Below are 229,181 nucleotides of genomic sequence, written 5' to 3'. Positions count from 1 at the left end.
TTAGGAAAGATCGACGTCGTCCACGTGGTGGAGCCAATAGTGACTTCTACCGCGACGGCACCGAACCCCCGCGGCGGTGACGGGATCTCTTTAACGTCGGCTCCGACATCCGGTGGCACCTGCACAAAATAGACGCTCGGCTTCGACGACCACGGCGTGATCTCAGACGTGAACTCGAACTCGGGTTTCATACGTTGAGCGTAGTCCGGCACTGGCTGCGGCTGCGCTGGCCAAATACTGCGGTTAAAAAACTCGACCGGTAGCCTGGGCTACCGGTCGAGCATGTCAGAGGGCATCATCATGGGGTGCCCTTAGCCTTTGACCACCTGAGTGGTGATCGAGGTGGGGTTCGCGAACAGGTCGAGTACGGGGCAGTGGGCGTCGACGGCGTCGCGCAACTCGTCGTAGCGTTCCTGTGACTCTGGACCGGTGATGGTCGCGAAGAGGCGGATGGCGCCGAAGCCATTGCGCACGGTCTCGTCGATTCCGAAGAGGCCGCGAACGTCGAGGTCGCCCTCGGCTTTGACCGAGATGTCATCGACCTGAATGTCGAGCGCCTGGGCATAGAGACGGAAGACGACTACCTGACACGCGATCAGCGCGCCAAGAGCAATCTCGACGGGGCTCGCGGCAACATCATCACCGGCGAGTCCCTCGGGCTCGTCGATGTGGAAAACGTGCTTTCCGGCCTTGAGTACGGTGCCGACAGAGCCAACGCCCTTACCGGTGACGGCGTACGTGAGTTCGGCCGCGGCGGGCTTGGCGGCAATTCGCGAGTTCCAGGCAGCGCCGGCAGCGGTGAGTCGGGCTGCACGGTCGGCAGCGAGATCAATGGTCGTGGTTTCGTTCGTGAGAAGTGTCATGCGGCGAAGGTAATCGCATTCCACCGCGGTCGCGAGAGCACGCCGTAACACACCGAAACAGTGCTTAACAAAGAGATTTATTACGTGCGAACTCGCAGTGCGACCGGCACGGATGCGATTGCCACAACCGTCGCCAGACCGAGTGCTGCTACGAAACCGACCCCATCCGCGAGGCCGCCGACGGCAGCGAAAACAAGACCGCTGAAGGCGATCGCTATGGCGCCACCAGCGGCATCCGAAATCGAGAGCGCAGCACTATTGAAACCTTGGTCTCGAGCGCTGGAATGACTGAGCACGAGGGTCGAGAGCCGCGGAAAGGTGATGCCCATGCCGGCGCCAGCGACGAGCCAGCCGATCGCGGCGACCCACAACGAGAGCATGAAATACGCGGTGATCAGCTGAGTGGCGATTCCCACGCTGAGCAAGAGTGCACCCGCAACCACCACGCGCCCGTGAGAAACAGATTCCGGAAGGCGGCCCTGCAGCGCTGAGCCCACCGCCCACGAGACGGCGCCGACCGTGAGGATGAGACCCGCAGCCCAGGCGGGCAGACCGTAACGTTCGTTCAGCAAGTACGGCAGATAGACCTCGGTCGAGAAGAAGGCGGCGGCAAAGAAACCGCGCAACACGATCGTGGCGGGCAGCCCGCGGCGAAAGCTCAACGAACCGGTTGGCAGCAACGGCCGCAGCGCAATGATGACGACCACGAACGCTCCCCCGGCGAGAGGCCAGGCCAGCGCACCTTCTCGTTCACCACCGAGGCTGATGCCCATCACTGCCAGCGCGGCAATGATCGCCCAAACCACAGCGCGGCTGCCCGATGACTTCTCGGCAGGCACCACCGGCTGACTCACCAAGATGCGAATAGCAGGCAGGATCGCGAATGCCGCCGCCAGCACCAGAAACACGACGCCGAAGAAAACCCAGTGCCAGCTGATCTGTTCGGCAACGACGCCAGCAAGAGGCGGACCGATCAGCGAGGGCAATACCCACGCCGAGGCGAAGAGCCCAAAGATTTTCGGATGCAACGCCGCCGGATAGAGGCGCGCGACAACCACATACAGCGCGACAATGAGCCCTCCGGAACCAAGCCCCTGCAGAAAGCGGCCCGCGATGAAAATACCCATCGTGCCGGCAAAACCCGCCGCCAGAAGACCGAGCGTGAAGACTGCCATGGCCGCGATCAGCGGCTTGGCCGGCCCGGTGCGGTCTGACCACTGACCGGCAAGAACCATTCCGATCACGCTCGCCGCAAGAGTGCTCGAGAACGCGACCGAATAGAGCGCCTGACCGTCGAGATCACGACTAATCGTCGGCATGATCGTGGTGACTGCGAGCGTCTCAAAAGCGCCCAAAAAGATCAGAGCAAAGGCCCCGATCGTTGTCCACAGTAGGTGGGCCGAAAAAATGCTCGTCGGAATAGGAATGGGGCCGGTGGTTGCGCCCACGGGGATGTTGCTTGTCATGGTGTTGAGCTCTTCAGTAGTGCGAAGCTACTGCAGACGGAACGGATGGTTCCTCGTCGGTGCGGCGGGTGATCACGCGCTCACACTGGCGGCTGCGGTGCCATTCAAGTGTATGCCGCCCGCTCTCCAAAACAAACAAATTTGACTAAGTTTGGATGCTGGCGCGACTACGAAATCTCGACGACCGTGCCCTGCCCCAACTCGTCGGCATCGGCATCCGTGACCACAGCAAAAACGCCGGTCGGGATGCCGGGAAGGTTCGCCACACGATTGGCCACGCCGGTGAGCGTCGACTCGTCGGCACCAGTGATCACGATGACATAAGCGTCGTTGAACACGTCGCCCTCTTCGACAACAAAAATCTCGCCGCCCTCTTCGAGCTCGTTCGTGAACTCCACGAGCGATTCGATCCACGGGAACCGCGACTCGCCCTCGGCCGCATTGGCGTCGGGGGTAAGCGGTACGTGGATTTCGACAACGAGTTCAGCAGAATCAGACATGACCACAACGGTACTGCCTGCAGCCGACAAGTGCTGCTCGCCCTATTCGGCGGAAGCGCGCTCCAAGACAAGTTCACGCACGCGAGCGGCGTCAGCCTGACCCTTCATTGCCTTCATGACCGCACCAATAACCGCACCGGCAGCCTGAACCTTGCCATCGCGAATCTTCGCAAGAACGTCAGGCTGAGCAGCAAGTGCCTCATCGATCGCCGCAATGAGCGGGCCGTCATCCGACACCAGCTTGAGTCCACGACTCTCGACAACATCGGCGGGCGAACCCTCGCCAGCGACAACACCCTCGAGGACCTGGCGGGCCAGACTGTCGTTGAGAACACCGTCGTTCATGAGCGCAACGAGAGCCGCGACATCCGCGGGGCTAATCAACGAGCTGGCGTCAGCACCCTGGAGGTTGGCGAGGCGAGCGATCTCCCCCGTCCACCACTTGCGCGCTTGAGCTGGCGTCGTTCCGGCCTCAACCGTCGCTTCAATCTCGCTGAAGAGCCCAGCGTTGTTGACGTCACGGAATTCAAGGTCAGTGAAGCCCCACGCGGCCTTCAGGCGCTTGCGACGCTCGGCCGGAGGCTCGGGAAGCGCTGCACGCAGCTCTTCAATAAGCTCAAGCGAAGGTTCGACCGGAAGAAGGTCGGGCTCCGGGAAGTAGCGGTAGTCATCAGCGTCGCTCTTGGGGCGACCAGCACTGGTAACACCGGTGTCTTCGTGCCAGTGGCGGGTCTCCTGAGTGATCGTGCCACCCTTCTGAAGAATGGCCGCCTGACGTTGAATTTCGTAGCGAACCGCGCGCTCAACGCTGCGCATTGAGTTCACGTTCTTGGTCTCCGTGCGCGTGCCGAGCTTTCCAGAACCCCGCGGGCTCAACGAAATGTTCGCGTCACAGCGCAAGTTGCCGCGCTCCATGCGGGCTTCAGAAATACCGAGCGAACGAACGATGTCACGAATAGCCGAGACGTAAGCCTTGCCAACCTCGGGAGCATCCGCTTCGGCGCCCGTGATCATGTGCGTGACGATCTCGACGAGGGGAACGCCAGCACGGTTGTAATCGACGAGCGAATACTCGGCACCCTGGATACGACCGGTAGCGCCACCCACGTGCGTGAGCTTGCCCGCATCTTCTTCCATGTGCGCGCGCTCGATCGGAATCGTGATCGTGCGACCGCTCTCGAGCTCAATGTCGACAGAACCCTCGAATGCAATCGGCTCATCGAACTGGCTGATCTGGTAGTTCTTCGCTAGGTCGGGGTAGAAATAGTTCTTGCGGGCAAAGCGCGAACTCGGCGCAATCTGGCAGCCGAGCGCCAGACCGAGAGAGATCGAATACTTGATCGCCTCTTCGTTGACGACAGGCAAGCTGCCGGGCAAACCGAGATCTACCGGAGTGATCATGGTGTTCGGTTCGCCGTGCTCAGCACCGGATGCTGCCGGGTTCGGCGCATCCGAGAACATCTTGGTCTGGGTATTCAACTCGACGTGCACCTCGAAACCGAGCGTCGGCTCAAATAGTTCGAGTGCTTTGTCGTAGTCCATCAATTCAGCTTTAGCCACCAGATGATTGTACGTGGCGCAGCGGCACCGTATCGGTACCCGGTTCGAGCGGCGCGGATGCTGGGGCCAAAATTGGTTCATCATCGTCGCTCGGAATAGCTTCAGCCTCAATCGTGAAGTCGCTGAACTCTTCAGACTTCTCGGAGCGAACGAAGGCGATCCCGGCCAAAATCAGGGCTCCCCCGATGAATTGCATGATCGACAGGTTCTCGCCGATCAACAGCCAGGCGTAAATCGCCGCCGTGACGACCTCGAGCAATCCGACGAACGACGCGAGACGAGAACCGAGCATTTCGCTCGCCATGATGCTCGTCGAATACGCGATACCGGTCGCGACGATACCCACGATGAGCAGCGGAACCCACCACGGAGCCACGATGCCGAGCACCGTGACATCCACCATCGGCATATCGAACGGCACAATGCCCACGAGACCGACAAGACCGAGAATGAGCCCGCCGAGCAGCAGGCCAGCCGATGCCAGCGCGACGGCCGGAAGCCCTTCGCTCGTGCGCGCCGCAACCACGTAATACACAGCCGCACCGACAGCGGCACACGCTCCAAAGATAATTCCGAGCGGATCGAGGGCGCCGGACCCCTCGGGAGAGACGACCAGGATGAGTCCACCAAGGGCGACAACGGAGCCGATAAGAACAACGGCCTTGGGCGTGCGTCGTGACGTCACCCACGCGAACGCGACGAGCAACAGCGGCGCCATGTATTCCAAAAGGATCGCGATGCCGACCGGAATGCGTTCGATCGCCGCGAAGTACACCAACTGGGTTCCTGACACGCCAATGATCGCCATGAGAAGGATGCGACTGCGCGCGTACCAGAGTGCGAACCAGCGACCTTTGAGAGCGATAATCGCGAACGGCGCCAGCACCGCACCACCAATAAGCACTCGAAGTGTCACGGCAGCCGCTGGGCTCCAGCCGGCTTCGAGCACGGGCTTCACGAGTGCTCCGGAGAGCCCGAAACTAGCTGCGGCAACTAGCGCAATGAGCATGCCGAGGGTGGTGGATGAACGTTTCATGGGCGACTGCTTTGAACGAGATTGACGAGTATTTCTGCTGACGCTAGTCTCGAAACAAATAAGGAGTCAAATTGCAATTTGCCCCTGACACGGTGGAGAGTCTCGAGTTTGCCGTATTGCTCGGCAACAGTCACGAATTAGCGAGCAGATCCGGTGTTGATGAGCTCGTAACCACCGACCAAGTGCACTCCCTCGTGATGCAGTTCCGCTTCAGCGGTCGGATCGACCGCGACGACAACGAGGCCGCCGAAGTTCGGGCGGTTCGCGACCGCATCCGCGGCGTCTGGAAGCTCACGCGCGACGATGCCGCTACAGAAATCAATGCCATGCTCGCCGAAGCGAAAGCGCTCCCCTTCTTGGCACGACACGGCGACTTCGACTGGCATCTGCACGCCAATGACCCCGAAGCCCCACTTGCCGAGCGTATTCAAGCAGAAGTGGGCCTAGCCCTCGTCGACGTCGTGCGCTCCGACGCCATGTGGCGCTTGCGGCGCTGCCAAGCACCCGATTGCGAAGGCCTCATGGCCGACCTGTCACGCAACGGCTCACGCCGCTTCTGCAGCATCCGTTGCGGAAACCGGATGAATCAAATCGCCTACCGCGAACGGCAAGCAGAAGGCAACTAGCCGAGCGACGGAGCCTGACTCGGCAGGGTGTGGCCCCACTGCTGCTCCAGCAAGCGCTCGAGCGTCGCGCCAACCTCGTAGAGACGAGCATCGCCGCGAGCCGGAGCCATGATCTGGAAGCCAGTGGGAAGACCATCCTCGGGAGCGAGCCCCATCGGAAGACCCATACCGGGGATGCCCGCAAGGTTAGCCGGAATCGTCGTGACGTCGTTGAGGTACATCGCCATCGGGTCTTCGAGCTTCTCACCGAGCTTGAACGCGGTCGTCGGCGCCGAGGGCGAGACGAGAACGTCAGCCTTCTCGAACGCTGCAGCAAAGTCGCGCTGAATGAGCGTGCGCACCTTCTGCGCGCTGCCGTAGTAGGCGTCGTAATAGCCGGCACTGAGCGCATACGTGCCGAGGATGATGCGGCGCTTGACCTCATCACCGAAACCGGCTTCGCGGGTCGCTGCCATCACGTCTTCGACGGTTCCGCCGCCTTCGGGCGTGACGCGGAGGCCGAAGCGCACCGAGTCAAATTTGGCGAGGTTACTCGACGCCTCGGCGGGGAGGATGAGGTAGTACGCCTCGACGGCGTACTCAAAGTGCGGAGCATCCACTTCAACGATCTCGGCACCGAAATCGGTGAGCAGCTGCAGTGCTTCGTGGAAGCGTTGCGAGACACCGGCCTGGAAGCCGGGGCTGTCGAGCTGCTTGATGACACCAACGCGCAGGCCCTTGAGGCTTTCGGCTGCGGCACCGGCACGAGCGGCAGCAGCAAACGACGGCCACTGCTCGTTGAGCGACGTGGAGTCGCGCGGGTCCCAGCCACCAATGACATCGTGCAGCAACGCCGAGTCGAGAACGGTGCGCGAAACGGGGCCAACCTGGTCGAGCGACGACGCCAACGCGATCGCACCGTAGCGCGATACGCCACCGTAGGTGGGCTTGACACCAACAGAACCCGTGACGGATGCCGGCTGACGGATCGATCCACCGGTGTCAGAACCGAGGGCGAGCGGAGCTTCAAACGCGGACACTGCCGCGGCCGAGCCACCACCGGACCCACCGGGGATCCGGTCGAGATCCCACGGGTTATGAGTCGGACCATACGCCGAGTGCTCGGTTGACGACCCCATGGCGAACTCATCCATGTTGGTCTTGCCGAGCGGAATCAGGCCGGCCGCACGCAGCTTCGCCACGGGAGTGGCGTCGTAGGGCGGAACCCAGCCTTCAAGAATTTTGGACCCAGCGGTGGTGGGCATATCGATCGTGCAGAGCACATCTTTGACGGCAACGGGCACACCGGCGAGCTCGCCAAGCGACTCCCCTGCCGCACGACGCTCGTCGATGCGCTTGGCGTTGGCCAGAGCATCCGCTGATACGTGCAAGAACGCGTGAACCTTGTCATCGACGGCAGCAATACGGTCGAGGTGCGCTTGAGTTGCTTCAACGGACGAGACTTCGCCTGAGCTCAGCTTGGTAGCCAGCTCGGATGCCGACAGGCGGGTGAGGTCGTTCAGATCTGCCATTACTGCTCTTCTCCCAGAATCGCGCTAACCGCAAAACGTGAACCATCGTGCTCGGGGGCTCCTGCCAGCGCCTGCTCAGTAGTGAGCGTGACTCCGGGAACATCGGCGCGGAAAACATTGCTCAACGGAATCGGATGACTCGTTGCCGGAACATCATCGGTAGCGACTTCGCTGACCTTGGCCACAGAATTGACGATTGCGCCGAGCTCGCCAGTGAGCTTCTCGATTTCATCAGTGGTGAGGGCGATACGGGCGAGCGAGGCGAGGTGCGAAACGACCTCGCTGGTGATCGCACCAGGATTGGTGTCAGTCATGGAGCTCCGAAGATGGGAAACAGACAGGGAACCGTATAAGTGTATTCGGCTTAGCGAGCGGCGAGGAGCGACAGGGCGAGAGCATCGACACTCACGGCCGTATTACTCAGTACGACAACCGCCCGCGAGCGCTCTCGTTCGAACCCGACAAAGCTCGCGAAGCCGCCGGTCATTCCGTTGTGCCACGTGATCCCGTCGGGGTTCGTGAGCCAGGCGTAGCCGATTCGTCCCTGCCGCGGCACGGCGATGCGTGGGGTTGTCGCGGCGACGCCAGGCGCACTGCTGTCGAGTTGCGCCTCGACGTATCGCATCATGTCGGGCAGGGTAGAGCGGATGTTGCCCGCCGGCCCATACGCATTCATCGTCCACGCGTCGCTGGCTCTGCCCCGTGCGTCGAAACCCGTTGGCGCTTCGATGGGAAGTTCGGCGGCGGTCGCGAACGAAGCCGTGTGTGCGAGCCTCAACGGAGCGGCTATGCGCTCGGCAACGAGCTCGGAATAGATCCGGCCGGCAGCTACGGCAAGAGCCTGACCCAGCAGAGCGAACCCCAGATTCGAATACGAAAAAACTCCCGGCTTTCCTAGCGGAGTGGCAGCTGTCTGGCTGACGAGCTCAGCGACGGATGCCGTATACGGGTCACGGCCAGCCTTCACCGCCCGGTTGCCCCGACGGAACTCGGCGAAGCTCACCGGCAGCCGCGGTAGCCCGCTGTGCTGAGTAGCGATGTTTTCTAAGGTGAAAGCGGCTGCGGGGCATTCTCCCAGCTCCAGCAGTTCGCCCGCGGTCGTTTCGGTGGTTACTTCACCGTTCTCGAGCGCGAGTGCGAACAGCGACGCCGTGATGGTTTTAGTGACGGAGCCGATTTCGAAAGTGCGCTCGTCCTCCGCACCGAACTGAGCAGTGCGCCACTGCCCCGCATTCCACAACGCCACACTCATCACATTGTGACCTCGGGAGCGCACGCGGTGCTGAACGAGTTCGATCAGCTTACGGTCGCCAGCTATCGGCTCCGCCAGCCGGAGCTGGTGCTTGGGGCGTCGCGCCATCAACTCTGATTGTGTGTCGTTGAGCCGTAGGCCCGCTCGACAACCGGGATACCTTCAGGGATAACGAGGTCGCCGCGACCGATGCACATCAAAGCGAAGTTGCGCATTGCTTCGGTGCCAGGAGTGAAGTATTCGTTGTGACCAATAGAACCGGCGAGTTCTTGCTTCTGAATCACGTCGAAGCTGCCGCTCACTCCGAGCGACTGAGCGCCGAAGGATGCGGTGCCAGGATCTGCACCAAAGTAGGAGCTGTTGGGAATCGGATCCCACGCGGCCTCCCCCACAAACACGTTGCCGTTGCGCACATTCAAATCAGCGACCGACTCTGCGGGACTGCCGGGCGAACCCACCATCGCCAAAGCATCGATCTGGAAGTCGTACTCCGACAACGCCATCATTGCCGCCGTTGTTCCATAGGAATGGGCCACTACCGAAATATAGGGCTGATCGGCACCTCGCTGCGCCTGCAGACCGAGAATGGCATTTGCCAAGGTGTCACGGCCTTGCACGGCGTTATCGATCGCCCCCACGTTAGTGAGATTGGGGGTGTCGTAGCCGATCCACGCGACCGTCGCGACCGTCTCGTTGCTCGTGAAGACCGACTGAGAATCAAAGTATTCAAGCCACGCCTGTTGCTCGGTGTAGAGCGTGTTGGCGGCATCCGCCCAATACGACATCTGACCCTCGATGGTGAAGAACATGCCCGGCACCAAGAAACTCACGTAATCGGCATCGTTCAGATCGCCCAGCACGATGGCAGCGCGGCCCTGCCCGGTGACGTCCAAGGTGACCAGAGTGCGCTCAGGGCTCGCACTATCGAAAACGAGAGCCTCCGAAATGGAGGACAACATGCTGAGTTGCTGGCGTGCGCTCTGCTGCACCGCACGACCGGCATCCGAATCTACAACCGAAGAAAGTTCCGCGATCGTCTCATCAAGCACTGTGCGGTTGCTGACGTCGCGAATCGTGTAGGGCACGCCCTCAAGGTTGCCGAGCAGTTGCGGACTCGCCACTTCGAGCGCGGCGCGGCGATCGGTAGCCAAATCGCCCCACCACAATGCCACTTCTTGCGCGGGCGGTTGCGAAAGGAGAATTTGCTCGACGGCGCCCGGGCGAGCTGCGAGGTACTCCGAAATGCCGCCGGTGGGAATGCTCGCGAGCGCTGTCAGAGTGCGACCGCTGAAGGTGGAAGTGCCGACTGCAGAACCGCTCACCGCACCGGTGGTATCGACAACGGGGCCCACGAAGGGGGCTGGCGCATCGCTCGTGACGATCGAACTGAACTGCACTTCGGGCGCGCCAGAGGCCTCGGTGGCGGGTAAGCCGACGACCGAGGTAGCTAAAACGAGTGCAATTTCAATCAGCAACGACGGGTATTCCCCTCAGGAACATTGACCGTGCGCCATCCCCGCACACGAACACGTTCAGCTAATCCTAAGGCAGTAGCGCCCTGTTCGGGGGTAAACCGAAGGCAATACGGTGGTTTTGCATAGTTTTAAATAGCTTCAGGGCCACCGTCGAGCAGACGCGCAAATTGTGCGGCGTCGAGTACAGGGATGCCCAATTGCTCCGCTTTGGTGAGTTTGGAACCGGCACCGGGCCCTGCGGCAACGTAGTCGGTCTTTTTGCTCACGCTGGAGGCTGCTTTAGCACCCGCCGCGATGATCGCCTCTTGTGCCCCTTCGCGAGTGAATCCCTCAAGGCTTCCGGTGGCGACAATCGTCAAACCAGCGAGAATTCCGTCGCTGGCTTGAGCCGCACCGGGGCCAGCGTGACCGGGAGTTGACCACTGCACGCCCGCCTCTGTCCAGCGCTGAACAATCTCCTGGTGCCAATCCACCTCGAACCAGTCAGCGACAGAGTCGGCGATGATTCCGCCAACGCCATCCACGGCAGCGAGCTCTTCTCGCGTCGCCTCCCGAATAGCAGCGAGCGAACCAAAATAGTCCGCAAGAGCGCGCGCAGCGACAGGCCCAACGTGGCGGATGCTCAAACTCACGAGAAGTCGCCAGAGGGGTTTGGTTTTCGCTTCCTGAAGGTTGGCGATGAGCTTAATGGCGTTGCTCGAGGGCACCCAGTCGGGGGTTCCCGCAAACTCTGTCGCGTCGGCATCGAACTCGGGGTCAGCATCTTTGCCCGTGAACTTGCGGGCCCGGCGGAACGGAGTGACGAGTCGCTCGGTGCCATCATCGTTAACGAGCACCTCCCCCGTCTCGGAGTCGCGAACCGCAACGACAATCGGGAAAATATCTTTCACCGTGAGATCGAACAGCCCCGCCTCGTTGATCAACGGGGGCACCTCGGGTTCGCGAGGTTGAGTGAGAGCGCGGGCAATTACTTCGCCAAGCACCTCAATGTCGAGACCGCCGCGGCTGCCGGCATGTTCGATACGACCGCGCACTTGAGCGGGGCAACTGCGGGTATTCGGACACCGCAGATCGATGTCGCCCTCTTTCATCGCCCGCAGCGGTGTTCCACATTCTGGGCAATTCGTGGGCATCACAAACGCGTACTCGCTGCCGTCGCGCAACTCTTCGACCGGGCCCAGAATTTCGGGAATCACATCGCCCGCCTTGCGCAGCACCACGGTGTCGCCGATGAGTACGCCTTTGCGCTTGACGACATCCTGATTGTGCAGAGTCGCCTGCCGCACAACTGACCCGGCGACTAGCGCTGGTTCCATGACCGCATAAGGGGTTGCTCGACCTGTGCGCCCGACCCCGACCACGATGTCGAGCAGTTTTGTGTTGACCTGCTCAGGCGGATATTTGTAGGCGATAGCCCATCGCGGAGCCCGAGAAGTGGCACCGAGCTCGTCGTGAAGCGCGAGCTCATCGACCTTGATCACGATGCCGTCGATCTCGTGCTCGACGCTGTCACGGTGTTCACCGTAGTAGCGAATGAATTCTTCGACCTCGCCCGCTGTAGGCACCACCCGGAAGTACTTGCTCGTGGGCAGACCCCAGCTGGCCAGTACGCCGTAGATCTCACTCTGAGTGCGAATGGGCTCGTGCCCCTCGCGCTCCCCATTCCACGCGCCGATGCCGTGCACGAGCATGCGCAGCGATGACAATCGCCGACGCATGTGGGCAAGTTTCTCTTCAGATTTGCCCTCAGACTTTTGGCGAAGCGACCCTGCCGCAGCGTTGCGTGGGTTCGCAAAAACCTTCTCGCCGATGCGGGCCTGTTCAGCGTTCAGTTCGCGGAACAGCTCAAGTGGGATGAACACCTCTCCACGCACTTCAACGATGGGCGGATGCCCGCTGCCGGCCAGCCGCTGCGGAATACCTTCCACACGCACGATATTTTCGGTCACGTCTTCGCCGACGCGCCCATCGCCGCGAGTGGCAGCGCTGACGAGCACACCATCGAGGTAGCGCAAGTTGATTGCAAGCCCGTCGATCTTGAGTTCGCACAGGAAATCGACGTGGCGCGCTGAATCTCGCTGCACCTTCGCCGCCCATTCAGCGAATTCTTCTAGGGAGAACACATTGTCGAGGCTGAGCATTCGTTCCGCGTGCTCGACGGGGTCAAAGAGCGTTGCCGCTTTGCCGCCAACGCGCTGCGTGGGGCTGTCTTGGCCCTGGAGCTCTGGATGCAGCGCCTCCAGCTGCTCTAAGCGCTGAAGCAGGCGGTCGTACTCGGCATCGTCAACCAACACTTCGTCGCGCACGTAGTACGCATCGCGCAGTTCAAGAATGCGCGTGGTGAGGCTTTCGGCCTCATCGCGTGCCTCGGCAAGCGACGGGTCGACGGTCTCGGCGACCTGACCGTCGGACGAGTGGGAGGAACGTGAGTTCTCGGTGCTAATAGCCACTCGTCAAGTGTAAACAGCGGCACTGACTTCTGAGTGTGCAAATGCGCCAACGAAGCGCACGCGTCGAGCGAGGTGTTTAGACCCCGACGGGAACCGCAGACACCGTGCGTGCAATCGTGCACTGGCCGAGCACTCGTGTGCCTACGTAAAGAACCGCAGTCTGGCCGGGTGAGACACCAATGAGCGGCTCGTGGGGCCGCACGATGAGCTCGGGGCCCTTCGCATCGCCGACGTTGTCGACACCCTCTGTTGCCGGAGCAATGCGAGCGGTAGCGGGCATCGGATCGGAGTGTGCGCGCACTTGAACGTGGCACTCAAAGCTTGCACCGGGCTCGCTGATGAAGCCAGAGGCGAGCGGATCGAGCCCCGCCCACGAAAACTTGGTGCCAGCGACTTCGGAGAGGGCAAGAGCTTCGCGGGGGCCGACAACGACCTCGTTGGTCTTGGGACGAATCTCCAACACGAAACGGGGCTTGCCGTCATCCGTGGGATAACCAACGTTGAGGCCCTTGCGCTGGCCAATCGTGAACGCGACAGCACCCTCGTGCTTGCCGAGAACCTCGCCATTGCGGTCAAGAATTTCGCCCTGCTCTGCACCAACTTTGTCGGCCAACCAGCCGCGAGTGTTGCCATCAGGGATAAAGCAAATGTCGTGAGAATCAGGCTTGTTCGCTACCGAGAAACCACGCTCTGCGGCCTCAGCACGAATCTCTGCCTTCGACGGCGTAGACCCAAGCGGGAACATACTGTGCGCAAGTTGCTCCGTCGTGAGCACGCCAAGAACATAGGACTGGTCTTTCGCCCAGGCCGCAGCACGGTGAAGCTCACGATTGCCATTCTCATCTTCAACGATGTTGGCGTAGTGACCTGTCGCAACCGCATCGAACCCGAGAGCAACCGCCTTCTCAAGGAGAGCCGCAAACTTGATGCGCTCATTGCAACGCATGCAGGGGTTCGGGGTGCGCCCAGCCGAATACTCGGCAATGAAATCATCCACGACATCGAGCTTGAAACGCTCGGAGAAGTCCCAGACGTAATACGGGATGCCAATCATATTGGCCGCCCGTTGGGCATCCATAGAATCTTCAATCGTGCAGCAACCGCGAGCACCAGTGCGCAGGGTTCCAGGCTGACGGCTCAGCGCCAAATGCACCCCAACAACCTCATGCCCCGCCTCGACTGCACGCGCGGCAGCAACCGCGGAGTCCACTCCGCCACTCATCGCCGCTAAAACCTTCATCACCCAAGTGTACGAGACGAGTTGCTGGGCAAGTTCTTACTGCGGGATGTCAGTGAGCGTCTTCTCGACGCCAGCGAGCCGAAGTTCAATGGCATCCAGTCGCTGAATGAGCATCTGGTTGGCTTCGAGCGTCTGCTCGGCAAGCGCCCGATAATCGCCGCCCGCTTGCGCATCCGCAACGTGCTTTGCCGTTTCGGCCTTCTTGTTGACGGCGTTTGTAATGACGCCGGCGATGATGCCCACTACGGCAACCGTGGCGAGCCAAAACCAGAGGGTATAGAAGATTTCCATTATTTTCCTTCGTGAGAGTTGCTGTTGTGGGATGGGTGAGCGTCGCCATCGGCGATTTCAGGAGCCGCAGTAGCTGCCGCCGACTTCGCGACCGCTCTCGCCAGGAGAGCGGGGGTCACCGTGACGCGAAAAGGAACTACCTCGAAGAGCTTCAGAGCTTTGCCGTCGTCGCTCAGTTCGTGATGCCCGGCAACAAAGCCCGCTTCTTCAAGCTTGGCGAGGTGCATGTAGAGCAACGGGCGGGACATTCCGACGCGACGAGCGAGCTCGCTCACGTGCTTCTGGCCGGTCGATAGTTCGGCCAAAATGCGCATGCGCTGCGGGTTAGCCACTGCAGCCAACCACGCTCCGAGCTCTTCTGAATTCACGAGAATCCTTTCACCTGTAATAAAAAACTTACACATAGGTGACGGCAGCGTCAAGCCCCGCGTTAACCGGCAACGCGGGAGAAGAAAAACGTCCTAGTGTCCCAGGACTGTCACGCGATCCGAATAGCCAGCGGCTCGAGCCTGCTCGACCGCACCCGGCAGCGCCGCCACAAACTGAGCAACCTCGTCGGCAGTCGTGGACTCTCCGAGCGAGATTCGCAACGCTCCGCGCGCAGTGGGCTCGTCGAGACCCATCGCGAGCAGCACATGGCTTGCTTCGGGCACCCCAGCCTGACAAGCAGAACCGGTTGAAACGCTGAAGCCCGCGACATCCAACAAGAACAACAGAGAGTCACCCTCACAACCGGGGAAGGTGAAATGCGCGTTGCCCGGGAGACGATCTTCGGCGTCACCCCGCAGGACAGCTTCGGGAACCGCCGCCTGCACTCCCGCGATCAACTCATCGCGCAGAACAGTGAGCCGTGCAGCCTCCTCCGCGAGCGCAACCGTGGCTTCGCGTGCTGCCGCCGCAAAAGCGACAGCACCGGGGGCATCCATCGTTCCCGAGCGCGCCCGCTGTTGGCTTCCCCCATGAATAAGCGGAGTCACGGATGCCGAACGTGCGATCACGAGGGCGCCCACTCCGACCGGTCCCCCAATTTTGTGAGCCGAAACGCTGAGCGCGGCCACCCCCGCGGCATGGAAGTCGATGGGCACATAGCCGAGAGCGGATACCGCGTCGACATGCACCGGAACGCCCTGAGCCTGCGCGAGCGCCGCGACTTCGGAAACGGGCTGGAGGGTGCCGACCTCATTGTTGGCCCACAGCATCGAGACGAGCGCAACATCATCGGCGAGCGCCTCACGAACATAGTCCACGTCAATGCGACCGAGAGCGTCGACGGGAATCCAATCAAGCACTGCACCCTCGTGGGTGCGCATCCACTCGACCGCGTCAATAGTGGCGTGATGCTCAGCTTGCGCAACCACGATACGGCGGCGTTCTACTCCAGACGAATTGCGAGCCCAATACAGACCCTTGATGCCAAGATTGATCGCTTCGGTGCCGCCAGAAGTGAAAGTGATCTCGACCGAATCGGCGCCAACACTCGCTGCCACGGCTTCGCGCGCTTCCTCGAGCATTCGCTTGGCTGCTTGCCCCTGAGAGTGGATTGACGAGGGATTACCGACGACCGGCAACGCTTCTGCGAATGCCTGCACCACCGACGGGCGCATGGGCGTTGTTGCCGCATGGTCAAGATAGATCGTCACCGTAACTCCGCTACTCCCCCACAGAATCCAATCGGATGCCTGTGTGTCATTACTCTAGATCGCATGCACTGTTGCTTCGACCCCGTCTTCATTCGCACGAACGCCGGAGCGCGCTGATGGCGCTCGGAACTCCGGCGACAGTGGCGCTGGACGCGCTCGGTATCTCGTTCACCCCGCACCCCTACGCTCACGATGCGGGCACGAGTGAATACGGTCGTGAGGCGGCGACCATTCTTGGCGTTGATCCCGAACAGGTCTTCAAGACATTGATGACGATGGTGGATGACGAGATGGTCGTTGCCGTGGTGCCTGTCTCCGGAAAACTAGATCTCAAAGCGTTGGCCTCCGCTGTTGGAGGCAAAAAAGCCAGCATGGCTGATCCCGCAGTCGCACAACGGCGCACCGGCTACGTGCTGGGAGGAATCAGTCCGCTCGGGCAGAGAACAGCTCATCGCACCGTAATCGACGAAACTGTCGAGCTCTTCGACACCGTCTTTGTCAGCGGCGGCACGCGCGGCTTCGACATCGAGCTGATGCCCCGTGACCTCATTCGCGCTGCCGAGGCAATCACTGCCCCGATTGCGCGTGACTAGTAGAGCAGCAGTGTCAATCGACGACGAGCATCGGCAACACGAGGATCTTCAGCACCGGCGATTTCGAAATACTCAAGAAGTCGGGTGCGGATGGTGCTCTTGCCGTCAGCATCGGTCGACGGAAACAGTTCAAGCAAACGATCGAAGGCATCACCGAGGTGACCACCGGACACATCAAGATCGGCGACCGCTAACTGCGCGTCTACGCTGAGAGGTTCTTGGGCCGCTGCGCTGCGCACAGCATCGACTGTGTGACCTTCCAAGCGCGAAAGCAGCGACACCTGAGCGAGCCCGGCCACCGCCTGCTGGTCGCGCGGGTTCTGGGTGATGGCTGACTGGTACGCAGCAATAGCCGCGGGATAGTCGCCAGCCGAGATAGCGTCGAAAGCTTCTTGATGCAACGGCGGCAACGGCTCTTCCACGGGCTCTGTGTCGCCCTCGTCAGCGTCTTCCGGCGCCGGCAGGGTGCCCGTTACTTTGTTCTGTGCCGCCAATTGCAACACCTGCTCAAGCACCTCTTTGAGGTCGTTCTCGGGCATGATGCCGCTGAAGAGCTGCACGGGTCGCCCACCAATAACGGCGGCAACGGTCGGAACCTCTTGCACTTGGAACGCCTGCACCAGCTGCGGATTGCTCGTGGCATCCACCACAACCAGGGCAAAGCGGCCTTTGTACTGCGCGATCGTTGGCTCAAGGGCTGGCTCGATGCCCTGCCCATAAAACTCGACGATAACGGGAACCGTGTTCGACAGCTCAAGCACCTGCGTGAACGACGCATCATTCGCACTGGTGGCAAAACCACTGGGCTTCGGTGCTTCTCCCGGAGGGGTCGCACCGGCACCGTCACCGGCCGCAGGGGCAGGCGTGTTGTGCTGGCGAACGAGGGATGAGAGATCTACTGCGCCACGAAGGCTAGCGGCATTCAGGGGGGCGTTAGTCATTTCAACTCCGATGCTGCGACGAGTCCTTGGGTGTAGCCAAGCAAGACGATTTTCTCATCGCTGCCTGCTGCTGGGACATAAAAGAGTAGCTGATCGCCGTAGGTCGATTTGATGCCCTCTTCAGTAATAGAGATTCCCGAAAGGGCCTTGGTCTGACCACTAAAGGTGACGGCAGAGCCTTCTTCCTTAGGAGCAGCGACCTTGGTCTCATAGAGATGCACGGCAACAATCGCACCCGCATCAATAGTCGCCATTGCGATCGGATCGGCCGAGCCAAGGTCGTGACCGTAGGTCAACGTGGCAGTGCTGGAGAGCGCAGCCTTTTCCTTCTTCTTCACGGCAAGACCGACGCTCACGCGAAGGCTGTCGCCCTCAGCCTCAAAGTCAAGATAGGAATCGCTCTCGACATCCTGTTCAAGAATTTCTGCGTAGTTGAGAGCAACCTCGGTTGGCGAGGAACGCAGAAGACCGCTGTCGGCAGGAAGACGTGATGTTCCCACGCTTGCTGCGGCAACATCCGGGAATACCACAGAAGGCTCTAGGTTCATCGCGTAGCTGACCTTGTAGTTATCGCGCGGGGTTGCCTGCTCAAGGAACAGCGCAATCGGAGCGACGGTCGAATCAGTCTCGTCGAGGATGATCGTGAACACCGTGCGCGGCCATGATTCCGTCTGTTGGGGCAACGTCAGCTGGACCGGGCCATCGGGAATAGCCGCAGGGGCAGCGATTGAATCGTCTGCATCGCGCATCGTGTAGTTCGCAAGACGGTATTCGAGCGCAGCCTCCGCAAAGCGCGTTTTGATGAGATCGGTGTCGCGCTCCTCATCCGCTTCTTGAGAGACGGCGCTGATTTGCGCAACGATCTTCTCAATCTGACGCACGGCCACCGCGGGAGTTGCAGCAGCACCGGCCGCAGAGGTGGAGGTAGCAGTGGGGCTGGGCACACCGTCATCTGCGGCGGAATTGGGTGAAGTTGAGGTCGTGCATCCGCTCAGAACGAGCACGCTGACCAGCACGGTTGGGACGGCGAACCGAACGGTCGTACGCAAAGTGGTGCTTTCGCTCGCCTTGGAACCACGCTTAGCAGGCTTGTAGCGAGCCTTCTTGGGAACCTTGGGCATCTTTTGTGGCTTGCGGCGAGGGCCACCAGCGCGTCGCATGTGATGAACAGCCCACATCAAGAAAATGAGCCCGAGCAACAGCACAGCAGCTCCGCCAAGGATGAGCGGACCGGCCCACGGCGTGGTGTTGTCGAGCGGCCACGAAATCGATACCGCGTTGGGAGCGGCTTCGATGCCGTCAGCGGCGACGATGAATGACACATCGCTCGGAATCTTCACCGTGAGGGCGAGTTCGTCCTCAGCTTCATAGCTTTCGAGCCACAGGTCGGAGTTGTAGGGGTCCGGAACCTCTTGTTCTGTGCCACTAATACTCTCAGTGGCGAGGTCGCCCGTTTCAGGATCGAGAGTGACCATGTTGTAACTAGCGTCGCCGACCCACGCGAGCACATCTGTCGTGCGACCGTAGGCGGCCACGACACGGCGGTCGCCCTCGATTCGAATGGTTTGGTTGCCCGAGTACGCATTGAACGCTTCACCGCTGATCACGGTGAGGGGCGCGGCGCCGCTCGTTTCTGCGGAAACCGAGACTTCGTCTGGGGTCGCAAGAATGGTCTGCTGTGCAATGCCGTAGCCGATGAGTCCGGCTGCGAGCATGAAGCTAACTATGGCGAGAACAAATCTCACTATCTCTCCTTTCGTGTTGCCCAGGATTACTCGCCGTGCGAGGGCCCTAGCCACACTGGCTGAACCTCGGTCGGACTAGAGGTAAGGGCCCCATCCACGCGGGTAGGCAACAACAAAGACGTTCAAGAATAGCCGATCGTGTTCTACCGACCTAGTTACTCTTCTGGGAAGTCTCTGGGAGATGAGTGAACGCCCCAGATTGGGGATGAGACCAAAATGACAGGAGGCCTCTTCATCCCACTAAACTCAGAGGGTTCATTCCGCTGACATCGAGGAGAAATCTTGGCCGCGAACGATACCGATTTCGGCACAGAGATGCGCGGTTACAAAAAAGACGACGTCGACAAACTGATCGGCGAACTTCGTCGTGAACTTGTAGCCGCCAAAGCAGACCGCACTGCCTCCACTAAAGAGGTCAAGCGACTCCTCGCCGTAAACGAAGATCTTCAGGCTGAACTCGACGAATCGGGAAGCCCCACCTACAGCGGACTCGGCTCCAAACTCGAAAGCATGCTGCGTGTTGCTGAAGAGCACTCCACCCAGCTCATCAGCCAAGCTGATATCGACGCTGAGAAAATGCGCAAGGCCGTGCAGTCTGAAACCGCCGCGCTGCGCGCCGACACTGCGAGCGAATCAGAACGCATCCTTGCTGAAGCAAACAGTGAAGCCGCTGCGCTCGCCAAATCTTCCCGCAACGAAGCCGACACCCTGATCGCTCGCGCGAAAGACGAAGCATCTCAGCTCGTCGCCGATGCTTCCCGCGAAGCCGCCACCATCCGCGGTGCCGTCGCCACGGAAGCTGCGGATGCGCGCACCTCCGCCAAGCGTGAGTCTGCAGCACTGCGTGCCGAGACTGAACGCGCCATGACGGAGCTGCGTGCCAGCACCGCAAGCGAGGTTGCTGAAGCCCGCGAAGCTGCAGAGTCCTTGGCTCGCGATGCCGAGCTCGGCCGCGCGACGTTCGAGGCGGAGAACACGAAGCAGCGCGAGGATTTGCAGCGCGATATCGAACAGGCCCGCACCGACCTTGCTCGTGAGATTGAGACGGCACGCGCCGAGCTCGAAGCCGAGACAACGACCGCGCGCGAAACTCTCACCAACGAGACCAAGGCAGCCCACACCAAGCTCACCAACGAAACGAAGGCAGCCCACACCAAGCTGGCCAACGAAACGAAGGCAGCCCAGGCCAAGCACCAAGCAGAGCTCGACGCCGCCTACGCCACTCTCGAGGCCGAAGCCGAAGCCACTCGCACCGCGGCCGCCACAGAAGCAGCGAACACTCTCGCGGAACTCGAGAAGACCGTTCTCTCGACGCAGGCGTCCCTCGAGGCCGAGCTCTCCGAAGCCCGCGAGCTGTGGGAGAACGAAGAGCGCGAAGCCCGTCAGCTGCTTGAGAGCGACGTGACAACCACTCGCACGGCACTCGACGATGAAGTGACCACAACGAAGGCTGCGCTTGAGCACGAAGTTACCAGCACCAAGGCAGCGCTCGAACAGGAAGTGACCAGCACCAAGACGGCACTCGAGCAAGAGGTGAAGGTTACCCAAGCTTCACTCGAACAAGAGGTTACGACCACTCGCGCGGGACTCGAAAAAGAGGTTGCAACCGCAAAGGCTGCCCTCGAAGACGAAGTCACCACGACCCGAGCTGAGCTCGAGGCTCATGTCAAGGCCACTCGAAACGAGCTCACCGCCGATGTCGCCGCCCAGAAAAAGGCGCTCAATAAAGAAGTCACTTCGACCAAGAAGGCGCTTGCCAAGGAAGTCTCGACAACCCGAGCTGCTTTGGAGAGCGATGTAGAGACCACGCAGGCCGGTCTCGAAGCAGAAATCACGGGTGCACGTGCCGCGTTCGAACAGGAGAGCACCACTGCTCGCGCCGAGTTCGAGGCCGAAATGAGCACCCGTCGCAACGAACTGGAAGCCGAAATCAACTCGGCAACGGCCGGCCTCGAAGAAGAAATGGCTCGCCGCCACGCAGAGTTGGATGCCGAAATCGATAGCAAGCGCACCGAACTCGAAAGCTACGTGTCAGAAACCCGTTCCACTCTCGCTCACGATGTCGAAAAGCAGACCACCGACCTCGACCGGGATGTTTCACGCCAACGCGCAGAGCTAGCCAACGAGGTTGAGTCAACGCGGGCCACCATCAAGCACCAGCTTGAGGAGACTCGCACCACGATCGAACGCGAGGCCGAACACGCTCGCATCTCACTTGAGCAAGAGATTGCGGCACGCCGCGATGACGCCGAGAAGGAATTCTTGGCGCAGCACAAAGAGGCAACAGCTCAAACACAGAACTACCTCGAGGAAGCCCAAGCCCAACTGGCCGAAGCCGTGCGTGAGGCCAACGCCAAACGTAACGAAGCAGAGGAACTCACCCAGAGCTCGCAAGCCGAAGCGAAGGCACTGCTCGCCGATGCCTCCGCCCGCGCCACTGACGACGTCGCGGATGCCGAAGAGCGCGCCAAGGCGCTGCTCTCCGATGCCGAGAAGCGCTCTCACGATCTCATCAGCGAGGCCGAAGATCGCCTCGCCAAGATCAAGGCAGAACGCGAAACCGTTGCCGGATACTTCGAAAACCTTCGCGGAGTTCTGAACCAAGCCGAGGAAGTTAGCTAGCAACAGTCAGCACGGCCCCTAGAATTACGCTCAGCCTGACACAGTTGCGTTAGGCCGAACGGAGCCATGCAATGAAGATCCTCAATCCATTCCGCCTCGGACTTCTCGGCGGTCTAGGGGTTCTTGTCGCGGTCGGAATCGGCCAGACAGTCATTTCGCTCGCGACGATCCTCACCTACGTGGGGGCTGCACTCTTTCTAGCGCTCGGCCTCGACCCGGTCGTCACGTGGCTCGAGACTAAAAAGTTTCCACGGTGGACCGCCATCCTTACGGTGCTGGTGGGTGTACTCGGCGTTTTCACGGGTCTCATTTTTGCGATCGTTCCTGTTATTGCCGAGCAGGTCAGAAATGCATCGGAAGCCATTCCGCGACTCGTCACAGCCTTCTTCGACGGAACCGTTCGAGAGAGCGTTGAGACAGCGTTCCCGTGGCTCAACGTGCAAGATCTGCTTGACGGCTTCAACGTCTGGATCGCAGACCTCGACTTCACCACGATCGGTGGCGGAGTGTTTGCCGTCGGAATCGGTATCGCCACGGGGATTACCGGCGCCATCATCGTGCTTATCCTCACGATTTACTTCGTATCGTCGCTCAACAACATCAAGGGCGGCCTGTACCAACTCGTGCCCGCGACAAAGCGCGCGAAGTTCATCGACCTCGCTGAACAAGTCAGCGCTGCAGTTGGTCGCTACGTCATCGGCCAGGGCTCACTCGCCCTCGTCAACGGCGTGCTCTCGTTCCTGGTCCTGACTCTGATTTTCCCGGCATTCGGGCTTCCCGTGAAGTACTCAGCGTTGCTGGCCTTCATCGCCTTCGTCGGGTCGCTCATCCCTCTGGTGGGAACGCTCAGCGGCTCCATCGTGATCACCTTGCTCGTGCTGCTGTTCAACGGCCCACCCAGCGTGATCGCCGTCGGAATCTACTACCTGATCTACATGCAGGTTGAGGCCTATCTGCTCAACCCTCGCATCATGAACAAAGCCGTCAAGATTCCCGGTGCCCTCGTGGTGATTGCAGCTCTCGCCGGCGGAACACTGCTCGGTATCTTGGGGGCGCTTATCGCCATCCCCGTGGCCGCCGCAATTCTGCTGATTGTTCAGCAAGTTGTCGTGCCACGCCAAGCAGACCTCTAGCGACGAGGGATCACAGCGCCGGTGTGGCCTCGGGCGGCCACGTGCGCGGCAAGGGAAGCGCCACAGGGTTGAGACGCGCCACAACCTCGCTGAGCACGCGATAGGTCTGTGTCTCCCCCACCCACAGGTGCTTGCCACCCTCGACGGCGACGAACTCCAGCTCCGGCACCGAGGCAAAACGCTGCGCGGCTTCTTCGGGCCGCAAGTAGTCATCGAGTTCGGGAATCACCGCGACCAAGCGACGCTCAGTTGCTGCCCACGCGGCTACATCATCCGCCGTCGCTCGATGCAGCGGCGGGGAAAGCAAAATGGCGCCCGTAATCGGATGCTGCAACCCATACTTGAGCGTGACTTCGGTGCCAAACGACCATCCGAGCAGCCACACGTTGGGAAGCCCACGCTCGCGCACGAAGTCCATAGCCGCGGCGAGGTCATGCGCTTCGAGTTCGCCCTCGCCGAATGATCCCTCCGAAGTTCCCCGTGGAGAGGTCACGCCGCGAAAGTTGAAGCGCAGCACTGCGATGTCGGCCAGCGCCGGCAATCGAGCGGCAGCCTTGCGGATGATGTGGGAATCCATGAACCCACCGGCCGTCGGCAAGGGGTGAAGCGTGACCAGGGTGGCAGCGATATGGCCCGACTCAGGCAAAGACAACTCCCCCACCAAAGTGAAACCGTCGTCAGTGTGCAACTCGATGTTCTCACGCACCGCCGGGAGCTCGGTGGCACCTCGAATGGGTTCGCTTGCGGGGGTTGTGTTCACGGAGGTTTGACTCACAATCTGATCTTCCAGCAGTGCTGATGCCAGTGGCGGCGCGCGGCGAGGTCGTCTGCCGATCCCATGATGCCGTCAGCGCGCCACGTGACGGTGTGCGCAGTGCCCGAAGTGATCGTCTGCGAGCATCCGGGGCAGGTGTAGCTCTTGACGGCGTTAGCGGGCGATACAGGCTGAACGTTCCACTCGCCGTCACGCTTCACTTCGGTGCGGCGAGAGCCGAACAGTGCCTGCCTGAGGTCGCCATTGTCGTCATCGTCGGGGCGACGCCGCCCGCGGGGGCGATTAGAACGAGGCATAGCTCAAGCTTATGCGGAGATGCGAGGCGATCTAGTACCAGCCATTGGACTCTGAATAAGCCCACGCGCCACACGGGGTTCCGTAACGGCCCTCGATGTAGCTCAAGCCCCAGGCAATCTGAGTTGCCGGGTTTGTAGCCCAGTCGGCACCGGCAGTAGCCATCTTGCTACCGGGAAGCGCCTGCGGGATGCCATAGGCGCCACTGGAGGCATTCTGCGCGTACACATTCCAGCCAGATTCACGGTTCCACAAGCTAACGAGGCAGCTGTACTCCCCCGAGCCCAAACCACGGGCTGTCAGCATGGACAAGGCAACAGCCTGCGCTGTGCCGGGGTCAGGCGTTCCCACTGCCGGTGCTGCGGGAGCGGCGACCACGACAGGCTCAACGACGAGCTCCTTGATCGTGAGTTTGTCGCGCTCGACTTCATTAACAAAACCTTCGGCAACCGTGATCGACTGCACTTCTGCGCGCTGCACGGTGCTCAGAGGAACCTGCGCCGCCGAGACAGTGCTGGCGGGAGTGGGCACAGCCATCATGAGCGTCGCGATGAAGCCCAAGCTCACGGTAGAAGCAAAGATAGGCAGGCTCCAAGAGACACGGGTGTGGCGCCCAGAAAGATCCGCGCCCTGACTCTTGGCCTGAGCGCGGAGGATTGCCGCATGAGATTTAATAAACAAAGTAAACCGATGCTAACGGACAGACCTGAAAAAACAGAGGGAATTATCGAACGGCAAGCATGACGTCGATAACAGAGTCGATCAAGTAGTCGACCTGTGCTTCGCGGTAGCCGCCCTTGGCGCTTCGGAATGCCGCCGTGCGCACGCGATCGATCGTGAGCGGGGCACCGTGCTGGAAGTAGTCCGCAAGCTCTTGCGCGAAGGCATCCACATCTTTGATCGAGTAGCCGATCGTGAACGAACTTGTGCGGGCAAACTTCTTGCCATCCCGTCGGGCAAGACGATTGAGAATCTCTTGGGCCTCAGAGCGAGCCTTGGCGTACCAGGCGGTCTCCCCCAGCTCTGAAATCGCACGGTCACGCTCGCGAGCGGCAAAAGCGTCTTCAAGGCGCTCCAACGCGGAGTCAACGTGTACCGGCGAATATCCACCCTTTTGCATCGCAAAAGCTAGCTTGCGGATGGTGCGAGACGACACGACAGACGAGTCACCGCGATCGGCGGTGTAGGCACGACGCGCCTCCTCGAGGAAGTCCTCGACCTGGTCGACGTTGTACCCGAGCTTTGACTTTCGGCTACGAGGAAATGTGGTGCTCACGGTTCTATTGTGCCTTACGAGAAGATAAGAAAGAGTGCATAGCCCGCCGCGGCGGACAAAAGCGACGAATCTACACGATCCAAGAAGCCGCCGTGGCCCGGAAGCCAGGTACTAATGTCTTTGATCCCGAGGTCACGCTTAATGAGTGACTCCGCTAGATCTCCCATGGTGGCGGTACCCAAGATAACGAGACCAAAGATGAGTCCAACCCACCAGGGCTGATCGATCATGAAGAGGGCAAGCAGAATGCCAGCGGTGATCGCCGAAAGCGCTGCTCCGGCAAACCCTTCCCAGGTTTTTCCGGGGCTGATGGTGGGAGCCATCTTATGTTTACCAAACGAAAGCCCGCTCGCATACGCCCCGATGTCACTGACAACAACAACGATCAACATTGCAAGCGTCCACCACTGACCGCCGTCTTGAGCAGTTAGCAGCACCGTGAAGCTTGCCAAGAACGCGACGTACAACATCACGAAGACGCCGGCGCCAAGGTCGCGCATGATCGACCGCACCGAGCCACGGTGACTCGGCATCACGACTACTTCAACGAGTCGCCACAGCCACACGAACACAATGCCACCGAGCGTGACAAACCACTGGCCTTCAGCCTGCCAATAGAACGACGCGGGAACAACAGCAACCGCCGCGATGACGGCTGCCACTCGCGGAATCTTGAGGCCCGCAAAACGAAGCGCGCTGGCAAGCTCGAATGCCGTGAAGGCAACCAGCACGCCGGCAAAGAGCATGTACAGCTCTTTGACAAAGATCAGGCTGAACAACAATGCAAGACCAAGGCCCAGCCCCACAGTGAGAGCCATCGCCAAAGGACGCCCCGTGCGGGCGTTAATCTTGTCGTTTGTAGCTCTAACGTGAGCTTCGAATTCGGAGACCATTAGACCTCGAGCAGTTCAGCTTCTTTACGCTTGAGGGCGTCGTCGATTGTGTCGACGTGAGCCTTCGTGCTCGCTTCTAGTTCTTTCTCAGCGCGCGCGACCTCATCTTCGCCGACCTCAGTCAGTGCTTCAAGGTCGTCTTTCGCCTTACGGCGCACGTTGCGAAGCGAGACACGAGCCTGCTCAGCCTTGTCGCGCACAACCTTGACGAACTCCTTGCGGCGTTCTTCGGTAAGTTCCGGCAGCGTGGCACGGATGACATTGCCATCGTTGCCGACGCTGGCACCGAGGTGGTGAGCGCCTGCGATTGCCTTCTCAATGTCTTTGAGCGCGGACTTGTCGAACGGGGTGATCAAGAGAGTACGAGCCTCTTGGTTCACCATGGACGCAAGCTGCTGCAACGGTGTGGGGGTTCCGTAGTAGTCCACAAGGACCTTTTGGAACAACGCCGGGTTAGCGCGGCCGGTACGAACCGTGCCGAAGTCATCTTTGGCAGCTTCTACTGCCTTGTTCATCTTTTCGCTAGCCTCGGCTAGAACATCACTGATCACGGGGGCACTCCTCTGGGTCTCACCCGAGTTTAGCGTGCAGAGGCATGAACAACTGCGGTGCGGCACTCGGAAATCGTTTGGGTGGGGCGGGAATTGGTGCGCTGAACGCTATCCGTGCACGCGAGTGCCGATTTGCTCTCCCACGATAGCGCGCGTGAGGTTTCCTGCTGGCTCCATGCCGAACACGAGCATCGGCATCGCATTGTCCATGCACAGGCTAAACGCGGTCGAATCGACGACCTTGAGGCCCTGCACGAGCGCATCCTGAAAGCTGATTGATTCAAGCTTGCGTGCATCCGGATTGCTGCGGGGGTCAGCGTCGTACACGCCGTCAACGCCGTTCTTAGCAACGAGCACTTCTTCGGCGCCGATCTCGAGGGCACGCTGAGCTGCAACAGTGTCGGTGGAGAAGTACGGCAAGCCTGCACCGGCACCGAAGATAACAACTCGGCCCTTCTCGAGATGACGTTCAGCGCGCAACGGAATATAGGGTTCTGCGACCTGCGTCATAGCGATAGCGGACTGCACGCGCGTAGCCGTACCGGCCTGCTCGAGGAAGTCTTGAAGGGCAAGGGCATTCATGACGGTGCCCAACATGCCCATGTAGTCGGCGCGGCCACGATCCATTCCACGCTGGCTGAGCTCAGCACCGCGGAAGAAGTTGCCGCCACCAACGACGATAGCGATCTCCACGTCAGCCGCAGCAGCAGCAATTTCTTTAGCGAGGGCCGAGACAACATCGGGGTTAACGCCCAACTGCCCACCACCGAATGCTTCTCCCGACAGTTTTAGCAGCACTCGGCGTTTGCGTTGAATTGTCATCGTCTTCTTTCCCTAGCGGTTCTCTATTACAGGGTATTGCGTTGCGGAGAGTTCAGCACGGGCGCACAGCACATTCGCCGCAATGACCGTGCCGGGCCGCCTGATCCGCGGCGGCACACAACAAAGGCCCGAGGCAATAGAGCCTCGGGCCTTCATCGATATGCGTGTTAGGCGCCTACCTTGAAGCGTGCAAAACCAGTGATGGTGATGCCCGCGTCAGCGGCAACCTTGGCGACCGAAACCTTGTTGTCACGAGCGTAGTCCTGGTCAAGCAGGGCAACCTGCTTGAAGAACGCGCCGAGACGGCCTTCAACGATCTTGGGCAGAGCAGCGTCAGGCTTGCCCTCTCCGCGACTGATCTCTTCAACGATACGACGCTCATTCTCGACATCATCTGCCGGAACGTCTTCACGCGAAAGGTAGGTCGGAGCAGCGAACGAGATGTGCTGCGCGATTCCGCGAGCGGTCTCTGCATCGTCACCCGTGTATGCGACAACAACGCCGACCTGCGGAGGCAGGTCCTTGTTGGTGCGGTGCATGTAGACCTCGAACGAGTCACCCTCTACCTTGGTCAGGCGACGCAGTTCGAACTTCTCACCGAGAATCGCAGCCTCATCGTTGATGAGCTGTTCGACAGTCGACGACCCAGCGGGGGCCGCGAGGCCCTCTTCTACGGTCGACGCGCCGGACTCAGCAACTGCGGTAGCAACGGCCTCGCCGAGAGCAACGAACTTGTCACCCTTTGCAACGAAGTCGGTCTCGCAGGCGAGCTCGATGATGGTGGTTGCTCCGCCAGCGGTCTTCGCGGCGATGAGGCCTTCGCTGGTGGAACGGTCAGAACGCTTTGCGTTGCTCTTGGCACCGCGCAGACGCAGGAGCTCGGTGGCCTTTTCGAGGTCACCGCCCGCCTCAACGAGAGCGTTCTTGGTTTCAACCATGCCGGTGCCGAGGCGCTCGCGCAGGGTCTTGAGGTCTTCGAGGCTGAAGTCTGCCATTGTTCGAATCCTTACTTCTTGTCGTCAGCTGCGTCTGCAGCCTTCGCGGGGGTCTTCTTTGCTGCGGGCTTAGCGGCGGCCTTCTCAGCCTTTGCCTCTGCCTTGGCAGGCTCTTCAGCCTTAGCTTCTTCAGCCTTGGGCTCTTCAGCCTTAGCTTCTTCAGCCTTGGGCTCTTCAGCCTTGGGCTCTTCGGCCTTGGGCTCTTCGGTCTTAGCTGCAGCGGCATCCGCGTCAGCCTGGCCGAGAAGCTCTGCTTCCCAAGCAGCCATGGGCTCTACTTCTTTGCCCTCTTCTGGCTTCTGGTGACGCTGAATGAGGCCCTCAGCAGCAGCGTCAGCAACGATGCGCGTGAGGAGACCAACCGAGCGGATGGCGTCGTCGTTACCCGGGATCGGGTACGCAACGTCGTCGGGGTCGCAGTTGGTGTCGAGGATGGCGATGACGGGGATACCAAGCTTGTGAGCCTCGTCAATGGCGAGGTGCTCCTTCTTGGTGTCAACGATCCAGATGGCCGAAGGGGTCTTCGTGAGGTTACGGATACCGCCGAGGCTCTTCTGCAGTTTCACAAGCTCGCGCTTCTGAATGAGCAGTTCCTTCTTGGTGAAACCACGTGTGGTGTCATCGAAGTCGACCTCTTCGAGTTCCTTCATGCGTGCAAGACGCTTGGAAACTGTCTGGAAGTTGGTGAGGAGTCCACCGAGCCAGCGCTGGTTGACGTAGGGCTGGCCTACGCGCAGTGCCTGCTCAGCGATCGTTCCCTGTGCCTGCTTCTTGGTACCGACGAAGAGGATGGTTCCGCCGTGGGCGACCGTCTCCTTGACGTAGTCATAGACAGCGTCGATGTAACCAAGCGACTGCTGCAAGTCGATGATGTGGCTGCCCGAGCGCTCGGTCAGAATAAAGCGCTTCATTTTCGGGTTCCAACGACGAGTCTGGTGTCCGAAGTGTACGCCGCTGTCGAGCAGCTGGCGGATGGTTACGACGGCCATGGCCGTTCTCCTTTTCTGGCTCACTGGCGCGCGTGGCGGCAATGGCCTTCTCAGTTAATACTCGCGACCGGTTGGCGCGAATCCTAGTGCCCGGGCATACCTCCGCCCCCAGCGCAATGGTGCACGAGAGGGGACTGAGTGGAGATAGCGGCCGTGTGCTGCGGTAGTTGTACTGCAACGGGGCACGCGTAGTCACCGCGAATACACGCGGTGCTGCCAAAATCATACCATCGCTCCCCCACAACAGCATCACAGGGAACAGGTTTCCCCTGATGTCTATTTCGGCCGCTATAAGGAAGGGCAGACGAGCACTCTGAATGGATGTTTCGAACCCCTGCATCCATGATTCTTGCGCTCCTCGTGGTGGCGGTCACCGGCGCGAGCGCGCACGCGACCACGACCACCGAGTGGGATTGGCCAGTGGCGATACCGCATCCGATCATCCGCCCCTATATCGCGCCGGAGACGGCGTATTCGGCGGGACATCGTGGAATCGACATTGGCGCTGGCACCACGACTGAGGTGCGAGCTCCCTCCGCGGGTGTCGTGCACTTCGCCGGAGTCGTGGTGGACCGCCCGGTGTTGTCGCTGCGCCACCCTGGCGGACTCATCACAAGCTACGAGCCCGTCACCACCACGCTGGCCCGCGGTGACTCCGTGAAGCAGGGAGAGGTGATTGGCGAGCTGCAGCCCGGACACTGTTCGGTCGCGTGCATCCACTTTGGCGTGCGGCTCGATGGCGAGTACGTGTCGCCGCTCAATTACCTCGGAGCGATACCGCGGGCGATACTGCTGCCCACACGAAAGCCCTAGTCGAGCCCGAGCGCAGAGCGCCTGCGGGCTCGACTAGGGCGAGCATCCGAGTTGTGCGTCGACTAAGCGTCGATGCTGTGTTTCGGCGAGCGCTCATCCTCCGCGTGCTTCGGAGCGTGATCTTCGGCGTGAGCGGGAGCGTGCTCGCGCACGTGCTCGGCAGCGCCACGCTTCGGGGTGCGAACTTCTGCACCAACCGAAATCACGCGACCCGGCCACCAGAACTTCTCGCCAAGCATGAACGCGAGCGACGGCACGATCACGGTGCGAACCAGCAGCGTGTCGAGCAGCACACCGATGCAGACGATGATTCCGATCTGCGTGAGCGTGATGAGCGGCAAAACACCCAGCACCGCAAACACGGCGGCGAGCAAAATACCCGCACTAGTGATGACGCCGCCGGTCGAGGAGAGCGCGCGAATCATCCCCTGGCGTGTGCCGTGTTCGACAGCTTCTTCTCGAGCCCGGGTGACCAAGAAGATGTTGTAATCCACACCTAGCGCCACGAGGAAGAGGAAGCTAAACAGCACCACGTTGGTGTCGATAGCCGGGAATCCGAAGACCGACTGGAATAGCAACCAACTGGCACCCAAACTCGCAAAGAACGAAGCAAGCACCGTGAGCAGCAACAGAATCGGAGCAACAAGCGAACGCAAGAGCAGCACCAGCACGATGAAGACCAGGCCCAAGATGAGCGGGATCACCAGATCTTGGTCATGCTGCTGGGCGCGCTGCACGTCGAGAGCCTGCGCATCCAACCCGCCGACGAGCGCATCAGCACCGTCGATGCTGGACAGTTCAGCGCGGAGAGCCTCAATAGCGGCGAACGAGCCCTCAGTTTCGGCTGCGTCATCCAACACCACGCTGATCTGCGTAATCGTCGACGTGCTTTCGCCGATGCTGACCGCGTCCACACCCTCGACGCCCTCGGCCGCTTGGGCAGCCTCAGCGGCATAGTCAGAGTTCACAATGACGGATGCCGGAGAACCGCTGCCAGCAGGAAAGGCGTCAGCAATAAGTTCTTGGCCCTGAACCGCTTCGGGAACCTGCGTAAAGCTCTCGGTCTGGGAGAGACCAATCTTGATTTGCGGAACGCCCAAGGAGAGCGCGCCAAGCACGATCGCGCCCAGAATGGCAACGGCAACGGGCTTCTTGGAGACCAAAACGCCCAGCTTGTGCCAGACACCGCGTTCTGCGCTGCCTTCAGTGCCGAACTTGGGGATGTACGGCCAGAAGAGACCGCGACCGAACAAGACGAGAGCCGCCGGCAAGACGACGAGCGCGAAGATCATGGCGATAACGACACCCGTGGCACACGCGATGCCGAGCGCACGGTTGCCCTGCAACTCAGCGAATACCAGCGTGAGGAGGGCGAGCACCACTGTGCTGCCGCTGGCGATGATCGCCGGGCCCGCTCCGCGCAGTGCTCGCGACATCGCCTCGCGACGATCTTCTTCCAAGCGTAATTCGTCACGGTAACGGGCGATGAGCAGCAGCGCGTAGTTGGTTCCGGCACCGAAGACCAGCACCGAGAGAATTCCCGTGACCGAGGCATCCAAGGGGATGCCAGCGAGCGCGGCGACACGAGCCGCGACGATTCCGGCAAGACCGTCGGCAGTACCGACGACAATGAGCGGGACAAGCCACAACCAGGGGCTGCGGTACGTCACGAGCAGGAGCACTGCGACAACAATCACGGTGGTGATGAGAAGGGTGAAGTCAGCACCTTCAAAGACGGCGGCGATGTCGACGGCAAATCCTTCGGGACCACTGAGCAATGCAGTGAGGCCACTCGGAAGGTCAGCGTTGGCTTCCTCGCGAATCTCATCCGCGCGCTCGGCTTGTTCGCCAGCTTCGGAGAGGGAGTCGAGCGGAACCGTGACGATCGCGGTCGTGCCGTCGTCGGAGAACGTTGGTGGTGGAACGAATCCCTCGGCCGAGAGGTCGCTCAGCGTGCCAGCCGCCTCGGTGATGGCAGCGGTGTCGCCGTCGGTGAGTGCATCACCGTCACGCGTGAAGACGAGAAGAGCAACCGTGGAGTCAGCCCCAGGGAGGTCTTCTGCTGCAGCGGCGGCCTGTGCCGATTCGGCTGACTCCGGAAGACCGACGCCGGGAAGGGCGCCCTCTTCGTTGCCCGAACCTGCAGCGAATATTGCGCCCGCCGCGAGAAAGGCGGCGACCAATACGATCCACGAAGTGCGCCGGGCGGTGATGAATGTCCTGAGGCGAGACATCGCTCTCCTTCTGAAGAAAAGTACTTCGATTAACTAGATATTAGACAAGTTAGAAACATAGCGGTAAAGTGAGCGGCATGCAACACACCGAATCCCCTCCGGAGCGTCCCGACGCGCGACGCCCCACCCAGCTGTTGCGCGACATCCTCGATATCAGTGAAGAGTTCGAGGAACACGTCGGCCGAACCCTCTCGGTCAACCCGACCGACCTCGAAGCGATGAACCACCTGATCATGAGCGGGCCGCTGCCACCGACTGAGCTGTCTCGTCGCCTCAATATCTCGACGCCAGCCGTGACCGCCTCTATCGACCGACTCATCAACGTCGGCCATGTGACGCGGGAACAACATCCCACCGACCGCAGAAGCGTCGTTGTCGTGCCCAACCCGAGTTCGGTCGCGACAGCAATGGCCACGCTAATGCCCATGATTATGGGCATTGACCGCGTGCTCGATAACTTCGACGACAACGAGAAAGACGTCATCGAGCGATACCTCGATCAGGTCGTCTCTATCTATCGCGCGCAGCTCCCGGAGCCCACTGACGTTCCCTCCCCCAAGCCAGCAGTCGCGCCACCCAAGATTGACCCGCCAGGCCCGCGCCGCACGTCGTGGAAACCAGAAACCCACGTGGGCGACAGCCCGCTCATGGGCTGAGCGATACCAGAAGTCTGGCCGCTGGCCGTCGAGGCCGAATGCTTAGGCGCGGGGATGCGCGGTGCGGTAGCTTTCGCGCAAACGCTCCGTCGAGACATGGGTGTATAGCTGGGTAGTGCCCAGACTGGCATGCCCCAAAAGCTCCTGCACCGCCCGTAGATCGGCGCCGCCATCCAAGAGGTGAGTTGCAGCGGTATGTCTCAACGTGTGCGGCCCGGATCCGCCCGAACCAGGAACGTCGGCGAGCAAATGGGCGATCACTTCGTACACCATGCGCGCACTGACGCGTTTGCCACGGGCACCCACAAATAGCGGTGCCGCTCCCCCGATTTCAGCGGTGAGCTGAGGTCGGCCACGCTCGAGATAATCGGCGATCGCGCGTTGAGCCGGAATTCCAAACGGAACCACCCGCTCCTTCGATCCCTTACCCATCACGCGCACCGTGAGCCGGGAATCATCCACGTCATTCGCACTGAGCCCCACAAGCTCGCTCACCCGCAACGCCGAGGCATAGAGGAGCTCGACAATGGCCCTGTCCCGCAGCGCTACTGGATCCGCCGTGGACGCCCGCGACTCGACACTCTGCAACATCTCGGACATCTGATCGCGATTGAGAACCCGAGGCAAGTGCCGGTCGGCCTTCGGCGCTTTAAGACGAGCCGCGGCATCCAACTCGGTGTAATTATTCTGGGCCAACCACGCGCTGAACGCCCGCGAGGCTGCCGCCCGGCGCGCCAACGTAGCTTTTGCGAGCCCTTCTTGGGAGGACTGCCACAACCACTCGCGCAAGAGTTCGAGATCGAGATCAGCGGGCTCTGTCACCAACCGGTCTGCCGCGAAGGTGACGAGGTTAGTGAGATCAGAACGGTAGGAACGAATCGTGTGCACGCTGAAGCCACGGTCTGCCGAGAGGTACTCGACGAACGTATCCACAAGGCGGGGCAGGTTCACCCCTCTATCGTGCGGCATGCTGACGACAATGGGGCTCGACGCGATAGCGTTTCGGGATGACCATTCAGCCTTCACGCTCCTCTGCCAGCACGGCCCGCGGCACCGCACTCGTCACAGGAGCGACCTCCGGCCTCGGGGCGGAGTTCGCCCATCAACTCGCTTCTGGTGGGTACAACATTGTTCTGGTGGCGCGAGATCTAGCCAGGCTTGAGGCTGTCGCAGCCGACCTGCGCTCACGCTATGGCGTCACCGCCGAAGTGCTGAAGGCCGATCTCACCAATGTCGATGAGCGGGCGATTGTCGAGCAGCGTTTGCACTCGGCGGATGCCCCCATCAGCTATCTGGTGAACAACGCCGGCTACGGATTAGCGCAAGAGTTTGAATCGAACTCCATCGACGACGAAGAGCGGATGCTGGAGATCCTCGCCACCGTGCCCCTCCGCCTCAGCCACGCAGTGCTCGGCGGCATGCTCAGCCGAGGATCCGGCACCGTACTTACTGTCGCCAGCATCGCTGCGGGCGCCCCGCTCGGGCTCTATAGCGCCGCGAAGACGTGGCCGCTGAGCTTCAGCCGGTGGGCGAACGCCCAGTACCGCCATCGCGGGGTGACATTCACCGCGGTGGCCCCGGGTTTTGTGCGCACCGAATTCCACGCTCGACTCGGCATTGAGCGCGCCGACATGGCACCGAAGTGGATGTGGCTCGACGCGGGTTTCGTGGTTCGCTCCGCCCTGCGCTCAGCGGCACGCGGTCGCGCCGTCTCTGTGCCTAGCGTGCGCTACAAACTCATCTGGGCTCTGATGAAGGTCACGCAACCACTAATCATGGTCTTCGTCGCGCGCGCAAGTCGTGGCGCTAGCGCTAACGGATCCTGAAACCGCGCGCTTCGACTTCGTCTTTGAGGTGGTCGCGCATCGCAACCGACGGCCCCGTTACGCCCTCCGGCTTGCTGGTGCGGCGGGCGGTGTGCTCGGCCCAACCATATTCCGAATCAGGAATTTGCACGCCTGCGCTGGTGACCTGACGGCCCGAGTAGAGACCGTTAGCGATCATGACGTCGTCGTACTCGCTGACGTGCTTCTCGATGTCGTCACCTGAATACTGTTCCCGGTGCACAACGGCCTCGCTCGACAAACGCGGCTTTGTTCCCCGACGCACTCCCTCCCGCGGATGACCGAGAGTGAGACCAGCGACGGCAAAGACTCCCTGGGGCAGGCCCAACTCGTCGGCAATCGCCGAAGGCTGATTGCGCACCGAACCGATAGGAACAGCGCCAAGCCCGAGCGACTCGGCGGCGACTAGCGCGTTCTCAAGCGCGAGAGCGGCATCGACGGATGCCATGAGGAACATTTCGAGGTTGTCAGCGTCGAATGTGTGCCCCTGTCGCTCAGCTAGGTAGTGAAAACGGGACACATCGGCGCAGAAGATCAGCATGACAGGGGCTTCAGCGACGTAGCGCTGGTCGCCAACTAGGTGAGCCAGGCGAGCACGGCGCTCTGCATCCTCAACGACGATGATGCTGAACGCCTGCAAGTTAGATGATGTCGGGGCGCTGCGCGCAGACACCAAGATTGCTTCCAGCGCTTCCGCCGCAATCGGCGTCGGCTCAAAGCTGCGAATCGACTCGTGGCTCGTGAGCACCCGAATCGTGTCCGTGATGAACTCGGGGGAAATCTCCCGCTGCTCTTGTTCGATTCGAGATGTGGGTGCGGTGTTTATTGAGCCCAAAGTCATAATTCAATGATTTCACGGCGCACTGGATGCTTCGTGCACACGCGATGCGAGCGAGAAGCGTGCAGCAAGCCCGAACTAGTCGGAGGCCGCCACTTCTGCCGCATTGAACGTGGAGTTTTTGGCTGAGAACGTCTCGAGGCGCTGCTCGGGCGTCATCGCTTCGACTTGCGCCCACGCTTCAGCAGAGTGGCCCGTGATCTCCGTGGTGTCGCCGACCGGAATGATCGAGTGCACGGTCTGTTTCTCGTAAACGTGCACAACGTTGACCGACTGCCCGTAGTCGACTCCGGAAAGCAGTCGTTCATGGGCACTGAGGTCGAGGGTGTAACAGGTCGCCGAAGCGACCGAAACGGGGATCCCCGCGAAAGTTGAGTGCGTGGAGTAGTGCAAATGGCCGCCTAAAATCGCGCGAACGTCGCTGCCCTGCAGCACCTCCGCGAGCCGGTCTTGACCCTGCAGCTCAAGCATCCCCATCGCCTCCAACATCGGGGTAGGGATGGGCGGATGATGCACCGCCAGAAGCGTGCCGTGCGGCGCCGGGGTGGCCAGTTCGTTGCGCAGCCACTCCAGCTGTTCGTCGCCGATCTCGCCGTGGTGGTAGCCGGGCACCGTGGTGTCGAAAGAGATGATGCGCAATCCGTCAATCATGTAGACCCGGTCTTGTGGGGCATCCGATTTTTCGTCGAACAGCAGCGATGAGTACTGGGCGCGCTCGTCGTGATTACCCATCACCCAAATGATCTCCGCGTTCATGCGTTTCGCTGCCGGCTCGACGATCGCACGCAAACGCACGTAAGCGTCGGGCTCGCCCAGATCGGCGAGGTCTCCCGTGAACACGATGGCTTGAGGATTCGCGGTTGAGCGCTCAAGTTGAGCAAGTGCCTGCTCGAGGTGAGCGATCGTATTGACCGCGCCATACAGCGGTCGACCGCCGGCGAGCAGATGAGTGTCGCTGACATGCGCGATGACGTGGCTGGGGGCAGGATATTGGCCGAGTTGAATCACAAGCCAAGCCTAGGGCGCGCCCCTGTCATCCGCCGTGAATTCTTGGAAATTTGCGGGACGCGCTCCTGCAGGCCGAGCACTGAGCCTGACGAAGCTCCGACGGTGGGGATCTGATCTCGTCGCACGCGATCCGCCCGGACCCGGACTGAGGGTCACTCCGGCAGCGTTAACGAAAAATGCCCGCTCCCACAATTGTGGGAGCGGGCATTTCATGTTGTCGACCTAGCTAGCGTGGGCCGCTAGGCCACCGCTTTAGTCCTCCTTGTCGAAGACGGGCAACGTGACCGTTCCGGTGCGAACACCCTCGACTGCAGAGTCGAACTCGGTAACGATGTTGTCGCTGTGCTTGAAGGTGAGCAAGCTCACGACTACAGCGACGATCAGGTTGAGCGCGAAACCGGGCACGATTTCGTACATAACTCCCGAGAGCGCGTCGACGTTGCCCCAGATAACCACAGTGACGGCACCCGCGATCATGCCGGCGATCGCTCCCGGCGCCGTGAGTTTGCGCCAGAAGAGAGACAGAAGCACGATCGGGCCGAACGCTGCACCGAAACCGGCCCATGCATACGACACCAGTTCGAGTACCGATGATTCAGGGTTCAGCGCGAGCAGGATGGCGATGATCGAGACCACCAAGACACCCATGCGTCCAAGAACGACCTGAGCCTTGGGCGTCGCTTCCTTCTTGGCAACGATCTTGAAGAGGTCTTCGACGAGAGCCGAAGATGACACGATCAGCTGGGAAGAAATCGTACTCATCACAGCAGCAAGCACCGCGGCAAGAACGAAGCCAGCAATCAACGGGTGGAAGAAGACCTGAGACAACTCAAGGAACACCTTTTCCGGGTCGTCGAGCGTGAGATCCGGGTTCTGCTGGAAGTACGCGACACCGATGAGGGCGGATGCCATGGCACCAAGAACAGAAATAACCATCCAGCTGATTCCGATACGGCGACCGGCTACAGCGTCTCCCGGCGAGCGAAGCGCCATGAAGCGCACGAGAATGTGCGGCTGACCGAAATAACCGAGTCCCCAAGCGGCAGCAGAGATCGCAGCGATAGCAGAACCACCGAAGAGGTTGAGCATGTCGACTTCTTCGCTACTCACCGCACGGATCGATTCCATGGCGCCGTCAACGCCACCGACCTGCGAGATACCGATGATGGGAACAAAAATCAGGGCGAGGAAGATCATGATTCCCTGCACCACGTCGGTGTACGTCGCGCCGATGAAGCCTCCAAAGAGGGTGTACAGCACAGTGACACCACCCACGAGGAGCATGCCGATGAGGTATTCAGAGTTGAATGCGCTCTCGAAGAACTTTCCGCCAGCGACCATGCCGGAGGAAACGTAGAAAGTGAAGAACACGAGGATGATGACACCGGCGGTCACGCGCAGAATGTGAGACTTATCGCGAAGGCGATTCTCGAAGAAGCTCGGCACCGTAATCGAGTTTTTGGAAACTTCGGTATATGCGCGCAAGCGCGGTGCGACAAACTTCCAGTTGAGCCAAGCGCCGATCGTGAGGCCGATGGCGATCCAGCCTTCGACGAGGCCGCCGACGTAGAACGCTCCCGGGAGTCCGAGGAGTAGCCAGCCGGACATGTCGGATGCGCCGGCGCTGAGGGCTGCGACGCCGGGGCTGAGCTTGCGGCCAGCGAGCATGTAGTCGTCGAGGTCAGTGGTTCGCTTGTACGCCCACCATCCAATGCCAAGCATCGCGGCCATATAAATGACCATCGCAATAATTTGGAAGGTTAGATCGTTCACAGTGTTGCCTTTCTCATGCATGTGCGTGGGTTAAGCCTGTCTACCCTCGCAGAGATAAGGATTAGTAACAATCCAAAATGTCACACATAAAGCGTAATGAAATCTAATGATTACTGATCAGAACGCAGCGATGCCGCACAATTCTCACGTGTGCACAGGAGTCTTGCGTGGCGTGCGCGACATTCACAGCTTTCGCCCCTTGTGCTGCTTCGCCGAATACCATTCTTATTCTTTTCGTTCGGCAGCATGCTTGGGGTGGCTTGGGCGTGTGATGGGGGTGCTCGGGCCCCCGATACCCACTTCGCGGACAGCGCCTTATTCGGCTTCCAACACTGCGTGCGTCCGCAACGCGATGTGCACATCCAGACTTCGAGACCCTTCACGCCATCCGGGGAGCAACTGATCGAGCCTCTCCAGCCTTTGGCGCACGGTGTTCTCGTGAATAGAAAGACTCGAAGCGACGCCGGATACGGAACCCTGACTGTCGAGATAGCGCAAGGCGGTTTCCAACAAGCGCTGGTCCCGGGACGTGCCACCCATTAGCGGCCCCAACTGAGCAGCGACGTAGAGTTCCGCAGAGTCTCCTGAGCCTTCGACTGCAAACGCGACCACACCAAGAGATGCTTTTGCCGCCAGTTCTCGTGGCCGATGCAAAGCGCGCATTGATCTGGCCAAGCGCGCGGCCTCGGCGTACGCGGTAGGAATCTCAGCTTCGGATACCGCCGCTGCGATTCCCCCGAAATAGATGAACGAACCGATGCATTCGGACAGGTGTTCCGCGATCGACGGAAAACTACGAACGATGACAATGATCGATCCCCGCCGCTCGGCCGCGATCGCATCCCTTCCCATACCTTTGCGCAGCGATGCCAGTGCCGCGCGACGCGCATTCGGGTCTTCGATCTCGACGACCGTGACCTCCACACTCCCTGTTCCCTGCAGCCCTAAACGCACAGAAGGCCCAGAACCGTCACGAGCTGGTTCGATCACACGTTCGACCACTTCGGATTCCCTGAAGTGCCGCGCATCCTCGATCGCTCGTTCGTACAACAGCGCGATCGAGATAAACGTTGCCATGGTCGGTGCGAGCGCCTGAACAAGCCGCGGATCAGCATCGGACACCTGGATTACGCCTCCCGCATCGAGAGGGATCGAATTAGCACTATCAGCCGGGCTGGAACCTTCGTCGCTGTCGCCAATCGTGACGCGCCCTCTCACCGCCGTTGACGCGATCTCGAGCAGCTCAACCGTGCCCTGGCCAGCAGCGAGCGCCGCCGAGAACTGATCGGATGCCCGAAGTTGGATGGCCTCGACTTCAGAGCTCGACATGAGATTGTCAATCTCGCGCTTCGATACTTCGGCCTGGGTTTTCAGCCGCCTCCGAAGGTTATAAACGTCGACCGCGATCGAGCCGATCAGTGCGGCCTCGACAAGGGTCTCTTTTTGACGTTGCGTGAAGGCTCCAGCGGTACGATTCGCGACGGTGAGCGCACCGACCACATCACCGCCGGCACGAAGCGGCGTACTCAAGATTGCCCGCACACCTTCGGATGTCACGGCCTCATCCACTGACTCGATGTGCAGCCTTGAAACATCGCGCAAATAATCGGCAGACTCGGTCATGAAGCCGGCCGCCGCCATCCCGAGCACTCCCGTGCCGATGGGCATACGGATCGCAGCGTATTCAGGCGTCAGGATGCCATCGGAGAACTGAATCTCAGTAGTGCGGGTCGCGCTCTCGTTCAAGCTGAGATACGCGAGTTCGCAGCCAACCGCAGAACGCACCCGTCGAACAAGTCCCGTGAGAATCAAGTCAGGGTCATGAAGCGCAGAAATGTCTTCCGCCACTTCTCGCAGCAAGGGAGCTTCCGAACCAATTTGTGGAGCCATTTACATATTATTTCATCAACTTGTGTTCTGAGTACATAGAAGGCCACAGGCGAGGGCAGCACAATTGCTACATGTTCAAGGGAGAACCCGGTAAATGAGAATCCTCGGTGCAGTGTTGAGAACATCCGATGCTCTTCGCCCCTACTCAACGTCGAGCCCTCTCACGATCGAGCAGCTCGAATTGGATCCCCCTGGCCCTCACGAAGTTCTGGTCCGGATAGAAGCGGCAGGGATCTGTCACTCTGACCTTTCCGTCGTCAACGGCTCCCGCCTTCGGCCATTGCCTATACTGCTGGGGCACGAAGCCGCAGGGATCGTCGAAGAAATCGGTTCCGCTGTCGCCGGCCTCTCTATCGGACAACGTGTTGTTGCCGCATTCCTCCCCCGCTGCGGCACGTGCGCGGCTTGTCAGACCGGCGGTCGCCTTCCCTGCACGCCTGGGTCACACGCGAACGGCGAAGGAACCCTTCTTGACGGAGGCAGGCGCTTGCACGCCGGCGATGAGTCCGTCGCTCATCACCTTGGCGTGTCAGCATTCGCCACTTATGCGGTCATGGATGCGCGATCACTCGTCGCTGTCGGAGCGGATGTGCCCCCGGATATTGCGGCCGTCTTGGGCTGCGCCGTGCTTACGGGAGGCGGCGCTGTGCTCAATGCTGGTCGGCCGACTGCCGGACAGACCGTCGCTGTCGTCGGGCTTGGCGGCGTCGGCATGGCTGCGCTGCTGGTTGCCGCATCCGTTCCTGAGGTGACGGTCGTTGGCATCGATGCGAATGTGGGCAAGCTCGGCTTGGGCCTGGAACTCGGTGCTTCCGTAACGTTCACCCCCGAACAAGCTGTCGATGCTGGTTTCACCGCAGACGTCGTCATTGAGTGCGCGGGCGTCGCGCGAGCGTTCGAAACCGCTGTCGCGCTCACCGCACCCGGTGGACGCACTGTGAGCGTCGGCCTGCCCGGGCCCGAAGCGGAAGTGCGCATCTCACCACTGCAACTCGTAGCGGAAGCTCGCGAGATCGTCGGCAGCTACCTCGGTTCAGCGGTGCCGTCACGCGACATTCCCTACTACGAAAATCTGTGGCGTCAGGGACTGCTTCCTATTGAGAACCTCATCACCGCTCGCATCGAATTGAAAGATATTAATGAAGGATTCGAGACTCTCGCGAACGGCGATGCTGTGCGGCAGATAATCGAGTTTCCCGAAGTGAGCGTGTGACCGTGAGCTTGCTCACGCGTTCGGTACAGACCGCCGACGATGTGAAACTTCACCTCGAAGGCACCGGGACACCGAGAATTCTCATTATCCACGGGCTCGGGTACGCGAGCTGGGAAGCCCAGCGATTGCGGGCCGCTTTGGGCCAGGACTTCGGGCTCTGGAGTCTCGATAATCGCGGCACGGGCGTCTCTGAGGACACTGAGGCGTCGACATCAATCGCGGACCTCGCAGCCGATGCTGCTCTGGCAGTGGAGTCTCTGGGCGGACCGCTCATCATCGTCGGCCATTCCATGGGGGGCTACATCGCCCAGACTCTTGCACGGTCTCGCCCGGATCTCGTCCGCGGTCTGGTTCTCGTCAGTACCAGTTGCGGGGGCCCTGGCGCTGATCCGGTTCCTGAATCGACGGTGGATGCGTGGGCTAGCGCCCGCGGACTCGCGCCCGCCGAGTACGCCAGGCGCACCATGCCGCTGTCGTTCAGCGAAGACTGGCCCGACCAGCATCCTGACGAGTTCGAGAGAATCCTGAGCGAGCGAGCCGTGCACCCAACCAGTGCGTCGGTGTGGCAGAGGCAGTTCAATGCTGCGCAACAGTTCATGGCGACCGGATCTCCGTGTGACTTCGTTTCTCCCACGGTGATTATTCACGGCGCTGCCGACCGCATTGTGCCGGTTGCCAACGGACGACACTTGGCCCGTCAGCTGCCTCAAGCCGGGTATCACGAAATCTCGGAGGCGGGGCATTTGCTCCAGCTGGAGCAGCCACAGCTCATCGCCGATCTGATCACCGTTTTTATCACCAATCAGCTGCACTAAGAAAGGAAATAATCATGCCCGACATCGAGGTTGAGCCCGGAATCACCATGCATTACGAAGACCGTGGAACCGGTGAAGTAATCGTTTTCGTTCACGGCTGGGGAGGTAGTGGAGATGCGTGGGACCTGCAGGTCTTAGATCTCGCCCCGTCGTACCGTTGCATCACTGTGGATCTCCGCGGACACGGCAGCTCTGACAAACCGTGGGGAGACTACAACTACGATCTCTTCGTTCGTGATCTCAATGTCCTCGTTTCTGAACTAGGCCTCGAGCGCGTAACCCTCGTCGGATGGTCGATGGGCGGGCATATTGCGCTCAAATTTGCTCATGAGCATCCTGAAAAGCTTGCGCGTGTGGTTGTCACTGGAAGTGGCCCGCGATTCTCTGGCACGGAGGATGCCCCCTACGGCACGCCCGAGGGCGAAGTTCAGGGGCTTGTGGATGCCATCAAGATCGCTCCCATCGAAACCATCGCTGGTCTTTACGGAAACAACTTCCACCGCACTGATCTCACGGCGACTCGGGATTGGTTCGTTCAGACAGGTTGGAAGGTTCCGGCATTCGTTGGCGTATCGAGCTTCCAGGCTCTGCTCGACAACGATCTGCGTGGAGTGCTCCCTTCGGTGCAGACTCCGGTGCACATTTTCTCGGGGCGGCACGACGCTATTTGGGACCCGCGGTGGAGCGAAGAAGCGCACCGCTTGATCCCCACCTCGACGTTGACGTATTTCGAAAACAGCGGACACGTGGCGTTCATCGAGAACCGGATCGAATGGAATGCAACGCTCGTCGACATCCTCGAGGGGCGTGCGCCCGCCGAATCGACCGGGGCTGTAGCGCCGGCAGAGTAAGTCAGTTGGCTCGGTGCTGGGCTGCGCGGTTACCGCGTAACTCAGCGCCGCTAGCCGCGGCTCTTCGCTGCGCGTTTCCACCCGCGCTCCGTCTCGGTGACGCGACCGTCGAGTTCGAGCAGCCCGAGCTGGGCGCGGACCGTAGAGATCGCGAGGCCGCTGCGCGCGGCAATGTCATCGGTGGTGCGGGCGCTGCGAGCGCTGAGGGCGTCGAGAAGGCGAGTGGTCTCGGTGTTGGCTGGGCTGCCAGCATCCGGATGCTCACTCTGCGTTCTTGTAGTACCCCCGGAGTCTGTCGCCTCGTCGACCGGCAGGAGCGCTTGCTCGAAGGGTGCGAGCTCAGCCATTTGGTCGGGGTTGGTGACGCACACGGCGTCGTAGTCACGGATGAGGCGGTGGCAGCCTGCTGAGGCAGCGCTCGTGACCGGCCCGGGCACTGCGCCGAGCGGGCGCCCAAGGGCAGCGGCATGACCTGCCGTGTTGAGCGACCCCGAACGCCAGCCCGCCTCAAGAACGACCGTCGCCATGCTCGCTGCAGCTATGAGCCTGTTGCGCTGCAAAAATCTCCACTTGGTGGGTGGTGAGCCGCACGGCAACTCCGAGATCACCACACCGTTTTCGACGATGCGGCCGAGGAGCGCGTCGTGACCGCTCGGGTAAAAGCGGTCTACTCCCCCGGCGAGAAAGGCGACAGTGAGTCCTTGGCTGGCGAGAGCAGCGCGGTGGGCCATGCCGTCGATTCCGTAGGCGGCACCGGACACGATCGTGTAGCCACGATCGACGAGACCGGCGGAAGCTTCCATCGTGATGTGCTCGCCATAGCCGGTGGCGGCGCGGGCTCCGACGAGGGCGATGCCGCGATCGATTCCGGCGAGAGCTTCGTCGGTTCCGCGCACCCAGAGCGCCGAGGGCGCGTGCCAGTCGAGATCGTTGAGCCGCGACGGCCACAGGGTGTCTTCGGGCGTGAGCAGGCGTGCGCCGAAACGGGCGGCCTGCCGCAGAGCGATGAGCGCGGTGTTCGACTTGAGCCGTGGCATCCATCGCTCGATTGCTTGGGCCATGTCGTCGTCAGCCACAGTGTCGCCACCCGTTGACAGAGCGGCAGCAAAGCGTTCTGGTTCCCACCGTTCGACAACGCCGGCGAGCGCTCGTACAGCGCCGAGTTGCTGAATGGCGCGACCCGCAAGACGATCGCCGGGTTCCGCAAGGCCACTCCACGTTGCTCGCGCGAAACCTTCTTCGATCGCGTCACGATCGAGATCGACACCGCCGTCGACGCTGACCGCTTTCACGAGGGTCGCAACTTCTGATTCTTTGAGTCCAAACATGCTCACTGTGCCATGGCCTTTCTGAGGTAAAGCGCTTGCCCGACGTGGGTGTCGTCGGGTCGGGAAACGTCGGCGAGGTCAGCGAGTGACCAGGCGACGCGCAGAACACGGTCATAGCCGCGCATAGTGATGCCTCCACGTTCAAGAGCACGGTCAAGCCCTGCTGTGACCTTGGGAGCCAGTCGCAATTCGCGACCGCGCAAATAGGAGCCCGGCACGTGCGAGTTGAGCCGCCACGGCGTGGTCTCGAGGCGAGCGGCTGCACGCTGGCGGGCCACTGTGACGCGGGCTCGAGCATCCGCCGTCGAGAGAGACGGCCGCTCTCCCGCTAGCCGCAGCTGAGCACTGGTGATTCGCTCAACCCGGAACTGAATGTCGATGCGATCGAGAAGCGGACCCGACAGGCGGGCAAGGTATCGGCGACGACTGTTCGGCGGGCACGTGCATTCGCTGTCGCGCGCACCCCACTGCCCGCAGGGGCAGGGGTTGGCCGCCATCACGAGCTGGAAGCGGCCGGGGAAGTGGGCAATGGCATTGGCCCGATGGATGCTGATGACCCCCGATTCGAGCGGTTGCCGAAGCGCGTCCAACGCTGCCGGGGCAAACTCGGGCGCTTCGTCGAGAGATTAGTTTTACAATTGAATAGGAGAACCAATCGGAAAGTTGAACATGGAAGCCACTGCAGCCATCTACGCGCGCCTCTCCGTAGATCGAGACGGCAAAAAGGTTGGTATCGACACGCAACTCGAAGACTCGCGAAAGCTCGCTCTCGAACGCGGTTGGACCGTTGTTCGAGAGTACGTCGATCGCAATCTGTCAGCGGCTGACAAGCTCGTCAAGCGTCCCGAGTATGACCGCATGGTTCAAGACTTCGGACTAGGCCAGTTCGCGAACATTGTCTGTTGGGATCTCGACAGGTTGACTCGTCAGCCGCGACAGCTCGAAGACTGGATCGACGCCGCGGAGACTCGCCAGGTCACGGTCGTGACAGCGAACGGAGAGGCCGATCTCGGGAACGACGGTGGACGACTCTACGCGCGCGTAAAGGTCGCGGTCGCAAAGGGTGAGGCTGAACGAGCAAGCTCTCGCCAGAAGCGTTCCAAACAAAGCCGTAGAGAAAAAGGTCAGTGGCACGGTGGAACCGTGCCCTATGGGTTCCAAACCGTGCCGGGAGAGAGCCGGCTGATACCGAACCCAGACGAAGTTCTGCGAGTTCACGAGGTCGCACGTCGGGTGTTGGAAGACCGAGAGTCGATGCACAGCATAGTGACGGACTGGAACAATAACGGCTTCACTACTCGCGCAGGCAAGCACTGGAGACAAGCTAATCTGCGTTCGATTATGCTCAATCGCTCGATGCTTGGTGAAACTAAGGCTGGGGTCGTCGGTTGGGATTCGATCATCGAGAAGCGAACCTTCGACCGGATGACAGCTCTACTCACTGACCCTTCTCGCAAGGTCGTCCACTCCCCCGGTTTGAAGTCGAAGAAGTACGCTATGGGTGGTGGGCTCTCAGTCTGTGGAGTCTGCGGAAAAGCGCTGATTACACACGGCAAGGTATCTGGTGGTTCAAGGACCACGACTCTTGCCTGCCTAGCTCGCGTGCACGGCCCATCTGACAAGCACCCTCGTGTTGAGCGCGAACGCCTACGCAATGGCGAACTCACCACTGTTCTCGAAGACACTGGCCGCGTTTCAATCTCCCATGATCCGCTTGAAGAAGTCGTGTTCGAGGCGTTGATCGCGAAGCTCAAAGCGTCGCCAAGGTTCCTGCAACGCATGGGCGAACAGGACCCAGAGACAGACCAACGACTCGATCATTTGGAGCAGCAACGTCGCGATCTACGGTTCGAGAAGGAACGTGCTCAAAATGCGTATGTGAAAGGGATTATGGACGAGCGCAAGGCGCTTGCAGAAGTGCAACGCATTGATGCCCTAATCGAGAACATAAGTAAGGAATACGATTCGCTTCTCAGGCTGCCGATATCAGTCGGAGACTTCGACGCTGAGAGCGGCATCGACTGGCGAGCCTGGACTGCCGGGCGTCGCCGAGCTGCGCTACTCGGGTTCATCTCTCGCGTTGAGGTCCAGCCTTATCCCGCTGGTGCGAAACGTACGCGGCCGAAGTTCAAAAACGAATCTCTCGAAGACTACGAGTCAGCTAGATGGTCGATCTTGAAGGAGGCAGCAGGATCTCGCATCGAGATCCGTTGGAAGTGGGAATCCGTTTAGAAGACCCCATCGTAAGCCCACGTGACCCGGTGCACTTCTAAGGCCACTCCGTGCTCATTTTCCCATGAGATCCCGAAGGTAAAATCTCCGTCGAAGTCATCGCTCGCGGGGGTCGCGACGAAAGTTTCGAATTCTCCTGCGACGATCTCCGGCCAGTCGAGTGCAGAGTCTACCCGCAGGTCTGAAGGGGAGACGTGGACCGCCACATTCTTTGCGACGCTCCCCAGCGCGACATTGGTGATAGTCCACTCATTGCGGCGGCCCACCGGGTCCAGCAGTATTTTCCACTGGGCTCGAATCGATGGCCGAGACCTCGCACGCTCATATGCTTGCTCAGCTTGGGATAGACCAGCAGCGTGCGCGGCGTGCAACTTGCCTTCAGTCGTTAAGGGCCGCCACTTTCCGATGTTCACCCATATCGCTTTTCGCCACCGGGGAAGAAAAATGGTCGGCAATATTACCACCAAGAAACCGCCGAGCAAGTACACCCAGAAAGGCAGGTCTGACTTCGACAGCCAGTTGATAAACCCAATTATTGCGGTGCCGGCCACGAAGGCAATGATGGCAACGACGATATCTCGGAACATACCGCGCTCTGAATTGGGTTTTGCAGATTCTTCGGTCACTGCGCAACCATATCGTCAGCAGAAGCCTCAACTAGTTCGGGCTCGTAACCTTTGTCGATCAATCGACCACGGGTTTCACGGGTTACCGCCTCGTTGACGCTGAGCAACTTACGCTAGCTCCATGGTCGATCGCTTCGTAGGCCCGGACGCTCTGGATGATCTTGCAGCGCCCAACTGCCCGAGCTGTCTCGAACCTATGGAGGCGCGCGTCGGCGCATGGTGGTGCGCCAACTGCCGGACAGCCATACGACCAACTTGTTCTACGAGTTAAGGCTCAGCTTCGAGGTTCGTGAACTAACCAACCTGCCGGGTCCAGTCTCGCAAGTAGAGAGCAATTCGAGCGATTTCATGAGGCTCAAGCAGGTTGTTATGGGCCACGATGTTGCGGCTCTTCTCTAAGTCATCAAAGCGGCTCGTTACCCAGTTGATGTCAGGAAAGAGATCTTCGAACTCAACCCAGTTTTTGCGGATAAGAGACGCTAGATCACCGAAGTTTGTGTAGTAGATCTCGCTCGCCCCCCGGCGCATGTGCCATCGTGATTTTCCTTCCGCCGCTTGACGCGTCTGGACATCCCTCGTTATGGACGAAGTTGCAGCTTTATCCCACCAGTCGGCCCCCAAACGCTCTGCCAAACGCTCGCTTACGACTTCTCTGACAGAGTTCTCAAATACGAAAAACGCGAGGTACGCGGGGAGGGCACGCATCGCGGACGCCCTGATTTCGGATGAGTAGTCTTCAAGAGGCATCACCCGCTGAAGCGCTTGAGGGTCAGTCGACGCCCGGACCGCAGTGCCTTCCGACTCAAGGTCGTTCAGTGCGTCTTCGACTGTTAGCCCAGCGAACAACCATTCACGGAGCGACGACTCGGTCACATCAGCTCCGCTTTGATGGCTTGGAAAATAGCCCTATAGACGCTCACGTCAGTCGTTGGCGGGAGATGAATATGAACATCATGGTGCAGTTGGAAAAGTCCGGTGCCGGAGATCTTCGCTCCCGAGACATTGCTCGGCTCGCGCTCCGGGGACTCACTGCTGTCATCGGTTTCTGGGACCGAACTGTCGATTAGAGATGCATCCCGCTCGGCACCGTTTCCTGACCAGTCCGCCTTGTCGCAGAGAGATCTAAAGGTCGACGCCATTTTCTGTGCTACTGATTCACTCGCCCCTGAGACTGTCTTTACGACGCCCATGATTTGAGAGGTTGTCTTTTCATAGATCTTTTGGTCGGCCATGAAAAGATCCGGCCAGCCTTCTCTTAGGCCCATCGCTAACACTGCCCCAGATCGCTCGCCCTTGAATTCGTTATAGCGAGCGGTCGGCGCACCGTCTGCGCTCAAGAAGCCGAGCGCCCTCAATATCTTGATTATCGGTCGATCTTGGGAAGCGGTGAAGCCAAGCGTTGACTTCAGAAAATCATGCGTAAACCTTGGAGGAGTTCCAGCCGCGCGAATCTTTTCGAGAATTGCTGGCAAGTTAGTGACGCTGAGCATGTACGGAATCTCAGTTGGCATGTTTCTCCCTTGATGAACACCGCGAGTTGTTCTCATATTGGCAGCGATGGAGAGATCCCGCACTCCCCCGTTTTGGCTACCTGCGTGCGTTGGCGATGTTCCTGACGCTTGCAGGATGCCATTTACTGCCTCCAGCAGGTAGCGGCACTCGGCAATCGTTGAGCACGTCGGCGATTGCTCGATAGGTGCGACCCTCGTTGCGCAGTGTCTGGATGCGTGCGACAGTCACCGGGTCTTGCCGCGAAGGTGCACCGAGTCGAACGCCCTTGGCTTTGGCAGCCGCGAGACCCTCGCGAGTTCGGAGCGCGATCATGTCACGCTCCCACTCAGCGACTGCGGCGACCACGTTCGCAACCAACTTGCCAGCCGGATTCGTAGTGTCGACTCCCAAGTCGAGCATGATCAAACCCCAGCCCTCGTTGCTTGCGGTCGTCAGGATTCCCGAGAAGTCATGGACGGACCTAGTGAGTCTGTCGAGCTTCGACACGACAAGGGCAATAGCGTCGCCTCGTTTCAGGATTCTGAGAGCTTCGCGAACTGCCGGACGGTCGAGAGACTTTCCGGAACGTCCGGAGTCTTCGAGCCAGATTACGTCCCAACCCCTCCGAGTCGCTTCGAGACTGATCGCAGCTCGTTGTGCACCAATGCCGTACTCCTGGTCTGCGGTGGAGACACGGAGATAGCCGATCACCTTCATGCTGCGCTACCTTCAGTTATGCCTTTGATCGAGAAACAGCACATCGTCCAAGCCTTCGGTATCAGCCGCGATGAAGCGATTGCCGACCTCAACTCAAAGCTCGACGCCTTGCCGATAGTCCGTATCGTGAGCATGGTCTCGTCAAGCGTGCCTGTAACCGTGATGGGGAATACGGTCAGCACCGTTGCGCTCATCGCTGTAGTCGAAGAGGTCTGAGTCCACTGAGCGCTCACGGCGCGACCGTGCCTTCGAGCAGGCAGTAGATGTCACCCTCGACGTACTGCAGAACAGCTCCGGTTGCTGGGTGCTTTGCGGTGTACACGTAGTCACCGTCTGAGAACTTGATTGACCACTCGGCATCGCTAAGTGCGCTTGCAAGGTCGTCGTCGGCACCGTCAGGGAAAAATGCGTCTCCACTCGACCGTTGAGTAAACGTGTCGAGTATGAGCTTGACCCCGGCAAAGGTGGTCGGCTTGTCAGTGCGAATGAGAGCCAGCGTGTGGTCGTAGCGCTTCCAGTAAAGATCTTGAGCCATGGAATCGTTCCTTCTGTCGAGACGCACTAGAAACGACGAGCGAACTCTGCCTCTACGTCGTTGTCGTCAGACTCAGAGTCGAGCCAGAGAACAGCCTCGGCTTCGGTGATGTTGAGGTCTTCGGCAATACGCGAGATATATGCAGCAGAGTAGGCCACGATCGTTCCTTCGTTGCGTCGTTGAGATTCGTACATATGTTCGAACCTGTTACAACAATTCAACTAGGAGGGCGACCCAATGTAAACCATTCCAACGATTGCTTTACAAGCCTCTGATCAGGTCTTTCTCTAAGGCATTGGAGAGCTGATGCCACCTATTCGCCAGCGCGACGACAGCGTTACCTAAGGGCACGTTGATCGATCAATACCAAACGTACGAGCAACCATCTCAGCGCGTGACTCAGCATCAGCTAGAGCGCATTCAGCTGGACATCGAAGGTAGATTTTTTATCCCAACTCCAAGGATGGGAAAGCTAGGCAAACCCTCCCCTAGAGTCGCGTCTAGGCCTCCACCTTCCGTAGGTGCTGGAATTCGTAAGCTGAATTGAGCCTTGCAGATTTACAGAAAACAGGACCCCTATAGTTTCTGTTTATTTTTATTGGGGCTAAATAATAGAAATATAGGGGAGCCCATTTCTTGCAAGTCCGCAAGGAACAGACGCCCCTATATCCCTCAAATGCGTGATTTAGACGCCGTATGCCAGATTGAAGTGATCCGACAGGCTAGATTCACGAAGTCGCAACCCCACTAGATAGCGACCGTCGCGACGAACGTTGCCGTGACCCATCCCCTTAGCAACGCTCTCGATTCGCCTAAAGAGAGCTTGCGACGAGAGAGTACCCGGCCCCTTCTTAGGTGCGTTAGGTCGAAGGCTGTGGTACTTCGCGCTCACGTCGCTGGTTGGCGTGTAGGCGTTCTCGTCGAACTCGCACCAGTCTCTAACGAACGCTGCCACGTGGTCATAGCGCCGTTCAGCCTCAAGCATGGCGTTACGAACTGCGGCCGGAACATGCTCCAAGGTGAAAACCTTACTCATGGCGGCCAGGTCTTGGTGGTACTCCCTCGCTCCACGAATCAGCACCGCTAGAACTCCCCTAGCTTCGTTCTCTACGATGTGTTCTTTGAGACCGAGAATCCGTTCTTCTACCGGAACAGTGGGTCCTGACTTGATCACGATCAGCCGTCGTGCAATTGCCGGTTCCCATCGTTCGATGTTCACGCTGTCTTCGTTCACTGCAACGAAGAGAGTCCACGTGACAGGAACGTCGCGCTCGTTAGACCACAGCGCGCGCATGGATGCCGATCCTGAACCAGTCAGCGACTTGATGGCGTACTCGTCGACATCGAGGCCTTGAGCCGCTTCGGTGATCGCAGTGAAGTGTTTCCCAGCCAGCTTGTCGAGTGCTGTCGTGTGCGGCCCATACTGCGACTTCGCGATCACTTCCGGTTTGATCGTGGAGGTCGCGTACTCCGACCCAAGGACAGCAGCGACCGTTTCGAGCACCTGCGATTTGCCGGTGTTCGTTTCGCCCTCGATCAAGAACGCGACTTGCTCCGGGTTTCGACCAAGCATCGAGTACCCAATCGCCTTTCGCATGAAAGCTCCCGTTCGACCAGTCGCATCGCACGCAACCATCCGATTGAGCAGTGCCTCGAATCGTGGCGCCTTCTCCTGTGGTTCATATGGGTACGGAACGAGTCGCGTGATTTTCTGTTTCGGATCAGCCGGGCTGAGCGTGGACGTGCGGAGATCGACAGTGCCGTTGGTGGCGTTCAGCAGATACGGGATTGTGTCGAACTCGGAGGCCGAGACCCAGAGTTCGCGCTCGGCTTTTGCGGCCGACAACATCGCGCTGATTCGAGCACTCGATTGACTCTGTTTAGCCCAGTCTCTGAGAGAGTCGCGAATGGACTCGTTCTGTTCCCGCGCCACCTCGTCGTCAATAGTGAAAACGACTTCCTTGGCGAGTTCGCGAACGCGTGCGTCAGAGCGTCCAGATACACGCATCCAACGTCGCGTATCCCAAAGGAACCAAATGTCGGTGTCAGGGTCGTAGAGCACACGATCGCGCATCAGCTCGCGAAAACGAATGCCGTTGGCTATATCGGTAGTTCGCAGCTTGGACTCACTCATGGTCCCCTCCAATGCGCTTTGCCCAGTTGAGCTGGGTTTCTATCTCCGGACCGATACTGTTCTTGGCGCGCTCGATCTGTTGCTCGACCTTCGCCCACGGGAACGGGTCACCGGGTGGGTTGTCGGTCTGTAGCCACACCTCGTAAGAGATCCGATGCACAAGGTCCATGTGCGGGTAGTGGGTGCGAGTCAGCTTCCAGACAAGGGCATTGAAGCCGTTGTCTCGTTGACCAAGCCGGAAGCCATGTTCGCGCAGCCAATCAACTTTCGGCAGCTCGACAGCAGTCCCTCCCCCAGCACTTCCACTTGATAGAGCCGGCACTCGCCAGCCTCGAATCGCAGTCAGCAGAGCTTTAGGCGCTAGAGGAATCTCGTTCAGCGAGCCACGAGTGAGCCTGTAGGTGCGCTCTCCGTGGTCGCCGTCGCGGATAGTTCCTGGTCCTGCGACTTGGTGCCCACCATCAGCCTTGACGTCTAGGTGAGGCAGCCAAGGGACTTTACTGGGCAGGCTACCTTCGTACGCGAAGTAGAGGTGTGCTCCAGAGTAGGTTTCGACCAACGGCAGGTTCGAAAGGTCGAGAGACAAGAGTTCGGTTATCCGGATGAGACTGTCAAAACCTCCAAAGCCGTAAGCGTCACCCTTCGTATCGATGTCGAGTACTCCGATGCCGTGGCCTGTCAGAACTCCCCAGTTGCAGCGAGGAAACTCTTCACGCCAGCGTTCAAGGACAGCAGGGTCCGCAGAGGCTAGCCCCGGCCAGTTCCTTACCGCTGGAATGTTGGTTCCTGCACGCAGGGGAAGGTAGCGCAACTCATTCACGAGCGCCTCCAACGAAAACTGCTGAGGTCGCGATCTCAAGCGCGAGACAGAGCACGACGCCCCACTCAACCTCGTGATCTGACGAAATGTCGGCACCGATGATTTCAGCGGTCAACTCGTTACTGTTCGGCACTGTCCACCTCCCCCACTCGCAAGAAAGAAACGAACCAATCGACGAATTCGTCGGGAATTGGCGCGGTTGGCTCCACGGCCGGGGCGCTCATGACTCGCACTCCAAACGGAGGTCTCTAACGCGGTTGATGAGCAGCGAAGGCTGCAGCAGAACGTCGATCGGAATGCCGGCCAGCGAGAGCTCTATTGCTCGGATTACGTTGGCGCTCGGATACCTGCGGCCATAGATGATGTTTTGGACATCAGATTTACTGACAGCTTCGTCGTCAGGCAGGAACGATGAAACTGCTTCGGCGAAAGTTTCAGATGTGTAATCGTGAAACGGAATGAACTTGGCGAGTTGCTGTCGCCTAAACGGGAGTACCACGTGGACCGTCCAAAGGATAGTTACCTATCCCGCGTCCTCGGCCCCCCGGATTGCTTTCAGCCCGAGCGAAGTTAGTACCTGAGACTCTGATCGCAGAGCCTCTAGCGGCATTCGGGAGAATTGCTTCGATCCCGATACAAACAATTGTATCAGGCGTTGTAATGGAGTGTTGGACTTTTTTCGAAGTCGACGAATCGTACAATCGAGTCCACCCACGAGCCAGCAGCACACTACGGAGCGTTGCTGAGCGTCGACCTGAGCGACTATCTCGCAGCCCTTGATCGATTCGATACCAAGAAACCTAAGACTCTCTATCGTCGCGCTCTCGTATGTATTCGAGGGCTTCGGATTCATACCGGAATGCACGACATGCGCAGTCTCGGGTTCCATGAGGGACAGGCGGACAGCTTGGCGCGACCGCGAACACGAGCCGAGGAGGGCTGTTCCAACCCTGCGCCGTTGTTCGCCGGATTCTCCAACCGTGCGAACCTACAAATCGGACCACTGAGTTCTTCTCGAAGCCAAGTGCTCTCGGTGCTTGCTCGGTGGGTCGAGAGGGTTCGGCTGTTCGTCGGGCTTCGATTCACCCGGCGAGAACTCTGCAGAATCTGTTTCAGCGTCGATGTCACTCATCTCGGTTTCCCCTCGAAGGGTGCTCAACGGCATTGTTCATTTTCGACTTGCCGTAGCTCAAGATTCCGCCATCACCGCCGTTTATCGGTCCAATACGTGGACCGTCGAATTCTGGACGCAAGGGCTCCACTGGGGGAAACGTTTCTTCCGAAGTATCTTCAATGACGACGGCATCTTCGATCTGCTCAGAGTCGTGCTGCCGCGCCTCCGGTACTTCCGTCAGAATATGCTCCATCGTGACCTCCCACGGCTTAGATTGGGTGTGCTCGACAGTCATGCCCTTGCCGTAGCCGGTTCTATCCAAGACCATGCTGATCGCACGAAGCTTGTCGCCGTCGCCGGTGCTCGGAGCTGAGAGAATTTTGCCTAGCTCGACTAGCGCTGGTTCGATCATGTACATCAAACGCTCTTTGGCCTTGCGCTGAATATGCGCAGCAGCACCGCCGTGTTTCTTGCAGACAGTGCCACCCCGGATTGGGGAATTTTTGCACTGCTCACCGTTCCGGCGCGTGTACTTACAGCGAGGCTTGACGAGTCCATCAAGCGCTTTGGCGATTACATCGTTGGGCTTGTACTTTGCCCCTCCGTGAGCTTGACAAGTTTTTGAGCCGTGGACTGGAGCACGTTGGCAGGGATTGCCAGCGTTGGGACCGTTCGCTGTTACCGCGGCGCATTTCGCTCTATCCATGTCAAACTCCCGACGTCGCAACTTGAAGAACGGCGCCGTGCTCAAAGATTGCAATTTCGGCGCAAGAGCCGCAGAGGTCGACCTGCACAATGTATTGCCCAAACGCCACCCAGAACGGCACGAGTGCGGCGTTAGTAGAAACGTTGCACTTGACGCAATTCTCGATAACCGAAGCTCTGGCCAGCGGACTCTGGTCCTTGCGGTCACGCTCGTGAGCGGAGTCAAACCGGAGGTTGCGGCAACGAACAATCGGTACTGGGTTGATAGCAAGATCACCGTCGAGATGTGTCATGGCGTCGGCGATGCGCGCTCCTAGGTAGGTCTGGGGATCGCGCATATAGCGATTGTGGGGAGCTAACCTCAGCGCGTGTTGACGCTCTGCGACCCACTGATCAGTCTGTGGGCTGCTGCGTGTTTTTATCGCAGCATGGAGATCTTGCGGTGAGACATCTGGAGTGAGTCCGAGAGATTCGAGAAATGTCATTAGAGGTGGTCCCTTCTAAGAGGTCCGTTGGATGAAGAGCGCCGGTGCCGGACCACGAACACCGGCGCTCTAGAGTGAAGCCGTCGAGCGAAAGAGGGAGTGAAATTCTCAACGGCAACAGGTTGGGCCTACGACGGCCATTCGGGATTGACGTACGAACCCGAAGCCTTGATTTGCGTTACGGCCGCAGCCGAACGATTCCGAATGCCAGCACCGAAGCCTCGCTCATACGACGCTCCAATTAGTGGGTACGCCGAATTCTCGGAGTGAAGAAGCAGTCCTTGACCTTCTTTACGCGGGAACTGACGGAATGCCACTGGGTTACGTCCGCTACCCGGCCCAGCAGTCGCAACCGCGATCAGATAACCCTGAGGCACGAGGTAGTCGCTGTGAATCCAGGCGTCTCCGTAAGATCCCTCAATCGAGAGATTCTTGTACGTCGAAGGCGCTTTGTCTCCAACGATTGCAGCATCAGTCAAGTACGCAGGCGCCGAGACCGAAGGAATGAAATCGTAAGGATTCATCGCGGCGTTGGCCGAGTCGTACCGGAACGTGCGGATGACCTCAAAGTCGCTCGGGTGAACGAATATGACAATCTGCTCCCCGGAAGCGCGGACACCGAAGCCGTGCTCTTGGATAGTGTCGATCTGTTGCTTCAGGTCGCCGCCGTCAACGGTTGCAGCACCAGACACTAGGTAGTGCTGATGCCCTGCTGTGAACGTTTTCCCGCCGTAAGGCGTTGGAGTGGAATCCGACAGTCCGTCCCAGAGCGCGAAAACCGGCAGACCCTCAGGCGAAACTAAACGGCTCCCGGTGTTCGCCGGTTTTGCTGTGAGCGCCTGCATGATTCCGCCAAAGAGGTGGCGATTGTCAGCTTCGAGAATTGCGCTGTGCTGCGCTCGAAGCTGTTCAGAGCTAACTTCGCGGAGATAAGCGCGCGTGTATCGCAGAGCCATGTCGAACCACTCGAAGCCATATCCCATGCGGAGATAGTCGGGCTTCGCGCGTCCGGCACTTGCAAGACCGAACTGGGACGCCTGCTCGAACTTGATTGAGTTACTGATGTCGTCAGTGACCAATGCGTAAGCATCGGTAGTGTCGAACGAGAACAGCGCTTGGAAGGCTGTGCGCCCACTGTTCCATTCGCTCAATGCATCTTGGAATTCGTTCCAGATAACGTTGAGAGACACACCGTCAACAGTTTGAGTGAGATCTGATCTCACGTTGAAGCCGCGATCGGCTCCGTAGATGTCAGGGAATACAACTTCCATGGCAACTCCTTAGATTCGTGGTTGAGTCACGAGACCACGGGTCCACGTGTAGCTCCGCCTTGCGAGAGGGAGTGAATCTCTAACCTCAAGCGCTCTGCGGTTGCGCGGTCCACCGCTGGTAGTTGCCGTTATCAAATATTGTATTAGGCCTCGTACCTTATGTATAGGGTTGCACCGTTGTAAATCCTATTGTTTGACTCATCGAGAAAGAGCACTCCGTCGGAGGCTCGGGCGGCAGCCCCCGGACGAATCTGCGAGCTGCCGCCTCCCACGAGCGCCGCGGCCGTCGCCGTGTGATGGGGTGCTTCGAGGGGTGGTCGGGTGGTGAGGCTGCTCCCCACCGGCAACCCGGCTAACGAGCGAATGGAGGAGACTTCGAGAGCTGCTTGGGGGTCGAGGTCGGGCAAGAGCCCGGGCAGTCGCGCGGCAAGCATGGTTTTGCCAGCCCCGGGAGGGCCGAGCAGGAACACGTGGTGGCCACCGGCGGCGGCGACGAGCATTGCGTCGATCGCATCGCTACTGCCGATCATGTCGGCAAGGTCGCCACCGGTGTCCGGGGCCGCCTCGGGGGTGGGTCGTGTAATCACCTCAACGGGCTCAGGCTCGAATTCTCCGCCATGCCAAATGGCGGCATCCCGCAGTGACGGCATTGCGATCACTCGCATGTCTGGCACGAGCGACGCTTCATCGGCATTACCGCTCGGCACCATCACTGTGGTGAATCCGGCCCGCGATGCGGCGAGCACTGCGGGCAGCACACCGTTCACTGGACGCAAGCGCCCATCAAGACCGAGTTCTCCGATATGAAGCACCCGGTCGATCGATTCTGCAGAGATAGTTCCGGAGGCGGCGAGCGCCGCGACGGCTATCCCCAGGTCGAAACCGGAGCCGTGTTTGGGCAACGCAGCCGGCGACAGGTTGACGGTGATTTTGCGGTTGGGCAGCCCGCAGCCGGAGTTCGTCGCTGCGGCCCGCACGCGGTCTTTCGCTTCGCCAAGCGCAGTATCGGGCAAGCCGATGAGCACGAATCCGGGAAGGTTGTTGGAGAGGTCTGCTTCTATCTCGACGATCGCACCCTCGAGGCCGAGTAGGGAGACGGCGTAGGTTCTGCCGATCACGAGATGCGCATCAAGTGTTCGATCTCCACGACTCCGCGCGAGGGCAGAATCACCGCAACGGCATCGATGCGCACGGAAGTACCAGATCCCGGATGATCGTCACACCAAGCCGCAGCAAGTCGTCGCAGACGTGCGAGTTTCGTGGCAGTGATCGATTCGAACGGATGCCCGAACAGCACACTCGAACGAGTCTTGACCTCGACGAACACGAGCTCGTTGCGCTCGCGCGCCACAATGTCGAGTTCGCCCTGTGAGCACCGCCAATTGCGATCGAGGATCTCGAGCCCTGCACTGATGAGGTGGTCGGCGGCGAGGGTCTCGCCGTGCGCGCCTAGTTCGTCTTTTGCTGCCATGGCTCAAGAGTCGCGCCTGAGCATGCCCAAGAACGTGGCCCAGCACGAATGGGAGAAGACTTCCCCGCGTGACGAACTGGGGAGGACTAGTTACCTAATCGGCAGCACTCGCCGCTTCGAACACCGAGACGCTGAACCGAGCACCGTCGTCAACGGTAACCCTCAGCGTCAACGTCGACAGGTCACCCTCGAGAGACGAAGTGAGATAGGTCGATGCTGGTGTGCCCCGCTCACTGGCGCAGTTACTCGCCCACGTGCTATCCACGACCGTTTCACCAGAAACCAACGCCACTTCATACGGGGTGCTCCTGTCGCAGCCAATCGCGAGAAAGAGTTGGTCGACGGAGTCACCGAGAGGAGGCAGTGAGTATTCGTGTGAGCCGGAATCCACTTGCTCGAAGAGCACCGAGTACGGAGAGTCAGGGTTCAGAAAGTTAGAGTCAGCGCTGAGCAGTGGCATTTCCCACTTGCTCCCCTCTGTCACGACGCCAGACTCGCCCGACTGCCCCGATGATTCGGCTGCGTGGGGCTCAGCTGACACGCACCCGGCAAGGCCGAACACCACCGCGATACCGATAAGAGCGACTTCACAACTGCGCATAGTTGATTTCTAGCACGCCGCGACCCCACTGCCCAGAGAAGGTAATAAATTTTCATTAAAGCTTCATGGATGATGACACCGCACTCGGGGTATCGTGCCGGTATGACGAGCGATTCGGAGCGCAACGTATGGCTTGAGCGGTGGCAGGTCGACGATCTTCCCGTGCTCGAACGCAGCAACACTCCCGAGATGACCGTCTATCTCGGCGGGCCCGAAAGCGATCAACAGATCGTCACCAGACATGCCCAGTTTTTGCATCTGTGGGAGACGGGCGACGCGCGCATGTTCCGCATCCGGTCATCCTCGGCGCCAGAGCCGGTGGGTTCTGTGGGGTACTGGAAGAAGCGGTGGCGCGACCGCGATGTCTACGAAACCGGGTGGAGCGTGCACTCCGCCCATCAGGGCCACGGCATAGCGTCCACCGCCCTCTCCGAATGCCTGCAGCACGCGGCAGACCATGGCGAACGGGATCAGGTTTTTGCGTTTCCTCGCACCGACAACGCGGCATCCAATGCTCTGTGTGCCCGCACTGGTTTCACGCTCGTGGGCGAAGCTGACTTCGAGTATCCGAAGGGGCATCCCATTCGAGTCAATGAGTGGATGTTCGACCTCACAGCCCGGCGAGCAAACTCGCTGCCAGCACAACCATGATGACGGCGATCAGGATGTCGAGCACCCGCCATGCCACCGGCTTGGCGAAGAGCGGTCGTAGATACCGGCTGCCGTAGCCGATCGCCGTGAACCAGATCACGCTGCCGAGACACGCTCCGAGGGCAAACCACCACCGGTTGTCGCCATAGGTGCCGCCGATGGAGCCGAGCAGCAGCACGGTATCGATATACACGTGCGGGTTGAGCCAGGTGAGCGCGAGCGCTGTCGAGAGGGCTGCAGCGAGCGTCATCCCCGCCCCGGATGCTGTTGCGGTGAGTGCTTGCGGTCGGGCCGCCCGGCGAAGCGACAAGAACGCGTAGACGAGGAGGAAGAGCGCACCACCGACGCGGGCGATCACGAGCAGCCACCCCGCTTGCTCGATGAGGGCGCCGAGTCCCGCGACACCGGCGATGATCAGCACGATGTCAGAAAGCGTGCACACCAGCACCACTGCGGTGACGTGTTCGCGGCGCAATCCTTGCCGCAGAACGAAGGCGTTCTGCGCACCAATGGCGATGATCAGCGAGAGCCCAAAGCCGAATCCGGCAAGCACGATGGTGGCAATCAGGGGCATGAAATGACTCTAGAGGCACAATAGGAAGATGCCGGACACGTCTCTGCACCATCGCAGCGAAGTCGTTCACGCGCTCCGATCCGCCGTCGGTGGCGAAGTCGATGACTCCACGCGCCGCCGTGCCGAATACTCGAGCGATGCGTCGAACTATCGCGTCGTGCCGCAAGTGGTCGTGTTTCCGCGTGACACCGACGACGTGCTGGCGGCGCTCTCGGTCTCTCGCGACAGCGGCACTCCCCTTACCTCGCGCGGAGGCGGCACCTCAGTCGCGGGCAACGCCATCGGCACCGGCGTCGTGCTCGATTTCTCCCGCCATCTGAACCACGTTCTTGAAATCGACGCGGATGCTCGCACCGCCCGCGTGCAGCCCGGCACCGTCTTGGCGGCTCTCCAATCCGCCGCGCAGCCTCATGGTCTGCGCTTCGGCCCCGATCCCTCTACGTGGTCGCGCTGCACCGTCGGAGGCATGATTGGCAACAATGCCTGCGGAGCTCATTCCCTGCAGTTCGGCAAAACCGCCGACAACGTGAAGAGCCTTGACGTGGTCGATGGCCGCGGGCGGCGATTCACCGCCGCTAACGACCCGAGCATCGTTGACGGTCTCCCCGCCCTCGTCAGCGGCAACCTCGCGACAATCCGTACCGAGCTGGGGCGTTTCGGCCGTCAGGTGTCGGGCTACAGCCTCGAACACCTCCTGCCCGAACACAGCAACAACCTGGCCCGCAGTCTCGTGGGCACCGAAGGCAGTCTCGTGACCGTGCTCGAGGCGACCGTCGATCTCGTGGCTGAGCCCCAGCATCCGCTGCTCGTCGCCCTCGGCTACCCCGACATGGCGACTGCCGCCGACGCTGTTCCCGCGCTACTCGCTCACCACCCGACCGCCATCGAGGGCCTCGATGCCCGCATCGTGGATGCCGTCAGCCGCACGCGCGGAGCCCGCGCCGTTGCCGCCCTGCCCGCAGGCGCCGGCTGGCTGCTCGTCGAGATCACGGGCGACGACCCCGCCGAGACCCTCCAGCGCGCGAACCGTCTCGCCGCCGATGCTGAGGCAATCGAGTCCCGCGTCATCACCGATTCGGCGGCCGCGAAACAACTCTGGCGCATCAGAGAAGATGGCGCCGGGCTCGCCGGGCGCACGGCATCCGGAAAACAAGCGTGGCCCGGTTTCGAAGACGCCGCCGTGCCGCCTGAACGTCTCGGCGCCTACCTGCGCGACTTCGAAGCTCTGCTGGCCGACTACAACATTGAGGGGATGCCGTACGGCCATTTCGGCGACGGTTGCGTCCATGTGCGTCTCGATATTCCCCTCGCCACGGATGGCGCTGTTCTGCGAGCCTTCGTGGATGACGCCGCCACCCTCGTCGCGTCCCATGGCGGCTCGCTGTCGGGCGAACACGGCGACGGTCGGGCACGCAGCGAACTGCTGCCGCGCATGTATTCGCCCGCCGCAATCGAGCTCTTCGAGCAGTTCAAGCGCCTTTTCGATCCGAACAATCTGCTGAACCCGGGCATCGTCGTTGACCCGGCCCCGGTCGACGCTGCTCTGCGCCGGCCGGCCGCGCTCCCGCTGATCAAGGTCAACGGTTTTGCGTTCAGCGACAACGATGGCGATCTCACCACGGCCAGCCACCGCTGCATCGGAGTCGGCAAATGTCGCGCCGACAACTCAGCCAGCCACGGCGTCATGTGCCCATCGTTCTTGGCGACCGGCGACGAGAAAGATTCCACTCGCGGTCGCGCCCGCGTGCTGCAAGAAATGGCCAACGGCACCCTCGTGACGGGCGGCGTGAACTCGCCCGAAGTGCACGACGCCCTCGACCTCTGCCTCTCCTGCAAAGCCTGCGCCAGCGACTGCCCCGCCGGCGTCGACATGGCCACCCTCAAAGCCGAAGTGCTGCACCGCCGCTACGAGGGAAAACTTCGACCGCGCAGCCACTACCTCCTTGGCCAACTGCCGCGCTGGGCACGCCTGATCTCGCCGATCGCCCCGCTCGCGAACGCCCTATTGCGCGTGCCGCTTGTGCGACGCCTCGCCCTGTGGGCCGGTGGAATGGACGCTCGGCGCACGTTCCCCGCCTTCGCCCGTCACCCCTTCCGTTCGAGCTCCGAGGCTCGCGCCCTGCGCGCGGCACCCCCGGCCGAAGCAGCCACCGCAGGACGGGACGCCACCGCCGTCTCCGTGACAGCACCCGCTGATCGCGACCGCGTCGCGGACTGCGACTCAACCCCGCGCCCCCAAGTCCTCCTCTGGGCCGATTCGTTCACCGACAACTTCTCGCCGGACATCGCTCGCGCCACGATCCGTGTGCTGGATGCCGCCGGCTACGAGATTCTGCTTCCCGAGCGCGATGTGTGTTGCGGCCTCACCTGGATTACGACCGGGCAGTTGGCAGGCGCGCGCCAGAAGCTCACCGACCTGGTGAGCGAGTTCTCCGGCTATGTCGACCGCGGCATCCCGATCATCGGCATCGAGCCCTCGTGCACGGCCGTGTTGCGCTCCGACCTGACCGAGCTTCTGCCCGACAACCTCGCGGCGGCAGCAGTCGCCCGGTCAACCTTTACGCTCTCCGAGCTGCTCACCGCGCCGGCACCGCTGGGGCCAGCCAACTGGCAACCGCCCATCCTCAGCGACCAGACCTTCGTCGTTCAACCGCACTGCCACCAGCACGCCGTCATGGGTTTCGACGCCGATCGTGCCCTGCTCGCCAGCACGGGAGCCACCGTCACCGAGATCAGCGGATGCTGCGGGCTGGCCGGAAACTTCGGCATGGAGCAAGGGCACTACGACGTTTCGGTCGCGGTTGCCGAGAACGGCATCCTGCCTGCTCTGCGTGAAGCGGCATCCGGCAGCACGCTGGTGGCCGACGGCTTCTCGTGTCGCACTCAAGCGTCACAACTCGCGAACACCGAGGGCAAGCATCTCGCGGAGGTACTCGCCGCCGCGCTGCCCGAGCTCTAAAAGTTCAGCGAACGCCAGCCACCCGACCGACGTGTCAGCGGGCCAACCAGCGACACGCGCTATTCGTCGAGCGCGAGTTCCTTCGGCAGTTCGAGATCCTTGGCGCTGAGTTCTTCGATGTTGACGTCTTTGAACGTGAGCACGCGAACGCTCTTCACGAAGCGGTCGGAACGGTACACATCCCACACCCACACATCGGTCATCGAAAGTTCAAAGTAGAAGTCGTGCTCCGTATCGCGGCGCACCAAATCGACCTCATTGGCGAGGTAAAACCGCCGTTCCGTTTCAATGACAAAACGGAACTGGCTCACTACATCGCGGTATTCGCGATACAGCGCAAGCTCGACCTCGCGGTCGTAGTCTTCAAACTCGTCTTCATCCATGCTGCCTTTATTGTAGGCCGCACTACCGCAACCATGTGTGCCGATGAAGCTCGGTCGCGCCCAAACTTCGCACTGCCTCGAAGTGCGCCGCCGAACCGTAACCCTTGTTGCTCGGCCAGCCGTAGCCCGGGTACTCCCCGTCGGCCTCAATCATGAGTTTGTCGCGTTGCACTTTAGCCACCACGGATGCCGCAGCCACCGATACACAATCACGGTCGGCCTTGACGCGAGTGTGCACTCGCGGCGCAACAGTCAGGGCGCCGCTGAGCCAGTCGGTGCTGCCGTCCAACAGCACTATGGACGCCATGATGTCGAGCCCCGCTTCGTGGAGCTGGATAAGCGCGCGCTTACCGGCGAGCCCGAGGGCAGCGGTGATGCCGATGGCATCGATCTCGGTGGCATCCGCATAGCCCACGGCGGAGAGCGGCGCCCACTCGAGCGTGAGTGGCTCGAGGAGTTCGCGACGTTTCTGGCTGAGCATCTTGGAATCACGCAATCCCACAGGCCAGACGCCGTGTGCGGGCGTCATGGCGGTCATACCGACGCCGACGGGGCCCGCAATCGCGCCGCGCCCTACCTCGTCGCAGCCAATAACCGCCAGCGCGCCCGCCCGAAAGAGTTCGAGCTCAACGTCGCTATTCGGGTCTGCTACCGCCATCGTCTACTCGGCGTTCTGCGTGACCCGCTGGAACGTCGTGGAGTAGTTGTCGAGGACGCTCCACCGTTCGGTCGGCCAGCTGATGAGCATGGCGCGTCCGACAACAGAATCGATCTTCACGAAACCGCCAGTGGGATCGTCTTTGTGAAAGGCGGAGTCAGCAGAGTTATAGCGATTGTCACCCATCACCCAAATGGAGTCATCGGGAACGGTGACAGAGAAATCCTCTTGAGTGGCCTTAGTAACCGCATCGGGAAGCTTGATGTACGGCTCTTCCAGCGGGATGCCGTTGACAACAATTTGCCCAAATTCGTTGCAGCATTCCACGGTGTCGCCCGGGAGCCCGATGACGCGCTTGATGAGGTGATTGCTGCTGTCGGGAGCGCTCAGGCCGACGAAGGCGAGAACGCCATCCACTGCGCCGACAAACCAGTTCTGAGGTTCGGTGGAGATAGCGGGGAGCCAGCCGCCGGGATCAGTGAAGACAACGACGTCTCCGTGCTCAATCGCGAAAAGGTCAGGCTCAAGCTGGTTGACCAAGATGCGGTCATCGATCTGGAGCGTATTTTCCATCGACGACGACGGAATGTAGAACGACCGCACCAAATACGTCTTGATCAGAAAGGAGATCAGAATTGCCGCAACAAAGATGATGACTAAGTCGCGAAGGAAAAGCTTCCACCCGCCGGTCTTCTTGGCTGCATGGCGAGTACCGCCACGGCTGCCCGGCAGCGTGTTTTCAACAGTTTCGTTTGTCATTTAACCCCAAAGCTCCCAGCAAGCATATGCCGCTGGGAGCCGTTGGTTTGTGAATTGCGAGTCGTGTTAGTTGTCGCGCTTCTCTTTGATCTTTGCCTTCTTGCCGCGAAGATCGCGCAAGTAGTACAGCTTGGCGCGACGGACGAGTCCGCGCGATACAACCTCAATGTGGTCGATGACAGGCGAGTGAACCGGGAAGGTACGCTCTACGCCGACCTGGAAGCTGATCTTGCGGACCGTGAAGGTCTCGCGAACGCCGTGGCCGGAACGACCGATAACTACGCCCTGGAACACCTGAATACGCGAGCGCGTACCTTCGATGATGTTTACGTGAACCTTGACGTTATCGCCGGCACGGAAATCAGGAATGTTGTCTTTGAGAGACGCCTTGTCGACGTCATCGAGAATATGCATTAGTGATCGCTCTCTGCGCCCGCCATGAGTCGAACGCACTTAGTTAGATAAGAAAGTTTGTGCTTCAAGCGGTTACGACGCCCTCATGGCAGAGTCGTGCGCGAGCACAATCGATAATTCTGCCACAGATTTAGTCGAAATTACCATTCTCATCCGGTTCGAGGATGATCACGCGTCCATTGTCGAGCTTCTCCCCCGGGTAGGTCGGCCGTTGAGCATCGCGCTCGAAGCCCTCAACAAGGCTCGTGAAGCGGTTGCGCGTCTCGGTAACCAGCTGCCACAGGGCGATCCAGAACGCTGCAATAGCGACGATCACAATGAGGGCGGCCGGGAACGAGGCATCCACAAAGCCATAGATGATGATGGCCGCATGCCAGACCGTGAGCAGTCCGGCATCAATCCACGAGACGCTCTTCGAGTCGCGAACACTCTTGCGGGCGACCGTCAAACCGGCGATGGCGAGCAGCGCGAAAGCCAATATCGGGCACAGAATGAGGAACAGAACGAAGTCCCAGCCCACGCTCGACCCGTAGATTCCGCGCGCAATCAGCACCCACACGGGCAACACCAGTACCGCGATGAACTGCCAGTAATAAAACGCACGCCTGATCATCATGCTTCTCAGGGTATCTTCGATGTGATCAGGAATGCTGAGAAGCATCGAACCGAAAGACTTGGTGTCCCCCGTGCCCAACACCGCGATCGTTCGCACCGAACCAGTGCAGCAGCGAAGCGCAGAACGAATCAACGTCCTCCTCGATGCGGCCGCTGTACTGCTCGACGAAATAGGCATTGATGCCCTCACCACGAGTGAAGTCGCAAAGCGGTCACGCTCCTCGGTTGGCGTGATCTATCGCTACTTTCCCAACATCCAGTCGCTTCTTCGTGGCCTCGCGTCGCGAAACTTCGATAAGTATCGCGCCGGGCTTTCGGCAACCCTCGCGAAGCGTGCCACTACGGGCCTCGAAGCCCTCAACGCCGCCATCGATCTCTACGTTGAATTTTGCCGCACCGAACCAGGTTTTCGAGTGCTGTCGTTCGGCAACATCATCGACCGCCGTTTCAACGTTGATCGCAAGAGCAACAACACGGCGTTGGCAGAGATTTTGACCGATCTCCTTGTCACTACCTACAAGGTTCCCGCTTCGGATGCGCTCGCTTTCGATATCGAAGTGACGGTAGAAATCGCCGATTCACTGTTAGAGCGTGCATTCTTGTATGACCCGCGCGGTGAAGAACCGTTTATCGACAAGCTCCGAGAGTTCATTGCGCAACTCCTAGCACCGCACACGAAAGAGGCAGTTACCGCATGATCGAGTTGAGAACCCCCGCCGAAATCAATGAGATGAAGGCCGCTGGCGAGTTTGTGGCCAGCGTGCTGACCGCTACACAGGCAGCAACCAAGGTGGGCACCAACCTGCTCGAGATCGATGCCCTCGCCCACAGCATGATCCGCGAACGCGGCGCCGAGAGCTGCTACATCGACTACCACCCCTCGTTCGGCGCTTCACCGTTCGGCAAGGTCATCTGCACGTCGGTCAACGATGCCGCTCTGCACGGACTTCCCCACGACTACACGCTGAAGGATGGCGACCTCGTGAGCCTCGACTTTGCGGTCGCAGTTGATGGCTGGGTCGCGGACTCAGCCATCACCTTCGCTGTGGGCACACCCCGCGACGAAGATCTCAAACTCATGGATGCCACGTCGCGCGCCCTGGACGCCGGGATCGCCGCCGCGGTCGTCGGCAACCGCATCGGTGCTATTTCGGCCGCTATCGGAGACGTCGCCTACGGTGCCGGCTACGAAGTGAACTTGGACTTTGGCGGGCACGGCGTTGGCCGCGAAATGCACGGCGACCCACACATCCCCAACGATGGAAAAGCCCGTCGTGGAATGCCGCTCAAGCCAGGTCTCGTCTTTGCCATCGAGCCGTGGCTCATGATCGGCACCGACGACATTTACACGGATGACGACGGCTGGACGCTGCGCAGTGCTGACGGCTCGCGCGCGGCTCACTTCGAGCACACCGTTGCCGTGACTGCAGACGGCCCGCTCGTCCTTACCGCTCGCAAGTAGGGGCAGTCCGCGCGTTCAACCTCACCGCGTCGAGACCGCACCCCAGCGTTCTCGCTAGCCGGCAGCCCTAGCTTTGGGTGCCGACGCGACGCTCGAGCTGAATCGGCGCAACCGTGCTGGTGTAGTCCCAGCTGCCCTCGCTGTTGGTTCCTGCCTTCGGAATAGCAAACAGCACGTCGTAAGTGGTCGGAGCCGAGCATCCGACCGCTGACGGGTTGGTTTCGTGGCCGACGCGCAGGCTATCGGGCTGCGGGAGCACCCAAACGGCGATGAGTTCGCACGACGCCACCTCAGCGGTGATGACGATGTCTGCTCCGCCGAGCGTCGCCGCCAACTCGCCCCGAGCCTGCACGACTTCGGCGTCAGTGGCGTCGACAAGCACGTCAACGGCCGGCCACGCATCCACCGACACCGCAGACTGCGCGTAACCATCCGGGAGCGGGCTCGCGGTGAGATCGGCGATCGTGACGTCGTCGACGGTCATCCGTCGGGTGGTGAGTGTCGAGTCGCTCGATTCACCGGCGCCGCCTTCGGAGCTCGCCGTTGAAGCTGGTGCTGGCGTCGCGGCATCCGCCGACGACGAGTCTGAAGAGTCAACGTCAGTCGCGGTGCAACCAGCTAGCAAAGCAACTGCGGCAATCGCTGCGAAAAAGGAGCCGGGCATCAGTCTGAGCGTCATGGCTCCATGCTTACACAGGGGGCTGAGACGCGAAGAAAGTTGTACTACTCCGCGTCGGGCAAGAGATCGGGGCGAACGCGCTTGGTGCGCTCAACCTGCTGCGCATGACGCCAATCGGCAATTGCCTTGTGGTTGCCGCTGAGCAACACCGGAGGTACAGCACGCTCACGCCACGTCGATGGCTTGGTGTAGCTGGGGTATTCGAGGAGGCCCTGTTCGTGGCTCTCCTCCGTCAGACTTTCAGGGTTACCGATCACGCCTGGCACGAGACGGCCAATCGCCTCGATCATCGCCATCGTGGCAACTTCTCCGCCATTGAGCACGTAATCGCCGAGACTGATCTCACGAACCCGAACAGTGGATGCCGCGTAGTCGATCACTCGCTGATCGATGCCCTCATAGCGACCGCACGTGAAGACGAGATGCTTCTCGAGCGCCAACTCGCGGGCTGCAGCCTGCGTGAACGGAACGCCGGCAGGCGTGGGAACGATCACTACCGTTTCGGGCGTGAGAACGGCATCCAGCGCTTCTCCCCACGGCTCGGGGCGCATGACCATGCCAGCGCCACCACCGTACGGAGTGTCATCGACAGTGCGATGACGATCGTGGGTGTAGTCGCGCAGGTCGTGCACACCCAACTCGATGATTCCCCGCTCGCGAGCCTTGCCCAGGAGAGAAATATCGAGCACCCCGAAGAAATCGGGGAAGATCGTCACGATGTCGATGCGCACGCGGTGACCTTCGCTACTAGTCGCACTCGGGCGCGTCAGCCTCGTCAGAAGCTGCGCTCGGCGTCTCTTTTTCGACCGTTTCTGCGACCGCTTCTGTGGGCTCTTCGGATGCGTCTTCCGCAATCTCCTCGAAGAGTCCGGGAGGTGGAGTAACCACCATCTCGCCCGCGTCAATGTCGACGCTAGCCACGATGGACTTCACGAAGGGAACCAGAACGTCACCGTTGTCGGTAGTGACCGTCAGCAGGTCTTGCCCGGGGAAATGATCTACCTGAGCGAGAGTGCCGACCTTTTTACCGTCACGGATAACGGTGAGGCCGATCAGCTGGTGGTTGAACCACGCGTCTTCTTCTGGCGCTTCGTTGGGATCGTGATCGATCCACAGAATTGCCTTAACGAGCTTCTCAGCGGCACTGCGGTCAGGAACGCCCTTAAAGAACGCGACCGGTTGTGCGTTGAACCACTTGAGCTCAATGAGCTCCAGTGTCTTGCCATGCCAGGCCGAACTTGTCGGCACTTGCAGAGAAAACACGGCGCCCGGAACGAAACGACGTTCCGGGGCATCCGTGTACATCTCTACTTTGACGGCTCCCTTAAGCCCGTGAGCCTTCGTCAGACGCCCCACTCGCAGCTGTGTGCGACCTTCTCGGGGAATCTTTACTTCGCCCACTGCTTAGAAGTCAGTGTCGACGACGTCGACACGAACCTTGCGACCATCGGCAAGTGCCGTGATCAGCGTTCGCAGTGCTTTCGCGGTGCGACCAGAGCGACCGATTACGCGGCCAAGATCTTCTGGGTGCACGCGAACCTCGAGGAGTTCGCCGCGTTGCGTGTTCTTTGCAACGACCTGAACGTCTTCGGGGTGATCGACGATGCCTTTAACGAGGTGTTCGAGCGCGGGAGCGAGCAATTGCTAAGCCTTGTCTGCGTCAGCGGCAGGTGCTTCAGCAGGAGCCTCGTCAGCGACGGGAGCTTCTGCAGCAGGTGCCTCTTCAGCCTTAGGCTCAGCCTTCTCAGCCTTGGGCTTGAGAACAGGCTTCTTCTTCTCGTCAGCCTGGAACTCTGCCTTGGCTTCCTTGACCTTGACGGTGCTTACAGCGTTCTTGTCACCCTTGAACTGGCCCCAGTCGCCGGTCAGCTTGAGGATTGCCTCAACCTGCGGGCTAGGCTGCGCGCCAACGCTCAACCAGTACTGTGCACGCTCGGACTCGACCTCGATGAACGAGGGCTCCTCGGTGGGGTGGTACTTTCCGATTTCTTCGATGACACGACCATCGCGCTTCTTGCGCGCGTCGGCAACGACGATGCGGTAGTAGGGTGCACGGATCTTGCCCATGCGCTTCAAACGAATCTTTACAGCCACAATTCTCCTGATTTAAATGTTATTGGTGGCGAACCGCTAGCCGTGAGCGTGGGGGCACACTCGGCAGAAAAGCTCTAGTGGATTCCATCCGGGCCTGATTAGAGGGTCGGGCTACGGAGGACTCAACCGCCTATTCTGCCAGAGTTTTGATGGCTTGGGGAACCGATCGCCAATAAAGCCCCAAAGAGGTGCCTTTAGCCGTTCTGAGAGTCACGCCACGAAAGCCACTGCTTGGTGGTCGTGAGGTCGTAATCAGGTCCGGTAATACCGAGCGTGAAGAGGGTGATGCCCTGCTCGCGCATGCTGTCAGCATCTTCAACGCTCTTCTCGCGCAACTCATTCGAGAGCTCAATCTCGTTGATGTCGCGGCCGACGGTTTCGCAGTGGCCGGCAAGCACCTCGAGCTTGTGCACCAACTCCTCGCCCGTGGCGAAGCTGTGCCAGATGTCGGCGTGCTTGGCGACAAGCTTGAGAGTCTTCTTCACTCCCCCACCACCGATAAGAACAGGGATCTTGCGTGTGGGCGGCGGGTTGAGCTTCTGCCAGCGCGACTCGATGCGCGGCAGTGCTTCAGCAAGAGCATCCAACCGCGAGCCGGCCGTGCCGAACTCGTAGCCGTACTCCTGGTAGTCGCGCTCGAACCAGCCAGAGCCTGTACCGAAGATGAAGCGGCCACCACTGATGTGGTCGAGGGTGCGAGCCATGTCGGCCTGCAGATCGGGGTTGCGGTAGCTATTGCAGTTCACGAGCGTGCCGAATTCGACGCGGCTCGTCATCTCAGCCCACGATGCCAGCTCGGTCCACGCTTCAAAGTGCAGCCCGTCGGGCTCGCCGTAGAGCGGGAAGAAGTGATCCCAGTTGAAGAGAACGTCAACACCCAGCTGTTCAAGCTCTTTTACGCGGTCACGAATGACCGAATATTCGGCGTGCTGAGGTTGAAGCTGAACGGCAATACGAACGGGGCGGCTCTGTGTCATAGCTCCACAATATCCCCTCCCGCACACACCCAGAAGAGTGGTTCGCCACCGACGCCGGAGGCCTCAACAACTATCGCGGACTAGCGCCCGAGAAACTTCTGCAGGCTCTCCAGCTCTTCAGGTGAGGGCCCACCAGCGGCAGGCTTTGATCCACCAAGGCCGAACCCGGAACCGGACGGTGCTGACGGTTCGACAGTGCCCTGAGCGCGCGCCGCATCCTCAGCAGCACGCTTGGCGGGGTTGCCAGACTTGGAACCCTTTTTCTTCTGGTTCTTTCGCGCATTGGCTGACTTGCCGCCATGTCCGCCGGGGATTGGGCCCATGCCGGGAATCTGAGGCGTGCCACCCTTGGCGACAGTCTTCATCATCTTCGCGGCCTGCTCGAAGCGATTCACGAGCGCGTTCACCTCGGTGACAGTCGTTCCCGAACCGCGCGCAATACGCACGCGGCGCGAACCATTGAGGAGCTTCGGCGTGGTGCGCTCCTGCTTTGTCATCGACTGGATGATGGCCTCAGTGCGCGTGATCTCCGACTCATCGAAGTTGTCGAGCTGCTCGCGCATGCCCTTCGCACCGGGAAGCATGCCAAGCATGCTCTTGATCGAGCCCATGTTCTTGAGCTGCTGCATCTGCTGCAGAAAGTCATCAAGAGTGAACGAGTCTGTCGCAAACTTTTCGGCAACCTTGCGCGACTCTTCTTCGTCGAAGGTTTTCTGCGCCGTCTCGATGAGGGTGAGGATGTCACCGAGGTCGAGGATGCGGCTCGCCATACGGTCGGGGTGGAACGGCTCGAAGTCGCCAAGACCTTCACCCGTCGACGCGAACATGATCGGACGACCGGTGATGGAGGCAACGGACAGCGCTGCACCACCGCGAGCGTCACCATCGAGCTTGGTGAGCACTACACCCGTGAAGTCCACGGCCTCTTGGAAGGCGCGAGCGGTCTTGACGGCGTCTTGACCGATCATCGCGTCAATAACGAAGAGCACTTCGTCAGGGTCGACAGCCTTACGGATGTTCGCTGCCTGCTTCATCAGCTCGGCATCCACACCCAAACGACCAGCGGTGTCAATGATCACAACATCGTGCTGCTTGTCTTTGGCAAACTTCATCGCTTGCTTGGAGACCTTGACCGGGTCACCCTTGCCATTGCCCGGTTCGGGAGCGAAGACGGCGACGCCAGCCTGCTCGGCAACAACCTGCAACTGGGTGACAGCGTTCGGGCGCTGGAGGTCAGCGGCGACCAACAGCGGCGTGTGGCCGTCAGCTGCGAGCCACTTCGCGAGCTTTCCGGCGAGGGTCGTCTTACCGGCACCCTGCAGACCCGCGAGCATGATGACCGTCGGCGGGTTCTTCGCGAACTCGATGCGGCGAGCCTCGCCACCCAGAATCGTGACGAGCTCGTCGTTGACGATCTGTACCACCTGCTGGGCCGGATTCAACGCCGCAGAAACCTCGTGACCGAGCGCACGTTCGCGAACGCGACCCGTGAACTCCTTGACGACCTCGAGCGCGACGTCAGCATCGAGGAGGGCACGGCGAATCTCGCGAACGGTGCCATCGACATCCGCCTCGCTGAGCTTGCCCTTGCCGCGCAGGTTTTTGAAGGTATCCGCGAGGCGGTCGGTGAGATTTCCAAAAGTGGCCATGATGCCACCAGTTTAAGGTGTCTTTGGCCGTGCTGCGACCCCACAACGCCGACCGAGGCTCCGAGTAGGGTGAGAACGTGAGACACGGCATCGTCATACTCCCCCAACAGCCTTGGGCTGAAGCCAAGCATCGCTGGATTCAGGCAGAGGAACTCGGCTTCGATCACGCATGGATTTACGACCATCTGTCGTGGCGATCTCTCTCCGACGAGCAGTGGTACGCCACCATTCCCACGCTCACGGCCGCCGCGAGCGTCACGAGCCGCATCGGGCTCGGTACCTTTGTTGCCTCGCCCAACTACCGGCATCCGGTTCCCTTCGCCAAAGAACTCGCGACACTCGATGATGTGAGCGCTGGCCGTTTTCTGCTCGGGGTCGGCTCGGGCGGCACCGGATTCGACGCGACTGTGCTCGGCCAAGACGAGCTCACTCCGCGCCAACGTCATGCCCGCTTCGAAGAATTCGTGCGCGGACTCGACGAGCTGTTGCGCTTCGAAGACCCCGGCAGCGGCGGCATCAGCTTTAGCGGTGACTGGTTCACTGCCGTCAACGCTCGGATGGTCGGGGCACCTGCCCAACGACCACGCATGCCCTTCGTGGTCGCCGCCGAAGGCCCCCGCGGCCTGCGCTTGACCGCCGAACTGGCTGACGGCTGGCTCACTCTCGGCCGCACCGCCGACACCCTCGACGAGTGGTGGCAGATTGTCGCCGACACCGCCGCGCGCATGGATGACGCCCTCGAGAAGGCCGGCCGAGCATCCGCGACCCTCGATCGCTACCTCAACCTGGATGGTGCGCCCCAGTTCAGTCTGGAGAGCGTCGACACGTGGGAAGACGCCGTCGGTCGCGCTGACGCGCTCGGATTCACCGACGTGATCGGGCACTGGCCCCGCGCCGACGGCATCTACGCCGGCAAAGAAAGTGTCATGGTCGAGATCGCTTCGCGATTCTCGCGCTAATGGCTTCTCTCTCCGGTTGCTTCTCGCAGCGGCAGCTCTCGCGCTAACTTAGAGACATGACTGCTCTTATCGTGACTCTCGCCGGACAAACCCCCTCCGTCGCCGACAGCGCCTTCGTTGCGCCCAACGCCACCCTCATCGGCAATGTCACCTTGGCCGAGCGCGTCGGCATCTTCTACGGTGCAGTACTGCGCGGCGACACCGACGCCATCACGATCGGCGAAGGCTCGAACCTGCAAGACAACGTCTCGGTGCACTGCGATGAGGGAATCCCCACCACCGTCGGTTCCGGAGTGAGCGTCGGTCACGGCGCTGTGCTGCACGGCTGCACCGTCGAAGACGACTGCCTCATCGGCATGAGCGCGACCGTGCTCAACGGTGCGGTGATCGGAACCGGATCGCTCGTTGCCGCTGGCGCCGTCGTTCTCGAAGGCACCATCATCCCGCCCGGCTCGCTCGTGGCCGGAGTGCCCGCCAAGGTTCGCCGCGAACTCAGCGACGAAGAGAAGGCGGGCGTTCGCGAGAATGCCGCTCACTACCTCGAGCTCTCTGCGGCGCACAAAGCGGCCAGCAACTAGCGCGAGGCGCCTACCCGTCGAGCCTGGGGGGCCGGCAACGAGCAATTAGCAGCTAGCCGACGAGGCCCTGCACGAATACGTGGGGCGTGAAACCGGTGAGGTCGTTGATGCCCTCGCCCTGCCCAACGAGCTTGATCGGGATGCCCGTGCGCTCCTGAACGGCGAGCACGAAGCCACCCTTGGCTGAGCCGTCAAGTTTCGTAATGACGAGGCCGGTGACCCCGGCGTGCTTAATAAACGCTTCTGCTTGAGCGACACCGTTTTGGCCGGTTGTCGCGTCAAGCACGAGCAACACTTCAGCGATCTCCGTCTGCTTTTCGACAACGCGACGGATCTTGCCAAGCTCATCCATCAGACCGCTCTTGGTTTGCAAACGACCAGCGGTGTCGATGATCGCGATGTCGATGCCCTCGCGCTGAGCGCGCTCGACCGTCTGGAAGGCGACGGATGCCGGATCTTGGCCTTGCTGCTGGGGGCGCACGATCGATGCTCCGCCACGCTCGGCCCACGTCGCCAGCTGCTCAACGGCAGCGGCACGGAACGTGTCAGCCGCGCCCACGACCACCGTGCGGCCATGGCCCACGAGGAACTTGGTGAACTTGCCAATCGTGGTGGTCTTTCCGACTCCATTGACGCCGACGACCAGCACGACCGCAGGGCGGGCGCTGAGAGTGAGAGTCGGGTCGAGGCGAGCGAGACGCTCCTCGAGAGTTTCGCGCAGCATCCGCTTCAGGTCTGTAGGGTCGTCAGTTTTAAAACGCGCGACACTTGCTCGTAGCTCGTCGATGACCGACTCGGTGATGTCGGGGCCGAAGTCGGCCGAGATCATTGCGTCTTCGAGATCGCTCCACGTCTCTGCGTCGATCGTGTCGCGCGCGAACATAGATTTGAGTGCGCCCGAAAGCGACCAGGATGCTGCCATGACTACAGGTTAAGGCAGGTTCATGCTGCTTCCCTAACCGCGCTAGGGTTTTTGAATGCTCTCATTGATTCGCCATGGCCAAACCGACTGGAACGCTGCCGGACGCATGCAAGGTTCCAGCGACATTCCCCTCAACGACACCGGTCGCGAGCAGGCGCGAGAGGCCGTCGAGGTATTGCGGGGCTCCGAGTGGGACGTCATCGTCAGCTCTCCCCTGCAGCGAGCTCGCGAAACTGCCCAGATCATCGCCGACGGTTTGGGCCTCGAGCTCGGTCGCAGCTACGACCTGCTCATCGAGCGCAACTATGGTGAAGGTGAAGGCCTCACCAAAGCCGAAATCGATGAGCGCTGGCCCAACAGTCCTGTGTACCCCGGTCTGGAATCGCTGCACAACGTGGTGGAGCGCGGCATCGCTGCCCTCAACGAGGTCACGCTCGACTACCCCGGTAAGAAAGTAATCATCGTCTGCCACGGCACGATCATTCGCTACACACTGTCTGAGCTGGCTGGGCGTGACTTCGATCAGATCGTCAACGGTTCCGTTTCCACCGTCGAAAAGCTGCACAGCGGCTGGTGCGTGCACACGGTGAACGGCGAGCCGCTCAAGCGCATCGACTAGGTCGCGGCTGTTCGGCCGCACGCCAAGACCCGATGCCAGGAGTCGCGACCGCTAGTGCCGGCTGCTAACTCGCGTCGGCCGTCGCCGTCTCCTTGGCGACGCGCTGGCCCACCACGGCGCTGATGCCGTCGGCGCGCATGCTGACGCCGTAGAGAGCATCCGCAATCTCCATCGTGCGCTTTTGGTGCGTGATCACGATGAGCTGACTGGTTTGACGCAGGTCTTCGAAGATCGCGAGCAAGCGCCCGAGGTTGGCATCGTCGAGCGCCGCCTCGACCTCATCCATGATGTAGAACGGGCTGGGGCGTGCCTTGAAGATCGCGATGAGCAGCGCGACTGCGGCCAGCGATCGCTCACCACCGCTCAGCAGCGACAGCCGTTCGATCTTCTTACCGGCAGGCTTGACCGTGACCTCGATACCGGTGGTGAGCAGGTCATCCGGGTTAGTCAGGAAAATGCTGCCGGTGCCGCCCGGGAACAGCACGGGGAAGACATCGTTGAACGCGTTTTTGGTGTCCTCGAAGGCACTAGCGAAGATCGTCTGCATCTTGCCATCGAGTTCTTCGATGATCGTCAGCAGGTCCTTGCGGGTGTTCGTGAGGTCGGTGAGCTGCTCGGTCAAGAACTTGTGGCGCTGCTCGAGCGCATCGAACTCTTCGAGAGCGAGCGGGTTGACCCGGCCAAGGCGCGCCAGTTTGCGTTCGGCCTTCTGCAGGCGAACCTCTTGTTCGGCTCGTACAAAGGGGCGACCGGATGCCATGGGCTCAGCGTTGTCGTCTGGCTCAGCTGCTGCGGGGCTCGAGTCGGCTTCGGTGGCGGCCGTGTTCTTTCCGGCCTGCGCCACTGCGGCGTCCTCCGACGCTTCGTCGTTCACGCGGTCGTCGGGAACGGGCACCGCGGGCCCATATTCCGCCACGAGTACGTCTTCGACGAGACCTAGCTCTTCGCCCGAGCGTTCGAGGAGACTGGAGAGATGCAGCTTCTTTTCGTAAATCTGCATTTCGAGACCGTGGACGCTTTCGCTGACCGCCGAGAGGCGTTCACGCAGTGCCGATTCTTCGCGGCGCAGGGTGGAGAGTTCTTCGTTCTGGGCTGAGCGCGCCGCTTCCTTCGAGGCGAGAACAACGCGCGCCTCAGAGAGCGAACGATCAACCGAGTCGAGCACCGCGGGAAGCATCTCTACGACCTTGGTCGCCGAGGCGATCTGACGTTGACGAATAACGGCCAGTCGCGCCTGCTCTTGGGCTGCTTCGCGCTCGCGCACCAGCTGGGCTGCCAGCTGTTCGGCGCGGGCACGCTCGGCGCGCACTCGCTCGCGGATGGTCTCCATCCGAATACGCAGCTCAACTTCGTGGGCCCGCGCGGCATCCACTTCGGCCAGCATCGGTTCGCGTTCGGAGACGTCGAGCATGGGGCGCGGAGCCGCCTGGTACTTGTCGGCGGCAGTCTGGGCGCGCGTCACTTCGGTGGTGGCGTCGGCCACGGCTTCTTCGGCAACATCGACGGCGCGGGCCAGACGGTCGCACTCGGCTTGCGCCGCTTCGGCTTGGATGCGGTGGCGACCGAGCAACTCGGATTGCGCGGCAAGCTGGGCGTCGTATTCGCGCAGAGTCACGAGGGCTTGTTCAGCATCCGTCTTCGCGGAGGTCAACTCGCGGCGCTTCTCGTCGAGCTCGAAGCTCGTGCGCTCAATCTGGGTCGTGACGACACCGAGTTTGTCGGCGGCGGCATCCCGCTCGGCGACGAGCTCGAGGCGCGAACGCTTGGCGCCAGAGCCTCCGCGCAGCACGAACTGTGTGAGCACGTCGCCGTCGCGCGTCACGAAGGTGAGGTCGGCGGAGTTCGACAACGAGCCGTAGGCGGCGCGAGCAGCCTCGAGATCGTCGGCAATGAGCACGTGAGTGAGGAGACCGTGAACGCCATCAGGAGCGGTCACCACGTCGGTGGCGGGAACGGTGCCGGCTGCCGTTCCGAGGGATACAGTCTGCTTCGCGGCGTTGGCCACAACCACTTCGACGCGACCGAAATCGCGCGAAGCAGACTCGGCCAGCGCATCAATGGCCGAATCGCGGTCATCGGCAAGCACGGCATCCGCAAGGGTGCCGAGAGCGGCTGCGATGGCCGCTTCGTAGCCGGGCGTGATCTTTACATGCTCGGCAACGAGACCGCGGATGCCCGAAAGCTTGGCCGCGACGAGAGCGCTGGAGCCGTCCTTCTGGTCGACCGCGAGGGATAGCGCCGAGTTGCGGGCGGCCAAAGCATCGCGCTCGCGCTCGGAGGTGTGAAGGGCTTCGCGGAGGGCTTCGATCTCCGCCTGAACACTCGAAACCGTGGCTTCGGCGGCCTCATAGGCGGTGTCGAGCGAGCCGTCGCTTTCGACAGTCGAATTGCTGGCCTGGGTCTCGAGCGCTTCGAATTCAACCTGGGCTGCTTCGCGACGCGACTGGGCTTCGGCGAGCGCCTGCTGCTGACGAACAAGTTCGCCCTGGGCTGCGGTCAGAGTGGAGGTGGCGACTTCAACGCGAGCGGTGAGCCCAGCGCTCTCCAACTCGTGACGGGAAACGAGCGCGCTCTGCGCGGCAATTTCTTCGTCGAGCGAGTCGAGCGCAGCCTTCGCTGTCGCGGTTGCGGCAGCGGCTGCGGCGACGGCCTTCTCCGCATCCTCAACACCGGTCGCAAGTTCATCAGCGCCGGCCTTAACTTCGTCGACAAGAGTTTGGCTGACGCTATTGCTGGAGACGGGCGCATCGCTCTGCTGGCCGAGCAACGACAGTCGCTGGTTCGCGAGCGTGTAGAGACTGCGCAGACGTTCTTGCACCGACTCGAGGCCGAAAGCTACGCGGCGGGCTTCGTCTACTTCGCCACCGACTTGGGCTTGTTCGAGGCGGGCTTCGCGCAATTTGTTCTGGTCGAGCTGCTCTTGTAGCACGATGCGCTGCGTCTTGCGTTCGCTCTCGCTGCGGCTGAAGTCGTTGATGCTCGAGCGCAGTTCAACAACCTCGTCGGCAAGGAGGCGGGCGCGGGCATCCCGCACGATCGAGGCAATCGAGGCCGCTTCTTTCGCGATCTCAGCCTGCTGGCCGAGAGGCTTGAGCTGACGACGGATCTCCCCCGCCAAGTCAGAGAGGCGCGTGAGGTTCGCTTGCATCGCGTCGAGCTTGCGCAGCGTCTTCTCTTTGCGTCGACGGTGCTTGAGGATGCCGGCCGCTTCTTCGATGAAGCCGCGACGGTCTTCGGGGCTGGCATGCAGCACCGCATCGAGCTGACCCTGGCCAACGATGACGTGCATTTCGCGGCCGAGACCGGAGTCGCTCAGGAGTTCTTGAACGTCGAGCAGGCGGCACGAAGTGCCGTTGATCGCGTATTCGCTGCCGCCATTGCGGAACAGGGTGCGGCTGATAGTGACTTCGCTGTATTCAATCGGCAGCGCGCCATCCGCGTTATCGATCGTGAGGATAACCTCGGCACGACCCAGCGGCCCCTTGGTGGCGGTTCCGGCAAAGATGACGTCTTCCATCTTGCCGCCGCGCAAGGTTTTGGCACCCTGCTCGCCCATGACCCAGGCGAGAGCATCCACCACATTCGACTTGCCCGAACCATTGGGGCCGACGACACACGTCACACCCTGTTCGAACGCAAAAGTGGTCGGTTGAGCGAACGACTTGAACCCTTTGAGGGTCAAACTCTTGAGGTACACGTCACCGCCCGGTCGTTGCTGGTCTCAGCGTTGGTCAAATCTCTGACCAAGTTGCTGGTCAGAACCTTGCTATACGGTACCGGATGCGCGGGGTTGCACCGTTCTGCCGCGCAGGTGTCGCGCTGCGCCCGGCCGTCGATGTCACTAGGCGCACACTGGCCACGCCTCTAGCGCGCTACGAACTCGCGGCGTATTCTGGTCGGCTACCTCCGTAGCGCTTACCCCCGCAGATTGGTGCGCTCATGTCAGAGATTGAGATTACGACCCTCGAGATTCCCCTCGCCCTCTCCCTCGATGGGTCGGATGACTTCACCGCGGCAACCGCGTTGCGCAATGAGACCGACGAGATATTGCAGCGTTACCCCGAGCTGGCGCACGACCCGCATGTCTCCCTCGCAGCCTGGCAGCCCAGCGCCTTCGAAGACCGGCGGATGCTCGTCGCCCGCGATCGCGGACGCATCGTGGGCCGCGGCGACCACAGCACCAACGTCGGCGAGGAGGCAGACACAGCGTGGATCGAAGCGTACGTGCATCCGGACTATCGGCGCCGCGGTATTGGGGCCCGCCTTCTCGCCGAGCTTGAAACGATTGCGGCGGATGCGGGCAAGCGCAAAGTTCACGTCTACGTCTCAAGCGTGCCCACTGATGGCGCGCTACTGGACTCCCCCACCGGCTTTGGCGCCGTTCCTCGCGACGGTGACGGCACCCAGTTTCTGCAGTCGCAGCAGTACAGCTTCGAGCAGGTTGAGCGCGTGAGCCGGCTCCCCCTCCCCGTCCCTGGGCTGCACTCCCTCGTCGACGACGCCATCACGCGGTGTAGCCGCGACTATGCCGTGCACGAGTGGGTGGGGCTGTGCCCAGAACCGTGGCGCGACGACCTCGCGCTCCTCTACACACGCATGAGTACCGACGAACCCAGCGCGGGGCTTGAGCCTCCCGAAGATATCTGGACCGCAGAACGAGTGGTCGACCACGACGAGCGTGAGCTCGCGAGCGGGGTGACGGGCGTCTATGCCGCGATCGAACACGTCGCGTCGGGAGAGCTAGTGGCGTACACCGCGCTCACCGCGCCCGAGCAGACCGAGCGCGCGGTACTCCAAGACGCCACGATTGTACTCAGCGAGCACCGCGGTCACCGCCTTGGCACCCTTCTGAAGGTTCTGAACTTGGCGCACCTCGAACGGGTCGCTCCCGGGCATCCCTCGGTCATCACCTACAACGCCGAAGAGAACCGTCACATGCTGTCGGTCAACGAAGCCGTCGGCTTCGTGCCGATTGGGTACGAAGGCGCGTGGAAGAAAGAGTTGCGCTAGCGCGGTGCAGCGCCAACGGCCTTCAGGCTTAGGGCGCGGCGACCGCAGTGATGTCGATGTACACCTCGTCGCGCATCATGCAGGATGCCATGCTCCCGAGCTTTGGAGGGTGGAGTCTCAGCGACGCCATCTTGCTCGACGGCCAAGCGACCGCCGACAATCTGCCGGCGCGCGTTGCCCGCATCCAGTATTCGTGGCGCACGCCGAACATCGAGATGGCAGAGCACGTGCTCGCGGTGCTCGACCGTAACGCTGAGCACGCTGGCGCTATGGCTCACTGCGACGTGGAGACCACGTGGGTGGCACGCAGCCGCCCCGGTCGCACCAACCACGCCATGTCGACCGTTCTCTACAACAACCTCGAAGCGGTGGGCGCCCCCCGCTACGGCGCTGACGCGATCGCTGTGGCACAAGAGATTCAGCGCAACCTTGGACTCGACGCCATGGAGAAGCCGTTCCTTGACGAGTGCGAACAGCTCATCACCCCGCAGGATGCCGAGAAGGCACTGCGGGAACACCTCGCTCCGTGGCAGCAGAACTGGACGAGCGACGACTACGTCGAGATGACGCACTACGCGCCGACCGTGCGCTTCTACGTCTCACGCCCCGCTCTCAAGCCTGCCCCCGGCAAGGGCGCCTACCCTGGCTGGGTCATGAACGCTCTCGGCGGCATCCCCGAGACAATCGACCCCACCATCGAGACCGCGGGCAAGACCGTCGCCGGAACGTTCATCGATCTGCTGGTTGACCCGGCGCTTCTCGCCGAAGCGAAGAGCGAGTTCGACCAGCGCGTCGCTGACGAACCGATGCCCGCCCTGCTTCCGGTGGACTTCCAGCCGCCGATCGATCTCCCCTGGCCCGACTACCGCCAGAACGGCGACGCGCGCACCTGGGGCTAAAACGCGCTCGCTAGATTGCCGGCATTGGCGATCTAGCGAGCTGCACCACGATTATGGTGTCGTGCTTGTTTGCTGCCGCACTGAAGACTCTCGAAAAGCGACTTGGTTTGGAATGGTGATGTGCTAGCCGATCCTCCGCAAGACGGCGTCGCCGACAATTTTTCCCTCGGGAGACAGGTCAAACCAGACAATCTCGCCTGGCATTACGAATGGATCGGGTTTGGCACTCCACTCCTGAGTGATGCGTCCAATTGACTCGATAGGCGAGCACGTCCAAGGCCTGTGGCTTTGTCCAACGATATCTCCCGGAACTATCAATCCTGCAAGAATCAAGCGCGCGATGAGGCCTAGGGCAAGATCGCGACGATCTTCAGCTAGATGAACGCCCGAGCGCCCCACGAAACTGATTACCTCAGCGGCGTGCACCCAGTCGTCGATGCCTCGCACCAGGAACTCTTCCTCCAACTACCATTTATTTTCGCCACCACGGTTTCTTTCTCGGGACAGTTGCATCGTTAGCGGCGACTGCCAGACGCGACAAGTACTCCCACAATTCGACGTAAGCCTCGCGCATTTGAGGCCCGAACCGCGTTGCAAGCGGAGATTCGTACCCGAGATACTCTATGAAAGACACGTTGATCAAGTTTTTCACCCAGATATTCGATGTCGCGTAACGGCTCTCAAAAAAACTCAGGAGTTTGTCGATCTCTTTGTCGTCCAACGAAATTTCGGCTCGAGCCGCAGCCCACCGCGCTACGTCGCCCATGAAAAGATGAGTAAGCAACTCACCGAAATCCTGAAGGTGCTGATCTAAGACCGCTTGCAGGGCTGGAACATCGTGAACGAGCTCGTGGATAAAGGGTGCGATCTCAGCAGTAGCGCACTTCATCGAATCGTCTGACAACATCATTTCCCCACTAGGACATCGAGAAGCTCGTTTCGCAGCATCGTAGCGACCCTGTAGTCAGAACTGCTCAGATTACCTCCCGCAATAAGGTTATTGAGCCCGTTGAGACTAACCTGTCCCTTGTAATTATGAAATCGCCCTTGAGTGGCGAGCCCCGTCAGCGCCTCGCTACGAATCGCATCTGCTGTCGTCCCATTCCCCACGCTTAGCGGATTTCGTTTCGCTGAATAGAGGTTTTCAACGATGTTGTCAAGCTTCGAATTGCCCACCACGGGCCGAGTGGAAAGTCTTTCGTACCGCACCGCTGTGTTTCCTATCGAAAGGATCTTGTCCACTCTGCCGATTCTTGCTGCTGCGGTCGCGACACCCGCGCCCAACGCGACATCGGTCGCGAGCGAACCTGCCAAGCTTCCACCGAAGTACCAACTGCCTTTATCGACCACGCAATTCAGCCCAACGGATTCCCTGAACAGGTCGGTGAACCCAAGGCTTGCACCATCCCCGAATCCCACTATTGCGCTCGTGGCGCCTGCCAGACTGCCTCGCATCATGCTCACCGCGAGAGGATCAACGACATCCGACACAAAGTCCCACAGACCGGTGGGATCAATTCTCAACAGCGGATTATTCGAGACATACGCGTACGGGTCACCTGTGAAGTACAGAGCGGGGTCGACTGTAAGGAACTGGCCCGTCCTCGGGTCATAGTCCCTCGCGCGCATGTAGATCAGACCAGTGTCGACATCGGTCAAATTACCGGAAAACCCGAATGCTGAGTCCCTAGTTCCGGTATGCGTTCGTTTACCGAACGGGTCATAAGCATTAGTCGAGGTGACCACGCCCGAGCCACTAGATGTCATCCGGGTCGAACCGATAAGGTCCGCATGCAAATAGTCAATATCGCCAGCACTATCAATCTGCGCGAGCGGAGTGTGCGATGGCCCGTACAGATAGCTAGTCGAGCCTGCTTCGACCAAGAGCGGCAGACTGCCGCTGACATCCCACAGGTATCGTGTAGTCGCCGCACCCTTCGTACGCGACTGTCGGAGATTGTCCCCATCGGCCGTGTAAGTGACCGCCGTTGCCGAGCCCGGCAACGTCACAGAATCGAGCGCATCGGCCGCGTTGTATGCGTAGCCCGTCGTCTGCGCAGGCGTGCTGCCTGAAGCTGCAACAATGGCGGATGTTCGAGCTCCGTTTGCGTCATATGCGAACGCGGTGCTCGCACCGCTGACCGGCTTCTGAGTGATAACTTGCTGAGCGGCGTTATAGGTGAACTTGGTACCGTCGGCGACCTTGGTGAGGTTCTTTCCTGGAGTGGCAGTGTAAGTGAGTTTCGCTGCGGTGCCGGACTTGGAGGAAGCGAGCTGAGAGATCGGATCGTAGGTGAATACCCGAGTTAGCGACGCTTTAATCGCATCGGCGCTGACATCCGAGGTGATTTGCCCAGCAGCATCGTAGTTGTAGGTATAAGTCCCCAACGTCTTTAACGGGGTTGCAGTCTTAATCGTTTTGGTCTGGCCCGCAGGGTCGTATATTCGTGATTCGGTGACAGCATTGGGAAGAGCCTGACTGGTGAGTTGTGAATCAGCCGACCAACCGAACGTAGTTGTTCTGTTCTCCCAGTCAGTCATCGAGGACATTTGTCCACCGGCGTCCCACGTGTAGTCGACAGTCTTCACCCCTGGATAGGTGAGGGCGCTCAGTTGATCTGCGTCGTCGTAGGCATAGCTGAGCGATCTACCTGCTGCGGTGTATTCGGTGAGGTTTCCCGACGAGTCGTAAACGTAGGTGGAAGTTCCTGACTCATCGACCATGCTTGTTCGGCGCCCAAGCTCGTCGTAGGCAACAACAACATCAGTTGATCCAGTCTCGCTGAACTGTGTTCGCGTACGCTGCCCGGCGTCATCGTAGGTGTAGGTAATGGAAGACGAATCAGGCGAAGTCACACGCGACGGGCGATTGGCGGCGTCATATTCGTAGCCAGTGACTAGCCCGCCAGGCTCTGTGCGACTAACCATGAGATTCGCGGAGTCATAGGCGTAGGAAGTCTGTTCCCCATCAGCATTGATGAGCAAGATTCGATTCCCGGCAGAATCGTAGGTGTACGTTTCGGAGGCGTTATTGGGGTACTCAATCGCAGCGAGTTCGCCGTCAGGCGTGTAGCGCATGGCCGTGTAACGACCGAGCGGATCAGTTACAGACTCAAGTGTTCCGTCGGCGTTCCATATTTGCAACGTTGTTTTGCTGTTGGCGTCAGTTTGCGTGGCAATATTGCCGTTCGGGTCGAACGTGCGGGATGTTATCGCGCCGCTAGGCGACGTAGTGGACACCTGTTGACCAGCTGCATCGTATGCGTTGATTGCAGTGCGCCCCAGGGGGTCGGTTGTGGAGACCAACTCTCCTCTGAGGTTGTAGCCAAAACTAGTCGTTCGACTAAGTGAGTCCACAACAGACGCAACCTGTCCACGAGGGGTGTACAGGAGGGTGGTGGTCTTTCCCCGCGCATTGGTTACTGCGACTGCCTCATCAGCAAGGTTGTAAATCGTCCCCGTCACCTGCTGCTTTGCATCGAGCGTTGAAACTAAATTGCCACGCTGATCATAGGTGAATGCGGTAGTTCGATTGATGGGGTCTGTGATGGATAAAACTCGGTCCATCGCATCGCGTGTATACGTGACGGACTCGTCGAGCCCGTTTGTCGTCGACACCACTCGCCCGGCGAGATCATATGCGGTCGCCTCAGTATGCGAGTTGGCATCTGTCGCGGAAACGACGCGACCTGCATCGTCGTAGAGGTACGTCGAAACATTTCCATTCGCGTCTGTCCAAGACGCGATCGAACCATCAGAATTGCGCGTCCAACTTTGGGTTCTTCCGCTCGGGCTAGAAGCGCTTACAACTCCACCGTTTGCGTCATACGACCAACTGGCCTCCCTCCCCAGCTGATCTCGCTGACTTATCAACTCGCTATTGAAGCTAAACCATCTCGTAACCACGGCTCCGCGAGGATCCTTAATGGACGTCTGATTCCCGCGCTCGTCGTACGTGTACGACGAGACTCGTCCCAGTGCATCGGACTGCCGGATCAGGCGGTTTTCATTGTTGTATGACATCCGGGTGGTAGCGCTTTCAGGCGTCCCCGCGGCCAGTGTCTGCGCGACGAGGAGGCCCTCCGAGTACTCATCGACGGTCAGGGATCCGTCAGGATGTTGAACCGTTGTTGTCGGAGGCGTGTATTCGAATGTGGTGACTCTGCCGACAGGGTCACTCTGTGACACAACGCGTGAATTGGTATCGTAGGTGTTCGTTGTAGTGGCACCCCCGGGCTTGATGACTTGAGTCAAGCGATGCGCGCCGTCATATACGTAGTGGGTCTCGCTGCCGTCCATACTCGTGACTGATACGAGGTTTCCCGCGATGTCGTACCCGTATTGAACTTGCCTGCCCGCATGGTCGGTCAGACTGGCCACGCGCGAGCCAGACCATCCGATGTCAATCCGGCGATCTCCTGAGCCGACCAGAGATGTCAGAACGCCATTCTGATCATGCTCAAAGCTAACGGTGTTGCCTCGCCTGTCGCTGACATTCACGAGTAGACCGTCAGGGCCAAAGTTGATAATTTCGTTCTGATTGCGTGTATAGACCCAATCGCCAAAGCTATAGAGCAACGAAGCGTTGATCCGAGCAGGAGCAACGTAAGAATTGGTGCTATCGAGAGCAAACTTGACGATCGAACCGTTCTCCTGAATAACATCCACCGCAACAGGCCGGCCGTTCGACGCCTTTTCAGAACTTGCAACCAGATGCGCTGAGAAGCTTGCATTCCAACCGAACCCGAACGGGCTTGAAACAGCTGCTAACGTCGATGAGTAATTGCGACCCACGACGACCCCCGGCCCTATGCCGCTTATCGCAAGGTCGGTCAAGGTCTCGTAATACTCACCATTGGACGTATTCACGGGGTCAGCTTGTCCGCACGCCTGGCTACAAGAACTCTGAGCTGGATTGTTCCCCCCAACTTTTTCGCCTGCCCATTGAGGTTCCCGCGGAGGTCCGGGTATCGCGAGTTTCGCAGAGATCCCGTTGATCGTCTGCCCTTGGAATGTCAACGAGACGGGAGTTGACGCCCGAATCGAATCGGCCTCTTCCCACCACTGGGTTTGGAAGGGAGTCGACGGAGCTACTACGCCGTTGTATCCGCGATATGAGTACGTGCCTCCGCGTGTCTCATAAGTTGTAAAGGCGACGAAATAAGGGCCAGTCACAAGTTCACGTGCGGCCCAAGTTCCATCTGCGGAGATGCGAGCGCTTGCGACTAAGCTACTTTCGCTGTCACGATTGCCCGATTGGTACAGCACGGCGTATCCGGCGAGGGGCGTTCCCGCGGTGTCTGTCATTCGACCAGTTATTGCGCCAGATGGACTCACGTCTTCGTCGTCCAGTACGAGGTTCTGGCCTTCCGCCAGGGCGAATCTCGTGCCAGTAAGCGGAGCGGCGCCCCCACCAAGAAACTGGGTCCGCGCGTACGTTTCGCCGACATTGCTCGAGTCGTAACCAAAGTGGAAGGCCAATGTGTACGTGCCGGGTGAGATTCCAGTAATTGCGTAATTACCGCTCACGTCCAGCGAAACTGTTCGGTACACCGGCACTACGTCTTCGACTCCGACCACTTGATACAGCGATACGGTGTTTGGTTTCCCCGGGTACACGTTCGGGGCCCCATCGATAAGTACATGCCCGGAGATGGTGCCTGTAGCAATTGCGTGTGCGGGCACAGTAAGCCCAAAGGCAAGTTGACCAATGACAAGTAAGAACGCCGTGGCGAGAACTATCGGACGCATCAGCGTATTCGCTCAACCCTCTGTCTGTGGGAATACGAACACCCGACATGAGAAAAATACAAGAATAGTTTCTTCTGCAACATAGCTGTGGATCGATTATTCTGCCCCACTACAGGGGTCAACGCCGCGGGAATCTTCAGCAGTCAGTCATAACTGACAGTGATATCTGCCACTAATCAAGCGCGATAGATCGCGAACAACCTTCAACGAATACGCTGGCAGAACTTACAGAAGTGCGAGCCGCGGTTCATAAAGTTCTCGCGCACGACTTCACGACCGCAGCGCGGACACGCCCGCCCCTGCTGGCCGTAGACGTTGAGCGAGTGCGCGAAGTAGCCGGACTCACCGTTCACGTTGAGGTACTGGGTGTCGAAGCTCGTGCCGCCCTCGGCGAGGGCCTTGGTGAACACCGCCCGCACTTCGGTGAGTAGCAGCACGGCCTTTGCACGACTCAGCGTCTCGGTGGGCTGGTTGTAGTGCACGCGAGCTGCCCAGAGAGCTTCGTCGACGTAGATATTGCCGATGCCGCTGATCAGGGTTTGGTCGAGCAGCGCCCGCTTTACCGTGGTGCGCTTGGCCTTCAACGAGCGCAAGAACTTGGCGTCGTCAAAGAAGGGGTCGAGGGGGTCACGCGCGATGTGCGCCACTTGGCTCGGCACCGCGAATGCTGGCTGATCAACAGTGGGCAGCATGCTGTCGATCGCCATCGAGCCGAAGATACGTTGGTCGACGAAGTTGAGTCGCAGTGCGCCGTGGTCAGGATGATCAAGTTCGATGCGGATGCGCGTGAGCCGGTCATCCGTGCTCCGATCGCGCAAAAGCACTTGCCCGCTCATCCCAAGATGCGTGACGAGCGCTTCACCGTGAGCCTCCGCGCTGTCAGCCGCGTCGCTGTCGGCGAGGGGAAGCCACATGAACTTGCCCCGGCGCTGAGGCGTCAGAAAAGTGCGACCGGTCAGACGGTCGATAAAATCTTCACTCGGCCCCTCATGGCGACGCAGAGAGCGCTCGTCGAAGACGGTGACGGATGCCGCCGTCGCGCCGGTAACGGCCGGTTCGAGCCCCGCGCGCACAACTTCAACCTCGGGAAGTTCGGGCACGCCAGTTACTTCGCTGCGGCTTGGAGGCTAGTCCAGGCCTCGAGCGCTGCGGCCATTTCGGCCTGCTTCTTGCTGGAGCCGATACCCGTCGCGATAACTTCATCGTCGAGGCAGACACTCGCATGAAAACGCTTGGAGTGATCGGGGCCGCTATCTTGAATGCGATAGTCAGGAGCCCCACGCCCGATCTGGGCGGCGAGCTCTTGAAGGCTCGTCTTGGGATCCATCGCTGCCCCAAACCGTTCCGGATCGGCAAGCAACGGGGCGACGAGGCGAAGGACGAGCGCGGTGGCTTCGTCCCCGCCGAGGTCGAGGTAGGCGGCACCGATGATTGCCTCAACGGTGTCCGCCAAAATGGACGGCTTTTCGCGGCCGCCCGTCTGCTCTTCTCCCTTGCCGAGGCGAATGAACGCGCCAAGGCCGATCAGGCGCGCAATTTCAGCGAGCGCTACAGAAGAAACGAGACTAGCCCGACGCTTGGCAAGGTCTCCCTCGTCGAGCTCCGGGTTATCGCGATACAGCTTGACCGTTACTGCCTGGCCAAGAATTGAGTCACCAAGAAATTCGAGTCGCTCGTTGTGCGCGATTCCGCCGTTTTCGTACGCGAAAGAGCGGTGTGTCAACGCAAGCGTGAGCAACTCGGGGTCAATAGCGACCCCGAGCACAGCAGAGAGCTCAACCGGTGAGGCAGAGCCCGTCATCGCCATTTCGACTCGAGAATGTGAAGACTAGTTAAACGTCAGCGACCTTGCGGCCCTTGTACTCCATGTACAGGGGCGTGCCAGCGGAGTCTTCGACTACCTTGGCGCGGTGCGGCAGGCTGTAAACAGTCTTGCCGTTTTCAACGGTCTTGACGAGGGTGGGAGGGGTTGCCTTCCACTGGGCGCGGCGCATGCGGGTGCTGGCCCGCGACATCTTGCGCTTCGGTACTGCCATGGCTAACTCTTTTCTTCTTGGGTCTCAGGTGAATCGTTCGCGTCGTGCGAGTTCTGGTCATGCGAGTCTTGCGTGAAATCTTGGAGGCCGGCCAACGCTGCCCAGCGAGCATCGATGGGCGCTTCGTGTTCGTGTCCTGGATTATCGAGCAACCGAACCCCACACTCGGGGCACAGGCCAAGACAATCCTTTTGACAGACCGGCTGGAACGGCAGTGACAACACTACCGAATCCCGCACTACAGGTTCTAGATCGATGTATTCGTCGATAACCGTGTAGTCGAAAGCTTCGTCCTCAGAATACGCGAAAAGTTCTTGAAACTCGACTCGGACAGGCAGGGTGACGTCAATGAGGCAGCGAACGCACTCCGCTTGGGCTTTGCCCGACACCACAGCATCCACAAGAATGCCATCGTGGAGTGACTCAAAACGGCCCTTGACGGACAGTGTCGAACCCTTTTCTACCCCAATAACAGCGGTACCAAAGGTTTCGGGTACGACGACCTGAATGGAGTGCTCTCTCATCTCGCCGGGGCGGTGAATGAGATCGCGCACCAACACGGCATACGGACTCTCGTTGATTCTAGACACGATCGTCGATTCTACCCCCGCAACGGCTCCCCTGTCGCCCCCGGTCAGCAATCGCTCAGTCAGCTAACCCACGGATGAGCACGCCAGACCGCGTGGGTCGGTGTAGGCATGAGGCTTTGTACCTCTCTAGACTGGTGCGACAGACCCGTGCGCTTGGTATGGCGTGGTTGGTTTGCCCAGGATTGGGCTGCCGGTCTTCTCGAAACACTTTTCGTTCTTTGTGGCGCATTCTCGCGCCCATTCACCCGTTTCTTGGAAGGCTCCATGTCTGCACTGTCTCGTTCCGTTTTGTCCCGTTCCGCGTTCTCCCGCACCGCGCTGCTGGCAGGCGTCTCTGTTCTTGCGTTGAGCGGATGCGCTGCTGCCGCTGACGAGACCGACGCCACGTCGCCCGATGCTGCGACGCAATCGGTTGAACTCAGCAACTGTGGCTTCGATGTCACCTTCGACTCGGCCCCCGAGCGCGTCATCACGATCAAGTCGTCAACAACCGAGATGCTTCTGGCGCTCGGCCTCGGCGATCGCATCATTGGAACCGCGTTTCAGGACGGCCCGGTGCCCGAACAGTGGGCATCCGATGCTGCGGGCCTGACCTCGATTGCTGAGCGCGTGCCGAGCGAAGAAGCCGTTCTCGATCTCGAGCCCGACCTTGTCTTTGCCGGGTGGGAATCAACGTTCAGCGCTGACGGCGCCGGCGAGCGCGCCGACCTCACTTCTCTCGGCATCAACACCTTCGTGGCTCCCTCCGCCTGCCAAAGCGCAGAACAGCCTGAACAGCTCAGCTTCGACAACGTCTTCAGCGACATCGAGACGGTTGCCTCGATCTTCCGCGTGGATGCCACCGAGATCGTCGATGAACAGCGAGCACAACTGGCCGCGATCGATGCCAATGGTGACTCCCGCACCGCTCTGTGGTTCTCTTCAGGGTCCGACACCCCGTATGTGGGCGCCGGCATCGGAGCACCGCAACTGTTGCTCGATACCGTCGGGCTGACCAACATCGCGGCCGACATCGACTCCACGTGGGCTCCCTTCAACTGGGAAGCCGTCGTTGACGCCGACCCCGACTTCATTGTGCTCGTGGATGCCGCCTGGAACACAGCCGAGGGCAAAATCGACATTCTCGAGACCAATCCCGCAACCGCTAACCTCAGTGCTGTGAAGGCTGGCCGTTACCTCGTGGTGCCGTTCGCGGCGAGCGAGGCTGGCGTGCGCAGTGTTGAAGCTGCCGAAAGCTTGTCGGCCCAGATTGCGGAGCTCGATGGCTAAAGTTTCTCCGCTCGCCTTCGGCACCGCGCTGGGGATCGCACTTCTCGTGTCGATCACCATCGCGGTGACGATTGGCCCTGCCGACATCCGCTTCGATGAGGTGTGGCGCTCGATTGGGAGCCACCTCGGCATCGGAGTGAGCCCGCTCACGGAATTGCGGGATGGCATTGTGTGGCAGTTGCGCTTGCCTCGAGTGCTCACCGCTGCGGCGGTGGGTGCGGGGCTCGCGCTGAGCGGTGCGGTGATGCAGGCGATTACGCGCAACCCGCTCGCCGACCCGTATTTGCTCGGGCTGTCATCGGGCGCGGCGTTGGGCGCTGTGTCTGTGATCGTGCTTGGCGCCGCCGTATTGCTGCCGTTGGCTGCCTTTGTGGGAGCGTTGCTCGCGTTGACCCTCACGTTGCTGTTGGCGGGATCCCTCGGCGCGATCACCCCGTCGCGCACGGTGCTCGCGGGAATCGCCGTCTCGGCGCTTGCCTCGGCGATCACAAGCTTTGTCATTTTCTGGAGCGTCGACGGCGACTCCTACCGGGAAGTGTTGTCGTGGCTGCTCGGCTCCCTCAGCGGAGCCCGCTGGCCCGCGGTCGGCATCACCATGGTTGCCATCATCGTGATCGGCATCCCCGTGATGCTCACGGGACGACTGCTCGATTCCTTTGCCTTCGGCGACGTGCAGGCAGCGTCGCTCGGGGTGAACGTCAGTGCCACCCGCTGGGGACTACTGGCGGCATCCGCCCTCGTCACCGGCGCCATGGTCTCGGTAAGTGGATCGATCGGCTTCGTCGGGCTCATCCTGCCGCATGCTGTTCGACTGCTCGTCGGGCCCGGGAACCGCGCCCTGCTCCCCCTGAGCGCCCTCCTCGGCGCCGTCTTTCTCGTCTGGGCCGACACCCTTGCGCGCACACTCTTCGACCCGCGCGAGATTCCCGTCGGCATCGTCACCGCCATGATCGGTGCCCCCATCTTCGCGTTCCTCCTCACCCGGCGAAAGAGCTCAACATGAGTGACGACACCGGCCTTGTCGCCGAACGAATCCGGGTCACTATCGACGGCACCCTGCTCATCGACAACGTCGACTGCACAGTAGCGCGAGGCTCCCTCAGCGCGCTCGTCGGCCCAAACGGTGCCGGAAAATCCACCCTGCTGCGAGCGCTGACCGCCGTGCAGGCTCCGGCATCCGGAACCGTCACGTTCGGCAACGCCGACCTGCTCGGGATGCCGCGTCGCCAACGCGCGCGCCTCGCCGCGTTTGTGGAGCAAGACGCCACCACCGACTCCTCCCTCACCGTTGACATGGTCGTGAAGCTCGGGCGCCTGCCGCACCAATCGCTGTGGGAGGCCCACTCCCCCGAATCCACTGCCGTAGTGACGGCAAGCCTCGAGACCGTGGAAATGACCGCGTTCCGCGAACGCGAATTCCAGAGCCTCTCTGGTGGAGAGAAGCAACGCGTCATGCTCGCCCGTGCCCTCGCCCAAGAACCGCAACTGCTCACCCTCGACGAACCGACCAACCACCTCGACATCGCGGCCCAACTCGCCGTGCTCGAACTGCTGTCGAGCCTGCGCACCACGGGCGTGACGGTGCTGGCCGCGCTGCACGACCTCTCCCTCGCGGCGAGCTACTGCGACAACATCATCGTGCTGTCCCAGGGCCGCGTCGTGGCAGCGGGCGCGACTGAAACGGTGCTGACCGAACAGCTGATCGCTGACGTGTATGGAGTGACCGCATCCATTCTGCGCAATCCGGTCACGGGCAAGCCTGTCATCGGGTTCAGCCCGGCGTAGCCCCAGCCCACCAGAGATCTAGGCAACCCAAGATCTAGCCACGACGGTCCCGGGGACTAAACGCCGTGCGCGGAGCCAGTGCAGCCCGAAGTCGCTCCCGCCAGCCAAGGGATGCTCGCAGCGCGGCGAGCACATTCGTCACGGCTCCCACACGCACGGTTTCGGGTCGCGTGCTGAAAGCGCTCGCCTCAACCTGGCCAAGCAAGGAGCTGAGCGCGGATGTTCCGGAGTCGCCGAGGTGCTCGGTGAGGTGCTCGAACTGTTGCCGCGGGGTTGCTGTCGCGCTCACCGGATAGCCGAGATCGATTGCGGTGTCGCGCACTTCACGCCAAGCCGCACCGGTCTCTCCTTGCCTCACAGCGGCCAATCGTAGAGCACGACGGGTGACCCGCACGAGGGCAGGGATGAGCAGAAGCACCGGCAAGGCGAGCACGAGCCACCACCACGGTGAGATCTCGACGCCGTTGGGCGTTGCCGCGGACGAGTCTTCATCGAGGGGCAGATCGGGGCGGGCACCAGGCGTCTCTGGAGAGGTCGAAGTTGGAGTTGCAACGGGCTCAGGTTGCGACTCATCGACATCCGGGGTGCTGGGGTCGTCTTCAACACTTTGGGCGAACCGTGGAGCGCTTCCCACCGAGACGGTCGGTTCGAAACGGATCCACCCGATGGTCGGAAAATAGAGCTCCGGCCATGCGTGCAAGTTATCGGTGGACACAAGGAAGCGTCGCTCGTCCGAGTCATCCGCGATTCGTTCACCGGGCGTGAACCCGACCACCACTCGCGACGGGATCTCAAGGCTTCGCGCCATCGCGGCCATCGCAGAAGCGAAGTGGACGCAGTAACCGCTCTTCGCCGCGAGAAACTCGCCAAGAACACCGGCGCCCGAACCGTCATATTCCTCGGCGACGGGTGCATCTTCTGAATAGGTGAAGTCACCGTCGGCAAAGAAAGATTGCAGCGCCAACGCCTGATCGAAGCGAGTCGTTTCGCCGCCCGCCACAGCGTGGGCTGTCTCGGTCACGATGCTCGGAAGGGTCTCCGGCAGCTCAAGATAACGCTCGAAACCATCGGGCAGCGTCGTCGGGGCGGCCTCCAGTTGCTCGACCGAGGGCGCGGGCGAAACGAACGCGACTTCGTAGTTTTGGCCACGAGAGTTCGAGTCGTCGGTCGATACCGTGAGCCCGTCTGGCTCCCACGACCAGTCGCCCTCAAGCCCGCTAATGTTGGCCGTCGCATACGGCACGGGCAAGAGCTTTCCCCGGATGCGGTCAATCTCGACCTGCAGCACCTTCTCCTCCCGCGGCACTTCGTCGCTCAGACCGGGTGCGATCGGAAACTCGGTGACGCTGCCAGCGGCTGTTGGCTCGTTTTGCGATGGCTCCCAGGTGTCTTCGGAAAACACGTCAAGCGCGGCCACTCGAAGGTATTCCCCGCCGCTCTCAGAGGCATACGTCAATGCTCGCAACGGTACGCCTCGGCGGAGGTCAGTGCTGAGGTTGATGATCGGGTTCACCCCGGTGGAGATGAGACCCTGCCCGCTCCCCAATTGCTCCGCTGGTTCAACGCTCGGCAGCACCACCGGCACGATGAGAGACAGCACTAGGGCGGCCGAAATCAGCGGCCACGCCGAGCGAGTGCTCTTCTGCGGAGACGCCACCAAAAGCACCGCAACATAGGCAATCGCGGTTGCGGCGAAGACAAACGCATCGTGCAATTCTGTGCGAACAAAGCTCGGCACCAGAAGAAGAATAGTGAGCGGGATGGCGGTCAACGCCGATTTCTGCAGCACGAACGCCGTGACGTCCATTGCCACGGCCACGGCCGCCGCACCGAGACAGATCAGGAAGACGATCCCCACAAACGCATCAGCCGGAAAACTCTGCACCGCGATGGAGGCTTGCCCCTGCGTCACCAGTTGACCAAACCGCGAGACCGTGTCTGCTGTCGGAATGATGCCAAGGATGGCCGTCTGAGGCGCGAACATCAGCACGAGCGAGACCAGCCCACCGGCGGCCGCGACCACCGAGCCAAGCCACGCTCGCGAGTTCACGCTGCGGAAGACGGCGCCCGACGCCAGAACCGCAACCACCACGGCCATCAAGGGGAACCACCAAGCACCCTCGGTCAGCACTGCCCCGAGACTGCTCGCCGCGACGCCCGTCGCTAAGGCTAGAACGCCCGCAATCGACCACAGTCGCACTCGGCGATCGTGCCTCGCTACGCTCGCGACCCTCGCCGCCTCAGTCGTGCTCACGGAGCACCTTAGATTCCGAAACCAACAGGTTCCAGGCGTCGGCGACATCGTCGTAAGAACGAACAGAAATGACCTTCCACCCTGCGGTGCTCAACTGATCAGTAACCGGCGCACGTTTCTCGGTGCCCCCACGCTCACGGTCACCGAAACTGGACGAAGATTCCACTACGAACGCAACGGCAAGCCCGGCGCCAGTTGTCTGCGCTGCGAGAAAGTCAATGGTCTCAGCATCAGGATTCGCAACCAAGGCGATCGTGGGCACCGACGTAGCAGCGCGCGCTGCAGAATCTGTCCACCACGCGGCGGGAGAATCGATGGGCGCTATCGCCGCGAGCCGAGTCAGCAGCTCCTGCTCCGCCGCCGACCTGCGGTGCAAGACAGCCGCATCCGTCAGTTGGGACTGCCCCGTTTCAACAATGCTCACGAGAAAACCCTCGCGACGTAGCTGCACGGCAGCCGACGCGAGCATGCTCACTACCCACTCAAATCGAGGACTGTGCGCTGGTGCAACAGCGGAACCGGAAGGCGTGCGAATCGCGGCGGCGCGGCTGGCATCGGGGTAGCCGACCAGCCGAGTATCCACAATGATGCGGGCCTGCGGATAACTGTGCTGCTCTTCTTGACGCACCATGAGACTGCCGTGGCGAGCGGATGCTTTCCAGTGCACGCGACGCATGGCATCGCCCCGACGATACTCGCGCGTCATCGCGTCATCGTCGTCACCGGCGGCACGACGTTGTACGACCCGCGCTTCGCCATCTCCGGACTGCGCCAACAGCGCTGTCGGCGCGAACTGCACCACTTGCGGCGTCACGATGAGCGGTGTTGCAGCGCCCACGCTCCACGCACCCCACGCCAGTTGAAGAGGGTCGGACGCTTCGACCACGAGCGGCCCGACATCGAAGACTCCGCGGGCGGTCGGGGTGAGGGTGTAACTCAATTGCGCAGCGCTGCGATCATTGCCCGCCCCCGTCTTCACCGACAACCGCGGAAGCCAACCGCTCTCGGTCACCCACGGGTGCCACGGAAGACCATCGCGCCACCGCATCGCGGCCGTCGCACGCCGCAATTGATTATCGACGCGCAACGTCACAGCGGTCGTGCTTGCCGCTTCGACCACCGGAAACGAAAAACGACGAGTAACCGTCATCGCCGCCGCGTGCCTACGCACGAAAAATGCCGCCACCATCGGCAAAGCCAGAGCAAAAGATCCGACATATAACAAAACCGGCATACCGGCGCCAAAGCCCACACCCAGTGCAACTCCGCCCGCCACTAAGAAGGTCGCGCCGCGATTTGTCAGTCGGGCACCACCCATCACAATGCGAATAGATCGCAGCATCACATCGCGGGCCATGACAGCTGTCTCTAGGATGCGGCCGCGTGCACCGGCACCGGAATCTCGGCCACGATGCGCTCGATGACATCCGCGATTGAGTGCCCGGAAAGTAGCGCTGACGTATCACCGGTGTGACGAGCAGGAATCATCCGATGGGCCAGCACCGTCACAGCGAGCGCATCAATGTCATCCGGAAGAACAAAGTCGCGGCCGTCAATCGCGGCTCGCGCCTTCGCTGCGCGCACCAAATGCAGCGTCGCGCGGGGACTCGCACCCACCCGCACTTCACGGTCGCGGCGGGTGGCTTGAGCGATCGCCACCGCATATTCCTCCACGGCAGTGCTCACGAAGACGCGGCGTACGGTCGCGATGAGCTCGCGCAACTGCGACACCGAGACCACCGGGGTGAGAGCATCCAGCGGACTTGTCAGCTCCCGTGACCGCAGCATGGCCAGCTCGGCTGCGGCATCCGGATAGCCCATCGAAATTCGGGCCATGAACCGGTCACGCTGCGCTTCGGGCAAGGGATAAGTGCCCTCCATCTCGATGGGGTTCTGCGTCGCCACCACAATGAACGGGCTTTCAAGTTCGTAGGTCGTGCCATCGACGGTGACACTCGACTCGGCCATGCACTCGAGCAGCGCCGACTGCGTCTTGGGACTCGCACGATTGATTTCATCACCAATCACAATGTTGGCGAAAACAGGGCCCTTCTTGAATTCAAACTCGCGGGTGTTTTGGTTATAGACCGAGACACCAGTGATGTCTGCCGGCAGCAAGTCTGGGGTGAATTGCACGCGCGAAACGGTGCTGTCGACCGTTCGTGCCAGCGCTCGCGCCAGCATGGTCTTTCCGACACCAGGCACATCCTCGATGAGGAGATGACCCTCCGCCAAGAGCACGGTGAGTGCCAAGCGCACAGCCTCCGTCTTGCCATCGATCACGGTCGAAATACTGCGCACAATGGCGTCACAGTGATCGTGGAACACGTCGTCGGGTAGTGACCCGGAGGTAGGGGCATCCATGGGTCGAGTCTTACACCGGTCTTCCACTACGGCAATTGCTTACGCTTGCGCAGTTCGTCTTCAAGGGCACGGATCTTTTCTTGGCGCTGAAAGTATTCGATCTCCGCATCGAGCTTCGCTATCTCCGCTTCGGTCGTGCTCACCTCCTGTGATGGCAGGGGTGCGCGACGCTCGGAGGCGCCAAAGGGCAGAGAGCTCGGCGCGGTGGACTGGTGCTCGCGGCCGATAGCGAACCAGAGAATGCTGCCGATGAAGGGCATGAAGATCACGAGAAAGATCCAGGTGACCTTGCCGAGATGCTTGATGCGCGATTCATCGATCAGGATGATGTCGATCAGGACCGAGATGAGCAACGCGAAATACGCGAGCGAAATGAGACTCCCCATCCGCTCATCGTAGAGGTAATCTCACATACAGTCGAGTATTAGTCCTCTTTAGATTCCCCTGAGGTGTGCGCCTCATCGAAGCCGGCCATCCAGGCTTCTTTTGTGCCCAGACTGAACATGTCCTCTGGGCCCGACCGAACGAGGGATCGCGCACCGGGAGCGTCAAGATCAGCGACGTGCTGGCCAAGCCCGCGAAGGACCGCAACGGGTAATCCCCCGGCCTTGCCTTTGACCAAATCTGTCGCGGCAGCAACTTCATCGGCGAGCGCCGTGACGCTCACCGCAAGCGGACGACCCGAAGCATCCGCGGTGCCACGCAAATCATCAAGAACGTGGATGCCCGCCGCACCAATTGCAATGTCGGCCTGCCCCTTGCGCCAGGGCCTGCCCACGGTGTCGGTGATAACGATGCCGACCGTCACCCCGAATCGCTCGCGGAGCCCGGCGCAGAGCTCATGAGCCGTCGCATCGGGATCGAGCGGGAGCAACAAAACGATGCCGTCGGGGGTATTGCTGGAGTCGACGCCCGCCGCCGCCATCACGAGACCGAGACGGTTCTCCACAATGCGAGTGACGCCGTTGGGGTGCTCGCGGGATGCCACGATCCGCACGGTTTCGTTGGTGATGGCTTGCTCGCGATCAGCGGCTTCCACCGAACGCCCCTCAGCCTTGCTGACGATCTTGGAGGTCACAGTGAGGATGTCGCCGTCGACAAGCCCGCCAGAGTTCACGTCGTCAGAGTCGGCGACGAGAGCCGCCGCAATCGCCTCAAGAAGGTTGTCGCCGGACTGAATTTCGGGGATGCCGGGCACAGCCCATGCGCTCATTCTCACGCGTCTAGTCTGCGGCATTTCGGGAGCGGTCACTACTTGCGCAGAGCCGGCAGCACGTCGCGCCCGAAGACGTCGAGGAACTCGCGCTGATTGCGTCCAACGTTGTGGAGGTAGATACGGTCGAATCCGAGATCGAGGTAGCTCTGGATGTAGGCACGGTGCACGTCCGGATCGGCGCTCACGGGCATCCGACCCTCAAAGTCTTCTGGTCGGACCATGCGGGCGAGCTGTTCGAGCTCAAACGGTGAGCGGATGTCGTTCTTCGCAAACCGCAAACCGCCGTTCGGCCATTCGGTGAGCGCGTTGCGCATGGCCTGCTCATCTGTTTCGGCCCAGCTCAAGTGCAACCGCAGTACGCGGCTCTGAGTTTCGGGTTTGCGGCCTGCTTCGCGTGCTCCTTCAGCGAATCGCTTGAGTAGCATGTCGACTTTCTCGAGGGGCGCTGCTTCGGTGATGAGACCGTCGACGGTTTTGCCCGCACGCTTGGCGGCGACGGGGCCTGCTGTCGCAACGAGGATCTCGGGCGCGACTTCGGGCATTGTCCAGAGGCGTGTCGATTCGAGCCGATAGAACTGGCCTTCGTGGCGCACATCTTTGTTGCCGAGACCCGATGCAAACAGTTTCTTGATGATCTCGACCGCTTCAAACATGCGATTAATGCGTTCGGGGGCTTCTGGCCAGTACTGGCCGACGATGTGTTCGTTAATGGCTTCGCCGCTGCCGAGCCCGAGCCAGTGCCGGCCTGGGTTCATGGCGGCCAAAGTAGCGGAAGCTTGAGCGACCATTGCGGGGTGCCATCGGAATGTCGGCGCCGTGACGCCCGTGCCGAGATCGCCGGTCGTGGTCTCGCCCAGAGCGCTCAGCACGTTCCACACGAACGATGCTTGCCCCTGCTGGGGAACCCACGGCTGGTAATGGTCGGCGGCCATTACGCCGCGAAATCCCTGCGCTTCGGCATGCTGCGCGAACGCCATCACATCGCGCGGATGAAACCGTTCAAGCATGGCGGCGTAGCCGATGTGGGGTGCAGCAACTGTCACGGGCATCCGTCTATTGTGGCGTGCATTGCGCTCGTCGTGCTGCACCAGGGTTACCGAGTATTGAATTGCCGTCGCGACGAGCGGATAATGGGCGACCTACTCACTGAGGAGTCGGCATGAATCTGGGCGCGTTTTCCACCAGCACCGCTAGTCCGCTCATGCACGTCATCCTCATTCCAGGGTTCTGGCTCGACGAAACGTCGTGGGCCCCCATCACCCAGTCGCTGCGCGCTGCTGGCTACACAGTTCACCCGTTGACGCTTCCCGGTCTTCACCGCAACGACACCGACCGAGCAACCATCACTCTGGCCGACCACGTTGCCGCGGTGGTTGACGTCGTCGATAGCCTCACTCGCGACTATGACTGCGAGGATGACGCAGCGCACGACCAAACAGCGCCTCACATTGTGCTCGTGGCCCACAGCGGTGGCGGCCCCATCGCCCACGCTGTTGCGGATGCTCGCCCCACTTGCCTTGCGCGCATCGTTCACGTCGACACGGTGCCGCTCCCCCACGGGATGCCGATCAACGCCGACCTTCCGACAATTGATGGTGAGATTCCGCTGCCCGCCTGGACGGTATTCGACGACGAAGACCTAGTTGATCTCACCGCTGAGCTGCGGGCCACATTTCGGGAGATGGCGATTCCGCAGCCCGCTCGCGTGGCCAGCGACCCGCAAAATCTGTCGACTCCGGCACGGTTTAGCGTTCCCGCCACAGTGATTTGTTGTGAGTTCACGAGCGAACAATTGCGGTCATGGATGCACGACTCTGAGCCATTCGCCTCAGAGCTTGCACGCCTCGACGACCTCGAGCTCGTTGACCTCCCCACCGGGCACTGGCCGCAGTTCACGAAGCCAGCTGAACTTGCCGAAGCAATCATCACGGCTGTGCATCGCAGCTAAATAGGGTCTTGTCCTCTACGAGCGCCCGTCCTACACTGAGCAAACGCCAACTATTGAAAGGAGCCTGACGTGTTTATGTTCATTACGACCAAGAACCCCACTACCGCCGGCTCCGTCGGCGCCCTCACCGCCTAACCGGTTAGCGTTCTCCGCTCACCGATTCTGACGGTGGCGGCGCTCACGGAGCACACGACCCAACTCGATCATCACGAGACCGCGTTCGACTGACGAGTCGGCACACCCTCACTAGGTTTGCGCAGCACTCACAGTGATGATCACCCCTTCTCTGGCGACTCGCGATCGCTGAAGGATGCCGTTGGGTCGCCACCTGAAACAGCGCGCTCTGGCGCGCCATCCGCAACCTCTCTCTGTCACGAAAGTTTCCATCATGAACAAACTACTGGCGGCCTCGAAAGACCGCCACGCCCATCCGCCCGAACCTGACCCCGTCGAGAAGCCGCGCCCAGCGGCAGCACGTCGCGTGGGAGTCATCGACCGGCTTGCGCTGCATCTCGGCGTCGCACTCATCACGTGGAGCCGCCGGCCCCACCGTGCGCGACTGATCGCGTCGGCCGAGCTGCTGGCCGCACACCAGCTCCGTGATGAGCGCCTGGCTCACGCCAGAGCTCGCGCCGAGCAGAACTATCCGCGGTTCATCATCCGCTGAATTCGCCGCACTCGACCGCCGCTGGATCGCTCCGGCGGCGGTCGTTTCGTTCTCAGCGAATATGAAGCGAAATTTCTTGGCACTCTCAGGTCGAGAATGCTAATTTTTGATTGTTGAGTCACCGTGACTCAACTTTGAGAAAGGGGTTCCCCATGACACTGTCATTTGATCCTTTTGCCGAACTCGACCGGCTCACCGCAGCAGCCCAGTCCCGCGTCGGCGCCCAGCCGATGCCGGTCGATCTGTACCGCCAGGCCGACGAGTACGTCCTCACCGCCGACCTCCCGGGCATCGATCCGGGCTCCGTTGACGTCGACGTTGATGGCCAGTTGCTCACCATTCGCGCCGAACGCACCGCTGGCGAACGCGAGGGAGCCAAGTGGCTCTCTCAGGAACGTCGCTACGGTTCTTACTTGCGCCAGTTCAGCATTGGCGCCGGCATCGACCGCGACAACATCAGCGCCAGCTACGACAATGGCGTCTTGAGCGTCATTATTCCGGTCTCCGAGAAGGCAAAACCTCGAAAGATCGAGGTCAGCACCAACTCGGCGAACCAGGCTCGTTCAAGCGAAAAAGTCGCCGTCACGAGCTAGCCGACACCGGAACGTCGCCGCGTTCAACGGTGGCGCACAACAACGATGGGCGGATGCTTCACGCATCCGCCCATCGTTGGTTAAGCCTGTCGCACTAGGGCCGTGCTCTCGCGCGACCCGCTGCAGTCAGAACGCGAGTTACAGCGCCCGCAATCGCGGTGCAATGTCGCGCTCGAAGAGCTCAAGGAAACGGCGCTGATCGTCGCCGGGCGCGTGGAAGACGAGGTGGTTGAGGCCGGCATCCACGTAGGGACGAATCTCTTCGACGATCTTGTCGGGATCGTTGCCGACAATCCACCGCGATGCGATCTGCTCGATCGGCAGAGCATCAGCGGCGCGCTCCATCTCGATGGGGTCGGTGATGTCGTGCTTCTGCTCCTTCGACAGCGCTAGTGGCGCCCAGAAACGCGTGTTCTCGAGGGCGACGTCGGCATCGGTGTCGTAGGAGAGCTTTATTTCGATCATCCGGTCAATGTCTTCGAACTTGCGGTCAGCCTTAGCCGCGCCCTCCTTAACGCCCGGGATCAGTGCGTCGTTGTAGAGCTCCATGCCCTTGCCCGAGGTGCAGATAAAGCCATCTCCTGCACGACCCGCATAGCGGGCAACCATCGGCCCACCGGCAGCGATATAGATCGGGATGGGCTGGTCAGGGCGGTCATAAATGCTCGCGTCGTGGGTGGAGTAGTACTCGCCATCGAAGGAGACGCGATCTTCGGTCCAGAGCGCTCGCATGAGACGGACTGATTCGCGCAAGCGAGCGAAACGCTCTTTGAACTCGGGCCACTCCTGCTCACCGGCACCACGGAATCCGGTGGCAATCTCATTGAGAGCCTCACCAGAACCAACACCCAACATGATGCGCCCCGGGTAGAGGCAACCCATCGTCGCGAACGCTTGAGCAAGCACAGCCGGGTTGTAACGGAACGTCGGCGTCATCACGCTCGTGCCGATCCGGATCGTGCTGGTGCGCTCCCCCACCGCGGCCATCCAGGTCAGCGAGAACGGAGCATGTCCGCCTTCGTGACGCCACGGCTGGAAGTGGTCGCTAACCGCAACACTCTCCATGCCGTGTGCTTCTGCGGCCACTGCGATCTCAACGAGTTCACGCGGGGCAAATTGTTCTGCTGACGCTTTGTATCCGAGGGTGAGTGTCATAAACCCATTGTGCCGGTGTTAGTCGCGCGGCGCTTGCAAAAACTCAGAAACCGAACGCGGAACATAGGGCGCGACGTCTCCGCCGAGCGCGGCAACCTGGCGCACGAGCGAACTAGACACGTGCGCATGAGCGGGGTTCGGCAGCATGAAAATCGTCTCTACCCCGGCGAGATCGCGGTTGACGATCGCCATAGGAGTTTCGTACGCGACATCCACTTGAGAACGGATGCCCTTGATGATGACACTCGCCCCGACATCGGTGCAATAGTCCACAAGAAGGCCCATACTCCAGCTAGTTACAAGGATGTTGCCCTCGAGGTGGGCGTCGGCAACGGCCTGCTCGATGAGCGAGACGCGTTGCGCAATCGGCAAAAGCGCGGTCTTGCCCGGGTTGTGCACGACCAGAACGTGCACTTCGTCAAAGGTTTTCGCTGCCCGCTCAATCACATCGAGGTGGCCAAGGGTGACAGGGTCAAACGACCCAGGAACAACAGCGATCCGACTCATGCTCCCACGATAGCCGCTCGGTGCTCATTGGCGCGTGGGAGTTCGCTGTGTGGGGAAATCTGGCGCAACACAGCAAAGTGCGCGGTGGGAGCGCTGCCTGCCGCGGGCCGGCGTTCGAGCGCGCAAGCTTGCGAGCGGAAGCGCTAGTTCTTGCCGAGGAACGCTTCGGCACTTTCGTCAAGACGACGCTTGAGTGCTTCGGCGAGCGCCGGATGCTCCGCCAAGGTCGGGTCTGCGACCAACAGCGCCTGAGCCGCCTCGCGCGCTTCGGTGATGAGTTGACCATCGTTGGCAACTCGCAGCAGCTTGAGGCTCGAACGCCCACCCGACTGCACGCCGCCAAGCACATCGCCTTCGCGGCGCAGTTCGAGGTCTTTGTTGGCGAGTTCGAAACCATCGAGAGTGGATGCCACAGCCTCGACGCGTTCGCGTGCCAACGACTCCACCTCGGCTGCCGTGACGAACAGGCACAGCCCCGGAACGCCACCTCGACCAACCCGGCCGCGCAACTGGTGCAACTGAGAGACCCCGAAACGATCAGCGTCGAGCACCACCATCACCGAGGCGTTGGGTACGTCGACACCAACCTCGATGACTGTTGTCGCCACGAGCACATCGATGTCGCCCGCGGCGAAGGCGCGCATGAGCTCGTCTTTCTCCTCGCTCGAGAGCTTGCCGTGGAGCGCCTCAATCCGCTTGCCCGCGAGAACCTCGTTGCTGCGGAGCGACGCCAGCACCTCGGTCACGTTGGCGATCGGGCGCGGTGGTCCGGCATCCGGGTCATCGGAGACAGCGGGCGTCGGCTCGCTGCCGGGCTCTTCAGTCTTGGCGTCGATGGCGGGGCACACGACGAAGCCCTGGCGACCGATGGCGAGTTCTTCTGCCAGCCGTTGCCAGACGCGCGACACCCAGCCCGGTTTCTCGGCGAGCGGCACGACGTGGCTGCTGATGGGCTGACGGCCAGCGGGCAACTCAGCGATCGAGGAGATATCGAGGTCACCGAAGACGGTCATAGCGACCGTGCGCGGGATGGGCGTTGCCGTGAGCACGAGAACGTGGGGAGGCTTCGCGCCCTTGAGCCGTAGCGCTTCGCGCTGGTCGACGCCGAAACGGTGTTGCTCATCAACGACGACGAGACCGAGATCGACAAACGTGACCGCGTCGCCCAGGAGGGCGTGCGTGCCGATCACGATGCGAGAAGCCCCCGACACGGTCGCCAGCAGCGCCTTCTTGCGCTCTGCTGTCGGCAGCTGGCCCGTGATGAGGGTCGGGCGCAGTTCGGCCGCGAGATCGGGGCCCAGCGTGCGGATGATCGAACGGAAATGTTGATGCGCCAAAACCTCAGTGGGAGCCAGCAACGCTGATTGCCCACCCGACTGCGCGACCGCGAGCATCGCCCGCAGCGCGACCAGAGTCTTACCGGAACCCACCTCACCCTGCACGAGTCGATTCATCGGAACCGGCTGTGCCATGTCGTGGAAGATTTCCTCCCCCACGGTGTGCTGATCACCCGTGAGAGTGAACGGCAACGCTGCGTCGAAGCCTTCGAGCAGTGGGCCGGCCGTGCGTGCGATGGCTTCAGATTCGCGCTGCTTCTGACGCTGTTGCAGAAGCGCCGACTGCAGAACGAATGCTTCCTGAAAACGCAGGGTGTCGCGAGCTGCCCGCCAGTCCGAGTCAACCTTCGGGCGGTGCACCTGCTCAAGCGCCTTCGCAAACGGAAGTAACTCGCGTTCGCGACGAACGGCATCCGGAACCGGGTCATCAAGCGGGCCAAGCGTATCGAGCACAACCTCGACGGCTTTCTGAATTTGCCAACTCGCGACCGTGGACGTCGCCGGATAAATGGGGATCGGCTGCTCGGCCCACGACTTGGCCTGCTCGGGCTTCTTGAGCTCAAGAGCATCCCGGTCGAAGAGTTCGTAGTCGGGGTGCGCGAGCTGACGTGTGCCGCGATATTGGCCGACCTTGCCCGCAAAGATTCCGCGCACCCCCGGCGTCAACTCATTGGCACGCCAAGCCTGATTGAAGAACGTGAGAGTCAGGATGCCCGTGCCGTCGCTGATCGACACCTCAAGAATCGAGCCGCGCTTGTTGCGCATCGGACGATTGCGCACTTCGCGCACTTCGGCGACGATCGTGACTGCCTCATCCAACGGCAATTGAGCCAGCGCAGTGAGTTCGCCCCGTCTCGCGTACCGCCGCGGATAGTGGGTCATCAGATCGCCGACCGTGAGCAGGCCAAGACCGCGCTGCATCGAAGTAGCGGTGCGCCCGCCCAAGACGGCGCTGAGCTTCTGGTCAAGGGGCGAGGTCACCCTAGAAGAGTACCGGGGACCACTGGCGTTCTTCAGACGGCTAGGCTCGGAATGCTATGACACGCATCATCGCCGGATACGCCGGCTCCCTCACCATTGCCGTCCCGAGCGCGGGCACACGGCCCACCAGCGACCGCCTGCGCGAAGCGATCTTCTCGGCGCTCGAAGCCCGCGACGCCATCGAGGGCGCCCGCGTGCTCGACCTCTACGCCGGCACCGGAGCGCTCGGGCTCGAATCCGCCTCGCGCGGCGCACCCCACGTCACCCTCGTCGAAAACAACGCTCGCGCCGCCGCCACCTGCCGCAAGAACGCGACCCTCATCGCGGCAAAGGCTCCGCGCGGCTCAAAGCCGATCATTCTGACCGCCGCTCGCGCCGTGCACACCTTCTTAGAGACATCCGGTGATCAGTGGGATCTCGTCTTCATCGACCCGCCCTACGAACTCGGCAACGGTGAACTGCTCGTGGCGCTCGAACTGCTCGCCACGCAGCTCAGCCCCGACGCGCTCGTGATCGTCGAACGCAGCTCTCGCGACCCCGAACCGGAGTGGCCTGCCGGGCTCGAACTCGACCGTCGCAAAGACTACGGCGACACCACGCTCTACTGGGTTCAGCCGACGGAGGCATAGCCTGCCGGCACTTCGGCGATCAGCCGACGGCACCGTCCCAGCCCGCATAGGGATCCCAGCCGCCACGTTCGGTGTACGCAACGCCATCAACGAGCACGCCCTCGCCCTCGACCACGCGACCGATAGCGCGGAACCCTGCTGGCAGCGGTGCCTCCTCGGGAAAAGTGGCGAGTAAGGAATGGTCTTCCCCACCGTCGAGCTGCGCCCGACCACCCACCGCTTCAGAGGACAAATCAAGCCCAACGCCACTAGCGGTGGCAACGCGGCGAGCATCAATCGCGAGCCCGTCGCTCAGGTCGAGCATGGCCGTGGCTCCTCCGAGAGCGGCGGCTTTGCCGTCCGCGATCGGGGGCGCTGGCCTCAGTTGGGCGGCGATGGCATCGGTATGCGTTGTCGCGAGGGCTGCGGCGGCTGCGGCATCCGGTTCGCCATCAACGACGCCTTCGGTGAACAACAACCGCAGGCCCTCCGCCGCGAGGCCGAGCGTGCCCGAGACTGCAATAATGTCCCCGATCTGGGCACCAGAACGCAGAACCGGGGCGCGCCCTTCGAGATCGCCAAAGGCCGTGATGACAATCGTGAGCACTGTGGACACCGAGAGGTCACCGCCGATTACTCCGCTTCCCGGAGCGAGCGTGTCGCAGCCCTCGCGGAGCCCGTCGGCGATTGCTTCAAGCGCCGAGACAGGGGTGTCGTTGGGGGCAGCAATCGCCACAACCAGGCCCGTGGGCACCGCGCCCATCGCGGCGATATCCGAGAGGTTTGTGGCAGCTGCTTTCCAGCCGAGATCGTACGGAGACGACCACGCGAGCCGAAAGTCAGGGCCATGGATCATCATGTCGGTCGTGATCACGACACGCTTGTCTGGCGTTGCCAACACGGCAGAGTCATCGCCCGGCCCGAGAAGCTCTGCCGCAGCAGAAGGCAGTCGCGGAAAGATGCGCTTCAGCGCGGCAAGCTCACCCACGCCGCCGAGAGTGTCAAGGGTCTCGCTCGCGCGGTCAATCATCATGAACTCACGGTAGCCTGAAGGCGATGAGAACGACGACCCGCACCCCCATAATCGCGATGCTCGCGATAGTTCCTCTGCTGGCAACGCTGGGCGGATGCGCGGCAATCGTTCCGCTCGAGCCGGCGGATGATGCGGCCAATCCTTCCTGCGCCGACGTCATCGTGCGCCTCCCCGACACTGTCGCGGGTCTCGACAAGCGCGAAACCAATGCTCAGGGCACGGGAGCGTGGGGCGAACCGGCCATGATCTTGTTGCGCTGTGGCGTAGCAGTGCCCGATCCCACCGCCGAACTCGCCTGCGTTACTGCCCCGGAAGATGGCATCGACTGGCTGCGCGATGACAGCGACGCCCCCAACTACGTCTTTATCTCGTACGGCCGCGATCCCGCCGTACAGGTCATCGTCGATAGCGATGGTGACCCCGACGTCGATGGCGACGAAGTCTCGGGCTTTGATGCTCTCAGCCAGCTTGCTGGCGCCGTCAGTCAGGTGCCAGCCGACCGCTTCTGCGTCGGATTCTCCGACACCATTGCGCCGAGCGAGACCGCTGAACCCAGCGACGACGAATCCGAATAGCTCGCGTTAGCGAACGGTTTCCAACCCGATCTCGATGAGTTCGTTGATCAATTCGGGGTAGCTCATGCCGCTTGCAGCCCAGCACTTGGGGAACATCGAGATCGGTGTAAAGCCAGGCAACGTATTGATTTCGTTGACCACAAATTCGGTGCCGTCAAAGAAGAAGTCGACTCGGGCGAGCCCCGCTCCGCCGATGGATTCGAAGGCGCGCGCAGCGGTGCGCTGCATTTGCCACAGTTCGCCATCTCGCAGAGGTGCTGGGCAAATCAGTTCGGCGGCAGAGACGTCGAGATACTTGGCGTCGAAATCGTAGAAGTCGCGGCCGGTGACCACGATCTCGCCGGCGACACTCACGCGAGTTTCGCCACCGTCGCGGCCCGAGAGCACGCCGCACTCAATCTCGCGGCCCGTCATCGCCTGTTCAACAAGCGCTGTCGAGTCTTCGGCAAAGGCGGTCGCAAAAGCAGCATCTAGCTCTTCGGCGCTCGAGACCTTGGTCACTCCGACCGAGGACCCTGCGCGTGCAGGCTTTACAAAGACAGGGAAACCGAGGCTGGATGCGCGCTGACGCCACACATCCGGAGTGCGTTGCCACTGCTGCGCCGACACCGTCACCCAGGGGGCCACTGCAACGCCAGCCGCCTCAAGGGCGAGCTTCGTGAAGTGCTTGTTCATGCCCATAGCGGACGCCAGCACGCCGTTGCCGACATACGGCAGACCGGTGAGCTCGATGAGTCCCTGCACTGTTCCGTCTTCACCGAATGGGCCGTGCAGGATGGGGAACACCACATCAACATCACCGAGGCTGCGCGTGGTGCCATCGGCATCCGTGATCGTCAGCTCGTTTGTGGCAGCTGATTCCGGCCAGTGCACTCGCGTGCCGTTGTCGACCACCTCGGGCATCGCGTCGGGGTTAAGCCGAAACATCTCTGCGTCGTCGGGTTGGAGAGTGAAGGCACCCTCGCGTGTGATGCCGACCGGGATGACCGTGTACTTGTCGCGGTCGATCGCCGAAAGAACGCCACCGGCGGTTGCGCAGCTAATGCTGTGTTCCGAAGAACGACCACCGAACAGCAAAACCACGGTTGTTGTGGGCTGGGCCGTCATCGTTCACTCCCCCTGAGGAAGGTCGTCTGTGGTCAAATGTGGGGCGATATCGCGCGGGGCGAGCGTGCCAGCCAAGACTTCAGCTACTTGGCTCGCGATGGGCATATCAACGCCTTTGGAAAGGGCAAGCTCAAGGATAGGTGCCACCGAGGAAAGGCCTTCAGCGGTCTGGTTCATCTGCTTGATGACTTCAGAGAAGCTGTAGCCCTGGCCGAGAAGTCGACCGGCAGTGTTGTTGCGCGAGAGCGATGACTCGCACGTTGCGATGAGGTCGCCCAGGCCTGCAAGCCCCGCGAGCGTTTCGGGTCGGGCGCCGAAGGCGACGGAGAAGTCTGTCATCTCAGCGAGGCCTCGAGTAATGATCGACGCCTTGGTGTTCTCGCCGTAGCCAACACCATCCACGATTCCGATCGCCACAGCGATGAGGTTCTTGAGCACTCCGCCGAATTCGGTACCGATGACATCGGTATTCACGAAGGAACGGAAGTAGCGGTTGCGGGCCGTGACCGCGACGGCGGTGGCGGTTTCGAGGCTTGCGCTGCTCATAACCGCTGCGGTCGGTTGCTCCTTGGCAATCTCCAGAGCCAGATTGGGGCCGGATGCCACAGCAACACGATTCGGATCGACGCCGAGTTCTTGCAGAATCACTTCGCTCATCCGCGCTCCGGTGCCCTTTTCGACACCCTTCATGAGCGAGACGATAATGGCGTTTTCGGGGATGAGTTCGCGCACGATGCGCAGATTCTCCCGCAGCGACTGTGCCGGAACCGAGAGGTACACCTGCTCGGCGCCATCCAGAACTTCATGCAGCTTGTCGCTGGACCACAACGACCGCGGGAGGTTGATGCCTGGAAGGTAGTCGCTATTGCGCTTGGATTGCGTGATCTCGCGGGCCAACTCGGGGCGGCGAGCCCAGAGCGCAACATCGTTGCCGCCGTCGGCCAAAATCTTGGAGAAAGTGGTGCCCCAGGAGCCTGCGCCAAGAACGGCGACGCGACGAGGGGTTTCTGGCGCTCCGGCGCTACCGCTCAGCACGTTACTTGCTCTCGAATCGGCCGGTCTCGCTCTGACCATGGTCTGCGGGGTTGTACCGCGCAGCGGGAGCAGTTTCTCCCCGAATTTCTTCGAGCAGCGACGTGATGGCAGTCATGAGTTTCTCCGTTACCTCAGCGAGCAATCGCGAATCCAGATTTCTGCCTTCGAACTCAGACAAATCTAGGGGTTCACCAAAACGAACGTGAACAGTCTTTCGGGGAAAAACACTAATACGTTTTGAATAGCGGGGCAGAATTTCTTGGGCGCCCCAACTCGCCGCCGGAATCAACGGGATGCCGGCCTCGAGCGCGGTGCGCACAGCACCGTGCTTTCCTCGCATGGGCCACATATCGGGCTCCCGCGTTAGCGAACCTTCCGGATACACCACCACAGCAAGCCCCTGATCAGCAATCTGACGGGCGGCCTTCAACGGGTCGCCACTCTCCCGGCCGCGCGGAACACGTTCGACCGGAACCTGGCCCGATTTCTTCAACAGCCATCCCGCTACGGGGACTTTGAACAGCGATGCTTTTGCCATGTAGCGCGGCATCCGCCCAATCTTCCACATGGCAACACCAATCACGACAGGATCGATGTTGCTGTAGTGATTGGGAGAGATCACAAACGCACCCTCGGCGGGCACATTGTGTGAGTCATGCAACTTAAATTTCGCCAAGACGGTCATCGTGGGAAGCAACAAGAATGCGAGCACACGGAACGCGGCAGTCTTCTCTGACTTAACGCGTCGGGGGCCATTAGAGCCAGATGACACCGGCGACTTATCCTTCGTAGACGAAGTCGGCACCGAGTGATTCAAGCTTGTCGATGAAGTGTTCGTAACCGCGCGCAATAATCCCGATGTTGCTGACAGTCGACTGACCATCAGCGGTCAACGCTGCAATGAGGTGACTGAAACCACCGCGAAGGTCAGGGATCTCAACATCCGCACCATGCAGTGGCGTCGGGCCAATAATGACGGCAGCTTGCTCCAGAGGGCGACGAGGAACGCGGCGACTGACCGACTCAATTCCTGCTTCGAAGACTTCGATATTTGCACCCATCTCAACGAGCGCTGAGGTGAAGCCCAAACGGTTCTCGTACACCGTCTCGTGAACCACGGAACGACCCTCGGCCTGAGTGAGCGCAACGATCAGGGGCTGCTGCCAATCCGTCATGAAACCCGGGTGCACATCGGTTTCAATGACAACGGGCTTGAGCGCACCACCGGGATGCCAGAAGCGGATGCCGTCTTCAGCAATATCGAACGCGCCGCCCACCTTGCGGAAGATGTTCAAGAACGTCATGAGTTCCTGCTGCAGCGCACCCTCAACGAAGATGTCTCCGCCGGTGGCGAGAGCTGCCGATGCCCAGCTTGCGGCCTCATTGCGGTCGAAGAGTGCGCGGTGGTTGTAGCCGGTGAGCTTCTCGACGCCCTCAATGAAGATGACGCGGTTGGGCTCGACATTGATGATCGCGCCCATCTTTTGCAAGATGGCGATGAGATCCATGATCTCGGGCTCGATAGCCGCGCCCTTGAGCTCGGTGACGCCCTTGGCGAGAACGGCGGTGAGCAACACTTGTTCGGTTGCTCCCACGCTCGGGTACGGCAGATCGATGTCAGCGCCGTGGAGGCCGTCAGGAGCGGTGAGACGGATGCCTTCATAGCTCTTGTCGACGACGGCACCAAAGGCACGCAGTGCATCCAGGTGGAAGTCGATAGGGCGGTCACCAATGCGGCATCCACCGAGGTCAGGAATCAACGCTTCGCCGAGGCGGTGCAGCAACGGTCCGCAGAAGAGGATCGGGATGCGGCTAGAGCCCGCGAGCGCATCAATTTTGGCGAAGTGTGCCTTGAGCACATTCTTGGGGTCGAGGGTCAGCTCGCCGTCGCCCGTCTCAGTGACAGTGACGCCATAGGCCTCAAGCATTCCGGTAACAACACCAACATCGCTAATGGCCGGAACGTCTTTGAGCACACTCGGGGTGTCAGCGAGAAGTGCTGCCACCATGGCTTTTGTCGCGAGGTTCTTCGCGCCGCGAACGTTGATGCGTCCACGAAGAGGCTTTCCACCATTAATGACGATTTGGTTGGAATGCAGTCCGGATCGCTTGGCTGCCGCTGTTGCGTCTTGAGCCAATGGATTCATCGTTACCTCTACTTCGCTGGCAAGGTTGTCGGGCGCCATGCTTCTCGGTGCCCTTCGAACTCCGTGATATCTGATTCGTTTCTCAGAGTGAGACCGATGTCATCGAGCCCTTCGAGCAAACGCCACCTAGTGTAATCATCAATCTCGAAAGAGAACTGTGCTGAACCGGCAGACACCGAACGGGTCTCAAGATCGACGGTGATTTCGAGTTCGGGGTCGGCTTCTACGAGCGCCCACAAGGTCTCGATATCTTCTTCGGCGAGCTGCGCGGCGAGAAGCCCCTGCTTGCCCGAGTTTCCGCGGAAAATGTCGCCAAAACGCGAGCTGAGAACGGCTTGGAAGCCGAAGTCACGAAGCGCCCACACGGCGTGCTCCCGACTAGAGCCGGTGCCGAAGTCTGAGCCTGCGATGAGAATCTTGCCGTGGCTATAAGGTTCACGGTTAAGGATGAAGTCAGGGTCTTGGCGCCAGCGGAAGAAGAGAGCGTCTTCGAAGCCGGTTTTCGTTACTCGCTTGAGAAACTCGGCGGGGATGATCTGGTCGGTATCGACGTTGCTGCGCTTGAGCGGAACAGCGTTGCCACGGATAGTCGTAATCTTGTCCATTAGCGCGACTCCTCTGCGGTGGTGCTGGCTGAAACGAGCTGCTCGGGCAGCGGGCTGTTCTCCAAATCCCAGGGGCTGGAAAGCGTTCCGCGGATGGCGGTTGCGGCGGCAACGAGGGGCGACACCAGATGGGTGCGCCCTCCCTTGCCTTGGCGACCTTCGAAGTTGCGATTACTAGTGGAAGCGCAACGCTCTCCCGGAGCCAGTTGGTCGGGATTCATGCCGAGACACATTGAGCATCCCGCAAAGCGCCATTCGGCGCCGAACTCTTCCACAATCTTGTCGATGCCTTCGGCTTCAGCCTCGATACGAACGCGGGCAGACCCGGGAACGACCATGACGCGCACGTGATCAGACTTCTTGCGCCCCTTGATGATCGACGCGAATGCTCGCAAATCTTCAATGCGGCTGTTGGTGCACGAGCCCATGAAGACGGCATCCACGGCAATATCTTTCATCGCCATGCCAGCGTCAAGCGCCATATATTCGAGGGCACGCTCGGCTGACGCACGCTCGTTGGGGTCGGCGATGTCAGCGGGCACGGGAACGTTCTCGCTGAGCGATACGCCCTGGCCAGGGTTAGTTCCCCACGTGACGAATGGCTCGAGTGTGTTCGCATCGAGGAAGACTTCGGCATCGAAGACGGCATCATCGTCGGTGGCGAGGGTGTTCCAGTACTCAACGGCGGCATCCCAGTCGGCGCCTTCGGGAGCGTGCGCGCGACCCTTGAGGTAGTCGTAGGTGATCTGGTCAGGCGCGATCATGCCGGCGCGAGCGCCAGCCTCGATCGACATGTTGCAGATCGTCATGCGGCCCTCCATGGAGAGCGAGCGGATGGCGCTGCCGCGGAATTCGAGGACGTAACCTTGGCCTCCGCCGGTTCCAATCTGCGCGATGACGGCAAGAATGATGTCTTTCGCGGTGACGCCGGGGCGCAGCTCGCCCTCGACGGTGATCGCCATCGTCTTGAAGGCTTTCAGCGGAAGAGTTTGAGTGGCGAGCACGTGCTCGACTTCACTCGTGCCGATACCGAATGCCATGGCACCGAAGGCACCGTGGGTGCTCGTGTGCGAGTCGCCGCAGACCACGGTGATGCCGGGCATTGTCAGCCCGAGCTGCGGGCCGACAACGTGAACGATGCCCTGCTCGATGTCGCCGAGCGAGTGCAGGCGCACTCCAAACTCTTTGGCGTTATTGCGCAGCGTTTGGATCTGCGTGCGACTCGTGAGGTCAGCGATCGGCTTGTGGATCGCGAGAGTCGGGGTGTTGTGGTCTTCGGTTGCGATCGTGAGGTCGGGGCGGCGAACCGGGCGGCCGGCCATCCGCAGTCCGTCGAATGCTTGGGGGCTTGTGACTTCGTGCACAAGGTGAAGGTCGATGTAGATGAGGTCGGGAGTGCCATCGGCACCCGCGACGACCAGATGGTCATCCCACACTTTTTCTGCCAGGGTCTTGCCCATAGCGCACCTCTTTCGAATCGACGATCGTGCCGCAAAGAGCGCGGCTCAATCTCTCTAGTCTACGCCGCGCAGCCATGTCGGTTTTGATACAAAGATGGATGCGCGTGCGAGCGGGGGTCTCAGCCCGCGTTGGATCGTTGGCTGCGTTTAGCGCGACCCCGGCACGCTGCGGAGTGTCTCACTTCGCTCGACGATGATCACGAATTGACCGAGGCGCACCTGCGCGCCACTAGTGAGGAGCTGCGCCGAACCGGGCCTCACCGCAATTTCTCCCGTACCGGACGCCATCACGTAGACACCATTCGTCGAATGAAGGTCGTGCACATGCACTTCACCTTCAGCCGTCACTTGCAGGGCGGCGTGAGTTTTCGACACCGATTTGCTGGGGTCAGAGATCGGGAGCAGCCTCGCGTTGGGCCACTGCGCGTTAGCAGCGGGGTCCCGGCCGAAAAGAGTCGTGCAATCGAGCTCGATCTTCGTTCCGTCGGCAAGCGTTAATCGCCACAGCAGGGTTGCAGGAGCCTTGTTGTCGCCGCTGGCGAAGTGAGTTTCTTCGTCGATGGCGTCGTCAACTCCGCTCGTCGACGTGGCCGGTGCAGGTGCTGGCGCTAGTGCAATAGCGTCATCGAGGCGAGGCGGCGCGTAGTGCTGCTCAACCAGTGGAGCGGATGCACTAGCCGACGTTGCGCTGACTTCTTCCTCGACCGGCATTCCCGGTGCTGTAACGGGAAAGAACACGGGGATTTCTGCCGCTTGCGCGGCGGCAGCCGGTTCCCTCCGTGGCGGCATGCGGAAGGTTCCCGAGTCCACGAGGCCCGGAGGAAGAACTATGGCGCCGCTCTCTTCTACCGCTGCAGGCGGCGTCGGTGCTTGTTCGACTCGCTTCGGGGCCATGCCGGGAGGCGGAACGATGAACTCATTCTCGTCTGCAGCAGTCATCCGCGCGCACCCATCTCTACAAGCCCAGAAAAGCCAACCTTAACTCATGTGGGTTGTGGATGTCAGCTACCGGCTGATCTTCAGATCACTCCCAATGGGAGGCCCGCACGATGGAGTCGAAGAAGTTGAGCATGACCTGTTCGAGATCGACGAATACGGTCGAGAAGACAACGAGCATGACGCGCTTCGTCTCGGGAATTGTTAGCCAGTACTGCGCCACAAGCGTCGGCAATGCGTCGCCGGCATCACTTTCGCCTGCGGCGGCGACCTGCCGAATGTGGTGAGTGCGAAGTGCCTCTGAGCCTGTCGCTGCGAAACGAATCATGGTCTCGGGGTGCTGGTCCGGCATCGCCTCGAGCCCTGCTTGCAGCACGCGCATTACTTCGGCAGGGAACGTTCCGACGGCGGGCGTCATGCCGAGCGGCGGAAGGTACACCGTGAACGATGCCGAGAACGGCACGCCTTCGATCACATCGAGTGCGACCGTCATCGACTGGCCGTCGCCCCTAATAGCAGCCTCGAGTCCATCGAAAAGCTGACGTCGCATGCCGTCTCGCAACAGCGTGTGTTCATCTGCGCGCCCTACTCGCGCATCGATGAGCCGGCGAATGGATGCTCGCGCCGACTCTTCATCGTGCAGCGGCACCTGCCACCACTCCCCTGGCAGGGCGAACTTCAACTCGGGTAAAGGCGTGTGGGGCAGCTGAAGATCAACCATCATTGGGTCCCGTCCACTCGCCGTAGCGGGCCTCGAGCGTCGATGCCGACACCAACAAACTCTCGAGCGGCTCTCTGACGCCACGCAAGTCAAGCTCACTGATCACAGACCCCAGCTCGACTCCGTCGCCCGCCGCCTCCGATGCGTTCGGCGGCATCGGGCCTTCCGCAACGATCAGTGCGACAACGGCGGGCTGAAACGACAACGATTGCCACACCGCCTCGAGCGCTTGGTCAACGACGTGAGATAGACCCTCGTCGGTCAACTCCACGACATATATTTTGACCGAGTACGCCTGCCTGGGGCCATCGTAGTAAGTGCCGCCAATGACACCATCTATCGTCGGGACCGCCTCCATCAGCGCAGTACGCACATCATCGTTTTGTTCCTCTTCCGATGGCCCTGTGTAAATCAACCCACAGGCCGTAAGCAGCACTACCGTCAGAACGGTGACGAGAGCGGCAGCGCTCAGGCGCATTCGCCTCGCGACACCACTTGTTCGCTGATGAACCGTCATCACTCCGACCCCTCGTAGATAAAAACGCGCTCGTATTCGGAGAAGAACATTGCCTGTTCTTGTTTCTGAGCTAACACCCGCGGGTCGCTGCTGCTGTCGACCATCGCATCGGCCGACCCCGTATAAGCCGAGGAGCTATGCGCAAACACTGGTTGTCCGGTGGCGGGGTCGATGGGAGCATCCGTGCTTACGGTCACCCAATGTGGTCGCTGCGTGCCTCCCGACGAAGGCGAGTCCAAAGCTGGAACAAGATCGCCATCGTGCTGCACAGATATAACGGAAACGCTCTCGGGAATGTCCATCAGATCGATCGGAGAGCCTGACGCGAAAACGGCTTGAATGTTGAACGGGCTCAGCGGGTCTGCTGCCATTTTTCCTGCCAGAATGCCGCCCTGGCTCCATCCGCTCATCATTACCGGATCGCCCGGAAGCACACCCGCGTCCATCATCGCCTGAGTTACCGCGCGCTCGTAGGCCGCTTGCTGGCTCGGAGCGAGCATCAACGAGAGATTCGAATCGAGATCATTCATCGCGCCCTGATCACCTTGAGGCTTCCATACCCCCTCAAATGCACCATTGGCTTCTTGCCAATCCTGAGTGCTCGGTAATAAAACACGCCACCCGAGACGGTTTCCGTGCTCGTCGAGGACCTCGACGACTTCGACAAATGTAAAGCCCGCCTTCCCCTTGGTGTCCAACTCTGCGTTACGCGTCATGAGATCTTCATAGTCGCGCGCTGGCTTCTGATCCTGCGGCGGTAGCCGCACCATCTCTGGCGTGGGGCGACGCTCCTCGTTGGAGAGGCGGATCGCTAACAATGCAGAGAGCCCGGCTGCGTGAGCCAGCACAACTCCCGGCAGCAGCACCTGCAACAGCGCCTTTTCGGGTGGAAGGTTGGACATGATCTCCCAGAACAGGGAGACAACGGTATTCACCCAGATCGTGAGCTCCGCCACTGCAATTACGAGCGCCTGCAACGGCTCAAGCACCCCGGCCAGAACGTCGGTCAGCCACTGACCGAGAAGGCTCTCACCTCCCGGGAGCGATTCGACCCACGAGTTCACCTGATCGCGCAGTGTGTCATTCATCGCTTCGAGCGCGGGCTCAATCGCCGCGATCGCCAAACGGGCAGCTTCGTCACGATAGTTAACCGCACGTTCGTAGGCTGCGCGAGCATCCGCCACGCTCGCGTCCAGCTCGTCCACGTGGCTCTGAGCTTGACGTAGCTGCGCCGAGACGTGATCGAACTCCGTGCCCGTCTGAGGTCCGTAGAGTCGATCAGAAAGATCTGAGCGGAGAGTCTCGTAGTACGGGAGTTCAGCCGCGGCAGCGTCGGCCCGTTCAATGGCACCGCTAGCGGCATCTTGCGCATCGCGCAGGCTTACTGCGTAGACCGAGATCGCCTGCGCGGTCGCACCATAACGTGGCTGAGCTCTGGCAAGTCGCGCTGCAGCGCTCGACGAACGTTCGGACAGTGCCGTCACGGCCTCGCCAACGCCAGCGACATCCGAAGCGAAGTTGTTGAGCCTCAGGGTGGTGTCTGTGATCGCGTCGGCGATGGTCAAGTACCGCTTTCCATACGAGGCGAGAGCGGTCGGGTCACCCGGGAGGGCGCGAAGAGCAGACATCAGACCCCTCCATTGCGTGAGGCATTCATGAGTGGAGGTGCGGGGGTCGGAATGGGCGTGGGCAGCGGCTCTGAACGATAGGCACGCAGCGCCGCCGGCGACCGATACGACTCGACGGTCTCGGACAGCGACTGGTCAAGTTCTTTCATCGTGTCGTGCACGCTGTGAACGGCGTCTGCGATCTGGCTGAGTTCCGTGATGAGTTCTGCGCGGCGCAGGTTCCATTGCGAACCAAAATCTTTTACTGTGCCGGCCAGACCATCATGGCCGCACAGGTCTGCGACAGCTTCGCTGAACGCTTCCGCCAGACCGAACTCTGTCTGCACCGTGGCCATTGTCGACTGCAGTTCAGTCAACTTGGCAAAGTCGATCTCGAGATCCGCCATGGCGTTCCTTTCCTTTGCAGTCCTTAAGCCAGATGTTGCTCACGCACGCACTCATGCATGCATGCATGCATGCATGCAATCGAACGTCTCAGCAGGAGGCAATAAGAGGACCGCAACGGAACAACCGTTGCGGCCTCACATCTCAGAGCGCCTCGTGAAGGGCTATCCGCGGATTGCGTTTCCCAGCTCGGTGTCGACCTGCGAAAGCTGGTCAGCGGCGGTGGTGAGGAACGTGCTCATGCCGTCCAGACCTGTGACAGCCTGAGTGGTTCCCTGCGTGAAAGTTTCGTACGAGACTTGAAATGCTCCAGAAGCAGAGTCAGTGACGAAGCCGCTCTCTACGAGACCGTTGACGAGAGTCTGAAGCTCAGTCAGCTTCGTGATGAGCTCATCTTTTCCGGAGATCAGACGACCCGCAGCATCCGTCATTTCTGAATAAGTTACGTTCATGTTCGCCATAGCTACTCCTCAGTTCACGTGTGTGGTGGGCCAGTTGACCTCAACCCCATTTAGACAGTACTGACTGCCTCCAAAATTGCACATGGGTAGAACTCCCCACGTGTGACTATTCTTCAGAAACAGTAGCAGCGAGCTCGGAGAAATTCTCGCGAAAACGTTCAAATCCGACCAAGTCTGTCGTCGCATTTCGCAGCACAAAGAACCCGCCATCGACTTCGAACGCGTACGTAGCCCGCAATGTGATGATGTGAGAGGCTTCTTCGTCGAACGGCGCGTGACGCACGCCGAGCACACCCCGCAGTCCCGAGGTCGTCACAAACTCGGTGAGCGTGGGTTCGCGAATGGCATCGGGGTCGCGGCTTCCCGCTATCTCCTCAACAGGAGCGTCGCCTACTGCGGACCGTGGGATCATCTCCCCCTCGACGTAGTGCACGGGGCCGTTGAAGGACTCCAAGAAGATGTAGCTGGCTTGCACTCCTCGCTTAGCAGTATCGGTTGCAATCAGAGAAAGCGCGCCGACCAAGGCTTCCGATTCGTCTCGTGAGAGTTTTACTCGCGCGATCTCTACGACCTCGTCGACCAAAGCCTGTGCCCACACCTGAGGCGTGCTGTATTCCGCGAGCGGCCCGAAGGGAGGCACGCCGACCCAGTCGTCGGGGTATCGGACGAAAACGCTCATTCGGTGGGCTCCTTCGGTGAGAACGAGACACTCGACATCAGAGCGTCACAGAGAAACTCAAGGGCTTCGACGATCTCGGCGGAGTCGGAAGTTCCAGGGACAAAGAGACTCGCAGTGAAGGTTATCCACGGCTGCCCAGGTGCAGTGGGGCTGACGATGTAGTTGACTAACCGGGTTGCGGGAGCAGTGAGCTCGCCCGTCTCGTCGTATTGCGCGAGGCGATCGGCTACCACGCGTACTGCCAAGACCCCACCTACCGTGACAGCACGGGATCCCGCGGAAGCCGCCGACAGCGACAGCAGCGTGTCGTGCATCGTCGCGCCGGCAGCCGGCTGTTTCGGCAGCGGAGCAACCGCCACAGACGCAGGGATATGGATGCCCGCAGTCTCGCTAATCGGCAACCACACTTCCCACACGCCCGAGTCTTGAGACTTTGCCACAAGATTTTGCAGCATCGCCCTCAGTCGCGCACGTGCGATGTCACGTTTATCGGGCGTGACGGTCTGCATGACGTGAGTCACGATGCTCTTCACCTCGTCAGAGGCGCGCGCATCCATGTGCAGCACGACCCACCCCGGAGGCAGAAGCGCTGCGATCCCCGGCGCAACCGATCGAGGCGGAGCGTTCGTGGCGCCTCTATCGTCAGCTGATGGCGTGAGTTCTGTCATCGCGTTACGTTCCATTCCGGAGTGCCGCCTAATTTGTGAATTCGGATGCTTATTGTCGCGATCGCCGCAATGGTTCCTGCGGCTAGCGCCACCCACAGGTACTCGAGCGCGTAAATATCGTTATCGCGCGAAACGACACTTAGTGAGCATTACACCGAGATTACCGTCATTGCCATATCGTGCCTACGAACCCACAATGGTGAGCTAAAACGTTGGAAGAGCGATACGCCACCGCGACCGGGAGCTGCACCCGCACCATCGAGCGCACACCCAGTTTCCTCAGCCGTCATTGGGGCCATCTTTCTTTCGAGGATGCAATTCGCTTTGTTTAGCGCGCCACTGAGGGCTAAATAACGCAGCGGGAGAGCTAGCCGTCAATAGAAAGGATTCCTTTATATCGCCAGGAACCGAGCCAACGAGCCTGCGATGACGGTTATGAGCGACCGCGGCTAACGTCGCCGCTACGAGGGCTGCCCACAAATACTCTGGAGCATCACCAACGTCGACACGCGGGTCGAGGCCGGATGACAACAAGAAGCAGATGAACGCAGCGACGGCGGCGTGCCCTCCAATCCAGAACGGACTCGTGTAGACGCGAACTCTAACTGTGCGGCGGGCTTGAGCGTGGGGCATCCACCAGCGAGAGGGGTGCCAGCACACAGCCATCACGACGGCGATGGCAACGATCCACCCAAACGCGACCCAAACGGGCAGGACAGCATCCGGGATGGTCGATACGACGCACATCGGTTCATCGAGGCACTCAGAGATTCGGGTCTGCGGCCACGTTGTCCAGGCGAGAATTCCAGCCCCCACCGGCACGAGCATGAGCATGAACAGGGAAGCCAGAGAGGAGGCCATAAGTGCCCATCCCACGACGTGCCCTATACGCTGTCCTTTCTTGGTGTGTTGCTTAGCTAGGCTCTTCCGCACTCTTGCTGCTGATTCTTCGGGTTTCGGTATCCGTGAATTTGCAATAAAAGCTACAAGGATGGCGACAGCCCAAAGACCACCAACCCACAAAAGCCCGCCGGCGGAGAAACTCACACTAACCAAGCAAATTACATCGCCTGCACAGGCAGCAAAATCTTCGGCTGGCCATGCCGAAGAATGTCGAATTACACTCCACAAGCCAGCGATCATCCTCACTCCAATCGCTATCCAAGCGACTATGAGAATCGCCCAAATCGCTCGGAGCGCGCCAATGCTAAACGGAAGATCGCTGCTCTTCGCAGTGTTTGACACTCCCTTGGCGCTCGTCATCGCGAGGTCGCGGCGCTGTTCTGCAATTCGTCGACGCCCTTCAACAAGAGGTCCAACAGTTCTGCGTAGGTAAACGCGGCCGAAACAACGCCCAACGTTCGCAGTCCACCTATTACGTCAGCGGCGATCGCACTCGAGAGCAGCTGAATACTAGCCACCAACTGAATCGGAGCCTCTCTGGTGTCGTTACCACCGAGACGCCTCAACCGTTCCCGCCGCGAAACGTTTCTTGCTCTGCTCGCCCCGGCTACCGCGACAGAGGCCCCCTCAGCCTTCACCGCAGGATCCACTCGCTGGGACCATGAACTCGATGAATGCGTTTACTCAGCGTGGCGACAGCGAAAAGTGTGAAAGCGGCGAGAATCACCCAGATGTATTCGAGGGCCAAAATTGGCTGCCCTCGATCGAAAACTCCGAATAAGCAAATTACAGATACCACTGCCACAGTGTTCGCGTGTCTGGCTATCCAAAACGGAGAAGTATAGAACTGTCCCCGAGCGCGAGACTCATCGGCAGAACTAGGTGCCCACCAACGGACTGGTTTCCAACAAATCACCGTCGCTGCGATCACGATAGCGAGCCAGCCGAAGGCGAACCAGACAGGCAATGCGTTGTGCGGGAGGATCGACACTACACATGCAACAGCTTCCTCGCACCGCTCTATTTCGCGCTCTGGCCACGTCACCCTCGCGATAATCCTGCCGATTGCAGATCCGGCCAATAACACAATTGTAAAACTGACCGCGCAAAAAACGAGCACGCGCCCCACTCTCAACGCGATGCGTTGCCCCCTCGCAGTTCTCGCCTGCGCACTCACCCTCTCGACACTCCTCATCTGGTCCTTCGGAGGAGGAAAAACGACGTTCAAGAGCAAGACAGCTGCGATGGCCAGCCCCCACAACCCCCCGATCAATACCAGTGCTCCATCAGTCAGCACCACAGACGCACTACACCCGAGGTCACCCTCACAACCAGCAATACCCGTGACTGGCCAATACCCTTCCCTCACTAAGGACTGCGCAAGGCCCGCTGCTGCAAACGGCAGCCCGATCGCCCCTGCGACGCCAAGCAAGATGAATCCGAGATGCTCACGTAGGAATTTTCTGAGCGCGCTGAGCGGAGGGCGTTCGACTTTCACCGGCCACCGCCGAGGTTGCGAGCCTTTTGACCGTTCGCCGGCGGAGCTAGCGTCTTACTACCGGCCATCGTGGCCACCCCTAATCCCGGGGTGCAGCCCGCGCTGCTTCGCGCTCCGAACAAGAGACGACTCCGTCACGCTCGACCACTGAGTGCGGGAGGCTGGCGTGCCCAAGGACTGCACGCCGCTGATGCCCGCTAACGCAAACCGTGTCGTCGAAGCCATCACCATTCCCCCGGCCCCTTCACACCATGGATGCGAAGGTTAACCATCGTCATAGCCACGATCGTGGCGGCTGCTAACACCACCCACACATACTCCAGCGAGTAGACATCGTCGAGGTCCGTGTCTAGCCCGGTGATGGAGAGCAGGGCAACGAGTCCCATGATTATCGCGTAAGTTCGAATCCAGAACGGCGACGTGTACGGCCGCACTTTGGCACGTCGAGCTTCGCTAGTGGGAGGTGACCACCATCGCGCAGGTTTCCAGCAAATCACCATCGCCGCAACAACAATCACAACCCACAAGAACGCCCCCCAGACAGGGAGCGCGTTTTTATCCAAGATCGAGATCACGCAGAGCGGGTCTTCATCGCAGTTGTCGATACGCGCCTGCGGCCACGAGAACAACGCCACAAGAGCCATGATTGGCGGCACGAAGAACAGGCCGAATATGAAAGTGAAGGTTGACACGACAAGCGTCCAACCGACCACGAAAGCAATCTTCTGATCGCGGCTACCTTTCGACGCAACCTTTCGTTTGTGCACCACTTTTAGCCCATCTGCGGGCATCGGCAAACGCCTACTCACGAGCCCGATCACGATGATGGCGATGATGGCGATGAGCCACAACGAACTACGCCAGACCAAGACACCGTCAGCTGCAACTGCCGACACCGCGCAGCCCAAGTCACTTCCGCAGCCTTGAAGCTGCTCGGATGGCCATAGGGAGGCGAGCGCGATTCCCCGCAAGATAGACCACACGGTCGCACTGCTTCCAGCGATAATAATAACCGCCGCGACAGCGTAGAACGTCCTGCGGCTGTTGCGAATACTTCGATCCAAACCTGATCGCCGCGTAGTCAAGAGAGGCCTACCTGCAGGGAACCAATGGGATTTTTCACGCTGCGCATTGCGGGACTCATCGTGGTCCTTCCGCGGACTGGGCGGGTCATGGGGTTTTCCTAGACGGCCACTCCGCAGGCCCCTGAAGCCCACGCAAACCAATGTTGAGCGTGCTGAACGCAATCATCGTCGCGCCCAATACAACGACCCACAAATACTCGAGAGCGGTCACACTGTTATCGCGCCACACAATTCCTAGACTGCACCGTGCAGCTACGAGAACCAATGCGATGGCGTGGTACCGGATCCAGAACGGTGATGTGTAAGGGAACACCCGAGGTCGCTTTTTACCTCGACCCGGCGCAACCCACCACCGCGCCGGCTTCCAGCAAATTAAGAGCGACACCAAGATCACCGTCGCCCATGCAAACGCTACCCACACGGGCAATGCGTTGGAGGGCAGCAGGGAGATCGCGCACAACTCATCGGCATTACAGCGACTGATGTCTGCTTGCGACCACGTTGCTGCCGCCACCAGCCCGGCGACAGCAGGGACCAGGAGAAGAAGGGTAGAGAATCCGATGGTGGATACCATGAGCGTTCGTCCGACAGCAAGAGCGATGCGCTGATCATCAGGTGTCTTCATGGGCGCGTTGAGCTGCGCCACCGTTCTCTTGGAGCCAGAAGATGCTCCCTTTTTGAACCCCACGACAAGCACGGCGGCGACGCCGAGCAGCCATAAGGACCCGGTCCAGATCGGTACCGCTTTGGTGCCCACCGTCTCCGCGATGCAGACGAGGCTTTCATCGCAAGCATCAATCAGTGCGGTAGGCCATATCCCTAGACGTACGAATTCGTTGGCCATCCCCCAGACGAAGAGGCTGCCAACGAATACGCCACAGAACACCAGAAACATCTTCACACGCATGCTAAATCTACGTTGCTGCGCTAAATGCGAGGGGAGCTTCTTCTTCCCTACCAATTGTCGCCCCACCGCCAGCCCGAGGGCTCGAAGGCTGACTCGACTTGCGGAATCAGTGTTGCGGCCGGCAAGACAAGACTGTTCATAGCCCCTATTGCCGCAACAACGTGTATGAAGGTGGTTGCAGCGGTGTGGATCCCCGTCGCGAGTGCTGTGGAGATCAGTCGTGCCCGTGCGAGATCCCGTTTATCGGGTACGACAGTCTTCATGACGTGAGTCACGATGCTCTTCACCTCGTCAGAGGCGCCCTCATCCATGTGCAGCACGACCCACCCCGGAGGCAGAAGCACTGCGATTCCCGGCGCCGCCAATCGAGGCAGAGCGTTCGTGGTGGCTCCCTCGTCAGCTGATGGCATGAGTTCTGTCATCGCGTTACGTTCCATTCCGGAGTGCCACCTAATTTGTGAATTCGAATGCTTATGGTCGCGATCGCCGCAACGGTTCCTGCCGCCAGCGCCGCCCACAGATACTCGAGCGCATAAACATCGTTCTTCCGCGAGACCACGCCGAGCGAGCAGCTTACAGAAGTCACGCCTACTACCATCGCGTGCGTGCGAATCCAGAATGGTGAGGTGAAACCTCGGATGAGCGACACGCGACCGCGAACCAGACCGGCAAAGCATTCTCCGAGAGAGTAGAGAGCACGCATGCGCGATCTACTTCGCACCGATCGATCTCTGCGTCGGACCATGTAGCGAGCGCAACGACGCTGGCCGCGAGCGGAACTCCGGTGAGCAACACGAAAAACCGCCGCTCGAAGCGACAAGGATCCATCCCACGACAAAGCGATTCGTTGATCCGCCGAAGTGCGTAATGATTCGTTGCGCTGTGCTGGAATTACGGCATCCGCAGGTGGCCGCGTAACGAGCCCTCCAACGATGATCACGGAGATGAGAAGAAACCACAGCGCCCCTGTCCACACCGGCACACCGTCACGCGCGATTGTTTCCGCTACACAGCCGAAATCTCCCGCACATTCCGCGATGCGTTTAGCCGGCCACACTTGTGAGACGTACAAGGCTCGCGCCACGCTCCCGATGCCCACTATTGCGGCCAGAATCGACACGAAAACCAAATACTTCTTGAGAAAACGTAATTCCTTCGGAATTCGTCGTTGAGAAACCCCTCGTGCCCGAGCGTTCACCTTCTGTACCTCCGACCGCGACGAGGCAATGCACCCCGGAACGGCATGTGGAGGCCCGATGCTGCGCCAGTACCATCGCTCACGCTCCCAGCTTTTCAGCCATCATTGGTGCCATCTTTCTTTCGAGGATGCAATTCGCGTTGTTTGGCGCGCCACTCGGGGCTAAAAGCCGCTGCAGGGGAACTTGCGGTGAGAAAGAAGGACTCTTTTATATGCAAAGGAACCGTGCCGACCAATTTGCGATGCCGATAGTTTGCGACAACAGCTACCGTCGCCGCGGCAAGGGTCGCCCACAAATACTCTGGCGCATACACATCGTTTCCGCGCTGATGAACTCCCAAGGACAGCGCGGCACAGATGAAAGCAGCCACGACAGCATGCCCGCCGATCCACAGCGGACTCGTGTCAACACGGACCGTAAGCCCACGTCGCGGCTGCGCGTCCGGCATCCACCACCGAGACGGGTGCCAACACACCGCCAACGCCGCCGCAATGACAACGATCCAGGCGAACGCAATCCACACCGGCAGCACGTTTTCAGGAATGGCCGAGACGACGCAGAGCCGGTCGTCTGAGCACTGCGAGATTCGGTTCTTCGACCAGGTCGCAAGGGCAACAACTCCAGCACCCAAGGGGACGAGCACGAGAGTCAACATAAAAACAAGCGACGAGATGAACAGTGCCCAGCCCGCAACATGACCGATGCGCTGTCCCTGCGCGGTGCGCTGACCCACCAGACTCTTCTGAATACGAGCCGCGGATCCTTGGGGCCCCGGCATTCGTGCGCTCGCCACCACAACCAGCACGAGGAACAGAACCCAGAATCCTCCGAGCCACAACGGCCAGGCCTGGGACAGACTCACTCCCAAGACGCACGCTACTTCGCCTGCGCATTCGGCAAAACCCTCAGTGGGCCAGACCGAGGAGCTGCGGACCACCCCAGCCAGCAAAGCAAGCACTCCTATTGCGGTTGCGGTCCCCGCAACGGCAAGAAAAATATTGAGCCCGCGAAGGGAACCGAGCCCGTTGCGCTCTCGATTGTTTGTAGATCCTGCTGTTTTCTTCCTACCCGTCATGAAACGTCTCCGATCGCGTTCCCGAGGCGTTGCGGAATACCGAATACTTGGCCGGCTGTACCGATCAAAGTAAATACACCGGACACCTTACTCAGGTGAATAAGGCCACTTGCCGCACCGGTGGCGTTAGCCCCGGAGAGCAATTGAATATTCGCCATCGATTGAATCTTCACGACCTCGCGGAAATCTCCCCCAGCGTTTAGTAGGCGCATTCCCCAAGTGAGACCCTTGACGTGACTGACGTTCGCAATGGAATCGACATAATCCAGCGCTCGAGACTGAGTCATACCTTTTATGCCGCTTCCGGCGTAACTCGTACGGTAGGCAGTGCCCACCGTAGCCTGAGTCGATGTCATCGTTTTCGCTGCCAATTTGCCAACGACGCCTGCACCAACGAAAGTAAGCGCTGCGAAAGCAATGTTCATAATCGATTCCGCCGGCGACATCGTCCCTGCAAGACCTTGCAAGACGGCGTTGAGCGCCTGGACTCCAGCGGCAATGAGGAGAAATGTCCCCACGATCACGTTGAGGCCAGGAATGGCAATCGCGACAATCATTGCGATCGTTGCCACCCAGCCGATAATGTTCACAATCAAATCGATTGTGTCCTTATTCTCTTCAATGAACTGAACGGTGTTGTCCCAAAACGAGTCGTTCAGGCCGCTGCTCTCCTCGACGTCATGGATGGAGGATGACGCGGTAGAGGCAGCAGAATCTCGGTGCTCGATCGCGTGTTGGAGTCTCGCAATCGCAGCCTCAAGTGCACCATCGTGCGATTGGAGTTCCGCATACACTTCGGTCCGGCGCTGTTCGTAGTGCGACTCCAGCTCCGGCGATAAATCAGGCTCACGAAGCCGAGCTTCATAAAATTCAGCGTCTTCCACGGATGCGTTAGTCGCCGATCGCGCAACCACGGCAGCATCCAGAGCATCGACCGACCAGGTTTGGGCCTCGCTCAGCGGTACCGCATAAATGCTCAGCGCCGCCGCTACTCCCTCGTACCGCGTCTGAGCTTTATCGAGCCTCGCCGCAACTTCCTCGGCCTGCTCCATGATGGCAGCGACCGCCTCGCTAACGCACTCGTCCGCGCCTGCGATGCCGCGAAGGTTGGTTGCCGCATTCTCGAGGGTGGTAGCGATCGTCGAATAATCCGTCGCGGCCGAACTCACCACTGTTGGATCGCCCGGAACCGGGTCGTGATCGAAACCGACCGGTGCCCAATCAGACGGCCGCATCACACCATCCCCCGGTTGACCCGACCCGCACCGCTGCTCGCGGAACTAGGCTGCGGATCAGTAAGGGCGTTGCCCAGTTCACAGTCGGCCGACTCAAAGCCATCCGCTACCTCAATCATGTTGTTCCGAATGGTTTCGAGCTGCTCAACCAGCTCACTACGGCGGAAGTCCCAGTTGTTCACAAAACCACGCACCTTATTGGCGAGACCGGCGTGCCCGACCGCCGCGGCGACGTCATCGATGTCTCGCGCCGCACCTTCAAAAGTGTCTCGCACCCGGCTGACCTGAGAGGCAGTGGTACGAAGCAGATCGGTGTCGACAACGAGCTGGTCGGCGGCCATGATGAGGTCCCTTCATAAGCGTTACTGTGACAATACTTGAGCCGATCCCACTAAAGCGATGGGTAGTGCTCCCCATCGCGCGATCACAGCAGGGGCAACTGCACCCGAGAAACTTTGCCGCGAGCAATGAACATTCCCCGGCCAACAGGAAACTCGCTGCGGCTGCCGCGCGGAAGCGGAGTCTTGAGCAGAATGTCACCCTCGATTGAGTCGGGCTGCAACAGCAGACCCCGTCTCGCATTCTTGATTTCGGCGAACAACGGCCACGAGGCGTTCCACGACGTTGTCTCTGCCTCGGCGACGAGTAAGTGCTCACTGCGCTTCACCGCCTTGACCAATTCGACGATCGCGGCATCGGCGGGAGTCTGCAAAAAGTCAGAAATGTTCTCGATGAAGACAGAGATCTTGCCCTCCGTTTCTGGATCACTCACTGCAGCAGAAAGGTCCTTCGCGAGAGCCGCCACCTGTTCCACCGTCGTTGCCGCGCTTGTCCACTCGAGCGCTCCGGCCAACCCCGAGCGAGCGTTACCGAGATAGTAGCGCCGCGCAGTCGCGTCGTAACGAGTGACCGAGTAAGCGAGCCACTGGAGCGCATTGCTTCGCCCACTCGCGGGCGGCCCAGAGATCAGAAGCGTTCCCGCCGGCTCTAGACCGACTGCTTCCATAGCCTCATCGCTCACACCGAGGGTGACCTTGGCATCGACACGATCCGGCAGAGCCGATGCAGAGTATTCCTTGGGCAACGCTCGAATCGGATCTACAGGGGTCACTCCCGCGCGCAGCATCGACTGCGCCAACTTCTCGGCGGCTGCTGATTGCGCGGTCATCGAAACGGACCCTCCGAGAACGGCGACTTGCGTCTCTCGGCCATCGACAATCGCGCGCCCCGGAGGCGACGAGGGGCTCAAAATGTCATTCGGCGCATCAAGCATGCTGTAGCCGGTGTCATCGGCCAATCGCAGAATGACGCGACGTTGGATGCTCGCCCCCACCGACGAAGGAACGGCACCGGGGCGATCAGCAGTGAACGCCACGTGGATGCCCAACTGGCGTCCATCGCTAAGAATGTCCTTGAACACGTCGTACCAGGCCGACCGCCCACTAGCCACTTCCCAGTCCTCACGGAACGACGGGAAGCCGTCGATCAGCAATAGCACTCGCCGCTCTGCTGGTGAGTTGGCCAAAGTGCGGTAGTCGGAGATGCTCGAGGCATTTGCCGCGGCGAACCGGGGCGCTCGTGACTCTAGTTGAGCTTTCAGATAGCGGAACAGGCGAATGACGCGCTCAGGATCATCCCCGCTGATGATTGAGCCAACGTGCGGCAGCGACTCCAGCATCCGCAAACTGCCCGTGCCGAAATCGAGCCCGTAGACCTCCACGGGCCCACCACGCGGAGTGATCGCGGCGGCATTCGCCAGTGTGCGCAGCGCCGTACTCTTTCCGGAACCGCCAGTACCGTAGATGGCGATGTGACCATCGACATCCGGTAAGAAGTAGACCGGCAATTGCTCTTGTTGCGTGGGGAGGTCAGAAACGCCTATCAGCAACTCACGGTCAGTTCGTTGACGGAGCAACGATAAGTCGTAAACAGAAGAAATCTCATCGAGCCACGGCCGTCGCGGTGCCGGAATTCCCGCTGACGACGCCGCGGCGACAATCGATGACACCAACCGCTGTTGGTCAGTGGGGCCAAGGTCCCGCGATTCGTCAACGGCCTCAACTCGTGGTTCCTCCCAGGGAACATCTCCGCCGAAACGCAACTCGGCCACCTCGACGCTCGGTCGTTCGGGATCCCTCGATGTCCAGCCGCCCGCATAGCCGGACTGGAACTGCTGCAGACGCCCGGGGCCCGTCTTCGCTATGCCACGACCAGGAATAGAGGGGTCAAAGTGCGCGGCCGATTTCGTACCAATGACGTCGCTGCTGTCGGACTCATCCGCCATGCGCAACGCGACTCGAAGATTGGTGTTCGCGCGCAGATTGTCTTTGATCACACCGGCGGGGCGCTGAGTTGCCATGATGAGATGGATGCCCAACGAACGCCCGCGCTGAGCGATGTCGACGACGCCATCCACAAATTCCGGCACCTCCCCCACGAGCGCCGCGAATTCGTCGATGACCAATACCAGAGCGGGTGGGCTCTCCGGGTCACCGCGCTTCTCCAGTTCAAGAAGGTCTTTCGCTTTTTTGCGAACCAGCAGGTGTTCCCGGAAGTGGAGCTCAGCCCGCAAGCTTGTGAGGGCACGACGAACGAGATGCGGGCTCAGGTCGGTAACCAAACCAACACAGTGCGGCAGGCTGACGCAATCGGCGAACGCCGCGCCACCTTTGTAGTCGATAAAGAGGAACGACACCCGATCAGGACTGTACTCGGCAGCCATGCCCAGCACCCATGCCTGCAAAAACTCACTCTTGCCGGAACCCGTGGTTCCGCCCACCAGAGCGTGCGGACCCTGCGTACGCAAATCAAGGTGCATAGCATCAATGCCGGCGCTACCTACCGTTGCCCGCAGCTTTCCCGAGCGGCGTTTGCTCGGGCTTGCGCCGGGAGTCCGGTCGTGGATGGACTCGTTCTGGCGCCAGCGGTCGACAACAGCGTCGCTTGCCTCGACAAGCTCGTGGCCGAGTACAGTCACGAGCGAGATCGACCGCGGTAGGTCGCTGTCATCCACCACGACTGCTCCAGCATCGATCACGGGCGATAGGCGACGAGCGAACTCCAATGCCTGGTCCGCGCCAACATGCTCTACCTCAACGTCGGTTATTGCCTCTCCCAATCGCACTAAGCCCGCGGTCGCCAAGGGCGCGTCAGCGGTCACACTCATGTAGGTTCGGCAGACCGCAGGCAACTCGTCGAGCGTCGGCGCGAACCACAGGGGGAAGATGCCCGCATCAGCGCCTCGTTCCGCGAGTTGGACAAGACGCGCTCGATCCACTGCCACATCGCTGGAGATCAGGACGACGATCGCCGGGATCGGCGACTTAGTGCCTTCCTCAGCGGAATTCTCTCCAATTTCGGCACCGCGCTCGAGCGCTGCTCGACGCTGATCCATAGCTCCGCGACGGCTCGCCTTCGCATCCTTCAAACGTTGATCGACCACTGCCTCTAAGGCAGCGAGCAGCACCGCAGAACTCGACGAACTATCGGTGAGGTGGCTACCCTCAAGCGGGCTTTGTGGAGACGAGGTGTGGGGCATCCACTTTAGCCACCCCAACTCACGCGACCACTGCGGTGTCACTAAGGAAGCAACGACCAGCTCGGCCGGCGAGTGCGATGCGGTGAGTTGAACCACGAGTCCGTTGACAACGCTCGCCGTGACGGCCGGGTCGCCAGTGATACCAAGCGCCCCCGAATCGAAGAGGTTATCGACGATTGGCACCCCAGAAACTCGCTCGTTATCGGAGATCAGGACGTCGAGCCGTTCTTGGAACTCAGGCAGGAGGTCGCCGCGAGACGAAGAATCGACGACGTTTCGTGACTTCATCGTGCCGACACCCAAGCGAATATTGAGGAAGGACCAGTGCTCAGCTCGCCGCGTCCACATGAGCGGACCGCGCCGCAACGCTTGATCAAGAGTCTCCGACGTCGCCGGAGACTCTGCAAGCCGCGCCGTTCGCTCGACTACGCGCTCGGCCGCCAATTGTTCGGAGAGAGTTGCCAAGTGCGAGTCGAATTTGGCGATCGCTTTTTTCAAGCTCCGTTTGTTCTTCGACTTGTTCATGAAGTAGTTACCGATCAACATCATCGGCGACATAAGAACGAAAAGGAGCGCTGCCGGGCGGTCGAAAATCAACCACATGCTCACACCGAGCAACACCGGCGCCACCATGGCTAACCACGGGAAGGTGCTGTCTTCTTTCTCGGCAGGCACTTCGGGAGCAGTGAAAGTGCGGCCCGGGTACCGCGTCTCGACTCGCGGCGAACGGTTGAACATGACCGGCCCCGGTCGCTGCACAAGCCCGCGCGACGCAACAGATTCCACCACGTCAATGCGCAGTTCCGAATCTCCTACCAGGATGCTCTCCGACTGCGTGACGAGCAACCGTGGCACCAGCCCACCATCAACGACCACGCCGTTGGCTGATCCAAGGTCAACCACCTCAACGACATCAGATACTTCTAGCCGCACGTGACGCTTCGAAACTAACGGGTCACTGAGAACTACGTCGCACGAAGAATCCCGGCCAAGAATCACAGACCCCTCGCGGAGCGGAAACTCTCTACCGACGTCTGGCCCGCTAACGACCCGAATGATTCCTACTTGCGGGGAATCTCCCGCCCCCTTCGCCGAGAAGTACACTCCGGCATCAGAGAGCTCAACTTTCGCCCCGGAACCGACCCATGCCTCGCCGATAGCAGCGTCGGGGTGCAAGACGAGCCACTCGTCGTGGCCGGGTAATGCCGCGCGAAGCGTAAGCGGGCGATCGTCGGCTGCTACCCCGGCCCGAAGAGGGTCAACGCGCGCAATCGTTGTTGCGATATCCGCCACGGTAGCGGCGGCGTCGGTTGTCACGACGATGTCGTCGTCGAGGTGCGACGCCCGCTTGAGAGTGAGTTTCAGTTTCATGAGTCTTCTCTCTTCGATGAGATTTTTGCGGCCCAGTCGCGGGCTGAGCGGATGCGGTAGCGGCTCACGAACTGGCGTCGCTTTGTGAGGCCGGTGCGGCCGGCTTCGATCGCCGCCGCAGTAGCGTTCCACACTTCGTCACTGCGTTCTGGGGAGATCTCTTGCCCAGAGAACACTGCGTCGTCGGTCGTGACAGCGATCGTGCGCAGCGCGGGAGTGCCCTCACCCACTTGCGCGTCGAGCTGAACGGCGACCATGACGCGTGTCGCTCTCGATGGAACGCTGTAGCCGAGTTCGGAGTACTGGTCGACAAGCTCTTCCCAGGCGCCCGCAACCTGATCGTGGGCCGCGGCGGCCGCGCGGCGGCGCCGAGCACGACGGGCTTTGTGGAGCCCGATGATCAGCAGCGGCACGAGCAGCAGGAGCGCGGGAATGAGAAGGCTGAGGCCGAGCACGTAAACCCAGCCCGGAATGGAGAACGCCAGTCCGTCGTCTTCTTCGTCGCTCTCTTCGAGCTCGACCGGCGTGAGCAAATCTTCAGCATCGGCTTCGGCCCGCGGAGGTTGACGCACTTGCGGTTGCGGTTCGCTCTGAGGCTTCGGCGTCTGGTCTTGAGGGATGTCCGTCTCATCCGGGGTCGGATCGAAAGCAACCCACCCCACATCATCGAACGCGACCTCAACCCAGGCCGTGACGTCATCACCCGTCACCTCGACAGCCTGGCCGTCGACGATCTCGGGCGCGAACCCCATAACGACGCGTGCGGGGTAGCCGAAACTGCGCGCCATCAGCGCGAACGCTGAAGCGTATTGCTCCTGGTCTCCGACCATCTGGTTGCTTTCAAGGAGGTCGGTGATGCGGTCAGCACCGTGCCCCGCTCGAGAGGCAACGGTGTCGGATGCTCGACCGTGGCTCAGGAAGCCCGTCGTCGTGAGCGCCAGCCGCATAGCTTCAAGTTGGGCCGCCGGCGTAGTGGCACTCGCGGCATACTCCTGAGCCTTGGCCGTGACGACGTCAGGGCTCGCCGTGACTGGAGGGAGCTCAACCGCGGCGACCGGAACGTCAGAGAGATCCTCAGCAGAAAGCACCTGTTGCACGGTCGCGTCGATAGTGTACGAATCGCCCTCCCTGAGGCCAGCGGTGAGCACCGCGGTTCCCGTGGATGCGTTGTAGCGCAGGCTGTCCTTCGCATCGAGCGCAGCGCCGTCGGTGAAGACCAAATCAGTCGGGTAGCCGATGCTCGGCATCCAGACGTCCGCGTACTCCCCAATGGTGAAAGTCACGTCGTTGCGGGCCTCGGGCGTGACGAAACTCTGCTCGGGCAGAGCGCGGCCGACCAGGCTGAACGTGCCAGAGCCTTCAGCACTAGATTCGGCCCCGGTCACGTTCCAGAGCTTGCCAGTGAAGGAGTCGAGCGTTGCGAGGCGCACCGTGTCGCCCGCTTTCAGCCCCGAGACGGTGAAGAGCACGTCATCCGTGACTTGCTTCGTGTAGTGACGGAAACCGGCCAAAGGACTCGGGTACTGCAGCGGATCAAAAGGCGGCTCGATTTCATCCCGCAATACGAACCGTTGGTCTTGCGCGGGCGCAAACCACCAGCCGGCTCCCCCGCCGAGTAGAACGGCTGCTGTCAGCACGACCGCCGTGCCCGCGATTTTGCGCGAGCGAATCCGCTGCGATCCGGCCTGAGCAACGTTGTCGCTCGAGCGGCGCCATCCCAACCATATGAGCGCCAGCACAGCGAAGCCGATGCCACGAACACCAGCCTGGTACGGGTCGTCGGTACCGATCAGGATGCTCGCGAGATAAATCACCAAAGGCCCCAGCAGCACGACGCCGTAGCGCCAGGCCGAGCGTGATGTGCTCGGTAACCAGCGTGCCGCCAGCGAGGTTGACACCAGCGCAACCACCCACGTTGCGAAGTACGGCACCACCGTGATGTGCTGCGGCGCTTCGATCGGAGTTTGCAGCGTGACGATATCTGCCCAGCCATAGACCGTGCCGATCGCAATCGTCGACAACGCCTGAAGACTCGGGAGCACAAAGAAGAGGGCCTGCTGGGGCACCGCAATGGCAGCGCCACACAGAAAGTACGCCACGACGGCAACCGTAACCGTGGTGACCACATTGAGTCGGAAAATACTTGCAACGATTGCGGTCGTCGCGCCAAGCACTAGCCCGCCGATCGCCGGCAACAGAAAGCTGTACCCGCCAAACGATGGCTCGAAACCTACGAGCCCAATAGCGGTGAGCGCCAGCACGATGCCACTATCAGCCCAGGTTCGTGCGCTCACCGGACGACGCCGTGGCTGTTGCTGTGGACGCTGCTGTTGTGTACTCAACCGCCCAACCCCCGAACGAGTCGCGACAGATCATTGAGATCGCCAATGGTGATGACCGTCAGACCGGCCACCGCTGAAATTTTCGGATCAGCGCCGTCGACAACATGGAATGCCACTTGGCTGGTGTCCTGACCAAACAGAGATTGAATGCTGCGGAAATCGGCGGTGCTCATCTGTGATCCCGCCACAATCATGACCACGCTCGGGGCTGGCAAACGTCGCGTCTGCCCACGAGCGAAGCTCCGCATGGTCTCGGAACGGTCCACATTCGGCTCAATACGACACGAGGCATCCAACATTGACGTTACGGTCTGGGTTTTCCACAACCCTGTCTCGCTGACCACATTCATTTGAGTGCCGTCGCGAATCACTTGAGCTGCAATGGATGCCGTCACCGAGACTGCCAGCTCGAACTCTGCCTCAGACGCATAGAGCTCGCTGCGAGACGAATGGATGATCGTGAGCTGTGAACGCCGAGTCTCCTGAAACTGACGCACCATCAGTTGCCCAATGCGCGCCGACGTACGCCAGTGAACATAGCGGCGGTCGTCGCCCGGAACATAGGGCCGAAGAGCATGAAAAGCGATGTCGTTATTGGTGATCTTGTTCGACACTTGACCTTCGAGGTCGCGCACCAGACCCGCCGCTGACGGAACAAGGCGGACCGTGCGCGGATGCACGAACAGGTCGACGGCATCCGCCCATTTGAGAGCCCGACGCAGCAGCCCCAGCTGATCGCCCCGCACGGACTCTGCCGGGCCGGCGACGATCACTGCTCGTTTAGCCGTGGGCACCGCGAATAATTCTTCGTGCTCGGCTTGCGGCTTCATCGCGGGAAGCTGAAACTCTGCGACACCTTTACCGACGGGAAGCTCCATGCGGGTGGGAGGCAGAGGTCGTGCACCAACATTAGTGACGACCATGCGCCCCAGCGCTCGATCGCCAACGACTACGCGGCGAGGGTTGAGTTCGACGACCACGCCGTACGATGCTCGCCCGAACAAGAACGCAACGCTCACGACCACTGCTGCGAACAACACAGCAGCGAGGAAGGTGAACTCTTGCCAGCCAAAACCGATACTGAGGAGCAAAGCAGCCGTCGCGAGAATCAGGACCAACCAACCGAGTGGCGTCACCACACCGAGCACGGGCGCGAGAGCCCGAACGACTGCCCGAATAACGGGCGAGAGCACCGCGGCGGCACCCCGCAACACTCGGCGAATCGACTCGCTCGCGCGCGTCACGAAGCCCGGCGTCGCGGCCGTGGCTCGGGCTGGTTCACGCTCCGTCGCCCGCGAGCCCGCTGCCCGGGCGCGCTCAGCGTCGGCACGGGCATCGGCACGGGCGTCGGAGCTCACAGCAGAGTCGGTAGTCACAGGAAGAGAGTGCCGTGCTTAGGAAGCGCGGTAGGCGGGCGGTTCGATGTCGACCAGAATGCGGTTGATCACGTCTTCGGCCAGCACCCCGGAGAACTCCGATTCTGGGTCGAGGATGACACGGTGAGCGAGAACAGGAACGGCAAGATCACGCACGTCATCCGGGGTTGCGTAGGTGCGGCCCTGGGTGATTGCCCAGGTCTTGATCGCGCGAGCGAGGGCCATTGCCCCACGCATGCTCACGCCGAGCACGACGTCACGGTCTGTGCGAGTGCCTTCGACGATGCTGTTCAGGTACTTCATCACTGACTCATCGACGAACACCTCCGCGGCCAGCGCTGCCATGGCGACGATCGATTCTGGCTTGATGATGGGTGACACCAGCGAAGCTCGAGCCCGAGTGCCGGAGTCCATGAGCAGCGACACCGCGGTGGCGCTGTCGGGGTAACCCAGCGTCGTTTTGATGAGGAAGCGGTCGAGCTGGGCTTCGGGAAGCTTGTACGTTCCGGCTTGCTCCACGGGGTTCTGGGTCGCGATGACGAGGAACGGCGCCCCCACGGGGTGCCCTTCACCATCGATCGTGACGACGCCCTCTTCCATCACTTCGAGCAGCGCGCTCTGAGTCTTGGGGCTCGCGCGGTTGATCTCATCCGCCAGAACAATCGAGGCGAATATCGGCCCGTGGTGAAACTCGAACTTGCCCTTCGACTGGTCGAAAATCTGCACACCCGTGACGTCCGAAGGCAGGAGGTCAGGAGTGAACTGGATGCGCGACGTGGTGCCGTCGAGCGTGTTCGCCAGTGCCTTTGCCAGAACAGTCTTGCCCGTTCCCGGGTAGTCCTCAAGCAGAACGTGGCCGTCAGAAATCAGCGCTGTCAGCACGAGACGAATCACGTGATCTTTGCCGACAATGGCCTTGTCGACGTTGCTAATCAGTTTCTGAAACGCGTTAGCGAACCAGGTCGCTTGCTCTTGTGTAACGGGCATTCTGAAGTGTCCTTTGTGCTTACTGGTGATTTCGGGCTGCGCTAGCAGGCGGGCAGATCTTGAATTGACACGTGGGGCCCATCGGAGCCGTCAAAGCGTTCCCACACCTTGTACAGACCATCGATGTTTCCGCGCAGGCCATTCCAAACCTTCCACGATGCGGTGATCTGGGTACCGCTTGCGCCAGATCGGGTGTAGGTGTTGCCGCTGTAGCTACCTTCTTCGTCGCGTGCCTCCATGGTGTGCGAGCCAGTACCCTGGCCGCTCCACTTGACCCCCAAGAGGTAGTCATCGGTTCGTGAAGTAGCCGGATACGGTGCCAGGCAGAGGTGCGACACAGCCGGCGGCGGCGGCGTCACGATCGGGCCAGCGTCTCCGGACCCGGCGGCGCCGGTTCCTGCGTTGTTGTAAGCCTCGACGGTGAGCGTGTACTTCGTGGCTGCTGGCAGCCCCGAAGTCGTCGCGCTCGTGGAGGCAGTGACGCCGGTCGTTCCGTTGCTGAGCGTCCAGCGGTAACGGAGATTGTCCGTCACTGCTGCACCACCGGTGCTCGCACTCCAACTCCACGCGATCGTGCCGGCAGTAGTGCTCTTCGTCACGTTGCCCGTGATGCCTGCCACCCGGGCCGGCACGGTCTGATTCTGAATTTGAGCGCCATTCGAGGTGCCGTCGGGTCCGCGCTTGCCGCCAGAGTTCTGGGCGTACACCGTAAAGGTGTAGTTTCCCGCGCCCAGATTGGCGGTTGTTGTTGCGGACGTTCCCGCCGTGTTTCCTGACTGGCCATTGCTTGCTGACCAGTAATACGTCGTGGTACCTCCGGTGCCACCGACGGCAGGCCAGGTCGCGGATACTTGACCATTCGGCGCCCAGCTACTCGCCACCGTCGCTGTTACCGTTGGAGCGGCAGGGGTGCCGTACGGAGTAATCTGATCACTCGTCGACGACCACTCGCCTGCACCGTGCTCGTTGATCGCCCGCACACCAAAGGTGTAGGGCGTTCCGTTCTGGAGGCCAGTGATCGTGCAGGGCGCTCCAGCGGTGCAGTCTGTCGGCACAGGAGAAACAGCCGGTGTGGTGCGCACTTCATAGCTTGTAATGGGCTTGCCGTTCGTGGCCGGTGCGACGAACCTCCAGGTTGCGGACTTGTCGCCGCCGATGGCGGAGCCGGCATCCTGCGTTGGCTTCTGCACCCGGTCGGGAATGTCGCTGACCACCAGAGTGATGGTTCCGTTGACCTGTCGATCCGCATCTTCCGTCGCATCTGCGATCGTGTACACGACTTCAATGACGCCACTCTTCAGAGCTGCATCGGGGCGAATAGTCACCGTAGTGCCCGTGAAGGTCACATCGGCCGGTTCGCCCGTGTTCTGCACCTTAGCGTCGACAATCTCCAACGCTTCACCCGTGGTCTGATACGGGTTCGAGTCGTTCGTCAGCGGGTTGACGGTGACCGCTCCATCGCCTCGTTGTGTTTCAACAGCATCCGACACTGCTACGGCCAAAGGACGGGTCGATCCGACGACGGTCACATTGATCGTGCCGGGAACCTCGAATTTATCCCACCGGAGGGTGACGCCTAGCGTGATCGTTGTGCCCTTGGGAGTGTTGCGTGGCACATTCAAGCTCAGCTGAGAACCGCTGAGGTTTGCCTCAAGGCCATCGCTGGCGCCGGTGATGTTCGAGTAGCTGACCTGGCCAAGAATGGTCGGGTTTGGATGCGCGGTTGAACTCCGCAGGTCGATAACCGTCGTCTCCCCCACTTCAACTTGGGTGTTGGGAGTCGTGAACTCTGGCGGCGTGTCCTTGAAGTCAGGGTCGCCGACAACGATGTTCATCCGCAGTCCGGCCGAGTTGCCGGCGGGATCATTCTTAGAGGCACCATCAGTGACAGTGAAGCTGACGGATGCCGGCCCACGGTAGTCCAACGCTGGCGTGAACGTGATGGTGTCTTTGTCTACGAAGTTGGGCGAGCCATCACCCTGAACTGCGCTCACCGAAGTCGCTTCGGGAATCCACGCGTCACGCCCCGACGGCACGTCGAGAATGTCGGAGAGTTTCCACTCACGCGTCTCGTTCATCCCCACATATTGGGTGGGCAAGTCAGGATCAATTGCTGGCGGCTCGTCGAAGTCTTCGTCGACGGCAGCGGGCACAAGGATGAAGGCTCGGGCACTTAGCCCGTCGATCTCATTCGTGACGCTGTAGGTGATTGCCTGACGCGTCGCCCCGGGGGTGACTTCGATCTGGCCGTTAACCTCGTTGAGCACGCCCGACTTAGCGTTAGGCCCTTCGAGAGCAATCACAAGATCTTCGGTTCGGCCCGCAGGGTTGAACGCGTAGCCGTCGAACAAATCGACCGAGATCGACTTCTTGCCAGCAATGTCTTTCTTGAGCACGCTGAGGTCCTCAGCCGAGGGTGGCAAGATCGGGGCATCCGGCGTCACTTGAACGAGCACGTAGCTCACCGCTGATCCACCTCTGTTGTTCTCTAGGCGATAGCGCAATGAGAATGACTGTTCGGTGTCGGGGGCTTCGATCACCAAGAACTGGCCCCGAACTACCTCGGCAGACACTCCATCAGGCACGTCGATGAGCTCTGGCGAGACGGAGATGGGGGCGCCCTGAGGATCCGAGTCGTTTTCCATCAGGTCTAGCTGTGCCGTGCGGCCGGGGCGAATCGCGACGCTGTCGGGAACGGCGATGGGATCACGCAGCTCGTCAGGTTCTGGAATGACCGCAATTTTGACGTCACCGACTCCCGTCGCCCCGAATGCATCGACTACCTCGTAGCTGAACGAGTCAGTACCGGATGTTGCAGTCGAGGATTCGTAAATGAAGTAGTCAGTGCCGAACTCCGTCACCGCTCCCAGCGTGGGGTTTGTCGGGAATCGGAGCAACTGCGTTGAGTCACCATCGGGGTCGACGGTGCTCAGCGGAATCTCGACCTTGATCTCGCCCCCAGCAAGAACTCGCGCGATAAGAGCAATAGGGGTCGGGTCTTGGTTGGCGTCAACGTCGATCGGTGTCACCGTGAAGGTAGCGGTCGCCGCAGCAGTCTCACCGAAGGGGTCAATAACGCGGTAGTCGACGGTGTACGCACCGGGAGCTGTCGGTGCTTGGAAGCGCAGCTTGTCGCGGCTGACAAAAGCAACGCCAGCCACAGGCTGAGTTACGAGTTCTGGGGCAAGAGACATTGGGCTGTCGTCGGGATGGAAGTCATTGTTGAGCACATCAAGAGTGATGATGTCTCCAGCACGGACCTTGGCGGAGTCATCCAGAGCGACGGGCGGCTGGTGCTTGGTCAACGCTGGCACCGGCACCACCGTGACGCCGGCCGTAGCGGTGTTCACGCCATCTGAAATTGTGTAGGTGAAATTGACTTGGCTCGTGAGCGCAGCTGGCGAGGTAACTCGGATGAGCGTGCTTTCTAGCAACTCAACAACGAGGCCTTTCGCGACGAGAGCGGGATCAACGTCGATCGATTGCACCGCGAGAATATTGCCGCTGGGGCTGACATCGTTGGACAGCGCCGACACTGTCGTTGGCTCATCCCCACGGAGATACGCCGTGTCCTTCACCGCGACGGGGGGAAGCTGCGCGGATGCGGGCTTGGGAAGGACGTCAATGCGCACAATCCCGACGCTCGTGTTCGCGCCGGCGCTCAAGGTGTAGGTCAAGTAAAAGACCCCGGCCGATGACGAGCTAAAGGTGATCTCGCCGCGATCGCTGTCGAAGGAAGCCACGGCGCCGTTGTCTGCCTCGTCCATCGCGATCAGAGTGAGCTGTGCTCCTGACGGCGAGAGATCGTTAAGCAGCGGTTCGATAACCACGGTCTCTGATTCGAACGCCGAAGCAAAGTCGGGAGTACCAACGGGATTGAGGGTTCCGGCGGGCTCCACGGTCACGACTAGTTCGCCTTGAGCTGGAGTATCGCTGCCGTCAGACACCAAGAAGGTCACGACCTTCTCGCCGAGTTCTGAGGTCTGGTGTGTGAACGTTACGAAGCCATCGGGCGTGAACCTCACGAGGTCACCGGACTTCGGAGAAGCCGCGATCAAGTAGAGATCGTCACCGTCGGGGTCTTTCCAATCCGCGAGCACGTTATAGCTCACGGTCTGGTTCGCTTCAACGCTGATACCGGTTTCGCGAACACTGACGGGGAGTTCGTTGCGCCCCTCGGGAACAACTGTCGCCGAGACCCGGGCCTGGTCAGTTCCCCCGCGACCATCGTCGATCGTGTAGTTGAAAGCGATGCCACCAACGAAGTCGGGAACCGGCGTGAATTGGAGCGCACGGCCACCGTCGATCAGGTCGAGTCGTCCCGTCGACTCTGCGATTCGGTCATAGTCCGAGATTACAAGCACATCGCCATCAGCGTCAGTGTCGTTGTCGAGCACGCTGAATACGGTGGTGCGGCCCGGGCGAACGCCGAAATCATCATCGGCCGCTACCGGATCTCGGTTGGAGTCGGTTCGCTCAGCAAGAGTGTCTTCGAATGACTGAATCGATGACTTCTCGTCGCCCTCTTCTTCTGACTCCTGGTCTTCTGGAGGAGTCACGTCCTCCCAGTTTTCGACGAGACGCATGTTCTCGTCGATGAGCCAAACATTGCCGTTTGAAAGGTTGTTGAGTGCTATCACTGAGCGATTCACCCGGAATTCTAGTTCGCTTCCTTGCGTCGGCTCGGCAATATCGTACGTCTGTGCGTCGCCGCCGGTGCAGGCCAGGACGTACCGTTGCGCAGAAGCCCACGCCCCATGCGCGCACCCATCAAGCGCGACGGGAGCAGAGACACCATCCGCCTGCGCCGGGGTTGCCATGTCGGCGGGAATGTCGCTGAGAGCACCGTTGCCGAGCTCGAGCCTTTGGAGCGAGTCGCCGGTTGCAACCAGCGCAAATTCCGATTCGGTGCTCGATTGCTGAAGACGGATGCCCTGCTTCTCAAGCGGATAGCTGCGCCCCGATTCCAGAATCAGTTCGTTCGTTGACTGATCGAACACGACCGCGGAATCGCCAGCCGCCGCTATCTGAAACTCCCCCACCGCTGGGAATTCTGACTTCACGGGTTCGTCGGCAATCGTCTCGACGCGATAGATCGCCTTCTTCTCTGGCGAGACAGCAATGACGACGCCTTCGGCCGTGACCGTCGCGCGGCCGCCATCGCCAAGCTCGATCAGAGCGGGGTCTGAAACATAGTTGAACTGCAGGTCGCCGACGGCGGGCACAATCCACAGCTCACCCTTGGGCGAAACGATAGCCAAGTTCGAGCCGCCGAAAGAGATGTCGGCGTCGCTGGGGACGTCAATGGCCGAGGTTACTTCTGTCGTTGCGGGATCAACCGATTCAATGCGGTTGGCGACGGGGTCACTCATGAAGAGAGCGTCGCCATCCTGGAGCACATCGAATTGTGCGCTCGAGGCGATAACTGACCCGTTGAGTTCGTCGATCTGGCGATTAAGCCGACCGCCGAGCAGTTGTTCGCCGTTGGTCACCCAGACATCGCTGGCGGTGAGGTCGACATCGGAAACGGGAAACCCTGGGTGCAATGCAGCGAATGTCAGAGGCACACCGACAACGAGCGAGACTACGACCGCTGAGGCGATTGTCTTACGCTGGCGCGTAGTACCGATAGACAGCTTCACGTTGCACTACTCCCGAACTCGGCACAGCTTGCGTGCACACGATCACGCTGACATTTCTTCGATCACTTCTGGCAATTACCGTAGCATTTTTCAACTTCTCTCAGTAGGGCAGTGTATGGGTAGTTCTCCCCTGCCGCGGCCCCAATCATGGGGTGCGGCCTTCCTCGTCATTGCGATCAAGCAAATAGAGGTCGTCTTTATCGACAAGTCTGGTCGCAACGGCAAACTCCACGAGTCGCAACCTTCGGTTGGTGGCGAGATTGTCCTTGCCCCCTCTCAAACCCGCGACACCGCGCTTGTCGAGCTTCTCGCATACGTTATCGAGCTTGCGATTGAACGTGGTGATCGACCAGCCGAGTCTCGCCGCGACAACGGCAGAGGTCGGAATATCCCCTCGGCCTGCCGTCGACTGACGCAGTACTCCCTCTGCAAGAGCCACGATGAGCAACCGCTGAGACGACGTCAGGGGAATCGGACCGATCGTCGTCGAGCCACCCGTTCCCGCTAACGCCGTCGACGTGTTGTAGTAGTCATCACCCGCGTGAATAGTGAATTCGTACGTCGTAGACCCCGCGCTGAACAGCACCTGCATTTGGGGGAAAACGATCGGCAGCCGTGCTCCGGGCGCTAGCCATGCCTGCACTTGACCGGTGGCATCAGTCACGGTCGCTGTCAGCAGGTTGCCCACGTTTGCTAGCCACCACATCCCAAAATCTTCATATATCCGAAGAAAACGACGGTGCAGGTAGGGGTTGTCGTCGATGACCAGGTCGGATTCCCGACCGACATGAAAATCGTTGGGGTGAGCAATGTCGTACCACTCGCCGCAGAACTCAACTCGAAGCGGATTCATTCGGGAAAACACGCCTCCAACGGATTAGCAGATTCGGTGCCGGCGCGCACGATCCTCACGTCGATACAAAGTGTGACTCCCGGAGCGTAACCGTCGACGGTGATGACGCCGTCTTCCGATTGTCGAACCGGCTCACTGTCGCGCCCCACCCGCTGCCAGATGATGCGATCGTCGTCGTCGCCCGAGGGGTTATCGACGGTAAAAATTACGGAACCGGCAGTTTCGGATGCGGACACGAGCACCGGCGTTGGCACGCTCTCCACAATTGCGGAGGTGGGAGCCGTGGTGGGAGCCGCAACCGAGGGAACCTCTGTGGAAACCGGATTCGTGATGAAGACCGCTACGCCGACGGCAATCGCGACGGCGGCTGCGACTCCTCCGATGATCCACGGCAGTGGCTTTCGGGGAGACGATGTTCGCGTCTTCAGCTCGCTTTCGCGCGTCGTCGCCATCTCAAAAGGTTCTGTGGTCGAGTCAGCGGCCTCGTTCGCGGGCGGTCTGCGGCGGACCACGGTCTCGCCCAACTCCATTCCCCCTGGCTGGGCGATCCGCTGGGGAGCACCGCGGAGCTGAGTCTCGTCTGCGCTGGCGACAGTGCCCGCAATGGGAGCGTCTGCGACGCGATCAGCCGCGGGAGCGGCAGCCGAAGGCTGCGCTTCGATCGTTGCAACCCCTCGCGCACGCGTGGCGTCGTCGTCATCCTCGGCTCCGGCCGGAGCGACCTGATCGACGACAAGGTTCGGCACGTCGACGGTCGTCGGGGCGTAACCCAATTCCAGTTCAACGCGCTGCAATGCTCGTGCCAGATCAAGTGCGCTCGCGAACCGATCGTCGCGACGAGATGCCATACCCTTGCGCAACACGGCGAGAAAGCTGGCCGACACATCCTCCCGCGTGAGCGGAGTGATGAGTCCACGTTCGATGCGGCCGATGAGGTCAAGAGCACCATTAGATCGACCACGCACCTCGAACGGCGTATGCCCGGCGAGGAGAGTGTAGAGCGTGGCCGCTAACGAAAACACGTCGGCACGAACATCCGGATTCGGATCGTCGTCGAACATCTCGGGCGGCGACCACGGTATCGACATACCGATCGACGCCCCGGTCGTTGAGCCGCTCTCTTCGATGAGTGGCGAGCGCGAACTCGTGTGCAGCGGAATCTCGTCATCGAGCGCCGAAGAGATACCGAAGTCGGTGAGAGCCGGCCAACCGTAATCGTTAGTGAGCACGTTGGCGGGCTTGATATCGCGGTGCAGAATGCCAGCGCCGTGCGCAGTGGCGACCGCGCCGCTCACTCGGATGCCCACCCGCAAAACATCGGTCACCGCGAGCGGAGCGCTCCTGTATCGCTCAGCGAGACTCGGGCCCGAGCAGTATTCCATGACGAAATAGGGTCGATCGTCAGAGGCAACATCCGCATGAAAAATGGAAACGATATACGGATGCGCCGAGAGCTGCGCCATCAGGTTGGCTTCAGCCACGAACGATGCGCGAGTAGCCGGCGCTAAGTCTTCGGTGAGGAGGACTTTCACTGCGACCCGACGCTTAGGAAGGTGCTGGTCATAGAGAAAGACGTCGCTGAAGCCGCCCGAACCTAACAGCTTCACAAACGTGTAGCCCGGGAGTTCGGGCGGCGTTGAGGGAGCCCGACGCATTACGCCCCCTCACTCACGGTGAGAGTGACGTCGCCACCGAGATCGATCACGGTGCCTATAATCACCGCTGTCGGCTCCCCGGCACGCAGCCGTTGAGAGGCTCGACCCGGCAATGTCACATGAGTGCCGTTTCGAGAATGCAAGTCGGTAACGACCACCGTTCCGCCCTCGACAACGATCTGAACGTGATTGCGAGAGATGTCTTTATCGCCGGGGATCGTGACGAGTCGAGGTAGCGCTCCGCTCGACACCTTGGCCACGGTTGGTGCGCGTCCAACCAAAATCGGCTGAGAAAGCACCTCGCGGGCACCAGTCGAGAGGTCGAGATAGAGCGTGGGCTGATTGGGCGGTGAATCGCTCACCGTCGAGGGTTTCGGTTGCGAGGCTCGCAGACTCGCAAGATCCGCCGTCATGATCGTCAAACCATCGTGGTCGCCCTCTGCCGCCGGTTGCTCTGCACCCAGGAACTCTGAGCCAGCTTCTGGGGCCGGCGGCGGCGCGACATCCGCGTTTTCGGCGCTCACGTCATTTTCGTTGCCGCTGGCGGCTTCCGAGACGTTGCGCATGACGGTTTCTCCGAAGAGAAAGTCGTATCCCTGAGCGTCGTCGACGGCGGTATCGCCCTTGCGGGCGGCGGATGCTGCGCTCACTCCCGGCGGAATGTCGGAGAACTGATCTGGTCGGTCGACCATCGTCGCCTCCGACACTGCGGCGGCTGGCGGCAATGCGTCTGCCAACTCGGGGGCGCTGGGAGTCAGCCTTGGAGACTCCAGCGAAGCGGGAGTCGCTGTGCTGCGGCTGCTGCTGCGTGACGAGTGGACGCTCATCGTCTTTACAACGCCCGCGAATATCGGGAGGAATACCTCATGGCGCGTCTCATCGCTCCGTCCAGCGGCGCGGCCGTCGATCGCGATCACGCAGTCGCGAACGTCATCAAAATGGTGTTCTGCCCATGTGCTCACACGTGTTCCGCTTACGGTGTGCGAACCGGTGGCGGTGCTGAAAACCACGCTCGCTGCTCCGCGCACGATAGCGCGGGCACCCGCCGAAGTGGTGTCATCCGCCGTCCACTCGACGAGGGCAAATGACGGCGTAGCCGAGAGACCGCGGGCGCTCAGCACCTCGACGGCCGCTTGCGCTCCTGCAATCCGGTTAGTCCAGAGCCGCTCGATAAGCGCCGAGTCCGATGAGTCGACAAGAATGATGAGTTGCTCGCCAACGACCGCTGACCATGCGGCATCAGCGGCTGGTTCACAGAGATACTTCGTTACCACTGCGTTCTACTTCCTGGGTCGGGTTTGTTCGAGGTGCTGCGGAATGACGCGGTCGACAGTGTCTTCATCGGTTGCGTCATTGTCGGCGGCACGCGCAGCGTCGACTACGACAACCGTGACGTTGTCTGAGCCGCCGGCCGCGATGGCGGCCGCAACGAGTCGATCGGCGATCGATTCGTCGTCACTGAGAGCGGCACGGTCAGCAAGAATGCCTGCAATAAGGTCGTCGTCGAGTTCTTTCGTGAGGCCGTCGGAGCACACAACAAAAGTCTGCTGCGTCGCAACTGGCAATAACCAAAAATCCGGATCGACGTGAGAGTGGATGCCCAGGGCTCGCGTGATCACGTTGCGATCGGGGTGAACGGATGCTTCGATCGAGGTGATGTGCCCGAGGTCGATGAGTTCTTGCACGGCAGAGTGGTCGACGGAGAGCTGCTGCAGGCTTCGCCCATCCCAACCATAAATTCTGGAGTCCCCCACATTGAACGCCATCCAACGAGTTTCTTCGTCGGCCCCCACAGAGACCAGAGCGATGCCCGACAGGGTTGTTCCCGATACTCCGTCTTCTTCTCCACGAAGCGCGATGACGGCGAGGTTGGCCTCTGAGATGGCATGAACGATGTGTTCGGGCGTGAGGATGTCGTGCTGCGCCACTGCACGAGCGACGCTCTGAACAACGCACTGACTCGCGCGATCGCCGAATGAATGCCCGCCCATTCCGTCGGCAACGAGGTAGACGCGAGGCAACACGAGCATGCTGTCTTCGTTCAAAGTGCGCACTGATCCGCGGTCTGAATTGGCATACGCCGTCACGCTCAGAGGCCCGTTAGGCAGCACAACCGTGTACTGATTCGAAACCATCGCTGTGCCCCCAAGTATTTGTCAGATATCAACGTAGCAATGAATGGGCGACACCGCGCATACCCAGTGGCATGCTATCCACAACGCACGTCGCTCGCTCTGGAGAAGTTCATGATTACGCGGACCCAACGCCGTGAGAAGCACGCATATCCACTCTCGGAAATGCCAAGTCCCGCAACGAGATTGTTCCCGTGCCGACCGGCGAGCGCGCCGGTCGTGTTATGAGCGTTGCCGTTCATGCGACCGTCCTCAGACAAGGCTTGGGCGGTGCACGGAAGTCGGTCATCCAGATCCCTAGCGGTATGGCGTTGACGCCCGAACACAACTCGATGCGAGGCTCGACCTCGACGATGCGATCTCGGCGTTATCGACACACATGCTGCTCAATCTATTCAGTCTGAACCGAGCGGCAAATGCATTCTGCGAACTAACGCTCGATTAGCGGTAGTCGGTGTCGAGCACGATTGCCGTAGCAGGGTCGGCCTCGACGTAGTGCACCTCTGCTGTGGAATTTGCGGCGAGCGCAGCTTCTTTGTCGAAGGACCCTTCGTCGTAGCTGTGGTCGCCGAGAGCGATGTATGTCTTGCCGTCAACCTCGTAGCTGAACTCAAGGCGCACGAGTTGAACCGTGTGACGGCCGGAGCGGCTCGACTCGTCAACAGTATTACCGGTCGGCACGGCCTGCGTGACGAGACCGTTTTCGATGATCTCTGCCCGCCCATCATGCTTTTGCGTCGTCAGCACGCCAATGATCGCGATGATCGCGAGCGGGATAACGAAGAACTTGACGAGGTTCCAGACGGGCCTGCGTTTGTTCGCCTGAGGCGTTGGCTTGTTCGGCGGAGCCGTTGGCTTGTTCGGCGGAGCCGTTGGCTTGTTCGGCGGAGCCGTTGGCTTGTTCGGCGGAGCCGTTGGTTTGTTCGGCTCAGGCGCTGGCGAAGTGTCGCTCATGAACTGGTCTCTCTGTCGCTGCTTGGCGCACAATGTGGGCCAGTGACGACCGGGCCCGATCGCTCAAGCATGTGCCAAATCAAAAGGTAGCAATGAATAGGCGACACCGCCGAACCCCGGCGGTATGCTGACCAGAGCGCACCACCCTCGCGCTACCACCACTTGCCATTTTGTTGTTTTGCCCACAAGGCCCACACGCAGGAGAAGTTCATGATTTCGCACGCATCAACGACGCTAGAAGCCCCCGTATCCGCTCTCGAAAATGCGGATTTCACGCATGAGAACGTTCTGATTTCAACGGGCAAACGCTCCGGGCTTGTCATTACCGTTGCCGTTCACTCCACCGTTCTCGGCCAAGCCCTCGGTGGTGCGCGAATGTGGAACTATCCGCACTGGACCGATGCTGTCGCTGACTCCCTGCGCCTCTCCGCCGCAATGACGCTCAAGAACTCTGCCGCTGGCCTCAACCGTGGTGGCGGCAAGTCGGTCATCCACATTCCAATGGGTGTCACCCTCACTGCGGATCAGAAGCGCGATGCGATGCTCGATCTCGGTGACGCCATCGAGAGCCTCAACGGCGCCTACATGACGGCGGAAGATGTCGGCACAAGTGCCGAATTGATGTCAATCGTTGCTGAGCGCACCGAGCACGTCTGCGGCCTTCCCGCTGATCAGGGCGGCGCTGGCGAGCCGGCGGATGCGACTGCTGCAGGTGTGCACGCGAGCATCCTCGCCACCTGCGAAGCACTGTTCGGTACGCGCGATCTTGCCGGTCGCCACCTCGTTATTTCTGGGCTCGGCCAGGTCGGCGGCCGCTTGGCACGTTCCCTCACCGCCGCCGGCGCCGTGCTCACCGTCACCGATGTCAATCTCGACCGCAAGCTGCTCGCGGCAGAACTCGACGCCAACTGGGTTGACGCCGACGAAGCGCACAGCGTGGTTGCCGACCTCTACATCCCGTGTGGCATGGGCGGCGCGCTCAGCCCCCGCGTCATCCGCGAACTCAACGTCAGCGGTGTTGTCGGAGCCGCGAATAACCAGCTTGCCCAGCACGACGGCGCCGAAGCCCTTGCTGAACGCGGCATCCTCTGGGCACCTGACTTCGTCGTGAACGGTGGCGGTGTGATCTACCTCGATATGGCTTCGGAGCCGGATGCGGATGCCGACGCCATTGCGAAGCGCGTCGAGGCCATCGGTGACACCGTGACCACTATCTTCCGCGATGCCGCAGCCCAGGGCATCACCACCTTGGACGCCGCAGAGCGCCTCGCGCAGTCGCGCCTTGTTACTGCGGGATAACTCACCGCTCCGCAAACGAAACGCGCGGTGGTGCACCGGCGAGCTCATGCTCGAGGTGCCCCACCGCGCATTCGCGTATGCAGGAAATACCGCTTAGTCGACCGAGAGTTCGGCGAGCTCACGCTTCTTGTCGCGGCGCATCTTGGCGAGACTCGCCACGACGGCAACGGCCATTGCGGCAAGGATCACGATGAGCGAGGTCCAGGTGCCGATCTCGGGTGCCCACAACATCGGCTCTCCGCCGTTGATAAACGGCAGCTCATTGACGTGCATGGCGTGGAAGAACAACTTGACACCGATAAAGGCCAGCACGAAGGCGATGCCATAGTGCAGGTACTCGAGCTTGTCGATGAGATCGCCAAGAAGGAAGTACAACTGGCGAAGGCCCATCAGAGCAAAGATATTGGCCGCGAACACGATGAAGGGGTCGGTCGTGATTCCGAAGATGGCCGGAATCGAGTCGATCGCGAACACGAGGTCCGTAATTCCCAGCGCAATAAAGACCACGAGAATCGGTGTGAAGACCTTTTTGCCGTCGATCACGGTGCGCACTTTGCCACCGTCGAAGTTCGGGGAAATATTGATGTGTCTGCGCAAGTAGCGGATGATGCCGCTCTCGGTCTGTTCCATGTCGTCGTGGTCTTCGAACACTTGACGGATGGCTGTGTATAGCAAAAACGCACCAAAAATGTAGAAGATAAAGCTGAAGTTCTCGATCAATTGCGCACCGAGCAGAATGAAGATTCCACGCAGCACGAGAGCGATCAGGATGCCGACCATCAGCACCTCTTGTTGGTACTTTCGCGGCACCGAGAAACGGCCCATGATGATCACGAAGACAAAGAGATTGTCGATCGAGAGACTGTATTCCGTGACCCAGCCGGCGATGAATTGGCCGGCCTGTTCAACATCACCGAGCAGGAACATCATGAGGGCGAAAACGAGGGCGAGGCTCACATAGAAACCAACCCACAATGCTGATTCCTTGGTGCTCGGAATGTGCGGGCGTTTGTAAGCCATGATGAGATCGGCCGTCAAAATGATCAGCAGCACTGACATCGACGTCACTTCAAACCAAATAGGCAGAGTAGTCAAAAGAATCCGTTCAAGGGTTTCGAGGCGTAGCAAGACTCGAAAGTCTCTCCCGCATCCGCCAGAGACGTGGATGCCGTTGCCCCGGAACCGCTACTGAGCGGTTCGTATTGACGAGTACAACGAGGTGGGATACTCCCCTTCGCATGGCCCATGATAGCCGACGCGCGCTCGCTCAATACGGGAAAATTCACAGTTTCGCCCGTGGATATATGATCAGCGGTCACTGTATGGTCAGTGGATGCTGACCATTGCTTCTCGTGTCGATGTCATGAACCGCCTAGGCCGAGCCATGACTGACCCCACTCGTGCCCGCATTCTGGTCTCATTGCTCGAGAAGCCCGGATATCCCGTGCAACTGGCGCACGACCTTGAGCTCACGCGCAGCAACGTCTCCAACCATCTCACCTGTCTGCGCGGCTGCGGGCTCGTCGTCGCAACACCCGAAGGTCGCTCGACCCGCTATGACATTTCAGACCCCCACCTTGCCCACGCCCTCAACGACCTCCTCAACGTCGTGCTCGCCGTCGACGACGGCACACCGTGCGCCGGCGACAACTGCAACGATCCGTTCTGCTGCACCCCCAACACGACCGCCGAGGTGACCGCATGAGCGAAGAGTGCTGTGGCGTGGATGCTCCGCTCAAGTCACGCGGCACCGAGTCCGTAACCCTGCTCGGCACCGCTACCGCCGGCACCACGCCTGACGCAGCTCCAGCGTCACGTCGAGTGGACGCTGCCGTCGCGCCGTGGTGGAAAGACCGAGCCCTCGCGCTGCCTGCAGCCTCGGGAGCGCTTCTCGCGGCATCCGTCATTGTGGGTTGGTCCGGAGTCACTGACGGGGTCACCTTCACCCTGCAGTTTCTGAGCCTCCTCGCGGGCGCAACAACGTTTGTGCCCGGTGCAGTGCGTCGCCTGCTCCGCGGCTCCCTCGGGGTAGGGCTGCTGATGACAATTGCCGCCATCGGTGCTGTGCTCCTTGGTCATGTTGGCGAGGCTGCCGCCCTCGCCTTCCTTTTCTCCATCGCCGAAGCTCTTGAAGATCGTGCAATGGATCGCGCACGCCAAGGATTGCGCGCTCTTCTCGCGCTTATTCCCGACGCGGTAGTGGTCGAGCGCGACGGGGCCCAGCTGAGCGTACCGACTCGCGACATCGTGATCGGTGACGTTCTTGTCGTGCGCGCCGGTGAGCGCGTCGCCTCGGATGGCATCGTGGTGAGCGGCCGAGGCAGCATCGATACCTCCGCCGTGACGGGCGAATCGCTCCCCGCCGCGGTAGACACCGGCGACGCTGTGCTCGCCGGTTCGATCAACGGTGAAGGTTCGTTGCGCATCCGCACCACTGCGGCTGGCACCGACAACTCCCTGACAACCATCGTGCGCCTTGTCGAAGAAGCGAATGGGCGCAAGGGCGCTCGTGCTCGACTGGCCGACAGAATCGCTCGTCCTCTCGTGCCGATCGTCTTGGGAGTCGCCGCCGCCATTGTTGGTTTCGGCTTCCTCGTCGGCGACCCCGAGCTCTGGACTGAACGAGCGCTCGTCGTGCTTGTGGCCGCATCGCCGTGCGCCCTCGCGATCGCCGTTCCTGTAACGGTCATCTCGGCGATCGGCTCCGCGAGCAAGCTCGGAATCATCGTGAAATCGGGCGCCGCCTTCGAACGCATGGGCAGCATCCGCACCGTTGCTTTCGACAAAACCGGCACGCTCACGCGAAACCAGCCAACCATTATTGCCGTCGAAACCGTCGATGGGGTGACGCGTGACGAGGTGCTGAGCATCGCCGCTGCGCTCGAAACCCACAGCACCCACCCGCTCGCTCACGCGGTCCTGGTTGCATGTCCCGACCACCCCGAAGCACTAGAGGTACGAGAGGATGCCGGCCGCGGAATATCCGGCACCGTGAACGGCGTTTCCGTGCGTGCCGGCAGCACCCGCTGGATGGACGCCGGCGAGCTTTCGCCAGCCGCCCTTCGCCTCGCCGACGACGGCATGACCGTGATGGCCATCGAACGCTCCGGCATCGTGATCGGGCTACTCGGCATCCGCGACGAACTGCGGCCCGACGCTGCGGAGGCTGTCTCGCAATTGGCGAGCGCGGGCATCCGCACCCTCATGCTCACCGGCGACAATTCCAGAACGGCAACGACGATTGCAGCCGAAGCTGGGATCAGCGATGTGCGCGCCGAACTCCTTCCCGCCGACAAGGCCGACGCGATCGCCGCGCTCTCCCAGGAGTCCCCCACGGCAATGATCGGTGACGGTATCAACGACGCGCCAGCACTGGCCACCGCCGACGTGGGCATTGCGATGGGTGCGACAGGCTCGGCAGCGGCGGTCGAGTCTGCGGATGTCGCCTTCACCGGCAGCGACCTGAGACTCATTCCGGTGGCGCTGCTTCATGCTCGGCGCGGGCGTCGCATCATGACGGGAAACATCGTGCTGTCGCTTGCGATCATCGTGGGTCTTTTCCCCCTGGCGCTCACGGGCGTTCTCGGCCTGGCCGGTGTGGTGCTCGTGCACGAGCTCGCCGAACTGGTGGTCATCCTAAACGGCCTCCGCGCGGCTCGACTTTCGCATAGCCTTGATTCGCGCTCAGCAATGGGCGCTGGCCGTCAATCCCAGCCTGTTCGGAGTCTCGTGTGAAGAAAGCCCTCCTGCCCACCTTTGCTGCACTGGGCATCCTCGCTCTCGTCGCCGCCTTCGTCTTTGTGTACGTGACGGCGAAGAACGCCGATACCGACACAGCAAGCACCAGCTCGGACTCCTCCGAACTCGCCTCCGCTGTAGCGAGCGATTCAAACTACGTCGACGATGTCGGCTCCGATGCGGTCACCATTGTCGAATTCCTCGACTTCGAATGTGGTGCCTGCGGTCAGTTCTACCCCTATGTTGAGGCCCTGCGCGAAGTGTACGACGGAGATATCAACTACGTCGTTCGCTACTTTCCGCTGCCGAGCCACCTCAACTCGATGGATGCCGCCATCGCGGCCGAGGCTGCTGCCCAGCAGGGCGAGTTCGAGGCCATGTACCACCGCCTCTTCGAAACTCAGGGCGCCTGGGCCGGCGGCACTCCCCCGCAGACGGATGCCTTTCGTGCGCTCGCCGTTGAACTCGGGCTCGATATGGATGCCTACGATGCCGCAGTAGCCGACCCTGCGACTCAGGCTCGTGTCGAGGCCGACTTCGACGCCGGCGTTGAGCTGGGCGTCAACAGCACTCCCACCTTCTTCGTGAACGACGAATACATCGAGACGAGTCGTCTAGAAAATCTGCCGGAGGCTGTTGACGCCGCAGTCAAGGGCTAATTGCACTCAGCGCCCAACGCTGCTTAGGTGTACCAACTCGGTTCTGGTACTTCGTTCAGCAGCACATACTGACCGACTTCGCGCTTCTTGTACGGCGCCGGGTCGTGCAGGCTGTGGGTGCGCAGGTTGCGCCAGAAAATATCGAGGCCCACTGAGTTGGCGGATGCCCGAGCACCCGTCAGCTCGAACACCTTCGTTGCGACCTCCAAGCCGTCGTCGCTGATGCGCAGCTTCCCGGCTGCAATGCGCACGGCGATTTCGCCACGGCGGCGTTCGGTGAGCTCGGTGCGCGGCGCGTGAAGCACCGCACTGATTTCGGCGCCGACAGCATTGAGCAGGGCCTCATCCGCCCAGAGTTTCGATTGAAGCTCACCGTAGCCTTCGAGGATGTACCACTCCTCGCTCGCGTGCGCTTTGGTGTCACCGCCATAGGGCCAAGCGCGGCTCTTGGTGCGCGTGTACGACGAGGCGGCTTCAATCGCTCCTTGCGCAATGCCGAGATAGAAATTCGCAAAGACTAACTGGATCGCGGGCACGTTGAGAGTGCCGTAGGTGAGCGGCTGAAACTCTTTGTTCACGAAGCCCAGCGCTGACGACCATCCGGTGCGCACGCCATTGATCTGTACGGAGCCGGATTCGGTCAGTCGTTGGCCAAGATTGTCCCAGTCGCCGTTGAACACGATTGCTGGCTGGTCTGTCGGCACGATAGCAAAAACATGAGTGTCGGTTCCTTCGAGGATTCCCTCGAGCACGGTGAGATCCGAAACGACACCGCCCGTCGAGAACGACTTGTTGCCGGTGAAGACGATCCCGTCGCCCTCGTCCGTGACGAGCAAATCAGAATCGCGGGGATTCACCGCACCGCCAAAGAGGTAGTTGTTCTCGGTGTAGTGCTTCTCCACGGCGACGATCTGCTCGTCGGTGGCGACGAGGCGCGCCGCCCACGCCCAGAGGTAGTGGTAGCCGAGCAGTTGACCGATCGAGCCGTCACCCCGCGCAATCGTGCGGATGACCTTGTAGGTGGTCTCCCACTCCTGCCCACCGCCGCCATGCTCGGCCGGTCCGAGCAGCGTGACGAGCCCTGAGTTCTTGAGAAGCGCCACTTCGGCGTGCGGCGGCTGGTTGGCGACATCTCGCTCAACCGCATCTGCGGCCAGGATGTCAGACACTTCTTGAGCGCGCTGAAGCCAGCCCTCTGGTGTGGTGGGGCGGGCGCTAGCCGCCCAGCGATTCTCGATCGCAGTGGGCGTGGCAGTGAGATGCGGCATGGTCGCTTTCCTTCGTGAGTCAGGATTCCGGATGGGGTGTGAGCCCTATCTTGAGCCTCATCGCGGCACGCGTCGAGCATGTGTCTTCTCGCTACTTTCTGTTACGAATCGTGTACTAGATTCAGCACTGAGCACGCTGCCGAGAGCACGAGGAGACCCGATGGCCCACGAGCCGAATCCGCTCGCCAGCTATCTGCGAGCGCGAAGGGATTCGCTGCAGCCCACCGACGTTGGACTGCCCGCCGCGGCGGGTCGGCGAGTGTCGGGTCTTCGTCGGGAAGAGGTCGCCGAACTCGCGGGCATCAGCGCCGATTACTACGTGCGCATCGAGCAGGGCCGCGATCAGCACCCCTCCGACCAAGTGCTCAGTGCGCTGGCGCGAGCGCTGCGCTTGGATGACGATGCGCGCGACTATTTCTTTCGACTAGCGCGCCCGGGGTCACAAACGATGCGTTCGCATCCGCTGTCGGAGTCGGTACTGGGATTGCTCGACTACTGGTCGCACACCCCCGCCTACCTCTTTGATCGCAACCATGATGTGCTCGCCTCCAATCAGTTGATGCGCGCCCTCAGTCCCGAAGTACAACCGGGGCACAATCAACTCATCGATGCTTTCGGCGGCTACGCCCGCGCGATCGAGGAGGAACAGCCTGCCGCGGTGCTGGAGGGCTGGGAGTCTATTCTCAACCAAATGCTCGCTGCACTTCGATTCTCAAGCGACCCCAATGATCCGCGGCTGCACGAGGTCGTCGGCTATTTGTCGACGACCTACCGAAGCTTTCGACCACTCTGGGCTCGGCACGAGGCGCGACCTCATACGGGAGGCACACTCCACGTGCTCCTTGATCCCATCGGCTGGGTCGAATTTCGGTGGCAAGCCCTCGAAGTCTCGAATGCTCCCGGCCAATATCTCGTGACCTACCTAGTCGAGCCAGACACTCACGCTGCTGCCGCGATCGCGTACCTCGTGTCGATTCGACGGCCGGGGGCATCCGCTTTCCGTTCCGACCAGTTATCACCTGATGCCTAATTGCTTCTCACGTGGAGCCTCGTCAGCCCTTACCGCAAGACGGAGGATCATGCGCAATGAGCGCTATCAGTGAATCGAGATGCGACTGCGCGGCATCATCGGTCGTGCAGAAAACGAGTAGATAGTCGTCGGTGTCTTCGGGGATTCTCACGAGGCTATAGCCCAGGCTGAGCGTGCCAACGCCGGTATCAGTAAAGCTGACGGTGCCCGTCACCTGCGCTCCGATCGACTCTTTCGCCCACACTTCGGAAAATGTGGGGCTCTTGGCCGAAAGCTCACCCACTATCTCCCGAAATTCGCTATCGCTCTCATGAAGCGCGAGCGAGTCGTTGAGCATCCCGGCGATCTGGGTTGCCGCCGCGGTGAAGGATGCCCCGCTGCGCTCGACAGTGGGCTCGAGAAAGGTGAAACGAGCGAGGTTCACGCCCCTCTCAAAACTGGCGGAGAGCGCTCGAGCGAGCGGGTTCGAGGCGAGCACCTCAAGATGCCGATCCAGCAGCACTGCTGGCACTTCGCGCCAGTTCCTGAGGTGCGCAGTCGCCAGAGCACGTTGGCGCTCAATGGCGAGATCGACATCTTCGTTCATGTGCTCACCGTAGGGCGCGACGGTCGCGGCAGCCTAGCCCCGGTGGGGCCACCCACCACGACGATTTAGCGCGTTGGTGAGTCTGGCTCGCTAAAACGTGTGGGGGTAACGCCTGGCCCAGTACCGCGAGCGGCGAGGTACGCGAGAGCGGAGGCGGCGGGCGATCCGGGGGTGGGAAACACCACCATCAGCTCGTAGCCAAAATGCACCGGCAGCGAGAAGAGTTGGATGTTGAGTTCCACTTCCCCGACCCCCGCAATCGGCACACGAAAGGTCCTGTCGCTGAACGGTCGAGCGTCATGGCGCGCCCAACAGCGAGCAAACTCGGGCTGTTCACGCAGCAGCTGAGCGACGATCTCTTGCCGACGCGGATCCGTCGGATCACTGTAGAAGCGAAGCGCCGCGACGTGATCAGAGACGAGACCGCTCCAATGAGGATGCCGCGTGCGAGCCCCAGGCAAGAAGGTATTGAGCATGAGGTTCATTCCGACCTGAAAACTCTCGGGAACAAGAGCTCGCGCCAGTGAATTGCTAGCGACAATGTCGCGGTTAGGGTCGAGAACGAGAGCGGGGCTATCTGGCCACTGTTCGAGTAGACGGCCGGTGATGGCATCCGGCAACGGCCCCGCTGCTTGCGGTCGAGGCGCTTGAGGCGTTGCCAATCGAACGAGGTAGCGGACAGCAAATTCGTCGAGTTTAAGCGCTCGCGCGAGAGCACTGATCACTTGCATCGACGGGCGATCATCTCGGCCCTGTTCGAGCCGAACGTAGTATTCGCGGCTGATGCCCGCGAGCGCGGCGACTTCGTCACGACGCAGCCCGGCGACACGGCGCTGAGGGTCAGCAGGCAACCCTACTTGCTCGGGCGTGAGCCCTCCGCGGCGAGCGCACAAGTACTCACCGAGCGCACCCTGTTGATCGGCCACGAGGGGTCCTTTCCCAATTCCCGCACTAGTAAATCTAGTCCGGCGCGGGCCTCTGCGGGTAGCTGACTAGGACTCGTGGGGGCACGCGCAACAGCGATTGGCTTTCTAGCCTGAGACAGAGTTCTCCCCACCACGCGAAAGGAACCCGCAATGCCCTACTTCACCACCTCCGATGGAACAGAGATTTACTACACCGATCAGGGTGCCGGTCAGCCGGTACTGCTGAGCCACGGCTGGCCTCTCTCCTCGGATGCTTGGCAAGTCGAAATCAAACTGCTCGCCGACAACGGCTACCGCGCTATCGCGCACGACCGCCGCGGACACGGTCGCTCCTCCAAGACGTACACCGGCAATGACATGGATACCTATGCCCGCGATCTCGCTGAGCTCGTCGAACATCTCGATCTCAGCAACCTTGTCGTCATCGGCCACTCAACAGGCGGCGGTGAAGTGGTCCGTTATGCCGCTCAGCACGCCAACGGCCGCGTCGCGAAGGTCATCACTGCCGGTGCTGTGCCGCCGCAGATGGTGATCAGTGACACCAACCCCGATGGCTTGCCCCTGGAAGCATTTGATGGCATCCGTGCGGGTGTATTGAAGGATGCGTCGCAGTTCTACATTGACTTGACCGAGGCATTCTTCGGCGCCAACCGCGAAGGCTCCGCCGTGTCAGAGGGTGCTAAGCGCGAGTTTTGGCGCCAAGGCATGAACGTCAATCTGGCCGCTGCCTACGACTGCGTGAAGGCATTCTCCGAAACCGACTTCACCGAAGACCTGAAGGCACTGGATGTTCCCATCCTGCTCGCGCACGGCGACGACGATCAGATTGTGCCCATCAACGATGCCGCCCACAAGGCCGTAGCGCTCGTGAAACACGGAACGCTCAAGGTGTATGCGGGAGCGCCCCACGGCATCTATGGCGACTACCAGGAGCAACTCGGCCGCGACATTCTCGAGTTCATCGCGGAGTAAGCACGTTCAACGTGATTGGCGTTCAGCGTGAGTGACGCTTAGCCCGCCAGCGTTGCCACGATTCACGCACCCGTCGACGGGTTCGCTTCCAGAATGCTCGGGAGCGAGCCCGAGAGGCCGCATGACGTTCGGCCTCCAGCTGTTTCTCTTGAAGAAAAAGTTTGGCTCCGGCCTCGTTGCGGGCGCGAACCCACTGGCCGTTTCCACCCATAAACATGTCCATCACATCCCGACTGCGCTGAAGTTACGCACCCCTCCACCGTAACGAGAATTCATCACGAAGCAAGGGTTGCGTCGGCCGGATGATTCGCCCAAGCCAGCTCAACACTGAACTCGGCACTACCGCGGGTACCGCGCAATGAAGGCGCAATTGACCCCCTGAATTGGGTGTCCCGTTAACGATAAAATCCCGGTCTTGTTCACACGAACGAGACCGGGATTTTGCTACTGTGACCCCAACGGGATTCGAACCCGTGTTACCGCCGTGAGAGGGCGGCGTACTAGGCCTCTATACGATGGGGCCTCACAACAACTAGAAAAGTATGCCACACCTTTGGCGCTACTTTTCCCACTTCTGCCAATTTATAATCACAGGATCATTTTTGACTGCCTTCACGCGCGCCACCACTGCCACTTTTATTGCTGTTGCGGCTGTCGCCGCCCTCACGGGGTGCTCACTCCTCTCCCCTGAAATTCCCCGCGATGACAGTGGCCAAGTGCTCGAGCCGACCATCATCGGCTCCACCGAATTACTCGTCAATGACTGCTTTACGTTCGTAGAGGGAAGCGACCTCAGCGAAGCAGAAGTGACCCCGTGCACCACAGATCACAGCCACATTGTGATCGGCAAGGGCGAACTCAAGAAGAGTGCCATCACCGACGCCGGCGGCTTGCAGAACGCTGTCTCCTCAGCCTGCTCTGACACGTTCAGCGCGTTCAAAGAGACAGTCGCGGATGGCACAGCGCGCCCCGACCAGGAATTCATCATCTCCGAGCGTTCCGCCGACGATGGCACGCTCATGACTGATTACGCGTGCATCGCCACCGACGCCGCATCCCCTACTGCCTAGCGAGACACCAGCAGGCGCTGGCTACGGCCGCTGATCCAGCACGTTCAGCACACCGGCAACCATCTTGATATCGATTGGCAGCGCCGCAAAGCGCTCCCCATCGGCGTACGCCATGATGTCCTCGGACTCGATACGAATTCGCTTAGCCCGATAGACCGTCACGCGCGGGTCACTGAGATGCTTGCCGCTGAAGACGCGCGGGAAGACGCGCAAGAAAGCCAACCGTGACAAGGCTTCGACGACGAGAACATCGGCGAGGCCGTCATCCAGAATCGCATCAGGCGTCACCTTCATGCCGCCACCGAGCGACACGTTATTGCCCACGCTGACAAGCGCCGCCGTGGTTTCAATCACCACATCGTCGAGGGTGAGCTTGTAATGGATAGGGCGCAAGCGCAACAGTTCGATGAGAAGCGCGACCGTGTAGCGGCTGGCACCGCGCGGCCACGACATGAGGTTCGCACGCTCGTTGACGATCGCATCAAAACCGGCGGAGAGCACACACGCAAACCAGCGGGTCGCGGCCGACCCCGTGGCGTCATCCACATAGGTAACGCTGCCGGCATCGATCGCGCGCGGCGGCCTCGCCAGGCCGCGCACAATACTCGCGACAGCGGCATCCACATCAGACAGTGGGATGCCGAGACCTCGAGCCATGTCATTGCCAGTGCCCGACGGAATGATACCCAACGGCACTTTGGTTTTTGCCACCAAATTGGTGCCCAAATTGACCATGCCGTCGCCGCCAACCACCAGCAGTGCGTCTGGCTTTTTAGCGACCGCTTTTCGCCCGCGCTTCAACAGCAAAGCGAAATTAGGTTGCTCAAGGGCAGTCACATCATGCCCGAGCGCACGCAACGCTTCAACAGCACGCGGGCCCACGTTCTTGCCGCGGCCAAACGATGCTGTGGGATTGATCGCGACAACTAGACGCAGGGGTTTGATCGACTCCACACTTCAGTATGTCGCACTGTCTCGCATCGAGCGCACCACAGGCTTAGGCTCAAAGCATGAAGGTCACCAAGTATGAGCATGCCTGCCTCGTTCTCGAACACCAGAATGAGCGCCTCGTCATCGATCCCGGCGGGTTCACCGAGCCACTTCCCGCGCTCGACAACGTGACCGCCATCGTGATCACCCACCAACACCCCGACCATTGGACCGACGAGCAACTCGAGCGCATTCGCGACAACAATCCCGACGCGCCCATCTTCGGTCCTGCCGGAGTCGCGGCCGCTGCCACGAACTGGAACATCACGACAGTCGTTGACGGCGCGATGATCACTGCAGGCGTCTGGACCCTCGAATTCTTCGGCGGCGAGCATGCCGTCATCCATCCCTCGATCCCGATGATCGACAACCTCGGAGTGCTCGTGAATGGCGAGTTTTGGTACGGCGGAGACTCCTTCACAGTGCCGCCGAAGCCTGTGGCGGCCGCCGCGATCCCCGCCGGCGCTCCGTGGCTGAAGATCAGTGAGGTCATGGATTACGTGACGGAGCTAGCCCCGAAGCGGGCAATTCAGACGCACGATGCCGTGCTCTCCGACAAGGGACTTGCCCTCTCGGCCGCCAGAATTACGGATGCCATGGCTGGCCATGGTGGCGAACTGACGATTCTGCAACCGGGCGAATCCATCACGCTCTAGCCGGCGCGGAGCTCTAAGCACTCTCCCAGTTTTTTGCAGTTGTGCATTTTTGCAGTCTCTGCAATTATTGCTGAGTGCCTGATACTCCTGCCCTCGGTCTCCGCGACCGCAAACGAATCGAAACGCGACTGCGCATCGAAACTGCCGCGGTTGAAATCGTCACGGCTGAAGGGCTTGATGGCGCCACGGTCGACATGATCAGCGACCGTGCAGACATCTCGCCGCGCACCTTCTTCAACTATTTCGAGAGCAAAGAGGATGCCATCCTCGGAACTCAGGACATGGGAGAAGTTCAGCGCGCGATTGATGCTGGAGTCGCCGGCGCAGAAACCGATGACTTGGTCGTTGCGATCGTCTCCACCATGTTTCACATCTTTGGCCCGATGGCCGCTCGTACCCAGCTCAAAACTCAGCGGATGGCTCTTGTTCAAGAACACCCGCGTTTGTTGAGCCGACAGATTCACCAATTCACGCAACTGAACAGCACGATGGCTGCTGCCGTCGTCCAATTCCTCAATAAGCGAGAAACTACGCTCCCCCGCGACCCCGAACACGTCGCCGAAATTGCCGTAGCCACTTGCGTCGCCTCCGTTCGAATCGCAGTCAAGGAATGGATTGCTGCCGGCGCTACCGCCGACATCGACTCCATGTACCTTCGCGCGATCGGACTTACACGAGAAACACTGAACACACTTCAATGACAACCACCAACGAACCACCTGTCGCCGACGTCACTCCCGAATCCTTCAACGATCCCGCTACGAAGCGCAGCATCCTTTTGCTGTTCGTGGGTCTCATGGTGACGATGCTGCTCTCAGCTCTCGACCAAACCATCTTCAGCACCGCACTCCCCACCATTGTGGGAGAGCTCGATGGCGTGAACCACATGCTGTGGGTCACGACGGCCTACATTCTGGCTGCGACCATCATGATGCCCGTCTACGGAAAACTCGGTGACCTCATTGGTCGCAAGGGTCTGTTCATCGGAGCAATTTCTATCTTCATGATTGGCTCTGTTGTCGGCGGGCTCGCCCCCGACATGACCTGGCTGATCGTCGGCCGCGCCGTTCAGGGACTCGGCGGCGGTGGCCTCATGATTTTGTCGCAGGCGATCATTGCCGATGTGATTCCCGCGCGCGAGCGTGGCCGTTACATGGGCGCGATCGGTGGCGTATTTGCTCTCGCGAGCGTCGCCGGGCCACTACTCGGTGGCTGGTTCACTGAGTCGATCGGATGGCGTTGGGCGTTCTGGATGAACCTCCCGCTCGGTGCCCTAGCGATCCTCGCTGCTGTCACCCTGCTCAAGCTCCCGAAACACAACAAGCGCAAGCCGACCATCGATGTCGCCGGCATGGTGTTGCTCGCCATTGCTTCGGCAGCGGTTGTTCTCACGACAACCTGGGGTGGCACACAGTACGACTGGGATTCGCTGCTCATCATCTCGCTAATCATCATCGCCGTTGTCGCCGCCTTCTCCTTCGTGATGGTGGAACGCTCCGCCGCCGAGCCGATCATGCCCATGGGCATGTTCAAGGAACGCAACTTTGTTCTCACGACGGCATCCGGCCTGATTACCGGTATCGCCATGTTCGGTGCCCTCGCCTACATGCCGACGTACTTGCAGATGGTGACGGGTGTGAATGCGACCCAGGCCGGATTCTTGATGATTCCGATGATGGGTGCGCTTCTTCTGAGTTCGGTAACGGCGGGCCAACTGGTTAGTCGCACCGGCCGCTACAAGTGGCTACCGATCACGGGCGCCTTTGTTCTCGCTACCGGTTTGGCGTTGCTCTCCACTATGACGCCCGACCTCCCCCTCTGGATTCTCTGCTCGTACCTCGCCGTGATGGGCCTCGGTATCGGCATGAGCATGCAAATTCTGGTGCTTATCGTGCAGAACACGTTCCCCAACTCGCAGGTCGGCACCGCTACGGCATCCAACAACTACTTCCGCCAGATTGGTGCCTCAATTGGCACCGCAGTCGTCGGCAGCCTGTTCGTTGCTCGTCTCACCGATCTGCTGAGCACCCGCCTTCCGGCGACTGCCGCTGGCGCCACCGGCGACACCAACTCATTGACGCCAGCTGCTGTGCGCGATCTTCCGGATGCACTGCGCGAGATCATCGTCAGCTCCTACAACGATTCGCTGGCACCGGTGTTCCTCTACATGGTGCCGCTGGTTCTGCTCTCGGCCGTGCTGCTGATGTTCCTCAAAGAGGTTCCGTTGGCCACCAGCATCGACCGCGGAGAAGCCACGGAATCGCTCAACGTGCTCGGGGACGACGATGACAGCGACGATGCCGAAGCGAAGGCAACGAATGCCGCTTCGCACCAACTGACGACAGCGAGCGATCAGTCGGGGCCTATTTCGATCATCCGCAGTCAGCCGTAGTTGCGGTGGCGGCGACCGCACAGGTCGCCCCACTGCGTGGCTAGACCCGCAGCATCCTCGTCGCACAACGGACAGGGGTGTTGCGGGTCTTTTCGCTGTCTGCCCTAGTCGAGGCCGAGGTAGGCCTCGATGACCTTCTCGTCAGCGAGCAGTTCATGGGCGGGGCCAGAGTGCGACACTTCACCAGTCTCTAAGACGTAACCGTAGTCGGCGGCGGCGAGGGCACGGCGGGCGTTCTGTTCGACAAGAACGACCGTGGTGCCGGTCTGCCGGATCTCTTCGATCACCCTAAACACTTCGTCGACGATCTTCGGAGCCAGCCCCATCGACGGTTCGTCGAGCAGGAGAATCTTCGGCTCAGCGATCAGAGCGCGAGCAATAGCCAGCATCTGCTGCTCTCCACCCGATAGCGCGCCAGCATGCAGTTTGCGACGCTCAAACAACACGGGGAATCGTTCGTAGACTTCAGCCACTTTTGCGTGCATCGCACTGTTGCTGCGGTGCCAGCCACCCAGAGTGAGGTTCTCGGCAACCGTGAGGGTGCCCAAGATCTCGCGACCTTCCGGCACCTGCACGAGCCCCGCCTTCACTAGGCGGTGCGCCGGCCACTTGGTGACGTCTGTGCCCTCGAAAGTGATGACACCTTGGCGCGGGCGCAAGAGCCCCGATACGGCGTTGAGCACCGAAGTCTTGCCTGCACCGTTGGCGCCGACGAGCGTGACAAGCGAGCCGACCGGCACCTCGAAGGACACGTCGCGCACGGCCTCCACGCGCCCGTAGTTGACCTGCAGGCCCGTGACACTCAGAATCGGGTCGCTCATCGGTTCTCCTCCGGGGTAGTCGCGTCGTCGGCCGCAGCAGCACCGTCATGCTCGGGGTGCTCGGCTGCACGGTCATCGACAACGTGGGCGAGGGTTTCGGAGGCGAGCACGGATGCCGCCTCGACATCCTCATCGGAGCCCGCTGATCCGAGGTAGGCCTCGAGCACGCGCGGGTCCCGAGCGATCTCGCTCGGCTCTCCGAAGGCGATGATCTCACCAAAGTTCAGCACCATGATGCGGTCACACGTGGCCAGCATCATCCGCACATTATGTTCGATGACGAGCACTGCGATGCCGTCGGCCGCCAGCGAACGAATGAGCTCCGACAGGCTTGCTGCTTCGACATGGTTCATTCCCGCTGCGGGCTCGTCGAGCACGAGGAGAGAGGGATGAGAGGCGAGCGCGCGGGCGATCTCCAGTCGACGTTGGTCGCCGTAGGAGAGGTCACCGGCGGCGTTCGCGGCTTTCTCGCCGAGGCCCACGCGGACCAGCTGGGCGGAAGCCATCGCGACGGCTTCACGCTCGAGACGCCGAGCTGAGGGCAAGAAGAACAGCCGACGCAACAGTGTGTCCTGCGTGATGCGGTAGCCGCCGACGAGCACGTTTTCGAGCGCCGAGAGGCGGTTGAAGAGCTTGATCTGCTGGAAGGTGCGCGCCACTCCGGCTTGCGCCAGGCGGTGAGCTTTCGTGCTGGCGGTGAGAGGAACGCCGAGAACGTTGCCGGTTCCCGTCGTTGGCGGCGTTAGGCCGGTCACCATGTTCACGAGGGTGGTCTTTCCTGCGCCGTTGGGCCCGATCAGACCGAGCACCTCGCCGGCATTCACCGTGAGATCAACAGATTGCACGGCGTGCACGCCCCCGTACGACTTGCCGAGACCGCTCAGGCTGACGAGTTCGGAACCAACAGCGGGCAGGGCAGGCAGCGTGGGCTGGAATGACGGATCGACGTTCAGACGCTTGGCCGATTTTCGCACCGGGATAAGCCCCGAGAGGCCACCGGGAAGAAAGAGGATCACGACAAGAAGAAGCACACCCGAAATCGTGGGGCGAATCCACCCGGCATCAATTCCGATCGCGCGCTGCACTTCAGGAAGCAAACTGAGGAAAGCGGAACCAAGAACGGGGCCAATGAAGAGCGTGACACCGCCGACGACTGCCGTGACAAGCCCATCAACCGCAGCGGTAAACGAGAACTCGTTCGGATCCGCGAAACGGGAGAAGTGCGCGAGAAGCACGCCATAGAGGCCCGCAACTGCTCCGGCGATCACGAACGACGCCATCCGGTACCGAGGAACGTCGATGCCCATGGTGGTCGCGGCCAGTTCATCTTCGCGAATTGCGGCGAACGCTCGCCCAAGGCGGGAACCAGACAGGCGCCAGAACCAGTACGCCACGACGATCAACGCGATCCAGGCGACGCCAGGGCCAACGAGCTTGGCGAAGCTCAACCCTTGCGCACCGTTCGTCCACGTCTGGTTGATCAGAAAGATCCGCACCATTTCGCCGAAGGCGAGAGTGGCGATCGCCAGAAACACGCCACGAAGGCGAATGACGGGCAGACCCAAGATAAACGCGGCGAAGGCACCCACAAACATGCCGAACACGATGCCAATGACGAGCGGCGGGATGAAGCCAAATAGTGGCTCGGAGGGTACGACAAGCGCCGAGGTGAAGGCCGCCAACGAGGCGAGCCCTACCTGCGCCAAGCTCAACTGGCCGGCGATGAGCACGGCGTAGAAGCTATAGGCGAGAATCGCCGTGAGGGCGATCAGGGTGATGAGTGACGAATATTCCGCGATCACGATTAGACCTCCCGCGTCTTGCGAGCACCGAAAAGGCCCTGCGGTCGAAGTATGAGGATGAGGAACAACAGCCCGAACGCCACCATGTCTCGCCACGAGCTGCCGATGTAGTTGACGGCGAGCACCTCGGCGAGACCGAGGATCAGACCGCCAACGAGTGCTCCCGGCAGGGATCCCATTCCGCCGACGATGATCACTGCGAGGGCCTTGAGTTCAACGGCATGGCCGACACCGAGGGATGCAGCGTTCACGTTCAGGGTGAACAGCACGCCGGCAACCGCGCCGAGCGCAGACGAGAGAGCGAAGGTTGTGCTGCTAATGCGGCCCACGTTAAGGCCGAGCACAGCGGCGGCGTGCGGGTTCTCGGCGATCGTGCGCATTCCTCGACCCAGCTTGGATTTGGCCACGAGCCAGGTGAGAACGACCATGAGCGAGACGCTGATGATGAGGATGACGACTTGAAGCAGGGATACTGTCGCGCCGAAGATTTCCACGCGCGTAGTGGGAAAGGCATCCGCAGGAAAACGACGGGTATCGGCCCCGTACAGCGCCTGCAATAGAGAGAGGATGATCGCGCCGAACGCGATCGAAGAGATGAGCCCCGCGAAGTGCGCATCGTGGCGACCGGCGAGCGGCCTGAAAGCGATGCGCTCGATAGCAATACCCAGGATCGCGCCAATCACCAGCACGATGGGGATGAGCAGCCAGATCGGAACTCCGAAGACGGTGACGATCTCGATACCGACCAAGGCGCCGGCGGTGAACACTGCCGCATGGGCGAGGTTCAGCCGGTCAAGAATGCCAAATACCAGAGTGAACCCGATCGCGAATAACGCGTAGATCGAGCCGAGAAATATCCCGTCCAGAAAGAGTTGCATTGGTGGAGTCCCTGCTCTGTGACTGCGTGCCGCCCGAAGGCGGCACGCAGTCTGCATGTAGTGGCGGTGCGGTGCGGTGACGCTAGTTCAGAATGACGAACTGGCCGTCCTGAACGATCTGCACGAGAGCGTCATGTTCAGCGTCGCGGTTCGCGTTCAGAGTCACATTACCGAGAACGGTAGGAACATCCGTGATTGTGCCAAGGCCAGCCTTGATACCGTCACGCTCGCCCGAGCATTCTGAGCGGACTGCCTGGTCAATGATCTGCATTCCGGCGTACGCCTGAGCGGCGAACTGGTCGGGAGCTGAGCTGTAGGCGGCGGTGTAGTCATCAATGAACTTCACGTTCTGCTCGTTGTCTGAAGCAGAATTCCACGCGGCTCCCACGATGACGCCTTCTGCAGCATCGCCAGCACCTTCGATGAGTGCGGGCGAGTTGAAGCCGTTTCCACCGATGATGGGGGTGTCGATGCCGATTTCACGGGCCTGAGTCACGAGCGGCACTGCAGCGTCGATGAGACCAGAAACGATGATCGCGTCGGCGTCAGACTGCTTCGCCTTGTTGAGCAGGGCGCGGAAGTCAGTGTCAGCCTTGGAGAAGGTGAGAGTTTCGGCGACCTCAACGTTTTGGTCCTCGAGAGCGGCAGCGAACGCTTGGTAGCCAGATTCGGTGAATGCATCATCATTGGCGTACATGACAACGACCTTCTGCACACCGAGACTGTCAACAGCAGCCTTGACGGTCTGCGGGATGACGGCATCTTCAGTGAGGGAGTCGCGGAAAATGTAGTCACCGATTTCGGTGATGCCCGCTGCAGTGTTGGACACACCGAGCACGGGAACGCCAGCATCCTGCGCGATCGGGTCTGTTTGCTTTGCCGTGTTCGACAGCGTCGGGCCGATGATGACACTAGCGCCAGCGCTAATGAAGCCATCGAAGACCTGGATGGCTTCCTTAGGGTCGGTCGCGTCGTCCTCGACAGTGAGGTCGTACGTGACGCCGCCAACCTCGTTGAGAGTCTTGACCGCAAGTTCGAGTGCATTCTTCTGCCCAGCACCGTACTGTGCAGCAGCACCGGTGAGGCTAAAGGAAGCACCAATGGGAATTGCAGAATCGATGACGCATTCTGCGCCAGTACCCGTTCCGGTCAATTCGCCGGTAGCGGTCGATCCCGACTCTCCGGCAGCGCTGCAGGCGGTAAGAGCAAGCAATAGGGTGGAACCGCAGACAGCGGCAGAAAACAGTTTACTTTTCATAAGTGGACCTCCTTGGCCAAGGTGCATGAGCCACCTAACACCTAGGCAAACTCACCCGTGTGAGTCTAGCTTTTCTCGCCCCCGCGCTGAGACATCGTCAGCCCTCACTGCTGTCAGCTTTTCGATAATTTTGGCTGAAAGGCTAACCCCATGACCGAATTGCTCATCGTGATCGTGATCGCACTCATCGTGATCGCCTCGGCGACGCTTCTCGGCCCCCGTTTCGGCGTTGCGTCGCCGCTCGTTTTGGTCGCGATTGGGGTCGCGGCGAGCTTGGTGCCTGCGTTTGACTCGGTGCAAATTGATCCGGAGCTAATTCTGCAGGGCATCCTTCCGCCGTTGCTCTATTCAGCTGCCGTCTCGCTGCCGACCATGAACTTCCGCCGCGAATTTGGCGCAATCGGCGGGCTTTCTGTGGTGCTTGTAGTCGGCACGGCCCTCATACTGGGCGTGTTCTTCATGCTCGTAATTCCCGGGCTCGGTTTCGCGTGGGGTGTCGCTTTGGGAGCCATCGTGAGTCCCACGGATGCTGTCGCGGCATCCATCATCAAGAAGACCCCGGTCTCGAAACGCGTAGTCGCGATGCTCGACGGCGAAAGCTTGCTCAACGATGCCACCGCACTCGCCCTGCTCCGCGCCGCTATCGTGGCGACCGCAGCGACGTTCTCCTTTTGGGGCGCCGTCGGATCGTTCTCCTACTCGGTTCTTATTGCTCTCGTTGTTGGTGGAGCGGTCGGCTGGCTTAATCTCGTGGTTCGCAAACGCATCACGGACCCGACTGTCAATACCGCAATCTCTTTCACGGTGCCTTTCATCGCGTCAGTGCCAGCGGAGCTGTTGGGTGCTTCAGGGTTGGTCGCGGCCGTTGTCGCCGGAATCGTGACGGGCATCTGGGCACCTCGGCTGTTTTCGCCCCAGAATCGGCTGTCCGATACTCAAAATTGGCGCATGATCGAACTTGTTCTCGAGGGTGCGATTTTCCTCATGATGGGACTCCAGATTTCGACGATTCTGACAGATGTCGAGAACGACGACGCGGGAATCAGAAACGCAGTACTCACTGCAGCTGGCGCTCTCGTCATCACGGTTCTAGTGCGCGCCGCCTATGTCGCTCCCCTGCTTGCCGTTTTGGGGCGGCGGTCTCGTCGGCATGCCTCCATGAAACCGCGGATGCAGGTGATGCAGGAACGGCTGAATGCCCCGAAGGAGATTCAGGATGCGGCCGAGCGCGGCAGCAAACATAATCCCGCGAGGTCGGAGCGCTATCTTCAACGCGTGACCGGGCTGGTCACTCGGTCGCTGGCCGATATCGAGTATTTTCGGCGTGAACCCTTGGGATGGCGCGAGGGCACCACCGTGGTGTGGGCTGGCATGCGTGGCGCGATCACGGTGGCTGCAGCCCAGACGCTCCCGGCTGATACTCCTCAGCGTTCGACTCTCATTTTGATTGCGTTTGCGGTGGCGGCGATGTCGCTGCTCGTCCAGGGAGGAACGATCGGCACCGTCGTACGACGGATCTCGCCGAAGGTCGATAAGGTCGCGGTCGCGGAGCGAGAACGGGAAGAACGAACCCGCCTCTTTGCCCTCCTGAAGGCAAGCGCGCGCACCGTCCCGGCGCGGTTGGATATTAACGGTGCGGTTGCGGATAGCGACGACGCCTTCGCACCGTTGGAAGCCGATTTCGACGATGAGAAACGCCACCGACTGGCGGTCATCGATGCTCAGCGAACAGCTCTGCTCGACGCGCGCGATAACGGCATTTTCGATGCCGACCTGCTGGAGAATGCCTTGGCGAATCTCGATGCTTCTCAGATCGCGCTCGAGATGCGCGGCAAGCCGGCCTGACAGGGGTACCGGCATCCACACGCAGCAGCGAGGGATGCCGAGAGTCCCCCGCGAGCGCTGGTGAATTTACGGCTAGCCTTGCAGGCCGAGATGGACGAAGATGGCGTCATGGAACCAACCACGGCACGCCCCGATCGCACGCTCATAGTGATCCTTTCCGTCATCGCCGCAATCGTGGTGATTGCGCTCGTGGTGGTGTTCACCCGCGGCGGCCCAACGGTGCTCGATCCTGCAACGCCCGAAGGCGTTGTGCAGTCCTATTCGCTCGCGATTGTCGATAGCGACTACGCGACGGCGCGCGACCTGTTGTCCGCCGAGCTGCGTGAGAATTGCGACTCCGCCGATCCGAGCACCTTTCAGGGCCTGAGGATGACCGTCATCTCGTCAACCATCAACGACGACACCGCCGTGGTGCGGGTGTCGATGGAACGCGGAAGCGGCGATTTCGGCGGCTCCGGCTATGTGTCAGAAGAAGTGTTCACCCTCGTTCTCGAAGACCGCTCATGGCGGATTGAGTCGGCCCCGTGGGACCTCACCCTCTGCTACAACCAAGGACTCGGCGAATGACCACCTCACGCACAACAACTCCCCCATCCTCAGCGGCAGTGACGCCAGCGGTCGGTGGCGTGCAAACTGTGCGCCGAGTGATCACCTACGGGTTGTTAGCGGCCACGGTCATTATTGCGGCGAGCGGACTTAGTGGCCTGCTCGACCGACTGTTCGGCGTTGGACGTGTCGAGGTGAGCTTCGATAACTACGGCTTGGCGACATCACTCGCCTCCGCCCTCGTTGCTGGACCTCTCGCGGCGGGGCTCTGGTGGCTGACCTGGCGCGACGCGGCAATGGCTCGAGACCGGGCATCCATTCTCTGGCCGGTATATCTCGTCGTGATGTCAACGGTCGCGCTCCTGGTCGCCACGATTTCGCTGTTCTCCTGGGCATCCGATGCGATCGTCAACGGCTGGCGGCCCTCCGGTCTTGCGGTGGGGATCGTGTGGAGTTTGGTGTGGGCCTGGCACTACTGGATGTGGCGGCATCCACTCAAAGCGCCTACCCGCCTCGCCGGTGCGGCGCCGGCAATCGCGTCGCTGCTGGGACTGCTCTATCTTGCTGGCGGACTGGCAGTAGCTCTCGCGCGCATCATTGACGGTGCGCTTGATGCCTTGGCGGGCGGCGTTATCGTGACTGCCCCGCTGTGGCAGCTCGTGCTGCAGGCGCTCGTCTGGGCGGCCGGCGGCGCACTGTTGTGGTGGTGGCATTGGTTCCGCGCCGGCGTGCAATCGCAATTGCACGGCTTCGCCAACGTCTTGCTGGTGTTCATTTCGGGCATCGCCTCGATTGCGGCCTACGTCGTGGGCACCGCCGTTGTCGTGTGGGTGATTCTGTCGCTGCTCGCGCGACTGCCGGAACCGCTCTCGGTAACGCTAGATCCGCTAGGAAGCGCGTTTTCGGCTGCCGCGGTGGGCGTGATTGTCTTCATTTATCACGCTCCCACTGTGTGGGCACGCTCCCGTGGCGTGCGCTCCGCGGTCAGCTTTGCTAGCGCTGGAGTTTCCCTCGCGGTAGCCGCGACGGGTGTGGGCGTGACAGTAAATGCGTTGCTCGCAACAACCAGCAACTCGCTTCTTGAGGGCAACATCCGCAGCCTGTTGTTGGGTGGGCTCAGCGCTCTGCTCGTGGGCGGCGTCTTCTGGTGGAGGGCTTGGCTTCCTCGGCAGGCCTCGAACCCTGAGCGCGTGGCGACCCCCGGTCGACGCATCTATCTCGTGATCATTTTTGGCCTCAGCGCACTCGTGGCACTCATCACGTTGCTTGTGATCGGCTTTCAGCTGTTCTCGTTCTTGCTCGATGGTGGCAGCGGTGAAAGCTTTGTTGAGCGTTCACGCCAGGCCCTCGGGTTGCTCACCGCCACCCTTCTGGTTGCGGCCTACCATTTCGCGATTTGGCAACGAGACCGCGCCTCCAGCGTCACTGAAGAAGTCGTTCGTCGCATCGGTCACGTCACGCTCGTGGCCTCCCACGACAACGCCGAGCTTGTGGATGCCGTGCGTGCCGCAACCGGAGCCCGCGTGACGGTTCTTCAGCGCGCAACGGCCTCGCCGCTTGAGCCCGGCATCGCCGAAATCGTTGCCGCCCTCGACGGAATCGAGGCCAGCAACGTTCTCGTGGTGGCGGGCGCTAAGGGCAAGATCGCGGTCATCCCCCTCAAGGGATAGCGCTCTCGTGAGCGGAAGCGGAATTGCTGGCTAGCGGAAGTTCAACCCACCGTTAATGTCGAGAACCTGCCCCGTCACGTACGACGACAGGTCAGAGGCCAGGAAGGCAGTGACGCCAGCGACGTCTTCCACGGTTCCCGCGCGCCCCAACGGCACCCCGGCGATGATTCCGGGCTGCGCACTGCTGGGCGTGAAGTTGTTGTGGAACGGGGTGTCACCGATGAACCCGGGCGCGAGAGCATTGACGGTGATGTTCGACGGAGCAAGCTCCTTGGCGAGACCTCGCGTGAAGCCGACGATCGCAGACTTCGCGGTCGCGTAGGCAACAGCACCGGCGCCGCCACCATTTTCGGAGGCAAGCGACGACATCATAATGACGCGGCCGGCACTCGACTGCGTCAGATATGGGATCGCAGCCCGAGAAACAAAGAACCCGCTCGTGGCGTTGACATCCATCACCTGGTGCCAGTGCTCATCACTCATCTCGGCGATCGTGTGACGCCCCACGAGGTTTCCCGCATTGTTGACGATGATGTCGAGACCGCCAAGCGATTCCGCAGCGGCATCCACGACGGCTGTTGCCTGGGCAGAGTCGGTGAGGTCACCTTGCACCGCGACCGAAGCGCGGCCGAGGGCGACGATCTGGGCCACGACGTCGGCAGCGGCATCCTTGCTATTCGCATAGTGCACGACAACGTCGGCGCCGGCTTGGGCGAGACCGAGCGCGATTGCCGCGCCAATTCCTTGTCCTGCGCCGGTGACTAGGGCTTTGCGTCCGGTGAGGTTGAGCTGCATGATGCCTCTTTCTGGTTGAGCGATGAAAAACAGGTACTAAAAATCGGGGATGGTCAGGCTTGGTATACCAACGAGTCGAGGCTACACGATCACCTTTTTGCTGGTCGCAGCACGGGCGGGAAGAACGAGCACACCATCAATACGGCGCGGGATTGAGGAGAACTCCTCCCGCAACTCTTCGGGGAGCACCGCTGCCGGCGCATCCTGAAAAGCGATCGGGCGGAGAAAACGACGGATAGCGCTGACACCGACCGAGCTGTGTTGGGAGTTTGTCGACGGCCAATTTCCACCGTGGTGTTGCGCCCACGACACTCGCACTCCGGTAGGAAAGCCGTTGAAAACGAGTCGACCGACTGTCGGCGCAATCCGCTCAGAAAGTTGGCGTACGGCATCCGGTTCATCATCGCCGTGATGAATTGTGGCGGTGAGCGAACCGGGCATGGCATCGACGGCATGGAAGATCTGCTCAAGCGAGTCGAAGCGAGCGACAACGAGCACGGGCCCGAAGGCTTCCTCGGCGGTTGCTTCAGTGAAGTCTGCAGCATCGATCTCCAGCAGCGTCGGCGCCGCCAGGATGCCCGCGCCAGCCAACGAGCCGACCGCGAGAACGTTTGCGCCACCATCATTCGTGATTCTTCCGAGGATGTCGGTCAGCGAATGCGAAATGCGTTCGTTGAGCAGCACCATTCCACCAGCCGCTGCGGTGCGCGCTCGCAGATCTTCGAGGATCGCGTCTCCGCTCGCACCCCGCGGCACGAAGGCGACGCCCGGCTTGGTGCAGAACTGACCGGCCCCCAGGGTGAAGGATCCGAACAGCCCCTCAGCGATCTGCGTCGTGCGCTCGGCTGCTGCCGCTGGCGTCACGATAAGCGGGTTCAGGCTGCTGAGTTCTCCGTAGAACGGAATTGGGTTGGGGCGCGTGCTGATGATTGCCAGCAGTGCTTCGCCTGCTCCGAGCGATCCGGTGAATCCGACGGCAGCGATGTGCGGGTCGGCCACGAGAACGCGCCCCGACTCGGTGCCATACACAATGCCAAGGATGCTCTCCGGAGCACCGTAGGCCGAAGCCGCGTCAGCGAGCGTGCTGAACGACAACTGCGAGGTGAGCGGATGCGAACTGTGCGCCTTGATGACGACGCTATTGCCCGCCGCGAGCGCCGATGCGGTGTCACCGCCCACAACAGAGAACGCGAACGGAAAGTTGCTTGATCCGAAGACCGCTACTGGCCCGATGGGCAGCAGCATCCGGCGCAGCTCAGGAGCAGCCCCAAGCGGGGTTTCCCCGGCATGGTCAATCGTGGCCTCAAGGTAGCTGCCTTCACGAAGAGCGTCGGCAAACAGTCGAAACTGAAATTGCGAGCGACTGAGTTCGCCATTCAACCGCGCCTCGCCGAGACCGGTTTCGTCGTTGGCCGCGGCCACGAGCTCGGCGCGGTTCGACTCGAGACCGTCGGCCAGCGCCTCCAGCAATCCGGCTCGCCATTCGCGGCTACTCCCCCGCAGTTGCTCGAACGCCGCGTGGGCCGATGTCGCCCGTTCGGCGGTTTCTTCCGGCGTCGTAAGCGCGATGTCAGTGTCGTTCGTGACCCCGGTCGCGGGGTTGGTCGTTGTCAGCATGATTCTCCGAAAATCGAGGGGCGGTGGGGTGCGGATGACGCGGCGGGTCTGGTCTCGCATTTGCCACGCGACACCTGCCGTCGTTTAGGCTGACCTCCATGACCCAGTCGCTCGACGCTACTTTTCCGTCCCCGCTGCCGCCGCAGGCGGATACTCCCACGCGCACGGATCAGATCATCGATGCACTGCGGTCGGCGATCGTTTCTGGAGCCTTGGAACCGGGTCAGGTTCTCGTCGAGCGAAAGATTGCTGAGCAGTTGGGCGTCTCGAAAACTCCCGTGCGTGAAGCGCTGATCGTTCTCGAGCGATCGGGGCTGTTGGATGTTCAAGCCCGCCGCATTTCGGTTCGCCGACTGGGGTTCACCGACATCCGCCACATTTATGAAGAGCGTGTTCTGCTGGAGCCGTGGGCCATCATGGATGCTGCGCGAAGCGGTCGTGAGTTCACTGTCGCCGGTCAGGCGCTGGCTGACGCTCGCATCTTCGCCGCCGCCAACGAAAACGCGGCGACCGCGCTCGCCAACCGTCGCTTTCATCGCGGAATGTATGCCAATAGCGAGAACGAGTTCATCGTCAATTCGCTCGACCGTTTGCAGGATCTCACGGCGTTGGCCGTTGCTGGAGTGCTCTGGGAGAACTGGCCGCGACGCGAGATTGAAGCGAGCGAGCACGAAGCGATCTACGCTGCAGCGAGCAGCGGGGATGCCACGACGGCAGCGCGTCTGATGAAAGAACACATTGGTGTCTCCATCGAGCGTGTAACCAAGCGTGAGCTCGGGCTGTAGCGGCCTCACGATTAGTTGGGCAGCAGTTCGCTGTAGCTCTTCAGCAGTTCTTCGTTGGGTGGATATGTTCCGCGCAGCGGGCTTCCCGCTTCAACTTTCGACAGGATAAATTCTTCGAGCTCTTCCTGTTCGAGAGCGTCATGCGCCACAGACTCGGCGAGGTGACGCGGGATGCAGACCACTCCGTCGCGATCGCCCACCATGATGTCGCCCGGGTAAATAGCGACTTCAGCGCACGCGATCGGGATCTGAAAGTCCACAACGTGGTGCTGCGCCAGGTTGGTTGTCGGCGATGCTCCGGCAGAGAACGTCGGCAGGTCTAGTTCTTCGAAACCGACCATGTCGCGGAACGAGCCGTCGCTGACGATTCCGCTTGCTCCCCGCATCTTCAAGCGCGTCGCGAGAATGTGCCCAATGGATGCCGCCCGCTTCTTGCCGCGCGCGTCGATGACGAGCACTTGCCCGGGTTCGACCGACTCGACACCGATCCGTTGCGGATGGTCGTAGTCCTGAAAGATCGACGGCACATCGATGTCTTCTCTGGCGGGGATGCACCGCATCGTGAAGGCTTCTCCGAGCAGACGCTGGCGCTCGGGGTTCGAGAATTCGAGCCCCTCGAGGTAGGTGTTGCGCAGCCCACGAGACATCAGCTGAGTGGTGATCGTTGCGGTGCTCACTCGACTGAGCGCGAGGGTCGCTTCGGGGCTGAGCGGGGCGAGGTGCGCCGCCGCTTGCTCATCGATCTCACTGCGATTCGCTGAATTGGTGTGCATTCTCAAAACCCTCCATTAGGCCGACATCAGGGTTAACCATACTGGTATACCAAGATATCAAACGACCGCGAAGGTTAGCGCAGAGGAATCATCCCAAATCGGGAACAACAATCCCGGGCTCGCGTGCGCCGAGCCGCAGCCGCACTTCGCTCGCTGCTGCCACCAACGCGCGCAGCACATCCGTGGGCCACACATCGCTTGTTCGAGAAGCAGACATCGTGATCGAGATCGCGGTATTGATTCCGCCGGTAGCGCTCGTGAGCGGCACCGCAACGCTCCGGGAACCCGCAAGGTAAGTCTGGTTGTCCAGCGCGTACCCCCGCAGCTTCACTTCAGCAACCCGCTCCCGAAGCGCGGATGCTTCAACCGGAGCCTTATTCACCAAGAGCGGCGAGGGCGAGTCATCCAACCGGCGCTTGACATCGGCAGCATCGAGATTACTCAGCAGCGCGGTTCCGGGTGCCGTGGCGTGCGCCGGCAGCCGCATCCCCACCGAAGAACCAAACCGCATTCCTTCAACAGAATGCTGGCTGATTGCGAAGTAAGCATTCGCTGAACCATCGAGGCGAGCCAGCTGAACGGTCTCCCCCAGCTTGGTCGCCAGCTCATCAAGAACGGGCCTCGCCGCGTTAGCGATCTGGTTGTGCCCCGTGTACAACTGGCCCACGTGCCAGGCCCTCAAGCCGAGCGAATACTGTCGTGTCGACTGGTCGTGTTCGAGCCAGCCCGCCGAGTGCAGGGTATTGAGCAAGCCGTGCGCGCTCGATCGTGGCAGGCCGAGTGCCGTCACGATCTCGATAAAACTTACGTAGCCCTTGGCAGCGACAAGATCGACGATTGCTAGCGCGCGATCGGCCGACTTGACGGAGTGGGCGGGTGACGCCGTTGTCTGGTGTTGCATAACCCGGAGTTTACAGATGTGAACTCGCCGCGGCACTCTCGGAGCAGCTCAATTCCGGAAAGTTTTCGCCGCGCTAAAGACAGCGCCCGAACAATTGTGATATCTTCGGCGTTCACAAGCATGAACGTGAATTAACAACAATGATTGGTTGGATATCAATGTCGATGTCAAAAATCTCCTCTAGCGGGCTCTTGCACAAGCCGTCCCGTCGCGTGAGGATTTCTGGACTCGCGCTTGCAGTTTCTGCAGGCCTCGTACTCAGCGGTTGCGCGTCTGGATCCGATTCGTCTACGGACTCTGCCGCTGGCAGTTCAGGCGATTCCTGCGACTTCTCCTCGACCTACCCCAGCGGTGCGATCGAATTCATCGTTCCCTGGGCTGCCGGTGGAGGCACCGACAGCGTTTCTCGCTTCGTCGGAATTCAGCTGTCTGACCGTTTGGGTGTTCCGGTCAACGTCGTCAACCGTGACGGCGGTGGTGGCGTTATCGGTCACACGGCCATCGCTAACGGCAATGCCGACGGCTCCGTTATCGGTATGACCACGGTTGAGATCACCATGATGCACTGGCAGGGTCTCACCGACCTCAGCTATGAAGACATCACCCCGATCGCTCAGGTCAACTCTGACCCCTCGGGCATCACGGTTGCCGCTGACGCTCCGTGGGACACGATCGAAGATCTCTTGGATGACGCCCGCGCTAACCCCGGCGACATCGTCGGTTCGGGCACAGCAATTGGTGGAATTTGGGACCTGGCTCGCGCCGGAATGTTGCTTGAGGCCGGCATGGATGTCAATGACATCCGTTGGGTACCGAGCGCTGGTTCTGCTCCCGCCCTTCAAGAGCTCGCTGCTGGCGGTATTGATGTCACTTTCGCCAGCCTCGCTGAGAACGCCACCATGATCGGTGCCGGCGAAGCTCGCCCGCTCGCCATCATGGGTGAAGAGCGCGACCCGAACTACCCCGACGTTCCGACCCTGAAGGAGGTCGGAATCGACTTCTCCATGGGTTCCTGGCGCGGCGTTTCTGGCCCCGCTGGAATGGACGAAGACATCGTTGCTGAACTCGAATGCCAAGTTGCCGACATCGTGGCGAGCGACGAGTACGTCGAATTCATGACGACTGCCGGATTCGGCGTTGACGGCAAGGACACAGCCGCGTTTACTGAGTTTATCGTCAACGAAGACAAGGCCAAGGGAACCATCATGGAAGCAGCAGGACTGACCGGATGACTTTCGACACCGCTCCGGAGGTAGAGGAGTCGGTGGACAAGTCCGAAAACAACTACGATCTCGCCAGTGGCGTGGTCGTAGTTGTTTTCGGCTCGGCCATCCTTCTCGCCGTTCGCGATTACCCCACACTGCCGAGCGGAGAGCTCGGCCCCTCGCTCTTCCCCGGCATCATTGGCGGGCTCATGATCCTCATGGGGCTGCTGCTTCTGGGGCGATGGTTCACAGCCCGCAAGACGGTTCGACCAGCGAAAGAAAAGGGCGAAGCTGTCGTCTGGAGCAGGTGGATCAATGCCGGGCTCATCATCGGTGCGGTCATCTTCTATCTCCTCGCCGTCGACTTCCTCGGTTTTCTCACGACTGTCAGTGTGATGACGGTCGGCCTGATTTTCCGACTCGGCACGAAGTGGTGGGTCGCCATCACAGCCGGCGTGCTCACCACGCTCGTGGTCTGGCTGATCTTCAATAAGGTACTTCTCGTGCCGCTTCCTCTTGGATTCTGGGGTTAGAACATGATCGACAATCTCTCCCAAGCGCTCAGCATGGTGGCGAGCTGGGAACTGCTCCTCGTCGTGCTCGCCGCAGGCGTCTACGGCATCTTCATTGGTTCCATTCCTGGCCTCACCGCCACGCTGGCCGCCGCGCTTCTCGTTCCCTTCGCGTTCTTCCTCGACCCGCTTCCCGCCATTGCGTCGATCATCACGATGTCGGTGATGGCGATCTTCGCGGGTGATATCCCGTCGGCCTTGGTGCGGATGCCGGGCACACCGGCCAGCGCCGCCTACGTCGAAGATTCCTACCGCCTGACCCAGAACGGCCGGGGCGCGCTCGCGCTCGGAGTCGGCCTGCTGGCGTCGGCGACCGGCGGAATTTTCGGTGGGTTGGTGCTGATTTTCGCTGCACCACAGCTTGCCAAGGTGGCGCTGCTCTTCACGTCATACGAGTACTTCTGGGTCGCAATTCTGGGCCTGACGGCCGCGGTCATTATTTCTCGCGGTTCTCAAGTCAAGGGCACCATCGCGCTGCTCATCGGGCTCTTCGTGTCGACCATTGGTCTTGATATCTCGGTGGGTTTTCCCCGCTTCACGTTCGGCAGCAGCGACTTGCTGGGTGGCATCAACTTCATCCCGGCAATGATCGGTCTGTTCGGCTTGTCGCAGGTGCTGCGCAACGTCATCAGCCCTCCCCCAGCAGCGCTACCGATTCGGATCGAGTCGAAGGGCTTGCTGCGCAACGCCGCAAGCACTCTCTGGAACTACAAGAAGACAGCAGTCGGTGGCAACGTCATCGGCAGCGCGATCGGCACGTTGCCGGGCGCCGGCGGAGACATCGCTGCGTGGGTTGCCTACGCGGTCACCAAGAACGGCTCGAAGGAGGGCAAGAACTTCGGCAGCGGTAAGGGGCACATCCAACCCATTGTTGGTGCGAGTTCTGCCAACAACGCCGGAGTCGGCTCGGCCTATATTCCGACACTCGTATTCGGCATCCCCGGAGACACGATCACCGCCATTCTGCTCGGTGTGCTGCTCGTCAAGGGCGTACAGCCGGGGCCGTCGCTGTTCGATAGCCAAGCGCCCTTGTTGTACTCGATTTTCATCGTATTCATTGCGGCGAATATCTTGATGATCCCGCTCGGCTACCTCGCCATCCGTGGCAGCGGAATGCTGCTGCGGGTGCCGAACTCGGTGCTCATGCCCATCATCGTGGCGTTCTGTGTTGTGGGTTCGTTCTCAATCAACAACGGTCTACTCGAAGTGGGCATCATGCTGATCTTCGGCATCCTCGGCTATCTGCTGGAGCAAGCGAAGTTCCCGCTCGCCCCGGTCGTGCTCGGGTTGGTTCTGGGACCGATTGTGGAAAAGAACTTCATGCAGAGCGTCATCAAGACAGAGTGGGACCTTACGCAGTTCTTAACCCGCCCGATGAGCGCCGCGCTGATGATTCTCACGATCATCGTGTTGCTCTACCCCGTACTGCAGAAGCTCATCGGCAAACTGCTGCGCTACCGCAAGCCCCTCTAGACCCGAGTAGTCGGCGACGCTAGACCCGAACAGTCGCCGACACACTCGCGAGCGAAAAGAAGCCGCCCACCCTCCAGCTGGTTACTGGGAGTGGGCGGCTTTTCGTTGCGCTCTGGAGGTCACGCGCGAAACGGATGGCACCGTTAGCGGTCGCCAGCCGCGATGACCTCGGCTTCTTCGGTGACGCTGATCTCTGCGCCATCCGCTTTCCGTAGGCGTTTGCGGCCCAGGACCACGATGAGAGTGGCTACGAGCACGGAGCCCGCTGCCGCGTAGAACGGGGTTGCCGGTGAGATGGCGGCGGCGAGAATGGTGGCAGCAGGTGGGGCGATGGCTCCCCCAAGGAAGCGCACGCCCGAGTAAGCGGATGACGCTACCGAGCGTGGCAGGTCGGTGGCTTCCATAACGCATTCGGTGAGCACGGTGTTGAGTACTCCGAGCAGCATGCCGCCGACGACTACGCACACGATGAGGCCGGGGCCCGAGCCGATGAAGAGTGCCGCGGCTACGAGGTCGAGCGCGAGCAGGGGCAGCACGAGTCGCAGCACGAGGGTGCGCGGCAGGCGGTGCGTGAGCAGCGGCGCGACCCACACCGAGGTGACGGCGAGCGAGAGCCCCCAGCCGAAGAAGATAAAGCCGAGAGTCATGGCGCTGCCAAAGCCGAGCGGAACCAGGGCGAACGGCGTGTAGGCGAGCAGCACGAAGAAAGCGATGTTGTAGAACAGTGCTGCGGCAGCGAGAACTCCGAGGGCAGGGTTGGCCAGAGCGCGGAAGGGTGCTGAGAGCGGCGTTGGGGTGGGGCGCACAGCATCCGTTTTCATGACGGTCACGATGCCAATGAAGCCGATGGCCATGAGGGTGGCGGTGCCAAAGAACGGGCCGCGCCAGCTGATGCCGCCGAGGACTCCGCCGAGGAGTGGCCCGATCGCGATGCCGAGGCCGAGGGCTGCTTCGTAGAGGATGATCGCCGAGCTCGTGCCTCCGGATGCCGCACCCACGATGGTGGCGAGAGCTGTCGAGATGAAGAGGGCATTACCGAGCCCCCAGCCGGCGCGGAAGCCGATGACCCATTCGACGTTGCCGGACAGCCCTGCGGCGAAGGCGAAGAGCACGACGAGGGCGAGACCGATGAGGAGGGTGCGTTTGGCGCCAATGCGGCTCGAGATCCAGCTCGTGAAGAACATGGCGAGACCCGTGATGAGCAGGTAGCTCGTGAAGAGCATCTCGGTTTCGGTTGCTGTGGCCTGAAGGTCTTGGGCGATGGCGGGCAGGATCGGGTCGACGAGGCCAATGCCCATGAATGCGATCACGGAGGCGAACGCGACGGCCCGTACTGCACGCGGTTGGTGCAGGATGCTGCTGGTGGTGCTCGCGTTGGGGTTCACGTTCGCGGGGTTCACGTTGGTGGGGTTCGCGGTTTCGGGCGTTGGAGCGCCGGTGTTGGATGCGGTAGTGCGGGTCATGATTGTCCTTCTGGTGGTGCGGTGACGGGGGCGCCCGGCGCGAGGTCGGCTGCGGCATCCGCACGTTCGCCGATGATTTCGACGGCGCGGCGCAGCACGGCCACGTCGTCGGCGTGGAGGTCGGCGAAGAGCGGGAGCATGGCTCCGGCGAGTTCGTCGCGCCAGGCGATGAGGGCATCGGCACCGGCGGTGGTGACGGCAATTTGCGAGGCGCGGGCGTCATCCGGATCGGCGAGGCGATTGACCCAGCCGCGTTCGGTGAGGTTGCTGACGAGCTTCGTGGCGGTCGGTTGGGCGACGCGGCTGAGTTCGGCGAGTTCGCCGAGGCGCATGGGCCCGCCGGAGTTGAGCACGCCAAGGGTGCGCCAGACCGCCGGCGACTCGGAACTGCCCGTAGCGCGCGCGGCCAACCGAGTAAGGCGCTGGTTGACCGAGACGAGGTCACCTAGCAACGAGAGAAGTGAGGATGGCATTCCTCCACTATACATAGCCGGGCTATGTAAATGATTCGCCGCTGCAGACGCGCGACTGTGACACTGGCTGCGAGTCCTCCACCGCGAGCCCCGTTATGGGGCTGATGAACATCTATCACTTCTGAGAAGGTTAGGACGACACCGGAGGATCACATGTCGTGGCTGCGCCTACTCATCAATCAACCGCCCAAGGCACCTCAGGCACCAGCGGGCTGGTACGACGACGGTTCGGGCAAGAATCGCTGGTGGGATGGCACCCAGTGGAGCAACGAATTCGCCCCAAAGGATGCACCGGTCCCACACCGCGCGCCGGAGTGGTTCAAGCCGACGCTGAGCACTTGGATCGTCGGCGCCTTTCTGGTTCTGTTCGCCTACCTAACCCTCGTCTCCGCTGGCGTCGCGGCCGTATTGGTTCTCGCGGCATTCTTCGGACTATTCACGGGCCTTTACGTGCTGATTAGTGGCCGTCGCTCCTGGGCGTCAGTGCCTTCGCGAAAAGCAGGTGCAATCGTCATCGCGGCGAGCCTCTTCGCCACCATCGTTGGCGGCACGGTTGGCGCCGGCAACGCTCCGGTCGACGTGGTCGCGAATGCGGAACAAGTCACCGAAACCGCCGCTCCATCGCCGTCGCCGACCCCGTCCGCGACGCGAACTGCAAGCCCGAGCGCTACTTTCAGCGTGGATGCTCCCGCCGATCCCGACAAAGCAACTGCGCCAGCATCCGATGCCGCCGTAAGCATTCTCGACACCTCGTTCACTGATACGACGGCGCTAGCGCTGTTGGCGACCCTGCCGATCAAGGGCAAAGCACCGAAGACCGGGTACGCCCGAACGGCCAAGTTCGGTGCGGCGTGGTTAGACGTTGATCGCAACGGCTGCGACACTCGAAACGACATCTTGGCAAGAGACCTGAGCGCTCTTACGAAGAGCGGATCGTGCAAGGTACTCACTGGCACGCTCGTCTCGCCCTTTACCAATACGTCGATCGATTTTCTCCGAGGAAATACGACGTCAGCGTTAGTTCAGATCGATCACGTGGTGTCGCTCTCCAACGCTTGGCAAACTGGCGCACAGCAATTGACGCAAGAGCAACGAATCACGCTGGCGAACGATCCCATCAACCTGCTGGCAGTTGACGGCAAGTCGAACGCTCAGAAGGGTGCTGGCGATGCGGCAACCTGGTTGCCGTCAAACAAGAGCTTCCGCTGCAATTATGTCGCCGCCCAAGTTTCGGTCAAAGCTACCTACGGGCTGTGGGTGACGACAGCTGAGCACGATGCGATCGAGCGGGTACTCGACTCGTGCCCCGACCAGCGAGCGCTGACGTCGTCGTTTACTCCGGCCCCTGCTCCCGAGCCCGAACCGGTCGTGGCCGCCCCCGTACCCGCGCCCGTCACTGCACCCGCTCCAGCACCCGCCCCAGCCTATGCGCACTACGCCAACTGCACGGCCGTGCGCGCCGCTGGGGCAGCACCGCTCTATGCCGGGCAGCCCGGCTACGAAACGCCGCGACTCGACCGCGATGGTGACGGGATCGCCTGCGAATAGCGCACCTCGACTCAGGCGGGCAGAAAGTAGGCTCAACCTATGACGCAACTGATTGTGCTCGACACGATGTTCGATGCCCCCATCGCTGAGGTGTGCGCGCTGTCGCTGAGCGTCAATCTGCATCTCGACTCAATGACGCACCACCGTGAAAAGGTCGTCGCGGGCCGCACCACGGGCCACTTCGTCGAGGGCGACGTCGTCACCTGGCAGGCCCGCCACTTCGGCCTACCGCTGCGCCTGACAGTGCGTATTTTTGACGTGGATGCCCCGCACAGCTTTGCGGATGAACAAGTGCGCGGCCCTTTCGCCGCCTACCACCACGAGCACCTCTTCACCGAGGTCGACGGCCGCACCCACATGCAGGATCGCCTCACCTTCGCGGCTCCCTTCGGGCCGCTCGGGCGCCTCGTCGAGAAGCTGTTCCTGAGGCGCTACATGCAGACGCTGCTCGAGGAGCGAAACGCTGCACTCGTGGCCGCAATGCGGCGCTAGCTACACCAGTCAGCACGCTAAAGCCAGTCCGCGAAAAAGCCCTAACTAGACCCGAGGTGCGCCGGCAAAGAAAAAGCCCGGCGAGAGCCGGGCTGAGCGGGAGTTGCTCCCTAGATGTTTTGCTGGGGTACCTGGACTCGAACCAAGAACAAAAGAATCAGAATCTTCCGTGTTGCCAATTACACCATACCCCACAGCGTTCAGCCGCAGCCGAACCGATTTACTACTTTAGCGCATCTTTAGAGGGTTGTGGTTCACTCCTTGACGCCATATAGGACTTGTCCTATATTCGGGGTATGTCACTACTCCATGCCGTGCTCGGTTTCGTCGCGATTCATCCCATGACGGGCTACGAACTCGGCAAAGCGTTCTCGACGACTGCCGCACACTTCTGGCCGGCCGATCAGTCGCAGCTCTATCGCACCCTCCACCGCGCCGAAGCTGACGGACTCGTTGAAAGCACCACCGTTGAGCAGGCGTCTCGCCCCGACCGCCGCCTCTACTCGATCCTCGAACCGGGGCGAGCGGCATTGAAGACCTGGCTGGCCTCACCGCTCGAGCCAGACACCTCCCGCGAACCTTTTCTCCTCCGGCTATTCTTCGCCGCCTCGCTCGGCACAGCGGGAGTGATCGCACTGCTCGACCAACGCCGATCCGCTGCCGTCGAACTGCTCACTACGCTCGACACACTCGCCGCGAGCGCACCCCCAAAACTCTCGAAAGTCACTCTCGCCATCCGACTGCAATACGCCACGCTCGAGTCGGGGCGCGCCCACGCGCGCGCCGAAATCACCTGGCTCGATGATCTTCGCACCCAACTCACCAATCACAAGGAGTCCGCCCGATGAACGACAAAGTCGCACCAGCGCAGTCTGCCCTCACGCCCCCGCGCACCGCAGCATCTCCGCCCATCCCCCGCGCCGCGCGAATCGGCGCCACCATCGCCGCCGCGCTCTTCACGCTCGTCGCGCTCTTCCAACTCGCCGTCGTTCTCGGAGCACCCCTCGGCGAATACACGCAAGGCGGAGCGAACAAAGGCACGCTCCCCGCCCAGAGTCGCATCTTCGCCGGCGTCTCTACTGCCCTCGTTCTCGTGATGGCGGCAGCGATCCTCGCCCGCACCGAACGCGGCCCTCTCAGGCTCGCCCCACGCCGACTCATTACGGTGCTCGCGTGGTTCACCACCGCCTATGCGGGCGTGGGCGTCATCCTGAACCTCATCACCCCCAGCGCCGTCGAACGAGCAGTCTGGGCCCCCATCACCGCGGTGCTGTTCGCCGCGTGCCTCGTCACCATGCTGAAGACGCGGGGCCGGGCAGCGGAGTAATTCTTAGAGCAGGTCGCGGTTGATGACCGCGGCAACCTCAGCGCCATCACCGGCGGCAACGATGAGCTGCTGCGGACCGGGCGGGGTGGCATCGCCGATCGCATAGGCTCCTGCCGCGCTGGTCCGGCCGGCAGCGTCCACGACGATCAGGCCCTCCGCGTCGAGGGTGAGCTGCAAGCCTGCTGCATAGTCGAGCGCGGTCTCATAGTCGGGGCGCACAAACGCGGCCTCACGCGCGATAGTTTCGCCGTCGGCGAGAACAACGCCGGTGAGGCCATCACGGTCGCCCGCGACATCCGCCACTTCACGACGATCCACTCGGATGCCTCGCTCCGCCAGCATCGCCTCGTCGGCGTCACTCACGTGGCCAACGCCCTGCGTGAAGACAATCAGGTCGCGGCTCCACTGCGAAAGCAGCAGCGCCCGCTCCGCCAGGTCATCCGTGTGGCCAATGAGCGCAATCGGCTTATCCGCATACTCGTAGCCGTCACACTCCATGCACGAGTGGATGCTCGTGCCATAGAACGCGCGCAGCAGCGGCAACTTCGGCAGCACTTCGCGCAACCCCGTCGCGATGAGCACGGTGCGGGTCGTGACCGCTCCCCCGCGATGCGTGACGGTGAAGCCGGCGCCAACGGCACCGAGCGGCTCGATGCCCTCAACAATGGTTCGTTCGAACGAGACGTTCGGATACTGCTCCAGCTCCTCCCGTCCCATCTTGCGAAGCTCGAGAGGAGAAATACCATCGCGGCTCAAAAAGCCGTGAGAGTGGAACGTCGCCGAGTTGCGGGGGCGATTGCTGTCGAGCACAAGAGTGCGTCGACGAGCCCGCGCCAAGTTCAGGGCAGCGCTGAGTCCAGCCGGTCCGCCGCCGACAATGACAACATCCCAGTCGAACTGCTCACTCATAGCTGGGCGCGCAACGCCTTCAGGCGAACCAGTGACGATTCCTTGCCCAACAGTTCCATCGACTCGAAGAGCGGCGGGCTGATGCGGCGACCAGCGATCGCGCTACGCAAGGGTCCGAAAGCCAGTCGCGGCTTCATCTCTTTCACTTCGATGAGCTCGGCGCGCAACGCTGCCTCAATGGCATCGTGCGTCCACGAATCGAGGTCGGTCAGCACAGCAATCGCAGCATCGAGAACCTCGGGGCCCTCGGCCTTCGGCATCGCATCCGCATCGACCGTGAGGTCAGCATCCGCCGTGAACAAGAACTGCAAGAGCGCGGGAGCATCGCCCAGCAGCTGCATGCGCTCCTGCACGAGAGGCGCGGCAGCGGCCAGTGTTGCGAGCTCAGCGTCGGTCGGCTCAGCCGAAATGACGTCGGCAGCAACGAGGTACGGCACGAGACGGCCAGCGAATTCCTCCGCCGACAGCAGACGGATGTGGTCGCCATTCAACGACTCCGCCTTCTTCACATCGAAGCGGGCCGGGTTCGGGTTCACGTTCTCCACGTCGAAGGCCCCAATGAGCTCCTCGATCGAGAACACGTCGCGGTCGGGTGCGAGCGACCAGCCCAACAGCGAGAGGTAGTTGATGAGACCCTCGGGGATGAACCCGCGGTCGCGGTGCAAGAACAGGTTCGACTCGGGGTCGCGCTTGGAAAGCTTCTTGTTGCCCTCACCCATCACGTAAGGAAGGTGACCGAAGCGCGGGATGGCGTCGGTGAGGCCGATCTCGATGAGTGCCGTGTAGAGGGCGATCTGGCGCGGGGTGCTCGAGAGCAGGTCTTCACCGCGCAGCACGTGCGTGATGCCCATGAGTGCGTCATCCACCGGGTTCACAAATGTGTAGAGCGGAGCACCGTTCGGGCGCACCACCACGAAGTCAGAGAACGAACCGGCGGGGAACGTGATGTCGCCCCGAACCAGGTCGTCGAAGCTCAAGTCGGAGTCCGGAACGCGCAAACGCAAAGCCGGCTTGCGGCCCTCTTCTTTGAATGCCGCGATCTGCTCAGCGGTGAGGTCGCGCTCGAAGTTGTCATAGCCCTGCTTGGGGTCGCGACCGTTGGCCACGTTGCGGGCCTCGATCTCTTCACCCGTCGCAAAAGACTCGTAGAGGTGACCGGAAGCCTTCAGCTTCTCGATGACCTCAAGGTAAATGTCGGTGCGCTGCGACTGGCGGTAGGGGCCATTCGGCCCACCGGTCTCCACGCCCTCGTCCCAGTCCAACCCCAACCAGCGCATGGCGTCGAGAAGCTGCAGGTAGCTCTCTTCGCTGTCGCGAGCGGCATCCGTATCTTCAATACGGAACACCATCTTGCCGCCGGTGTGACGCGCATAAGCCCAGTTGAACAGGGCAGTGCGGATCAGCCCAACGTGGGGCGTACCGGTAGGTGACGGACAAAACCGAACGCGAACGTCGGAAGCGGTTGCAGTAGAAAATGGAGCAGACATTGCCACTATTCTAAGCCGCAGAACCGCCCATTGCGGGCGATTCTGCGACGACGCCTACTTGGCGATAGAACGAACCGGGTTGCTCAGCGTGCCAATGCCTTCGATCGTGATCTCGACGGTGTCGCCGTGCACGAGCGGGCCGACACCGGCAGGCGTGCCCGTGAGAAGAATATCACCGGGCAACAGCGTGAATGCGGCCGAAGCATAGACGACCTGCGCAGCAACAGAATGAATCATCTGGTCAACGGTGCCGTCTTGCTTGAGGTCACCATTCACCGCGGTGCGGATGCTCTGCGAGCCCACCACGAACTCAGTCTCGATTACCGGTCCGAGCGGGCAGAACGTGTCGAAGCCCTTGGCACGTGACCACTGGCCATCAGACTTCTGCAGGTCGCGAGCCGTGACGTCGTTGGCGATCGTGTAGCCGAAGATCACACTGTCGACATCGGCTTCAGCAACGTTCTTGGCAATGCTGCCAATGATGACGGCAAGCTCTCCCTCAAACGCGACCTCTTCCGACTGCGGAGGCAACATGATGGCATCGCCGGGGCCCACGACAGACGTGTTCGGCTTGATGAACATCATGGGAGCATCCGGAACCTCGTTGCCGAGCTCCTTGGCGTGCTCGGCATAGTTGCGACCGAACGCCACGACCTTCGAACGAGGGATGACCGGCGCCAGCAACTTGATGTCCGCGAGCGGCAAACGCTCATCGGTGGTCTCGAAACCGTTGAACATCGGGTCACCCGTCAGTACAACAATTTCGTCGCCATCGATGATCCCGTAGCGGGCTCCCGTGCCAGAACTGAACCGAGCTACCTTCATGCGTCGAGCCTCGTCATCCAGCCGTGCTTATCTTCGCGACGGCCATATTGGATGTCGGTGAGCTCTTCGCGCAGCGACATCGTCAGTTCGCCGGCGGGAGCATCCGCCGACCCAATTTCAAAACCTTCGCCCTTGAGCAGAGCAATAGGCGTGATCACTGCGGCAGTGCCACACGCGAACACTTCGGTGATGTCGCCCGAGGCCACACCCTCACGCCACTCTTCGAGAGTGACGCGACGACGTTCAACCTTGTGACCGCGATCTTCAGCAAGCTGAAGCACCGAGTCGCGCGTGATGCCTTCCAAAATCGACTCCGACTGCGGGGTGACGAGGGTTCCGTCTTTCTTGACGAGAACCACGTTCATGCCACCGAGCTCTTCGATGTACTTGCCCTCTTCGGCATCCAAAAACAGCACTTGAGCACAGCCCTGAGCGGATGCCTCCTGCTGGGCCACGAGAGACGACGCGTAGTTGCCGCCCGTCTTGGCCGCCCCTGTTCCGCCCTTGCCTGCACGAGTGAAGTTCGTGGAGACCCAGATCGATACCGGGGCAACGCCGCCAGCAAAGTAAGCGCCGGCGGGGCTCGCGATCACGTAGTAATTGACCTTCTTCGCAGCGCGCACACCGAGGAACGCCTCTTTAGCGAACATAAAGGGACGCAGGTAGAGGCTGGTCTCGGGCGCGCTCGGCACCCAGTCGCCATCGACCGCGATGAGCTGCTTGAGCGAGTTCACGAATTCGTTTACCGGCAGCTCGGGCAGCGCCATGCGGGCTGCGGAACGCTGCAGACGAGCACCGTTCGCTTCGGGGCGGAAGCACCAGATCGAGCCGTCTTCATGACGGAAAGCCTTGAGACCCTCGAAGACTTCTTGGGCGTAGTGGAGCACCGCAGCGGCAGGGTCGAGCGCGATCGGCCCATACGGCTGCACACGGGGACGGTGCCAACCGCCCTGCTCCGACCAACAAATGTCGACCATGTGGTCGGTAAAGTTCACCCCAAAGCCGGGGTTCGCCAGAATTGCTTCACGCTCTTCAACCGAGCGAGGTTCCTGGTTCTTCTTCACGAGGAACGAGAGGGGGCGATCAGCCAGCAGATTCTTCATCAAATGTCCTTAATGACGTACAGCCATAATGGCGGTGGGTTAATTCTGCGCTACAGCGTCGGCAATTGCACTGCCGATTTCAGACGTGGACCGTGCGGTGTCGCCACGGGCGCCGAGATCGGCTTCAACGGCCGCAGTGACGCGGGCCGCGGCATCCGATTCGCCGAACTGTGAGAGCAGCAATGCAATCGACAGGATTGCCGCCGTGGGATCAGCGAGTTGTTTGCCCGCAATGTCGGGCGCTGAGCCATGAACCGGCTCGAACATGGAGGGGAATTCCCCGCTCGGGTTCAAGTTGCCGGAGGCGGCCAAACCAATGCCGCCGCTGATGGCTGCTGCGAGGTCTGTAAGGATGTCACCGAAAAGGTTGTCGGTGACGATAACGTCAAATCTACTCGGATTTGTGACCATGTAAATCGTCGCCGCGTCGACATGCATGTAATCGACCTCGACCTCGGGGAACTCTGCCGCGACGCGGTCGACTGTCGTCTGCCACAAACCGCCGGCATGAACGAGCACGTTGGTCTTGTGCACGAGAGTGACCTTCTTGCGGTCACGCTCCATCGCGTGAGCGAATGCGAAGCGCACCACGCGCTCGACGCCGAACGACGTATTGATGGAGACCTCGGTGGCGATCTCGTGGGGCGTACCGGTGCGGATTCGCCCGCCATTGCCCACGTAGGGGCCTTCGGTACCTTCGCGCACGACCACGAAGTCGACGGCGCCAGGGTCAGCCAGCGGTGAGGTGACACCGGGGAAGATTGTGGTGGGGCGCAGGTTCACGTGGTGATCAAGCGCGAACCGCAGCTTCAGCAGAAGGCCGCGCTCGATGATGCCGCCCGTGAGGCGAGGATCGCGCGGGTCTCCCCCGACAGCGCCCAGAAGGATCGCGTCGTGCTTCGCAAGCTCAACAATGTCGGAGTCTTCGAGAATGGTGCCCGACTCAAGGTAATGAGCCGCACCAAAGGGAAACTCGGTGGGGGCGACATCCACACCGGTTGCCTTCAAAACCTTGAGGGCCTCGGCCACAACTTCGGGCCCAATACCATCACCGGGAATGACTGCAAGCTTGATCTGAGAAGGCATGTAAATACAGTACCGCTGCGCGGCTCTCACTCGCGTCGGAGTGCTGCTTTCAGAACCCGGATGCTTGGCCCTTATGGCTTTTCTGAACGTTGCCTGATTGCACGCTGAATTAGAGGCGCTAAAGTTGGGCGCATGAGTATTGGAACCGGAATTGTCCTTGTCGTGATCGGCGCGATTCTTACCTTCGCGCTCGATTTTCAAGTCGAAGGAGTCAATATCCCTCTGATCGGCTACATCCTGATGGGCGCCGGAGTGGTCACGTTTATCATCGGCCTCGTACTGACGCTGCGAAACCGCACCTCGGTCACCACCGTCCACAATGGCTCTGATGGGGCGAACGGCACCGTCACTGAGCGCCGCACCAGCACAACCCCCGACGAAACCATCTAACAACCACCACGTTCAACGCACGAAAGGCGCGTCCCAATTGCTCGGGGCGCGCCTTTCGTGTCTTCACACCACAAGGGCGCAAACGAAGTGACTAAGCGTCGACGATGTCGATGGCGTGCACGTAGCGAGCGTCAATGCGCTCGGCAACCGTGGCGAGAACATCGGCGGATGCCTGCGAATCGACAGTAAGCACTGACAGCGCGTTGCCGCCTTCGCTTTCGCGCGCAATCTGCATGCCCGCGATGTTGATGTTGGCTTCGCCGAATTCCTTACCGAAGACGGCAACGATTCCAGTGCGGTCTTCGTACATCATGACGATGAGGTGGTCCGCGAGCGGAACCTCGATGTCGTACCCGTTGATCTCGACGATCTTCTCGAGCTGCTTGTTTCCGACCAGGGTTCCCGAAACGGAAACCTGCGAGCCGTCAGCAAGCGAACCACGGATGGTCAGCAGGTTGCGGTATTCGGAGCTCACGACATCCGTAATCAAACGAACCGTGAGGCCACGCTGCTCGGCAAGAACCGGAGCGTTGACGTAGCTGACCGTCTCGGAGACAACGTTCGTGAAGATGCCCTTGAGAGCAGCAAGCTTGAGTACGTTGACATCGAACTCGACGATCTCGCCGCGCACCTCAATATCGACGCTCGTGAGCGGGCTGTCCGAAAGACCAGAGAAGACCTGGCCAAGCTTTTCCATGAGCGGGATGCCGGGGCGCACGCTCTGGTCGATGATGCCACCAGCAACGTTCACGGCGTCGGGCACGAGCTCGCCACCGAGGGCGAGTCGAACCGACTTGGCTACCGAAACGCCAGCCTTCTCTTGTGCTTCAGCGGTCGAAGCCCCGAGGTGAGGCGTGACGATGGTGTTCTCGAGATCGAGAAGTGGCGACCCGGTGGGCGGCTCGCTCACGAACACGTCGAGGCCAGCGCCGGCAATGCGACGCGACTTGAGGGCCGTGTAGAGAGCGTCTTCGTCGATGAGGCCACCACGGGCAACGTTGACGATGTAAGCGCTCGACTTCATGCGAGCAAACTGCTCAGTCGAAATCATGCCCGTGGTCTCAGGAGTCTTGGGCATGTGGATCGTGATGAAGTCCGAACGCTCGAGCAGTTCGTCGAGCGAAACGAGCGTGACGCCCATCTGCTGCGCGCGAGCGGCCGTGACGTAGGGGTCGTAGGCGATGATGCTCGTGCCGAAGGCCTGCATCCGCTCGGTAATGAGACCACCGATACGGCCGAGGCCGATGATGCCGATGGTCTTCTCGAAGAGTTCGGTCCCGGAGTACTGCGAGCGCTTCCACTGCCCCTGCGCGAGAGCGCTAGACGCAGCAGGAATGTGACGCGCGAGGCTCAAGATGTGCCCTACGGTCAGCTCGGCAGCCGAAATGATGTTGGAGGTAGGAGCGTTAACAACCATGACACCGGCGGCGGTAGCCGCCTTGATGTCCACGTTGTCGAGGCCAACACCGGCGCGAGCAATGACCTTCAGGCCAGGCGCGGCCGCGAGAGCATCGGCATCCATTTGGGTCGCAGAGCGGATGAGAACGGCCTGCGCGTCCGAGAGCGCAGACTTCAACGCGTCACGGTCAGTACCGTCCACATTTCGAATCTCAAAGTCGGGCCCGAGAGCGTCGACTGTTGCGGGGGAAAGTTCTTCGGCGATCACGACGATCGGCTTAGCCACAGATCTGATCCTTCAATTCGCGGGGACTTCGCACTAACACAACGAAGGCTGCTGGAGTAGACAACTACTGCAACTTTAGCGGCGACGGGAAGCCCTCGTTGCCATGTGACAACTCAGTGCGACGATAGACCCATCATGGATGCCGTCGAGATCGCCCAGTGGGCGTTGCGAATTGTCCTCGCGCTGGCTTTTATCGCGATGGGCGTTAGCCACTTTGTTGCCGCCCCGGCGCGCACGATGCGGGCCATGATCCCACCAGCGCTGCGCCAGAAGTGGATGCCCTCCCCCAGCGCCCTCGTGACCATCACCGGACTCTGTGAGATCGCTGGCGGTCTGGGACTTTTGTGGGAATCGGTGAGACTTATCACCGGAATCGCACTCGTACTGTTTTTGATTGCCGTGTTTCCGGCCAATGCATACGCGGCTAAAAACCCTGATCGCTTTGGTAAAGCAGCCCTGCCATTCTGGCCACGATTCGCCGGTCAACTGGTGCTGATTGTGTTAGTCGTGCTAGCCGCGCTGTAAAAGTTTTGGGCCTGCCCCAACGAAACCGCACAGCGCTTCGTCTACCTAGGTAGGAGGAAATAATGCCCACGAAATCAGTTCTCGCGAAGTTCACCCCGCTGCTGGCTGCTGGCCTGCTCGCTCTCACCGCGTGCGCCGGCCCCGCGACGCCGGTCGGCTCTGACGAACCCCCGATCGACAGCGGCCCAGGCCTCGGCGACGAGCAGACCCCCGGTGACTCCATGCCCGTTGATGGCATCGGCGGCACCTGGATCTATGCCGAAGGCACCGATAGCGCTGGCGATCTCGCCACGACGGCCGAGGTCACCATCATGATCACCGATGACGAGATTATGGGTGCTGGAGCCTGCAACAGCTACAGCGCAACCCTCACGGGCGAACCTCAAAGTTTCGCGGTGAGCGACATGGTGTCGACCGCGCGGGCGTGTGACGAGACTGCGCTCATGGAATTCGACGAACGCTACTTTGCCGCCCTAGCCGTGACGACGACAGCCATCCCCACCGGCGGCAGCCTGGTACTGCAGGGAGACGGCACGAATCTCACCTTCCTGCCGTCGAGTTCCCTGCCGCTGGGGTAATCGCCGAGCCAAGAACGGCGTCGAGCGAGGCAGCAAGCAGCTCGGTAATCTCTTCATCGCTGGCCCGCGCCAGCGCCGGCAGCTTCACGACGTAACGCGCCATCATGAGACCAACGACCTGGCTTCCCACTAGCGCTGCCCTCAGGTCGGGCTGGTCAATTTCAAGTTCGCGCGCGACCGGAACCAATAGCCTGTTCGTCAGCAGGGCCCGGATTCGTTCCGCAGCAAGGGGTTGGCTTGTTGCTGCCCGGATGACACCCAACATCGTCATTCGAGAGAGCGCGTTTCCCTGCATCCCGATCACAATGCGCGCCAGCCGATGCCCCAACGTCTCCTCACCCGGCACGCGCAGTTCTGCAATCACCTCTCCCGGCGTCAAGGGAAGCTCCACCACAGCCGCAAACAGAGCTTCTTTCCCGCCGAAATAGTGATGGATGAGCTTCGGGTCGACCCCCGCCTCTCGCGCCACCCCACGCACGCTGACCCGTTCATACCCGAGGTCCGCGAACTGCTGACGCGCCACCACTTCGATCTCTTCGCGCGCACCGCTGCCTGCCGCACTCGCGGAGGGCCGACGCCCCGCCCGTTTGGGAGAATCTTCAGTTGCCATGCGCGTCACCCTGTCGTCTCATAGTTCGTGGTTTTGCGGAATCGTCGCCGCATCCGTATTATTTCATCACATGGGGAATTAATTCACCAGAGGGAAATACTATGACCAACACCCCTGCACCATCCGTCGCTCACTCGGCACACGGTGCTCACGCAGAACTCAGTCCACTACGCCGGCGGCTAATCCTCATCACGATGGCGCTCGCGCTCATGACGGTCATGTCGGCTGTCAGCGGGCTCAACGTGGCCCTGCCGAGCCTCGCCCGCGAGATTGGCGCCACTCAGACCGAACTGACCTGGATCGTCGATTCCTACACCGTCGCCTTCGCCGGCTTGCTGCTCGCCGCGGGCGCCATCGGTGATCGGTTCGGCCGCAAGGGCATCCTCATTATCGGTCTCGCCATCTTCGGCGCTGCAGCGGCAGGCGCGGCCTTCACCACCGACGCGAACTCCCTCATCGTCCTGCGTGCCGTGATGGGTATCGGTGCTGCAGGAATCATGCCAACAACGCTCTCGGTCATCACGACCAGCTTCCCCGACGCCGAGCGCCCCAAAGCGGTCGGCGTGTGGGTGGGAGTCGCCGGCAGCGGTGCCGTGCTCGGACTCTTCGGCACCGGACTCCTTCTCGAATTCTTCGAATGGCACTCGTTCTTCTGGCTCAACGTCGTGCTCGCCATCCTCGGAATCATCGGCGCCATTCTCGTCGTGCCCCCGAGCAAAGAGGCCGTTACTGGTCGCTTCGATGTGCTCGGCGCAGCACTGTCGCTGATCGCCGTCAGCACCCTCGTCTACGGAATCATCGAAATAGCCGACACCTCAGGCGAAGAAGCACTTCCTTTCGTGATCCTCGGCAGCGGCCTCATCGCACTCGTGGCTTTCGTGCTGTGGGAACGCCACCACCCCGATCCGCTCCTCGACCCGCGACTCTTTGCCATTCGTGGGTTCTCGGCGGGAAGCCTCACCATCTTCATCCAGTTCTTCGCGGCGTTTGGGTTCTTCTTCACCATGCTGCAATACCTGCAATTCGTCGTCGGGCTCAGCGCGTTACAGGCCGCAGCGTGCATGCTCCCGATGCCTCTGGGGATGGTGCCGCTGGCTCGACTCGCGCCTGCCATTGCCGAGCGCGTCGGCTATCGCAAAGTCGTTCCGGCAGGGCTCATACTCATGGCGGTTGGCTTCGTCATCATGTCGCTGCTCACTGTCGACTTCAACTACCTGCACTTCGTTTCGGGACTCGTCGTGTTTGCCGCCGGCATGGGACTCGCCGGAACCCCTTCCACAACCGCCATCACCCAGTCGCTCCCCCGCGAGAAGCAGGGGGTCGCTTCTGCGGTCAATGACGTTGCGCGGGAATTCGGAAGCGCTCTCGGCATTGCGGTACTCGGTGGAGTCTTGGCCTCGGTCTATCGCACCACCGTCAGCGACGCCACGACCCAACTGCCCGCCGACATCGCCGACAAAGTGCAAGAGTCGATCGCCTTTACACAGTCGTCCATGATTTCCACGCTAGGACCAGCAGCGGATGCCCTCACCATCGCAGCCCGTGCCGCCTTCGTCGATGCCACCGCCGCATCTCTGCTCATTGCGGCCGCCGCGCTCGTGGTGACGGCGGTTGCGACCGCAGTCATTGGGCCTCGACATGTGAGAGCGTCAGCGGTCTCGACGCCCGAATGAGGGAAACCGGGCTCAGTGCACGCTCCCAGAACCCCCAGTTCACGGGCAGAGCGGTGTGCCAGACCGTTTTTCGGGGCCACTCTCAGGACCGCAGTGTCACAATCAGATCATGGATCAGCGGTTTAGCCGCCAGCTCGCGCTAACCCACTTTGGCGAGACGGCGCAAAAGAATTTGGCGCGCGCACGCGTGCTCGTGATTGGCGCAGGTGGCGTCGGCAGCACGGTCATTCCGTCGCTCGCTGCGGCCGGCGTCGGAACCGTTGGTGTGATTGATGACGACCGTGTTGAGCTCAGCAATTTGCACCGCCAACATATCCACCGGCTCTTGGATGTCGGCTACAAAAAAGTTGTCTCTGCTGTTGAGCGGGTGGCTGAGCTCAGCCCCGCGACAACCGTTATTGCGATCGACGCCAAGCTCACTCCGCACAACGCTCTGGAGCTGTTCGCCGAGTACGACCTCGTAGTCGATGGCAGCGACAACTTTGCCACTCACTATTTAGCGGCCGATGCCGCGGAGATCACGGGGATTCCACTCATCTGGGGCATCGCCTGCGAATTCGGCTCCCAGGCCGGAGTCTCGTGGCCCGCCCGCGGCGCCGGCTTCCGCGACCTTTACCCTCTGCCGCCCGAGGCAGCGACCGTGGATACGAACGTGACGCATGGAATTTTCCCCGGCGCCGTGAGCGTCGTGGCCTCCATCGTCACAAGCGAGGCGATCAAGATCACAGCTCAGATCGGCACCACGCTGCTGAACCGAGCCACCAACTACGACGCGCTCGCTGGTGAATTCTCTGAGGAACGGTTCGAGCGCGCAGCCGCTGCCCCCGCGATTACCGAGCTCGCAGACTATCGCCACTTGCTCGCCTACTCGCCTCTTGATGAGTGGCCCACGAGCTAGCTTCGGTAGAGCTACTGATCTGACGCAGCGATGCGGTCACGAATCGACCAGCGCGCCCACTTCGCGCGGCTGATCGCAATGAGCCCCACCGCGATCGCGATGATGAAGGCCGCGATGCCGAGCACGTAGACGAGCACGCCGCCCCAGCCGTCGGGCCCATTGGGCTCCAAGAAGGGGTACGGAAACCAGCCGTCGAGCAGCCCACGCACGATCGTGAAGGCCAGCCACGCAACCGGGTAGATGACCACAATGCGCACGTCGCGCATCCGCAACACCGGTCGTGACGGCGAGAACAGCCAGTCGAGCAAAACGAACAGCGGCACCCACACGTGAATGACCTCGTTGGGCCACTGGATACCCACGTAGCCCTCGTCGGGTAGCCCGCGCAGCAGCACGTTGTAGACCACGGCGGTCACGACCGCATAGGAGACAACGGATGCCCGAAGCACCCCCAGCAGCGTCGGCTCAACCTGGCGGCGCACAGCCACCAGCCCGCTCAGCGCAAGAATAACGACGTTGATCAGGCTCGACTGGATCGTGAAGTAGCTGAAGTATTCCACCGCCACGAAGTCATTGTGAATCGACTCGTCAATCACCTGCGTGGCGATACTCGCCAGCACGAGCGCTGAGGCGATGAGCCGGAGTGCACCGACGAGCCGCAGCACTTTCGGCGGTCCGCCAACGAAAGCGAAATCTCGGGGTCGGGGGAACTTGCGCTGCACATTCGTCGTCACTCCGACAGACTAGTCTGCAGACGCCAGTTCGACAGAGGAGCTCAGCATGCCATTCACCGATTGTCACGGGAATGAATTGCTCAGCCTGCCTCTGGTCTACCGACTGGATCGCGACTTTCAGGTTGCCGAGCCGTTCTGCTGGCGCGACCCTCGCCCCGGTGGCGGAGTCTTCGAAGTGCCGGCGCATGACCCTTCGCTGCCGCCGACCGAAGGCAACAGCACCGACTTCGCCTCTGTGCCGCCCTTTCTTTGGGGGCTGATCGCAAGCTATGGCAAGCAAACGCTTGCCGCGATTCTGCATGATCACCTCACCCACCAAACCCGGCTGGCGCCCGCTGAAGACAGGCTTGCCCTGCGCCGTGTTGCCGACGAAACCTTCCGCGTCGCACTCGTCGATAGCGGAGTGCACCAGTTGCGCGCCCGCGTCATGTGGGCTGCCGTGGGCATCGAACGCTACGCCCACCACGGCGGTGCACTGGGGTGGCTCATCATCGCGCAACTCGCACTGGGCATTCTGGCACTCATCGCGGCCGTCGTACTTGGCGTTCTCGTTCAACCGCTCTGGTTGTTGCTCGCGGCAGCCCCCGCTGCGCTAGCGCTGGTCTGGGGCAAGAACGCGGATCTCGTTCTTGCGTCGACCTATTTAGGTGCGTTATATGCGCCCCTTGTTGCGGCCGCGTTTATTGGTTCGCGCTTGGAACAGCTTCTCGCGACCGTCATCTGGGTCGGAACGGGCACCGCCGGCCCTGCGCCCAAGGCAGAGCCGACCCTGCGGTGGCCCGACCACGGCACGACGCTCCCACCCGCCTGATCGCGCTGCTGATGCCGGCGACACCTCCGCGATCAGTACTTCGCAGCGTTAACACACGACGGCCGCCCCGCAGAAGCGGAACGGCCGTCGTAGTGACAAGCGAAAGTTAGCGTGCTGCTGAACCGTCGGTGTAGTCGGAGTCTTGCTGCTTCCAAGCGAAGAGAGCACGAAGCTCCTTGCCGGTTGCTTCGATGGGGTGGTTCTGACCCTTTTCACGCAGGGCGAGGAATTCAACTCCGCCAGCATCCTGGTCCTTGATGAAGCGGTCGGCGAAGGCACCCGACTGGATGTCTGCGAGAACAGCCTTCATGTTCTCCTTGACCGACTCGTCGATGACGCGGGGGCCCGAAACGTAGTCGCCGTACTCAGCGGTGTCAGAAACGCTCCAACGCTGCTTGGCGATGCCGCCCTCCCACATGAGGTCAACGATGAGCTTGAGCTCGTGGAGTACCTCGAAGTAAGCGATCTGCGGCTGGTAGCCAGCCTCGATGAGGGTTTCGAAGCCGTACTGAACGAGCTGCGAGGTTCCACCACAAAGAACAGCCTGCTCACCGAACAGGTCGGTCTCGGTCTCTTCGGTGAAGGTGGTCTTGATGCCGCCGGCGCGAAGTCCACCGATTGCCTTGGAGTACGACCACGCCATGTCCCACGCGTGACCGGTGGCGTCGTTCTCGACAGCAACGATGACGGGAACGCCGCGGCCAGCTTCGTACTCGCGACGAACGGTGTGACCCGGTCCCTTGGGAGCAACGAGGATGACGTCAACGTCTGCAGGAGCGTCGATGTAACCGAAGCGGATGTTGAAGCCGTGTCCGAAGACGAGGGTGTCGCCGGCAACAAGGTTGTCCTTGATGTCCGCGGCGTAGAGACCACGCTGGTGCTGGTCGGGAGCGAGGATGACGACGACGTCAGCCCACTTGGCTGCCTCAGCGCTTGAGAGCACCTCGAAGCCAGCGTCGGTTGCCTTCTGGATGCTCTTCGAGCCCTCCTTGAGGCCAACCTTGACCTCAACACCGGAGTCGCGCAGGTTCAGTGCGTGAGCGTGACCCTGCGAGCCATAACCAATGACGGCAACCTTTTTGCTCTGGATGAGCGCGAGGTCAGCGTCTTTGTCGTAAAAGATTTCGGTCACAGTAGTGATTCTCCTTTGTTGTTGTTCTGTTAGTTCTTGAAAACTCGGTCGGTGATGCTCTTCGAACCGCGGCCCATGGCCAGCAATCCACTCTGAGCAATTTCTTTGATCCCGTAGGGTTCGAGCACTCGGAGGAATGCTTGAATCTTGCCCGAGTCCCCTGTGGTTTCGATGATGAGCGCATCAGATGCGACATCGACCACACGGGCACGGAACAGGTTTACCGCTTCGAGAATTTGTGAGCGCGTCGTGTTGTCCACGCGCACCTTGATGAGCAAGTGCTCGCGGGTAACCGACTGATCAGGGTCGAGTTCCACGATCTTGATCACGTTGATGAGCTTGTTGAGCTGTTTCGTAACTTGCTCGAGGGGAAGATCGTCGACATCCACCACAACGGTGATGCGCGAGAGACCTTCGATTTCGCTCGAGCCAACAGCCAGCGACTGGATGTTGAACCCGCGACGGGCAAAAAGCCCAGCGACGCGAGTGAGCAGACCTGGTTTGTCTTCTACCAGCAGGGAAAGTACGTGACCCATCGCTCTACTCCTCTTCCCACTCGGGGGCATGATCGCGCGCATACTGCACGCTTGAGTTTCCAACGCCCTGCGGCACCATCGGCCACACCATTGCGTCACGGCTGACGACGAAGTCGATCACCACGGGGCGATCATTCGTGTCGAGCGCGAGCTGGATGGCGGCGTCGATTTCTTCCTTCTTCGTGACGCGAATAGCCAGGCACCCGTAGGCATCCGCCAGCTTCACGAAGTCCGGAATCATCACCGTGTCATGACCGGTGTTGAGGTCAGTGAACGAGTGGCGTCCGTCATAAAACAGCGTCTGCCACTGACGAACCATGCCCAGGCTGGAATTGTTGATGATCGCGACCTTGATCGGAATCTTGTTGATCGTGCAGGTGGCAAGCTCCTGGTTGGTCATCTGGAAGCATCCATCGCCATCAATGGCCCACACGGGACGATCGGGGTTCGCTACCTTCGCGCCCATTGCCGCAGGCACGCCGTAACCCATGGTTCCAGCACCACCAGAGTTGAGCCAGGAGTTGGGGCGTTCGTGCTTGATGAACTGTGCAGACCACATCTGGTGCTGACCAACGCCAGCCGCAAAAATGCCCTCGGGCCCGGTGATTTCACCGATGCGCTGGATCACATATTGCGGCGACAGGAGCCCGTCATCAGGTTCGGTGAACCCGAGCGGGAACTGGTTGCGGAGCGAGTTGAGGCGCTCCCACCACGCGGTGTAGTCAGGCTTCGTCGTCACGCTCGCGTCAGCGAATGCTGCCGTGAGGTCAACGATGACGTCTTTTGCATCGCCAACGATAGGAACCTCGGCCGCGCGAATCTTGCCGATCTCAGCCGGGTCGATATCAACGTGAACAACCTTCGCGAGAGGCGCGAACTCACTCGGCTTGCCCGTGACGCGGTCGTCGAAACGCGCGCCAAGCGAGATGAGGAGATCGGACTCTTGGATCGCGAGAACAGCAGGAACAGAACCGTGCATTCCCGGCATCCCGAGGTTCAATTCGTTGGAGTCGGGGAAAGCACCTCGCGCCATCAGCGTGGTCACGATGGGGGCACCCACGAGGGTTGCTAGCTCGAGCAGCTCAGCTGAGGCCCCCGAGCGAACAACGCCGCCGCCGACATAGAAAACGGGGCGTTCAGCTTCAGCCAGCATTTGCGCTGCAGCCTGAACCTGCTTGCCGTGCGCTTTCATGACCGGACGGTAACCGGGCAGGTCAACCTTGGGCGGCCAAATGAAGGGGGCGGATGCCTGCTGGCAGTCTTTCGTGACGTCAACGAGCACCGGACCAGGGCGGCCCGTTGTCGCAATGTGGTACGCCGCTGCGATCGTTGCGGGAATGTCTTCCGGCTTCGTGACGAGGAACGAATGCTTCGTGATCGGCATCGTGATTCCCGAGATGTCGACCTCTTGGAACGCGTCGGTTCCCATCGAGCTCGAAAACACCTGACCGGTGATCGCAAGCATCGGCACGGAGTCCATGTGGGCATCCGCGATTGCTGTCACGAGGTTCGTGGCCCCCGGACCCGACGTCGCAATGCAGACACCGAGCTTTCCGGATGACGAGGCGTACCCCTCAGCAGCGTGACCAGCACCCTGCTCGTGGCGAACCAAAATGTGACGGATAGCAGTGGATGCCATGAGTTCGTCGTAGAAGGGCATGATGGCGCCGCCGGGCAAGCCGAAAACGTCTTTCACGCCCAGCTTTTCCAGACTGCGCAGAATGGCACCTGAACCGGTCAAGACGTCCGGTGTCGTGCTCTTCGGCCGCGGTGCGGGTTCAGAGGACATGTGTAAATCCTTTTAGTTGAATGGTGAGCTGGCGCTAACTGGTGACCGCACCGCGAGCGGCGGACTGCACAAGCTTCGAATACTTGGCAAGAACGCCTCGCGTGTAACGCGGAGGGAGAGGGGCCCAGCCTTTTCGGCGGGCTTCGAGCTCAGCGGAGTCGACAAGTAAGTCGAGCGAGCGAGCTGCGATATTGACCCGTATCAGATCACCATCGCGCACGAAGGCAATAGGACCTGCGTCTACTGCTTCGGGAGCTATGTGGCCGATGCACAGCCCGGTTGTGCCGCCTGAGAATCGTCCGTCCGTCAAGAGTAGTACATCTTTACCGAGTCCAGCGCCCTTGATGGCCGCAGTGATCGCGAGCATCTCGCGCATACCCGGTCCACCCTTGGGGCCTTCATAGCGGATGACGACAACCGATCCAGCCTCAATCGTGCCCGCGGTGAGAGCATCCAGAGCTTCACGCTCGCGTTCGAAGACCCGTGCGGGGCCCTCAAACTCAGAGAGGTCGAAGCCGGCCGTCTTGACGACAGCACCTTCGGGAGCCAACGAACCCTTGAGAATCGTGAGGCCACCGGTGGGGTGAATGGGGTTATCGAAGGTGCGCAACACCTTGCCGTCGAGAGGATCAATATCCATCTCGGCGAGGTTTTCGGCAACGGTCTTGCCCGTCACGGTGAGCGCGTCACCGTGGATGAGGCCCTCCTCGAGGAGCGCCTTCATGAGAACGGGGAGTCCGCCATGACGGTCGACATCGTTCATGACGTACTGGCCGAACGGCTTGAGGTCCGCAAGGTGCGGAACCTTGTCACCGATGCGGTTGAAGTCATCGAGTGTGAGCTCAACTTCGGCCTCGCTGGCGATCGCCAGAATGTGCAGCACAACGTTGGTCGAGCCACCGAGAGCCATGGCTACGGTGATCGCGTTTTCGAACGCCTTCTTCGTCATGATGTCGCGCGAGGTGATGCCCTTGCGCAGCAAGTTGACGACGGCTTCGCCCGAACGGTGCGCGAAGTAGTCGCGACGACGGTCGGCGGATGCGGGGCTTGCTGAGCCGGGAAGACTCATTCCCAGCGCTTCCGCGACGCTCGCCATCGTGTTGGCGGTGTACATGCCGCCACAGGCGCCTTCGCCGGGAGCGAAAGCACACTCGATGCGCTTGGCATCGGCTTCGCTCATCCGGCCAGCCTTGACAGCGCCAACAGCTTCGAAGGAGTCAATGATGGTGATGTCTTTTTCGGTACCGTCGCTGAGTTTGACCCAGCCAGGAGCAATCGAACCCGCATAGAGGAAGACCGAAGCGAGGTTGAGTCGTGCCGCCGCCATGAGCATTCCGGGCAACGACTTGTCGCAACCCGCGAGCGTGACCGAACCATCCAGGCGCTCGGCCTCCATGACAACCTCAACGGAGTCGGCAATGACCTCGCGGCTCACGAGCGAAAAGTGCATGCCTTCGTGACCCATCGAGATGCCGTCAGAGACGCTGATGGTGCCAAACTGCAGCGGGTATCCCCCACCAGCGTGAACGCCTTCCTTGGCGCCCTGAGCAAGTCGATCAAGCGAGAGGTTGCACGGCGTGATCTCGTTCCACGAGCTTGCAATACCAATTTGGGGCTTATCCCAGTCGGCATCACCCATGCCGACAGCGCGAAGCATTCCGCGCGATGTAGTGGCTTCAATCCCGTCGGTGACTGTGCGGGAACGTGGCTTGATATCGATCGAATCACTCTCAGACATGCTTCGAGTTTAGGGCGTACCGCTACATCAGTTTGCGCGCGCCGATACCACGGCTTGACGCTTGTCGGCTAAGACAGCCAAAAGTTGTGCGATTTCTGCTGTTCCAGCCACCCGAAGACGGGCGACGGATGGCGCATCACCGACGCGCACTCCGAGATCATCTGGCCCGAGAACGACCAGCGCATCCTCGTCAGTCGTGTCATCGCCGGCAAAGAAGACGGCATCCGCCCCCACATAGTCCCGCAGGCGCGTGATGGCGTCGCCCTTGTTGGCATCGTGGATAGCAAACTCGATGATGTTCTTGCCGAAACGAGTGGTGAGGCCCGGGATCTCCGCTTCAACCCGCGCGACCGACTCAGTTGTGAGCCGTTCCGCGTCATCTGCCGACGTCATACGAACGTGCAGGGCACGCCCGGCTGGTTTGATTTCCACCCACGCACCCTCAGCGCTATCGGCCAACTCGTGCGTGAGCGCATCGAGGCGCTCTAGAGCTGCCGTGTTCTCTGCGCTCATCGGCAGGTGTGAATCGCCCTCGTCGAGGCGGTACTCCAACCCGTGCGAGCCACCGAACAGCACGCGGTCGCCGAGGTGCGCGACGTGCTCGAGGCTATCGAGCGCGCGACCAGACACGAGAGCCAAACGGGTGTCGGCGAGGTCGAGCATCCGCACCAACTGCTCTTGGGCGGCAGGGATGGCTCGGGAATCCAGCGGGTCATCGACTTCTGGCGCCAAAGTGCCGTCAAAGTCGAGAGCAATCAGGAGCGTTCGAGCCGAAACGAGTTGGTCAATGGCCGCCTCTATTTCGGAGGCAGTCGAGTAGTTCACGGGCGTCTCACTCGCTTTCGTTCGATGGTCCACTCGACCTCTTCGGCCATTTCGAGTGGGGCAATGCGGCGGTGACGATCAGAGCGCGTCGCCGCCAAGTTCTTCAAGAACGCATTCGACCAGCGCTCCACATCGTGTTCAAGCACACGCTTGCGCATGGAACGCATCCGCAGTGCCCGATCAGCCTTGGGCATATTGATGGCCTTCATCATCGCGTCTTTCAAACCGTCGATGTCATGCGGATTAACAAGTAGTGCCTTGCGAAGCTCTTCTGAGGCCCCCGCGAATTCGCTCAGGATGAGCACACCATCGTTATCGAATCTGGCCGCCACATACTCCTTGGCTACCAAGTTCATGCCGTCACGAAGCGCCGTCACGAGCAGCACGTCTGCGGCGAGGTACAGCGCAACCATCTCTTCGCGAGGGAACCCCTGATGCAAATAGTTGATGGGCGAATGACTCAGCGTGCTGAATTCACCGTTGATGCGACCAACCGTCAGCTCAATCTCGTCGCGCAGGTGCATGTAGGCCTCAACGCGTTCGCGGCTCGGGCTCGCGACTTGAATGAGCGCAACATCGCCGACCTCGATCGAGCCATCTCGCAACAGTTCGCCATAGGCCTTCAGGCGATGACGGATGCCCTTGGTGTAATCAAGGCGGTCAACACCGAACATGACCGTCTTCGGGTTACCGAGCCCCTTGCGGATGTCGCGAGCACGTTGCTGAATCGCGGGGTCGCGCGCCATTTTCTCAAAGCTGCGCGAATCGATGGAAATGGGGAACGCTTTCGCAACGACACGACGAGTCGGTTGACCCTCAATCGTGACCTCAATCGCGGGATTTTTGGTCGGGTGATTAGTGAGACGGCGAACGGCCGATGAAAAGTTTGAGGCGTCAGACGAGCGTTGGAAGCCGACGACATCGGCCCCGAGCATGCCCTCGATGATCTGGGTACGCCACGGAAGCTGCGCGAAAATTCCGTAGGGCGGGAACGGGATGTGATTGAAGAAACCGATCGTCAAATCGGGACGCATCTCACGCAACATGCGCGGCACGAGCTGAAGTTGGTAGTCCTGAACCCACACGACAGCACCTTCGGCGCTATTGGCGGCTGCGGCATCCGCGAACCGCTTATTGACGGTGACGTAGTCGTCCCACCACTCGCGGTGATAGGCCGGCGGCGCAATCACGTCGTGGTAGAGCGGCCAGAGAGTGTCGTTGCTAAAGCCCTCGTAATACTCCTCAATATCTTGGGAGCTCAGCGGCACAGGAATGATCTGGATGCCGTCTTGATGGAACGGTTCGATCTCAAGGTCGGGGCGACCGGCCCACCCCACCCAGGCGCCGTCGGCCTTCTGCATGATCGGCTCGAGGGCCGTAACGAGACCACCTGGAGAACGTTTCCAGCTCAGTGACCCATCCTCTTCGACAGTGCAATCCACTGGAAGTCGGTTCGAAACGACAACGAAGTCGTACTCGGACGGGGAAGAATCATTCTTTGCTTCCATCATGTAGTTACGTTACCAGCGAGGCTTGGAGAGTGGCTGGAGATGATGTTTCCGAACCAATTCTTTCTTGTGACAAAACTGAGACATGTTCCGCCGCGGCCCGGGTGCTGGCCCCCGCTAGGCTCCTTCTTGCCCGCGGCTCCGCGGGTGCGCGCGTCCGCACCAGGAGGTGCGCGAATAACCCGAATCGAAAGAGGCCCCTCGTGACCTTCCTGTCTTCCGCTCGCGCAACTCCCACCATCCTGTTGGTCAGCTCAGCCGCCCTGTTCGCTTTGGCCCTCAGCGGGTGCACTGCCGCAGAGCCCACCGCCGAGGTCACCGACGACGCGAACGTCAGCGCAGCGATTGACCTCGACGCGGTCGATGACGACACCCTGTTTGTTCTTGGAACCTACGACGTTGACGGTGACGAAATTCTGGGTGACGTTCCCGCCGATCAGGCCGCTGTCTGGGATCGTTTCAACGAACTCTTCCCCGCCGAACTCCACCCCGAGATCACCATGTTCGTGGCGATCGATGTCGATCAGTCTGGCGGTACCGATGGCGCGATGCAGCCCAACGGTGTTCGGGAGGGCGAAACGTATCTCGCACTCGACACCACCGGAGGAGTCGATGCCGATGTGCTCGACCGCACCATGATCCACGAGTTCGCCCACCTGATCACGCTGCGCGAAGACCAGATTCCCAAGGACGACTCCACGGTCGACTCGTGCCCCGTTTACTCCGAAATTGACGGATGCCCGTTCGACGACTCCTACCTCTTCGCCTACTACACCGAATTCTGGCCCGACTTCAGCCTCGACGACCTCGAAGCTGAAACCGAAGAAGACAAAGAAGAGCGCTACACGCCAGAAGAATTCGTGACCGACTACGCCGCCACCATCCCGAGCGAAGATGCCGCCGAAGTTTTCGCCGAGTGGGTACTCGCTGATGATCTTCCCGCTGGCGACAGCATCGTTGAGCAGAAGCTTCGCTTCTTCGAGGACTACCCCGAGCTCGTTGAGCTTCGCGACACCATTCGTGAGGGTCTCTTCAGCTAGTCACAACTCGAATGCAGCGTGTGCGCTCTCGCTAGAGAGCTCGAGAATCGGCCGCCGACAGGATCGCTCCTGTGGCGGTCGATTTTCGTATCCGCTTCACTGAGAGCACCGACAGCGCGACGCTCACGACGCCCAGAGCCAGTAGCGCGAACGCAGCCGTTATCGCCGACTGCGCGCTTCCGCCGGAAAGAATCGAATACATCCCCTCAACCGCATACGTCAGCGGCAGGAACGGGCTCACCGCCTGGAATGGCGCAGCAAGCGCCTCAATCGGATACACCCCGCCGGTCGAAACCAACTGGATCGCCAACAAGAACAGCGAAATCACGAGCCCACCCTTGCCCAGAGCCGCGATCAAGAAATAGTGAAAAGCAGCAAACGAGAGCGCCATCAGAAGCGCGAAGCCAGCCGTTGCCGGGGCAAGAGCCCAATCAACTCCCACCACCACATGAAGCAGCAGAACCAACAGCACCGCCTGAACGACAGTAATGATGGAGGCGCGAATTAGCGTTGCTGCCACAATCCGCCCGTCACGCGCCGTGGAGGACAGCGAGCGATACGACGGCAGGCTCAGCACCAAGAACACCGCAAGCGCTCCCAACCACAACCCCAAGGGGATGAAGAAGGTCGCAATCGCTTGCGCCGGTTCGGTTACTTCGTTGTCGGTGGTGACGGACAGCGTGATCGGCTCGGAGACAATATCCGCGTTCGACGTGGTGTCGGTCGTGTCTTCGGCGGTCGGAACAAGAGCTGCCCCCTCGCTCAACCCGGTCGCCAGTTCTCCGGCACCCGAAGCAAGCCCATCGGCGCCCTCGGCGAGCGCGCCAGATCCGGCCGAGAGTGCGGAGGCTCCCGACGCGCTCTGGGAGATTCCGTACTGGATGCCGCCAACGGCATCCGAGGTCTGCGTCGAGAGAGTGCCGCCGCTTGCCGCCGCGGTGTTGAGCCCGTCGACGACGGCCTGGAGTGTTCCCTTGAGCTGCGGATCGGTGAGTTGCGCTTGAATGGCCGGATTGATCGCCGCCAGAGTCGAGGCGAGCTGCGAGACGCTTGAGGTGTACTGGCTCACTCCGGTACTGAGCGACGAGAGGTTGCCCGCCCCATAGTTGAGATCAGCGAGACCCGCAGAGAGTGAATCGACACCCGTGGTGTACGTGTCGAGGCCGCTGGAGAAGTCTTTCGCACCATCCGACAGTTCCGTTGCCCCGTCGGCAGCATCGGCGAGCGCTCCCCCGAGCTCACCAACGCTCGCGTAGATGCCATCGATGTATTGCGAGGTGATTGCCCGGCCGAAGGTATCGGTCATGGACTGGCCAACGACCTGTGCCACCGACCCGGTGAGGTAGCTGTGCGAGTCATCGGTGTGGATCGAGATTTGCGCCTGCTTTGGCTCCTCGGTCGACAGCGACAAAATCGATTCCGAGAACTCGGCGGGCACCGTGAGGATCGCGTAAACGTCGCCCCGGTCGAGGGCTTCTTTAGCGTCCTCAGAGTTCGTAATAGTCCAGTCGAAACCATCGGCACCGGTGAGTTCTGTCACCAATTGCCGTCCGGCGAAAACAATCTGTTCGTTGCCATCGGTCGTAGTCGTTGTTTGCAACTCGTCGTTGTTGACAAGAGCGACCGGGATGTTGTCGATCGCGTTGTCTCCGTCGCCTGCTGCGGCCACGAATAGCCCCGTGAAGGCCAACGGCAGCAGGGCTACCGCGGTGAAGCCAATGATGGTGAGCCACCGCCTGCGGGGCGTTGTGGGAGTCTGTGAGGTGCTCATCGAAGGAGTCCTTCCGGTGCGAGCAAGTAGAGGTCGACGACGATCACGTTGCGGCCTCCACGGTCAATTGAGCTGGCGAGGGTAACCGGTCTGCCGGTTCCGAAGATGAGGGTGGTGGTCTCGTCAGCAAGGCGCGTCACCGCGGTCAAGAACGCCGCTTCATCCTCTGCTTCCGCGAACTGATCGAAGCGATCGAAGAACACAATCTCCGTGCCTTCGGAGAGCCCCACGGCTGCAAGTGCCACTGATCGTTCGAGTTGCGGGAGGGCGTTGACGTTGGTGGCCGTTGTGACGCGCACCGTGCGACGAGCGGTGACGTCGCCAAGAACATCATCAACGCGCGCGATCCAGTCGCGCACTTTCGCTGCGGTCTGTGGCGTTTGCTGCCAACGCTGCGTCATTTCGATTCGTTCGCGCAGCATCTCGCCGAGGGTGGCCTCGTCTTCGCTGTAGGGCGTTCCTGCAACCTCGGCGAGCGCGACTCGCTTATTCACGTGGTCGGCGTGCGAGGGCAGCGGGTAGCCAGCGACCTGCACCATGCCGGAGAGCGGCGGCAGGATGCCCGAGAGCGTTGCCCCCATGATGCGCCGGTCGTGACGGTCGCCTGAGGCGATGACGAGAGAACCGCGCGGCACGGCTAGCGAAATGGGGCCGAGACGCTGGTGGTCGTCACCCGCGACGAGGTATTCAGCGCTCATGGCGAGTTCGGTTTGGGTAGATGCCCACTCCAGTTCGCGACGGTGTTCGCGCAGTTGTTCGCCTTCAATGTCGACGTCAGGAAGGAGCTTGCTCAGCCACCCCGGCAACCACCAGGCCGCGTTCCCGAATAAGGCCATGAGCGCAGGCACGAGAGTCATGCGTACAAGGAAGGCGTCGAACGCGATACCCACGGCAAGCCCGAGCGCGATGGGCTTGATGGTCCCGCTGCCTTCCGGCACGAAGGCAAAAAATACAAAGAACATGATGAGCGCAGCCGCCGTGACGACGCGGGCGCTGCTCGCGAAGCCATGACGCACCGATCCCATCGCATCACGGGTTTTCACGTACTCCTCGCGCATTCCGGACACGAGGAAGACTTCGTAGTCCATCGCGAGCCCGAACAGAACCGCCATGAGCAGGATCGGCATGAAGCTCAGGATGGGGCCGGGGTTTTCGACGCCAATCACGTCAGCGAACCATCCCCATTGGAAGACGGCGACGACGACTCCAAACGAGGCGACGACGGAGAGCAGGAACCCGGCAGCTGCCTTGAGCGGAACCAGCACCGAGCGGAACACCATCATGAGCAACACCACCGAAAGACCGACCACGATCAGCCCAAACGGAACGAGCGCATTACTCAGGCGGTTGGAGATGTCGATGCCAATTGCTGTCGTTCCCGTGACAGAGCTTCGGATGTCATACGTGCGTTCCAGCTCGGGAGCAAGATCCCGAATGGTCTGCACGAGCGCTTTGGTTTCTGCGGAATCCGGCGAACTCGTGGGAGTCACCTGGATGATCGCGGTGTCGAGCCCCTCATCGGGGAAGCCCTGCGAAACGAAATCGACGTCGTCAAGTTTCGCGAGGTCGGCCGCGATCGATTCGAGGTCATCCTGAATGTCGATGGTTTGAGTGATGTCAAGGGCAACAACCAGCGGTCCGTTGTAGCCCGGCCCGAAGCCGTCCGTCACAAGATCAAAAGCTTCACGCTGAGTGGAACCGGCTGGCTCAGAACCGCCATCGGGCAAACTCAGCTGCAGACTGGCGGCCGGAATCGCGAGGGTGCCGAGAATAGCAACGACGGCAATCGCGGCCAACCACGGGTATTTCGTGACGCCGCGCACCCAGCGGGCGCCCATGCTCTTGCTTTCGTCGGCGGATGCCGTGAATCGACGCTGCGCTCGCGATCCGTCTTTGGGGATCATTCGCGCCCCCGCAAAACCCAGCAGCGCAGGCAGCAGGGTTGTGGCCACTCCCATGGCGATGAACACCGCAACGGCAGCACCAATGCCCATGACGCTCAAGAAGGGGATGCCGACCACGAGAAGACCAAGCAACGCAATAATCACGGTGACGCCCGCGAACACGACCGCACTCCCGGCGGTGCCGACAGCCATCGCTGCCGACTCCTCGGGCTCCTCGCCGTGCGCAAGTTGGGCTCGGTGGCGCGAGACGATGAACAGGGCATAGTCGATCCCGACGGCAAGCCCGATCATGAGCGCCAAGAGAGGCGCAGAGCTCGACACCGTGGTGAACGCGGAGAGTGTCGTGATGAGGCCCATCACAATGCCAACACCGATGAGGGCGCTGAGCAGCGGCATCCCCGCCGCAAGCAGCGAACCAAAGGTGATGACGAGCACGAGCGCTGCGAAGACAACACCGACCACTTCGGTCACAGTGATGCCGAAGGACGTGTCCTGAAACACGAGCCCGCCATATTCAACGCGCAGTCCGGCATCCTCTCCGATGCCAGCCGTGTCGACTAGCGCCTCAACGGTTGCCTCTGTGACGTCTGTAACCGGTCCGTCAAATTGCACCCGGATGATGGCCATGCTGTGGTCGTCCGAGATCGCTTTTCCGGCGTACTCATCGAAGGGGCTTACCGCCGAGTCAACGCCATCGATGCGGTCGATCGCTGCCGTGATGCGTTCAATGACGTCTTCTGAGGTCTCGATGCGTGATCCGTCTTCAGCGACAATCACAGCCGTGGCAGATGCGCCGGCCACCGAGGGAAAGACAGCTTCCAGTCGGTCGAGCGCCACTTGCGATTCGGTTCCCGGAATCTCGAACGACTCTTCGGTTTGCCCGCCCAACGCGATTCCGCCGCCGAGGGTGCCGACCACAAGCAGGAACCACACCACGAGCACGCGCCACGGATGCCGATATGAGAATCGACCAAGTCGGTAGAGAAGAGTGGCCACGGGTGCTCCGGATCTGGTGGACTGTGCTGGTGCGGTGAATACGACGAGGCGTGAGGCTCGACGCGAAGTCAGTGAGTTGGTGCGAACGAGTTAGTCGCTGCGAACAGGGGCGAGTAGTTCGCTCATGATCGCGATGAGGGCTTGACGAGTGTCGTCGTCAGATTCGAGGGGCAGCGAGAGATTCGCTGAGGCGCAGAGCAGGTAGGCAGAGCCGCCAAGCGCGATCCCGAAGCGCATGGCGTCGTGCGGGTTTGATGTGGTGGCGGCAAAGACTTGCGCGAGTCGGCGCACAATATCGTTCGCCCGGTCGAGCACGGGCACGCCAACAAGAGAGGGTCCCTGGTTGATGAACATGTGAACTTCTTGGCGACAGTCGAAGAGAAAGTCGACGAACCGGGCGAGGAAAGCTTCTCGTTTTTCTGGTTCCATCCCGCTCATCTCGAGGGTGGTGACGAGAGCATCGAGGCGCTCGATGGCCGGGGTTACGGCCGCTTCGAGGAGCGCTTCCTTGGAAGTGAAATGGTAGAGAACGCTCGATTTGGAGAGCCCCGCGAGTTCAGCGATACGATGGATCGACGTGCCGGTATAGCCGGCGATAGAGAACTCGGCGAGCGCGATACGCTGAAGTTGTTCTTGACTGGACACCCGATGAGCCTAACTGACCGATCGGTCAGGAGTCACATCCGGAGCGATTTGTCAGCGAAAATCCAGCACACCGCCGAACTTGTGTGCCGCCACTAACGCCGAGTAGCCGCCATCAGATTCACGCGCTAGCGTGGGATAACACCAACCCTCGGAGGAAAACATGCGCAAGTACCTGTTCAACGGCAGTCTCCTCAGTGCAGTCGCCGGCGGCTGGAGCATCTTTCAAACCACCAAGCAGGGTCCGCGCGACTGGCGCCTCATTCTCATGTGGATCAGCTGGGGAATCACTATCGCCATCGCTATCGGAACGATCGCCAAAGAAGCCAGCGACTCCTACGAGCTCGAAGACTAACGCCGCGATCAGGGCGCGTCACGGCTCCGCTAAGCCTGTGAGCGCTTGTCGCGATGCCGGGCTGCCGCCTCGACAACGCCACGGAACAAGCGGGCATCTTCTTTGGCATCCTCTTCTGGATGCCACTGCACAGCCACACAAAAGTCAACGCTCGGCAATTCGACCGCCTGAATCACGCCGTCGTCACCTCGCCCCGTGACGATGAGCCCGTCGGCAAGGGTGTCGATCGCTTGATGGTGGTACGACTTCACGGCCACCGTGTCATCGCCCCCCAAGAGCGCCGACAGCGTCGTGTCAGGCTCAATGGCAACGTCATTGACCAAGAAAACGCCTCCCCCAGCGCTGTAACGAGCGGAGCCGATCACATCGGGCAAATGCTGGATGATCGTGCCGCCTAAGGCGACGTTCAGGATTTGGGCACCACGGCAAATGCCGAGCAATGGCACGTTGTGTTCGATAGCGGCACGCACGAGCGCGTCTTCGAAAGCGTCGCGGTCTTTGCGGGGCACATCAGTCGTCGGATGCGCTTCCTGACCGTAGCGCGCCGGGTCTACATCTTTGCCGCCCGTGAGAATCAGGCCATCGAGCCCCTGCACGATTGAGGCAGCGATGTCGTCGTCCACAGGCTGCGGAGGCAGCAAGACTGCGATGCCACCAGCATCCGTCACCGCTTCAAAGTAGATTTTCGGCAGGAAGGACGCGGGAAGATCCCAGACGCCGGTCTGAGCCTGCTCAAGGTACGACGTGAGACCAATAATCGGTCGCGAACTGGTGCCCATCGGGCTCCTCCCCATCGAAGAAATAGAACGTTTGCCCCCAAAGGATATAGGGCGAGCGCCGTGAATTACTGTTCCCTGAGTACTGTTCTCAGGTTCATCCCGTATTTTTATGGACTTACTCGCCTGTCTAACCGCATCGAAGCGGTTTCGGCGAGTGTGCTGCAGTTCGCACCAATCAGGCTTGCATTTGGCTCTAACCCACGTCTCACCAACGAGAGCGGCAAGCTTCGACACGATTGTGCCTTCCCCCCGACGCAGCCCACCTTTCAGACCCCAACCAAGGAACGCTGTTGAAACGAACAATTACCATGCTCGCCGTAGGGGCGATACTCGTCGGCGGCACCGTTCCGGCAGCTCTCTTTCCCACCCAGGATGACGATGTGTTCGTTGCGGATCCCGCGACCCTCGCCGCTCTCCCTGCGTCCGCCGCCAGCGAATCACCCCTCGACAATGTGCAAACGTTCGCTTCTCCTGCGACCGGTCTTCCCACTCCTGTCGTTCGCGACAGCTACGACGTCGAACAAGTTCAGCAGCAAGTCGTTGTCACAGCCGCTGGCATTTCTGGCACCCTCGAACTGTTCCCCGCCAACGGCGAAATCAACGACGGTTTCGGATACCGCGGCGAGGGAGAATTTCACGGCGGCATCGATATCATGGCTGCCGAAGGATCCGACATCATTGCGGCATCCCCCGGCACAGTCGAGAGCGTCACCTACGGAGGCGGCTGGGGCCGTCACGTCATCATCGATCACGGCAACGGAATCAAAACTCTCTACGCTCACATGATCGAAGGCTCAGAAGCAGTCGTCGCTGGCCAGTGGGTAGCCGCGGGAGCTCTCCTCGGATCGGTTGGCAACACCGGCTACTCAACGTTCCCGCACCTTCACTTCGAGGTCTACGTGTTTGACACTCGTGTCGACCCCTCACCATGGCTGCCCTAACCCCGACGCACATTCGCGCCGGGGCAGGACTGCACTGATTACGTGAGTTCAGCATCCATTCGGCGACGCACGACGATGGCAGCGCCACCGAGCACGATCATGCTCAGCGGCAATAGCCACCAAGCACCCGCACTACCGCTACTGCCGGTGTAGGCAAGAGTGGGCAGTTGAGCGGTCACGACTTCTGGAGAGACGCAATCGTCGCTGCTCGGCACCTCGAATGCGAAAGCAGGCGGGTCACTCCAATCGAATTCGAGACCGTTGGGCTCCACCACTTGGGCAGTCACCACCACCGAACCGGATGCTGCTACCGGGTACGTTCCGGCCACGATGCCGGCAGTACCATTCACCGTGAAGGTCACCAGTGCGGGGTCATAGCCTGCAGCCACACCGAGCGTGTAGCTCCCTGCCGCATCGCAGCTCGCTTGCGAGAACGTCACCGCCGGCATCACGAGACCCAAGGTCACGAGATCACACTCGGGACTGGATGGATCGAGCTGTGGATCGAGCACTCCGCTAAAGGTCATCGTGGTTGAAGCACCGGCTGCCAGGATTGCGGGGCCAGCGGCGGGGAACTCGGCGCCTTCGGTTGCGGTTGCCGTGACGCTATAGTCAGCCGGACCCTCGGGGTCGATAATCTCACCCCAAGTAGCGTTCACCACGGGGCCCAGAATCAGTCGCTGTGGTGCATCGCACGTTGCTTCTTCGAAGCTCACCGCAGCGGTTGCCACCATCGCACCACCCACTTCGGGGCAGCTATAACGCTCATCTGCCGTCAACTCACGAGTCTCTTCAACTCTGCTCTCGTTGACCTTGATCGTGCCATAGAAGAATGAGCGCACGGTCGTGATCGTCGCGTAGCCGTCAGCGCTCACGCTGGGGCATATGACCTCGGTCGAACGTTCGACCACCATTGATGCACACAACGAACTGTCGTCACTGGCCACAATGAACGAAGGTGCCTCTGGGTCGAAGTCGCCAGAATCGTTCACGTCGGGCCCGAGATCACTCTCCTCAACGAGTACGGGTTGCGGGCCTTCCTGCAACACCCAACCACTGGGATGGCTATCGCTCGCCGCGAACTGGCAGACGTAGACCTCAACGGGCGGAGGGTCGCAGGCACGTAATTCCTCAGCGGTGAGGGGCCGAGTGCTCTGTGTCTGGGTGAAATCCACCTGAGTGCTGCCGTAGAAGAGTTTTGTCGAAGTAGTGACATTCACGATTCCGCCGTACTGGTAAGTAGGGCACGTGACCTCTTCGTCGACGATTACTTCCGTGTGAGAGCAGAGGCTCGCATCGTTGCTAGCAACGACGAATGAGGGTTGGCGATCATTGAAACTACCCGTGTCATTGACGTCATCGCCGAGCGCATTGATGCTCACATGAATGGGCTGTTTGCCTGATTTGAGTTGGTAGCCCGCCGGCGAGTTATCGCTCGACACGAACTTGCACACCCAGACCTTCACGTTTTTCTGCGGGCGGGATTGCTGCTCGGGCTGCGTTGAGGGAGCAGCTGCTGCCACTGGCTCTGCAGCGGAAGGGATATCGACGGCTGCCGCCGATGGTTCGGGCGCTGGAGATTCTGGTGAAGCGTCACCAACGGGCTCAGCCGGGGATGCCGGCACTGACGGTGGCTCGGGAGAGGCAGCAGGCGCCGGAGCTTCGGGCGCCTCCACCGGGGTATCGGTGATGGGTTCGGTCACCGTCGGGTCGTGGGCGGGTGCTTCATCGGCAGCAAATGCGGGTGCGGATACGCCGAGAAGTGCACCGGTCATGAGGGTGATGCTGGCAACTGTCGCCAGCAGTTTCTTAATGAACATGTGTGGCAGCTTTCTGCAGGGGGAATGCGTTTCGACGCATCCGCACGCAACTGCAGAATCGTGGCCGCCATTGGCTCACGACAGGGAGTGCGAGCGCATTCACGGGGGTGAACTGCGCCGCTGGGGAGTGATTCGGGGTACCACCTTCTTCGTCACCATCGGGGATGACCGGAGCGGGCCGGTCTGGTGTGCCCAACAAGCTAGCACGCCCCCCATAAGGAGGACAATAGATATTTTTCACCATCCCGTTCGACCGGCTCCCGTCCGCAACCCTGAGCGCTCCCGCTCAGCGATCAACGAGACAACTAACGCTGCCGCGAACGTTCGGATGATCCAGGCCAACCTTTCAAGCGCTGCTTCGATTCAGGATGCAGCAGCCGAAATCTCTACGCACGACCGTCTCGATTCCCTCATCAACGATGCCGCCGTGTTCGATCTCGCTCAGAAGTCAGCCGCCTTCAGCCCCGAGGGCCATGAGCTATTCTGGGCCACTAATCGCCTCGGGCCGTTCGCCCTTACCGCACACGTGCCGCCCCAGCCCATTGTCAGCCGCATCCGAGTGCTAGCCCGTGAGGCTTAGGACGGCACGGCTCGCGTCGCAACCTGCACAATGCCGCTGGCTGACGTCCACCTCGACGTCGACGATGCTGCTGCCACATCAGCGCCCAGCTCGCGATCTCAGCGCACGCGCTCGTCCGCGGAACGGAAATGCCACAACAGATGCCCTCAAGTGGGTCTGTTGACCTCGGCCGAACCCCGGACGACAGAAATCTTGTCCGACACCTCGACCGATGCCCTGCAACCATTAGCATCGAGTCCATGACCGTCGATTTTTGGGACAAGCTCCTCGACATCCCCTTGGGACTCGCCACAACCTTTATTGGCATATATCTGGTTTACTTGTCGGCTCGGCCGAGAGTCGAGTTCAATAACGTCATTGGAGCATCACACCGCCGCCATGAAAATCGTCGCTACCGGATCATCCTTCGCGTAAATAACCGACTGCTGCCCGTCACCTACCTGCAAGTACGAGCGGCGTTGAACGTAGCATCACCTGGGCGACAAACTGCCGTGCCGATACCGCTGTCACGAGACACATGGTTTGGAGTTCGTCGGCCAAAAAAATCATCGCTCTGGAACGCAACGCCCAGGCTACTTCTAGATGAGATTGATTGGTGTCGACATCTGCCACCGCGACTCTCACCCCCGAAATACGGAAAGAATCTTGAAGTCATTATGAGAGATCTCAATGCCGACCTGATTGTCACAGTACTCGCTACTTCAGCGGTTTTTGGTGTTTCTAAGGTCTACCGGCACGTATATACGTTCAAGGACATCACCGAAACGGCTAAAAACTCTTCCCGACGCCGAAAACCAAAGTTGAAGATTCGAGGGTAACGTCGAAGGCTCGGCGCGACGTTCTCTTGCTGCCGCCGAAAAGCTTGGCGTAGCGCTCTCTGCCTTCATCACTGACCCGGTCACTGCATCGGCTCTGGCCAAGCTCACGACCGGCACAGGCTCAAACCTGCCTCTCTTCGGAGTCGGTGCCACAAACGGAATCGAACGTAACATTCTCGGAGTACCGCTCTACGTCAGCTCATCGGTAGTGCAAGGAACGGCGTGGGGTCTGGCACAAGATCGCGTGTACAGCGTCCTGCGCGACGATGTCTCCCTTGTATTCGACACATCCGCCTATTTCAGCAAAGACCAGACAGCGATCCGAGCCGTCATGCGCCTAGGCTTCGGATTCGTTCAACCCGAATCTGTAATCAAGATCAAAGCCTCTGCCTAACAAAGACCGGGAGCGCGGGTCACGGTTGACCCCGCCGCCGCGCTGGATACTCCGTGAGGTGGATGTCTGGCGCGGCGACTCCCCCGCCCGGGTCTCCCGCTGCGTCTCCTATTCGCAGCGGGAGATCCGAGCACCAACCAACGCGCTACGCACACACGTTTCCGATTCCTTGTGAATAGAGGGGGGCACTCCACCCCCTCCCCCGCCCCTCGCGCTGACCGCTTCGCGTCCTGCCTCTCGCTGTGCGCGCGGGTCTGGGAGAAGTAGCGCCTGCCCGACAGACACCACGATTGGAAAACCATGCCCCGACTCTTTTCCGGCCCGCCTCTATCGGCGGTGCTCGACCGCGCCCTCCGTAACGACTTAGCCCAAGTGCACAGAATTAGCACTTCCGGTCAACGACCACGCGAGGAAGACGACTCTCTCTCAGACGCCGAGGTCGCGGTATTGATACTGGAACGTCACGGTTTTCATCCGCCTACGGTGCGATGGGGCGACCTCGTGATGAGCACCCGGTTAATACTTGTGTTGACGTCCACAGCTCTGACCGGCGGGCCCGCGACTTTCGTTCACGGGACGCGTCTGTCATTCACAGTCCCTTTCTCCGGGTCTACGGCAGCATTAACTGCCCGTCCACGCCGTCACTACGTTGCCTGGAGCCCGGACGTCAATGTCCGAGGAAATGAATCAAACGGGATGCTCACCTTGCCCTCGATGGTCGGCAAATCCGCCCCAACCAAGTGCAGTGGTACCGCGAGGATCTCCGTGGGGCGATCGACGCACATCTCGAATACGTTTCTCTCGAACTCAGCCAGTGGAGACGAGAAGCAACTGCCGTAATCGAACACGCAATTTCTACCCGCGCTAATCGCCGTAAAGTTTCAGCCGAGTTGCGGCGGGACATCGAACTCTAAGCGAACAAATCGGGTCCTCGCGTCCGCGCAACGGTGCTGCGGGGCTACTGGGCCATCGAGACAGGATGTAGCGTCGCACCCTCGTCGCTAATTACTGAGGAACGTATTGATCTTCTTGAAAAGCTTTTCGGCTCTATCTAGCGTCGCCTCGTTTAGCTTGCCGACGTACTTTGGCTGCCCCCTCAGCAGCGCAGACGCTGGCGCGAAATGGTTGAGACGACCGCTGTTGACAGAGTTCGTCCTGAAATACTCCTCGACACGACCAACGAGCCGCTCTCCGCTCGATAAGTCTCCGACTTTTAGCCTCTTGTTTCCTAGCGCTCCGGCATACGCGTCGCTCACTAGATCGACATAGAGACTCGGCTCGAAAAGATCTTCCACATCGGCGACGGCAGCGCCGACGATTTCACCGATCGACACGACGCCTGCTGCGCCGAGACGGCCCGTCTTACGCAAGCGATCGATCGTCCCTGAATCTTCGAACGGAGAGTCTGCAAGAATCGCAGCGTTCAGCCGGTTCGCCCCAAGTAGCGTCAAAAACGCGGGCAACTTTGACGCTCCGCCAACAGGCGTTATAGCCCAACGCGGGTCTAGGCCCACTCGCTCTACAGACAAGAGTGCATTCGACAGGACTTCGAGGTAGATCACATCAGACGGCCCCTCAACGAGTAAGACATCCGGCGCGACGAAAAGGGTTTGGGCAAGCTCGACGCCAATCGCGGCGTGAAGGGGGAACGACGTTTCCGCATCGGAATAGAGCACGTCAGATGACACCTTTGTACCCTGGTTGTCCACATCCACGACCGTTCGCACCCGACCAAGCGCGTGGGGGTTGATCATGAACGGGGAGTGCGTCGAAAAAATCACTTGGTGACTCGGCGCGAGACGTTCGTCGATAAACCGCAGTAGGTCCGCCTGCGCAGACGCATGCAAGTTGATTCCTGGTTCGTCCAACAGCAAGATTAACGGTTGCTCCGCCTCGGCTTCAAGCTGCGAAAAATATGCGAGGAATGAAAAGAACCAGACAAACCCGCGAGATCTCTCATCAAACGGCACAGTCACTCGGTGCCGCTGATTTTCGACGCGGATCTGGAGAAGGGGCGCTGCGTTTAGGGGCGGTAGAGCACCCGTCTCGGCGACACCGATCGGAGTCAACTTGACTGCGAGGTTTTTGTTCTGGGACCAGTATTCGAAAACTTCGTCGGAAATGCTGTTTGAAGCATTCTCCAAATCGCGGATCAAGTGTTCGTGCGTCTCCGGCTCAAGAAAATCCTCTAGCGTCACACCGGCCATGCTGAGAAGCGACATCACTCCCAGCTCACCCCTGCTTGCTTCGTCCTCGTCACGCTTCCGAATCAGGTCAGGAATGGATACCTTCCCCGGCATAGTGTCGTAGTCCGAAAAATATACGAACTTCGGACGCCTTTGAGCAAGGGCGCTTATTATTGCCGACACTAGGTCTTCACCCCGCCACCCTTTGATAGTGGCTATTGCTGCGGCGATTGGCGCGGCTGGCGCCTCGATTGGAACAAGTATCTCGAGCAGCTCAGCAGTGGTCTTTGCAGTATCGATGAGCTTCTGAATTGCGGACGGCGCGTCTATTTCTCTCGCTAAAAAAGCGACGGCCCCAATTTCGTCCACCTGGATCCCGCTCCAAGTGGTGCTGGTATACCCATAACCGTTCGTGACGGCTACGTCTCGGCTCAACAACACATCAGGCCCGAACTTCTTTTCTATGAATTCCATGTCGTCGTCGGAGAGCTCATAGGTAAGCACGGTGACGGGGATCTTAGGGTTGTCCTTGCGTTCTCTAGTTAGACGGCTAGGAAAGTCGATCCCCGCGTCGAACTTCGACGATTTTTCAACCGGATGACTCTTATAAATTGCTTGCAATACTGCAGATTTTCCGGATTCGTTCTTGCCAACCATGCAGGTAACGTCGGACTCGATGGCGACATCGCTTCCGTCCTCGATGCTGCGGTAGCGGCGGACGTTGGCACTGATCAGCTTCATTGATTCAACTCCGAGTTCGGGAACGACTGTATTCAGACGATACCGGAGATGCCCTCAACAATGCACGGCCGGGGCACTCAATCGAAGAGACTCTAGGCGCTCGACCTCGATAGAAGCGCGATCGCGAGAGCAAGCTATTGCACGTGTATTGCACGATCAACAAAGTCAATCGGGTGGAGGTCACACAAGGCTAACCGCTACGGAACGAAAAACCCCCGCGATCGCAATAATCGTGGGGGTTTTTCTCGAAGTGCACCCCCCCGGACTTGAACCGGGAACCCACTGATTAAGAGTCAGTTGCTCTGCCAATTGAGCTAGAGGTGCGTGGCTTGGTTTTCCCTCTCAGGGCAACCGAGGAACAACGTTACCATGAGTTAAAGCGACTAAGGAGCACAATGACCACTGAATCTTCTCGACTTGCCGCCGGCACCCCCGCACCGAGCTTCACACTGCCCGATCAGGACGGAAATTCGGTGTCGTTGAGCGACTTTTCTGGCAAGAAAGTGATTCTTTATTTTTATCCAGCAGCCATGACTCCCGGATGCACGAAGCAGGCCTGTGACTTCCGTGATCAACTCGGCTCGCTGCAGTCAGAGGGCTATGTCGTGCTGGGCGTTTCTCGCGATACTCCCGAGAAGCTCACGAAGTTTCGCGAGCAGGAAGCACTAACTTTCCCCCTCCTCAGCGACCCCGACCACGCGGTGCACGAAGCGTATGGAGCCTGGGGCGAAAAGAACTTGTATGGCAAGCAGGTTGTTGGCGTCATCCGATCCACTTTTGTGATCGATGAGCAGGGAGTCATCACGCTCCCCCTCTACGCCGTGAAAGCGACCGGGCACGTAGCGTCGTTGCGCAAAAAGCTCGGACTCGACTAACCCTCGTCGCGGGTGGTTGCCGCAAGAACCGGCTTCGTGAAGAGCAGCACTAAGACCACGATTGCCGGGGTGAGCAGCAACCATCCCACGTCTTGCCGAGCAAATACCCCTTGGAAACTGCCGATCGCCACTGAGATCTGCAGCACCTGCCAGACGACGGCGGCGCCGCGAATCCACGGTTGTTGCCGCAGGGCATTGATACCAATTACGGCTACCCACACTGCCGCGATCGCGGTCAGCACAGTGAGAGCGATTGCACTCGGATACGACTGCGGAGTTTCAGCCCCCAGTTCGAAGACCAAATACCCCAGAGCAGCAAAGAGCAGGGCACTTTCGAGGAAGATCACTATCGCCAGCGCAATCAAATACGGATGATGACGCGACGTTTTCTCTTCTCGGACAAGTTCGTCTACCATTCGCTCCCCGTTAAATCGCTGAAAGACCATTGCTTTGCCTTTGACGATATGCGATTCTAGTTGAGGTTGATTTCTGGCTCCCAGTGTTGCGAGCGAGACCCACACAATTTCTCAAGCTCGACGCCGATCAGGGCGTAATTTTTTTGTGCGCTCGAGCATCGCAACACACTGTAAGGAGCAACAAATGGACTGGCGCGATAACGCTGCATGCCTCACCGCTGACCCGGAGCTATTCTTCCCGGTCGGAAACACCGGTCCGGCCGTTGACCAGATTGAAAAAGCAAAAGCCGTCTGCGGTCGCTGCTCGGTAACTGAAATGTGCCTCCAGTACGCACTTGAGACCAACCAAGACTCAGGCGTCTGGGGCGGACTCAGCGAAGACGAGCGTCGCGCTCTCAAGCGTCGCGCCGCACGCGCACGCCGCGCTTCCTAAGCACCTCTCGCCTCGGGCCGTGAGGCCTACCGACGCGACTAACTCTGCAGATCAAATTCTGCGCTATTTGTCGCGCCCCGGTGAGACAGCCACCACTTTTGAGTGAGCACCGCCCGAATCGACGTCTCTCTGCCCTACTTGACGCGAGTCAGCCAGGTTAGCGGGATGTCGATGGTCACTTCGGTGCCGCTGCCGACGATCGTGTGCCAGTCGATGGTTCCGCTGAGCTCTCCCTGAATGAGAGTGCGCACGATCTGGGTGCCAAGGCCTTCGCCGACGCGTCCTTCGGCTAGTCCTACACCGTTGTCGCGCACCTGCACCGTGAGTTTGTCTGCCGTGCGTCGCGCATCGATCTCGACGGTTCCGTCGGCCCGTCCGGCAAGGCCGTGCTCAACAGCGTTGGTGACGAGCTCGGTGAGCGCCAGAGCTAGTGGCGTTGCGTACTCGCTCGGCAGGGCACCGAAGCTGCCCACGGATGTCGGGTGCACCGTCGTGTTGTGGCTCGATGCCACTTCGGCGATGAGCTTCAAGACGCGGTGGAACACCACGTCGAAGTCAACGTTTTGGTTGAGCCCCTCCGACAAGGTGTCGTGCACAACAGCGATCGCGGCGACGCGACGCATGGCTTGGCCGAGCGCTTCTCGCGCGACTTCGCTGTGGGTTCGGCGTGCCTGAATCCTCAGCAGCGATGCGACGGTCTGCAGGTTGTTCTTCACCCGGTGGTGAATTTCACGGATCGTCGCGTCTTTGGTGATGAGTTCACGTTCTTGGTGGCGAACCTCTGTCACGTCGCGGCACAGCACGATGGCGCCAACGCGTTCTCCGCGGTCGCGAATCGGAATGGTGCGCAACGACACAGTCACACCGCGCGCTTCGATGTCGGTGCGCCACGGAGCACGACCGGTGACGACTAGGGGAAGCGACTCATCCACTTCTGGCTGGCCGGCGATCAGAGTGGTGGTGACTTCAGCGAGTGATTCCGCTTCAAGTTCTCCCGAGAAACCGATGCGGTTGAATGCAGACAGCGCGTTGGGACTTGCGAAGGTCACAAGACCATCAACATCCAGACGGATCAGACCATCGGATGCTCGCGGTGCACCTCGACGCGGTGCCGCTGGTGCTCCCATGTCGGGAAAGTCGCCGGCCGCGATCATGGCGAAAAGGTCATTCGCGCAGCCGTTGAAGGTGAGTTCTTGACGTGACGGGGTGCGGGCATCGCCCAGATTCGTGTGCCGGGTAATTACGGCAATCGGCGTTGCTGTTGTCTCGTTGCCCGTGGCCGTGAGCCGACGCATCACGGGCACAGCGCGCACGCGGGTCGGAGTTTCTTCGTACCACGCGGGGGCAGCTGTATCGACGATGCGAGCAGTCTCGAAGGCCTCGGTGACCTGCGCGTGCCACTCCGGTTTGATCTTCTGTCCAACGAAGTCGCGGTAGAACAATGTCGCCGAGCTGCTGGGGCGAGCGTGAGCGACGGCGACGAACTGACCATCATCGCTGGGAACCCACAGCACGATATCCGCGAACGCTAGATCGGCGAGAAGCTGCCAGTCGCCGACAAGCATGTGCAGCCATTCGATATCCGCTTCGCTCGAATGGCCCTGCTCTTGGACTAGATCACTGAGAGTCGACACCTCTACAGGTTACCCGCGTGCCAGCATCCTCCTGAACATTGACCGCTGAGCAGCTGGCTCAATCTCGTCGGGCACGAGTCTCGACGTCACGAGATCGCGGATCGCAGCGCGCGCTGGCGATCGCGGTGCAGCATCCACAAGGGTCTTGCCGCTGAGCACGGCGCCATCGAATCCTGAGAGGTCGTGAGGCACCAGAATCGGATGCTCAATACCGCCGAATCGCGAAAGTGTTTGGGTGATTTGGCCGTGCGGGTTCATGCCGCTGGCACTCACTCGGATCTTGTTCATGACAACGCTCACGCTGCGGGTCGTCACTGTCTCGAGCAGATCGACATGGGCGCGCAAGAACCGCGACAATCCAACCGGATCTGCAGAGCCAACCGCAATGACATGATCCGCGGCTCGTACCGCCGTGACCGCGGCCGCGTTGCGCCGTGGGGCGAAAAGGTCACTCGTGATCTCTTCGTCGTTTTCTAAGCTCGAACTCGTGTCGAGCACGGTGTAGTCGACCCACTGACGACACTGAGCGATAGTCGCACCTACGCGCTCCGAGGAGAGTTCGGGCCAGCGACTAGGGCGCCCGATGCCCGTGAGCACCCAAAAGCCGCCCAGAGGCGACTCATAGCGCTGCCCGATGCGCCCCAGTTCTTCGGTAGTAAGCGTTTCAGTGCCCGCCAAGCGGCACGCCGCCGCAAATCCGGGAGCCTCATCGAGCATGCCAAGCGCAGGTGCCACCGAAGCCCCATGAGTGTCCACATCGGCGAGCGCCACGCTGTAGCCGAGCGCAGCAAGTTCGGCGGCAACGGAAATGGCAATGGATGTTCGGCCAGGGGCACCGCCCGGACCCCACACCGCGACGACTTGCCCGAGCGCACTGCGCTCAGGAGCCGGAGTTTCTGAGCTCCACTGGGATCGCGAAAGAAGAGCATCGAGGCCCGCCCACCCCTCGGCCGCCTCCACAATGTCGTACAGCCCTAAATCGCTCGCGTAGCGCTGTTCACGCTCGCTACTGGCGATCGCGACGAGCCGCACGCCAGCCTGATCGCAGGAAGCAATGAGCCGATCCGTGAGATATCGAGCTTCCGCCGCGACAAGCGCAATATCGGCCTGAGCTCCGGCCACTCGCGATGCGAGCTCCGGGGCGCTCACCGCCCGCAACACAATCTCGTGGCCGTGATGCCCAGCATCAAAAGCGAATTGATCTTCAAGATTCACAGGCATCGCGAGAGCAAACGCTGTCATCTCAGCCCTCCGCAGGAAGATTCGCCGGGATGACCGACAGCACATCGCCGTTAGCCATCGCCTCGAGTAAACGAGCAACACGCGAGCGCGGCACCAGCAACTCAATCGCACTACCCTGCGCCGAGGACACAAGCGAATCATCCTCGACCAAACGGACCACGACTGCCCCCGAGATGATCACTCCTGGCGCGCCATAGCCGCCGTCCTCTGCCTCAGCGCTTGCCCAAACATCCACCGACGCTCCCGTCTTCACGGTCGCAGCCAGCCCGCCCTGAGGAGACACCACGACAGAGGTCAATGAGAGGCCATCATGGCTCCCCAGAGAGGATGACGGAACCAATTCCCCTGCCTCAATGGGCCTGGTCGCAATAAACCCTTCCGCTGGCAACTCCCCCCGAGCGATGTACTGGTCCGTCGCCTCGTTGAGCTTGACGCTGCGGATCACCAGATCGGAGCTCATGACTCGATCACCCGGCGTCAGCGACGATGCTGCGGCATACACCTCGGTGGAATCGTCTGACGCCGCAACAATCGCAACGACGCCCACCACCGAGGCCACAACGAGCACAACACCGATAGCTAATCGCGGGTCGAGAGCGAACGCTCGCGCACGCGCTTGGGACTGAGTTCTGCCGGAGCGGCGGCTCATAGCGCACACTCCCCACGTCGGGTGTTGATCATGGCACCATGGTTCGTTACGGCCCTGAAGTGGCGCGATAGTTATCCACACCAACCCTATTCACAGCTTTATGCCCGCATAATCGATGCATGAACGCGATCAACCCAGCAGAGGGCCTCGGGAGATTTCTCACGCTGGCTGACACTGCCGAAGTGCTCAGCGTGTCTCCGCACGAAGTTCTTGAACTCGTGCGTTCCGGCGAACTGCCCGCAATCAAAGTGGGCAGCAAAGGTCAATGGCGCATCGAGAACTCAGTTCTTGAGTCATACATCGAAGCTCTCTATGAAGAAACTCGTCGTATGAGTCTCTGGAACCAGTCAGACATCGCCACGGTCACCGAGGTCAACTTCGGTGAGCAGCGCGCGCGCTAATAATCTCGGCGCTGATCGCCGTGACAGACCACACGCTACGGTCGAACGAGCACCACGCTCGTAAACGGCACCAAGCGGTACTCCGAGACTGCAGCCTCCCGGCGCACTGCTCCACGCTCGTGCACCGCGACATCCACGTGGTCACGGCCGACGCGGTCAATCGTGCCGTGCACCTCACCCGCGACCAACACCAACGATACAGCGCGGCGCCGCCGACACAAATCGCGAAGCACGTAGCTGAGGCTCAACCGCTGCGAGA

At 60.8% G+C, this 229,181-nt stretch carries 216 protein-coding genes, 3 tRNA genes and 2 pseudogenes (2 of these 221 cut by a window edge); 65 read left to right on the top strand and 156 right to left on the bottom strand.

Annotated elements, in window-relative coordinates; all coding sequences use genetic code 11:
• The 6 genes from I6E74_RS06505 to I6E74_RS06480 all read right to left on the bottom strand — a co-directional run.
• Window positions 1-191: the 5' portion of a DUF1905 domain-containing protein gene (locus I6E74_RS06505; protein ID WP_197124125.1), read on the bottom strand. Its footprint begins 106 nt before the window's first position; 191 of the gene's 297 nt are visible here — the first part of the coding sequence; it begins with the start codon at window positions 189-191; the stop codon falls past the left edge of the window.
• Between the two features lie 120 nt (window positions 192-311).
• A complete protein-coding gene (locus tag I6E74_RS06500; protein ID WP_197124123.1) occupies window positions 312-863 on the bottom strand; it encodes an OsmC family protein in 552 nt (183 codons plus the stop codon).
• 80 nt (window positions 864-943) lie between these two features.
• A complete protein-coding gene (locus I6E74_RS06495) occupies window positions 944-2,329 on the bottom strand; it encodes an MFS transporter (RefSeq protein ID WP_197124121.1) in 1,386 nt (461 codons plus the stop codon).
• Window positions 2,330-2,496: 167 nt separating this feature from the next.
• On the bottom strand, window positions 2,497-2,829 hold the full coding sequence (locus I6E74_RS06490; RefSeq protein ID WP_231599668.1) for a glutamyl-tRNA amidotransferase: 333 nt from the start codon (window positions 2,827-2,829) through the stop codon (window positions 2,497-2,499).
• Window positions 2,830-2,871: 42 nt separating this feature from the next.
• A complete protein-coding gene (gene gatB, locus I6E74_RS06485) occupies window positions 2,872-4,389 on the bottom strand; it encodes an Asp-tRNA(Asn)/Glu-tRNA(Gln) amidotransferase subunit GatB (RefSeq protein WP_197124119.1) in 1,518 nt (505 codons plus the stop codon).
• A complete protein-coding gene (locus tag I6E74_RS06480) occupies window positions 4,382-5,425 on the bottom strand; it encodes a DMT family transporter (protein WP_197124117.1) in 1,044 nt (347 codons plus the stop codon). The genes gatB and I6E74_RS06480 overlap by 8 nt, the downstream gene beginning before the upstream one ends.
• 71 nt (window positions 5,426-5,496) lie before the next feature.
• Between I6E74_RS06480 and I6E74_RS06475 the strand changes: the two genes are divergently transcribed.
• Window positions 5,497-6,051, top strand: a complete 555-nt coding sequence (locus tag I6E74_RS06475; protein ID WP_197124115.1) for a CGNR zinc finger domain-containing protein — start codon at window positions 5,497-5,499, stop codon at window positions 6,049-6,051.
• On the opposite strand, the gene gatA is transcribed toward I6E74_RS06475, so the two are convergent.
• The 9 genes from gatA to I6E74_RS06430 all read right to left on the bottom strand — a co-directional run bounded on the left by gatA (window position 6,048) and on the right by I6E74_RS06430 (window position 15,910).
• Window positions 6,048-7,562 (bottom strand): Asp-tRNA(Asn)/Glu-tRNA(Gln) amidotransferase subunit GatA, encoded by a 1,515-nt coding sequence (gatA, locus tag I6E74_RS06470; RefSeq protein ID WP_231601142.1) that lies wholly within the window; start codon window positions 7,560-7,562, stop codon window positions 6,048-6,050. The genes I6E74_RS06475 and gatA overlap by 4 nt on opposite strands.
• The gene (gene gatC, locus I6E74_RS06465; RefSeq protein ID WP_197124114.1) at window positions 7,562-7,876 is read right to left on the bottom strand and encodes an Asp-tRNA(Asn)/Glu-tRNA(Gln) amidotransferase subunit GatC; all 315 of its coding nucleotides are present in this window, start codon (window positions 7,874-7,876) and stop codon (window positions 7,562-7,564) included. The genes gatA and gatC overlap by 1 nt, the downstream gene beginning before the upstream one ends.
• 50 nt (window positions 7,877-7,926) lie before the next feature.
• Window positions 7,927-8,922 carry a serine hydrolase gene (locus I6E74_RS06460; protein ID WP_197124112.1) on the bottom strand — a complete coding sequence of 332 codons (996 nt, stop codon included), beginning with the start codon at window positions 8,920-8,922 and terminating at the stop codon, window positions 7,927-7,929.
• Window positions 8,922-10,289 (bottom strand): alpha/beta hydrolase, encoded by a 1,368-nt coding sequence (locus tag I6E74_RS06455; RefSeq protein ID WP_197124110.1) that lies wholly within the window; start codon window positions 10,287-10,289, stop codon window positions 8,922-8,924. The genes I6E74_RS06460 and I6E74_RS06455 overlap by 1 nt, the downstream gene beginning before the upstream one ends.
• A 128-nt stretch (window positions 10,290-10,417) precedes the next feature.
• Window positions 10,418-12,739 (bottom strand): NAD-dependent DNA ligase LigA, encoded by a 2,322-nt coding sequence (ligA, locus tag I6E74_RS06450; RefSeq protein ID WP_197124108.1) that lies wholly within the window; start codon window positions 12,737-12,739, stop codon window positions 10,418-10,420.
• A 76-nt stretch (window positions 12,740-12,815) separates the two neighbouring features.
• Window positions 12,816-13,979 carry a tRNA 2-thiouridine(34) synthase MnmA gene (gene mnmA, locus I6E74_RS06445; protein ID WP_197124106.1) on the bottom strand — a complete coding sequence of 388 codons (1,164 nt, stop codon included), beginning with the start codon at window positions 13,977-13,979 and terminating at the stop codon, window positions 12,816-12,818.
• A gap of 36 nt (window positions 13,980-14,015) precedes the next feature.
• Window positions 14,016-14,270 carry a hypothetical protein gene (locus I6E74_RS06440; RefSeq protein ID WP_197124104.1) on the bottom strand — a complete coding sequence of 85 codons (255 nt, stop codon included), beginning with the start codon at window positions 14,268-14,270 and terminating at the stop codon, window positions 14,016-14,018.
• A complete protein-coding gene (locus I6E74_RS06435) occupies window positions 14,270-14,638 on the bottom strand; it encodes a winged helix-turn-helix domain-containing protein (RefSeq protein WP_307784404.1) in 369 nt (122 codons plus the stop codon). The genes I6E74_RS06440 and I6E74_RS06435 overlap by 1 nt, the downstream gene beginning before the upstream one ends.
• 93 nt (window positions 14,639-14,731) lie before the next feature.
• Window positions 14,732-15,910 carry a cysteine desulfurase family protein gene (locus I6E74_RS06430; RefSeq protein ID WP_197124102.1) on the bottom strand — a complete coding sequence of 393 codons (1,179 nt, stop codon included), beginning with the start codon at window positions 15,908-15,910 and terminating at the stop codon, window positions 14,732-14,734.
• A 116-nt stretch (window positions 15,911-16,026) separates the two neighbouring features.
• On the opposite strand from I6E74_RS06430, the gene ybaK reads away from it, so the two are divergent.
• Entirely contained in the window at window positions 16,027-16,503 is a 477-nt protein-coding gene (gene ybaK, locus I6E74_RS06425) for a Cys-tRNA(Pro) deacylase (protein ID WP_197124100.1), read from the top strand.
• Here the strand turns inward: ybaK and I6E74_RS06420 are convergent.
• Both I6E74_RS06420 and I6E74_RS06415 read right to left on the bottom strand, forming a co-directional pair.
• The gene (locus I6E74_RS06420; protein WP_197124098.1) at window positions 16,500-17,444 is read right to left on the bottom strand and encodes a tetratricopeptide repeat protein; all 945 of its coding nucleotides are present in this window, start codon (window positions 17,442-17,444) and stop codon (window positions 16,500-16,502) included. The genes ybaK and I6E74_RS06420 overlap by 4 nt on opposite strands.
• Window positions 17,441-19,189 carry a hypothetical protein gene (locus tag I6E74_RS06415; RefSeq protein ID WP_307784403.1) on the bottom strand — a complete coding sequence of 583 codons (1,749 nt, stop codon included), beginning with the start codon at window positions 19,187-19,189 and terminating at the stop codon, window positions 17,441-17,443. Before I6E74_RS06415 ends, I6E74_RS06420 begins: the two co-directional genes overlap by 4 nt.
• Before the next feature lie 282 nt (window positions 19,190-19,471).
• On the opposite strand from I6E74_RS06415, the gene I6E74_RS06410 reads away from it, so the two are divergent.
• Together I6E74_RS06410 and I6E74_RS06405 are read left to right on the top strand one after the other, a co-directional pair.
• On the top strand, window positions 19,472-21,811 hold the full coding sequence (locus I6E74_RS06410; protein WP_197124094.1) for a hypothetical protein: 2,340 nt from the start codon (window positions 19,472-19,474) through the stop codon (window positions 21,809-21,811).
• Between the two features lie 71 nt (window positions 21,812-21,882).
• Window positions 21,883-22,944 (top strand): AI-2E family transporter, encoded by a 1,062-nt coding sequence (locus tag I6E74_RS06405; protein WP_197124092.1) that lies wholly within the window; start codon window positions 21,883-21,885, stop codon window positions 22,942-22,944.
• Window positions 22,945-22,954: 10 nt separating this feature from the next.
• On the opposite strand, the gene I6E74_RS06400 is transcribed toward I6E74_RS06405, so the two are convergent.
• The 9 genes from I6E74_RS06400 to rpsB all read right to left on the bottom strand — a co-directional run bounded on the left by I6E74_RS06400 (window position 22,955) and on the right by rpsB (window position 29,539).
• Complete coding sequence (locus I6E74_RS06400; RefSeq protein ID WP_197124089.1) at window positions 22,955-23,704, bottom strand: alpha/beta hydrolase; 750 nt, start codon at window positions 23,702-23,704, stop codon at window positions 22,955-22,957.
• An 11-nt stretch (window positions 23,705-23,715) separates the two neighbouring features.
• On the bottom strand, window positions 23,716-24,015 hold the full coding sequence (locus tag I6E74_RS06395; protein ID WP_197124087.1) for a hypothetical protein: 300 nt from the start codon (window positions 24,013-24,015) through the stop codon (window positions 23,716-23,718).
• Window positions 24,016-24,046: 31 nt separating this feature from the next.
• On the bottom strand, window positions 24,047-24,694 hold the full coding sequence (locus tag I6E74_RS06390) for a lytic transglycosylase domain-containing protein (protein WP_231604822.1): 648 nt from the start codon (window positions 24,692-24,694) through the stop codon (window positions 24,047-24,049).
• Window positions 24,695-24,737: 43 nt separating this feature from the next.
• Window positions 24,738-25,289 (bottom strand): DivIVA domain-containing protein, encoded by a 552-nt coding sequence (locus I6E74_RS06385; protein ID WP_197124086.1) that lies wholly within the window; start codon window positions 25,287-25,289, stop codon window positions 24,738-24,740.
• A 14-nt stretch (window positions 25,290-25,303) separates the two neighbouring features.
• Entirely contained in the window at window positions 25,304-26,107 is an 804-nt protein-coding gene (locus I6E74_RS06380; RefSeq protein ID WP_231604820.1) for a phosphatidate cytidylyltransferase, read from the bottom strand.
• Between the two features lie 74 nt (window positions 26,108-26,181).
• Window positions 26,182-26,733 (bottom strand): ribosome recycling factor, encoded by a 552-nt coding sequence (gene frr / locus I6E74_RS06375; protein WP_197124082.1) that lies wholly within the window; start codon window positions 26,731-26,733, stop codon window positions 26,182-26,184.
• A gap of 108 nt (window positions 26,734-26,841) precedes the next feature.
• A complete protein-coding gene (gene pyrH, locus I6E74_RS06370; RefSeq protein ID WP_197124080.1) occupies window positions 26,842-27,555 on the bottom strand; it encodes a UMP kinase in 714 nt (237 codons plus the stop codon).
• A 167-nt stretch (window positions 27,556-27,722) separates the two neighbouring features.
• The gene (tsf, locus tag I6E74_RS06365) at window positions 27,723-28,550 is read right to left on the bottom strand and encodes a translation elongation factor Ts (RefSeq protein ID WP_197124078.1); all 828 of its coding nucleotides are present in this window, start codon (window positions 28,548-28,550) and stop codon (window positions 27,723-27,725) included.
• Between the two features lie 11 nt (window positions 28,551-28,561).
• The gene (gene rpsB / locus I6E74_RS06360) at window positions 28,562-29,539 is read right to left on the bottom strand and encodes a 30S ribosomal protein S2 (RefSeq protein WP_197124076.1); all 978 of its coding nucleotides are present in this window, start codon (window positions 29,537-29,539) and stop codon (window positions 28,562-28,564) included.
• 321 nt (window positions 29,540-29,860) lie between these two features.
• Here rpsB and I6E74_RS06355 point away from each other — a divergent pair, with 321 nt between their 5' ends.
• Window positions 29,861-30,352: a M23 family metallopeptidase gene (locus I6E74_RS06355; protein ID WP_197124074.1), complete on the top strand. Its 492-nt coding sequence runs from the start codon at window positions 29,861-29,863 to the stop codon at window positions 30,350-30,352.
• Between the two features lie 62 nt (window positions 30,353-30,414).
• Here I6E74_RS06355 and I6E74_RS06350 read toward each other — a convergent pair whose 3' ends face one another.
• A complete protein-coding gene (locus I6E74_RS06350; RefSeq protein ID WP_231604818.1) occupies window positions 30,415-32,586 on the bottom strand; it encodes an MMPL family transporter in 2,172 nt (723 codons plus the stop codon).
• A 77-nt stretch (window positions 32,587-32,663) separates the two neighbouring features.
• Here I6E74_RS06350 and I6E74_RS06345 point away from each other — a divergent pair, with 77 nt between their 5' ends.
• On the top strand, window positions 32,664-33,242 hold the full coding sequence (locus tag I6E74_RS06345; RefSeq protein ID WP_197124072.1) for a MarR family winged helix-turn-helix transcriptional regulator: 579 nt from the start codon (window positions 32,664-32,666) through the stop codon (window positions 33,240-33,242).
• Window positions 33,243-33,284: 42 nt separating this feature from the next.
• Here the strand turns inward: I6E74_RS06345 and I6E74_RS06340 are convergent, their stop codons facing one another.
• Entirely contained in the window at window positions 33,285-34,193 is a 909-nt protein-coding gene (locus tag I6E74_RS06340) for a tyrosine recombinase XerC (RefSeq protein ID WP_307784402.1), read from the bottom strand.
• Window positions 34,194-34,249: 56 nt separating this feature from the next.
• On the opposite strand from I6E74_RS06340, the gene I6E74_RS06335 reads away from it, so the two are divergent.
• Entirely contained in the window at window positions 34,250-35,068 is an 819-nt protein-coding gene (locus tag I6E74_RS06335) for an SDR family oxidoreductase (RefSeq protein ID WP_197124068.1), read from the top strand.
• On the opposite strand, the gene I6E74_RS06330 is transcribed toward I6E74_RS06335, so the two are convergent.
• From I6E74_RS06330 to I6E74_RS06315, 4 genes are all read right to left on the bottom strand, one after another.
• Window positions 35,055-35,927 (bottom strand): NADPH-dependent oxidoreductase, encoded by an 873-nt coding sequence (locus I6E74_RS06330; protein ID WP_197124066.1) that lies wholly within the window; start codon window positions 35,925-35,927, stop codon window positions 35,055-35,057. The genes I6E74_RS06335 and I6E74_RS06330 overlap by 14 nt on opposite strands.
• A gap of 75 nt (window positions 35,928-36,002) precedes the next feature.
• Window positions 36,003-36,932, bottom strand: a complete 930-nt coding sequence (locus tag I6E74_RS06325) for a phosphodiesterase (protein ID WP_197124064.1) — start codon at window positions 36,930-36,932, stop codon at window positions 36,003-36,005.
• Window positions 36,933-37,184: 252 nt separating this feature from the next.
• Window positions 37,185-38,705 (bottom strand): sodium/proline symporter PutP, encoded by a 1,521-nt coding sequence (gene putP, locus I6E74_RS06320; protein ID WP_197124062.1) that lies wholly within the window; start codon window positions 38,703-38,705, stop codon window positions 37,185-37,187.
• A 315-nt stretch (window positions 38,706-39,020) separates the two neighbouring features.
• Window positions 39,021-40,595: a helix-turn-helix domain-containing protein gene (locus tag I6E74_RS06315; RefSeq protein WP_197124060.1), complete on the bottom strand. Its 1,575-nt coding sequence runs from the start codon at window positions 40,593-40,595 to the stop codon at window positions 39,021-39,023.
• Between the two features lie 94 nt (window positions 40,596-40,689).
• Between I6E74_RS06315 and I6E74_RS06310 the strand changes: the two genes are divergently transcribed.
• The 3 genes from I6E74_RS06310 to I6E74_RS06300 are packed head-to-tail and all read left to right on the top strand — an operon-like array spanning window position 40,690 to window position 43,474.
• Window positions 40,690-41,808 carry an alcohol dehydrogenase catalytic domain-containing protein gene (locus I6E74_RS06310; protein WP_197124058.1) on the top strand — a complete coding sequence of 373 codons (1,119 nt, stop codon included), beginning with the start codon at window positions 40,690-40,692 and terminating at the stop codon, window positions 41,806-41,808.
• Between the two features lie 2 nt (window positions 41,809-41,810).
• Window positions 41,811-42,623, top strand: coding sequence for an alpha/beta fold hydrolase (locus I6E74_RS06305; RefSeq protein WP_197124056.1), 813 nt, complete (start codon window positions 41,811-41,813; stop codon window positions 42,621-42,623).
• Between the two features lie 14 nt (window positions 42,624-42,637).
• Window positions 42,638-43,474: an alpha/beta fold hydrolase gene (locus tag I6E74_RS06300; protein ID WP_197124054.1), complete on the top strand. Its 837-nt coding sequence runs from the start codon at window positions 42,638-42,640 to the stop codon at window positions 43,472-43,474.
• 50 nt (window positions 43,475-43,524) lie between these two features.
• Here I6E74_RS06300 and dprA read toward each other — a convergent pair whose 3' ends face one another.
• Both dprA and I6E74_RS14815 read right to left on the bottom strand, forming a co-directional pair.
• Window positions 43,525-44,802 carry a DNA-processing protein DprA gene (gene dprA / locus I6E74_RS06295; protein ID WP_231604898.1) on the bottom strand — a complete coding sequence of 426 codons (1,278 nt, stop codon included), beginning with the start codon at window positions 44,800-44,802 and terminating at the stop codon, window positions 43,525-43,527.
• A gap of 2 nt (window positions 44,803-44,804) precedes the next feature.
• Window positions 44,805-45,413, bottom strand: a pseudogene (locus tag I6E74_RS14815) (ATP-binding protein); the annotation flags it as partial.
• A 58-nt stretch (window positions 45,414-45,471) separates the two neighbouring features.
• On the opposite strand from I6E74_RS14815, the gene I6E74_RS06285 reads away from it, so the two are divergent.
• Entirely contained in the window at window positions 45,472-47,034 is a 1,563-nt protein-coding gene (locus I6E74_RS06285) for a recombinase family protein (protein WP_197124050.1), read from the top strand.
• On the opposite strand, the gene I6E74_RS06280 is transcribed toward I6E74_RS06285, so the two are convergent.
• From I6E74_RS06280 to I6E74_RS06265, 4 genes are all read right to left on the bottom strand, one after another.
• Window positions 47,031-47,660 carry a hypothetical protein gene (locus I6E74_RS06280; protein WP_197124048.1) on the bottom strand — a complete coding sequence of 210 codons (630 nt, stop codon included), beginning with the start codon at window positions 47,658-47,660 and terminating at the stop codon, window positions 47,031-47,033. The two genes, I6E74_RS06285 and I6E74_RS06280, sit on opposite strands and share 4 nt — an antisense overlap.
• 294 nt (window positions 47,661-47,954) lie before the next feature.
• Window positions 47,955-48,533 (bottom strand): Swt1 family HEPN domain-containing protein, encoded by a 579-nt coding sequence (locus I6E74_RS06275; RefSeq protein WP_197124046.1) that lies wholly within the window; start codon window positions 48,531-48,533, stop codon window positions 47,955-47,957.
• Window positions 48,530-49,171, bottom strand: coding sequence for a DUF5343 domain-containing protein (locus I6E74_RS06270; protein ID WP_197124044.1), 642 nt, complete (start codon window positions 49,169-49,171; stop codon window positions 48,530-48,532). Before I6E74_RS06270 ends, I6E74_RS06275 begins: the two co-directional genes overlap by 4 nt.
• Before the next feature lie 76 nt (window positions 49,172-49,247).
• Entirely contained in the window at window positions 49,248-49,868 is a 621-nt protein-coding gene (locus tag I6E74_RS06265; RefSeq protein ID WP_197124042.1) for a recombinase family protein, read from the bottom strand.
• Window positions 49,869-49,886: 18 nt separating this feature from the next.
• On the opposite strand from I6E74_RS06265, the gene I6E74_RS06260 reads away from it, so the two are divergent.
• Window positions 49,887-50,084 carry a hypothetical protein gene (locus I6E74_RS06260; RefSeq protein ID WP_197124040.1) on the top strand — a complete coding sequence of 66 codons (198 nt, stop codon included), beginning with the start codon at window positions 49,887-49,889 and terminating at the stop codon, window positions 50,082-50,084.
• 13 nt (window positions 50,085-50,097) lie between these two features.
• Here the strand turns inward: I6E74_RS06260 and I6E74_RS06255 are convergent, their stop codons facing one another.
• The 11 genes and pseudogenes from I6E74_RS06255 to I6E74_RS06205 all read right to left on the bottom strand — a co-directional run bounded on the left by I6E74_RS06255 (window position 50,098) and on the right by I6E74_RS06205 (window position 59,004).
• Window positions 50,098-50,403, bottom strand: coding sequence for a hypothetical protein (locus I6E74_RS06255; protein WP_197124038.1), 306 nt, complete (start codon window positions 50,401-50,403; stop codon window positions 50,098-50,100).
• A gap of 26 nt (window positions 50,404-50,429) precedes the next feature.
• Window positions 50,430-50,597, bottom strand: a complete 168-nt coding sequence (locus I6E74_RS06250) for a hypothetical protein (RefSeq protein ID WP_197124036.1) — start codon at window positions 50,595-50,597, stop codon at window positions 50,430-50,432.
• A gap of 491 nt (window positions 50,598-51,088) precedes the next feature.
• A complete protein-coding gene (locus I6E74_RS06245) occupies window positions 51,089-52,537 on the bottom strand; it encodes a phage/plasmid primase, P4 family (RefSeq protein ID WP_197124034.1) in 1,449 nt (482 codons plus the stop codon).
• On the bottom strand, window positions 52,530-53,357 hold the full coding sequence (locus I6E74_RS06240; protein ID WP_197124032.1) for a bifunctional DNA primase/polymerase: 828 nt from the start codon (window positions 53,355-53,357) through the stop codon (window positions 52,530-52,532). The genes I6E74_RS06245 and I6E74_RS06240 overlap by 8 nt, the downstream gene beginning before the upstream one ends.
• Complete coding sequence (locus tag I6E74_RS06235) at window positions 53,350-53,490, bottom strand: hypothetical protein (protein WP_197124030.1); 141 nt, start codon at window positions 53,488-53,490, stop codon at window positions 53,350-53,352. The genes I6E74_RS06240 and I6E74_RS06235 overlap by 8 nt, the downstream gene beginning before the upstream one ends.
• 991 nt (window positions 53,491-54,481) lie before the next feature.
• Entirely contained in the window at window positions 54,482-54,889 is a 408-nt protein-coding gene (locus tag I6E74_RS06230; protein ID WP_197124028.1) for a hypothetical protein, read from the bottom strand.
• 289 nt (window positions 54,890-55,178) lie between these two features.
• A complete protein-coding gene (locus tag I6E74_RS06225; protein ID WP_197124026.1) occupies window positions 55,179-55,514 on the bottom strand; it encodes a hypothetical protein in 336 nt (111 codons plus the stop codon).
• Window positions 55,515-55,789: 275 nt separating this feature from the next.
• Entirely contained in the window at window positions 55,790-56,932 is a 1,143-nt protein-coding gene (locus tag I6E74_RS06220; RefSeq protein WP_197124024.1) for a hypothetical protein, read from the bottom strand.
• Between the two features lie 194 nt (window positions 56,933-57,126).
• A pseudogene (locus I6E74_RS14720) lies at window positions 57,127-58,050 on the bottom strand (YifB family Mg chelatase-like AAA ATPase); the annotation flags it as partial.
• Window positions 58,047-58,403 (bottom strand): YraN family protein, encoded by a 357-nt coding sequence (locus I6E74_RS06210; protein WP_197124022.1) that lies wholly within the window; start codon window positions 58,401-58,403, stop codon window positions 58,047-58,049. The pseudogene I6E74_RS14720 and the gene I6E74_RS06210, both read right to left, overlap by 4 nt.
• Window positions 58,404-58,497: 94 nt before the next feature.
• The gene (locus I6E74_RS06205; RefSeq protein WP_197124020.1) at window positions 58,498-59,004 is read right to left on the bottom strand and encodes a hypothetical protein; all 507 of its coding nucleotides are present in this window, start codon (window positions 59,002-59,004) and stop codon (window positions 58,498-58,500) included.
• Window positions 59,005-59,106: 102 nt separating this feature from the next.
• Between I6E74_RS06205 and I6E74_RS06200 the strand changes: the two genes are divergently transcribed.
• Window positions 59,107-59,655, top strand: coding sequence for a GNAT family N-acetyltransferase (locus tag I6E74_RS06200; RefSeq protein ID WP_197124018.1), 549 nt, complete (start codon window positions 59,107-59,109; stop codon window positions 59,653-59,655).
• On the opposite strand, the gene I6E74_RS06195 is transcribed toward I6E74_RS06200, so the two are convergent.
• Complete coding sequence (locus I6E74_RS06195) at window positions 59,615-60,229, bottom strand: LysE/ArgO family amino acid transporter (protein WP_197124016.1); 615 nt, start codon at window positions 60,227-60,229, stop codon at window positions 59,615-59,617. The two genes, I6E74_RS06200 and I6E74_RS06195, sit on opposite strands and share 41 nt — an antisense overlap.
• Window positions 60,230-60,257: 28 nt before the next feature.
• Here I6E74_RS06195 and I6E74_RS06190 point away from each other — a divergent pair, with 28 nt between their 5' ends.
• Window positions 60,258-63,188, top strand: coding sequence for an FAD-binding and (Fe-S)-binding domain-containing protein (locus I6E74_RS06190; protein ID WP_197124014.1), 2,931 nt, complete (start codon window positions 60,258-60,260; stop codon window positions 63,186-63,188).
• Window positions 63,189-63,247: 59 nt separating this feature from the next.
• Here I6E74_RS06190 and I6E74_RS06185 read toward each other — a convergent pair whose 3' ends face one another.
• From I6E74_RS06185 to I6E74_RS06165, 5 genes are all read right to left on the bottom strand, one after another.
• Entirely contained in the window at window positions 63,248-63,571 is a 324-nt protein-coding gene (locus I6E74_RS06185) for a DUF2469 domain-containing protein (RefSeq protein ID WP_009772690.1), read from the bottom strand.
• Window positions 63,572-63,593: 22 nt separating this feature from the next.
• The gene (locus I6E74_RS06180; RefSeq protein WP_197124012.1) at window positions 63,594-64,229 is read right to left on the bottom strand and encodes a ribonuclease HII; all 636 of its coding nucleotides are present in this window, start codon (window positions 64,227-64,229) and stop codon (window positions 63,594-63,596) included.
• 3 nt (window positions 64,230-64,232) lie between these two features.
• Window positions 64,233-64,988, bottom strand: a complete 756-nt coding sequence (gene lepB / locus I6E74_RS06175) for a signal peptidase I (protein ID WP_197124010.1) — start codon at window positions 64,986-64,988, stop codon at window positions 64,233-64,235.
• A 66-nt stretch (window positions 64,989-65,054) separates the two neighbouring features.
• Entirely contained in the window at window positions 65,055-65,402 is a 348-nt protein-coding gene (gene rplS / locus I6E74_RS06170; protein WP_197124008.1) for a 50S ribosomal protein L19, read from the bottom strand.
• Window positions 65,403-65,532: 130 nt separating this feature from the next.
• The gene (locus I6E74_RS06165; RefSeq protein WP_197124006.1) at window positions 65,533-66,018 is read right to left on the bottom strand and encodes an MFS transporter; all 486 of its coding nucleotides are present in this window, start codon (window positions 66,016-66,018) and stop codon (window positions 65,533-65,535) included.
• Window positions 66,019-66,049: 31 nt separating this feature from the next.
• On the opposite strand from I6E74_RS06165, the gene I6E74_RS06160 reads away from it, so the two are divergent.
• Complete coding sequence (locus tag I6E74_RS06160; protein WP_231604814.1) at window positions 66,050-66,715, top strand: TetR/AcrR family transcriptional regulator; 666 nt, start codon at window positions 66,050-66,052, stop codon at window positions 66,713-66,715.
• Window positions 66,712-67,479, top strand: coding sequence for a type I methionyl aminopeptidase (map, locus tag I6E74_RS06155; RefSeq protein ID WP_197124004.1), 768 nt, complete (start codon window positions 66,712-66,714; stop codon window positions 67,477-67,479). The genes I6E74_RS06160 and map overlap by 4 nt, the downstream gene beginning before the upstream one ends.
• 67 nt (window positions 67,480-67,546) lie before the next feature.
• On the opposite strand, the gene I6E74_RS06150 is transcribed toward map, so the two are convergent.
• The 7 genes from I6E74_RS06150 to ffh all read right to left on the bottom strand — a co-directional run bounded on the left by I6E74_RS06150 (window position 67,547) and on the right by ffh (window position 72,878).
• Window positions 67,547-68,158, bottom strand: a complete 612-nt coding sequence (locus tag I6E74_RS06150; RefSeq protein WP_197124002.1) for a hypothetical protein — start codon at window positions 68,156-68,158, stop codon at window positions 67,547-67,549.
• A gap of 44 nt (window positions 68,159-68,202) precedes the next feature.
• The gene (gene trmD, locus I6E74_RS06145) at window positions 68,203-68,889 is read right to left on the bottom strand and encodes a tRNA (guanosine(37)-N1)-methyltransferase TrmD (RefSeq protein WP_197124000.1); all 687 of its coding nucleotides are present in this window, start codon (window positions 68,887-68,889) and stop codon (window positions 68,203-68,205) included.
• A gap of 16 nt (window positions 68,890-68,905) precedes the next feature.
• Window positions 68,906-69,514, bottom strand: coding sequence for a ribosome maturation factor RimM (gene rimM, locus I6E74_RS06140; protein WP_197123998.1), 609 nt, complete (start codon window positions 69,512-69,514; stop codon window positions 68,906-68,908).
• Between the two features lie 48 nt (window positions 69,515-69,562).
• Complete coding sequence (locus I6E74_RS06135; protein ID WP_010203243.1) at window positions 69,563-69,799, bottom strand: RNA-binding protein; 237 nt, start codon at window positions 69,797-69,799, stop codon at window positions 69,563-69,565.
• Window positions 69,800-69,802: 3 nt separating this feature from the next.
• On the bottom strand, window positions 69,803-70,252 hold the full coding sequence (rpsP, locus tag I6E74_RS06130) for a 30S ribosomal protein S16 (protein WP_197123996.1): 450 nt from the start codon (window positions 70,250-70,252) through the stop codon (window positions 69,803-69,805).
• 194 nt (window positions 70,253-70,446) lie between these two features.
• On the bottom strand, window positions 70,447-71,229 hold the full coding sequence (locus I6E74_RS06125; protein WP_197123994.1) for an LLM class F420-dependent oxidoreductase: 783 nt from the start codon (window positions 71,227-71,229) through the stop codon (window positions 70,447-70,449).
• Between the two features lie 80 nt (window positions 71,230-71,309).
• Complete coding sequence (gene ffh, locus I6E74_RS06120) at window positions 71,310-72,878, bottom strand: signal recognition particle protein (protein ID WP_197123992.1); 1,569 nt, start codon at window positions 72,876-72,878, stop codon at window positions 71,310-71,312.
• Between the two features lie 77 nt (window positions 72,879-72,955).
• Here ffh and I6E74_RS06115 point away from each other — a divergent pair, with 77 nt between their 5' ends.
• Both I6E74_RS06115 and I6E74_RS06110 read left to right on the top strand, forming a co-directional pair.
• Window positions 72,956-73,837, top strand: a complete 882-nt coding sequence (locus I6E74_RS06115; protein ID WP_197123990.1) for an LLM class flavin-dependent oxidoreductase — start codon at window positions 72,956-72,958, stop codon at window positions 73,835-73,837.
• 56 nt (window positions 73,838-73,893) lie between these two features.
• Complete coding sequence (locus I6E74_RS06110; protein ID WP_197123988.1) at window positions 73,894-74,415, top strand: gamma carbonic anhydrase family protein; 522 nt, start codon at window positions 73,894-73,896, stop codon at window positions 74,413-74,415.
• A 52-nt stretch (window positions 74,416-74,467) separates the two neighbouring features.
• Here I6E74_RS06110 and ftsY read toward each other — a convergent pair whose 3' ends face one another.
• On the bottom strand, window positions 74,468-75,337 hold the full coding sequence (ftsY, locus tag I6E74_RS06105) for a signal recognition particle-docking protein FtsY (RefSeq protein ID WP_197123986.1): 870 nt from the start codon (window positions 75,335-75,337) through the stop codon (window positions 74,468-74,470).
• Between the two features lie 55 nt (window positions 75,338-75,392).
• Between ftsY and I6E74_RS06100 the strand changes: the two genes are divergently transcribed.
• Window positions 75,393-75,956: a histidine phosphatase family protein gene (locus I6E74_RS06100; RefSeq protein ID WP_197123984.1), complete on the top strand. Its 564-nt coding sequence runs from the start codon at window positions 75,393-75,395 to the stop codon at window positions 75,954-75,956.
• Between the two features lie 64 nt (window positions 75,957-76,020).
• Here the strand turns inward: I6E74_RS06100 and smc are convergent, their stop codons facing one another.
• The gene (gene smc / locus I6E74_RS06095; RefSeq protein WP_197123982.1) at window positions 76,021-79,653 is read right to left on the bottom strand and encodes a chromosome segregation protein SMC; all 3,633 of its coding nucleotides are present in this window, start codon (window positions 79,651-79,653) and stop codon (window positions 76,021-76,023) included.
• A gap of 242 nt (window positions 79,654-79,895) precedes the next feature.
• On the opposite strand from smc, the gene I6E74_RS06090 reads away from it, so the two are divergent.
• Both I6E74_RS06090 and I6E74_RS06085 read left to right on the top strand, forming a co-directional pair.
• Complete coding sequence (locus I6E74_RS06090) at window positions 79,896-80,966, top strand: GNAT family N-acetyltransferase (protein ID WP_197123980.1); 1,071 nt, start codon at window positions 79,896-79,898, stop codon at window positions 80,964-80,966.
• A gap of 50 nt (window positions 80,967-81,016) precedes the next feature.
• Entirely contained in the window at window positions 81,017-81,865 is an 849-nt protein-coding gene (locus I6E74_RS06085; protein WP_231601137.1) for a hypothetical protein, read from the top strand.
• Between the two features lie 123 nt (window positions 81,866-81,988).
• Here the strand turns inward: I6E74_RS06085 and I6E74_RS06080 are convergent, their stop codons facing one another.
• The 7 genes from I6E74_RS06080 to I6E74_RS06050 all read right to left on the bottom strand — a co-directional run bounded on the left by I6E74_RS06080 (window position 81,989) and on the right by I6E74_RS06050 (window position 90,242).
• Window positions 81,989-82,312, bottom strand: coding sequence for a hypothetical protein (locus I6E74_RS06080; RefSeq protein ID WP_197123978.1), 324 nt, complete (start codon window positions 82,310-82,312; stop codon window positions 81,989-81,991).
• Between the two features lie 25 nt (window positions 82,313-82,337).
• The gene (locus I6E74_RS06075) at window positions 82,338-82,775 is read right to left on the bottom strand and encodes a hypothetical protein (RefSeq protein ID WP_197123976.1); all 438 of its coding nucleotides are present in this window, start codon (window positions 82,773-82,775) and stop codon (window positions 82,338-82,340) included.
• Complete coding sequence (locus I6E74_RS06070; RefSeq protein ID WP_197123974.1) at window positions 82,772-86,734, bottom strand: RHS repeat-associated core domain-containing protein; 3,963 nt, start codon at window positions 86,732-86,734, stop codon at window positions 82,772-82,774. The genes I6E74_RS06075 and I6E74_RS06070 overlap by 4 nt, the downstream gene beginning before the upstream one ends.
• 1,085 nt (window positions 86,735-87,819) lie before the next feature.
• Window positions 87,820-88,716, bottom strand: coding sequence for a bifunctional DNA-formamidopyrimidine glycosylase/DNA-(apurinic or apyrimidinic site) lyase (gene mutM, locus I6E74_RS06065; RefSeq protein ID WP_197123973.1), 897 nt, complete (start codon window positions 88,714-88,716; stop codon window positions 87,820-87,822).
• Between the two features lie 5 nt (window positions 88,717-88,721).
• Window positions 88,722-89,423 (bottom strand): ribonuclease III, encoded by a 702-nt coding sequence (gene rnc, locus I6E74_RS06060; protein WP_197123971.1) that lies wholly within the window; start codon window positions 89,421-89,423, stop codon window positions 88,722-88,724.
• A gap of 25 nt (window positions 89,424-89,448) precedes the next feature.
• On the bottom strand, window positions 89,449-89,652 hold the full coding sequence (gene rpmF / locus I6E74_RS06055) for a 50S ribosomal protein L32 (RefSeq protein WP_009772721.1): 204 nt from the start codon (window positions 89,650-89,652) through the stop codon (window positions 89,449-89,451).
• A gap of 2 nt (window positions 89,653-89,654) precedes the next feature.
• Entirely contained in the window at window positions 89,655-90,242 is a 588-nt protein-coding gene (locus I6E74_RS06050; protein ID WP_307784399.1) for a YceD family protein, read from the bottom strand.
• A gap of 264 nt (window positions 90,243-90,506) precedes the next feature.
• On the opposite strand from I6E74_RS06050, the gene I6E74_RS06045 reads away from it, so the two are divergent.
• Genes I6E74_RS06045 through I6E74_RS06035 form a run of 3 tightly spaced genes read left to right on the top strand, consistent with a single transcriptional unit; the run spans window position 90,507 to window position 93,296 of the window.
• On the top strand, window positions 90,507-91,511 hold the full coding sequence (locus I6E74_RS06045; RefSeq protein ID WP_197123969.1) for a putative F420-0 ABC transporter substrate-binding protein: 1,005 nt from the start codon (window positions 90,507-90,509) through the stop codon (window positions 91,509-91,511).
• Window positions 91,504-92,514 (top strand): putative F420-0 ABC transporter permease subunit, encoded by a 1,011-nt coding sequence (locus I6E74_RS06040; protein WP_197123967.1) that lies wholly within the window; start codon window positions 91,504-91,506, stop codon window positions 92,512-92,514. The genes I6E74_RS06045 and I6E74_RS06040 overlap by 8 nt, the downstream gene beginning before the upstream one ends.
• Entirely contained in the window at window positions 92,511-93,296 is a 786-nt protein-coding gene (locus I6E74_RS06035; protein ID WP_197123965.1) for an ABC transporter ATP-binding protein, read from the top strand. Before I6E74_RS06040 ends, I6E74_RS06035 begins: the two co-directional genes overlap by 4 nt.
• Before the next feature lie 34 nt (window positions 93,297-93,330).
• On the opposite strand, the gene I6E74_RS06030 is transcribed toward I6E74_RS06035, so the two are convergent.
• The 6 genes from I6E74_RS06030 to I6E74_RS06005 are packed head-to-tail and all read right to left on the bottom strand — an operon-like array spanning window position 93,331 to window position 100,179.
• Entirely contained in the window at window positions 93,331-95,550 is a 2,220-nt protein-coding gene (locus I6E74_RS06030; protein ID WP_197123964.1) for a DUF3488 and transglutaminase-like domain-containing protein, read from the bottom strand.
• Window positions 95,537-96,907 (bottom strand): DUF58 domain-containing protein, encoded by a 1,371-nt coding sequence (locus I6E74_RS06025; RefSeq protein ID WP_197123963.1) that lies wholly within the window; start codon window positions 96,905-96,907, stop codon window positions 95,537-95,539. The genes I6E74_RS06030 and I6E74_RS06025 overlap by 14 nt, the downstream gene beginning before the upstream one ends.
• Before the next feature lie 11 nt (window positions 96,908-96,918).
• Window positions 96,919-97,914 (bottom strand): MoxR family ATPase, encoded by a 996-nt coding sequence (locus I6E74_RS06020; protein WP_197123962.1) that lies wholly within the window; start codon window positions 97,912-97,914, stop codon window positions 96,919-96,921.
• A gap of 26 nt (window positions 97,915-97,940) precedes the next feature.
• On the bottom strand, window positions 97,941-98,300 hold the full coding sequence (locus I6E74_RS06015) for a PLD nuclease N-terminal domain-containing protein (protein WP_197123961.1): 360 nt from the start codon (window positions 98,298-98,300) through the stop codon (window positions 97,941-97,943).
• Between the two features lie 38 nt (window positions 98,301-98,338).
• Window positions 98,339-99,127, bottom strand: coding sequence for a coenzyme F420-0:L-glutamate ligase (cofE, locus tag I6E74_RS06010; protein ID WP_197123960.1), 789 nt, complete (start codon window positions 99,125-99,127; stop codon window positions 98,339-98,341).
• 38 nt (window positions 99,128-99,165) lie between these two features.
• Entirely contained in the window at window positions 99,166-100,179 is a 1,014-nt protein-coding gene (locus I6E74_RS06005) for a TIGR03557 family F420-dependent LLM class oxidoreductase (protein ID WP_197123959.1), read from the bottom strand.
• Window positions 100,180-100,289: 110 nt separating this feature from the next.
• On the opposite strand from I6E74_RS06005, the gene I6E74_RS06000 reads away from it, so the two are divergent.
• From I6E74_RS06000 to I6E74_RS05990, 3 genes are all read left to right on the top strand, one after another.
• Window positions 100,290-101,078: an alpha/beta hydrolase gene (locus I6E74_RS06000; RefSeq protein WP_307784397.1), complete on the top strand. Its 789-nt coding sequence runs from the start codon at window positions 100,290-100,292 to the stop codon at window positions 101,076-101,078.
• Between the two features lie 388 nt (window positions 101,079-101,466).
• Window positions 101,467-101,745 (top strand): hypothetical protein, encoded by a 279-nt coding sequence (locus I6E74_RS05995; protein WP_197123958.1) that lies wholly within the window; start codon window positions 101,467-101,469, stop codon window positions 101,743-101,745.
• Window positions 101,746-101,897: 152 nt separating this feature from the next.
• Complete coding sequence (locus I6E74_RS05990) at window positions 101,898-102,338, top strand: Hsp20/alpha crystallin family protein (RefSeq protein ID WP_197123956.1); 441 nt, start codon at window positions 101,898-101,900, stop codon at window positions 102,336-102,338.
• A gap of 138 nt (window positions 102,339-102,476) precedes the next feature.
• Here the strand turns inward: I6E74_RS05990 and fgd are convergent, their stop codons facing one another.
• From fgd to I6E74_RS05975, 3 genes are all read right to left on the bottom strand, one after another.
• Entirely contained in the window at window positions 102,477-103,493 is a 1,017-nt protein-coding gene (gene fgd / locus I6E74_RS05985) for a glucose-6-phosphate dehydrogenase (coenzyme-F420) (protein WP_197123954.1), read from the bottom strand.
• 18 nt (window positions 103,494-103,511) lie between these two features.
• The gene (gene coaD, locus I6E74_RS05980; RefSeq protein ID WP_197123952.1) at window positions 103,512-104,000 is read right to left on the bottom strand and encodes a pantetheine-phosphate adenylyltransferase; all 489 of its coding nucleotides are present in this window, start codon (window positions 103,998-104,000) and stop codon (window positions 103,512-103,514) included.
• 143 nt (window positions 104,001-104,143) lie between these two features.
• Window positions 104,144-106,258, bottom strand: a complete 2,115-nt coding sequence (locus tag I6E74_RS05975) for an ATP-dependent DNA helicase RecG (RefSeq protein ID WP_231601352.1) — start codon at window positions 106,256-106,258, stop codon at window positions 104,144-104,146.
• Between the two features lie 116 nt (window positions 106,259-106,374).
• Here I6E74_RS05975 and rsmD point away from each other — a divergent pair, with 116 nt between their 5' ends.
• A complete protein-coding gene (gene rsmD, locus I6E74_RS05970) occupies window positions 106,375-106,947 on the top strand; it encodes a 16S rRNA (guanine(966)-N(2))-methyltransferase RsmD (protein ID WP_197123948.1) in 573 nt (190 codons plus the stop codon).
• Window positions 106,948-106,966: 19 nt separating this feature from the next.
• Here the strand turns inward: rsmD and thiL are convergent, their stop codons facing one another.
• On the bottom strand, window positions 106,967-107,956 hold the full coding sequence (gene thiL, locus I6E74_RS05965) for a thiamine-phosphate kinase (RefSeq protein ID WP_374221056.1): 990 nt from the start codon (window positions 107,954-107,956) through the stop codon (window positions 106,967-106,969).
• A gap of 26 nt (window positions 107,957-107,982) precedes the next feature.
• Here thiL and I6E74_RS05960 point away from each other — a divergent pair, with 26 nt between their 5' ends.
• Window positions 107,983-108,534, top strand: a complete 552-nt coding sequence (locus tag I6E74_RS05960) for a DUF3515 family protein (RefSeq protein WP_197123944.1) — start codon at window positions 107,983-107,985, stop codon at window positions 108,532-108,534.
• Window positions 108,535-108,540: 6 nt separating this feature from the next.
• Here I6E74_RS05960 and I6E74_RS05955 read toward each other — a convergent pair whose 3' ends face one another.
• From I6E74_RS05955 to I6E74_RS05800, 32 genes are all read right to left on the bottom strand, one after another.
• Window positions 108,541-109,641: a D-alanine--D-alanine ligase family protein gene (locus I6E74_RS05955; RefSeq protein ID WP_197123942.1), complete on the bottom strand. Its 1,101-nt coding sequence runs from the start codon at window positions 109,639-109,641 to the stop codon at window positions 108,541-108,543.
• A gap of 3 nt (window positions 109,642-109,644) precedes the next feature.
• A complete protein-coding gene (locus tag I6E74_RS05950) occupies window positions 109,645-110,676 on the bottom strand; it encodes an NAD(P)H-dependent glycerol-3-phosphate dehydrogenase (protein WP_197123940.1) in 1,032 nt (343 codons plus the stop codon).
• Between the two features lies 1 nt (window position 110,677).
• Window positions 110,678-111,448: a lysophospholipid acyltransferase family protein gene (locus I6E74_RS05945; RefSeq protein WP_307784395.1), complete on the bottom strand. Its 771-nt coding sequence runs from the start codon at window positions 111,446-111,448 to the stop codon at window positions 110,678-110,680.
• A gap of 7 nt (window positions 111,449-111,455) precedes the next feature.
• A complete protein-coding gene (murA, locus tag I6E74_RS05940; RefSeq protein WP_197125193.1) occupies window positions 111,456-112,823 on the bottom strand; it encodes a UDP-N-acetylglucosamine 1-carboxyvinyltransferase in 1,368 nt (455 codons plus the stop codon).
• 8 nt (window positions 112,824-112,831) lie between these two features.
• Window positions 112,832-113,428, bottom strand: coding sequence for a 3-isopropylmalate dehydratase small subunit (gene leuD / locus I6E74_RS05935; RefSeq protein ID WP_197123937.1), 597 nt, complete (start codon window positions 113,426-113,428; stop codon window positions 112,832-112,834).
• Window positions 113,428-114,888: a 3-isopropylmalate dehydratase large subunit gene (leuC, locus tag I6E74_RS05930; protein WP_197123935.1), complete on the bottom strand. Its 1,461-nt coding sequence runs from the start codon at window positions 114,886-114,888 to the stop codon at window positions 113,428-113,430. The genes leuD and leuC overlap by 1 nt, the downstream gene beginning before the upstream one ends.
• A gap of 147 nt (window positions 114,889-115,035) precedes the next feature.
• Window positions 115,036-115,827, bottom strand: coding sequence for an FHA domain-containing protein (locus tag I6E74_RS05925; protein WP_197123933.1), 792 nt, complete (start codon window positions 115,825-115,827; stop codon window positions 115,036-115,038).
• A gap of 85 nt (window positions 115,828-115,912) precedes the next feature.
• Window positions 115,913-116,548, bottom strand: coding sequence for a hypothetical protein (locus I6E74_RS05920; protein WP_197123931.1), 636 nt, complete (start codon window positions 116,546-116,548; stop codon window positions 115,913-115,915).
• Window positions 116,538-117,023 (bottom strand): hypothetical protein, encoded by a 486-nt coding sequence (locus I6E74_RS05915; protein ID WP_197123929.1) that lies wholly within the window; start codon window positions 117,021-117,023, stop codon window positions 116,538-116,540. The genes I6E74_RS05920 and I6E74_RS05915 overlap by 11 nt, the downstream gene beginning before the upstream one ends.
• A 38-nt stretch (window positions 117,024-117,061) precedes the next feature.
• The gene (locus I6E74_RS05910) at window positions 117,062-118,690 is read right to left on the bottom strand and encodes a hypothetical protein (RefSeq protein ID WP_197123927.1); all 1,629 of its coding nucleotides are present in this window, start codon (window positions 118,688-118,690) and stop codon (window positions 117,062-117,064) included.
• Window positions 118,690-119,076: a hypothetical protein gene (locus I6E74_RS05905; RefSeq protein WP_197123925.1), complete on the bottom strand. Its 387-nt coding sequence runs from the start codon at window positions 119,074-119,076 to the stop codon at window positions 118,690-118,692. The genes I6E74_RS05910 and I6E74_RS05905 overlap by 1 nt, the downstream gene beginning before the upstream one ends.
• A gap of 162 nt (window positions 119,077-119,238) precedes the next feature.
• Window positions 119,239-119,535: a WXG100 family type VII secretion target gene (locus I6E74_RS05900; protein WP_129071847.1), complete on the bottom strand. Its 297-nt coding sequence runs from the start codon at window positions 119,533-119,535 to the stop codon at window positions 119,239-119,241.
• 106 nt (window positions 119,536-119,641) lie between these two features.
• A complete protein-coding gene (locus I6E74_RS05895; protein WP_197123923.1) occupies window positions 119,642-120,214 on the bottom strand; it encodes a hypothetical protein in 573 nt (190 codons plus the stop codon).
• Entirely contained in the window at window positions 120,211-120,882 is a 672-nt protein-coding gene (locus tag I6E74_RS05890) for a hypothetical protein (RefSeq protein WP_197123921.1), read from the bottom strand. Before I6E74_RS05890 ends, I6E74_RS05895 begins: the two co-directional genes overlap by 4 nt.
• A 279-nt stretch (window positions 120,883-121,161) precedes the next feature.
• On the bottom strand, window positions 121,162-121,743 hold the full coding sequence (locus I6E74_RS05885) for a hypothetical protein (RefSeq protein ID WP_197123919.1): 582 nt from the start codon (window positions 121,741-121,743) through the stop codon (window positions 121,162-121,164).
• Window positions 121,744-122,141: 398 nt separating this feature from the next.
• Window positions 122,142-122,303, bottom strand: a complete 162-nt coding sequence (locus I6E74_RS05880) for a hypothetical protein (protein ID WP_197123917.1) — start codon at window positions 122,301-122,303, stop codon at window positions 122,142-122,144.
• A 1,204-nt stretch (window positions 122,304-123,507) separates the two neighbouring features.
• The gene (locus I6E74_RS05875; protein ID WP_197123915.1) at window positions 123,508-124,179 is read right to left on the bottom strand and encodes a hypothetical protein; all 672 of its coding nucleotides are present in this window, start codon (window positions 124,177-124,179) and stop codon (window positions 123,508-123,510) included.
• Window positions 124,180-124,453: 274 nt separating this feature from the next.
• A complete protein-coding gene (locus I6E74_RS05870) occupies window positions 124,454-125,269 on the bottom strand; it encodes a hypothetical protein (RefSeq protein ID WP_197123913.1) in 816 nt (271 codons plus the stop codon).
• A gap of 53 nt (window positions 125,270-125,322) precedes the next feature.
• The gene (locus I6E74_RS05865) at window positions 125,323-125,712 is read right to left on the bottom strand and encodes a hypothetical protein (RefSeq protein ID WP_197123911.1); all 390 of its coding nucleotides are present in this window, start codon (window positions 125,710-125,712) and stop codon (window positions 125,323-125,325) included.
• An 856-nt stretch (window positions 125,713-126,568) separates the two neighbouring features.
• A complete protein-coding gene (locus I6E74_RS05860) occupies window positions 126,569-127,336 on the bottom strand; it encodes a hypothetical protein (RefSeq protein WP_197123910.1) in 768 nt (255 codons plus the stop codon).
• A gap of 209 nt (window positions 127,337-127,545) precedes the next feature.
• Window positions 127,546-128,784: a hypothetical protein gene (locus I6E74_RS05855; RefSeq protein WP_197123909.1), complete on the bottom strand. Its 1,239-nt coding sequence runs from the start codon at window positions 128,782-128,784 to the stop codon at window positions 127,546-127,548.
• Window positions 128,784-129,125 carry a hypothetical protein gene (locus tag I6E74_RS05850; protein ID WP_197123908.1) on the bottom strand — a complete coding sequence of 114 codons (342 nt, stop codon included), beginning with the start codon at window positions 129,123-129,125 and terminating at the stop codon, window positions 128,784-128,786. Before I6E74_RS05850 ends, I6E74_RS05855 begins: the two co-directional genes overlap by 1 nt.
• Before the next feature lie 83 nt (window positions 129,126-129,208).
• Window positions 129,209-133,693: an FtsK/SpoIIIE domain-containing protein gene (locus I6E74_RS05845; RefSeq protein WP_197123907.1), complete on the bottom strand. Its 4,485-nt coding sequence runs from the start codon at window positions 133,691-133,693 to the stop codon at window positions 129,209-129,211.
• Window positions 133,690-135,987, bottom strand: coding sequence for a transglutaminase domain-containing protein (locus I6E74_RS05840; RefSeq protein ID WP_197123906.1), 2,298 nt, complete (start codon window positions 135,985-135,987; stop codon window positions 133,690-133,692). Before I6E74_RS05840 ends, I6E74_RS05845 begins: the two co-directional genes overlap by 4 nt.
• Before the next feature lie 44 nt (window positions 135,988-136,031).
• A complete protein-coding gene (locus I6E74_RS14715) occupies window positions 136,032-137,411 on the bottom strand; it encodes a DUF58 domain-containing protein (protein ID WP_197123905.1) in 1,380 nt (459 codons plus the stop codon).
• An 18-nt stretch (window positions 137,412-137,429) separates the two neighbouring features.
• A complete protein-coding gene (locus tag I6E74_RS05830; protein ID WP_197123904.1) occupies window positions 137,430-138,398 on the bottom strand; it encodes a MoxR family ATPase in 969 nt (322 codons plus the stop codon).
• A 41-nt stretch (window positions 138,399-138,439) separates the two neighbouring features.
• A complete protein-coding gene (locus I6E74_RS05825; protein WP_197123902.1) occupies window positions 138,440-144,040 on the bottom strand; it encodes an Ig-like domain-containing protein in 5,601 nt (1,866 codons plus the stop codon).
• Window positions 144,041-144,185: 145 nt separating this feature from the next.
• Window positions 144,186-144,893 (bottom strand): hypothetical protein, encoded by a 708-nt coding sequence (locus tag I6E74_RS05820; RefSeq protein ID WP_197123900.1) that lies wholly within the window; start codon window positions 144,891-144,893, stop codon window positions 144,186-144,188.
• Window positions 144,890-146,548: a serine/threonine-protein kinase gene (locus I6E74_RS05815; protein ID WP_197123898.1), complete on the bottom strand. Its 1,659-nt coding sequence runs from the start codon at window positions 146,546-146,548 to the stop codon at window positions 144,890-144,892. The genes I6E74_RS05820 and I6E74_RS05815 overlap by 4 nt, the downstream gene beginning before the upstream one ends.
• Window positions 146,548-147,822, bottom strand: a complete 1,275-nt coding sequence (locus I6E74_RS14710; RefSeq protein ID WP_197123896.1) for an FHA domain-containing protein — start codon at window positions 147,820-147,822, stop codon at window positions 146,548-146,550. The genes I6E74_RS05815 and I6E74_RS14710 overlap by 1 nt, the downstream gene beginning before the upstream one ends.
• Before the next feature lie 6 nt (window positions 147,823-147,828).
• Entirely contained in the window at window positions 147,829-148,683 is an 855-nt protein-coding gene (locus tag I6E74_RS05805) for a PP2C family serine/threonine-protein phosphatase (RefSeq protein WP_197123894.1), read from the bottom strand.
• A 438-nt stretch (window positions 148,684-149,121) separates the two neighbouring features.
• Complete coding sequence (locus I6E74_RS05800) at window positions 149,122-149,634, bottom strand: DUF3592 domain-containing protein (RefSeq protein ID WP_197123892.1); 513 nt, start codon at window positions 149,632-149,634, stop codon at window positions 149,122-149,124.
• Window positions 149,635-149,844: 210 nt separating this feature from the next.
• Here I6E74_RS05800 and I6E74_RS05795 point away from each other — a divergent pair, with 210 nt between their 5' ends.
• Entirely contained in the window at window positions 149,845-150,933 is a 1,089-nt protein-coding gene (locus I6E74_RS05795; protein WP_197123890.1) for a Glu/Leu/Phe/Val dehydrogenase family protein, read from the top strand.
• 93 nt (window positions 150,934-151,026) lie between these two features.
• Here I6E74_RS05795 and I6E74_RS05790 read toward each other — a convergent pair whose 3' ends face one another.
• A complete protein-coding gene (locus tag I6E74_RS05790) occupies window positions 151,027-151,992 on the bottom strand; it encodes a TerC/Alx family metal homeostasis membrane protein (protein ID WP_231604888.1) in 966 nt (321 codons plus the stop codon).
• A 274-nt stretch (window positions 151,993-152,266) separates the two neighbouring features.
• Here I6E74_RS05790 and I6E74_RS05785 point away from each other — a divergent pair, with 274 nt between their 5' ends.
• Genes I6E74_RS05785 through I6E74_RS05775 form a run of 3 tightly spaced genes read left to right on the top strand, consistent with a single transcriptional unit; the run spans window position 152,267 to window position 155,330 of the window.
• Window positions 152,267-152,638: a helix-turn-helix transcriptional regulator gene (locus tag I6E74_RS05785; protein ID WP_197123886.1), complete on the top strand. Its 372-nt coding sequence runs from the start codon at window positions 152,267-152,269 to the stop codon at window positions 152,636-152,638.
• Entirely contained in the window at window positions 152,635-154,668 is a 2,034-nt protein-coding gene (locus tag I6E74_RS05780; RefSeq protein ID WP_197123884.1) for a cation-translocating P-type ATPase, read from the top strand. The genes I6E74_RS05785 and I6E74_RS05780 overlap by 4 nt, the downstream gene beginning before the upstream one ends.
• The gene (locus I6E74_RS05775) at window positions 154,665-155,330 is read left to right on the top strand and encodes a thioredoxin domain-containing protein (protein WP_197123882.1); all 666 of its coding nucleotides are present in this window, start codon (window positions 154,665-154,667) and stop codon (window positions 155,328-155,330) included. Before I6E74_RS05780 ends, I6E74_RS05775 begins: the two co-directional genes overlap by 4 nt.
• A gap of 23 nt (window positions 155,331-155,353) precedes the next feature.
• Here I6E74_RS05775 and I6E74_RS05770 read toward each other — a convergent pair whose 3' ends face one another.
• On the bottom strand, window positions 155,354-156,598 hold the full coding sequence (locus I6E74_RS05770; RefSeq protein WP_231601136.1) for an acyl-CoA dehydrogenase family protein: 1,245 nt from the start codon (window positions 156,596-156,598) through the stop codon (window positions 155,354-155,356).
• A gap of 160 nt (window positions 156,599-156,758) precedes the next feature.
• Here I6E74_RS05770 and I6E74_RS05765 point away from each other — a divergent pair, with 160 nt between their 5' ends.
• Window positions 156,759-157,628 carry a helix-turn-helix transcriptional regulator gene (locus tag I6E74_RS05765; protein ID WP_197123879.1) on the top strand — a complete coding sequence of 290 codons (870 nt, stop codon included), beginning with the start codon at window positions 156,759-156,761 and terminating at the stop codon, window positions 157,626-157,628.
• A 22-nt stretch (window positions 157,629-157,650) separates the two neighbouring features.
• On the opposite strand, the gene I6E74_RS05760 is transcribed toward I6E74_RS05765, so the two are convergent.
• Both I6E74_RS05760 and I6E74_RS05755 read right to left on the bottom strand, forming a co-directional pair.
• Complete coding sequence (locus tag I6E74_RS05760; RefSeq protein ID WP_197123877.1) at window positions 157,651-158,214, bottom strand: hypothetical protein; 564 nt, start codon at window positions 158,212-158,214, stop codon at window positions 157,651-157,653.
• A 65-nt stretch (window positions 158,215-158,279) separates the two neighbouring features.
• Window positions 158,280-159,140 carry a helix-turn-helix domain-containing protein gene (locus I6E74_RS05755; protein ID WP_197123875.1) on the bottom strand — a complete coding sequence of 287 codons (861 nt, stop codon included), beginning with the start codon at window positions 159,138-159,140 and terminating at the stop codon, window positions 158,280-158,282.
• Window positions 159,141-159,290: 150 nt separating this feature from the next.
• Between I6E74_RS05755 and I6E74_RS05750 the strand changes: the two genes are divergently transcribed.
• Window positions 159,291-160,112 (top strand): alpha/beta fold hydrolase, encoded by an 822-nt coding sequence (locus I6E74_RS05750; protein ID WP_197123874.1) that lies wholly within the window; start codon window positions 159,291-159,293, stop codon window positions 160,110-160,112.
• A 450-nt stretch (window positions 160,113-160,562) separates the two neighbouring features.
• On the opposite strand, the gene I6E74_RS05745 is transcribed toward I6E74_RS05750, so the two are convergent.
• Window positions 160,563-160,635: transfer RNA gene (locus I6E74_RS05745), tRNA-Glu, on the bottom strand.
• A 79-nt stretch (window positions 160,636-160,714) separates the two neighbouring features.
• Between I6E74_RS05745 and I6E74_RS05740 the strand changes: the two genes are divergently transcribed.
• The gene (locus tag I6E74_RS05740) at window positions 160,715-161,182 is read left to right on the top strand and encodes a hypothetical protein (protein WP_197123873.1); all 468 of its coding nucleotides are present in this window, start codon (window positions 160,715-160,717) and stop codon (window positions 161,180-161,182) included.
• A gap of 21 nt (window positions 161,183-161,203) precedes the next feature.
• On the opposite strand, the gene I6E74_RS05735 is transcribed toward I6E74_RS05740, so the two are convergent.
• Window positions 161,204-162,136 carry a diacylglycerol kinase family protein gene (locus I6E74_RS05735; RefSeq protein ID WP_197123871.1) on the bottom strand — a complete coding sequence of 311 codons (933 nt, stop codon included), beginning with the start codon at window positions 162,134-162,136 and terminating at the stop codon, window positions 161,204-161,206.
• A gap of 56 nt (window positions 162,137-162,192) precedes the next feature.
• On the opposite strand from I6E74_RS05735, the gene I6E74_RS05730 reads away from it, so the two are divergent.
• From I6E74_RS05730 to I6E74_RS05720, 3 genes are all read left to right on the top strand, one after another.
• Complete coding sequence (locus tag I6E74_RS05730; RefSeq protein WP_197123869.1) at window positions 162,193-162,828, top strand: MBL fold metallo-hydrolase; 636 nt, start codon at window positions 162,193-162,195, stop codon at window positions 162,826-162,828.
• A gap of 74 nt (window positions 162,829-162,902) precedes the next feature.
• Window positions 162,903-163,529 (top strand): TetR/AcrR family transcriptional regulator, encoded by a 627-nt coding sequence (locus I6E74_RS05725; RefSeq protein WP_197123781.1) that lies wholly within the window; start codon window positions 162,903-162,905, stop codon window positions 163,527-163,529.
• A complete protein-coding gene (locus tag I6E74_RS05720; RefSeq protein WP_197123867.1) occupies window positions 163,526-165,220 on the top strand; it encodes an MDR family MFS transporter in 1,695 nt (564 codons plus the stop codon). The genes I6E74_RS05725 and I6E74_RS05720 overlap by 4 nt, the downstream gene beginning before the upstream one ends.
• 104 nt (window positions 165,221-165,324) lie before the next feature.
• Here I6E74_RS05720 and I6E74_RS05715 read toward each other — a convergent pair whose 3' ends face one another.
• The 4 genes from I6E74_RS05715 to I6E74_RS05700 all read right to left on the bottom strand — a co-directional run bounded on the left by I6E74_RS05715 (window position 165,325) and on the right by I6E74_RS05700 (window position 169,979).
• Complete coding sequence (locus I6E74_RS05715; protein ID WP_197123777.1) at window positions 165,325-166,041, bottom strand: ABC transporter ATP-binding protein; 717 nt, start codon at window positions 166,039-166,041, stop codon at window positions 165,325-165,327.
• The gene (locus I6E74_RS05710; RefSeq protein WP_307784392.1) at window positions 166,038-167,843 is read right to left on the bottom strand and encodes a branched-chain amino acid ABC transporter ATP-binding protein/permease; all 1,806 of its coding nucleotides are present in this window, start codon (window positions 167,841-167,843) and stop codon (window positions 166,038-166,040) included. The genes I6E74_RS05715 and I6E74_RS05710 overlap by 4 nt, the downstream gene beginning before the upstream one ends.
• A 2-nt stretch (window positions 167,844-167,845) precedes the next feature.
• Window positions 167,846-168,721 (bottom strand): branched-chain amino acid ABC transporter permease, encoded by an 876-nt coding sequence (locus I6E74_RS05705; RefSeq protein WP_197123865.1) that lies wholly within the window; start codon window positions 168,719-168,721, stop codon window positions 167,846-167,848.
• 82 nt (window positions 168,722-168,803) lie between these two features.
• Window positions 168,804-169,979, bottom strand: coding sequence for an ABC transporter substrate-binding protein (locus I6E74_RS05700; protein ID WP_197123862.1), 1,176 nt, complete (start codon window positions 169,977-169,979; stop codon window positions 168,804-168,806).
• A gap of 150 nt (window positions 169,980-170,129) precedes the next feature.
• Between I6E74_RS05700 and I6E74_RS05695 the strand changes: the two genes are divergently transcribed.
• The 3 genes from I6E74_RS05695 (at window position 170,130) to I6E74_RS05685 (ending at window position 174,040) form a co-directional block, all read left to right on the top strand.
• The gene (locus tag I6E74_RS05695) at window positions 170,130-171,824 is read left to right on the top strand and encodes a sodium:proton antiporter (protein WP_197123860.1); all 1,695 of its coding nucleotides are present in this window, start codon (window positions 170,130-170,132) and stop codon (window positions 171,822-171,824) included.
• 108 nt (window positions 171,825-171,932) lie between these two features.
• A complete protein-coding gene (locus tag I6E74_RS05690; protein WP_197123858.1) occupies window positions 171,933-172,391 on the top strand; it encodes a hypothetical protein in 459 nt (152 codons plus the stop codon).
• The gene (locus I6E74_RS05685; protein ID WP_197123856.1) at window positions 172,388-174,040 is read left to right on the top strand and encodes a DUF5671 domain-containing protein; all 1,653 of its coding nucleotides are present in this window, start codon (window positions 172,388-172,390) and stop codon (window positions 174,038-174,040) included. Before I6E74_RS05690 ends, I6E74_RS05685 begins: the two co-directional genes overlap by 4 nt.
• Before the next feature lie 30 nt (window positions 174,041-174,070).
• On the opposite strand, the gene I6E74_RS05680 is transcribed toward I6E74_RS05685, so the two are convergent.
• Both I6E74_RS05680 and I6E74_RS05675 read right to left on the bottom strand, forming a co-directional pair.
• The gene (locus I6E74_RS05680) at window positions 174,071-174,835 is read right to left on the bottom strand and encodes an SDR family NAD(P)-dependent oxidoreductase (protein ID WP_197123854.1); all 765 of its coding nucleotides are present in this window, start codon (window positions 174,833-174,835) and stop codon (window positions 174,071-174,073) included.
• An 81-nt stretch (window positions 174,836-174,916) separates the two neighbouring features.
• The gene (locus I6E74_RS05675) at window positions 174,917-176,512 is read right to left on the bottom strand and encodes an aldehyde dehydrogenase (NADP(+)) (RefSeq protein ID WP_231604812.1); all 1,596 of its coding nucleotides are present in this window, start codon (window positions 176,510-176,512) and stop codon (window positions 174,917-174,919) included.
• A 38-nt stretch (window positions 176,513-176,550) separates the two neighbouring features.
• On the opposite strand from I6E74_RS05675, the gene I6E74_RS05670 reads away from it, so the two are divergent.
• Window positions 176,551-177,237 (top strand): GntR family transcriptional regulator, encoded by a 687-nt coding sequence (locus I6E74_RS05670; RefSeq protein WP_197123852.1) that lies wholly within the window; start codon window positions 176,551-176,553, stop codon window positions 177,235-177,237.
• Between the two features lie 11 nt (window positions 177,238-177,248).
• Here the strand turns inward: I6E74_RS05670 and I6E74_RS05665 are convergent, their stop codons facing one another.
• Both I6E74_RS05665 and I6E74_RS05660 read right to left on the bottom strand, forming a co-directional pair.
• Window positions 177,249-178,010 carry a ribonuclease activity regulator RraA gene (locus I6E74_RS05665; RefSeq protein WP_197106122.1) on the bottom strand — a complete coding sequence of 254 codons (762 nt, stop codon included), beginning with the start codon at window positions 178,008-178,010 and terminating at the stop codon, window positions 177,249-177,251.
• A gap of 88 nt (window positions 178,011-178,098) precedes the next feature.
• Window positions 178,099-178,911: an IclR family transcriptional regulator gene (locus I6E74_RS05660; RefSeq protein WP_197123850.1), complete on the bottom strand. Its 813-nt coding sequence runs from the start codon at window positions 178,909-178,911 to the stop codon at window positions 178,099-178,101.
• Between the two features lie 158 nt (window positions 178,912-179,069).
• Between I6E74_RS05660 and I6E74_RS05655 the strand changes: the two genes are divergently transcribed.
• Genes I6E74_RS05655 through I6E74_RS05645 form a run of 3 tightly spaced genes read left to right on the top strand, consistent with a single transcriptional unit; the run spans window position 179,070 to window position 182,161 of the window.
• Window positions 179,070-180,143: a tripartite tricarboxylate transporter substrate binding protein gene (locus tag I6E74_RS05655; protein WP_197123848.1), complete on the top strand. Its 1,074-nt coding sequence runs from the start codon at window positions 179,070-179,072 to the stop codon at window positions 180,141-180,143.
• Entirely contained in the window at window positions 180,140-180,649 is a 510-nt protein-coding gene (locus tag I6E74_RS05650; RefSeq protein WP_197123846.1) for a tripartite tricarboxylate transporter TctB family protein, read from the top strand. Before I6E74_RS05655 ends, I6E74_RS05650 begins: the two co-directional genes overlap by 4 nt.
• Before the next feature lie 3 nt (window positions 180,650-180,652).
• Window positions 180,653-182,161 carry a tripartite tricarboxylate transporter permease gene (locus I6E74_RS05645; protein ID WP_197123844.1) on the top strand — a complete coding sequence of 503 codons (1,509 nt, stop codon included), beginning with the start codon at window positions 180,653-180,655 and terminating at the stop codon, window positions 182,159-182,161.
• Between the two features lie 143 nt (window positions 182,162-182,304).
• On the opposite strand, the gene I6E74_RS05640 is transcribed toward I6E74_RS05645, so the two are convergent.
• Both I6E74_RS05640 and I6E74_RS05635 read right to left on the bottom strand, forming a co-directional pair.
• The gene (locus tag I6E74_RS05640) at window positions 182,305-183,624 is read right to left on the bottom strand and encodes an MFS transporter (RefSeq protein WP_231604810.1); all 1,320 of its coding nucleotides are present in this window, start codon (window positions 183,622-183,624) and stop codon (window positions 182,305-182,307) included.
• The gene (locus tag I6E74_RS05635) at window positions 183,621-184,097 is read right to left on the bottom strand and encodes a MarR family winged helix-turn-helix transcriptional regulator (protein WP_197123842.1); all 477 of its coding nucleotides are present in this window, start codon (window positions 184,095-184,097) and stop codon (window positions 183,621-183,623) included. The genes I6E74_RS05640 and I6E74_RS05635 overlap by 4 nt, the downstream gene beginning before the upstream one ends.
• Before the next feature lie 153 nt (window positions 184,098-184,250).
• On the opposite strand from I6E74_RS05635, the gene I6E74_RS05630 reads away from it, so the two are divergent.
• Both I6E74_RS05630 and I6E74_RS05625 read left to right on the top strand, forming a co-directional pair.
• Window positions 184,251-185,645, top strand: a complete 1,395-nt coding sequence (locus tag I6E74_RS05630) for an excalibur calcium-binding domain-containing protein (RefSeq protein ID WP_197123840.1) — start codon at window positions 184,251-184,253, stop codon at window positions 185,643-185,645.
• A gap of 39 nt (window positions 185,646-185,684) precedes the next feature.
• Window positions 185,685-186,137: an SRPBCC family protein gene (locus I6E74_RS05625; RefSeq protein ID WP_197123838.1), complete on the top strand. Its 453-nt coding sequence runs from the start codon at window positions 185,685-185,687 to the stop codon at window positions 186,135-186,137.
• Window positions 186,138-186,259: 122 nt separating this feature from the next.
• Here the strand turns inward: I6E74_RS05625 and I6E74_RS05620 are convergent.
• A tRNA-Gln gene (locus I6E74_RS05620) sits at window positions 186,260-186,331 on the bottom strand.
• 102 nt (window positions 186,332-186,433) lie between these two features.
• On the opposite strand from I6E74_RS05620, the gene I6E74_RS05615 reads away from it, so the two are divergent.
• Together I6E74_RS05615 and I6E74_RS05610 are read left to right on the top strand one after the other, a co-directional pair.
• Window positions 186,434-186,985 (top strand): PadR family transcriptional regulator, encoded by a 552-nt coding sequence (locus I6E74_RS05615; protein WP_197123836.1) that lies wholly within the window; start codon window positions 186,434-186,436, stop codon window positions 186,983-186,985.
• A complete protein-coding gene (locus I6E74_RS05610) occupies window positions 186,982-187,464 on the top strand; it encodes a hypothetical protein (RefSeq protein WP_197123834.1) in 483 nt (160 codons plus the stop codon). Before I6E74_RS05615 ends, I6E74_RS05610 begins: the two co-directional genes overlap by 4 nt.
• A gap of 3 nt (window positions 187,465-187,467) precedes the next feature.
• Here the strand turns inward: I6E74_RS05610 and I6E74_RS05605 are convergent, their stop codons facing one another.
• From I6E74_RS05605 to I6E74_RS05585, 5 genes are read right to left on the bottom strand one after another with little or no spacing between them, the layout of a single operon-like run.
• Window positions 187,468-188,373, bottom strand: a complete 906-nt coding sequence (locus tag I6E74_RS05605) for an NAD(P)/FAD-dependent oxidoreductase (protein ID WP_197123832.1) — start codon at window positions 188,371-188,373, stop codon at window positions 187,468-187,470.
• Window positions 188,370-189,860, bottom strand: a complete 1,491-nt coding sequence (gene gltX / locus I6E74_RS05600) for a glutamate--tRNA ligase (protein ID WP_197123830.1) — start codon at window positions 189,858-189,860, stop codon at window positions 188,370-188,372. Before gltX ends, I6E74_RS05605 begins: the two co-directional genes overlap by 4 nt.
• 54 nt (window positions 189,861-189,914) lie before the next feature.
• Window positions 189,915-190,685: a fumarylacetoacetate hydrolase family protein gene (locus I6E74_RS05595; RefSeq protein ID WP_197123828.1), complete on the bottom strand. Its 771-nt coding sequence runs from the start codon at window positions 190,683-190,685 to the stop codon at window positions 189,915-189,917.
• A complete protein-coding gene (locus I6E74_RS05590; protein WP_197123826.1) occupies window positions 190,682-191,788 on the bottom strand; it encodes a branched-chain amino acid aminotransferase in 1,107 nt (368 codons plus the stop codon). Before I6E74_RS05590 ends, I6E74_RS05595 begins: the two co-directional genes overlap by 4 nt.
• A gap of 39 nt (window positions 191,789-191,827) precedes the next feature.
• Window positions 191,828-192,874, bottom strand: coding sequence for a 3-isopropylmalate dehydrogenase (locus I6E74_RS05585; protein ID WP_197123824.1), 1,047 nt, complete (start codon window positions 192,872-192,874; stop codon window positions 191,828-191,830).
• A gap of 132 nt (window positions 192,875-193,006) precedes the next feature.
• Here I6E74_RS05585 and I6E74_RS05580 point away from each other — a divergent pair, with 132 nt between their 5' ends.
• On the top strand, window positions 193,007-193,264 hold the full coding sequence (locus tag I6E74_RS05580) for a DUF6458 family protein (protein WP_197123822.1): 258 nt from the start codon (window positions 193,007-193,009) through the stop codon (window positions 193,262-193,264).
• 91 nt (window positions 193,265-193,355) lie between these two features.
• Here I6E74_RS05580 and serA read toward each other — a convergent pair whose 3' ends face one another.
• Window positions 193,356-194,948 carry a phosphoglycerate dehydrogenase gene (serA, locus tag I6E74_RS05575; protein ID WP_197123820.1) on the bottom strand — a complete coding sequence of 531 codons (1,593 nt, stop codon included), beginning with the start codon at window positions 194,946-194,948 and terminating at the stop codon, window positions 193,356-193,358.
• 135 nt (window positions 194,949-195,083) lie between these two features.
• Between serA and I6E74_RS05570 the strand changes: the two genes are divergently transcribed.
• A complete protein-coding gene (locus I6E74_RS05570; RefSeq protein ID WP_231604808.1) occupies window positions 195,084-195,473 on the top strand; it encodes a DoxX family membrane protein in 390 nt (129 codons plus the stop codon).
• 62 nt (window positions 195,474-195,535) lie between these two features.
• On the top strand, window positions 195,536-196,051 hold the full coding sequence (locus tag I6E74_RS05565) for an META domain-containing protein (RefSeq protein WP_197123818.1): 516 nt from the start codon (window positions 195,536-195,538) through the stop codon (window positions 196,049-196,051).
• Here the strand turns inward: I6E74_RS05565 and I6E74_RS05560 are convergent.
• Entirely contained in the window at window positions 196,014-196,661 is a 648-nt protein-coding gene (locus I6E74_RS05560; protein WP_197123816.1) for a TetR family transcriptional regulator, read from the bottom strand. The genes I6E74_RS05565 and I6E74_RS05560 overlap by 38 nt on opposite strands.
• 101 nt (window positions 196,662-196,762) lie before the next feature.
• Between I6E74_RS05560 and I6E74_RS05555 the strand changes: the two genes are divergently transcribed.
• Together I6E74_RS05555 and I6E74_RS05550 are read left to right on the top strand one after the other, a co-directional pair.
• Entirely contained in the window at window positions 196,763-198,334 is a 1,572-nt protein-coding gene (locus tag I6E74_RS05555) for an MFS transporter (RefSeq protein WP_197123814.1), read from the top strand.
• A 109-nt stretch (window positions 198,335-198,443) separates the two neighbouring features.
• The gene (locus I6E74_RS05550; protein WP_197123812.1) at window positions 198,444-199,232 is read left to right on the top strand and encodes a HesA/MoeB/ThiF family protein; all 789 of its coding nucleotides are present in this window, start codon (window positions 198,444-198,446) and stop codon (window positions 199,230-199,232) included.
• A gap of 11 nt (window positions 199,233-199,243) precedes the next feature.
• On the opposite strand, the gene I6E74_RS05545 is transcribed toward I6E74_RS05550, so the two are convergent.
• Window positions 199,244-199,966, bottom strand: a complete 723-nt coding sequence (locus I6E74_RS05545; RefSeq protein ID WP_197123810.1) for a Pr6Pr family membrane protein — start codon at window positions 199,964-199,966, stop codon at window positions 199,244-199,246.
• A gap of 46 nt (window positions 199,967-200,012) precedes the next feature.
• Between I6E74_RS05545 and I6E74_RS05540 the strand changes: the two genes are divergently transcribed.
• Window positions 200,013-200,777: a DUF1353 domain-containing protein gene (locus tag I6E74_RS05540; RefSeq protein WP_197123808.1), complete on the top strand. Its 765-nt coding sequence runs from the start codon at window positions 200,013-200,015 to the stop codon at window positions 200,775-200,777.
• Between the two features lie 106 nt (window positions 200,778-200,883).
• On the opposite strand, the gene ilvC is transcribed toward I6E74_RS05540, so the two are convergent.
• The 6 genes from ilvC to otsA are packed head-to-tail and all read right to left on the bottom strand — an operon-like array spanning window position 200,884 to window position 208,308.
• Window positions 200,884-201,909, bottom strand: coding sequence for a ketol-acid reductoisomerase (gene ilvC / locus I6E74_RS05535; RefSeq protein WP_197123806.1), 1,026 nt, complete (start codon window positions 201,907-201,909; stop codon window positions 200,884-200,886).
• Between the two features lie 29 nt (window positions 201,910-201,938).
• Window positions 201,939-202,445 (bottom strand): acetolactate synthase small subunit, encoded by a 507-nt coding sequence (gene ilvN, locus I6E74_RS05530; RefSeq protein WP_197123804.1) that lies wholly within the window; start codon window positions 202,443-202,445, stop codon window positions 201,939-201,941.
• Between the two features lie 4 nt (window positions 202,446-202,449).
• A complete protein-coding gene (locus tag I6E74_RS05525; protein WP_197123802.1) occupies window positions 202,450-204,234 on the bottom strand; it encodes an acetolactate synthase large subunit in 1,785 nt (594 codons plus the stop codon).
• 34 nt (window positions 204,235-204,268) lie between these two features.
• A complete protein-coding gene (ilvD, locus tag I6E74_RS05520) occupies window positions 204,269-205,972 on the bottom strand; it encodes a dihydroxy-acid dehydratase (protein WP_197123800.1) in 1,704 nt (567 codons plus the stop codon).
• A gap of 27 nt (window positions 205,973-205,999) precedes the next feature.
• Window positions 206,000-206,830 carry a trehalose-phosphatase gene (gene otsB, locus I6E74_RS05515; RefSeq protein WP_197123798.1) on the bottom strand — a complete coding sequence of 277 codons (831 nt, stop codon included), beginning with the start codon at window positions 206,828-206,830 and terminating at the stop codon, window positions 206,000-206,002.
• Window positions 206,794-208,308, bottom strand: a complete 1,515-nt coding sequence (gene otsA, locus I6E74_RS05510) for an alpha,alpha-trehalose-phosphate synthase (UDP-forming) (protein ID WP_197123796.1) — start codon at window positions 208,306-208,308, stop codon at window positions 206,794-206,796. The genes otsB and otsA overlap by 37 nt, the downstream gene beginning before the upstream one ends.
• Window positions 208,309-208,508: 200 nt before the next feature.
• Between otsA and I6E74_RS05505 the strand changes: the two genes are divergently transcribed.
• Window positions 208,509-209,345, top strand: a complete 837-nt coding sequence (locus tag I6E74_RS05505) for a hypothetical protein (RefSeq protein ID WP_197123794.1) — start codon at window positions 208,509-208,511, stop codon at window positions 209,343-209,345.
• Window positions 209,346-209,376: 31 nt separating this feature from the next.
• Here I6E74_RS05505 and I6E74_RS05500 read toward each other — a convergent pair whose 3' ends face one another.
• The 3 genes from I6E74_RS05500 to I6E74_RS05490 all read right to left on the bottom strand — a co-directional run bounded on the left by I6E74_RS05500 (window position 209,377) and on the right by I6E74_RS05490 (window position 214,661).
• Complete coding sequence (locus I6E74_RS05500) at window positions 209,377-211,116, bottom strand: YhgE/Pip family protein (RefSeq protein ID WP_197123792.1); 1,740 nt, start codon at window positions 211,114-211,116, stop codon at window positions 209,377-209,379.
• Window positions 211,113-214,016 (bottom strand): MMPL family transporter, encoded by a 2,904-nt coding sequence (locus tag I6E74_RS05495; RefSeq protein WP_197123790.1) that lies wholly within the window; start codon window positions 214,014-214,016, stop codon window positions 211,113-211,115. The genes I6E74_RS05500 and I6E74_RS05495 overlap by 4 nt, the downstream gene beginning before the upstream one ends.
• Window positions 214,017-214,106: 90 nt before the next feature.
• Entirely contained in the window at window positions 214,107-214,661 is a 555-nt protein-coding gene (locus I6E74_RS05490) for a TetR/AcrR family transcriptional regulator (protein ID WP_197123788.1), read from the bottom strand.
• Between the two features lie 160 nt (window positions 214,662-214,821).
• Between I6E74_RS05490 and I6E74_RS05485 the strand changes: the two genes are divergently transcribed.
• Window positions 214,822-215,013: a hypothetical protein gene (locus tag I6E74_RS05485; protein ID WP_197123787.1), complete on the top strand. Its 192-nt coding sequence runs from the start codon at window positions 214,822-214,824 to the stop codon at window positions 215,011-215,013.
• A gap of 29 nt (window positions 215,014-215,042) precedes the next feature.
• Here the strand turns inward: I6E74_RS05485 and I6E74_RS05480 are convergent, their stop codons facing one another.
• Window positions 215,043-215,792, bottom strand: coding sequence for a gamma-glutamyl-gamma-aminobutyrate hydrolase family protein (locus tag I6E74_RS05480; protein WP_197123785.1), 750 nt, complete (start codon window positions 215,790-215,792; stop codon window positions 215,043-215,045).
• A gap of 290 nt (window positions 215,793-216,082) precedes the next feature.
• Between I6E74_RS05480 and I6E74_RS05475 the strand changes: the two genes are divergently transcribed.
• Window positions 216,083-216,733, top strand: a complete 651-nt coding sequence (locus I6E74_RS05475; protein WP_231604806.1) for a M23 family metallopeptidase — start codon at window positions 216,083-216,085, stop codon at window positions 216,731-216,733.
• Window positions 216,734-216,771: 38 nt separating this feature from the next.
• On the opposite strand, the gene I6E74_RS05470 is transcribed toward I6E74_RS05475, so the two are convergent.
• A complete protein-coding gene (locus tag I6E74_RS05470; protein ID WP_197123782.1) occupies window positions 216,772-218,553 on the bottom strand; it encodes a hypothetical protein in 1,782 nt (593 codons plus the stop codon).
• Between the two features lie 328 nt (window positions 218,554-218,881).
• Here I6E74_RS05470 and I6E74_RS05465 point away from each other — a divergent pair, with 328 nt between their 5' ends.
• From I6E74_RS05465 to I6E74_RS14810, 3 genes are all read left to right on the top strand, one after another.
• Window positions 218,882-219,133 (top strand): hypothetical protein, encoded by a 252-nt coding sequence (locus I6E74_RS05465; RefSeq protein WP_197123780.1) that lies wholly within the window; start codon window positions 218,882-218,884, stop codon window positions 219,131-219,133.
• Between the two features lie 239 nt (window positions 219,134-219,372).
• Window positions 219,373-219,951, top strand: a complete 579-nt coding sequence (locus I6E74_RS05460; protein WP_197123778.1) for a hypothetical protein — start codon at window positions 219,373-219,375, stop codon at window positions 219,949-219,951.
• A 67-nt stretch (window positions 219,952-220,018) separates the two neighbouring features.
• Window positions 220,019-220,345 (top strand): phage major capsid protein, encoded by a 327-nt coding sequence (locus I6E74_RS14810; protein WP_197125181.1) that lies wholly within the window; start codon window positions 220,019-220,021, stop codon window positions 220,343-220,345.
• A 1,001-nt stretch (window positions 220,346-221,346) separates the two neighbouring features.
• Here the strand turns inward: I6E74_RS14810 and I6E74_RS05450 are convergent.
• Both I6E74_RS05450 and I6E74_RS05445 read right to left on the bottom strand, forming a co-directional pair.
• Window positions 221,347-223,272, bottom strand: a complete 1,926-nt coding sequence (locus tag I6E74_RS05450; RefSeq protein ID WP_197123776.1) for an AAA family ATPase — start codon at window positions 223,270-223,272, stop codon at window positions 221,347-221,349.
• A 251-nt stretch (window positions 223,273-223,523) separates the two neighbouring features.
• Window positions 223,524-223,596 (bottom strand) — tRNA-Lys (locus tag I6E74_RS05445).
• A gap of 71 nt (window positions 223,597-223,667) precedes the next feature.
• On the opposite strand from I6E74_RS05445, the gene bcp reads away from it, so the two are divergent.
• On the top strand, window positions 223,668-224,147 hold the full coding sequence (bcp, locus tag I6E74_RS05440) for a thioredoxin-dependent thiol peroxidase (RefSeq protein ID WP_197123774.1): 480 nt from the start codon (window positions 223,668-223,670) through the stop codon (window positions 224,145-224,147).
• On the opposite strand, the gene I6E74_RS05435 is transcribed toward bcp, so the two are convergent.
• Window positions 224,144-224,563, bottom strand: a complete 420-nt coding sequence (locus tag I6E74_RS05435) for a hypothetical protein (RefSeq protein ID WP_197123772.1) — start codon at window positions 224,561-224,563, stop codon at window positions 224,144-224,146. The genes bcp and I6E74_RS05435 overlap by 4 nt on opposite strands.
• A 184-nt stretch (window positions 224,564-224,747) precedes the next feature.
• Here I6E74_RS05435 and I6E74_RS05430 point away from each other — a divergent pair, with 184 nt between their 5' ends.
• Window positions 224,748-224,996, top strand: coding sequence for a WhiB family transcriptional regulator (locus I6E74_RS05430; protein ID WP_009772809.1), 249 nt, complete (start codon window positions 224,748-224,750; stop codon window positions 224,994-224,996).
• 134 nt (window positions 224,997-225,130) lie between these two features.
• Here I6E74_RS05430 and I6E74_RS05425 read toward each other — a convergent pair whose 3' ends face one another.
• Genes I6E74_RS05425 through I6E74_RS05415 form a run of 3 tightly spaced genes read right to left on the bottom strand, consistent with a single transcriptional unit; the run spans window position 225,131 to window position 228,521 of the window.
• Entirely contained in the window at window positions 225,131-226,630 is a 1,500-nt protein-coding gene (locus I6E74_RS05425) for a sensor histidine kinase (protein WP_197123770.1), read from the bottom strand.
• Window positions 226,631-226,639: 9 nt separating this feature from the next.
• Complete coding sequence (locus tag I6E74_RS05420; RefSeq protein ID WP_197123768.1) at window positions 226,640-227,872, bottom strand: regulator; 1,233 nt, start codon at window positions 227,870-227,872, stop codon at window positions 226,640-226,642.
• Window position 227,873: 1 nt separating this feature from the next.
• Window positions 227,874-228,521: an SAF domain-containing protein gene (locus I6E74_RS05415; RefSeq protein WP_197123767.1), complete on the bottom strand. Its 648-nt coding sequence runs from the start codon at window positions 228,519-228,521 to the stop codon at window positions 227,874-227,876.
• A gap of 119 nt (window positions 228,522-228,640) precedes the next feature.
• On the opposite strand from I6E74_RS05415, the gene I6E74_RS05410 reads away from it, so the two are divergent.
• Window positions 228,641-228,922 (top strand): helix-turn-helix domain-containing protein, encoded by a 282-nt coding sequence (locus I6E74_RS05410; protein WP_197123765.1) that lies wholly within the window; start codon window positions 228,641-228,643, stop codon window positions 228,920-228,922.
• Window positions 228,923-228,957: 35 nt separating this feature from the next.
• Here I6E74_RS05410 and I6E74_RS05405 read toward each other — a convergent pair whose 3' ends face one another.
• Window positions 228,958-229,181, bottom strand: the 3' portion of a protein-coding gene (locus I6E74_RS05405; RefSeq protein WP_197123763.1) for a hypothetical protein. It continues 376 nt past the right edge of the window; the window shows 224 of its 600 coding nt (coding positions 377-600); its start codon lies beyond the right edge, outside the window — the gene reads right to left on this strand; its stop codon occupies window positions 228,958-228,960.

Source organism: Salinibacterium sp. SWN139 (genome assembly GCF_015864625.1).
Taxonomy (GTDB): domain Bacteria; phylum Actinomycetota; class Actinomycetes; order Actinomycetales; family Microbacteriaceae; genus Rhodoglobus.
The sequence above is the reverse complement of the archived record's forward strand: the minus strand, read 5'-3'. Positions and strand labels throughout refer to the sequence as shown.

What these genes read in the sequence shown, in the direction of transcription:
- I6E74_RS05925 (WP_197123933.1), bottom strand. Translation starts at nt 115,827, where the DNA reads ATGACTGCTGCAGACGAGAATGAGTTCATCGTTCCGCCTCCCGGCATG.
- I6E74_RS06495 (WP_197124121.1), bottom strand. Translation starts at nt 2,329, where the DNA reads ATGACAAGCAACATCCCCGTGGGCGCAACCACCGGCCCCATTCCTATT.
- I6E74_RS05660 (WP_197123850.1), bottom strand. Translation starts at nt 178,911, where the DNA reads ATGCAACACCAGACAACGGCGTCACCCGCCCACTCCGTCAAGTCGGCC.
- I6E74_RS05695 (WP_197123860.1), top strand. Translation starts at nt 170,130, where the DNA reads ATGACCGAATTGCTCATCGTGATCGTGATCGCACTCATCGTGATCGCC.
- I6E74_RS05920 (WP_197123931.1), bottom strand. Translation starts at nt 116,548, where the DNA reads ATGATGGTTGATCTTCAGCTGCCCCACACGCCTTTACCCGAGTTGAAG.
- I6E74_RS05855 (WP_197123909.1), bottom strand. Translation starts at nt 128,784, where the DNA reads ATGCGGCCGTCTGATTGGGCACCGGTCGGTTTCGATCACGACCCGGTT.
- I6E74_RS05550 (WP_197123812.1), top strand. Translation starts at nt 198,444, where the DNA reads ATGGATCAGCGGTTTAGCCGCCAGCTCGCGCTAACCCACTTTGGCGAG.
- I6E74_RS06250 (WP_197124036.1), bottom strand. Translation starts at nt 50,597, where the DNA reads ATGTACGAATCTCAACGACGCAACGAAGGAACGATCGTGGCCTACTCT.
- tsf (WP_197124078.1), bottom strand. Translation starts at nt 28,550, where the DNA reads ATGGCAGACTTCAGCCTCGAAGACCTCAAGACCCTGCGCGAGCGCCTC.
- I6E74_RS06040 (WP_197123967.1), top strand. Translation starts at nt 91,504, where the DNA reads ATGGCTAAAGTTTCTCCGCTCGCCTTCGGCACCGCGCTGGGGATCGCA.
- I6E74_RS05430 (WP_009772809.1), top strand. Translation starts at nt 224,748, where the DNA reads ATGGACTGGCGCGATAACGCTGCATGCCTCACCGCTGACCCGGAGCTA.
- I6E74_RS05760 (WP_197123877.1), bottom strand. Translation starts at nt 158,214, where the DNA reads ATGAACGAAGATGTCGATCTCGCCATTGAGCGCCAACGTGCTCTGGCG.
- rplS (WP_197124008.1), bottom strand. Translation starts at nt 65,402, where the DNA reads ATGCATATTCTCGATGACGTCGACAAGGCGTCTCTCAAAGACAACATT.
- I6E74_RS06310 (WP_197124058.1), top strand. Translation starts at nt 40,690, where the DNA reads ATGAGAATCCTCGGTGCAGTGTTGAGAACATCCGATGCTCTTCGCCCC.
- ilvN (WP_197123804.1), bottom strand. Translation starts at nt 202,445, where the DNA reads ATGGGTCACGTACTTTCCCTGCTGGTAGAAGACAAACCAGGTCTGCTC.
- I6E74_RS05995 (WP_197123958.1), top strand. Translation starts at nt 101,467, where the DNA reads ATGAACAAACTACTGGCGGCCTCGAAAGACCGCCACGCCCATCCGCCC.
- I6E74_RS05805 (WP_197123894.1), bottom strand. Translation starts at nt 148,683, where the DNA reads ATGGTTTCGAATCAGTACACGGTTGTGCTGCCTAACGGGCCTCTGAGC.
- I6E74_RS05800 (WP_197123892.1), bottom strand. Translation starts at nt 149,634, where the DNA reads ATGAGCGACACTTCGCCAGCGCCTGAGCCGAACAAACCAACGGCTCCG.
- bcp (WP_197123774.1), top strand. Translation starts at nt 223,668, where the DNA reads ATGACCACTGAATCTTCTCGACTTGCCGCCGGCACCCCCGCACCGAGC.
- I6E74_RS06490 (WP_231599668.1), bottom strand. Translation starts at nt 2,829, where the DNA reads ATGTCTGATTCTGCTGAACTCGTTGTCGAAATCCACGTACCGCTTACC.
- I6E74_RS05705 (WP_197123865.1), bottom strand. Translation starts at nt 168,721, where the DNA reads ATGCAACTCTTTCTGGACGGGATATTTCTCGGCTCGATCTACGCGTTA.
- ilvD (WP_197123800.1), bottom strand. Translation starts at nt 205,972, where the DNA reads ATGTCTGAGAGTGATTCGATCGATATCAAGCCACGTTCCCGCACAGTC.
- rpsB (WP_197124076.1), bottom strand. Translation starts at nt 29,539, where the DNA reads ATGGCCGTCGTAACCATCCGCCAGCTGCTCGACAGCGGCGTACACTTC.
- I6E74_RS05570 (WP_231604808.1), top strand. Translation starts at nt 195,084, where the DNA reads ATGGATGCCGTCGAGATCGCCCAGTGGGCGTTGCGAATTGTCCTCGCG.
- I6E74_RS06220 (WP_197124024.1), bottom strand. Translation starts at nt 56,932, where the DNA reads ATGGAAGTTGTATTCCCTGACATCTACGGAGCCGATCGCGGCTTCAAC.
- I6E74_RS06000 (WP_307784397.1), top strand. Translation starts at nt 100,290, where the DNA reads ATGAATCTGGGCGCGTTTTCCACCAGCACCGCTAGTCCGCTCATGCAC.
- I6E74_RS06260 (WP_197124040.1), top strand. Translation starts at nt 49,887, where the DNA reads ATGCCTTTGATCGAGAAACAGCACATCGTCCAAGCCTTCGGTATCAGC.
- I6E74_RS05420 (WP_197123768.1), bottom strand. Translation starts at nt 227,872, where the DNA reads ATGACAGCGTTTGCTCTCGCGATGCCTGTGAATCTTGAAGATCAATTC.
- I6E74_RS05480 (WP_197123785.1), bottom strand. Translation starts at nt 215,792, where the DNA reads ATGGGCACCAGTTCGCGACCGATTATTGGTCTCACGTCGTACCTTGAG.
- I6E74_RS06045 (WP_197123969.1), top strand. Translation starts at nt 90,507, where the DNA reads ATGTCTGCACTGTCTCGTTCCGTTTTGTCCCGTTCCGCGTTCTCCCGC.
- I6E74_RS05555 (WP_197123814.1), top strand. Translation starts at nt 196,763, where the DNA reads ATGACCAACACCCCTGCACCATCCGTCGCTCACTCGGCACACGGTGCT.
- I6E74_RS05410 (WP_197123765.1), top strand. Translation starts at nt 228,641, where the DNA reads ATGAACGCGATCAACCCAGCAGAGGGCCTCGGGAGATTTCTCACGCTG.
- I6E74_RS05770 (WP_231601136.1), bottom strand. Translation starts at nt 156,598, where the DNA reads ATGCCGCATCTCACTGCCACGCCCACTGCGATCGAGAATCGCTGGGCG.
- I6E74_RS05715 (WP_197123777.1), bottom strand. Translation starts at nt 166,041, where the DNA reads ATGAGCGACCCGATTCTGAGTGTCACGGGCCTGCAGGTCAACTACGGG.
- I6E74_RS05665 (WP_197106122.1), bottom strand. Translation starts at nt 178,010, where the DNA reads ATGCACACCAATTCAGCGAATCGCAGTGAGATCGATGAGCAAGCGGCG.
- I6E74_RS05540 (WP_197123808.1), top strand. Translation starts at nt 200,013, where the DNA reads ATGCCATTCACCGATTGTCACGGGAATGAATTGCTCAGCCTGCCTCTG.
- I6E74_RS05635 (WP_197123842.1), bottom strand. Translation starts at nt 184,097, where the DNA reads ATGCCATCCTCACTTCTCTCGTTGCTAGGTGACCTCGTCTCGGTCAAC.
- gatA (WP_231601142.1), bottom strand. Translation starts at nt 7,562, where the DNA reads ATGGCAGATCTGAACGACCTCACCCGCCTGTCGGCATCCGAGCTGGCT.
- I6E74_RS06205 (WP_197124020.1), bottom strand. Translation starts at nt 59,004, where the DNA reads ATGCGCAGTTGTGAAGTCGCTCTTATCGGTATCGCGGTGGTGTTCGGC.
- I6E74_RS06380 (WP_231604820.1), bottom strand. Translation starts at nt 26,107, where the DNA reads ATGGCTCTCACTGTGGGGCTGGGCCTTGGTCTTGCATTGTTGTTCAGC.
- I6E74_RS05500 (WP_197123792.1), bottom strand. Translation starts at nt 211,116, where the DNA reads ATGAGCACCTCACAGACTCCCACAACGCCCCGCAGGCGGTGGCTCACC.
- I6E74_RS06165 (WP_197124006.1), bottom strand. Translation starts at nt 66,018, where the DNA reads ATGATGATCAGGCGTGCGTTTTATTACTGGCAGTTCATCGCGGTACTG.
- I6E74_RS05700 (WP_197123862.1), bottom strand. Translation starts at nt 169,979, where the DNA reads ATGAAAAGTAAACTGTTTTCTGCCGCTGTCTGCGGTTCCACCCTATTG.
- I6E74_RS05630 (WP_197123840.1), top strand. Translation starts at nt 184,251, where the DNA reads ATGTCGTGGCTGCGCCTACTCATCAATCAACCGCCCAAGGCACCTCAG.
- dprA (WP_231604898.1), bottom strand. Translation starts at nt 44,802, where the DNA reads ATGTTTGGACTCAAAGAATCAGAAGTTGCGACCCTCGTGAAAGCGGTC.
- I6E74_RS06405 (WP_197124092.1), top strand. Translation starts at nt 21,883, where the DNA reads ATGAAGATCCTCAATCCATTCCGCCTCGGACTTCTCGGCGGTCTAGGG.
- I6E74_RS05790 (WP_231604888.1), bottom strand. Translation starts at nt 151,992, where the DNA reads ATGTCAGTGCTGCTGATCATTTTGACGGCCGATCTCATCATGGCTTAC.
- I6E74_RS05415 (WP_197123767.1), bottom strand. Translation starts at nt 228,521, where the DNA reads ATGAGCCGCCGCTCCGGCAGAACTCAGTCCCAAGCGCGTGCGCGAGCG.
- I6E74_RS06015 (WP_197123961.1), bottom strand. Translation starts at nt 98,300, where the DNA reads ATGGGGAGTCTCATTTCGCTCGCGTATTTCGCGTTGCTCATCTCGGTC.
- cofE (WP_197123960.1), bottom strand. Translation starts at nt 99,127, where the DNA reads ATGAGCGCATGGGCTGTGCCCGGCATCCCCGAAATTCAGTCCGGCGAC.
- murA (WP_197125193.1), bottom strand. Translation starts at nt 112,823, where the DNA reads ATGAATCCATTGGCTCAAGACGCAACAGCGGCAGCCAAGCGATCCGGA.
- I6E74_RS05795 (WP_197123890.1), top strand. Translation starts at nt 149,845, where the DNA reads ATGATTTCGCACGCATCAACGACGCTAGAAGCCCCCGTATCCGCTCTC.
- I6E74_RS05765 (WP_197123879.1), top strand. Translation starts at nt 156,759, where the DNA reads ATGGCCCACGAGCCGAATCCGCTCGCCAGCTATCTGCGAGCGCGAAGG.
- I6E74_RS05830 (WP_197123904.1), bottom strand. Translation starts at nt 138,398, where the DNA reads ATGCCCGTTACACAAGAGCAAGCGACCTGGTTCGCTAACGCGTTTCAG.
- I6E74_RS06335 (WP_197124068.1), top strand. Translation starts at nt 34,250, where the DNA reads ATGACCATTCAGCCTTCACGCTCCTCTGCCAGCACGGCCCGCGGCACC.
- I6E74_RS06180 (WP_197124012.1), bottom strand. Translation starts at nt 64,229, where the DNA reads ATGGCGGTAGCAGACCCGAATAGCGACGTTGAGCTCGAACTCTTTCGG.
- I6E74_RS06255 (WP_197124038.1), bottom strand. Translation starts at nt 50,403, where the DNA reads ATGGCTCAAGATCTTTACTGGAAGCGCTACGACCACACGCTGGCTCTC.
- I6E74_RS05955 (WP_197123942.1), bottom strand. Translation starts at nt 109,641, where the DNA reads ATGACGGCCCAGCCCACAACAACCGTGGTTTTGCTGTTCGGTGGTCGT.
- I6E74_RS05750 (WP_197123874.1), top strand. Translation starts at nt 159,291, where the DNA reads ATGCCCTACTTCACCACCTCCGATGGAACAGAGATTTACTACACCGAT.
- I6E74_RS06210 (WP_197124022.1), bottom strand. Translation starts at nt 58,403, where the DNA reads ATGGCAGCAAAAGACGAACTAGGCGCGCACGGCGAGACCCTCGCCGCC.
- I6E74_RS05960 (WP_197123944.1), top strand. Translation starts at nt 107,983, where the DNA reads ATGAGAACGACGACCCGCACCCCCATAATCGCGATGCTCGCGATAGTT.
- I6E74_RS05450 (WP_197123776.1), bottom strand. Translation starts at nt 223,272, where the DNA reads ATGAAGCTGATCAGTGCCAACGTCCGCCGCTACCGCAGCATCGAGGAC.
- I6E74_RS06480 (WP_197124117.1), bottom strand. Translation starts at nt 5,425, where the DNA reads ATGAAACGTTCATCCACCACCCTCGGCATGCTCATTGCGCTAGTTGCC.
- I6E74_RS05670 (WP_197123852.1), top strand. Translation starts at nt 176,551, where the DNA reads ATGACCCAGTCGCTCGACGCTACTTTTCCGTCCCCGCTGCCGCCGCAG.
- I6E74_RS06190 (WP_197124014.1), top strand. Translation starts at nt 60,258, where the DNA reads ATGCCGGACACGTCTCTGCACCATCGCAGCGAAGTCGTTCACGCGCTC.
- I6E74_RS05460 (WP_197123778.1), top strand. Translation starts at nt 219,373, where the DNA reads ATGACCGTCGATTTTTGGGACAAGCTCCTCGACATCCCCTTGGGACTC.
- I6E74_RS06300 (WP_197124054.1), top strand. Translation starts at nt 42,638, where the DNA reads ATGCCCGACATCGAGGTTGAGCCCGGAATCACCATGCATTACGAAGAC.
- I6E74_RS06100 (WP_197123984.1), top strand. Translation starts at nt 75,393, where the DNA reads ATGCTCTCATTGATTCGCCATGGCCAAACCGACTGGAACGCTGCCGGA.
- I6E74_RS06160 (WP_231604814.1), top strand. Translation starts at nt 66,050, where the DNA reads ATGCTGAGAAGCATCGAACCGAAAGACTTGGTGTCCCCCGTGCCCAAC.
- I6E74_RS05525 (WP_197123802.1), bottom strand. Translation starts at nt 204,234, where the DNA reads ATGTCCTCTGAACCCGCACCGCGGCCGAAGAGCACGACACCGGACGTC.
- I6E74_RS05820 (WP_197123900.1), bottom strand. Translation starts at nt 144,893, where the DNA reads ATGAATCCGCTTCGAGTTGAGTTCTGCGGCGAGTGGTACGACATTGCT.
- I6E74_RS06330 (WP_197124066.1), bottom strand. Translation starts at nt 35,927, where the DNA reads ATGACTTTGGGCTCAATAAACACCGCACCCACATCTCGAATCGAACAA.
- I6E74_RS05675 (WP_231604812.1), bottom strand. Translation starts at nt 176,512, where the DNA reads ATGCGAGACCAGACCCGCCGCGTCATCCGCACCCCACCGCCCCTCGAT.
- I6E74_RS05565 (WP_197123818.1), top strand. Translation starts at nt 195,536, where the DNA reads ATGCCCACGAAATCAGTTCTCGCGAAGTTCACCCCGCTGCTGGCTGCT.
- I6E74_RS05645 (WP_197123844.1), top strand. Translation starts at nt 180,653, where the DNA reads ATGATCGACAATCTCTCCCAAGCGCTCAGCATGGTGGCGAGCTGGGAA.
- I6E74_RS05780 (WP_197123884.1), top strand. Translation starts at nt 152,635, where the DNA reads ATGAGCGAAGAGTGCTGTGGCGTGGATGCTCCGCTCAAGTCACGCGGC.
- I6E74_RS06035 (WP_197123965.1), top strand. Translation starts at nt 92,511, where the DNA reads ATGAGTGACGACACCGGCCTTGTCGCCGAACGAATCCGGGTCACTATC.
- map (WP_197124004.1), top strand. Translation starts at nt 66,712, where the DNA reads ATGATCGAGTTGAGAACCCCCGCCGAAATCAATGAGATGAAGGCCGCT.
- I6E74_RS05605 (WP_197123832.1), bottom strand. Translation starts at nt 188,373, where the DNA reads ATGAGTGAGCAGTTCGACTGGGATGTTGTCATTGTCGGCGGCGGACCG.
- I6E74_RS06230 (WP_197124028.1), bottom strand. Translation starts at nt 54,889, where the DNA reads ATGTACATGATCGAACCAGCGCTAGTCGAGCTAGGCAAAATTCTCTCA.
- I6E74_RS05485 (WP_197123787.1), top strand. Translation starts at nt 214,822, where the DNA reads ATGCGCAAGTACCTGTTCAACGGCAGTCTCCTCAGTGCAGTCGCCGGC.
- rnc (WP_197123971.1), bottom strand. Translation starts at nt 89,423, where the DNA reads ATGGCGATGACGGGCTCTGCCTCACCGGTTGAGCTCTCTGCTGTGCTC.
- I6E74_RS05685 (WP_197123856.1), top strand. Translation starts at nt 172,388, where the DNA reads ATGACCACCTCACGCACAACAACTCCCCCATCCTCAGCGGCAGTGACG.
- ffh (WP_197123992.1), bottom strand. Translation starts at nt 72,878, where the DNA reads ATGGCCACTTTTGGAAATCTCACCGACCGCCTCGCGGATACCTTCAAA.
- I6E74_RS05580 (WP_197123822.1), top strand. Translation starts at nt 193,007, where the DNA reads ATGAGTATTGGAACCGGAATTGTCCTTGTCGTGATCGGCGCGATTCTT.
- I6E74_RS05585 (WP_197123824.1), bottom strand. Translation starts at nt 192,874, where the DNA reads ATGCCTTCTCAGATCAAGCTTGCAGTCATTCCCGGTGATGGTATTGGG.
- I6E74_RS06150 (WP_197124002.1), bottom strand. Translation starts at nt 68,158, where the DNA reads ATGACGCTCAGACTGATGCCCGGCTCCTTTTTCGCAGCGATTGCCGCA.
- I6E74_RS06270 (WP_197124044.1), bottom strand. Translation starts at nt 49,171, where the DNA reads ATGCCAACTGAGATTCCGTACATGCTCAGCGTCACTAACTTGCCAGCA.
- gltX (WP_197123830.1), bottom strand. Translation starts at nt 189,860, where the DNA reads ATGTCTGCTCCATTTTCTACTGCAACCGCTTCCGACGTTCGCGTTCGG.
- I6E74_RS05850 (WP_197123908.1), bottom strand. Translation starts at nt 129,125, where the DNA reads ATGGCCGCCGACCAGCTCGTTGTCGACACCGATCTGCTTCGTACCACT.
- I6E74_RS06265 (WP_197124042.1), bottom strand. Translation starts at nt 49,868, where the DNA reads ATGAAGGTGATCGGCTATCTCCGTGTCTCCACCGCAGACCAGGAGTAC.
- I6E74_RS05900 (WP_129071847.1), bottom strand. Translation starts at nt 119,535, where the DNA reads ATGGCGAACATGAACGTAACTTATTCAGAAATGACGGATGCTGCGGGT.
- I6E74_RS06350 (WP_231604818.1), bottom strand. Translation starts at nt 32,586, where the DNA reads ATGTCTCGCCTCAGGACATTCATCACCGCCCGGCGCACTTCGTGGATC.
- I6E74_RS06195 (WP_197124016.1), bottom strand. Translation starts at nt 60,229, where the DNA reads ATGCCCCTGATTGCCACCATCGTGCTTGCCGGATTCGGCTTTGGGCTC.
- I6E74_RS05785 (WP_197123886.1), top strand. Translation starts at nt 152,267, where the DNA reads ATGCTGACCATTGCTTCTCGTGTCGATGTCATGAACCGCCTAGGCCGA.
- coaD (WP_197123952.1), bottom strand. Translation starts at nt 104,000, where the DNA reads ATGAGTCGGATCGCTGTTGTTCCTGGGTCGTTTGACCCTGTCACCCTT.
- I6E74_RS06185 (WP_009772690.1), bottom strand. Translation starts at nt 63,571, where the DNA reads ATGGATGAAGACGAGTTTGAAGACTACGACCGCGAGGTCGAGCTTGCG.
- lepB (WP_197124010.1), bottom strand. Translation starts at nt 64,988, where the DNA reads ATGACAAACGAAACTGTTGAAAACACGCTGCCGGGCAGCCGTGGCGGT.
- I6E74_RS06285 (WP_197124050.1), top strand. Translation starts at nt 45,472, where the DNA reads ATGGAAGCCACTGCAGCCATCTACGCGCGCCTCTCCGTAGATCGAGAC.
- I6E74_RS05640 (WP_231604810.1), bottom strand. Translation starts at nt 183,624, where the DNA reads ATGACCCGCACTACCGCATCCAACACCGGCGCTCCAACGCCCGAAACC.
- I6E74_RS06005 (WP_197123959.1), bottom strand. Translation starts at nt 100,179, where the DNA reads ATGCCCGTGACAGTTGCTGCACCCCACATCGGCTACGCCGCCATGCTT.
- I6E74_RS06460 (WP_197124112.1), bottom strand. Translation starts at nt 8,922, where the DNA reads ATGGCGCGACGCCCCAAGCACCAGCTCCGGCTGGCGGAGCCGATAGCT.
- pyrH (WP_197124080.1), bottom strand. Translation starts at nt 27,555, where the DNA reads ATGACAATTCAACGCAAACGCCGAGTGCTGCTAAAACTGTCGGGAGAA.
- ftsY (WP_197123986.1), bottom strand. Translation starts at nt 75,337, where the DNA reads ATGGCAGCATCCTGGTCGCTTTCGGGCGCACTCAAATCTATGTTCGCG.
- I6E74_RS05625 (WP_197123838.1), top strand. Translation starts at nt 185,685, where the DNA reads ATGACGCAACTGATTGTGCTCGACACGATGTTCGATGCCCCCATCGCT.
- I6E74_RS06395 (WP_197124087.1), bottom strand. Translation starts at nt 24,015, where the DNA reads ATGCCTCGTTCTAATCGCCCCCGCGGGCGGCGTCGCCCCGACGATGAC.
- I6E74_RS05815 (WP_197123898.1), bottom strand. Translation starts at nt 146,548, where the DNA reads ATGCGTCGGGCTCCCTCAACGCCGCCCGAACTCCCGGGCTACACGTTT.
- I6E74_RS05655 (WP_197123848.1), top strand. Translation starts at nt 179,070, where the DNA reads ATGTCGATGTCAAAAATCTCCTCTAGCGGGCTCTTGCACAAGCCGTCC.
- I6E74_RS05610 (WP_197123834.1), top strand. Translation starts at nt 186,982, where the DNA reads ATGAACGACAAAGTCGCACCAGCGCAGTCTGCCCTCACGCCCCCGCGC.
- I6E74_RS06500 (WP_197124123.1), bottom strand. Translation starts at nt 863, where the DNA reads ATGACACTTCTCACGAACGAAACCACGACCATTGATCTCGCTGCCGAC.
- I6E74_RS06110 (WP_197123988.1), top strand. Translation starts at nt 73,894, where the DNA reads ATGACTGCTCTTATCGTGACTCTCGCCGGACAAACCCCCTCCGTCGCC.
- mnmA (WP_197124106.1), bottom strand. Translation starts at nt 13,979, where the DNA reads ATGAAGGTTTTAGCGGCGATGAGTGGCGGAGTGGACTCCGCGGTTGCT.
- I6E74_RS05895 (WP_197123923.1), bottom strand. Translation starts at nt 120,214, where the DNA reads ATGAGCGTTTTCGTCCGATACCCCGACGACTGGGTCGGCGTGCCTCCC.
- I6E74_RS06245 (WP_197124034.1), bottom strand. Translation starts at nt 52,537, where the DNA reads ATGAGTGAGTCCAAGCTGCGAACTACCGATATAGCCAACGGCATTCGT.
- I6E74_RS05595 (WP_197123828.1), bottom strand. Translation starts at nt 190,685, where the DNA reads ATGAAGGTAGCTCGGTTCAGTTCTGGCACGGGAGCCCGCTACGGGATC.
- I6E74_RS05890 (WP_197123921.1), bottom strand. Translation starts at nt 120,882, where the DNA reads ATGACAGAACTCACGCCATCAGCTGACGATAGAGGCGCCACGAACGCT.
- I6E74_RS06075 (WP_197123976.1), bottom strand. Translation starts at nt 82,775, where the DNA reads ATGATGTTGTCAGACGATTCGATGAAGTGCGCTACTGCTGAGATCGCA.
- leuC (WP_197123935.1), bottom strand. Translation starts at nt 114,888, where the DNA reads ATGGGCAAGACCCTGGCAGAAAAAGTGTGGGATGACCATCTGGTCGTC.
- I6E74_RS06025 (WP_197123963.1), bottom strand. Translation starts at nt 96,907, where the DNA reads ATGGCCCGCGATGTGATGCTGCGATCTATTCGCATTGTGATGGGTGGT.
- I6E74_RS05885 (WP_197123919.1), bottom strand. Translation starts at nt 121,743, where the DNA reads ATGGCCTCCTCTCTGGCTTCCCTGTTCATGCTCATGCTCGTGCCGGTG.
- rsmD (WP_197123948.1), top strand. Translation starts at nt 106,375, where the DNA reads ATGACACGCATCATCGCCGGATACGCCGGCTCCCTCACCATTGCCGTC.
- I6E74_RS06355 (WP_197124074.1), top strand. Translation starts at nt 29,861, where the DNA reads ATGTTTCGAACCCCTGCATCCATGATTCTTGCGCTCCTCGTGGTGGCG.
- I6E74_RS06085 (WP_231601137.1), top strand. Translation starts at nt 81,017, where the DNA reads ATGTCGATGTACACCTCGTCGCGCATCATGCAGGATGCCATGCTCCCG.
- I6E74_RS06440 (WP_197124104.1), bottom strand. Translation starts at nt 14,270, where the DNA reads ATGGAAATCTTCTATACCCTCTGGTTTTGGCTCGCCACGGTTGCCGTA.
- I6E74_RS05975 (WP_231601352.1), bottom strand. Translation starts at nt 106,258, where the DNA reads ATGCAGCGCGGTCTTGGCCTGCTCACGGTCGGCGATCTGATGACCCAC.
- I6E74_RS05915 (WP_197123929.1), bottom strand. Translation starts at nt 117,023, where the DNA reads ATGCGCCTGAGCGCTGCCGCTCTCGTCACCGTTCTGACGGTAGTGCTG.
- I6E74_RS05465 (WP_197123780.1), top strand. Translation starts at nt 218,882, where the DNA reads ATGATCCAGGCCAACCTTTCAAGCGCTGCTTCGATTCAGGATGCAGCA.
- I6E74_RS05845 (WP_197123907.1), bottom strand. Translation starts at nt 133,693, where the DNA reads ATGAAACTGAAACTCACTCTCAAGCGGGCGTCGCACCTCGACGACGAC.
- rpmF (WP_009772721.1), bottom strand. Translation starts at nt 89,652, where the DNA reads ATGGCAGTACCGAAGCGCAAGATGTCGCGGGCCAGCACCCGCATGCGC.
- I6E74_RS05470 (WP_197123782.1), bottom strand. Translation starts at nt 218,553, where the DNA reads ATGTTCATTAAGAAACTGCTGGCGACAGTTGCCAGCATCACCCTCATG.
- I6E74_RS06345 (WP_197124072.1), top strand. Translation starts at nt 32,664, where the DNA reads ATGCAACACACCGAATCCCCTCCGGAGCGTCCCGACGCGCGACGCCCC.
- I6E74_RS05650 (WP_197123846.1), top strand. Translation starts at nt 180,140, where the DNA reads ATGACTTTCGACACCGCTCCGGAGGTAGAGGAGTCGGTGGACAAGTCC.
- I6E74_RS05615 (WP_197123836.1), top strand. Translation starts at nt 186,434, where the DNA reads ATGTCACTACTCCATGCCGTGCTCGGTTTCGTCGCGATTCATCCCATG.
- I6E74_RS05680 (WP_197123854.1), bottom strand. Translation starts at nt 174,835, where the DNA reads ATGCAGCTCAACCTCACCGGACGCAAAGCCCTAGTCACCGGCGCAGGA.
- I6E74_RS05590 (WP_197123826.1), bottom strand. Translation starts at nt 191,788, where the DNA reads ATGAAGAATCTGCTGGCTGATCGCCCCCTCTCGTTCCTCGTGAAGAAG.
- I6E74_RS05720 (WP_197123867.1), top strand. Translation starts at nt 163,526, where the DNA reads ATGACAACCACCAACGAACCACCTGTCGCCGACGTCACTCCCGAATCC.
- I6E74_RS06090 (WP_197123980.1), top strand. Translation starts at nt 79,896, where the DNA reads ATGTCAGAGATTGAGATTACGACCCTCGAGATTCCCCTCGCCCTCTCC.
- I6E74_RS05560 (WP_197123816.1), bottom strand. Translation starts at nt 196,661, where the DNA reads ATGGCAACTGAAGATTCTCCCAAACGGGCGGGGCGTCGGCCCTCCGCG.
- ybaK (WP_197124100.1), top strand. Translation starts at nt 16,027, where the DNA reads ATGGCGCTCGGAACTCCGGCGACAGTGGCGCTGGACGCGCTCGGTATC.
- I6E74_RS06315 (WP_197124060.1), bottom strand. Translation starts at nt 40,595, where the DNA reads ATGGCTCCACAAATTGGTTCGGAAGCTCCCTTGCTGCGAGAAGTGGCG.
- I6E74_RS06125 (WP_197123994.1), bottom strand. Translation starts at nt 71,229, where the DNA reads ATGACACAGAGCCGCCCCGTTCGTATTGCCGTTCAGCTTCAACCTCAG.
- I6E74_RS06225 (WP_197124026.1), bottom strand. Translation starts at nt 55,514, where the DNA reads ATGCGCGATCCCCAGACCTACCTAGGAGCGCGCATCGCCGACGCCATG.
- gatC (WP_197124114.1), bottom strand. Translation starts at nt 7,876, where the DNA reads ATGACTGACACCAATCCTGGTGCGATCACCAGCGAGGTCGTTTCGCAC.
- I6E74_RS06420 (WP_197124098.1), bottom strand. Translation starts at nt 17,444, where the DNA reads ATGACTAACGCCCCCCTGAATGCCGCTAGCCTTCGTGGCGCAGTAGAT.
- I6E74_RS05435 (WP_197123772.1), bottom strand. Translation starts at nt 224,563, where the DNA reads ATGGTAGACGAACTTGTCCGAGAAGAGAAAACGTCGCGTCATCATCCG.
- I6E74_RS05910 (WP_197123927.1), bottom strand. Translation starts at nt 118,690, where the DNA reads ATGTCTGCTCTTCGCGCCCTCCCGGGTGACCCGACCGCTCTCGCCTCG.
- I6E74_RS05990 (WP_197123956.1), top strand. Translation starts at nt 101,898, where the DNA reads ATGACACTGTCATTTGATCCTTTTGCCGAACTCGACCGGCTCACCGCA.
- I6E74_RS06020 (WP_197123962.1), bottom strand. Translation starts at nt 97,914, where the DNA reads ATGGATGCCCCTACCTCCGGGTCACTACCCGACGACGTGTTCCACGAT.
- leuD (WP_197123937.1), bottom strand. Translation starts at nt 113,428, where the DNA reads ATGGACAAGATTACGACTATCCGTGGCAACGCTGTTCCGCTCAAGCGC.
- I6E74_RS05730 (WP_197123869.1), top strand. Translation starts at nt 162,193, where the DNA reads ATGAAGGTCACCAAGTATGAGCATGCCTGCCTCGTTCTCGAACACCAG.
- I6E74_RS06200 (WP_197124018.1), top strand. Translation starts at nt 59,107, where the DNA reads ATGACGAGCGATTCGGAGCGCAACGTATGGCTTGAGCGGTGGCAGGTC.
- fgd (WP_197123954.1), bottom strand. Translation starts at nt 103,493, where the DNA reads ATGACACTCACCCTCGGATACAAAGCGTCAGCAGAACAATTTGCCCCG.
- I6E74_RS05905 (WP_197123925.1), bottom strand. Translation starts at nt 119,076, where the DNA reads ATGGCGGATCTCGAGATCGACTTTGCCAAGTTGACTGAACTGCAGTCG.
- thiL (WP_374221056.1), bottom strand. Translation starts at nt 107,956, where the DNA reads ATGATTGACCGCGCGAGCGAGACCCTTGACACTCTCGGCGGCGTGGGT.
- otsA (WP_197123796.1), bottom strand. Translation starts at nt 208,308, where the DNA reads ATGATGGAAGCAAAGAATGATTCTTCCCCGTCCGAGTACGACTTCGTT.
- I6E74_RS05865 (WP_197123911.1), bottom strand. Translation starts at nt 125,712, where the DNA reads ATGGAACGTAACGCGATGACAGAACTCATGCCATCAGCTGACGAGGGA.
- I6E74_RS05690 (WP_197123858.1), top strand. Translation starts at nt 171,933, where the DNA reads ATGGAACCAACCACGGCACGCCCCGATCGCACGCTCATAGTGATCCTT.